Annotated in this window: 156 protein-coding genes; 85 read left to right on the top strand and 71 right to left on the bottom strand. The window is 39.0% G+C overall.

Translation table 11 applies throughout. The features are described 5' to 3' along the window. Positions 1 to 167: 167 nt before the first annotated feature. From WD048_12035 to WD048_12020, 4 genes are all read left to right on the top strand, one after another. Positions 168 to 419: a hypothetical protein gene (locus WD048_12035; protein MEX0812938.1), complete on the top strand. Its 252-nt coding sequence runs from the start codon at positions 168 to 170 to the stop codon at positions 417 to 419. A 328-nt stretch (positions 420 to 747) separates the two neighbouring features. Further along, positions 748 to 2232, top strand: a complete 1485-nt coding sequence (gene accC / locus WD048_12030) for an acetyl-CoA carboxylase biotin carboxylase subunit (GenBank protein ID MEX0812937.1) — start codon at positions 748 to 750, stop codon at positions 2230 to 2232. Between the two features lie 21 nt (positions 2233 to 2253). Beyond that, positions 2254 to 2808, top strand: a complete 555-nt coding sequence (locus WD048_12025) for a hypothetical protein (protein ID MEX0812936.1) — start codon at positions 2254 to 2256, stop codon at positions 2806 to 2808. A gap of 128 nt (positions 2809 to 2936) precedes the next feature. Then, complete coding sequence (locus WD048_12020; protein ID MEX0812935.1) at positions 2937 to 4340, top strand: T9SS type A sorting domain-containing protein; 1404 nt, start codon at positions 2937 to 2939, stop codon at positions 4338 to 4340. Between the two features lie 200 nt (positions 4341 to 4540). Here WD048_12020 and WD048_12015 read toward each other — a convergent pair whose 3' ends face one another. The 6 genes from WD048_12015 to WD048_11990 all read right to left on the bottom strand — a co-directional run bounded on the left by WD048_12015 (position 4541) and on the right by WD048_11990 (position 17369). Beyond that, complete coding sequence (locus WD048_12015) at positions 4541 to 5131, bottom strand: hypothetical protein (GenBank protein MEX0812934.1); 591 nt, start codon at positions 5129 to 5131, stop codon at positions 4541 to 4543. 369 nt (positions 5132 to 5500) lie between these two features. Further along, positions 5501 to 5872: a hypothetical protein gene (locus tag WD048_12010; protein MEX0812933.1), complete on the bottom strand. Its 372-nt coding sequence runs from the start codon at positions 5870 to 5872 to the stop codon at positions 5501 to 5503. A gap of 227 nt (positions 5873 to 6099) precedes the next feature. Continuing rightward, entirely contained in the window at positions 6100 to 6741 is a 642-nt protein-coding gene (locus tag WD048_12005) for a hypothetical protein (GenBank protein MEX0812932.1), read from the bottom strand. 272 nt (positions 6742 to 7013) lie between these two features. Next, positions 7014 to 7451: a hypothetical protein gene (locus WD048_12000; protein ID MEX0812931.1), complete on the bottom strand. Its 438-nt coding sequence runs from the start codon at positions 7449 to 7451 to the stop codon at positions 7014 to 7016. An 81-nt stretch (positions 7452 to 7532) separates the two neighbouring features. Continuing rightward, positions 7533 to 8120 carry a toxin-antitoxin system YwqK family antitoxin gene (locus WD048_11995; protein MEX0812930.1) on the bottom strand — a complete coding sequence of 196 codons (588 nt, stop codon included), beginning with the start codon at positions 8118 to 8120 and terminating at the stop codon, positions 7533 to 7535. Positions 8121 to 8231: 111 nt separating this feature from the next. Then, complete coding sequence (locus WD048_11990) at positions 8232 to 17369, bottom strand: PKD domain-containing protein (protein MEX0812929.1); 9138 nt, start codon at positions 17367 to 17369, stop codon at positions 8232 to 8234. A 124-nt stretch (positions 17370 to 17493) separates the two neighbouring features. On the opposite strand from WD048_11990, the gene WD048_11985 reads away from it, so the two are divergent. From WD048_11985 to WD048_11970, 4 genes are read left to right on the top strand one after another with little or no spacing between them, the layout of a single operon-like run. Beyond that, entirely contained in the window at positions 17494 to 17973 is a 480-nt protein-coding gene (locus WD048_11985; protein MEX0812928.1) for a hypothetical protein, read from the top strand. A gap of 12 nt (positions 17974 to 17985) precedes the next feature. Further along, positions 17986 to 23307: a gliding motility-associated C-terminal domain-containing protein gene (locus WD048_11980; GenBank protein ID MEX0812927.1), complete on the top strand. Its 5322-nt coding sequence runs from the start codon at positions 17986 to 17988 to the stop codon at positions 23305 to 23307. A 10-nt stretch (positions 23308 to 23317) separates the two neighbouring features. Beyond that, positions 23318 to 27142, top strand: coding sequence for a gliding motility-associated C-terminal domain-containing protein (locus tag WD048_11975; protein MEX0812926.1), 3825 nt, complete (start codon positions 23318 to 23320; stop codon positions 27140 to 27142). 10 nt (positions 27143 to 27152) lie between these two features. Continuing rightward, on the top strand, positions 27153 to 28145 hold the full coding sequence (locus tag WD048_11970) for a type IX secretion system membrane protein PorP/SprF (GenBank protein MEX0812925.1): 993 nt from the start codon (positions 27153 to 27155) through the stop codon (positions 28143 to 28145). A gap of 75 nt (positions 28146 to 28220) precedes the next feature. Here the strand turns inward: WD048_11970 and bshB1 are convergent, their stop codons facing one another. From bshB1 to WD048_11950, 4 genes are all read right to left on the bottom strand, one after another. After that, entirely contained in the window at positions 28221 to 28943 is a 723-nt protein-coding gene (gene bshB1 / locus WD048_11965; protein MEX0812924.1) for a bacillithiol biosynthesis deacetylase BshB1, read from the bottom strand. A 9-nt stretch (positions 28944 to 28952) separates the two neighbouring features. Further along, positions 28953 to 29441: a glutathione peroxidase gene (locus WD048_11960; protein MEX0812923.1), complete on the bottom strand. Its 489-nt coding sequence runs from the start codon at positions 29439 to 29441 to the stop codon at positions 28953 to 28955. A gap of 39 nt (positions 29442 to 29480) precedes the next feature. Further along, complete coding sequence (gene trxB / locus WD048_11955) at positions 29481 to 30443, bottom strand: thioredoxin-disulfide reductase (GenBank protein ID MEX0812922.1); 963 nt, start codon at positions 30441 to 30443, stop codon at positions 29481 to 29483. 773 nt (positions 30444 to 31216) lie between these two features. Next, positions 31217 to 32218: a hypothetical protein gene (locus WD048_11950; GenBank protein ID MEX0812921.1), complete on the bottom strand. Its 1002-nt coding sequence runs from the start codon at positions 32216 to 32218 to the stop codon at positions 31217 to 31219. A gap of 116 nt (positions 32219 to 32334) precedes the next feature. Here WD048_11950 and WD048_11945 point away from each other — a divergent pair, with 116 nt between their 5' ends. From WD048_11945 to WD048_11925, 5 genes are all read left to right on the top strand, one after another. After that, positions 32335 to 32742, top strand: coding sequence for a DUF4372 domain-containing protein (locus tag WD048_11945; protein ID MEX0812920.1), 408 nt, complete (start codon positions 32335 to 32337; stop codon positions 32740 to 32742). Positions 32743 to 32788: 46 nt separating this feature from the next. Then, positions 32789 to 32911: a hypothetical protein gene (locus WD048_11940; protein ID MEX0812919.1), complete on the top strand. Its 123-nt coding sequence runs from the start codon at positions 32789 to 32791 to the stop codon at positions 32909 to 32911. Positions 32912 to 33015: 104 nt separating this feature from the next. After that, positions 33016 to 34431, top strand: a complete 1416-nt coding sequence (locus WD048_11935; protein ID MEX0812918.1) for a radical SAM protein — start codon at positions 33016 to 33018, stop codon at positions 34429 to 34431. 561 nt (positions 34432 to 34992) lie between these two features. After that, on the top strand, positions 34993 to 36462 hold the full coding sequence (locus WD048_11930) for a hypothetical protein (protein ID MEX0812917.1): 1470 nt from the start codon (positions 34993 to 34995) through the stop codon (positions 36460 to 36462). After that, complete coding sequence (locus WD048_11925) at positions 36452 to 37042, top strand: hypothetical protein (protein ID MEX0812916.1); 591 nt, start codon at positions 36452 to 36454, stop codon at positions 37040 to 37042. Before WD048_11930 ends, WD048_11925 begins: the two co-directional genes overlap by 11 nt. Here the strand turns inward: WD048_11925 and WD048_11920 are convergent. After that, positions 37039 to 38211: a hypothetical protein gene (locus tag WD048_11920; protein ID MEX0812915.1), complete on the bottom strand. Its 1173-nt coding sequence runs from the start codon at positions 38209 to 38211 to the stop codon at positions 37039 to 37041. The two genes, WD048_11925 and WD048_11920, sit on opposite strands and share 4 nt — an antisense overlap. An 84-nt stretch (positions 38212 to 38295) precedes the next feature. Here WD048_11920 and WD048_11915 point away from each other — a divergent pair, with 84 nt between their 5' ends. Next, entirely contained in the window at positions 38296 to 39537 is a 1242-nt protein-coding gene (locus WD048_11915) for a twitch domain-containing radical SAM protein (protein MEX0812914.1), read from the top strand. On the opposite strand, the gene WD048_11910 is transcribed toward WD048_11915, so the two are convergent. Further along, positions 39534 to 39782, bottom strand: coding sequence for a hypothetical protein (locus WD048_11910; GenBank protein ID MEX0812913.1), 249 nt, complete (start codon positions 39780 to 39782; stop codon positions 39534 to 39536). The genes WD048_11915 and WD048_11910 overlap by 4 nt on opposite strands. Before the next feature lie 85 nt (positions 39783 to 39867). Here WD048_11910 and WD048_11905 point away from each other — a divergent pair, with 85 nt between their 5' ends. After that, positions 39868 to 42411 (top strand): CotH kinase family protein, encoded by a 2544-nt coding sequence (locus tag WD048_11905; GenBank protein MEX0812912.1) that lies wholly within the window; start codon positions 39868 to 39870, stop codon positions 42409 to 42411. A gap of 42 nt (positions 42412 to 42453) precedes the next feature. Here WD048_11905 and WD048_11900 read toward each other — a convergent pair whose 3' ends face one another. After that, entirely contained in the window at positions 42454 to 44001 is a 1548-nt protein-coding gene (locus WD048_11900; GenBank protein ID MEX0812911.1) for a cobalamin-dependent protein, read from the bottom strand. Between the two features lie 14 nt (positions 44002 to 44015). Then, positions 44016 to 45041, bottom strand: coding sequence for a hypothetical protein (locus WD048_11895; GenBank protein MEX0812910.1), 1026 nt, complete (start codon positions 45039 to 45041; stop codon positions 44016 to 44018). 1167 nt (positions 45042 to 46208) lie between these two features. Between WD048_11895 and WD048_11890 the strand changes: the two genes are divergently transcribed. The 3 genes from WD048_11890 (at position 46209) to WD048_11880 (ending at position 49826) form a co-directional block, all read left to right on the top strand. After that, positions 46209 to 46793, top strand: a complete 585-nt coding sequence (locus tag WD048_11890; protein MEX0812909.1) for a hypothetical protein — start codon at positions 46209 to 46211, stop codon at positions 46791 to 46793. Positions 46794 to 47104: 311 nt separating this feature from the next. Beyond that, the gene (locus WD048_11885; GenBank protein ID MEX0812908.1) at positions 47105 to 48634 is read left to right on the top strand and encodes a hypothetical protein; all 1530 of its coding nucleotides are present in this window, start codon (positions 47105 to 47107) and stop codon (positions 48632 to 48634) included. Between the two features lie 31 nt (positions 48635 to 48665). Next, on the top strand, positions 48666 to 49826 hold the full coding sequence (locus WD048_11880) for a hypothetical protein (GenBank protein ID MEX0812907.1): 1161 nt from the start codon (positions 48666 to 48668) through the stop codon (positions 49824 to 49826). Here the strand turns inward: WD048_11880 and WD048_11875 are convergent. The 3 genes from WD048_11875 to WD048_11865 form a co-directional block, all read right to left on the bottom strand. Then, positions 49816 to 51078 carry an SGNH/GDSL hydrolase family protein gene (locus WD048_11875; protein ID MEX0812906.1) on the bottom strand — a complete coding sequence of 421 codons (1263 nt, stop codon included), beginning with the start codon at positions 51076 to 51078 and terminating at the stop codon, positions 49816 to 49818. The two genes, WD048_11880 and WD048_11875, sit on opposite strands and share 11 nt — an antisense overlap. Positions 51079 to 51096: 18 nt before the next feature. After that, positions 51097 to 52341 (bottom strand): hypothetical protein, encoded by a 1245-nt coding sequence (locus WD048_11870; protein MEX0812905.1) that lies wholly within the window; start codon positions 52339 to 52341, stop codon positions 51097 to 51099. A gap of 126 nt (positions 52342 to 52467) precedes the next feature. Further along, positions 52468 to 53757, bottom strand: a complete 1290-nt coding sequence (locus tag WD048_11865) for a twitch domain-containing radical SAM protein (GenBank protein MEX0812904.1) — start codon at positions 53755 to 53757, stop codon at positions 52468 to 52470. 484 nt (positions 53758 to 54241) lie between these two features. Here WD048_11865 and WD048_11860 point away from each other — a divergent pair, with 484 nt between their 5' ends. Then, positions 54242 to 55753, top strand: coding sequence for a radical SAM protein (locus WD048_11860; GenBank protein MEX0812903.1), 1512 nt, complete (start codon positions 54242 to 54244; stop codon positions 55751 to 55753). 45 nt (positions 55754 to 55798) lie between these two features. Next, positions 55799 to 57262: a radical SAM protein gene (locus tag WD048_11855; protein MEX0812902.1), complete on the top strand. Its 1464-nt coding sequence runs from the start codon at positions 55799 to 55801 to the stop codon at positions 57260 to 57262. On the opposite strand, the gene WD048_11850 is transcribed toward WD048_11855, so the two are convergent. Genes WD048_11850 through WD048_11835 form a run of 4 tightly spaced genes read right to left on the bottom strand, consistent with a single transcriptional unit; the run spans position 57256 to position 62924 of the window. Next, positions 57256 to 58830 carry a twitch domain-containing radical SAM protein gene (locus WD048_11850; protein MEX0812901.1) on the bottom strand — a complete coding sequence of 525 codons (1575 nt, stop codon included), beginning with the start codon at positions 58828 to 58830 and terminating at the stop codon, positions 57256 to 57258. The genes WD048_11855 and WD048_11850 overlap by 7 nt on opposite strands. Positions 58831 to 58856: 26 nt before the next feature. Then, positions 58857 to 60842: a glycosyltransferase gene (locus tag WD048_11845; GenBank protein MEX0812900.1), complete on the bottom strand. Its 1986-nt coding sequence runs from the start codon at positions 60840 to 60842 to the stop codon at positions 58857 to 58859. 4 nt (positions 60843 to 60846) lie between these two features. Beyond that, entirely contained in the window at positions 60847 to 62007 is a 1161-nt protein-coding gene (locus WD048_11840; protein MEX0812899.1) for a UbiA family prenyltransferase, read from the bottom strand. Continuing rightward, positions 62004 to 62924 carry a methyltransferase domain-containing protein gene (locus WD048_11835; protein ID MEX0812898.1) on the bottom strand — a complete coding sequence of 307 codons (921 nt, stop codon included), beginning with the start codon at positions 62922 to 62924 and terminating at the stop codon, positions 62004 to 62006. The genes WD048_11840 and WD048_11835 overlap by 4 nt, the downstream gene beginning before the upstream one ends. 280 nt (positions 62925 to 63204) lie before the next feature. Between WD048_11835 and WD048_11830 the strand changes: the two genes are divergently transcribed. After that, positions 63205 to 64224 (top strand): Gfo/Idh/MocA family oxidoreductase, encoded by a 1020-nt coding sequence (locus WD048_11830; protein ID MEX0812897.1) that lies wholly within the window; start codon positions 63205 to 63207, stop codon positions 64222 to 64224. Further along, positions 64221 to 64904, top strand: coding sequence for a glycosyltransferase family 2 protein (locus WD048_11825; protein MEX0812896.1), 684 nt, complete (start codon positions 64221 to 64223; stop codon positions 64902 to 64904). The genes WD048_11830 and WD048_11825 overlap by 4 nt, the downstream gene beginning before the upstream one ends. Before the next feature lie 29 nt (positions 64905 to 64933). Here the strand turns inward: WD048_11825 and WD048_11820 are convergent, their stop codons facing one another. From WD048_11820 to WD048_11805, 4 genes are read right to left on the bottom strand one after another with little or no spacing between them, the layout of a single operon-like run. Continuing rightward, positions 64934 to 65779, bottom strand: a complete 846-nt coding sequence (locus WD048_11820) for a phytanoyl-CoA dioxygenase family protein (GenBank protein MEX0812895.1) — start codon at positions 65777 to 65779, stop codon at positions 64934 to 64936. A gap of 4 nt (positions 65780 to 65783) precedes the next feature. Beyond that, positions 65784 to 67424 carry a carbamoyltransferase C-terminal domain-containing protein gene (locus WD048_11815; protein MEX0812894.1) on the bottom strand — a complete coding sequence of 547 codons (1641 nt, stop codon included), beginning with the start codon at positions 67422 to 67424 and terminating at the stop codon, positions 65784 to 65786. Next, positions 67414 to 68610, bottom strand: coding sequence for an N-acetyl sugar amidotransferase (locus WD048_11810; protein MEX0812893.1), 1197 nt, complete (start codon positions 68608 to 68610; stop codon positions 67414 to 67416). The genes WD048_11815 and WD048_11810 overlap by 11 nt, the downstream gene beginning before the upstream one ends. Further along, on the bottom strand, positions 68607 to 69449 hold the full coding sequence (locus WD048_11805; GenBank protein ID MEX0812892.1) for a carbon-nitrogen hydrolase family protein: 843 nt from the start codon (positions 69447 to 69449) through the stop codon (positions 68607 to 68609). Before WD048_11805 ends, WD048_11810 begins: the two co-directional genes overlap by 4 nt. Before the next feature lie 331 nt (positions 69450 to 69780). On the opposite strand from WD048_11805, the gene WD048_11800 reads away from it, so the two are divergent. The 9 genes from WD048_11800 to WD048_11760 all read left to right on the top strand — a co-directional run bounded on the left by WD048_11800 (position 69781) and on the right by WD048_11760 (position 82200). Further along, positions 69781 to 70527 carry an aspartyl/asparaginyl beta-hydroxylase domain-containing protein gene (locus WD048_11800; protein ID MEX0812891.1) on the top strand — a complete coding sequence of 249 codons (747 nt, stop codon included), beginning with the start codon at positions 69781 to 69783 and terminating at the stop codon, positions 70525 to 70527. 70 nt (positions 70528 to 70597) lie between these two features. Beyond that, positions 70598 to 71905: a hypothetical protein gene (locus WD048_11795; GenBank protein ID MEX0812890.1), complete on the top strand. Its 1308-nt coding sequence runs from the start codon at positions 70598 to 70600 to the stop codon at positions 71903 to 71905. Between the two features lie 262 nt (positions 71906 to 72167). Next, positions 72168 to 73523 carry a hypothetical protein gene (locus WD048_11790; protein ID MEX0812889.1) on the top strand — a complete coding sequence of 452 codons (1356 nt, stop codon included), beginning with the start codon at positions 72168 to 72170 and terminating at the stop codon, positions 73521 to 73523. Continuing rightward, positions 73520 to 74851: an SGNH/GDSL hydrolase family protein gene (locus tag WD048_11785; GenBank protein ID MEX0812888.1), complete on the top strand. Its 1332-nt coding sequence runs from the start codon at positions 73520 to 73522 to the stop codon at positions 74849 to 74851. Before WD048_11790 ends, WD048_11785 begins: the two co-directional genes overlap by 4 nt. 38 nt (positions 74852 to 74889) lie before the next feature. Further along, positions 74890 to 76521, top strand: a complete 1632-nt coding sequence (locus WD048_11780; protein ID MEX0812887.1) for a radical SAM protein — start codon at positions 74890 to 74892, stop codon at positions 76519 to 76521. Further along, positions 76481 to 77914 (top strand): radical SAM protein, encoded by a 1434-nt coding sequence (locus tag WD048_11775; protein MEX0812886.1) that lies wholly within the window; start codon positions 76481 to 76483, stop codon positions 77912 to 77914. Before WD048_11780 ends, WD048_11775 begins: the two co-directional genes overlap by 41 nt. A 25-nt stretch (positions 77915 to 77939) precedes the next feature. After that, on the top strand, positions 77940 to 78800 hold the full coding sequence (locus WD048_11770) for a phytanoyl-CoA dioxygenase family protein (GenBank protein ID MEX0812885.1): 861 nt from the start codon (positions 77940 to 77942) through the stop codon (positions 78798 to 78800). Between the two features lie 445 nt (positions 78801 to 79245). Beyond that, positions 79246 to 80925: a hypothetical protein gene (locus WD048_11765; protein MEX0812884.1), complete on the top strand. Its 1680-nt coding sequence runs from the start codon at positions 79246 to 79248 to the stop codon at positions 80923 to 80925. Between the two features lie 96 nt (positions 80926 to 81021). Continuing rightward, positions 81022 to 82200, top strand: coding sequence for an SGNH/GDSL hydrolase family protein (locus WD048_11760; GenBank protein ID MEX0812883.1), 1179 nt, complete (start codon positions 81022 to 81024; stop codon positions 82198 to 82200). Positions 82201 to 82244: 44 nt separating this feature from the next. Here the strand turns inward: WD048_11760 and WD048_11755 are convergent, their stop codons facing one another. The 3 genes from WD048_11755 to WD048_11745 all read right to left on the bottom strand — a co-directional run bounded on the left by WD048_11755 (position 82245) and on the right by WD048_11745 (position 85413). Next, the gene (locus WD048_11755) at positions 82245 to 83750 is read right to left on the bottom strand and encodes a radical SAM protein (protein ID MEX0812882.1); all 1506 of its coding nucleotides are present in this window, start codon (positions 83748 to 83750) and stop codon (positions 82245 to 82247) included. A 110-nt stretch (positions 83751 to 83860) separates the two neighbouring features. Next, entirely contained in the window at positions 83861 to 84655 is a 795-nt protein-coding gene (locus tag WD048_11750) for a phytanoyl-CoA dioxygenase family protein (protein MEX0812881.1), read from the bottom strand. A gap of 356 nt (positions 84656 to 85011) precedes the next feature. Beyond that, entirely contained in the window at positions 85012 to 85413 is a 402-nt protein-coding gene (locus WD048_11745; GenBank protein ID MEX0812880.1) for a hypothetical protein, read from the bottom strand. 167 nt (positions 85414 to 85580) lie between these two features. Here WD048_11745 and WD048_11740 point away from each other — a divergent pair, with 167 nt between their 5' ends. Further along, complete coding sequence (locus tag WD048_11740; GenBank protein MEX0812879.1) at positions 85581 to 85955, top strand: GxxExxY protein; 375 nt, start codon at positions 85581 to 85583, stop codon at positions 85953 to 85955. Between the two features lie 91 nt (positions 85956 to 86046). Here WD048_11740 and lipB read toward each other — a convergent pair whose 3' ends face one another. The 3 genes from lipB to WD048_11725 all read right to left on the bottom strand — a co-directional run bounded on the left by lipB (position 86047) and on the right by WD048_11725 (position 91087). Continuing rightward, entirely contained in the window at positions 86047 to 86769 is a 723-nt protein-coding gene (gene lipB / locus WD048_11735) for a lipoyl(octanoyl) transferase LipB (protein MEX0812878.1), read from the bottom strand. A 122-nt stretch (positions 86770 to 86891) separates the two neighbouring features. Then, a complete protein-coding gene (locus WD048_11730) occupies positions 86892 to 87884 on the bottom strand; it encodes a bifunctional phosphoglucose/phosphomannose isomerase (GenBank protein ID MEX0812877.1) in 993 nt (330 codons plus the stop codon). Positions 87885 to 88384: 500 nt separating this feature from the next. Continuing rightward, positions 88385 to 91087 (bottom strand): putative LPS assembly protein LptD, encoded by a 2703-nt coding sequence (locus WD048_11725; protein ID MEX0812876.1) that lies wholly within the window; start codon positions 91085 to 91087, stop codon positions 88385 to 88387. Positions 91088 to 91144: 57 nt separating this feature from the next. Between WD048_11725 and WD048_11720 the strand changes: the two genes are divergently transcribed. From WD048_11720 to WD048_11710, 3 genes are read left to right on the top strand one after another with little or no spacing between them, the layout of a single operon-like run. Next, positions 91145 to 92302 (top strand): N-acetylmuramoyl-L-alanine amidase, encoded by a 1158-nt coding sequence (locus tag WD048_11720; GenBank protein MEX0812875.1) that lies wholly within the window; start codon positions 91145 to 91147, stop codon positions 92300 to 92302. A gap of 54 nt (positions 92303 to 92356) precedes the next feature. Next, positions 92357 to 93328: an MlaD family protein gene (locus WD048_11715; protein MEX0812874.1), complete on the top strand. Its 972-nt coding sequence runs from the start codon at positions 92357 to 92359 to the stop codon at positions 93326 to 93328. 31 nt (positions 93329 to 93359) lie between these two features. Continuing rightward, entirely contained in the window at positions 93360 to 94901 is a 1542-nt protein-coding gene (locus WD048_11710; protein ID MEX0812873.1) for an OstA-like protein, read from the top strand. Here the strand turns inward: WD048_11710 and WD048_11705 are convergent. From WD048_11705 to WD048_11685, 5 genes are all read right to left on the bottom strand, one after another. Next, positions 94882 to 95802: a hypothetical protein gene (locus WD048_11705; protein ID MEX0812872.1), complete on the bottom strand. Its 921-nt coding sequence runs from the start codon at positions 95800 to 95802 to the stop codon at positions 94882 to 94884. The two genes, WD048_11710 and WD048_11705, sit on opposite strands and share 20 nt — an antisense overlap. Positions 95803 to 95917: 115 nt before the next feature. After that, the gene (locus WD048_11700) at positions 95918 to 97096 is read right to left on the bottom strand and encodes an acetyl-CoA C-acyltransferase (GenBank protein ID MEX0812871.1); all 1179 of its coding nucleotides are present in this window, start codon (positions 97094 to 97096) and stop codon (positions 95918 to 95920) included. Between the two features lie 87 nt (positions 97097 to 97183). After that, a complete protein-coding gene (locus WD048_11695) occupies positions 97184 to 98554 on the bottom strand; it encodes an MBL fold metallo-hydrolase (protein MEX0812870.1) in 1371 nt (456 codons plus the stop codon). A gap of 42 nt (positions 98555 to 98596) precedes the next feature. After that, a complete protein-coding gene (locus WD048_11690) occupies positions 98597 to 99955 on the bottom strand; it encodes a cytochrome P450 (GenBank protein MEX0812869.1) in 1359 nt (452 codons plus the stop codon). Positions 99956 to 100015: 60 nt separating this feature from the next. After that, positions 100016 to 100309: a hypothetical protein gene (locus tag WD048_11685; protein MEX0812868.1), complete on the bottom strand. Its 294-nt coding sequence runs from the start codon at positions 100307 to 100309 to the stop codon at positions 100016 to 100018. Positions 100310 to 100509: 200 nt separating this feature from the next. Between WD048_11685 and rpmI the strand changes: the two genes are divergently transcribed. The 4 genes from rpmI (at position 100510) to WD048_11665 (ending at position 102340) form a co-directional block, all read left to right on the top strand. After that, entirely contained in the window at positions 100510 to 100707 is a 198-nt protein-coding gene (gene rpmI / locus WD048_11680) for a 50S ribosomal protein L35 (protein MEX0812867.1), read from the top strand. A 37-nt stretch (positions 100708 to 100744) separates the two neighbouring features. Then, entirely contained in the window at positions 100745 to 101089 is a 345-nt protein-coding gene (rplT, locus tag WD048_11675; protein MEX0812866.1) for a 50S ribosomal protein L20, read from the top strand. A 148-nt stretch (positions 101090 to 101237) separates the two neighbouring features. Beyond that, the gene (locus tag WD048_11670; GenBank protein ID MEX0812865.1) at positions 101238 to 101816 is read left to right on the top strand and encodes a DUF1214 domain-containing protein; all 579 of its coding nucleotides are present in this window, start codon (positions 101238 to 101240) and stop codon (positions 101814 to 101816) included. Beyond that, positions 101813 to 102340, top strand: coding sequence for a DUF1254 domain-containing protein (locus WD048_11665; GenBank protein MEX0812864.1), 528 nt, complete (start codon positions 101813 to 101815; stop codon positions 102338 to 102340). The genes WD048_11670 and WD048_11665 overlap by 4 nt, the downstream gene beginning before the upstream one ends. A 7-nt stretch (positions 102341 to 102347) precedes the next feature. Here WD048_11665 and WD048_11660 read toward each other — a convergent pair whose 3' ends face one another. Further along, positions 102348 to 102758, bottom strand: coding sequence for a secondary thiamine-phosphate synthase enzyme YjbQ (locus tag WD048_11660; protein MEX0812863.1), 411 nt, complete (start codon positions 102756 to 102758; stop codon positions 102348 to 102350). A 61-nt stretch (positions 102759 to 102819) separates the two neighbouring features. On the opposite strand from WD048_11660, the gene WD048_11655 reads away from it, so the two are divergent. After that, on the top strand, positions 102820 to 104595 hold the full coding sequence (locus tag WD048_11655) for an ABC transporter transmembrane domain-containing protein (protein ID MEX0812862.1): 1776 nt from the start codon (positions 102820 to 102822) through the stop codon (positions 104593 to 104595). 183 nt (positions 104596 to 104778) lie between these two features. Further along, the gene (locus WD048_11650) at positions 104779 to 106800 is read left to right on the top strand and encodes a T9SS type A sorting domain-containing protein (protein ID MEX0812861.1); all 2022 of its coding nucleotides are present in this window, start codon (positions 104779 to 104781) and stop codon (positions 106798 to 106800) included. Between the two features lie 114 nt (positions 106801 to 106914). Here the strand turns inward: WD048_11650 and WD048_11645 are convergent, their stop codons facing one another. The 5 genes from WD048_11645 to WD048_11625 all read right to left on the bottom strand — a co-directional run bounded on the left by WD048_11645 (position 106915) and on the right by WD048_11625 (position 114382). Continuing rightward, the gene (locus WD048_11645; protein MEX0812860.1) at positions 106915 to 107679 is read right to left on the bottom strand and encodes an alpha/beta fold hydrolase; all 765 of its coding nucleotides are present in this window, start codon (positions 107677 to 107679) and stop codon (positions 106915 to 106917) included. Between the two features lie 180 nt (positions 107680 to 107859). Then, a complete protein-coding gene (locus WD048_11640; GenBank protein ID MEX0812859.1) occupies positions 107860 to 108777 on the bottom strand; it encodes a DUF58 domain-containing protein in 918 nt (305 codons plus the stop codon). 83 nt (positions 108778 to 108860) lie between these two features. Further along, on the bottom strand, positions 108861 to 109178 hold the full coding sequence (trxA, locus tag WD048_11635) for a thioredoxin (protein MEX0812858.1): 318 nt from the start codon (positions 109176 to 109178) through the stop codon (positions 108861 to 108863). A gap of 190 nt (positions 109179 to 109368) precedes the next feature. Then, positions 109369 to 113664 (bottom strand): DNA polymerase III subunit alpha, encoded by a 4296-nt coding sequence (gene dnaE / locus WD048_11630; protein ID MEX0812857.1) that lies wholly within the window; start codon positions 113662 to 113664, stop codon positions 109369 to 109371. Positions 113665 to 114049: 385 nt separating this feature from the next. Next, on the bottom strand, positions 114050 to 114382 hold the full coding sequence (locus WD048_11625) for a translation initiation factor (protein ID MEX0812856.1): 333 nt from the start codon (positions 114380 to 114382) through the stop codon (positions 114050 to 114052). A 184-nt stretch (positions 114383 to 114566) separates the two neighbouring features. Here WD048_11625 and WD048_11620 point away from each other — a divergent pair, with 184 nt between their 5' ends. The 3 genes from WD048_11620 (at position 114567) to WD048_11610 (ending at position 115852) form a co-directional block, all read left to right on the top strand. Then, positions 114567 to 115139 carry a hypothetical protein gene (locus WD048_11620; GenBank protein ID MEX0812855.1) on the top strand — a complete coding sequence of 191 codons (573 nt, stop codon included), beginning with the start codon at positions 114567 to 114569 and terminating at the stop codon, positions 115137 to 115139. Positions 115140 to 115335: 196 nt separating this feature from the next. Further along, entirely contained in the window at positions 115336 to 115578 is a 243-nt protein-coding gene (locus tag WD048_11615) for a hypothetical protein (GenBank protein ID MEX0812854.1), read from the top strand. Then, positions 115568 to 115852, top strand: a complete 285-nt coding sequence (locus WD048_11610) for a type II toxin-antitoxin system RelE/ParE family toxin (protein MEX0812853.1) — start codon at positions 115568 to 115570, stop codon at positions 115850 to 115852. Before WD048_11615 ends, WD048_11610 begins: the two co-directional genes overlap by 11 nt. 55 nt (positions 115853 to 115907) lie before the next feature. Here the strand turns inward: WD048_11610 and nadC are convergent, their stop codons facing one another. Both nadC and WD048_11600 read right to left on the bottom strand, forming a co-directional pair. Then, positions 115908 to 116744, bottom strand: coding sequence for a carboxylating nicotinate-nucleotide diphosphorylase (gene nadC, locus WD048_11605; protein ID MEX0812852.1), 837 nt, complete (start codon positions 116742 to 116744; stop codon positions 115908 to 115910). A gap of 9 nt (positions 116745 to 116753) precedes the next feature. Next, on the bottom strand, positions 116754 to 117149 hold the full coding sequence (locus WD048_11600) for a DUF4783 domain-containing protein (protein MEX0812851.1): 396 nt from the start codon (positions 117147 to 117149) through the stop codon (positions 116754 to 116756). A gap of 386 nt (positions 117150 to 117535) precedes the next feature. On the opposite strand from WD048_11600, the gene WD048_11595 reads away from it, so the two are divergent. Next, a complete protein-coding gene (locus WD048_11595) occupies positions 117536 to 118108 on the top strand; it encodes a hypothetical protein (GenBank protein MEX0812850.1) in 573 nt (190 codons plus the stop codon). Positions 118109 to 118111: 3 nt separating this feature from the next. Here the strand turns inward: WD048_11595 and WD048_11590 are convergent, their stop codons facing one another. Next, on the bottom strand, positions 118112 to 119479 hold the full coding sequence (locus WD048_11590; protein ID MEX0812849.1) for a dipeptidase: 1368 nt from the start codon (positions 119477 to 119479) through the stop codon (positions 118112 to 118114). A gap of 153 nt (positions 119480 to 119632) precedes the next feature. On the opposite strand from WD048_11590, the gene WD048_11585 reads away from it, so the two are divergent. Continuing rightward, positions 119633 to 122353: a LamG-like jellyroll fold domain-containing protein gene (locus WD048_11585; GenBank protein MEX0812848.1), complete on the top strand. Its 2721-nt coding sequence runs from the start codon at positions 119633 to 119635 to the stop codon at positions 122351 to 122353. Positions 122354 to 122360: 7 nt separating this feature from the next. Here the strand turns inward: WD048_11585 and WD048_11580 are convergent, their stop codons facing one another. Then, entirely contained in the window at positions 122361 to 123419 is a 1059-nt protein-coding gene (locus WD048_11580; GenBank protein MEX0812847.1) for a glycosyltransferase family 4 protein, read from the bottom strand. Between the two features lie 165 nt (positions 123420 to 123584). Here WD048_11580 and WD048_11575 point away from each other — a divergent pair, with 165 nt between their 5' ends. The 4 genes from WD048_11575 (at position 123585) to WD048_11560 (ending at position 127529) form a co-directional block, all read left to right on the top strand. Then, a complete protein-coding gene (locus WD048_11575; GenBank protein MEX0812846.1) occupies positions 123585 to 124220 on the top strand; it encodes a sulfotransferase family 2 domain-containing protein in 636 nt (211 codons plus the stop codon). A gap of 113 nt (positions 124221 to 124333) precedes the next feature. Then, positions 124334 to 125218, top strand: a complete 885-nt coding sequence (locus tag WD048_11570; protein MEX0812845.1) for an FkbM family methyltransferase — start codon at positions 124334 to 124336, stop codon at positions 125216 to 125218. Between the two features lie 47 nt (positions 125219 to 125265). Beyond that, a complete protein-coding gene (locus WD048_11565) occupies positions 125266 to 126003 on the top strand; it encodes a hypothetical protein (protein ID MEX0812844.1) in 738 nt (245 codons plus the stop codon). Beyond that, positions 126000 to 127529, top strand: coding sequence for a BCCT family transporter (locus WD048_11560; GenBank protein ID MEX0812843.1), 1530 nt, complete (start codon positions 126000 to 126002; stop codon positions 127527 to 127529). The genes WD048_11565 and WD048_11560 overlap by 4 nt, the downstream gene beginning before the upstream one ends. 616 nt (positions 127530 to 128145) lie before the next feature. Here the strand turns inward: WD048_11560 and WD048_11555 are convergent. Continuing rightward, positions 128146 to 128529, bottom strand: a complete 384-nt coding sequence (locus WD048_11555) for an START-like domain-containing protein (protein MEX0812842.1) — start codon at positions 128527 to 128529, stop codon at positions 128146 to 128148. 229 nt (positions 128530 to 128758) lie between these two features. Here WD048_11555 and WD048_11550 point away from each other — a divergent pair, with 229 nt between their 5' ends. The 17 genes from WD048_11550 (at position 128759) to nth (ending at position 143625) form a co-directional block, all read left to right on the top strand. Continuing rightward, positions 128759 to 130207 (top strand): glyceraldehyde-3-phosphate dehydrogenase, encoded by a 1449-nt coding sequence (locus WD048_11550; GenBank protein MEX0812841.1) that lies wholly within the window; start codon positions 128759 to 128761, stop codon positions 130205 to 130207. 52 nt (positions 130208 to 130259) lie between these two features. After that, positions 130260 to 130487, top strand: a complete 228-nt coding sequence (locus WD048_11545) for a hypothetical protein (GenBank protein ID MEX0812840.1) — start codon at positions 130260 to 130262, stop codon at positions 130485 to 130487. Next, on the top strand, positions 130471 to 130770 hold the full coding sequence (locus tag WD048_11540; GenBank protein MEX0812839.1) for a hypothetical protein: 300 nt from the start codon (positions 130471 to 130473) through the stop codon (positions 130768 to 130770). Before WD048_11545 ends, WD048_11540 begins: the two co-directional genes overlap by 17 nt. A 137-nt stretch (positions 130771 to 130907) precedes the next feature. Then, the gene (gene ffh, locus WD048_11535; protein MEX0812838.1) at positions 130908 to 132245 is read left to right on the top strand and encodes a signal recognition particle protein; all 1338 of its coding nucleotides are present in this window, start codon (positions 130908 to 130910) and stop codon (positions 132243 to 132245) included. An 88-nt stretch (positions 132246 to 132333) separates the two neighbouring features. After that, a complete protein-coding gene (gene rpsP / locus WD048_11530; protein MEX0812837.1) occupies positions 132334 to 133356 on the top strand; it encodes a 30S ribosomal protein S16 in 1023 nt (340 codons plus the stop codon). Between the two features lie 11 nt (positions 133357 to 133367). After that, complete coding sequence (gene rimM / locus WD048_11525; GenBank protein MEX0812836.1) at positions 133368 to 133910, top strand: ribosome maturation factor RimM; 543 nt, start codon at positions 133368 to 133370, stop codon at positions 133908 to 133910. 23 nt (positions 133911 to 133933) lie between these two features. Beyond that, positions 133934 to 134614 (top strand): tRNA (guanosine(37)-N1)-methyltransferase TrmD, encoded by a 681-nt coding sequence (trmD, locus tag WD048_11520; protein ID MEX0812835.1) that lies wholly within the window; start codon positions 133934 to 133936, stop codon positions 134612 to 134614. A 143-nt stretch (positions 134615 to 134757) separates the two neighbouring features. Beyond that, positions 134758 to 135324, top strand: a complete 567-nt coding sequence (locus tag WD048_11515; GenBank protein MEX0812834.1) for a hypothetical protein — start codon at positions 134758 to 134760, stop codon at positions 135322 to 135324. Between the two features lie 101 nt (positions 135325 to 135425). After that, complete coding sequence (locus tag WD048_11510; GenBank protein ID MEX0812833.1) at positions 135426 to 136232, top strand: hypothetical protein; 807 nt, start codon at positions 135426 to 135428, stop codon at positions 136230 to 136232. Positions 136233 to 136253: 21 nt separating this feature from the next. Beyond that, positions 136254 to 137054, top strand: a complete 801-nt coding sequence (locus WD048_11505; GenBank protein MEX0812832.1) for a hypothetical protein — start codon at positions 136254 to 136256, stop codon at positions 137052 to 137054. 161 nt (positions 137055 to 137215) lie between these two features. Continuing rightward, on the top strand, positions 137216 to 139000 hold the full coding sequence (locus tag WD048_11500; GenBank protein ID MEX0812831.1) for a T9SS type A sorting domain-containing protein: 1785 nt from the start codon (positions 137216 to 137218) through the stop codon (positions 138998 to 139000). A gap of 177 nt (positions 139001 to 139177) precedes the next feature. Next, on the top strand, positions 139178 to 139543 hold the full coding sequence (gene rplS, locus WD048_11495) for a 50S ribosomal protein L19 (GenBank protein ID MEX0812830.1): 366 nt from the start codon (positions 139178 to 139180) through the stop codon (positions 139541 to 139543). A gap of 98 nt (positions 139544 to 139641) precedes the next feature. Next, on the top strand, positions 139642 to 140010 hold the full coding sequence (crcB, locus tag WD048_11490; protein MEX0812829.1) for a fluoride efflux transporter CrcB: 369 nt from the start codon (positions 139642 to 139644) through the stop codon (positions 140008 to 140010). A 63-nt stretch (positions 140011 to 140073) separates the two neighbouring features. Then, a complete protein-coding gene (locus WD048_11485) occupies positions 140074 to 140844 on the top strand; it encodes a class I SAM-dependent methyltransferase (GenBank protein ID MEX0812828.1) in 771 nt (256 codons plus the stop codon). A gap of 111 nt (positions 140845 to 140955) precedes the next feature. After that, positions 140956 to 141981, top strand: coding sequence for an SGNH/GDSL hydrolase family protein (locus tag WD048_11480; GenBank protein ID MEX0812827.1), 1026 nt, complete (start codon positions 140956 to 140958; stop codon positions 141979 to 141981). A 67-nt stretch (positions 141982 to 142048) separates the two neighbouring features. Next, entirely contained in the window at positions 142049 to 142978 is a 930-nt protein-coding gene (locus WD048_11475) for an alpha/beta hydrolase (GenBank protein ID MEX0812826.1), read from the top strand. Continuing rightward, positions 142975 to 143625 (top strand): endonuclease III, encoded by a 651-nt coding sequence (nth, locus tag WD048_11470; GenBank protein ID MEX0812825.1) that lies wholly within the window; start codon positions 142975 to 142977, stop codon positions 143623 to 143625. The genes WD048_11475 and nth overlap by 4 nt, the downstream gene beginning before the upstream one ends. 56 nt (positions 143626 to 143681) lie before the next feature. Here the strand turns inward: nth and WD048_11465 are convergent, their stop codons facing one another. Together WD048_11465 and WD048_11460 are read right to left on the bottom strand one after the other, a co-directional pair. Beyond that, on the bottom strand, positions 143682 to 144158 hold the full coding sequence (locus tag WD048_11465) for a hypothetical protein (GenBank protein ID MEX0812824.1): 477 nt from the start codon (positions 144156 to 144158) through the stop codon (positions 143682 to 143684). Positions 144159 to 144242: 84 nt separating this feature from the next. Continuing rightward, positions 144243 to 144641, bottom strand: coding sequence for a hypothetical protein (locus WD048_11460; protein ID MEX0812823.1), 399 nt, complete (start codon positions 144639 to 144641; stop codon positions 144243 to 144245). A gap of 141 nt (positions 144642 to 144782) precedes the next feature. Between WD048_11460 and WD048_11455 the strand changes: the two genes are divergently transcribed. The 6 genes from WD048_11455 (at position 144783) to WD048_11430 (ending at position 152041) form a co-directional block, all read left to right on the top strand. Beyond that, positions 144783 to 145286 (top strand): hypothetical protein, encoded by a 504-nt coding sequence (locus tag WD048_11455; GenBank protein MEX0812822.1) that lies wholly within the window; start codon positions 144783 to 144785, stop codon positions 145284 to 145286. A 66-nt stretch (positions 145287 to 145352) separates the two neighbouring features. Further along, entirely contained in the window at positions 145353 to 146537 is a 1185-nt protein-coding gene (locus tag WD048_11450; protein ID MEX0812821.1) for a TolC family protein, read from the top strand. A 20-nt stretch (positions 146538 to 146557) separates the two neighbouring features. Next, positions 146558 to 146815 (top strand): hypothetical protein, encoded by a 258-nt coding sequence (locus tag WD048_11445; protein ID MEX0812820.1) that lies wholly within the window; start codon positions 146558 to 146560, stop codon positions 146813 to 146815. A 24-nt stretch (positions 146816 to 146839) separates the two neighbouring features. After that, positions 146840 to 148351: an efflux RND transporter periplasmic adaptor subunit gene (locus tag WD048_11440; GenBank protein MEX0812819.1), complete on the top strand. Its 1512-nt coding sequence runs from the start codon at positions 146840 to 146842 to the stop codon at positions 148349 to 148351. Positions 148352 to 148363: 12 nt separating this feature from the next. Next, positions 148364 to 151438: an efflux RND transporter permease subunit gene (locus tag WD048_11435; protein MEX0812818.1), complete on the top strand. Its 3075-nt coding sequence runs from the start codon at positions 148364 to 148366 to the stop codon at positions 151436 to 151438. Between the two features lie 474 nt (positions 151439 to 151912). After that, on the top strand, positions 151913 to 152041 hold the full coding sequence (locus tag WD048_11430) for a hypothetical protein (GenBank protein MEX0812817.1): 129 nt from the start codon (positions 151913 to 151915) through the stop codon (positions 152039 to 152041). A 4-nt stretch (positions 152042 to 152045) separates the two neighbouring features. On the opposite strand, the gene WD048_11425 is transcribed toward WD048_11430, so the two are convergent. The 12 genes from WD048_11425 to WD048_11370 all read right to left on the bottom strand — a co-directional run bounded on the left by WD048_11425 (position 152046) and on the right by WD048_11370 (position 166866). Continuing rightward, the gene (locus WD048_11425; protein MEX0812816.1) at positions 152046 to 152411 is read right to left on the bottom strand and encodes a DUF3703 domain-containing protein; all 366 of its coding nucleotides are present in this window, start codon (positions 152409 to 152411) and stop codon (positions 152046 to 152048) included. A gap of 47 nt (positions 152412 to 152458) precedes the next feature. Next, positions 152459 to 152800, bottom strand: coding sequence for a YnfA family protein (locus WD048_11420; protein ID MEX0812815.1), 342 nt, complete (start codon positions 152798 to 152800; stop codon positions 152459 to 152461). A gap of 12 nt (positions 152801 to 152812) precedes the next feature. Next, positions 152813 to 153454 carry a cation transporter gene (locus WD048_11415; protein ID MEX0812814.1) on the bottom strand — a complete coding sequence of 214 codons (642 nt, stop codon included), beginning with the start codon at positions 153452 to 153454 and terminating at the stop codon, positions 152813 to 152815. A 15-nt stretch (positions 153455 to 153469) separates the two neighbouring features. Then, positions 153470 to 154678 carry an efflux RND transporter periplasmic adaptor subunit gene (locus WD048_11410; GenBank protein MEX0812813.1) on the bottom strand — a complete coding sequence of 403 codons (1209 nt, stop codon included), beginning with the start codon at positions 154676 to 154678 and terminating at the stop codon, positions 153470 to 153472. Between the two features lie 11 nt (positions 154679 to 154689). Next, positions 154690 to 159039, bottom strand: coding sequence for a CusA/CzcA family heavy metal efflux RND transporter (locus WD048_11405; protein ID MEX0812812.1), 4350 nt, complete (start codon positions 159037 to 159039; stop codon positions 154690 to 154692). A gap of 67 nt (positions 159040 to 159106) precedes the next feature. Next, the gene (locus tag WD048_11400; GenBank protein MEX0812811.1) at positions 159107 to 159430 is read right to left on the bottom strand and encodes a DUF6660 family protein; all 324 of its coding nucleotides are present in this window, start codon (positions 159428 to 159430) and stop codon (positions 159107 to 159109) included. A 223-nt stretch (positions 159431 to 159653) separates the two neighbouring features. Further along, positions 159654 to 160577, bottom strand: coding sequence for a cation diffusion facilitator family transporter (locus tag WD048_11395; GenBank protein MEX0812810.1), 924 nt, complete (start codon positions 160575 to 160577; stop codon positions 159654 to 159656). A 9-nt stretch (positions 160578 to 160586) separates the two neighbouring features. After that, complete coding sequence (locus tag WD048_11390; protein MEX0812809.1) at positions 160587 to 161078, bottom strand: DUF2231 domain-containing protein; 492 nt, start codon at positions 161076 to 161078, stop codon at positions 160587 to 160589. Positions 161079 to 161087: 9 nt separating this feature from the next. Continuing rightward, positions 161088 to 161408, bottom strand: a complete 321-nt coding sequence (locus WD048_11385; GenBank protein MEX0812808.1) for a hypothetical protein — start codon at positions 161406 to 161408, stop codon at positions 161088 to 161090. A gap of 121 nt (positions 161409 to 161529) precedes the next feature. Further along, positions 161530 to 161949, bottom strand: coding sequence for a hypothetical protein (locus tag WD048_11380; GenBank protein MEX0812807.1), 420 nt, complete (start codon positions 161947 to 161949; stop codon positions 161530 to 161532). 283 nt (positions 161950 to 162232) lie between these two features. Next, entirely contained in the window at positions 162233 to 164881 is a 2649-nt protein-coding gene (locus WD048_11375; GenBank protein ID MEX0812806.1) for a PKD domain-containing protein, read from the bottom strand. A gap of 368 nt (positions 164882 to 165249) precedes the next feature. Then, on the bottom strand, positions 165250 to 166866 hold the full coding sequence (locus tag WD048_11370) for a glycosyltransferase family 39 protein (GenBank protein ID MEX0812805.1): 1617 nt from the start codon (positions 166864 to 166866) through the stop codon (positions 165250 to 165252). A 195-nt stretch (positions 166867 to 167061) separates the two neighbouring features. On the opposite strand from WD048_11370, the gene WD048_11365 reads away from it, so the two are divergent. The 3 genes from WD048_11365 to WD048_11355 all read left to right on the top strand — a co-directional run bounded on the left by WD048_11365 (position 167062) and on the right by WD048_11355 (position 170958). Further along, positions 167062 to 168636: an aldehyde dehydrogenase family protein gene (locus WD048_11365; protein MEX0812804.1), complete on the top strand. Its 1575-nt coding sequence runs from the start codon at positions 167062 to 167064 to the stop codon at positions 168634 to 168636. Positions 168637 to 169166: 530 nt separating this feature from the next. Then, positions 169167 to 170603: a GMC family oxidoreductase gene (locus WD048_11360; protein ID MEX0812803.1), complete on the top strand. Its 1437-nt coding sequence runs from the start codon at positions 169167 to 169169 to the stop codon at positions 170601 to 170603. Then, complete coding sequence (locus tag WD048_11355) at positions 170560 to 170958, top strand: hypothetical protein (GenBank protein MEX0812802.1); 399 nt, start codon at positions 170560 to 170562, stop codon at positions 170956 to 170958. Before WD048_11360 ends, WD048_11355 begins: the two co-directional genes overlap by 44 nt. Before the next feature lie 22 nt (positions 170959 to 170980). Here WD048_11355 and WD048_11350 read toward each other — a convergent pair whose 3' ends face one another. From WD048_11350 to WD048_11325, 6 genes are all read right to left on the bottom strand, one after another. Next, entirely contained in the window at positions 170981 to 171985 is a 1005-nt protein-coding gene (locus WD048_11350) for an alpha/beta fold hydrolase (protein ID MEX0812801.1), read from the bottom strand. Further along, complete coding sequence (locus WD048_11345; GenBank protein MEX0812800.1) at positions 171972 to 172319, bottom strand: ArsC/Spx/MgsR family protein; 348 nt, start codon at positions 172317 to 172319, stop codon at positions 171972 to 171974. Before WD048_11345 ends, WD048_11350 begins: the two co-directional genes overlap by 14 nt. 79 nt (positions 172320 to 172398) lie before the next feature. Next, positions 172399 to 174093 carry an acyl-CoA dehydrogenase family protein gene (locus tag WD048_11340; protein MEX0812799.1) on the bottom strand — a complete coding sequence of 565 codons (1695 nt, stop codon included), beginning with the start codon at positions 174091 to 174093 and terminating at the stop codon, positions 172399 to 172401. 122 nt (positions 174094 to 174215) lie between these two features. Continuing rightward, positions 174216 to 175856, bottom strand: coding sequence for a T9SS type A sorting domain-containing protein (locus WD048_11335; GenBank protein ID MEX0812798.1), 1641 nt, complete (start codon positions 175854 to 175856; stop codon positions 174216 to 174218). Between the two features lie 51 nt (positions 175857 to 175907). Further along, positions 175908 to 178838 carry a TonB-dependent receptor gene (locus WD048_11330; GenBank protein ID MEX0812797.1) on the bottom strand — a complete coding sequence of 977 codons (2931 nt, stop codon included), beginning with the start codon at positions 178836 to 178838 and terminating at the stop codon, positions 175908 to 175910. Positions 178839 to 178967: 129 nt separating this feature from the next. Continuing rightward, the gene (locus WD048_11325; GenBank protein MEX0812796.1) at positions 178968 to 184106 is read right to left on the bottom strand and encodes a Calx-beta domain-containing protein; all 5139 of its coding nucleotides are present in this window, start codon (positions 184104 to 184106) and stop codon (positions 178968 to 178970) included. A gap of 472 nt (positions 184107 to 184578) precedes the next feature. Here WD048_11325 and WD048_11320 point away from each other — a divergent pair, with 472 nt between their 5' ends. The 5 genes from WD048_11320 to WD048_11300 all read left to right on the top strand — a co-directional run bounded on the left by WD048_11320 (position 184579) and on the right by WD048_11300 (position 190051). Continuing rightward, positions 184579 to 187341, top strand: a complete 2763-nt coding sequence (locus tag WD048_11320; protein MEX0812795.1) for a response regulator — start codon at positions 184579 to 184581, stop codon at positions 187339 to 187341. 84 nt (positions 187342 to 187425) lie between these two features. Continuing rightward, positions 187426 to 187953 (top strand): response regulator, encoded by a 528-nt coding sequence (locus WD048_11315; GenBank protein ID MEX0812794.1) that lies wholly within the window; start codon positions 187426 to 187428, stop codon positions 187951 to 187953. Positions 187954 to 187959: 6 nt separating this feature from the next. Continuing rightward, the gene (locus WD048_11310) at positions 187960 to 188682 is read left to right on the top strand and encodes an ATP-binding cassette domain-containing protein (protein MEX0812793.1); all 723 of its coding nucleotides are present in this window, start codon (positions 187960 to 187962) and stop codon (positions 188680 to 188682) included. An 11-nt stretch (positions 188683 to 188693) separates the two neighbouring features. Then, complete coding sequence (locus tag WD048_11305; protein MEX0812792.1) at positions 188694 to 189149, top strand: SRPBCC domain-containing protein; 456 nt, start codon at positions 188694 to 188696, stop codon at positions 189147 to 189149. A gap of 53 nt (positions 189150 to 189202) precedes the next feature. Next, positions 189203 to 190051: a hypothetical protein gene (locus WD048_11300; GenBank protein MEX0812791.1), complete on the top strand. Its 849-nt coding sequence runs from the start codon at positions 189203 to 189205 to the stop codon at positions 190049 to 190051. A 107-nt stretch (positions 190052 to 190158) separates the two neighbouring features. Here WD048_11300 and WD048_11295 read toward each other — a convergent pair whose 3' ends face one another. The 4 genes from WD048_11295 to WD048_11280 all read right to left on the bottom strand — a co-directional run bounded on the left by WD048_11295 (position 190159) and on the right by WD048_11280 (position 199857). Continuing rightward, positions 190159 to 192693, bottom strand: coding sequence for a T9SS type A sorting domain-containing protein (locus tag WD048_11295; protein ID MEX0812790.1), 2535 nt, complete (start codon positions 192691 to 192693; stop codon positions 190159 to 190161). A gap of 231 nt (positions 192694 to 192924) precedes the next feature. Then, the gene (locus WD048_11290) at positions 192925 to 193104 is read right to left on the bottom strand and encodes a CsbD family protein (protein ID MEX0812789.1); all 180 of its coding nucleotides are present in this window, start codon (positions 193102 to 193104) and stop codon (positions 192925 to 192927) included. A gap of 710 nt (positions 193105 to 193814) precedes the next feature. Beyond that, complete coding sequence (locus tag WD048_11285; protein MEX0812788.1) at positions 193815 to 197819, bottom strand: T9SS type A sorting domain-containing protein; 4005 nt, start codon at positions 197817 to 197819, stop codon at positions 193815 to 193817. A 655-nt stretch (positions 197820 to 198474) separates the two neighbouring features. Next, on the bottom strand, positions 198475 to 199857 hold the full coding sequence (locus WD048_11280) for a T9SS type A sorting domain-containing protein (GenBank protein ID MEX0812787.1): 1383 nt from the start codon (positions 199855 to 199857) through the stop codon (positions 198475 to 198477). 258 nt (positions 199858 to 200115) lie between these two features. Here WD048_11280 and WD048_11275 point away from each other — a divergent pair, with 258 nt between their 5' ends. The 4 genes from WD048_11275 (at position 200116) to WD048_11260 (ending at position 208681) form a co-directional block, all read left to right on the top strand. Then, the gene (locus WD048_11275) at positions 200116 to 201540 is read left to right on the top strand and encodes a hypothetical protein (protein ID MEX0812786.1); all 1425 of its coding nucleotides are present in this window, start codon (positions 200116 to 200118) and stop codon (positions 201538 to 201540) included. 399 nt (positions 201541 to 201939) lie between these two features. After that, complete coding sequence (locus WD048_11270; GenBank protein MEX0812785.1) at positions 201940 to 203982, top strand: site-specific DNA-methyltransferase; 2043 nt, start codon at positions 201940 to 201942, stop codon at positions 203980 to 203982. A gap of 29 nt (positions 203983 to 204011) precedes the next feature. After that, on the top strand, positions 204012 to 205616 hold the full coding sequence (locus WD048_11265; GenBank protein ID MEX0812784.1) for an RNA-binding domain-containing protein: 1605 nt from the start codon (positions 204012 to 204014) through the stop codon (positions 205614 to 205616). Next, positions 205613 to 208681 (top strand): DEAD/DEAH box helicase family protein, encoded by a 3069-nt coding sequence (locus tag WD048_11260; GenBank protein ID MEX0812783.1) that lies wholly within the window; start codon positions 205613 to 205615, stop codon positions 208679 to 208681. Before WD048_11265 ends, WD048_11260 begins: the two co-directional genes overlap by 4 nt. The last annotated feature ends 433 nt before the right edge of the window (positions 208682 to 209114 follow it).

Here is a 209114-nt window from a genome sequence, read left to right as displayed (position 1 = left end):
CAGAAATTCAATGATAGTATAGTGATTGGAGGTCTCGACCAAACACTAAATATTGCTGATTTCTTCCCTTCTGAAAAAACAACATCATCGCGCAAGGATGATTTGTTTATAAAGACATCCTGTCAAAAAACATTTGATTTCGCTGGCATCAGTGCGATTTGCTTTGAATGAATCCTAAAAATATTCAATCAATACAAGAGCCTTTTAACCCAGAGTATGCATTAGAAAATTTATTGCAACTTGAAATCACTTCAAAATCAGCACTTCGTTGCTATTTTCAATTTCACCATAGCGATGCTATGCTACCCCGTACTGTTGTCGGGACCAAACAGCCTGATTTTACCTGCCTCAGCCGGCAGGCAGGTTGTGCTTTCAACTCTCATCACAAAGTTCCAATGCATAACCCGGGTTTAATTTAAACAAGAACTTTTATCCATCCTGGAAGGATGGCATGTTTATAAAGATGCGACTTCAACGATAAACCCGACCCCAGCGGGGTCGCACCTTTCAGAATTTTGGGATATAAGACAAAAAACAAAGTGCTGCGCAACAAGCTTTCACTCCTATCAGTAGTGTCCACACTAGGGATTACCAGCAATCAAATTGAGGATGAGCAAAGGTAGTGTCCAGAATAGCATATATCGAGCGACAAAAAATTTTCCATTCGCAGGAATAGCAAGAGATTGATTGAAGGAACTACATTTAAATCCACAAATCCCTAACTTAGCAATTCATTAAAAATCAGTGATGGAAAAAGTATTGGTAGCCAACCGGGGAGAGATAGCACTGCGCATCATGCGCTCGCTTAAGGAAATGAACATTAAAACTGTAGCGGTATTTTCAGAAGTCGATCGCTTGTCGCCACATGTGAAATTTGCCGATGAAGCTGTATGCCTTGGCCCTCCGCCATCCAATCAATCCTATTTGTTGATGGATAAAATCATTGCCACTGCTAAAAAGCTAAATGTAGATGGCATACATCCGGGCTATGGCTTCTTATCTGAGAATGCTGAATTCTCCCAAAAAGTTAAAGATGCAGGAATCATATTCATAGGCCCTTCACCCGAAAGTATCAGCGCTATGGGCAATAAGTTGACTGCCAAAGATGCCGTTAAAAAATTTGATATCCCTTTGGTGCCCGGTACAGACCACGCTATAAAAGATATTCCTAAAGCGAAAAAGATTGCAAAGGATATTGGCTTTCCCATTTTGATAAAAGCCGCTGCCGGTGGAGGTGGCAAAGGAATGCGCATTGTAGAAAATGCCGGGGAATTTGAATCGCAAATGAAATTGGCCGTAAGCGAAGCCACCAGCTCTTTTGGTGATGGTTCGGTTTTTATTGAAAAATTCGTAACCAAACCGCGACACATCGAAATACAGGTTTTGTGCGATCGACACAACAACTTCCTGCACCTTTTTGAACGCGATTGCTCCATTCAGCGCAGGCATCAAAAAGTGATTGAAGAAGCTCCATCGGCAGTTCTGACCCCAGAAATTCGCCAGAAAATGGGGCAATGTGCCATAGATGTAGCGCGTGCTTGTAATTATGAAGGTGCGGGTACCGTTGAGTTTCTGCTAGATGACCAATTGAATTTTTACTTCCTGGAAATGAATACCCGATTGCAGGTAGAACATCCTGTAACCGAGCTAATCACCGGAATTGATTTGGTAAAAGAACAGGTTCGAATTGCAAAGGGAGAAAAACTACTTTATAAACAAGAGGATTTAAAAATACAGGGACATGCCATTGAGTTGCGTGTATATGCTGAGGATCCACAAAATAATTTTTTGCCAGATATCGGAAAATTAAAGAAATACCAACGTCCACTCGGACCGGGCGTACGGGTAGATGATGGTTTTGAACAGGGCATGGATATTCCCATTTATTACGACCCTATGATCTCTAAACTGGTTACTTATGGAAAAGACCGGGAAGAGGCCATTCAGCGGATGATAAGAGCCATAGAGGATTATAAAATTGTAGGGGTGAAAAACACACTCGCTTTCGGGACATACGTAATGAAGCATCCTGCTTTCGTAAGCGGGGATTTTTCTACCAATTTCGTGAAAGAGCATTTTGACCCCAAAGCCATGCAGGTAGAAGATAAAGCAGAAGCTAAAATTGCCGCTCTCCTCTCCCACAGGCTATTGAAAGAACAAAAATCAAAACACGAGTTGAGCGAAAACGGACGCAGCTTGAAAAAGAGCAGATGGTCATCACGAAAATTCTGAATTGCTAAAAATCAGCGTGTTATGCACCCACTGAAAGATTTTCTTATTTGCCTTTTAGTCTTGTCATTTTATTGCAGTGCTGAACTGTTTTCACAGGAAATTAATATTCCTTCCCACTGGAAAAAATTAGAGCGAATGGATTATGAGTTGCACTATCCCGAGGCCTGGCAATTTAGTGAAAGTGGTGAGGTAGACACCCGATTTATTTTATTGGCACCGAATGTATTGGAAAATGATTCATTTAGAGAAAACATCAATTTAGTGGTACAGGATTTATCGGAAATAAATCACACAATAGATTTAACCATGTATGCTGAAATCTCAAAAAGTCAAATACTAAGCATGGTAAAGAATGTGCAATTGATCAAGGCACAATACAATGAACGCAATGGCCAGAGGTATTACGAAATCTGCTATGCTGGTGACAAAGAAGAATTCGAATTGAAATGGCTGCAATATTACTGGGTAATAGAACAAGAAGCTTTTGTATTGACATACACTGCCGATCAATCTGATTTTGATAAATTCTCCACCGCAGCCTTCAAGATAATGGATGCTTTTAAGATCATCAAGTGATGGTGATAAGTCTAATAACCTGGAATATGCATTAGAAGATTTATTGCAGATTGAAATTCATATCTTTAGACACAAAAAAATCTATGCGTAAAATTATCCTATCCTTAGCCTTATCAATATCGATAGTCTTGAGCATTAAAGCACAATTGGTTTCTTACTCTATTCAAGACAGTTTCACTAAACAAGAACTCCGTACATTTCTAGATAATTCAGGGTTTGGACTGCCCATCACTCCAAAGTACGATGTGGATGTTTATCAAATATTTTACAAAACTCCTTATAAGCATATCGATTCCCTAATTACAACATCGGGAATTGTTGCGATACCTAAAAATAAAGATTGTCCTAGTTTGTTAGCAGCTTATGGTCATGGTACATTCTCTGAGCGTAATAGCTCTGCCAGTTACAATGCGGCCGAGAGACCCATCACTTTTTTGTTTGCAGGCTTTGGCGGTGTAGTTACCGTTATGCCCGATATTTTAGGCTTGGGAGCCGGTAGCGGTGATAGCGCTATTTTAATCCATCCTTATGTCAATACTTTTCACAACGGACACACCATCATCAATAGCATGAGGGCTGCCAGGGAATTGGCCGATATTTTATCCAGTCCATTGAATGGAGAGGTTGTTTTAACCGGATATTCACAAGGTGGACATACCGCTATGGCCGCCAATAAATTGATCCAGGAAAATTACGCACAGGAATTTGATATTATGGCCAGCATCCCTATGTCCGGACCTTATGACCTGAATAAGACTATGGTGGATGTGATGCTTTCGTCAGATAGTTTTTCAGTACCAGGATACTTGCCCTATTTACTATTGGGCTATCATTCCATTTACGATACTTTACAGTCTGAATTCCCTAACGCTTCAGATATTTTCAAGAGTCCATACGATACGGTTCTTCCACCCCTGTTTTACAGCAAAACAAATGGCATTGGTCATATAAATGGATTCTGCGACCCAATTCCAAGGCAAATGATTAAGGATTCTATCATCCAGAAATTTGAAAATGACCTAAACCATCCATTAAGGTTTGTTTTAAACGACAATGACTTGATGGGCTGGGCACCTCAAAATACTGTAAAAATACATTATTGCACAGAGGACGAGGAGGTGAATTACCTGAATGGTGTTAGAGCCGATTCCACATGGAGAGCCAATGGTGCTCCAGATGTTGAGGCTTTTAATAATGGTGCTTTAAATCACTTCGGTTGTGTAGAACCATCCGTAACAGCTACAGCCTTGTATTTGCTTACCAATCTTCCTACTTGCACGGATATTTTTGAAGTGGGCGAATTGGATTTCAGCCTTTATCCTAATCCTGCCAATGAGGTATTTAATATCGAGTCGGCTGAAAGCGATCTGCTGATGAACATTTATTCCCTTGGCGGAAAAGTAATAATGTCCCAACAGCTATTGAGCAATCTGGAATCCATTGACATCAGCCACTTGGTTTCGGGCATTTATTTTGTGGAATTGAGAAACAATTCAGGTGAATATGCCCTTAAGAAATTGATTAAGAATTAGGGTTGGAGTTGCATTAGCTTGGCTATAGGGTTGTAGATATAAAGTAATTGTTTTGCCACCAGTACCTGGCGGCAGTTGGAGCCAGTGGCTTATCGAACTTAGGTTCTTAATGCAGCTTTTGGAACTCTTTTAACCCACTCTCACTCGTTTGCCGCTTAGCTTTTGCAGCATAGCGAACGAGTGCAGACTCTAAGCAATTATCATATTGTATCTGGTAACCCTTCAGTGGTTTCTATAAACCTGCAATTAAAAGTCCCCTGTACCTTAAGTGTGTACTCAGGGTTGACTATTAACGAATCAACACATGTCATTTCAGCATTGAACCTGCCTTTTAGGGAACCTTTGGTAAATGGGGCTCCTGAATTTAATGTTACATCTGCCTCCAAATAATAGCTTGACTTAAATGGTAGGTCTGAGTTTCTGTTTAACTTTAATTTAGCACTATCGTTTTCTATCAGTATTAATAATGTATGGCTTTGATAACGGTAGTTGGTTATCTCTCTATAGCTACCTCCAATATATAGATATGCTTTGCTTTTTGCATATTCTTTGTCTACTAAACATTGACAGCCATAAACTGTATCAAATACAAAATCATCCATTTGAACCAGCAGAAAAGATGAATCTGCACTTTCAAAATCTTCTACCAAATAAGTATTTGACCTGCTTTGAAAGCAATCGTAATTTTCGGCAGTATTATTACATCCTGCAAAAAAAACAATGATCAAAACAAATAATCTACTTAGGTATGTTTCTGTGAACCCTTTCCCTTTGTGAATTCTTGACTCCATGCCTTTCCTTTAATTCATCTGCCATATATTCATCGTACGTTTCATTTGTACTTGATGGTTCTGCCATAATTGTACCCGGAACATGGCCGGGTGTATTTTCACCCGTATAATTATCCCCGCTGGCGCAAGCATTAGCGACAGCGGTGCTTGTGCCATATTTCAAATCTACAAGACAATTTTGATTAAAATTCAATTTAGCAATTTTATGTCCAACAAGTCCTTTTGCCCAGAACCATAAAATTTATACATTCTGCTCATGAAAATAAAAATAAGAAAAAATGTTGCTTTGCAGTTTGGACTTAATTGGATATGGTACAAGAAGGCTCTGCTTTTTGCCTACGCGCCATTGCACCAGCGGGGAGGAATACCCTATCTAAAGTATGGACGCTTTATTTTAATATTTAGTTTTTTTTCTAAAATAATCACTTCTTCTTCTGTACAATAAAAATTAATTTTTTCATCTTCTGTATGCATATGAATCTGCCTGCCACCTCCCCTATAAGGATTAAGAGTCGATATGTTAGTAAGTGCTGTCCAATTAATGTGGCGAACACTTTTGTCCCAAAATCGAAATGGATAATTATATTCGAAATGTGTTGAGAAGAAACGTCCCTTTTTAACAAAAAAGAGTATGAGTATTTCTAGAATAATTAAAGCTAAATACAATGGAGCTATATCTAATAGCACTTTTAAAATATCCCTAGTTTTATCTACCAAGCCTAACATAATAATTGTAAGCATACTTAAAAATAAGAATGTAGCTACTAAAAGGAAAAGTTGTTTGAGATTAACCTAACATAGTCTTTTTTTAATTATTTCATTTTCTATACAGTTCATATTATAAATTAATAAAAACATCTACTCACACTCATCTTCAGAATCACAAGAAACTGATTCAGAATCATTAACTAAAACTTGTTGAGCATTTTCCCCCACACTCTCGTTTGCCGCCTGGCTTTTGCAGCATATTATTTTGACTTTAACTCGCTTTTATAAGTATCAATTTTTTCACTATGAATTTCCAAATAATTGTGTAGCATAAGTTCTACACTATCTAACTCACTTTGAGTAACTAGAAAAGAGAGAAAATAGAATTTATTATGAGTTCCTTGTAATGAGTCAAATTTATAGTTAAAAATCCTCTTTTTTTCTTGTCTTAAAATATTCTCTAAATACGATGATGGCTTTTCACCATACTTTATTAATACTCTTGTATTAATAAACTTTTCAAACGATGTTGAAGTAATACCAACAAAATCACTTTTTGAATCAACATTTATATGCAACATATTTCTTAATAATGGTAGTTCTTTCCCTTCCTCACGATCAAATAATATAAAAACTGTCCCTTTGAAATCTCTTTCAAATTTAAAGACTGTAGTATAATTTGTATTGTAATAATAATTCGCAGCTATAATCGTAGAAACTGAAGTAAAAAGTAGTAAGACTAAACTACTTTTTAAGCCGACTTTTGAAAAAAGAAAATTTAGTAACAGAAAAATAAAAGGTACTATTAAGTATCCATCATTCAAATCAGATATGTAAATATAATATGCGTTAGCTATAATAACACAAAGTATGGCAAAAAAAATCAATACTATTTTTGTCATTAACTACTTTTTAGTTCCTTTATTTAAACTCTCTAAATTACCCCCTATTCCACTCGCGCTCTTTTGCCGCCTGGCTTTTGCAGCATAGCGAAGCCCGCCTGAATGAAATTCATTTCGGGCAGGTGTGCGTACTCTAAATCTGTTATTTTATATTTTTCAGACATTTATCTAAAATACAAAATTCTATGGATGTTGATGTGGCTAGCTCAGGCACGCATTCGCCTTGCTAATTGCTAAGGCTGCAAATGCGCGCCAGTTAGGGGGTAGCATGGCTACCATTGTGATAGTATGTTATTTACAGAATTAATACTTGTTATCTTTTTATCACGTGAAATATCATTTTTTTTAAAAAATTCTATGACCATGGTAAAAACATTTTCAATGCTATAATCTATAATTACTTTCATTTTATCGTTATCAACCAACATAATATAAGTAGGTTTATGCGACCCTAATTGCCCAAAAGCATATATGCCATCATTACATTGTTCTCCACAATCAACATTTAATAACGAATAAAAATAACAAGTCCCAATACTCTTGCCCTGATATTTTCTAGGTAAAGAATCTGTTCTTAATATCTCTTTAACATCATCTTCGCTAATAAAATCTACTTCAATAAAACTTCTTTTATTATTAGTATCATTTTGACAAACAACTGCACTACAAAATAAAATAAAACAAATCATACATGTTATATTTTTATTCATTTTATTTTTGTTTAGAAAATTGATTCACCCTCATCCCGCAAGTTTGCAACTTGTAGGCAATAACCAAGATTGTATCATACCTCAATCAAACCTTTTCTCAGAAACCTGTTCTCCGTTCTTGAAAACAGTTTCAATAATCAGTTTGCCATTTTCATCCCAGGTGTGCCAGGTGCCGGTGTTTTGGTCGTCTTCAAAATAGCCCACTTCCCATTTCTGCCCATTGGGGTGGTAATAGGTATAGCTCCCGATCTTCATGCCCTGGTGGAATTCAAACTTGTATTTCAACTGCCCGTTTTCATACCAGGCCTGGTAAGTGCCCTGGCGAAATCCGTCTTTGTAGTGGTCTTCTGATTCCAATTGCCCGTTTTCATACCACATTTTTTTCACGCCCTGCTGCCGGTCGTCCTCAAATTTTTCCTCGCTTTTCAACTGTCCGCTGGCATACCAGCTTTTCCACTCTCCTACCCGCTTGCCGTTTTCAAACTGCCCTTTTTGTATCAACTGCCCATTGTAGGCATAGGAGCGGCAGGAGCCGCTGTATGGTTCTTCCGTTTCGCGATCTACCCATTCAAATTTTATGCGCACGATGTCATCGCAGGATACCTCGTCCTGGGCAAAAAGGCCACTTGCAAAGGCCGTGATAAGCAATAAAAAAATTAATTTATTCATGTGTTTAAAATTTATTTTCAACTGTCACATGGAACTCACGATGCCAAAAAATTTTGATCATATCCATGTGTGTCAAAATTTTTTGCCATGTTCGTTTCATAATCGGGAGAATTAATGGTTAACGATAACTTTTTTCATATACACCTGCTCTTCAAGAATGATTTTCACAAAATACAAACCCGAAGCCAGATTATCATGCCCGACATGCAAAACTGCATTACTGCTCCAGGCATTTCTTCCATAAGTAAAAATAAGCTTACCGGAAGTATTCAGCAATTCAACACGCTCGGGCAGGTCAAAATTCCGCTTTTCAAATGAAATACTGAATTTTCCGGCATTGGGATTGGGCCATACTTTAATATCACTGTCTGCGTCAATCCCTTCAATACCTGTCACATAATCAAAGGCTGCTGATACTTCCGAGCAGCCATTGGCATAGGTCACCTCTACGGTATATTCGCCATCCACCAGCTTGCTCAATATCCTGTCGGTAGCACCGGGCACCGGAATGCCATCGATATACCACTGATAGGAAGCCCCGGAAGTGGCACTGAGTGTTGGCCAGGTATCTATGATTTGCGGCACAGGGTTCGAATCCACTTGCAGGGTAAACACATCCGATACACAAGCCCTGCTGAATCCGTATATCAGGCTGCTGTGGTTTTCCCCGGCTGCAATCTGTGTGGCTCCGCTGAATTTTTCGATAAATACGGGTTCCAATTTATTGTTTACGGTACTGTCGCCCAACTGGCCAAAGGTATTCAGTCCCCAGCCCCAAACCGAACGGTCTTGCTTTATGGCAAAACTGCTGTAAGCACCAGCTTCAATTTCTATCACTCCCTTTAAATAATCTATACGTTGTGGGGTGTAAATATTGCCCAGCGCGCTTCCAATACCGAGTTGGCCTGAATTGTTTCCTCCCCAAGCATAGACCCTGCCATCAAAGCGCAATGCCAGCGCATGAACGGCTCCCGCATCGATCTGTACAATATTTTGCAGCCCGGCATTCAAGGGGATATTGGAAAAGGCGATGCCATTGCTGCCCAACTGTCCGGCTGCATTGTTGCCCCAAACCCAGACAGAACTATCGGCTGCCAGGGCCATACTGTAATTGGCACCTGCCGAAATCGCCAGGATATTGGCAGGCAATCCGGTCACCTGTACAGGTACATTACTCGAAGTGAAATTGCCCGTACCCAATTGCCCAAAACTATTGTCTCCCCATGCCCATACAGAGCCATCTGCACGCAAATACATGCTGTGCTTTTCCCCGGCAGCAATGGCAATGATGTTTTTAAAAGTATCTACAGGTGTGGGGAAATTACTGGTGGTATTGTTGCCATTGCCCAATTGCCCGTGATCATTCCTTCCCCAGGACAATGCCTGTCCATTGGAATAAATCGCCAGCGCATGTTGATGTCCGGCTGCTAATGCAGTACTTGGGTATAATGCCGCCACGTCATCAGCTTCCTCCTGATCGGCAAAATTGCTGTTGCCCAACTGCCCGTAATCATTGACACCCCATGAATATACACTTCCGTCACTGCGCAAAGCCAGGTTATAATCCAGCCCGGCATCAATTTGCACCAGGCTATCGGGATCCGATGCCGTAAAAATCGCGCGGCTGTTGATCTTGTTGCCATTGCCCAATTGTCCTCCATAATTGGCACCTACGGCAGCAAAATTGCCACTGCCTCCGCGGTAGGTCTCCAGGGTATAATCACCTGCTTCGTAAACAGCTAATTGTTGTCCTGTTTCACCTTCAATTAAATTACCATCATAGTACCAAAGGTTGTTTTCTGGCGAATTGCTGCTTAAAACAATGGTATCGCGCTCGCAAATCTCAGAACCTTCTGAAGAGCTGATTACCGGCTGCTCAATTACCACCATCTGATAAGGGAATTCAGATTCCATAGTACATCCGGTACTGAAATCGGTTCCGCGCACATTTACCACCTGACCTTGTTGCAAATTGTTGAGGCTAATGCTATTATTGGCAGATGCAGCTCCCTGTGAAACACCATCTACAAAAAATTCATACTCATCCGCTCCACTTGCCGTAAAAGTCACCGGCTCATTCTCGCAGGTGATATTGGCATTCAGGTTGGCAGACAATTGCAGGTTCATTTTATCTACGGAAATCTGAAAACTGTCTGCTGAAAAAGCAGCACAGGTATAATTGGCAGCTTCCAGTTTCACCCAGTCGCCATCTTCCAATTCCCCGGCAGAAAAAATATTGGAATTGCTAAAAGAGCCCTGTGGCAAATCATTGATATAAAAGCGGAAATACTGTGCATTGGAAGCCGTGAAATCCACCGTATCGCCAAAGCAAATGGACGCCCCTCCATTGGAAGCCGTCATATTCGCCAGCGGATAATCAATCACGGTATATTCAAAAGAATCGGCAGCCGCACTCGGGCAAATATTGTTGATCCCCTCGGCTGACACCACATCACCTGTTTGCAGGTTATTGCTCACAAAAGAATCCACTGCGGACGCTACGCCCTGCGATACTCCATTTACAAAAAACTCATACTGCGGTGCACCGCTGGCCCTGAAAGTGATCTCATCACCCACACAAATACTGTCGCGCGATTCAGAACTTTGCAGGGTTACAACAGGATAAATATAGACATTGTAGCTGTACACCGAATCGGAAGAAATCGCACAGCCATTGCTGTCACCGATTACCGATACGCTTTGGCCATTGCGAAGGGAATCAGTCGAATAAAAATTATTAGCAGCGGGACCTGCAACGGGAATGCCATTGACCAGGAAGGTATAAATATCCGCTCCATCGGCAGTGAAATCAACAGTAGTGCCTTCGCAAATTTCACCGCTTACAGAAGGCTGAAGGCTCACTACAGGATATGGATTAACTGTAAATTCATAAGTTCCGGAAGCCTGGGCGGAACAGCCGGAAGAAGAAGTACCAATGGCAGTAACCACCTCACCATCCTGAATGGTATTGACCTGTATGCTTGAATTGCTCCCGGGATTTCCCTGGGACACGCCATCAATGAAAAATTCATACAGATCGGCACCCAAGGCGCTGAGTGTTACATTGTCGCCCTCGCAAATGGTAGTGTCAGTAGCCGAAACACTTAAGCTGACCTGTGGCAAAGTATTTACCGTCACCGGATTGCTGCTTTCTTCATAAGCACTGCAACCATTGCTTCTGCCTATCACGCCAATTACAGCTCCGGTACTGAATGTATCGGCTGCAAATACATTTTGCGGAGAAGGCCCCATTACCGAGTCACCATTGACCAAAAATTCGTATTCATTGGCTCCGCCTGCCGTAAAAGTAAGGGTATCGCCCTCACAGATAAAATTGCCGGTAGCGGAACTCTGCAAGACCACATTGGGAATGGAATAGACCGTAAAGGTGTAGGAAGAATCACTTTCGGCAGTACATCCATTGATGATGCCTTCCGCTTTTACTGTCTGCCCGTTCTGAAGCTGGGTAGTGCTGAAAACACTGTCTGTTGAAAAAGGCCCCTGGGAAATGCCATCGACCAAAAAGCGGTAGCTGTTTGCGCCACTTGCAGTAAAAACAATTGAATCCCCAAAGCAAATGGTCTTGTCCGGTTCTGAATTCGCCAGTTCCACTTCCGGTATTGGTTTTACCACTACATCAAAACTATCGCTGCTGCTACTGCTGCAATTGTTGTTGGTAGCTGTAACCGTCACCAGGAAAGTATCTGCTGCCGTAAAAGTCGGGTTAAAGGTATTCACCGCTGAGGAAGGCCCCTGGGAAATGCCATCGATAAAAAATTCATATTCGGGACTGCCCTGGGCTGTAAACTCAATGCTTTGGCCCTGGCAAATGACATTCGTAAGACTGGAAGAATAGAAATTCACATTGGGAATGGCAGTAACCGAATAAGTAAACGTAGTATCCGCATCAGCGCCACAGCCAAATGAATAGCCGCGGGCGGTAATCGTTTGGTTATTGCTCAGCGAGGAAGTGACAAAAGAATCAACCGGACTGGGTGCACCTGTAGAAATGCCACTGAGGAAAAATTCGTATTCATCTGCCCCACTTGCCCTAACCACTACCGTATCACCTCCGCAAATATTATTGTTTGGCATAGCAGAACTTGTCAAATTAATCTGCGGCAATGGAATAACCGTTACCTCTATGGTATCGGTATAAACAGGGCAACCATAAGTATATCCTGCCGCATAGATTTGATCACCATCCTGCAATTGGGCCACATTCAAATCCCTGCTGCTGCCCAGCCCCTGCGAAACACCATTGATAAAATATTCAAAATCATCGGCAGTGCCCGTAATGGTAAAAGCTGCGCCTTCAGCTTCACAAAGTGTATCATTTGAAATACTGCTGACTATATTCAATGCCGGCAGCGGATTGACCGTCATCGGATATTCCTGGTTGCCGGGCGCGGGGCATTCGCTGTTTTTTCCCACTACACTCACTACCTGCCCATCTTGCAGGCTTGAGGTACTGAAAGTATTGTCAGTGGAAAAAGGCCCCTGTGGTACGCCATCAATATAAAACTGGAAAGTATCTGCGCCCAAAGCCGTAAAATCGACCGTTTCGCATTCCTGGATAATGCTGTCGAGGCTGCTGCTGTATAAATTCACATTGGGGATGGGCAGTACCGTAAAGGTAAATGTTGTATCACTGAAGGCAGCACAGGAATCAGCTGACCATCCGCGTATGCGCACCTTATCCCCATTTTGCAGGCCATCATAAGCAAAAGTATCCACCGGATCGGGGCCGTAAATGGTACTGGAATTCACCTGCCACTCATATTCGGCAGCGCCCGATGCATAAAACACAATTTCCTCTGTAAGACAGATCACTGTATCTGGCGAATTCATACTGAATGTAAGCTGCGGCTTAGGGTTTACAGTCATGGTATCTCCCTCGCTGGTCGTTTGACAGGAATTGGTCTCTCCCACAACGGTCACAATTTCTCCATCTGTGAGATTTGAAGTAGAATAAATATTGTTTACCGACAAAGGCGTAACAGCATTTCCATCTACAAAAAACTGGTAAGCAGATGCCCCGCTTGCAGAAAATGTGACCTGTGTCCCTTCACATACTTCATTGTTTGTGCTGTTATTCGCCAGAGTCACATTTGGGTTAGGATTGACAGTAAAAGTAAAACTACTGCTTTGGCCAGGGCAATCATTGGTATAACCGATTACATAGACCTCATCACCATTGCTCAGCGAATCAGTCACATAAGTATCGTCAGGAGTGAGACCATAAGCCACTTGCCCATCTACATAATATTCATAAAAATCCGCTCCGGATGCCGTGAAAGTCACCGATTCATTTTCACAAATAATCTGTGGATTGGCACTTGATACAAGATCAACCACAGGATTGGGATTTACAGTAAATGTGTAGGAAGTATCGCTTGTTGCAAAACAACTTGTACTGTCGGTTCTTCCCTCTACACTTACTGTTTCCCCATCATTCAAATTGCTGATGCTTATCAGGCTGTCCGATCCAAATAATCCTACGGGGTTATTGTCCACATAAAACTGATAATTATCTGCTCCATCAGCATTAAAAACCACTGTTTCTCCATCACAGATCACAAGATCAAGATCGGAAGTACCGAGGGTGACATTTGGTGCCGGGTTGACCTTAAAAACCAATATTGGATTGGCTGTAAATTCGCAGCCATTAGCTGTATATTCAGCCCTTATGGAATCTCCATCGGCCAGCGAAGTTGTGGTATAAAAAGAATCGGCTGAATAGGGTTTTACAATATTTCCATTGTTTAAAAACCGGTATTGCGTGGCCTGGTCACTGAGAAAAAATGTTACTTCATCATCTTCGCAAATGGTTAGGTTTGTAGTGGTGCTGAGTGTTAGGCTCAACTCATTGACCCTGATGGAATCCAGATAAGTTTCCTTGCAACCGTTTTTATAGGTGGAGCTCAATTCTATATTATACACTCCCCCGCTATTGTAGATATGCGTGGGGTCAAACTGCTGTGATGTAGTGCCATCGTCAAAATCCCATTCCAAATCCAGGTCATTCACATTGCCGTCAAAGGCAGTTGTGGTATTATTAAATACAATGGTATCTCCGGGGCAGACATCAAAAGAAGGAAAGTCAAATTCCGGATTGGAAGTTTTGTCATTTAAGAAATCCCAGCCTGAATTTCCTCCCAAATCCGTACTGAAAAGTGCCGGGAAGTTTACTGATCCAGAAGCACTGAAATCCTGCAAATTCAGGCACTCCCCATGTACTTTGCTATCGGTCTGTAAAAACACAAAAGCATTTCCAGGGTCCATTGATACAATGCTGATACTGTCGAAACAAGTACCCACCGCCACCAGAGAATCTGCCAATTGCTGGGTCGATCCGCCTTCTACGGCAAGCATAACGCCAGCATCTATGTCTATCCGGTTAAAGAAATTGTCACCAGTCATAAATATGGTATCCTCCACCTGCTGCTTGATGATCAAATCATAATAATCGGCACCGGCACAATAAAAGAAACCGGGAGCCTGCGAGCCAAAAATCTGTATGGTGGAATTCTGGGCATTTACCGTCAGGCTATTGCCTGCATTTTGCGCATCCCAACCTGCTGAAAGGTCTATGTTTGAATTTTCAATATGCAGCAATTTGTCTTCTGTACTTTCAAGAATCATCCGCACTGCGCGAATGTCATTGTCATTGCTCTGAAAAGTACCGCCCAACATCACAAAACCCGCAAAGCTGGTGTCCATAATCAAATTGTTGAGCAGGAAAAGTGTATCGCTTAATTGTGCAGCATCATAATACACATAAGAATTGATATCCACCCCCGCAGGATCGAAATACACATTGGTGGAGTCTGAAAGAAATGTCAATTTGGAAGAAAAAGCATTGGCAGGATTCCCCACATTCAGGGTCATATCGGGACTCAGAAAAGCACCCTGGCGAATGTAGATGTTCCTGAAAAGCTCCAGATCGGGGTTTCCTCCCACATCTGTCCAATCCATAAATGCACAAAAAGCGTCCTGCCTGACCCTCACAAAATCCGGATCCCCAGAGTTTTGATCAAAAATAACCGTGTCGCGAATGCCGGGCATACAGGTAGCTGGAGTTCCACCCGAAGTCAGCGACCAGTGATTGGCATCGTCCCAGTTACCGCTGCCATTGATCCAGTAGAAAGTGTTCGAGCCCGTAATGGTATCGGGCGTCCAACCGGCAGTGCTGTAAAACAATTCTGAACTGATGGCCCTGTTCAACTGACCACCGCTAATATCCGCTTCCACATTGCTGATCACACAATATTCCACCTCAAGGGTATCGTAACCTATTTTGCTTATTGTGGCCGGAGGTGCCAAAGCACTTTGAGTTTCGATGGTAATTTGCCGGTTGCAATTCCCTGTTGCTGACAGAGAATCCACATCTGTATTGGAACCCGCTTCCAGGGTCAATGTATTTCCAGGAACTATTGAAATCAAATTGAACTGGTTGCTGCCGTTTAATTCCGTAAAAGCGGTAATCAGCATCAATTGATGGTATTGCAAATTCCCACCGGAAAACCTTACCGGGCTTAATTGAGTGTGCAACAAGCTGATTCTTGAATCGCTGAAATCATCCGTTAAGTTTGTCGCATCTATGTTCCAGGCAAGTGAATCGCCAGTTATATCAATAATGGAATTGGAAAAGTCGATGCTTCGCTGTTCCTGCGTAGCAGAATAAAAAGCATTTAAGGTCAAAGTGTTGCCATTGGAATTCAGCCCTCCTTCTTCCAGCGATACAAAGTAATTGCAAACAAAATCACTTTGGATATTCCAGGTGGCATCATCCGAAAAATGGACTTCAGCATTCAATGGCAATGCATTGGTATTTACAGTTTTGGTACCGATGTTCTTAAATCTTAAATCGCCCGAAAAAGGAGCTTGCATGGCCGCAATCATATCCAGGCTGCCGTTGATCTCAATTTTATATTGATCTGAGCCAGCCAGTAAAGGGTTTAATGTTGCTGCCGCCCAATCCATATTGTTGCAATAGGCATTGTAATCGATAATCACGGAATCGCCATTCGCCTGGAAAGAATTGGCATCAAAATAAACATCCGTTTCCGGGCCGGGAATACAAGATGCAGGAGTTCCGCCCGAACTGACCGACCAATTGGCTGCATTGTTCCAGTTCCCGCTTCCGCCAATCCAGTACAATTCAGCAGGGCCTGTCGGAGCTGTAATGTTCCATCCTGTAACATTGCCCTCGTCAAGGGAATTGACCGCATCAAAAGTTGCACCACCGCCTGCATTGATGTCTTTCAATTTTAAATAATTGACCGTGACACTACCAGTGGTTTTGTTTATAAAGGCCTGGGCACCGTCCTGGTCAGACTGTAATATTATCTGCTCATCACAGGCTCCCGCGGCAAAAAAAGCATCAATATTATATGTGGCCCCGCCCGTCAAACGAAGAAAAACCCCGGGATTAACTGTCAACTGGCCAAAATTCCCACTTTCCACGATGTAGGTATTGGGAGAGTTAATGGTCAGTGAGCCGTAATCAACCAGGTTGCCTCCGGTGTTGAATATTACCTCCGCATTGCTATTGTGATCCAAAGTGATAAAACAACTGTCTGTTTCCAACGAGAAATTCACATTATTGATGTTCCAAACTTCCCCGCTGCCATTAATGTGTATAATGGATTTCCCGGCTGCAAATTTGCGCGTTTGACTGCCATTGGACCACAGGTATTCAATATCAAGGTCTTCATCATTGCAGCGGAATTCACCGCTCAACAAATAAAGCCCTCCCAAAACTTCCAGTGCATCTCCCTGGTTGAGTTTTCCATTTCCGGAGTAAAATACATCTCCTGAAAAAGGCACCGTATTGCTGTGGATGCTATCACTGCCGCTGCCCCTGAAATCAAATATTCCGGGGAAATTATTATTTAGCGCTGCGTCAAATTTCAGCGAACCATAAACAGCAATGGTATCTGAAGCATTTCCCTGCAATTCAGGATTATTGGTAATCCCAGTAAAATCTATGCTTTTAGCTTCTGCTACAGGCACATCTATTACTACTGCCTGTCCATTCAGGTTAAAAGAAGCCGCATCGAAAAAAACATTGTCGGTATCACTTGGCATCCTGTTTTGAAAATTGCCCTGATCGTCCTGCCAATGATTGTTAAAATCAGACCAGTTTCCTGCATTATTCACCCAGTAAAAATCCTCTGCATGGAGGGAATATAAATTAATAAATATCACTATTAATATTAAGCTTAAGGATGTTAAGTTCTGCACAAATATTGACTTTTAGGAAAATGAATCTTAAATTCTAAAGAGGCGAATCATTGTAAAATTACAAAAACTATTGATTAACTTGCAGTCAGAAAATCCTTCAAATCACAACAGAATTCAAGATAAAATGAGACAGCTCTCCCTTATTGTTTTTTTAGCGATTTATACCTGTTTCAGCTTACAGCTCTTTGCGCAAGAATCCGATAGAATCTCCGTGCCCGGCAGCAAAGTAAGCATGGTACCTCCTGAAGGTTTTGAATTATCTAACGAATTCCAGGGTTTTATTCACCTGGCTTCCAGTTCTGCTATTCAGGTAACTGAACATCCGGGGGTTAATCCTGCTGCAATGAAGTTCAGTTTTACTGAAGAGGTGCTCGAACCTCAAGGGATTACACTTGAAGGCAAAGAAGAAGTAAAAACAAATGCAGGAGTTCCTGCGAGCCTGATATTGGTTAGTTTCACGGTTGAGGGAATGGATTTCGAGCGATATATTTTCATCACAGGGGATCACAACAATATGTATATCATCAATGCCAATTACCCGGTAATGACCAAAGAGCTGATCCAGGACAAAATGAAGGAAAGCCTTTTAACTGTTGAGTTTTAAACAAAACAGAGTTTGAAAACTGCTGATAAAATAATCCTATTGCTTGCCTTTTTGCTGTTGGGTTTCCTCCCCAGTGATAAAGCCCATGCCCAAACTTTCCAGGTGAATGATCAATTGACCTTTGAGGCAGTGAACCGCAATATGTGGGGGCCGGGCTCTGCCTTCAGCCTCAATTTCAGACAAACTTTGTTCAATGTTGGTTTTCCTTACACCACCACCACTTTGGGGGGTATTGGAAATATTGCCGGTTTCCAGGTAGGTGCAAGAATTACCATCGGTGCTGGTTTTGGCCTTGCCGCTTATTTTGAAATTGCCGGATTCTCCGGTGGCCGGGTAGATGTGCTCTACCCTATCGACATTACCCTGGATGTGCCTTCGCCCAATACCTTTGAGAAGGGCGAAACCATTGTAATCGGCAGTGACTATACCGTTCAGGAACCTCCTGCCTCGCTCGATACTGAATTTCCCCAGGGTGGAAATATCGGTTTTTATATTGACTTGAATGTGCGCTTTTCGCTAAGTGGCCAACTCTGTTTGGGAGGCTGTATCAATTTGCCCAATATCAATGTAAATGCCAGCCCAACGATTACCCTGTTTGAAATTACACCTACTTCGGTAACCTATCCCTGTGTATTGGTGACTCCCTGTGGCGGAACTGGACGACCACCTTGTATCCCGAGTATTTGTACCACTACCTTTTTGCCAGCAAACATCTCTCAACCAAGCCTGGGCATTGACTTGTATCTCGATATTCCCAATACACAAACCACAAGCAGTGTAAGGCCTGATAAATGTTTATTGGCTGACGGGGAATACACTTATGTGATACTTACGCTCGACCTGCTTCGCTATCTTGAAATATTTGCCGGATTTATTCCTCCACCTGCAGGGCCTATTATACAGAATGTTATTGGCAACCTGAGCAATACTTTTTCCTTACCCTTTGGTGCAACGCTGAGCTACACCATTTTTTCCGCACATCTTCAATTCAGTGTAACAAACCGGCAAAGGTTTACTTATTGCCCCACCATAACGGGGATGCTTGAATTTCCTACGGTGGTCCAGTTCTTCGAAACCGACCCCGGTGGGAATATTACGCGCTCGGGGATCGCCCAAAATGTTCCCCTGGAGATTGGCAACGACCTGAATGTGGTCTATCCATGCCATTTCGACTGGATGGATGTGGAAACTTCCTATTCTGAATCCAATGATTTCACCAACAGAACATACGACAGCCTTTCTATTAATATAATTTTCAAGGTGCTGGAATTCAACTTCCATGTGCCGAGTTTTACGCTTATTCCACGTATTTGCTTCCCACGTGTGTGTGTGCCCTACCCCAGCATGTGTGGCTGGAGCCCCTGTATCAAATACGCCTGTACACCGGCTTTTTGTACACCAGCAGTTACCACTCCCCCTATAAATCTCAGCCTGGGGCCACTGTACAATCCCAATATTCCCCTGGCAGATTTTCAATGGGATTATTTCAACGATACCTGGGAAATTGTTGGGACTGAAACCTCTACCTCATCCCAATTCAGGCTGGTGCCCAGGGATTATTTTGCCCTAATGACAGGGGTGGATATACTATGCTATGGCGATACCTCAGGGCAAGCTACAGTTACTGTAACCAATGGAGAACCTCCATTTACTTATGAATGGTCAAACGGGCAAGTTGTTACCAGCAGTAACAACAGCAACACCATGACAGGCTTGCCTGCAGGAACCCATTATGTAATTGTAAGCAATGACTACGGCTGTGTTGCTTTTGAAGAAATTTATATCAACCAACCACTTGAACCGCTTAGCATACTCACCAGCGATGTTCAGGATGCGCTTTGCAAAAACACTCCTACAGGCTCAATTGATGTTACAGCGCAGGGTGGCACTCCACCATACAGCTACACTTGGTCACCATCTGCGGGCAACAGCCGGACAATCAATAACCTGGCTGCGGGAAATTATGACCTGACCATCACAGATGCCAATAATTGTGAAATAACAAGCAGCTATACGATTGGCGAGCCTGATTCACTCATCGTAAGCCTCAGCAAAACGGATGTCTCCTGTAATGGTGGAGATGACGGAGCAATCCAATTAAGTGTAAGCGGTGGCACAGAACCTTATCGCTTCAACTGGTCAAATGGCGCAACAACAAGGCACATCAGTAATTTAATTGCAGGCAATTACACTGTAACAGTGACCGATACCAACAATTGCCAAAACATTCAAAGCATAACTATTGACGAACCAGCACAGCCACTTTCTGCCACTGTGGTTTCAACTACGGATGTACTATGCTATGGCGGCAACAATGGCGAAATAGAACTCAATATTACTGGTGGAACAGCTCCATACAGGGTACTCTGGTCCAATTCAAATGGCATTCAACTGAGCACCAAAGCTACAATTGCCAGCAATCTTTTTGCCGACACTTATGAGGCAAGGGTAATTGACACAATGGGCTGTGAATTTACAATACAGGCCACAATTGACGGCCCCGCTGCTCCTTTAAATACTTCACTGGACATTACCCATGTAATGTGTTCTGGTGAAAATACCGGCAGTATCGACCTGGAAGTAAGTGGTGGTACTCCTCCATATACTTACAACTGGGACAATGGTTCCAACAATCAAGACTTGCAGAACTTAACAGCCGGAACCTATATTGTGGAAGTTACTGACGCCAATAACTGCTCAATACTTGATACCGCAATCATCAATGAACCTGCTGCGGCATTGGCGGGTCAATTGACAGTTGAAAATGTTAGCTGTAATGGCGGTAGTGATGGCAGCATCAATACTTCTATTAGCGGTGGCACAGGACCATACTCCTATCTGTGGTCTGATGCTAATACCAATGCAAACAACGAAAACCTTTCTGCCGGAACTTATGATGTTACGGTTACTGACGACAATGCCTGTGAAATTATATTGTCAGCCACAATTACAGAACCTGACGCACTGGTTTTAAGCAGTACCCAAACAGATGTTTCCTGTTATGATGGCGAAGACGGCAGTCTGGAAATACAAATTAGCGGTGGTATTGCACCATACACCATTCAGTGGGTCAATTCCAACCAGTTTATCATGACCCAAAAGTCAAGAATACTGAACAATCTTTCTGCCGACACTTATACCGCTACAGTCACAGATTCAAATAATTGCACAGAACAAATCAGCATAACAATTACTGAACCTCAAGCTCCTTTGAATGCTACGTTTACTGTGGATTCCGTGAATTGCTTTGCAGGAAATGACGGAGCAATAACTACAAGTGTCTCCGGTGGAACAGCTCCATATACATACAACTGGTCTAACGGTGCTGCTACTGCAAACATCAGCAATCTCGGCAGTGGAAATTATGCACTTACCATTACCGACAACAACAATTGCGAATGGATTGACAGTGTATTTGTGCCACAGCCTGAAGATTCACTTTCACTGGAATACAGCTCTAAAAATGTATCCTGCTTTGGTGGGAATGATGGATTTATCGATATCAGTGTAAATGGTGGCACTCCTCCATATACCTACAACTGGACATGGACAGGCGGCAGCAGCAGTCAGGAAGACCTGAACAATCTGGTAGCTAGAACCTATACCTTGCTGCTTACTGATGACAATGGCTGTACACTAAATGAGGTGATCGATATTACCGAACCTGCTACACCTCTGGATATCACCTATGGAACAGTTGATGTGAATTGCCATGGAGGTGATGATGGCATTATATCGGTAAATGTATCAGGCGGAACAAGTCCTTATACCTATTACTGGTCTAATTCCTCTTCAATTGTACTTTCTGCAACAGGGCCAAACCTACAAGGAATGAAAGCAGACACTTTCAGGGTAATTGTTACCGATACGCTTGGATGCATAGATTCTGCCGATATTGCCATTACAGAACCTGCCCAGGCATTAAGCGCAACTGCCTCAACTAAAAATGTACTTTGCAAAGGCAGCAATGAAGGTGAAATCTCATTGAGTGTAAGTGGTGGAACTACGCCTTATTCCTACAATTGGTCAAACGGAGAAAACACCGCGACTATTGACAGTTTAACAAGTGGACAGTATTCCGTAACTATTACCGATGCAAACAATTGCACCCTGACAGATTCTTACAATATCACAGAGCCCAATATGCTCCGTGCCGAAACCACAGTTAAAGATGTGGCCTGCAAAGGAGATGCTTCAGGTGAGTTGAAAGTGTATGTCACAGGTGGAACAGAACCATACAGCTACAACTGGTCAAACGGGGAAACTACCTTTGATCTATTCGACCTCTCAACTGGTTCATATACCGTGACCGTGACCGATTCCAATGGCTGTGAAGTTATTTCCGGTGGCTTTGTCGATGAACCACTGAACACGTTGACAATGTCAACAAGCAGTGTGGATGCCACGTGCTTTGGCAAAAAGGACGGCAGGATCGGGGCGAAAATATTTGGAGGCACACCACCCTATAAATACTACTGGAGCGATACGCTCAGGTTGACAAGCAATCAAAGTGAAAGCTTTGACAGTGTAGGTGCAGGACAATATTTATTCCGTGTAGTTGACGACAATGGCTGTGAAGTGACTTCAGTGGAAACCATTGATCAGCCGGATCCGGTTGAACTAGAGCTTTTCAGTACAGACCTGAATTGCTACAGTGGCTCAGACGGTTCGGCAACAGCTATTGCCAGTGGAGGCACCGCTCCATACCAATATGTCTGGTCAACAGGAGATTCCACTTCCGTGATCACCGGCCTTTCATTCGGAGAATATACTGTTACCGCAATTGATACAATGGAATGTACGGCAACTGCAAGCACAAGCACTTATGCACCTGAAAAATTAGAAGTAAGCATCAAAAAAGTAGATAATTTAAGCTGTTTCAACCAAAATGACGGATCTATTGAAGTTGAAGTTAATGGTGGTTCAGGTGAAATAAGTTACAGGTGGTCAACCGGTGCTACAACAAGGTATATCAATAATTTACCTCCCGGGGATTACTCCGTGACTGTTACAGATCAAAACAATTGCAGTGATACCGCAAGTGCCAGTATTTCTGAAACGGATGTTGAATGTCTGAGGATACCCAATTCATTTACTCCAAACGGGGATGGCAAAAACGACACCTGGGTTTTGGGCAATATCGACATGTTCCCAAATGTAAAAATTAAAATTTTCAACAAATGGGGAAATCTCCTTTATGAATCAAATGGTTATGCAACACCATGGGATGGAACCGTAAATGGCGAAGAACTGCCTGCTGACACCTATTACTATATTATAGATTTGAATAACGGAACCCCGGAGTTTTCCGGGCCTTTAACCATTGTGAGATAAGATTGGATCTGTGTCAATATTTAAATTAACAAGCGTATTATTTTTCCTGTGTTTGTCTTCCGGACTTTTTGCCCAGGGAGCATGTCCAGCAGTAGATATCACCAACACACCAAGTGTTTCCTGTTATGGTTCCTCTGATGGCTCGGCTACGGCAAATGTATCCGGAGGAAGTGGCAATTTCAGCTATTCCTGGTCAACAGGAGCCAATACACCCAGTATCAATTTTTTACCGGCAGGAATCTATTATGTAGATGTACTTGACCTCAACACAGGATGTAAGGTTTTTGACCTGGCCGTAATTGATGAACCCGATCAATTGACTTCCAATTTATCTATAACAGATGTTTTGTGCTATGGAGAAAATACAGGAGCTATTGATTTAACTGTCAATGGTGGAACCCAACCTTATAATTATTCCTGGGACAATGGCTCAAACAGTGAAGATTTGAATGGCATAAGTGCCGGATCCTATTCTGTTACTGTTACGGATGCCAATGGTTGTTCTGCCTCATTCGATGCAGTAGTAACGCAACCCAACACCCCATTGGGGGCAACAATCACTGGCACCGATCCTGCTTGCCGGGGCGATTTCAATGGCAGTGTGATTTTAGAGGTTTTTGGCGGAACCCCGGCTTATGATTTCAACTGGAATGGAGGCACCTATTTAACACAAAACCTGAACAATGTACCTGCCGGAACTTATACCGTAACTGTTCGGGACGACAACAATTGTGTTGTGAACAAAAGCGTAACACTTACAGACCCACCTGTCCTCTCCTCTAATTTCACAAAACAAGACATCACCTGCTACGGTGAAACCGATGGTAGTATCGACCTCACAGTTAACGGAGGCACGCCCCCCTACTCTTTCGATTGGGTCAATTCCACCTACGACCTGAGCTATTCCACTGAAGACATCAATAATTTGCCAGCCGATGATTATACTGTTGAAATCACGGACTCAAGAGGCTGCAAGGCTTTTAATACTATAACGATTACCGAACCTGCTGCGCCACTCTCTGCTACAATTAATAAACAAAATGTAAGCTGTTTTGGCGATAGCGATGGTTCTGCCACCATTACAGCTTCCGGGGGCACACCACCTTATTCCTATTTGTGGGCAAATCCTCCCTCAATAAATCCCGGAATTAGCAGTTTACAGGCCGGTATTTACCATTATACCGTTACCGATATAGAAAACTGCACGTATATTGACTCTGTTGAAATCACTGAACCCAGCGCACCATTGTCACTTGCTTTTGATACCGACAGTGTTTCCTGTGCACAGGGAAATGACGGAGCCATAGATTTAACTGTCAATGGAGGCACTGCGCCATACAGCTACAACTGGAACAGCGGAACATTTACTACTGAAGATATCTCCGGGCTATTTGCCGGAAATTACGATGTTTTGGTAACTGACGACAAAGGCTGCACTGAAACAGGAAGTGTTACAATCCACGAACCGGGCGTTTTTATTGTACAGGATTCCATAACGGATGTGGATTGTTTTGGCAATAATACCGGGGCAATTGATCTGAACGTAAGTGGCGGAACCTTGCCTTATTCTTACCAATGGAACAGTTCCTCTTTTTCACTGGGCCATACAAGCCGTGATATTGACGATTTATTTGCCGATACATACTACCTGGAGATTACCGATGCCAACAATTGTGTCTATGTTGATTCATTTGTTGTGGATGAACCTGACCTACTCAGTACTTCAGTGCAAATAACGAATGTAAATTGCCACGGTGGAAGTGATGGTGAAATTGATCTCACTGTAAATGGAGGTGTAATGCCCTACAGCTACCAATGGTCAAACAGCCTGGGAACCTTGCCCAATACAAGCCAGGACTTGCTCAATATACCAGCGGAGGAATATGAAGTTACCGTAACGGATTTCAACGGATGTACCATACAGCAAAGTGCAATAGTTACAGAGCCCCAATCACCATTGGTTTCTACAATCACAAAAACCAATGTTTCCTGCTATGGGGGAAATGATGGAACCGCAAGTTTGCAGGTAAGCGGTGGTACTGCTCCATATAGTATCAGTTGGTCAAATGGTTCATCTTCGCAAAACCTGAGCGGACTTGTCGCCAATATTTACACCGTGTTGATCGTGGATGCAAATGGCTGCCAGGCCAACAACCAGGTGATTATCAACCAACCATCGGCTCCGCTGGAAAGCAATTTCCAGGTAACAAATGTACCCTGCTATGGACAGGAAAACGGCTCGGTAATCACTACCATTACCGGTGGAACACCTCCCTATAGCTTTGCCTGGGTAAACTCTGATTATGTATTGAGCGAAAGCAGCAGAAACCTGATTGATTTCCCTGCCGATGTTTATATTCTCACCACTACTGACGACAAATCCTGCGAATTGATAGATACCGTAGAAATTACAGAACCGCCCGAACTGATAGTTGAAGCTACAATTACCAATATTCTATGCTATGGCGACAACAGCGGAGCAATCGACCTGGATGTAAGCGGTGGTGTTTCCCCGTATATATACAATTGGTCAAATGGAGCCTCAAGCGAGGATTTACAGAATATTCCTGCCGGATGGTACACTATAACTGTAACCGATGCCAATAATTGTGAGCGCATAGACAGTTTCAATGTAAGCCAACCCACAGAAGCACTGGGTTTTGACAAGGAAGTGACTGCTACAAAATGTTTTGGAGGAAGTGATGGCCGCATTATTTTCCTGCCACTTGGCGGCACAGCCCCTTATGATTTTACCTGGTCAAATACCGATACCACGGCAATAGTGAGCAATCTTACTTCGGGCTTTTATCAGGTTACTTTGACGGATGCCAACAATTGCACTCTAATAGATTCAGTATTTGTGCCGCAGCCCGACCGCATTCAAATCCATGACTCCATCAATCCGGTGCGCTGCTATGGTGAAAGCAGCGGGGATATTTTCCTGGATATTACCGGGGGGAAAGATCCTTATACTTTCCGATGGTCAAACAGCGAGTTTCAGTTGAATTATTTCAGAAAAGATTTACTCGATGCGCCCACTGATGAATATTTTGTTGAGTTGAGAGACAGCAATAATTGCCTTGCCAACGCAAGCTTTTTCCTTTACGAACCCGACACTTTGCTTCCAAATACCGACATCAAAAAAATCACCTGTACCGGAACAGCCGATGGCAGAATTGGACTGTATCCCGATGGGGGTAATCCGCCCTATACCTATTCCTGGAATACAGGCAGCAACGATTCAGTACTCAGCAATTTAGATGAAGCACTTTATGTCTATACCATTCGCGACAGAAGAGGCTGTGAAAATATCGACAGTATTTATCTGAGCAATCCCGATACCATCCGTTTCAATGCCGAAGTAGAACCTGTGAGTTGTATTGACCAAACAGATGGCAACATTACATTAAATCCTGAAAATGGGCATGGCGCTTATGAATTTGAATGGTCAAACGATGACTTTGGAAATCCATTGCAAAACCTGGCAGGAGGGGAATATACTGTTACCATCACCGATTATGTGGGTTGTTCGAGGGATTCTGTTATTGTGCTTCCGGTGATTGAAGAAGAATGCCTGGATATTCCCAATTCCTTCACACCGAACGGAGATGGAAGAAATGATGTTTGGATGATGGAAAATCTGCACCTTTATCCTAAAATAATTGTTCGAATATTTAATCGCTGGGGCAATTTGGTGTTTGAATCCAAGGGATATAGTCAAGCCTGGAATGGTGAGCGAAACGGACAGCCGTTGCCTTCAGACACCTACTATTATGTAATAGATTTAAATAATGATACCAAACCCAAATCGGGTTCGATAACCATTGTAAGATAAACCAGATGTGATGAAAAATTGTATTGTTCACTCCCTTATAATCCTACTGCTACTTGCAGCATTCGATACAAATGCGCAGCAGAGAACACTCTGGTCGCAGCATGTTTTTAATGATTTTGCCATAAACCCTGCCGTTGCCGGTGCCAAAGAGTACGTCCCGGTACATATCAGTGCAAGACGCCAATGGATGGGCATAAAAGACGCACCTGTTGCCCAGGTGCTATACAGTCATGGATATGTCGGATACAATATGGGGCTTGGTGGACTGATCATCAACGAATCAGCAGGCCCCACGCGCAGAATAGGCATTAATGTGGCCGGCACCTATCATTTACAACTTACAAAAAACAGAGGGCCGCGCGACAGGGGAAAAGTACTATCTTTTGGCCTTGCAGGCTCCCTGAGCCAAAGCAGGGTGGACAACTCAGTACTCACCACTTTCGAACCCGATGACCAGGCCATTTTAAGAGGTTATGATCATAGCCTGATCCCAGATGCTCATGCCGGACTTTATTTTCACGATGGCAATAAATACTATGCCGGATTATCGGTTTACAATCTGATTCAGTCAAAAACAGATTTGTCAAATGCATCGCTTGGGATAATCAATAACCTTGTGAGAACTTATTATTTAATGGGTGGTTATAACTTGGAAATCAACTCGGATTTCAACTACCAGCCTTCGGTAATTTTCAGAATGATTGAAGCTACTCCCTTTCAATTTGACATACAAAACCGCTTTCTCTACAAGAAAAAATACTGGGCTACAGTAGGCTACAGACACCTGGATGCGGTTGTTGTCGGTGCAGGTTTCCAGGTAAATGTATTTCGCTTTGGCTATACCTATGATGCCATTTTATCGGATATTCGCCAGTACAGCTCCGGATCCCATGAATTTTCCCTAACACTGATGTTCCTGAGCGATCATATCCAAAGTATAGGAAGACCCGGAGATCGTATTTACCGCAAAAAGGAATTCCGCCCTGCTATTATTGATTTTTGAGCAATCATACCCATTAACCAGAGCTCGGAAATTATTTATTGCTCAGAGCTCTTAAATAATTATCGAATTCAATCATTATATCAATCCCGTCAAATCCTTTACCCCCAAATAACGCTTGCTCAAAAAACCTTCTGCATATTGCACTTCTATCAATTGTCCGTATTCAGAAGCACGTGCTTTGATAAAATCCATGAACTGGGGAGTGGAAATAAAAGTTTGTTCTTTTTCGTCTGAGGATTTTCCGGTGTTGAATTGCGAACTGAATGCAGCTATAGCAGACAATTTAGTTTGCATCTGACTGGAAATATCCATTACAAGATCAGGTTTGTGATAAACGGATTGTATGTAGTTCAACACTAGCCGCGGGCGCCAGGCTTCTTGCTTTTGGCCGTTAATTTCTGTTGCGATCATTTTCAGGCCGGAATAAAAACAGGATTCTTCCACAAGCTTTGCCGCACGTCCATGGTCTGGATGTCTGTCGTAGGGTGCATTTGCCAGCACAATATCCGGACGGTATTTGCGCAGCATTTTAATCACTTCCAATTGATGTTGCTCGTCATTCTTAAAAAAACCATCTCTGAATCCCAGGTTTTCCCGGGCAGAAAGTCCCAATATCTTAGCTGAAGCTGCGGCCTCTTTTAATCGCAATTCCGCTGTACCCCTACTGCCCAACTCGCCCTGGGTAAAATCCACTACGGCTGCTTTCTTACCCATTGCAATATGTTTTGCAATCGTTCCTGAGCAACTCAATTCTACATCATCGGGATGGGCGGCAAAAGCCAGTATATCGACTTTCATTCAAATAATTTAAAGTAATTTCTCAATGGCCTTTTTTACCTTACCTGATTCTGGCTTGGTAATGCTGTAATAGTAATCTTGCACATTGCCTTCCTTATCCACCAAGTATTTGTGAAAATTCCATTTGGGTGTAGAATTCACTTTCCCATTCTGTTTTTTATTGGAAAGAAACTGGAAAAGCGGATGGGCCTCTTTGCCTTTCACATGTACTTTTTCCAAAACAGGAAAAGTAGTTTCATAATTGCGCTCGCAGAAATTCTGGATTTCCATACCTTCCAGCGGCTCCTGCCCCATAAAGTCATTTGATGGAAAAGCCAACACTTCAAAGCCCTGGTCTTTGAATTCGCGGTAAACTTCTTCCATGCCTTTGTACTGCGGTGTAAAACCACATTCCGATGCTGTATTTACGATCAATAAAACTTTGCCCTTGTAATCTGCAAGGTCAACATCATTGCCCGCAACATCTTTTACTTTAAAATCGTGAATGCTCTTTTCCATAATATTTTTATTCAGATAACATATGCCATGCTAAACTGTTCATGCCTTCACCTTAGATGCAGCATGTACTTTCTCTGCCACATAGCGTTCGGCATCCAGAGCGGCCATGCAACCAGTGCCCGCAGCAGTTACCGCCTGACGATAGATCTTGTCCATTAAATCCCCTGATGCAAAAACACCTTTTACATTGGTTCGGGTAGTGCCCTGCTCAACACGAACATAGCCCTGCTCATCCACATCAATATAATCCTTAAAAATATCGGAATTGGGCTTGTGGCCAATGGCTACAAAAAAGCCCTGAATCTTGAATTCTTTTTTCTCGTCTGTTTGATTGTTAAAAACCCGCACGCCTTCTACCACTTGATCTCCGAGGATTTCATCGGTTTCGGTATTCCAGAAAACCTCAATGTTTTTAGCATCAAAAACCCTTTCCTGCATAATTTTGGAAGCACGCATCTCGTCTTTTCTGACAAACATATATACCTTATTGCACAAATTGGAAAGGTAAAGTGCTTCTTCACAAGCTGTGTCTCCACCACCTACAATAGCCACATCCTGCCCTTTGTAGAAAAATCCATCACATACAGCACAGGCAGAAACGCCACTGCCGTTCAATCGCTTTTCAGAAGGAATGCCCAGCCACTTGGCCGATGCTCCTGTAGAAAGAATTACCGCATCCGCCTCTATTTCTTTTTTATCGTCAACTACAGCAATATGGCTATCTCCTGAAAAATCCACTTTGGTAACCATTCCAAAACGAATATCGGTACCCATACGCTCAGCTTGCTTTCTGAAATCTTCCATCATTGCCGGCCCCTGTACACCATCTGGATAACCGGGGTAATTTTCCACGTCTGTAGTGATCATCAATTGACCACCGGGCTCAATACCCTGGTACAGAACCGGTTCAAGATTCGCTCTCGAAGCATAAATAGCTGCTGTATAGCCCGCTGGGCCCGATCCGATAATCAATAGTTTTACTTTTTCTCTTTCTTCACTCATGATATTTGATTTCTTTTAAGACAATATTAATAAGAAGCTAAGGCACTTTGTTTAGTTTCAGCAATAATAAAGGTATAAAATTAAGCAATGCCTTATCAAATACTTCTATCAACATGGGTGGATTAGTTGGTTTGTTGACTGGTTGACTGGAAGATTAGAGAATTAATGGAATAGACACTCAATGGAATACAGCCACAATATACACCTTGATTGAAATTAAAAATAAAAAAGATGCTTTTTTATATGTTTAAGCTTAATTGAAAGATGGTACAATAAAACTCTATTCATTGGCAGCGCGACAATTACAGCAGCGGGGAACATCCAAAGTCATTGAGACCTATATGTCTATTGTCATTAGAATGGAATTTGGCAAAAATCCGCAACCCTCGCAGTGCTTCCGGCTTGCAAGGTCAGCAAAATGCAAGGCTGATTTTTTATGACAAGATAACATTCGGTAAAATAAACATGTTTACTACAGACACTAAATAGCACTCCAAATTAAAACTTTGGATAAATAAAAGGATTAGCACTTTCTTCTTTAGCAAAAAGTATCAATAAAAATATTATTAAAAAGGCGGCCAAAACAGGAGGTAACCACCATTTTTTGTACTCAAAAAGAAATCTTATAAATGCACTCATCATCAGCAATTTTATTTTTCATTCGAATTTAATAGCAATTCAGCAATTTTATTTGCTAAATAAGGCTGGTATTGAGGTTCTATATGTGAATCATTCATAAAATAAATAAATGTATTGTACTTAATATACATTAGTTATTTATCGTGAATTATTTTTATAGAAGCAAAAAAGGCAAGTGAATCTATTCCTTTTTCCGAATAATGGCATATATCAGCAAAAAAAGCTGAGCTGCTAAGCCTATTTTTTACAGAATAAAATTGCGTGTTAGCAGTCTCTTCTGCAATCTTTAAAGCTCTGTGATTACAAGAATCGATAAAATTACTCACATTATCCGGATAACCCCATACTTCTATTTCTCTTGATTTGTCATGATATCTATAGTCAAGCCTTTTATTAATAAAATCTTCATAGCTATAGTTATCTGGAACATAGTAATTGTAGTCTATAATTATATTTTTAGCCGGATATGGGTTTAGCTTAATGATTTTACTCAAGTTTTTATCAAAACTCTTTAATGACTTAAAATCACTCCCATATTTTTGCCAGTCTGGGCGGTCTTTGTAATTATCAGGAATAAAATCCTGGTCAAAAATTTTCTGTCGCAGTTTCTGAGCTAAGAAATCAAGCACAAATGGAATGACAGTGATATTGATCTCTTTATGCCGCATAATACTTGCCACTTCATTGTTCCATCGAATGTGTGTGTAATCAGATTCAAATACATCCGGTGGACAATTATTTAAACGCGCATCATTTATAGAATTATAATAGATCAGGTAATCAAATTTAAGATCATTGAGAAGTTGGAGAGTATTGAGATTATCAAGTGAGGTAAAACCAACTCCTGAACCATTAAAAACCTGCCAGTCTTTGGCATTCTCATTGAGCTTTTCTTCAAGAACTTTTTCAAAGCCTCCCCATTCATCAGTTAGAGCCGAAGATGATAAGATCAGGATTTTATTTTGTTGCCTATCAGATGTGGCGTATTCTTCACTGATTTTTAATGCCTGAGGATAGTATTGATATATTATTTTCCATGGTTGGAAAAACTCAGCCGGATATAATATAGAAAGCGAGAACCTTATGATAAACTCAATAAACAGGTAAGAGGTAAATATTACAAACAACTGCTTCATTCATACAATTTTGCTTCAGCACCAATAGCTAAAATTCAGTTCAATCCCTGACACAGGGGCAGCATTGTTTACCGCCCCTCTTTTTCTCATATTTCGGTTTTCCACAACCACAAAATATGAGCAACAAAAATACTGAAAAACATTTAGTAGGTCAGCCGGTCTTCAAACAGGTCATCGACCTGTTAACCCGCAACAAGTTTGACCTACTGGTCAGGCAGCACAAGTCCGACAGGTACTACAAGACCTTTGATTCCTGGACACAGCTTTTGACCAAGCTCTTCGGCATATTAGGGCATTGCGATTCAATGGGGGAAACATGCGATGGCATGTGGGCCCTGGCCGGGAAGCTCAACCACCTGGGGCTGGGATCGGCACCGGCAAAAAGCACGGCAGGAGACGGGTCCAGGGGGCGGGACAACGAGTTCTTCAAGGATGTCTATTTTCTGCTGCTCAAACATTTCGGGCCGTTTTTGCCGGTCAGCCGGATCGACAACGTATCCTTTTCCAAACAGGCAAGTACTTGAGTTTTGCTAAAGAAATGGGTTATACACTATAGACTTTTCGAAAATTATGAAAAACAAAGAATACAGTTGCCAACCTAAAGACAGCCACCCTAATGCTTATGCACATAAGCTATTTGCAGGTTCAATAGTGACATTTATAAAAAGCGAGAGATTGGCTAAACCAAACTAAGGCATTTGAAGTTTCAGGTTCATTTCATTGAATGTGGCTGCAAATAAGCATATATTTGGTGAATACAAAGCCGTTATAGCTGTTTAATCTGAGAAATTATAACAATGAAGAGAGCTTTATTTCTTAATCTTCCCAACAGGCAAAGAATTATGAGGCGCTATATGTGCTCATATAAATCACCTACTTTTTTATTTCAACCTATTGAATTGTTGAGTTTAGCCGCCATTTACAGAGGGTGGAATTGTGGTGACCCTGTTCTGATTGATGCTATTGCTGAGAATATAGAACAGCCGGAATTACACCAGAAAATTAAAACAATTGCGCCTGAGTTCATTATCAGTATTTGCGGGTTTGAATGTTTTGAAGAGGATATGGCGGCTATTGATGAAATAAAATCCGAATTTCCAGATACCCCCTTTATATTATTTGGTCATTACGCTACTGTATTTGCAGAAGAAACATTGGAAAATATAAATGTAGATTATGTAATACATGGAGAACCTGATATCGTTTTTTCAGAATTACTTAATGCCATGGAAGGGAAAATCGAATATGAAACTATAAAAGGCATATCATACAGAAAGCATGGCGTGCCTATTCATCAAAAGGGAGTGAGCCGGATACCCGACCCTAATGAATTGCCCATACCAGCCTTTGATTTGCTTAAAAACCAATTATATGGAGAACCTTTTTTTCCAAAGCCCTATGGTTTGATTCAGAGTGCAAGGGGTTGTCCATATCAATGTAATTATTGTATTAAATCATTTGGGAAAAAATTAACTGCCTTAAGTCCAGAAAACATGGTTGCTCAGGTCCAGGAATACATTGATCTATTTGATATTAAGTCATTTAGGTTTATTGACGATACCTTTACGGCTGTCCCAAAGCGAGTTATTGAATTTTGTAAGTTGTTGATTGAAAGAGGTATAAACCTTAAATGGTCTTGTCTTACCAGGCCAGATACTTTAGATAAGGAAATGCTGGAGTGGATGAAAAAATCTGGTTGCTCAAGATTATATATAGGAATGGAATCAGGTAGTCAAAGAATACTGGATTTTTATTCAAGGAATATTAAAGTAAATGAGGCTCTTGAAAACATCAAGTATTGCAAATCAATAGGCTTTGAGGTTATGGGCTTTTTTATTGTTGGTGCTCCCATTGAAACAAAAGAAGATGTAGATAAAAGTATTGATTTCGCTCTTAAAGCTGATTTTAACTTTATTACGATAGGAGAATTAATTGCTTATCCAGGTACTTTGCTTTATGAACGAATGAAAGATGATGTTGAATTTTCAATATTTCCATATGTCAATAAGTTTAAGGATGAAAGATTGAATGAAAATGCCTATAAATTCCAGAGATATTTTTTCAGAAAATTTTATTTTAATTATAAAACCATTATTAAAACGATCAACGATAATGTATTTGTAAACCACAAAGATTTGCTCAATAATACATATGCATTCTTAAATTATATTGGAAGTAGTACTCGTCAGCAAGTCAGAAAAGACTTTTTCTGACAATTAACAACATGTGTTTATTTAAAATATTTAATTTTTCAATTAGTGTCTAAAATTTATAAAATCTGTGTAAAGACGCTTGATAGGTATCACTCTCTTCTGCAATCATTAAAGCCCTGTGATTACAAGAATCGATAAAATTACTCACATTATTTGGATAACCCCATACTTCTATTTCTCTTGATTTGTCATGTTATCTATAGTCAAGCCTTCTACTTAATGAAATTTTCATAGCTATAGTTATCTGAAATATAATAATTGTAGTTTATAATTATATTTTTAGCAGGGTATGAATTCAGTTTGATGATTTTACTCAAATTATTGTCAAAGCACTTTAACCCGGAATATGCATTAGAAAATCCCTGCTTGCAGAAGGCAAGTATTTCAGCCTGAAATCAAATCAATAACTCAAAAATATTAAATCCCAATTGATTTATGTTTGCTGTTTTGTTTTTATAGATTAATTCCTCACTTTTAATTCATTTTATAGGGAGCTGCAAATTGCAGTACAAACTACCTATATGTATAAATTAGTATTCTAAACTTAATACAACTAATACATTGAACCGTTTAATTAAAGATAAACCCCGTTTAACTGCTCTTTGTGTTTCATTATTAAGTTTAGGCTTTCTTCTCTTTATTGCGCCATTTATCATTATCAGTTTTTTCAACTACCCCGGAGCTGAAGACTATGCAGAAGTGGTTTTGGCACAGGAATTTGGTTTCTTTGGTTATATCAGGGAATTATACCTCACCTGGGATGGACGTTTTTTTACAGCAATATTATTTGGTCTTCATCCATTGGTCTTCCATTCATTTTTCTTGTACAAATTATTTCCAATCATTCTTTTTGTACTCCTTTTTATAAGCATTGTTTTTTTTATCCATTCAACAGGTGTTTTCAATAAACAGAAACATACTGTTTTCAGTATTAGTATTATACTATTTATTTTATGTATTTATAATACCCCTTCCACAGTTTCAGCCTTTTATTATTATATAATGAGCGGTATCTACACCCCTCCTGTAATTGGCAGTTTACTTTTATTTGCGACAATAATACACATCAATAAAACAAGACACTCATTAAAGAAATTATCCCTTATTATATTCAGCATTTTTCTTGTTTACTCTATTATTGGAAGTCTTGAAATATTTATTGGCATAATTCTTTTTTCACTTCTATTATTATTTGTTTATCAAATAAAACTAAACAAACCGGAAAAAAAAGAAACTGCCATTTTACTGGCATCAGCATTTTCAGCTGCCTATTTACACATATCAGCTCCGGGAATAAGGGTTTATTTCAACCAAAACCCAATGCCCATAAACACCGAACGCTTTTTTAGTGCGGTAAAAAACTGCATTGTGGTATCCAATGGAGCGTTTCTGGATTTTATTTCCGGAAACTATCTGCTGGTGCTTGCTTCTATTTATTTCATTCTTTTATTGCCTAAATCAGAAAATGATAATACGCCATTTAAAAAGTTGAAACTTTCACATGTTGTTATTGCTATTATATTTATAATAATTACATTACATGTTTTGGCATTTCCTTATTTTTGGTCGCTTGGAGATGACGCAGGTCAATTCTATCCCAAAAGACTTTTTAGCAGCATTTATGTTGTCTTTCTGTTTTCATGGTTTACAATGCTTTATATTGCTTTCAGCTATATTCGCCCAAAAATCAAAGGGAAATTTAACCATTACCATTTTGCGAAGCTAAAACCATTGATCTCAGTATTTATAATAATATGCATACCCTATAGTCCCGCATGGAAAACTGCTGTAGATGATCTGCTGAGTGGTAGGGCATACGGCTACCACCTCGAAATGCAGGACAGGATCAGTAAATTCAAATCTGCTGATTCGAACACCCGCGTTTGGATTGATCCACTTGAGCACAAACCAAAAACCATATACAGTTTTGTGGATTTAGCACCTTACAGGGGTTCAGGCTGGAACGATGCTTATGAGGAATATTTTGAAGTGCAGGAGATCATCTTTAATAAAAATTTAGATGAGCAATAAACAATACAATATTGGGCTGGTCGCCATTTTACTCTTTGTGCTGGCATTGACAATTTTCCGGGCAAGCCACACATTTGACATGTCTGAATACAGCAAAAGCGACTATATCGCCCCCGGTTTCAGGATGATGCCAATAACTGAAATAAGTGGTAGTTCCGCATTTCTCAAAAAGGAAGAATTCAATCAATTTTTCTCAAACGGGGATGAAATTTATGATATACTGTTGTATCAGTTGCATACAGCCAATCGCACAACAGACAACTACTGGAAGAAGCTTCAAAATAATTTTGAAACATATGAAAGAGACAGCGCAATGCTTTTCCTTGTGCAGGAATTATTTGATTTATCAGACTCTACTTTTTTGACCCATAATTCAGGCAAGAAACATTCAAAAATCTATTTTCTGCCTAAAACAAATAATCAAAACATTGATCTTAAAACTGATACACTGCACAGCTATAAGTTTGATCTAACACAGAGGAATGAATTTCCATTGCCGGAAATCACTGCCATAAAAAACATTGATGGATTTTTGATTGAGTATTACAATTCAAAAACCATATCGGATAGTATGAATTAATTTTCCAGGCTATCCCTATACATGTTTTTAAAAATAAGCCTGGACAGCATAGCATAGCCCCGCGGCTTAAAATGCGCATCATTCATCCAGTATATTTCTTCAGGTTTGTTGATGCGATCAATGATATCGGATCTGCTATCGTAAAAATTTAACCCCTCTATTCTGGACATTTTTGAACTAAGGGAATCGTATATATGATATGGATTTTCGAATTCGGCAAAAAAGGGATGTAAGACTACTTTCACATTCAAATCATTCTCTTTTGTAAAGGGAACAATTTCATCTTTAAACAATACTGATATAAGTTCAACTGCCTCTAAATTCAACCGATCATTTTTTTCATAAGTCATCAAATTATAGTTTAAATCAAATAAATTATGCGCAAATAACCTGAACACATAGCTCACGGCATAAAAGGGCTCCCAAAAAGGGGCTTTGCGGTATTGCAATCCATTATCGACAAACCTTTCCATACCTCCCCTGATTACCACATCATTCACATCTGAAGTATTGATCAGAAAAAGAACCTCGTGAAATGATATTTTTTGATGTAGCTTTTTAAGCATCGTAAAATCAAAAAAAGGGTCATTACCGGCTGTTCCGGCATTAAAAACCGCATAATTGCTGTCATGTCCATTAATTAACTGATTTAGCAAATAGGGATAAGTACTGTCAGCAGGCGCGCCAATTCCCTCGGTAAAGGAATCACCCAGGGCAAGAATGATTTTTTTATCTGCTGATGGCACCTTTCCCCGGAAGCCATATTCATTCATTTTTTCAGGAGGATAATCAAACTCGGGGGAATCGTAATTTCTCATTTCAAAAGGTTCAAATTGAAATGTGGTATTGTTATCTTTTCCAAAAAGATTATTCGGCACCTTGAATTGGCTGATATACCCTGCACCATTTTGCTCTGTATAAGTTTGTGGATACTGTAAAACAAATCGCAAAAAACACTCAGCAATAAAAAGCGAAACAATAAAGATCAATGCTGAAAATGAAAATCTACGTGATAAATTAAATTTTTGGTACAGTACATATACCAAAACAGCGGGTAGAAAGTAAAAAACAACTGCTGTTGAAAAGTTGGATTCCCGAAAATAAAAAAGCTGAAAGAGTTTAAATACAACAAATAACAATACCAAAAACTTAATTATCTTATACCTCAAAATGCAGTGTTTTTATTTCTATAATCAGAGTGTTCATTCCATCAAAAATACCATAGTTTTGTATAGTACCGAAATATTAATGATATGCTGACGAAATTCTTCAGGAAAAAGAAAGAAACGGTAAAGAGAGATCCTGACAAAACAGACTTTTGTTATTATCCCTTTTTCCAGGTATTGCTTTCAGCCGATGGTAAATACATGCCCTGTAGTCACCACACAGGATTTATCACGCACAATGGAAAAGAGATCAATGCGAAGGATTTCAATATCAAAGAGGCCTGGAATTCGGATTACATGCAGGAACTGCGTCACAATTTCAAGAACAACATCCGTCACAAAGGTTGCGTGCAGTGCTGGAAAGAACAGGCTATGGGTTTAAAACCCATGCGCTACGATTCCTATGGTTATGATATTCCCGAATCGCAGGTTGAAAAACCAGTTTCACCCATGCGGGTAGAGATCAATGCCAGCAATGTATGTAATTTAAAATGCAGAATTTGCTGGTCGCACGCATCATCACGATGGGTAAAAGAAGCCAAAGATGTGTATGGAGTGGATGGAGAAATTCATTTTAATATGACTCCTGAAAATCAAAAAATTATACGTGATTGGGTGCCCAATTTCACACAAATAGGTTTCTTTGGCGGAGAGCCCCTGATGAGTGAAGAGAATATTGAACTGATGCGCTACTGTGTGGAAACAGGACATGCTGGGCATATATCGCTATTGATCAACACCAATACCACTTATTACAATGAAGAATTGATCAGGCTTTTCAAGCAATTCAAAAATGTGTATCTCAATTTCAGCATTGACGATATAGGCAAGCGCTTTGAATACCAGCGCAGCGGTGGCAGATGGGAGCAGGTGGTTGAAAATCTGCACAAGTTTATCAAGCACGGGGGATACAGTGGCGATGATCAAATCCAGTGTAAAATCTGCTGCTCGGTAAATACCATGAACATCTACTATTTCCCTGAATATTTTGAGTTTTTCAACAAGCATTTCCCGGGATTGCCGGTTTTCTGGAATTTAGTCTATATGCCCTGGGAACTTTCCATATCACTTATACCGCATGATATCAAAGAACTTATAACAGACAGGTTGAAAAAGTATGTCAGCACTTCGTATGAAATGGATGAGCTGCGCACCAAGACCATCGACAGCCTGATCGCTTTTCTAAATGCTCATGACGAAAGGGATTTTACTGAGTTTTTCAGGCACATAGCCCGGCATGATAAATACAGGAATGAAAATTTCAAAGAAGTATTCCCTGAATTTTATGAAGTGATCAAAAAATACAAGCCAAAAGAATTGCAGTTTTAACCCTGTCTTATTTTTTTCAAAATTCGCCTGCCAATCTGTGTAACACGAATATCGTGATATATCAGCCAGGCAAACAATCCCATTGCTCCAAGACCTATGATATCAGAATAATTTTTGCTTCTGAGTATCACAAATATCAAACCTAATTTTATGCCATGGGAAATGATCCAATAAATAACAATCCAAAACAATTGAACTTTGGGAGAGGTGTGGATATACAATAAAAAATTAAGCACATATCTCATGTAATGTTGTTATAATTGTACCAAAAATTAATCATCAATTAGCTTCGGGTTTCAATAATTTGGCTCAAGTTAACAAATTTATAATATGCCCTACCGGAAAAAAATAATGTTTGTATGCTTCACTGTATTTACATTTATTGCTGTTTGTATATTGAGCTCTTGCACAAAAACGCAACCTGCACCGCTCATCAATGAGTTCGTATCATCCAACACCACTGATTCAAAACTTTTATACCAGGACTGGATAGAAATTTACAATCCAGGAAATGAGGCTGTCAACTTATCGGGGTATGGCTTGTCTGATGATCTGGAAAAACCATTTAAATGGACTTTCCCTGACACCACAATTGAACCGAGTGCTTATTTACTGATCATTGCATCAGGAAAAAACAAAAGCACCCCAGGTAAAAAACTGCATTGCAACTGGAAAATAAATGCATCAGGAGAAATTTTGTTATTGACCGATAAGCAAGGAAAAAGCATTGACCGAATTGAGCCGGTAAGATTATTGCCCGACATTTCTTATGGTAGAGTTGAAAGTGCTGATTCCAGCTATAAATACTTCAAACAACCTACACCGGGAAGTGAAAATACTTCCTCAGCATATAATGAAATCCTGGAGCAAGTTAAATTCTCTCATAAAGGCGGGTTTTACAGTGATTCCTTTTATTTATCCCTGAAGCATTCAGATACTGATGCTACAATATATTATACCCTTGATGGCTCAGAACCCTCGCCTTCTAATACCGAGGGCAGAACATTTCATTATAAAACCTCATACCTGAATAAAAAGAGTGAAAATAACACCCTGACAGGAACCTACAAAACCTATAAGTACGATCAACCCATTTTAATTAAGAACAACTCAAATTCTGATCCCACAACATTTGACAAAGTGAGTAGTAGTCCTCCTGAATTATTGATCGAACTTTTAAATCTTCTCGGCCTTTTCAAAAATGCAAAATTCAACAAACCCAACCTTGAGCTTTTCAAAGGCACTATTGTAAGAGCTATTGCCGTTAAGGATAGTTCTATTCCGTGCCCAATATCTAGCAACAGCTATTTTGTTAGTCCTGATGCAAGACAAAGATTGCTACCAATAGTTGCTCTGGGTATCCAGGAAGATCAACTGATCGGATATGAAGATGGGATATACACACCGGGAATTGATTTTGACCAGTGGCTGACCGAAAATCCGGATAACGAATTTCTTTCCTTTAATGATGCAAATTATCACAGAAGAGGCAAAAAAGCAGAATACAGGGCAAACATTGAATATTTTGACTCCAATAGCGATACAGGCAATATCAATCAAATTATAGGTTTGAGAATTCAGGGCGGAAATTCCAGAATGTATCCTTTAAAATCATTTCGCATCTATGCCAAAAATGCCTATGGCAAAAGCAGGCTCAAGCACGGTTTTTTTGATGGTAATGAAATCAAGAGCTACAAAAGATTAATACTCAGAAATGGAGGGGATGACCAATTCAGCACCTACCTGAGAGACCCCATTGTACACCTTATTTCAAAACCATTAAATTTTGATATACAGGGTTTTCAACCAGCCATATTGTTTATCAATGCTGAGTATTTTGGCGTATATAATATCAGGGAGCGACAAGACAAACATTATATAGCACAACATCACAATGCAAACACTGAGGATATCATTTTAGTGAAAGAACCTATTGACTTAGATAATATCACTGACAGCAGTACAATTGAATTTATAAACCTAAAAGATTATGTAATTGATAAGGACTTGAGCATAGCATCACATTATGAATATGCCAGTGAAAGGATTGACATTCAAAACCTGATTGACTATAGCATTGCCAATATATTTGTAGGAAATGGCGACTGGCCGGAAAGAAACAGCAGGGCCTGGAGAGTAAAACCCGAAGCTGTTTTAAAAAAAGCTGCTGGTACTCTTGATGGAAAATGGAGGTGGATAATGTTTGATGTAGATGAAGGGCTGGGGATGCATATGCAATATTATACTGATAGCTTTGACTATGCAGTGAATTACAATATTCTATCAACGGGAGCAGAATGGAATACTATAAGTTTCTATCCATTTTTAAACAATGATGATTTCAAACTGAAATTCATCAACAGATTTTGTGACCTGCTCAATACTGCTTTTGATCCTGAAAGAACACTGGGCATTATTGATTCTGTAGAACAAATGATGGAAGCTCCTATGCAGGAACATTATAGGAAATGGTCATTCCCGGACTTATCCATATCTAAATGGAAATCTGAAATCAAAAAAGTCAAAAATTATGTAGTACAAAGACCCGCAATACAAAGAAATCATTTAAAGGAATATTTTCAACTACAGGATGATGTTTTGATCCATTTAAATGTATCGGATACATCACATGGGTACATAAAAATAAATTCGATCAAAATAGATGCAACTACTGCCGGAATCAAAAAACCGGTATATCCATGGTCAGGAAAATATTTCAGGGATGTTCCCGTAACTATATCAGCTGTGGCCAAAGCAGGATTCAAGTTTTCGCATTGGGAAGGCATATCTGAAAACGAGGCTTCAGCTACACTCACATTTAAAAGCAATACAGCAGATATCAAGGCGATATTTGTTCCTGCAGGAAAAGAATAGTCTTTTAAATCGAATTCGATAATTATTTAAGAGCTCAGTTGTTTATGTTTTCGCATCTTCCGTACGGGAAATTCTTGAAATGGTAAATATATTCAACACATTCTTTATAAAATTCTTGTAAAGAATTTGTTCTAACCTGGATTCGTGTTTATTGAACAGCAAATTCTTAAGCGTACGGAACAATCTTATGGGTCTAAAGAGATAATTAGAAGAATAAAACGATATCAGCAAAAGGAATACATAAAACTTTATCCAGGCTGCACTTATATTGTTTGAATACACTTTACTTGGCCATAAATCATAAGAGTCTATGATCTCTTCAATACATTTGTCATCATAGATATTAAGTTTGCCTTCTTCTGTAAGCCTATCAAATAGTTCACTACCGGGATAGGGTGTGAATACAGCAATAGCTACATCATTGGCACCATACCAACTACATTTCAACAAAAACCATAGTGTTTCAAATATATTTTTGTGCTGGTCATCTGGAAAACCTATGATCATATTCAGGTGTATGTTCATGCCCGCTTTGCAGGAATACCTGATGGAGTCCAGCATATTTTGGATCTTGACTTTCTTTTTGACTGCTTTCAATACTGTTTCTGAACCAGATTCCGGTGCATAGGTAATATTCTTACAACCCGATTTGTAGAGATGAGTAGCTACTTCATAGTCGATTGCTTCAGAGCGCGTTCCTGAAGGCAACTGATAGGTGATATTCAAGCCGCGCTTCATAATCTCCTGACACATTTCAATAATCCAGTCCTTGTATATAATGGCTGTTAAGTCAAAGAGATCGAAATTTACCGCACCATAAGTATTATACAAGTATTCCAGTTCATCCACAAAATCTGCTGGTGGGCGAACCTGGTATTTTCTGCCCCACATCTGCGGACTGGAACAAAATGTACAGGCATAGGGACAGCCTCTTGATGCCATCACCGGAAGGGTATCCCCCCGAAAAACACCGTGCGACATCCTGTTTTCAAAGTATTTTTTTACAGGAAAAAGCTCCCATGCAGGCCAAACTATTTCAGCAATATCATTTTTCCTTTTTCTTTTGATATTACAGATAATTTCTTCTTCATTGCGATATGCAATGCCGTCAACTTTAGTGATATTCCGCTTTTTCCTGTCAACTTCCAGCAATTCCAAAATCGTCTCCTCCCCTTCTCCAAATACAATATAATCAAGTCCTTTGGCTTGCTTCATACAATATTCAGGAGCAGCATTCACATGTTCACCTCCGGCTATGAGTGTTTGCCCTGGAAAAGACTTCTTCACCTCTGCAATAAGTTCACGCCCATACATCCAGTTGTTGGTAAACATAAATGAAAAACAAATGACATCAACATCCTTGTCAATTCTACTGACTATCTCATACTTATTGAGGCCAAAAACAAAAATTCCTTCCCTGAACTTTTCAATATTATTTACCCCTTCTGCAGTTGCATCAATCACCTGGACATCTATTCCTGCTTTTTTTAAAGCACCTGCAATATAAGCCAAACCCAAAGGTGGTGTGGGCATCAGCGCAAAGGATGCACCTTTGTGAAGTATTGGTGGCTTTATAAGGCAAATTTTCATGCTTGGTATTCTATTTATTCTTTTGCTTCCGTTTTATATTTTTCCAACTTCGGTAAAATTAACTGATACACCTCTTTTGCAATAATTTTTTGATAACTGCTGTTCATTAAATGACAATCATCTTTAAAAATAACTTCTTCACTTAAGTGGGAAAAAGCCGCTGTTAGATCATAAAGGTAACCATATTTATCAGCAATGTCCATTGCTGCTGGATAAAATGACTGATAATCTTTTAAATGTTTGTTCATTATATTTTCAGGTATTTCACCACTGCTATTTTCACTGCCAAAACCATACACGGGTTGCAGAAGTCCAATATAAAAATACTTATGCTGAATTGATAATGCCTGCATATTTTTCATATTGTCTTCCCAAAAAACAATAGGATCAACTTGCTCAAATGCTTTAACATTAAACTCAGAAGGAAACAACAAATTTCTTAGTAAATAAATGGTATTGGGCAAGAATATAGGAGCCTGGGATTCTACATTTGAAGTATAAAACAAATGTTCGTACTCTGTTGTATAGCCTGCATTTGTCGGCTCATTCGCACCTGAGTAGGAAAGATGTATATCAGGCTCAATCTTGTGCCTGTCCCTGATGATCTTAAGGAGTTCCTGTCCGCTATTGTATCCTGCTACTGCTCCAACATAAATTTTGCTGCAATATTGGTTTTCATCCAATAACTCATGTAAATATTTAGGCCAGTTATCCCTGTCAAATGTCATATCTGTAGCAGAGCCACCACTTATATATATAACCAAGGGCCTATCACAACTATTTTCTTTTCCATTTAGCAAAACGGCATTATGATAAAGCTCAAACCCCAAGGCTTTGACATTATCGTATGACATTGACCATCCAAGCAATGGATCAAACTGGTCAAATGCAAAATAGTCTATAAATACCTGGGGGGAACTCTCAATATTAACTAAGAATTTTTTTTGATCATCGACCGACCACAAGTAAATAAAGCTGCCGGTTTCCAGTAATAACAATAATATACCGGATACAGCAAGCGCGAAAAATGTATTTTTCATTATTACTGAAATTAAAAACTAAATTTGAAAATAAAACAAATGTTTTTCGCAGGACTTGAATTTTGTTGATGTTTCAATAGAATGCTAAACCCCAAAAAGTTGGATACATACAATAATAGTAAAAATACACTTTCACATATTTTTTTGTTTGGAGCAGTTTACTTCATATTCACTACTTCATATTCCATATATTTCTATCAGGAAAAATTCATGATAGATGCCACTTCATTTATTTTCAAAATAAGCAATGATCAATGGTTTCCCTCTCCCCAGCAAAGAGAGGTTGTTTATTTACAACAAATTTTACCTGTTCTATTCAGTAATCTTGGCCTAAGCCTTAAACTGGTCATGATCTCCTATATAGTTAATATTTACCTGTTGTACTTTCTAATTTTTTCAGTTATTGTATTTTTCTTAAAAGATGTCTATTCTGCTTTGTTATTTATGATTATTCAAATCTGCGCCAACCCGGTAAGTTATTTTATTATCGCAGCAGAACTAATACCTGGGTGTGCTGTAATGATTCTCTTGCTCAGTACATTAATGCGGATAGATAAATTCAAGCATAAAAATATTTTATACATATCGACATTTGTCTTGCTGTTTTTTACTATCAGATCCCATCCCCTTGTAACCATTTGTTTGTTTTCTATTTTAGCTATTCTTTTTTCAGCACAAAAGCTTCAATTTTCAAAATATAAAAAATTATATACAGCACTGGCAGTATTTTTAGCAATACTTTTATTTAATAAATTTTACTACATAAATAATTACGATAAAAGTTACATGTCAGTATCAATTTATTCTATTTTAGACAAAATAATATACCCCATAAACAACATACATTTTTTGGCATGGACTGCAATAAGTGGCTTAATTATATTCTATATTTCTAAAACGAGAATATTCACAGATTATAAACTTACGGGCATTTTATTTGCGATAATCATTAGCCTGTGCTTTAGCCCTTTATTGAAAGTGTTATTCGAGTATGCACAACTCGATATCAACGTACTTTCTGAAAATAGCAAATTCATTGTCTATCTTTTTTACGGGAAAATGCTATTTACCTTTTGCTCCTTTTATTCTCTTTTCTTTTTTTTGGCAAAAAGACAATATAAAATACTCGCACTCTATACAGGTATTTTTTTCATTTATGCCATTTTAATGAGTACAGTTATAAATTTCAGCTCAATAAGTTTAGATGATTTTTTCCCGAAATTAAATGATAATTATTTAACCTTGACACAGGATACATGGGGTATTCCACTTCGCATCATTGTTTTTTCAACCTTTTTCCTGTTGATTTTCCCTCATTTTAACTACTTAAAATACAGAGCTTACTTTTATGCTTTTACTGTGGCCTATACAACTTATACTTTTATAATCATTCATGAAGTTAAAGCTGTAAGCACATCATATATCAAGCAAACTACAGAGATCATAGATTATTGTATTCAAAATGACATCAGCAAAGCTATTATTGATGTTGACAATCTTGACTCTAATATCCCCTTGATGGATCATGTATATCACGATGTATTGATTTTTTCCAATTTAAATCATGATAGTAGTATCCATGTGATCTACAATAATGAAGAAACTACAGACAGGTATGAATATATTAAAGCTGATCAATTATTACTGGAAGAGTACAACGAACCTGTTAAGCACAGTGAGCTCAATAAAACCTACTACAATTTACAAAAAGATCGTTATCACAAAATTGACTTCGAAACCATTTCAGAATAAAAATCCAATGTTTTTATGGCATAGCCTGCAAATGTCCTGTAAAAAACCATGCATTATCCAAATTAGAAATTAAATTTGAAAAGCGTAGTGTAATATCAGATATTGAAGTAATTTCAAGTCGTAGCACCTGCCTGATGACAACAAGAATTTCACAAAGGTATATTGCAGGATAAGTATATTCATTATTGTAAATTCAACACAAATTGCAAAACTGGCATAATCAAAAAGGGCTTTATCAAATTTTTCTACTGGGAACAGTTTATTTCATCATAACTACAGCATATTCTATCTGCTATTTCCAGGAAAAATTCATGATTGATGCTAGTTCCTTTATTTTTAATATAACAAACAATGAATGGTTTCCGGCTTCACAGCAAAGAGAGGTAATGTATTTGCAACAAATTTTTCCGGTTTTAATGGCTAAGGCCGGTGCAGGATTAAAGCAAGTGATGATCTCATATGTAATCAATGTGTACCTGCTATATTATTTGATTTTTATTGTGATTATTGCTTTGTTGAAAGACCCATTTTCTGCACTATTATACCTCTTTGTTCAAATAAGTGGAAGTCCATACAGTTATTTCTTAATTGCCGCAGAAATACTGCCGGGCTCAGCAATTATTATATTGCTTATAAGTACGTTGTATAACCTTGAATATACCAATAAAAGGTATGTAAACTACCTGTTTTCATTGATTATTCTCTTTTTTACCATCCGCTCTCACCCGCTTATTACGATATGCCTGATAGCTATACTGGCATTGATGTATGTGTCAAAAAAAGAACTGTTTGTAGCACACAAAAATTTCTTTATCACATTCTCAATAATTGGCACTGCATTTATATTGTACAAATTGTTTTTTATAAACCACTACGAATTAAATTATATAAAAACATCATTCTTAACTATTAAATTCTTATTGCATAATAATTGGATTTTACTGGTCATTTTTATGGCTATAGCTGCATTATTAGGCTATCTGTATTATAAATTTAAACCCATCGTATATATTACACCCTATTTTTTAATTGCTCTTGCAATAATTTTAGTCGCATATATTGGTGGAGCCTGGATTTTATCAGATAGTTCTTTCAACAAATTGATTGCTGAAGGCAAACATGAATTTATCAATCTTGTGGTTTATCTTTTTCATGGCAGATTGTTTTTTACGTTGTCAATATTTGTCACAGTAATCTATTTAACTGTAAACAAGCAGTTAAAAATTTTATTGGTTTATAGCACATCACTGTTCATCTATTCGATTTTGCTGTATTCGGTTATGGATTTCAAGGGCATGGAAATCAAGCCAGTCTACACATTACTAAGCAACAACTACAGTACCATTGCACACGATACCTGGGGTATGCCCTTGAGAATTATTGCTTTTTCTGGACTACTACTTATAATATTACCTGCTTATAAACTGAGCAAAGCAATTAAGTTCTTAACTCCTGTTGCACTCATTTCCATGATTCTTAATTTTATTATAATTGACAATATCAGAGCCATAAGTGATGCATATATTGAGCAAGCCAATACCATCATTGATTCCTGCAGGGCAAATGAAATTTCCAAAGCAATTATTTCCCGATCTCAATTAGATGAGGATATTCCGGTTCTAGACCATGTGTACCAGGATATATTGGTACTATCGAGTTTGAGATACGATTCCTCTATTCATGTGATTTATGCCCCGGATGACAGTATCAGGAAGTATATGAAAATACCTGAAGACTATCTGATATTGGAACAAAGTGCCGATACCACAGGTATTGACGAACTCAATACTAAATATTACAAAATTAAAGAAAGTGAATACATTTACCTGGATATTGAATAAAACACTGATGAAACACAACAATGATTGAACAATGACCCAACTCAAAACAAATTTATTACTGCTGCTAATGTCTGTGGTATTTTCTTATATCATTGCAGAACTGGCCTATTCATACCTTTATATCAATCACTTTGTTGGTAAAAAAACACTATGGTTTCACGAAGCCAGTGATCCGGGAAATAATATTGTTTTTAATCCGTATATCGGCTATAAAATTTCAAAAACACCTTCGCGTTTTGGTGCAGTTACTTCTGAAGGAAAGCTCGAATCAATGGGGATGATGCAGGGCAATAATTTTGGGTTTCCTGATGAAAGGGATTTTCCAATTAATCCAAAAGATACAGCCATTACAAGAATTGCCATACTTGGAGATTCTTTCACAGCTTCACAATTTACCAATAAAAGCTGGGTAGAAATCATAGAAGATAGCCTGAACATCGAGTCTGAAGACTCCATTTTACTTATGAATTTCTCACTGGATGGGGGTGGGTTGGGCAATTGGCACAGTATTGTAAAGAACATTATACTGAAAAACAATTTCAAACTTGACGGAATTGTTTTTGCAATAATGGGCGATAATCTTGATAGAAAATTTATGTGGGGAAATGATCACATACTTTCTGATGACAAATATGCTTTTGCAGTAGGGAGAAACCTAACATGGGATCCTGCTCTAAATCCCGTTTACGAAGATACGCTTAACCCTATTTTCCTTGAAAATTACCTGGTATTGCCCAATCATGAAGTAAACAAAATAGTGCAAGGCAACTGGATGCCTCAAAGAAAAATAAAAGCTTATTTATATGATGCTTTTAAACAAACGATCCGAAAGTTGATTTTCCAATTTAAATACCCTGAAATATTTCAAACAGCTCATGCAGAACAACCCGGTTTTTTCACTCCTGAACAAAGACAATTGATACATGACCTTTCCCGAGATTGCCAAAAGCTTGATATCCCTGTTTTAACCTTGTCATTCCTCACCAACCACCAAAATTCAAAAGGCTTTGCCAAAATATTAAACAGCCATTTCCTGGATGACAAAGCTTTTCAATCCTGCATGTTGAATACCAAGCAAAAGATAAATATTGAAGGTGATGCCCACTGGAATAATGATGGTGTTTCTTTATTTGCCAAAAGTATGTATGCTGATTTCAGAAAAGCGCTTACAGAGGCAAACATTATTGAATAGTACTCTGAGAATCAAGAATTGGAGCCAGTTTTTTGTATATACACCTGGCCATCATCTCATAACCTTTTGAATTGTGATGCCTATCTTCCGGCCAATAGTAGTTTTTGTAGTCATCTTCTCCTGCTTGAATATAAGTGGTGTACATTGGTAATAAATCAAAGAATTCAGCAGATTCATTTTTGTCCAAAAACTCAATAAAAGGTGAAAAATCAAAAGTATAATGCTGGATTTTCATCTCAACAGGGTCGGGCCTTAATACGATTACAAGTTTAAAATCTTTTTTGATACCCAGCTCAATGTATTTTTTAAAAAGTGAAATAAGCTGCTCGTTCAAATGATTCATATCTGCTTGGCTTAGATCACTATTTGTCAGGTTTTCATTGTACCCTGCAAATTCAAAGAAAATCCGGCTTACATAGTTAATTGCGTACAAAGGCTCCCACCACGGAGTATCTTCATATTGAAGGCCTTTATTAGTAAAACGCTCCATTCCACCTCTCATAATTACATCTGTATCTAAATCATTAGAGCCTATAATCTGCACAACAATATCTGGCTTATACGGAATCAGTTTATCTTTCAAATTCATAAAATCAAAAAAGGGATCGCTGCCACTAACCCCAGCATTCATGATGCTGATCGAATCTGGCTTTGCGCTCAACAGTTTCCGTAAAATTGCTGGGTAGCTGGCATCATAAGGAGCTCCAGCCCCTTCTACAAATGAATCACCTAATGTAATCAGTCTTATTTCATTAATTTGCTTTTCAATCTGCCACTCAATATCTGCAAAGCCCATTGAATTTACGGGTTTACAATAATGAAACTCCGATGTAATTGCACAATATTCATCTATTTCAGTAGAATGTGTATGATACTCTGATTCGCTATGAATGGTATTTGGGCTGATATATGCACCCTTGTATTTCTCAGAACTCATTTTATTTACTTCGGTCAAGTGCAGGAGTAATTCAATAAAAAATAAACTTATCAGCACTGCACTTAGCGCCAATATAAATTTCTCCACACGGAAGTAACTTAATTTTTTCCGGAACAAATACAGTAGGCCAATACAAAACACCCAAACATAAACATACAGCATCAAATGCGTATGCCATTTTATAAAACCCAGCCCCATCTTAAAATACCAATATATTTCCCAGGTTAAATAGGATATTAAAACAAGAATAACAGGGAGCCAATATGGAATTCTGAATACTAACTTTTTGTTCAGCAATGTCCTGAGAATACTCATTTACTTTTTTTGACTGTATTAATTGAACATTGGATTTAGCTCTTCAAAAATACATCTGGCCATCATCTCATAACCCCTTGAGTTGTGATGTCCATCATATTTCCAAAAATAACGATCAACATGGGTATCTGTAGTTTCCATATACTTCAGGTAAGCATCAAGAAGGTCAATGACTTTTACATTTTTATTTTGATTTAAATAAGCCAATATCTTCTCAAAATCAAAATTGTACTGTTTATTTATGATCTCATCCTTATCGGGCCGAAGGATGATTACGAGATCTATATCATGTTGATCACAAAAACCAAGATAATCCTCAAACAAAGTCAGAAGCTTTTTATTCAGTAGTGAAATTTCAGACTCAGTCAAATATTTTTGCCTCAACAATTCTGTATATCCCAGATTTTGGAAATAAAAACGACTCAAAAAGCTTACAGCATATATTGGCTCCCACCACGGAGGCTTATTAAATTTCAGTCCATCCTCAACAAAACGCTCTTCGCCACCTCTTATGATTATATCAGTAAGTAAATCCTGGGCACTCAAAGTTTGCAAAATCACATCAGGATGATAAACAATCAATTTGTCTTTCAAAGCTTCAAAATCAAAAAAAGGATCACTTCCACATACACCGGCATTCATAATGCTTATGGAGTCGTCAGATGTAAAATAAGCATTTCTTAATATTGCCACATAACTCGAATCAAATGGGGCACCATCACCTTCGGTAAATGAATCGCCAAGCGCCAAAATTCGCATTTCTCCCTTTTCTTTTGCCAATTTCCATTCTTCATCAGGATATCCCAATGTGTTGGTGGGGCGCCAATGCCTGTATTCCGGCTTCTCAATCCAGTGCTCATTGCTATTGGTTGGCCAGGTGTGATAATGCGACTCATTTTCCGGTTCATAAGGACTGAAATAATAACCCCCTGCCAATTCCAAATAAGTTTTGTTGTAACCACTTATCAATAGAAATACCTCGAACAAAAACAGTACAAATAAAACAGAAGTGAATCCAAGCATTATTTTTTTGAAAATTTCAGGAAAGCTCCTGGCAAAAATCAGATAAAGCAACACTGATACCAAAACCCATACATAAGCAAACAACATCAAATGGGTATGCCACTTTATAACTCTTAATCCTACCTGTGAATACCAATAATATTCCCATACCAAATAGGCAATTAGCGGAATTAGAATCAAAACCCAAACCGGAACCTTGACTTTTAACTGCTTTGTGAGTATATCTGAAAACTTATTCACTTTATTTATTTACTCGATAATCGAGATTTAAACCTGCCCGACTAAGCAGACGGGTGCTTCGAGGCTTGCCTCATAATCAAAAGTATTTTTCCAAATAAATGCCTCGAAGGCTTGCCCCGAAGTTATTTACTTAGAATAAGTTAACATTTCATTAAGCTCGGGAAAAACCTCTTCAAAGTTTTCATTTCTCAACTTATCCACTTCTATTATCCAGTGCCTGAACTCCTCTTGTTTCTCCCCCTCACCCGAATCCATAAAATTCAATATGGCATTCATATGATTGCGGATATTGGCATTGTTCTCAATGGTGCTGAGGTATTCCTCATCAAAAGCTTTGTACTTGGTTCTAACTTTATCCTTTAGGGCAGGCGTTAGATTGGTAATATTGTAATAATCCGGATCGAACAACAAATACAAATTCATTCTTTCAGGTGCTACAAAATTATTTTCAACCATGTATTTGTAAAAATCAGGCACACTTAATACATTCAACATGCTCACAGTTACATTCACCCCAAAAAGCACATTAGGGCATTTCTCCTGTATGGTCCTGATGTTATCCTCAATTTTTTTCCAGCGCTGTCCCTTTCGTTGGTAATCCCCTTTTGTTCCCATATCATCCAGGCTGGCCCATACATCCACTTTATCAAAAGCATTCCACATTTCCACTACATCGTATTGCTTGTATTTAAGGGTAGAGAAATTGGTATTGTAACTAAGCGTGACATCCGTTTTGTCAATAGAGATCAGGTAATCCAGTGCCTTGTAATGTTCCTCCATAATCAGTGGCTCACCTCCTGCAAAGTGCAAGCGTTTTACACCAGGCAGCAACTTTTGATACGACTTCCAAAAAGTTTCTTCATCAAAAGCCACTTTCATTTCCTTTGCTGTAGGAATAGCAGTAGGTTTTCCGATTTTCTTTTCCTCTTCATACCAGAGATTACTGTATGCACTGTCGCAAATCCTGCATTTATAATTGCATTTGTTGCTGAACCTGATATCGATCAAAGGCACTGTTTTATCATCCACGCTCCCATCCTCATTGGTATGCATTACCCTTGAGTAATAACTTTTGTAATCTTTATTATACTGCTTACGCTCACTGAATTTTTCAAGTTTTTCGTAGTCATAACAGTGCTTGCAGATTGTGCTTTTTTTGCCTTTGAGCATGTTGAGCCGCAACTGCTTCATGTTTTTAGAATTCCAGGCATCAGCCAGATCGGGGTTTTCCCTCAAATCACTGATTTCATTCCCATTGTGTACGGCAGACATACAACAGGGGGCGGCCTTACCATTGGTCTGCGCATGCAATTGTATCCAGGGAGCCATACAGAATACATCTGATTCCCTGAGCAATTTGCTCTTTGAGGCAAAAGCCCTGGAATAAATTTTCCTTACTAATTCTGATACATTCATTTGTAATTATTAAACTTGGCAACACTGTGCTTGCCTTTGCATATATAGTTCAATTCTGCCTGAATAACAATTGAAAGCAGGAATTTCCGGCTTATGAATTATTTAATTGGCTTTTTGTTGTTAATTCTTTACAATTAAACCACCTAGGGGCAAACCCACGAGGCATTCATTTGGAAAAAACACATTGATTACGAGGTAAACCTCGGAGCATTTAAATCTCGATTATCGAGTAAAAATAATAAAAAGCCTGTTGCAATTTTATTGTCAGATTTTAAAACCGGGCCATCAAAAAATATAAAATTTGACATAAGGGCTTGTAACAAACCCTAAAAGAAGCTGTTTCTTATCGAAAATAAGCTGGAAATATTCATTCCTTTGGTTTAAGATTGTATTTTCGGGGAACAGGAAATTGGTTTTTGCAATTTAATATTCTGCAAAGCTGACAGCATAAATTTTATTAAATTAGTTAGTCAAAGCAAAATTCATGTACAACCTCATCGAGGATATAAAAACAAAGATCAACGAAGGCAAAAACCACCAAAAAGCCATTGATGCTGGGTTTCAACCATTAGATAGAAAGCAATATTCTAAATTCAACAAATTCAGACCCGATGGTGCCAAGCAGATATTTTGCTACCTGCCCTTCAACAGCCTTACATTCTCCTTCAGTGGCGATGTTTATGTCTGTTCCTACAACAGGGATGTGGTTTTGGGAAAATATCCCGAAAATAGCATAAAAGAAATTTGGGAAGGCCAAAAAGCCCAAAAGCTGCGCAGACACATGCGCAACAACGACCTGGAGTATGGCTGCCGCCACTGCAAATTTTTCTTTGACAAAGGAAAATTCACAAATCTAAGACCCCTGGTTTTTGATAAATACTACAAACACACCAATGGCGACCATCCACGCGTATTTGAATTTGAAATAGACAATAAATGCAACCTGGAATGCCAGATGTGCAATGGGGAAGTTTCTTCCAGTATCAGAAAAAACCGGGACAAACTGCCTCCTATCCCCTGCCCTTATGACGATGCCTTTGTTGAACAGCTCGAGGAATATATTCCCACCCTAAAAGAAGCCAAGTTCTATGGTGGTGAACCCTTTATGATTCCGCTGTACTATAAAATCTGGGATAAAATCCAGAAACTGAATCCAGAACTTGAGCTTTTTGTAATTACCAATGGTACGCTATGGAATAAAAATATAGAGCGCCTTATGAACGAGCTCAATTTTGATGTAGCCATTTCCATTGATGCACTTGACAAAGGTAAGCTGGAAAAAATCCGCAAGAATGTTGAGAAGGAGACACTGCTGGAAAACATCAACAAGTTCAATGAAATTTGCCGAAGGAAAAACAAACACCTTTCGCTAAGTTTCACCATTCAAAAAGACAACTGGGACCAATTGCCCGCTCACATCGAATTGTGCAATAGTATCGATGCTTTTGCCTATATCAGCTATCTTGAAAATCCCATTCAGTTTTCAATACTCGAACTACCACATGATGAAATTGCGAAAATCAGGGAATGGATGGATAAATTCACTTTCCCTACCGGTACACCCAAAGAAAAACACAACAACCGCTGTTTTCAGGATTACAAAACCTATTTGGATGCTTACCTTAAAAACAGTGGGGAAAAACGATATGGTGATTATGAATTTGCCCCGGACTGGCAAGCTGAAGATGATAAAAAACTAAAAGAGGAAATTGAAAACATCTCTGTTGATCCAGATGTAAACAGAAAAATGCTGATCGATAAATGCAAGGCTGAATTGGTTACTATGTCAGATGCTGCAGACTATAACCTGGACGAATTAATTGGAAAATTAGATCAAACCATAGCAACATTCGATGAAGAAAGCCAAAGAAAAATCATTGGCATGACCCTGAAAGCCGATGTCAGGGAAACACTTGATACTCTCAAAAGCAAAAGCATTGAAGAACTCAGGGAATTTGCCAAAGTTAGTATACCAAAAGTGGTTTTTGAAGAATAAATTCTATTGAATAATTAGCACATTGATTGATAAGGATATCAATATATGAAAGAACAAATTGTAAACCTTTTAAGCAAAATAAACAGTACTGCACGAAAACAGTCAGGACCGGGATTGCCGGCAAAAACTGTGGCTGAATACAATGCTGCACGTAAGAAGCCTAATTCCACACATATCTGTCATGCTCCTTTTTCAAACATGTACTTCAATGTGCATGGCGATTGCGCGCCCTGTTGGTTGACTTTTTTAGATCCTGACTCCTATCCTGAAAAATCAGTTCGTGAAATATGGTTTGGCGAGAAATTTCAGACCCTTCGAAATAAACTCAAAAACTACGACCTTACTCACAAATGCAATGTATGCCTGAAAAACCTTCAAACAGGCAACCACACTTCTGTTTTAGCGCGTGCATACGACATCAATAAAATTAAGGAATACCCAACTATGATGGAGCTGGAAGTGGCCAATACCTGCAACCTGGAATGTGTGATGTGTATTGGCGAACTCTCTTCTTCCATTCGCAAGAATCGGGAAAACCTTCCGCCATTAGAAAGTCCCTATGATGATAAATTTGCCGATCAACTGGAAGAGTTCATTCCGCATCTTGAAGAAATCAGATTCAATGGAGGGGAGCCTTTTTTGATTCCCCTGGTTTATACGCTTTTTGAGAAAATCGAAAAGTTAAATCCGGGTTTGAAAATTGTGATTGCCACCAATGGTACCATCTACAACAACAAAGTAAAATCCTGGCTCAATCGCTTGAATATCCATATCAACCTTTCGCTGGATTCACTTACTGCCGATATATACGAGGAAGTTCGTGTAAATGCACAATTTAAGCGGGTGATGGAAAATTTTGAGCATTTTAGGGAATATACCAAAACCAACAACCGCACCATGTGCATCATGGTGAATCCTATGCGCAACAATTGGCATGAAATGCCCGAATTTGTAAGATTTGTAAACAAACACAATCTCAATCTTTGGTTCAATACCATTCACCGCCCCGCTGACTGGTCCATATGGGCATTGCCGGCAAATGAGCTCAAGGAAGTATATGAGACGCTGAGCAAAGTAGAATTCGAATCGGAATACAATTATTCTTCTATAACAACTTACAATATTGGCCTATATGACAACCTGGTAAATGTGCAAATTAAAAACTGGTGGAAAGAGGCGGAAGAAAGGGAGAAAATTGAAAAAATAAAAGAAAGCAATCCCGCTCCTGTTGATGCAAAATCAGCGGTAATGAAGAAACTTAATAATTTTATTTATACCCATTTCAACGAAGGCGAAGAACAAAAGAAACAGAAATTAACGCTGATTGATGAAAAATTAAACCACATCAATGAAGTATTGAAAGATCGCAATGGTGAGGTTGATTTTTATACCCTAATCCTTGAATCCCCAACGGGTGATTTATACACAAAACTCGAAAGTAAAAGTGTCAACAGCCTGGTAGAGGATTTCGAAAATTGGTTTTTGCAAAAAAATGCAGCCGGTCAATGATCGAATTTCTGCAGATCCATTTGCAATTCTGACAGGCTCTTGTTCATAAATACTTCAGCAATGGTAAATGGCGGTGCGTAAGCCATTTGCTGCAATACCTTTTCTTTGTGCTCAGCTGCTTTATTCAAAGCTTCTGCAATGTTTTCGATCTTGGCTTCAATAGCAGGGTCACGCTCAATATTTTCATAATCGCGATAAGCTTTTACAAATTGCAAAAGCGTATTTGACAATTGGTTTTCAGGACTGCTTTTCAGGAGATTGGCCAATTGTACCTGCCGCTCGTGTTCCTTTTCAAAGTAACCGGTTTTTTCCATTTCCACCAGTGCTAAAATGGTTTTGTAAACAGCCTCAACCGACCACTCAGGAATTTCAATATTTTCAGTATTTGCTGGTTTTGCTTTAATATTCGACAATTTTTCTTCTTTGTCTTTCAACAATGTCTTTCTTTCTGCAATCCATCCTTCAAGCTGCTTGATAAAATCATTGTAGGCCCTTATGCTCAAGTTTCTCGGCAATCGAGAACTCCCTTTCAAAGGTGGGGCAGGATGTTTTTTCAAGAAAGCGATGATCTCTTCCTGTTTTTCAAGCGGTTGTTCGCGCAGGGACAATTCAACCGGGGTGAAAACAGCATTGAAATACAAGGAAATATTTTTATCCAGGCAAAAATCCAGCATTTCGGGCAGCTCATGCCAATTGTGTGTAATCGGACAAATCGCCATTGAAATAAAGGTATTTTTCCGCTTTGCATATTCCCTGAAGTATTCAATATTCTGCATCACTTTGTCAAATTGACCATTGATGCGGATTTTATTATAGGTTTCCCTGCTGACTGAATCTGTTGAAATAATAATTCCGGCACGTAAGCCATCAAGCAATTTCTTCACCCTTTCCGTTAAAAAAGTGCCGTTGGTGGTAATATGTATGCGCATATTGGGATTCAATTCTCGAATTCTTTCCCATATTTTTAGGTAAATATCAATCATAAAGGGTTCTCCGCCCAAGAATTTGGCATCAGTCAGGTGGGGAATAAATTCATTGAGCTCATCCACAAAGGCGTCATTATAAGGTGATTCGAGTGGAGGAAGCTTCTCGCGATTTTTCCTTATCGATGAGGAAAAGTAACCGTTGCACATCACACATTCCAGGTTACACTTATTACTCAACTCAAACTCCATCACTTTTGGATAGCCAATGCCACCTGTCAAATTGTGCCGCAAATATTTCACCGCAGAAGAAATACCCGCTGGTGCATATTCATCATAAAATTTTGCGCGAACACCCGCATGATTTCCAGATTGGATCATGTTCCCGCACTCACTACATCCACCTCCCAGTTCATTGTTTTTGATGTAATCCCGCAGTTCTTCAGCCTTCTCTCCTCTCCATATGTCCTTAATACTATCTTGCGGCCAAGTACCCAGTATGTGTTTGAAATTGTAGCAACAGGCACGAACATTGCCATTTTGCTCAAAATTAAGGCTCACAAAAGGAGCATGACACACAATAGACTTATGTGTTCCACTTCGGGAAGCTGCATAATCTTTCAGTACTTTTTGGGACAATTGCATAGTTTTCATGGTATTCCAACACTAAGCTAAACTTTTCCATTCAGCTTTCTGATCCATCGGTGATATTTGAAATCATTTTTGAACAAACGCCACTTGTCATTAGGAATTTCAAGCAAAGCATAACTTTCCAATAATTTAGCCAAAGCTGAGCGATAATAAAAATCCGTTTTGCTCACATTCTTAAAGCGCCATTCTTCATTTTGCCAATGGATAAACAAGCAATCTTCTGGCAATTTGGCATCTGTCCAGATGTATTTGCTGGTTTCTTCCCATTTATCGTGGTTGCTTACTTTCTTTGAAATGTATTTTTGCAGATGAAGCTTTTCGATATTGTCATTCAATATCTGAATGGGTTTGTGCCAATCGGTATTGTTTTCATCTACCTGCTCAATGGCTTCATCATAACATTGCTTCATCAACTCACTGCCTTTGGGACATTTCATAATATTGCCCACCATCAGCAATTCGTGATGGGGTCTGAAAAAATAAGCTTTTTCGGTATAAATTTCTTTCAGGCAGGTCAAGTCCATATCCACCCACCAGCCACCTCTTTCATAGAGCAATTTGTAGCGGAAAATATCGGAGAATCCTGCATAACTGCCTTTTCCATGACCGTACTTATTGGCATTTTTATAGGAAAAAACTTGTGATTCGGGGATAATCTGCCGGGCGTCTTCCAAAATCACTCCATCGGGAAGAGGGGTTTTTAATTGGTCATAAACCCAAAGCCTGAAAGTATGTCCTTTCTCCAGAAAAGAGTAAATGGTAAGTAGCTCTAATTTACTTAGTGACTCTCCAATCCACAGGGCATTGAAATAATTGCGCTCAGGATTTAAATAAATCCCGGTATGTTTTTCAATATCCTGCCAAACCTCCCATTTGTCATCGCCCCAATGGTGATACACATGAATAAAATTGGGCTTTACCGTTTTTTCCTGATCAAGCAATCTGAAGGTCAAATTTCCAAGGTATTCAATTTGATCGTGTTCATAATCTGCAATAAGATTGAATTCCGGGCTTAAGTTGGGGTGCTTGTCTAAAGCAAATTCATGCACAGTAGCAATCAAAGTCCCCTGATCCCTGGTTTTCCATTCATCCAGTTCAAAGATCTGCATGGTTTTCTTGTGCCAGGCCTCTAAAAAATCATGGCTCTTTTCATCAAACAGAAAAACGCCCCCATTCCAGTGATGCCAGGTATTTTCTTTGATTTCAATCCCAAATGTTTGATTGATTTGCTGCCTGAGGTGATCGCATTTACAATCAAATACCTCCTTGCCGTGAATGGTCCACAAATGGCCTTTTTCGATATTGCAGCGGTATTCTGTTTCTGCTTCAATGCGTGTTATTGCGCTGTCTTCATTTTCATAAAGCACTGCATTGTCGTTTTTATCTACCCAGACTTCTCCTTTTTTATCGAGAAAAAACTCATTGTCTAAATTGAATTTATTCGGGGAAAGCCAAAAGCGAAAAGTAATCCATTTGTACATCAATTTATCTTTCTTGATGTCTTCCAACTTTTGCTCCAGCCTTTGTTTTTTCTCAGGATCTTCCACTTGCCTTTCCAGGTGTTTGTATTTTTTGAACAGTCCCTTGAGTTCTTTTTCCCAGGCAGCAAACTGCTCAATGCAACCGCAGTGCACAGCCGCAGGACTAAACTTATCAATACTGCAATGGTCTTTGGCGAAAATAATGGGGGGAATATATTGCTCAAAAATTTGCTCAATATCACTGCTTAAAGCCACCACATCTGTATCGAGATAGCAATATTTATGGCCTTTGGATAAATGCCGGTGAATGGATGTTTTCAAATAAATACTTGCCTGGTGATGGTCTAAATAATCGGGTGTAGGAACATCCACAATATTTTCATGCTCAATGGCAATATCGTTTCGCCTGGAATCAGTCAGTACAATAATTTCTGATTGCGCATACTTCCGCAATGCCTCCAAAGAATAATTGAGCGTATCAATATGCTCTCTTGCCCCACATACTACAAATACAAACTTATTCATTCACCTAACTCCATTTTTCTTTTAAATACTCCATCGCAGATTTTTTTTCACGGATCAAATTTACACCAAAGAGCAGGAACATATAGTATATGGGATAATTGACACACATACTGATTAAATGCCGAAAATGTACCGATACCAACACTACCACTGTATAATAGGCCTTTTTGCAGAACTGTAATATTGGTTTAAAAATATAGTGTGGCGTAAGTATCAGGAAGTGGACAGGAATAATAAAAAACCAGCGCCAATCACTATTGAGCAAAAAAGCAAGCATAAACAAAGGAAACCAAATTTGATACAATACATCACCCAGGTGCCGGGCTTTGTCAATGGGAAAATACACTGTAAAAAAAGCAGGAAGCAACCTTAAAAACCTGTAAATAAAGAAAACCCCATAAAATGCCAGCCAAAACCAAAACAGTGGATTTATCAGGGAAAGAAGCACGCTAAAAACCACAACTCCTGAAAACTCCAATAGCAAAAGAATTTTCAAAAAATAATTGCTTTGGGCAACTCCCAGCACGATGGGCAATGTCCGTATTTCTGATCTGCGGTCTTTAAAAACATCATTGACCTGGTGGATAAAAATATTCCTGAAGCCTATAAAAAAAACCGGCACTGCAAAAACCAAAATAAAGGGATCAAATGATTTACCTGCATAAAGTCCATAGGTGTGGAAGGCAAGAACCAATGGGATGACATAAGCATAGGCAGCATCAATAATATTGGAAACCAGGGGTATTTCCTTTAGCCGGGGAAAAGGCAATGAATAAATTAAAAACAGCAAAAGCTCCAATGCGATCAAATTCCATGAAAAGTGGTTTGCCGGTAATTTGATCCAGGGTAAAAGCGTCATTGATAGTGCCGCCAGAAAAATCAGGTACTGGTATTGAGGTTTTAGAAAGGCCAGTTTGTTGATTTTTCCCGCCTTTCGGTCAGATTCCTTATCGAAAAACTCATTGATAAAATAGCCCAAAGCTGCAAAGCCAAAACTCGTTATCAATGAAAGTATAAAAAGCAGCAAGGCGTCCCCCGAGAACGCAATATCAAAATAATACAACCAAAGGTAAACACAGCCTATAATGAAGGGAATAAAGCTCAGTCGCCAGTCCCCTGCCCTGCTGATACTGTTCAATTGCCTTATTTTGCTTGCAAAACTCATTTTTTGCGATTCAGGAAATACAAGTGCATTTCTTCTTCAGGTGTGTATTTTGGTTTTTCCGCCAATATTTCAAAAAAGTCTATTGGAAAAACATAATCCTCCCAGGATTCTATCTTACCAATGTCAAACAAATTCTGGAAATCATTGGAGATCGTCAGGTTTTCAAATGCGCCCCTTTCCACTTCGGGTATTTTCACAAAGTGTAGGATATACCCTTTTCTGCGAATAGCATCCAAAACAGGATTTAAATCTGCTATTTGATAGTGATATGCTTCATTGATCTGCTCACATATCCGGTTGATGTACAATTGTTCCCACTCATCTTCGGTTTCCCTTCTGAAAAGATCTTTGATATAGATCATTCCACCAGGTTTTAATACTTCCCATACAGCGTTTACCAGTTTGGTTTTGTCGTTGGAATGGCCAAAAGACTCAAGAAAATATACCCGGTCGTATTTCCCGGTTTCAAACAATTGGTCCACTTTGTGATAATCGCCCAAAGCCACACGCACTCGTCCTCCCACTCCCTTTTCCTCAACCTTTGATTTTGCTTTTTCGACCTGCACATTCGAAATAGTACAGGCATCAATTTGCAAGCGATCCATTTTTTGGGCAAAATAAACTGCCGGCCCTCCCACACCACAGCCGGCATCCAATACTTTCATGCCATTTCCAATTTGAGCACTCTTTATGGTGTAATCCAGGTATTCTTCCACATTTTTGGTGCGAAATGCCTGGATAATCTCTCCATAAACCTCTAAAAATTTATCGGTCGTACTGTCGTAATATTTCCCGACAGAATCAGGTGTGTTTTTTGATTTTGGCTTGTGCACAAAAGCTTTCCGCTTCACCATTAAAAGCCAGATAATAATCAGAAACTCAATAAAAACAATGCCTAAAAGTAGGTACAACTCCATATCAGTGAATATAATCGCTAAACTACATTAAAAAGGAATGTGCATCAAAAAAGACTTTGTTTAATTGTGGTTTTAGCAGACTAAAAATATCAGTCTAAATTTATGCTTTTGAAAACTTGATTGTGAACTTAGTTAAAATTATCTTTCCCTAAATTTATACCGACAGGGCAAATCTTATTCTATAATATTAAGCTATCCCAGTGCCCGGGCAATTCTTTTATTTTACAGAAATTTAATTTTATCATTGTCATCCAAACAATAAAATTTTAGCATCAAAATTATGCCGCATAAAAAATTAAATGTTGCACTTATTGGATATGGTTATTGGGGAAAAAACCTCCTCAGGAATCTGGTTCAACATCCTGATATTCATCAAACATATCTTTGTGATCAAAATGAGTCTGCTATAAAACTTGCACTCAAAACCTACCCTACGCTTATTACTAGTGCAGATTACAAAGACTTTCTGCTCAATGAAAAAATTGATGCCTTTGTAATTGCGACACCTACATCAAGCCATTATCAAATAGCTAAGGCAGTGCTCGAACACGGAAAGCATGTATTGGTAGAAAAACCATTTGTGACTTCTGTAAAAGAAGCTCAAGAACTGTGTAAGCTTGCAAAGGCCAAAGAAAAAATCATAATGGTTGACCATGTTTTTATGTACAATCCGGTAGTAATTAAGCTAAAGGAATTTGTCACAGAGCAACAATTGGGTCAAATGAATTATATTGATTCCACAAGGATCAACCTGGGTATTTACCAAAATGATACCAATGTACTGTGGGACCTTGCCTGCCATGATCTATCAATAATTAATTACTTAATTGATGAAAAACCCCTTGCAGTCAGAGCAATTGGCAGGGTTCATCCTGCACAGGGATTTGAAGATCTGGCTTATTTATTCTTAAAATACAAATCGGGGATGCTTGTACAAATTAATACTTCCTGGGCCTCACCGGTTAAAATCCGAAAAATGTTGATTGGTGGGGAAAGGAAGTTAATCGTTTACGATGATATAGAACCTACACACAAATTGGTGATCTATGATTACAAAAATCAAATTAAGCACAGTGACAGTAAAGAAAGTAAACTTATAGATTACAGATTGGGAAATGCAACTATTCCTAAATACGAGCTTACAGAACCTCTTAAAAATGTAATGGATGCTTTTGTGAAATCTATTCATACTGGAAACCCGCCATTATCCAGTGGGGAAAATGCACTTGAGATCATTAATGTACTTGAAAAAGCAGAAATCTCATTAAATTCGAATAGTGATTTAATTCCGTTGCATTGAATATTTCATTGATCATATTCTGCTACAATGAATCTGGAAACATTCGGAATGTAATAAATAATGCTTTAAAAATAATCCCTTCAATATCATCATCTTACGAAATATTAGTAGTAAATGATGGCAGTGTAGATGGAACAGCAGATATAATTGATGGATTAAGTGAAAGCCACGAGTCAATAAAGACCATTCACCACTCCAAAAACCTGGGCATAGGCATGGCCCTATTAAGTGGCTATAAAGCAGCACAAAAGGAATATATCTGTGCCATTCCGGGTGACGGGCAATTTGATCTAGAAGAACTAAGAGAAGTCAAGCCATTTACAAACAATACTTATTATTCATTTTACAGACCAAAAACCAATTATAATTTATACAGGAGAATTTTGACCTGGCTCAATCGATTGTACAACCAACATATATTGGGCATCTACTTAAGGGATGTAAATTGGATTAAAATATATCGTAAAGATCAAATCGATACAGTAGATCCTAAATTAAAAAGCTCATTGGTAGAAAGTGAAATCTGTGCCCGTTTATTCAAAAAAGGTATATTACCAATAGAAATTCCATCAAAGTACCTCGATAGAGAATACGGTGATGCAAAAGGAGGAAGTTTTAACATTCTTATTAAAGTCATTCCTGAAACCATTGAGTTATTTTGGGCGATTCATTTTAGGTAAGTTGAAAAGCCTCTATTCCTGCTCTTCTTTCATTTAAAATAACCTTTCAATCTTTGCAGAAAAGATATTTTAGGTTCATAAACATTATGCAATTCCAGTAAAGAAACTGTGGGGTTTCTATCGGGAAAACTTTGAATCAATTTCAAGCCCTTAGGGCCTTCATTTATATTTTCATTAAAATAAAACTCCGGAGTACAGGCATATTCCTCAATATTATTTTCCCTGCCATAATAATAGCGCATTTCTGCAGCCTCAGGAATCAAACCACTTACAATCACCAACCTCGGTTGATCATTCCTATTGATGCCCGATGCATGTAGAAGGCGATGATCATAAATCAAAGCTTCACCGGCTTTCATTTTTATTGGTCGTAAATATTTCCACACTTCATCTGTTACATTCTCATAAGAAGATGGAATATTTTGCCCTCGAATATTTTTGAACCATTGATGGCTATCTGGCAATATCAAAAGTGTACCATTGTCCTCATCTACATCTACCAGCGGCAACCATATATTGTAGGAATTAAATTGCTTTTCATCCACAATATTCCAATCCTGATGTGGCTGTAAGGCTCCGTTTTCTCCTTTGCTTTTCACCATAAAAGTGGCACCAAGTACTTTCGCTTCCTGAAAATTTTCTGCTGCTGCTCGTTTACAAACAGATTGAATTTTATCATTCATTTTTTGACGAAAAGCAAAATCTTTGGCATGTGAGGAAGCATACATGCCTTCTGGTAAATTCGGATGATTCTGATAGAAAAAATCACTTAGTTCTTTGATTTCAACTTCCTTTAAATAAGGAACAACAGCATAGCCCTTTTCTTTCAATGCATTGTTACTTATTTCTGATTTAAAGATTGGTGTAAATGGCATAAGCCTATTTTTTAACGATACAACTGCCAATATACAATTCATCCAGACCACTGGCATAAAAACTAGCTAAAGCATCCCTGGGGCTAAAAACTATCGGTTCATGACTCAGATTAAAACTTGTATTGAGCAACACCCCATGTCCGCTTTTTGCCTTAAACAAATTTAACAAATTATAATAAACCGGGTTTTGATCTTGCCTGACTGTTTGAACTCTACATGTGCCATCCACATGTGTAACCCCTTTCAACAGCTTTTGGTATTCTTTTTTTACGCCAAAAACCTTGGTCATATAGGGCGCATCAGTACATGGTGCTTCAAAATACTTTTGAAAATCTTCTTCCAGCACACTGGCACCAAAAGGCCTGAACCCTTCCCTGAATTTTACTTTTTGATTTACGGTTTTCTGAATGTCCTCTACTGCGGGATCTGCCAATATGCTTCTGTTGCCCAAAGCCCGGGGGCCAAATTCCATTTTACCCTGGAACCAACCTAAAACCTTTTGATTGGCAAGTGCTTCCGCTGCCATTTCTATAAAATCATCACTTTTTTCAAAATTCAGATTGCAGCGGTTCAGCACTTCATCAATTTCTTCCTGATCAATTGCTGTACCGTAAAAAGTATGGCTTTGCTTTTCAAAATCATCATCGCCAATGTTTTTTGAAGCCAACATGGCAGCACCCAAAGAAATACCGGCATCATTGGAAGCCGGTTGAATAAAAAGCTCCTCGACCTCATCCAAAGCTTCGATTTTTTGGTTGGCCAGGCAATTGAGCGCTACACCGCCAGCCATACATACTTTTTTTATCCCTGTTTCCTGCACAGCATTTTTCACAAGGGAAACAAGTGCTTTTTCCAATTGCAATTGTGCCGCAGCTGCCAGGTCTTTGTATTCCTGTGCAATGTATTTTTTATGCCTTCTTTCCAGCCCCGTAAATTGAATCAATTTTTTGCCAAAAAGCATTTCATATCGGCTTGGAGAAGCCTGCCCAGCTTCAATTTGCACCATAAATTCTTCATTGAAATGATATCCATTATCGGTAATTTGAAGAATTTCATTCAATTGATATTTTGAAGGATCCCCATAAGCTGCCAGACCCATGAGTTTGTATTCATCAGCATCGCGGGTAAAACCACAAAGCTGTGTGATCATTGAATAATACATACCCAGGCTTTGTGGCCTTTCATAGCGTTTGAGCAGTTTTAGCTCTCTGCCCTCTCCTATGGAAATTTGGGTACTCACGCCATCACCAGAACCATCTACGGAAATCACCAGGGCCTTATCATATCCTGAGGGGTAAAAAGTGCTTGCTACATGACAATCGTGGTGGTGGTATCGCCTGATTTCAGGTACATGTCCAAAATAGGTTTGAAAATGCTTTTCCAGTACCTGATCAATTTGTTTCCCCCAGGTGCTGCCGTGAAAAGCTACTACCGATATGTCTTCTATGCTTATACCCGCAATTCGGAACACTTCTTTTACAGACTGAATAGGCAGCTGCCCTGCTAAATGCTTAATTCTTGTAAGCCGTTCTTCCTCTACAGCAGCTATCACCTTTCCATTTTGCATCAACACGGCTGAAATATCCTGATAGCCCGGACGCACTCCGCCATTGATTCCTAAAATATATTTATTACTATTCGCCACACAAAAAATATTTGTCGTAAACGATCTCAGGCATAAAGCCCATTTTCGTCACCATTTTAAGCGCAGGACGCATCAGTTGCATCCATTTGTAGCCGGTGTTATAATCCTTAAAAGTTTTTGGAGGAAGAGCCAGCCACTCTTCAAATTCTTCACGTGAGATCGCCAACCTTTTCAAGCAGAGGTCAATAATACGTGGATCCTCCATTACATAAGGTTTTTTCACTGCTTCCAAAGCCTTTTCCCTATCCATCTGTCCATCGCGTATCAATGCACTGTAGGCATTCAGTCGAAAATCAATGTTGAATTTTACGCGATGCACATAAGTGATTAGCGACCAATACAGATCATCATAATAATGTGCACCGGGATACACCCAATCATATTCACTTATAATAATTTTCTCAGCTTCTTTGCGTACATAATTTTCATAGTAAAGCGGAGAATACGCTTTTATGCCTTTTATAATACTGTAATAAAAAAGCTCTTTCCAGCCCAGGTGATAATTTGGGTCTTCGGGTTTCCATTCGCGCAGTTTAACAGTGCCAAATTTATTTTGAACATCTCTAACATAATCACCAACCATATATGCCCAACTCATAGGTTTGATCCCTTCGGTACGAAAAGATTGCCCATAAATCATGTGTTTTATGCCTTCCTTATAAGCCACGCCATAACATGATCCGGCAATGCCCACATCAGTTCCTTCATTCATTTCAGGAACCGAGGCTTTAAGAAAAGATTTTTTTAAATCTTTAGCCTCTCTCCAGTCACTGGTTATGGTACGCAATTCCACACCCAGCTTGCGGGTAATGTTGATCATGTTCTCCCCTCCCACCGGATTGTCAAAGCCATCATTAAAATGAACGGCCAATGGACGTAGGCCATATTTTTTTACTACCAGGTGCAACACATAGGTACTGTCTCTGCCTCCACTGATTCCTACTACACAATCATATTTTTTCCCCTTGCCGTCCGCTTTGATTTTTTTCAGTGTCTTTTCCCAAATGGCCTGTCCGCTTTCATCATTGGGATACATTTTCTCCCATTTATAGTGCAGATGGCAATAACTACATACGCCCTCACTATCAAAACTTATTCCCGGACAAGTGCTATCACTGATACACTTTGTACAACGCTGATATGGAATGTCTTTTTCAATTCCATTGACAATTACTTTATTACTCATAAATTACTATCAAATTTCAAGCCTTCATTTTTAAGCATCTTTCCTATTTCGACACCCTTTCTTGTTCTTTTAGGCATTTCAAATTCTGCCAAAACCAAATCTCCAGCAAACTCATTAAACATACCTTGTGCAATAATACCTTCTTTAGCAATGCAAAGCGAGCATCCCACCATTTTTTTACCTTCATAAGGCCCTCCAACAATATACCCCACACTTGTAGCGCTTACCATTACGAGATTATGTGTTTGAGCCAGAATACTTAATGGGCGTATCCATTTGTCTTTGTATGGATCTTTCTCTTCAGTGATAGAATGTTCAACTGTCCAGGAAGAAGGAGCTAAAATTAATTGCGCCCCCATTCTGGCAAGTGTATGTCCAATATCAATTGCATCAAAATAATTATCAGCACAAATATTGAGGCCGATTTTTCCAAAAGGGGTGTCAAAAACTTCCAGTTTCTGCCCTACTTCATAATAAGGAAATTCAACTGTCAGTAGATTAATCTTCCTGTGCTTCCCTATGATTTTTCCAGAATCGTCTATTAATAAAGCGGAGTTGTAATTACCCTTATCTGTTTTTTCTGTCAAACCTACACATATCCAGATTTTATAGTTGGCGGCAAATTCACAAAAAATAGTGCTATAAGTTCCAGGGATTGTTTGAGCTTCATTTAAGCCAGCAGGATGTGTCCATGCAAAATCTATGGTTTCGGGCAATAGTACTAAGTTGCAGTTGGATTCTTTGGCTCTTTTAATTAATTTTTCTGCTCTTTCAAAATTGCGTTCCGGCTCACAACCTTCTATCAGTAGCTGCGCCATACCTATTTTAATGTGCTTCATTTTATTTTACAAATAATACCTGAAATTTATTCTGCAAGATAACAAGGAACTTGTTGTTTATAAAACATTATTTCATCAATTCGAATAGATTTTTTATCAAATTCACATAAATAAGTATAGGTTGTTCTTAGATGATTTTTTTTGATCAAAGCTTAAAAGCACCAATATAAAATTAAATATTAACCACATAACAATATATGCAGTTTCAAATCCTTTTTCAGTTCTATTTTTAAGGTGAAATTAATTCTGTTTTTTTGTACCTTAGCTGTGCACCTTTTAAATTTATACAATGCTTATCCATTTGAGCATATAACTTAAGTAATCTCCACAAATGACAAAAGCAGTATATTTTTTAACCGAAGAGGATCAATACAAGGGCTCAGAACCTTATTTTTTTGATAAAGAAAAATTTCCCTGGGCAAAAACATTAGAGGATAACTGGCAAATTATTCGCAAAGAAATGTTGGGGATTATTGATGGTAAAGAATCTATTTCACTAAGTAGCACTAATCCGCCTTATCTTTCCAGCCCCGATGCCTGGAAAAATATTTATTTCTACAACTTCATGTGGAAATATCACAAAAACTGCGAAAGGTTTCCCGAAACCTACAAACTGTTAAAATCAATACCCAACCTTACATTTGCTGAGTTTACTGTTTTGGAACCCGGGTCAAAAATCTTGCCTCATATTGGAGAAACAAATACAACTATAAGAGGACATCTTGGTATAGAAATTCCGGGAAAACTTCCCGAAATGGGAATTCATGTAGGGGAACAGGAAAGAGCTTGGGAAAACGGTAAAGTAGTTCTTTTCAGTGATGCGCACAGGCATTATGTTTGGAACAATTCAGATAAAAGGCGTTTTGTTTTGGTCTTTGATGTAGTGCGAGACGAATTTGCAGATAACAAACTATGGGTTTGTGCTCAATGCCTTTCGGCACTTAGTATTAAGTGGGTTGATGAACAAGTCTCTTTTTTCAAAAAGCTACCTTCTTTTCTAATGCACGCATTTCATAAAATCATAGCGGTGCTTTGGTTTATATATTTGCCCTTACAGCGAAAATTGAAGCTTCCCTGAATCAATGAATAGAAAGTTTTTATTTCCTTTTATTATATTGTTTATTATAATAATTTTATCGGAAATTATATTGCGTTCAAATAATTACGAACCAGGCATATTTAAAGTTTACAAAGGATTTGAAAAAGTCGATACACTTATCACCTACAACACATACGTCACAGATGAGAGTGGCATATATAAATTCAACCGACTTATAAGCGATTCCCTAAGCAAATATTTCAACATCTCGGCAAATGAAATGGAACACTCTGAATTAGGTGAAACCCTGAAATGGGGCCATGAAGACATTAAAGAAATTTATCAGCAATTTGGTCAGTTGAGAATGCAAGTATTTCAAAGCAAAAACAAGGATCGACTTAATAACACCAAAACAAAGGATACTCATAATTGGGATACGGAATTTCCAATCACAGTTAAACATTTGTATCATTCTCCTGCTGAATCAAGAAGCAATTGGTCAGAACTAATACTTACATACCTTGAAAAACCTTTCAATAGGGATGGTTTCAGAAGTATTCCATTTGACACTGTCAAAAGTAACAGGCCAAAGGTATTGTTATTAGGGGATTCCTTCGTATATGGCATGTCTGCCGAACCTTATTTCAATAGTTTTTCTGACATCCTTTTGGCAAGGGGTTATATTGTATATAATACCGGGATTTCAGGAACTGATCCTGCACAATATGCTGCTGTGGCTAAAAAATACATTCCGTTGCTAAATCCGGATATTGTAATTTTAAACTTTTACCAGGGGAATGACCTGATGCCATTTAGCAGAAAAGTTGCTTCAGGAAGAACCCATGAACATCACACAAATGCAGGGTTTATTTTTAGCTATCCGAAAGGGGAATACTTAAACCCTGAGGAAGCCTATAACTATTACCGCTCCATTGTATCAATTCCTGATACTGAAAAGAATACCTTTAATAAAATATGCTCCAAATCGGTTATACTCAGTCTTTTATGGGGGCTTTTATATGAGCTTGATATTGTTGACCATAATGAACACACAAGGTACACGGAGCTTAATTTAAATAGTACTAAATATGAAAAATCAATAATTACAGCACCATATGTTTCTGGGATTCAAAAAGTTTGCAATGAAACGAACACACCTTTAATCAATATTGTAATACCTGAAAAGAACTACATCAATATTTTCGGGTATTATTTGGGATATACTTCTTTAAGTGAAAAAGTTTTAGACAAACTATTCAGTAAAAAAAAATACTATTATCCTGAGGCTTTGTTTACAAACAGCGATTATTCAGGCAGCCATTTCAACAATAAAGGTTCCTTAAGATATGCGAATTATTTAGACTCATTGATTAAACAACATCTATCATTAAATACAGCAACTGAAAACTTAAATTAGCTATATAAAAGTTTTCTTTTTGAATTTCCAACGGATTTAAACTAATTTATTTTTTACCATTTGTCTCCATGGAAAAATAATCAAGCTATATTAATTAATGAAACGAACATGAATTTTTTTAATCAAAACTTCACACTTGAGAATGACTAAAAAAATTCATGTGAGAGTGTAGCGATTCCCCGCCTGCATGGCCATTTGGTCGGGCAGGCATGTGTGCAGAAATTTTTCTGCATTTTTAGAGCTTGCGGAAAAATTTAAACAGATGAAAAAAAATCTACTTGTCTTTCTGTATTTGTTTGTCATAGTAGTAGTTCTGAGTGAATTGCTTTTGCGATATTCAGGGTATAAACCTGGATTTGTAAAATCATACAAAGACTTTGAGCTAGTCGATTCACTCATACTTTATGATCTTTATATAACTGATGATCAAGGAATATACAAGTTCAACCCACAAATAATAAGTAGTTATAACAACTCAACAAATACAGAGTATGATAGTCAATATATGACTGAAGGTTTTAGTAATACATATAAAGTTTTCAGGCATATTAAAAAACAAGTACTCCTGGGAAATAGTGTCTTTTACGGTATTTCCAATGAAGATGACACATCGAATTGGAACACGGAATTTCCAAAATCTGCAAAAAGTGAATTTGATAATATTTATCCGCATAAAATATGGTCAAAATTATTTTCAGAATATTTAAATTATCCATATAATCTAGAAGGCTTTCGAAGTATACCTTTTGACACATCACAAACAGAGAGGCCAAAAATCCTTCTACTCGGAGATTCTTATGTATACGGAATGTCTGCCAACCCTATATTCAACTGTTTTTCAGATATTTTACTTTCAAGAAGATATATTGTATATAATACCGGTATTCCCGGAACCGATCCAGCACAATATGCAGCAGTATCCAAAAAATACGTGCCTTTGCTCAAACCCGATATTGTAATTTTAAATTTTTTTAGGGACAACGATTTTATGGCCTTTGAAAGAGAAACTGCAAAAAACAAACCTCATGAACATTATACCAATGTAGGTTTTTTGGAAAGCATGCCTACAGGTAAATATCTGTCAGCGGAGGAAGCTTATCAATTTTATGTGAATATGATTAAAATCCCAAATACCGAAGGAAACCTATTCAACCATATCTGCTCAAAATCCGCATTATTAAGTACTGTTTGGGGAGTTTTGCATTTTTTTAATTTAGTTGAGCACAAAGAGCTTACGGCATACAATGAAGTCAATTTTGGTAAATCAGACATCGAAAAGGCAAAAATCACCAACAAATATATTTCAGAAATTCACAAAGTTTGTGAGTCAAATTCAAGCACATTGCTCAATGTTATTATACCCAAAAAGTTCTACCCCAGAATTTTTGGTCACCATATCAACTACAAACCTTTGAAAAAAGATGTTTTATCAGCTTTATTTGGGGATCTGCCTTTTTATTATCCCAATGACCTGATCAATACAACTGATTATGAAGGCGGTCATTTCAACAACAAGGGCTCTTTAAAATATGCCAATTACCTTGATTCTCTGATAAAAGAACACATTTCAGCGAAACAGCGAACTTACATTAAACCAAATAATACAGTTAAACAATGAAAAACATATTGTTTTTTATTTTTATTATACTAATTGTATTAATCTTTTCAGAGGTTATTTTGCGTGTAATTGGACATAAGCCCGGGATTTTTACAAATTACGATAATTTCAACACTGTAGATTCGCTTTATACTTTTAAAAATTATCAAACTGACGAATACGGTATTTATAAATTTTCATCTTATGTAACGGATTCTCTCAGAATTGAATTTGACAATAACCCTCAATTTACAAAGCGGGAAATGATCGACATGGGTATTGACCCTATGGATGGTATAAATAATATTTACAGTGAGTTCAAATTATTGCAATTAAAGATAGAAGGAAAAGAGATTTCCAGTAAATATCACAAAGAGCAATTAAATAGTGATGAATGGAAAACCCCTTTCCCGCAATTGGCCGAAAAATTACTAAAAAAGAAGCAGGGCGATAACAATTGGGAAAGACTGATCGGCCAATATGTGTACAAGCCCTTTAACAGAGAAGGTTTTAGAAGTATAGCCTTTGATACCACGGCTGAAAAAGCCATTAGAATTTTACTCCTGGGCGATTCATTTGCCTATGGCATGTCGGCTTATCCATTTTTCAACAGCTATGCAGACATTCTGCTATCGCGTGGGTATATTATCTACAATACAGGGATTTCCGGTGTCGACCCTGCGCAATATGCTGCGGTAGCTAAAAAATATGTCCCCCTCCTAAAACCTGACCTTGTAATTTTAAACTTCTACCCCGGAAATGATCTGATGCCATTCCCAAGAGAGGCAAACAAAGATGAGCCGCATGAACACATGACCAATGCCGGTTTTTTTCAAAGCAGCCCTGAAGGAAAGTACCTGAATCCTCAAGAAGCTTATTCCTATTACCTTTCGCTTGTAAGTATACCTGAAACGAATACCTTCAACTATATCTCTTCTAAATCCAGTATCCTCACAATTATATGGGGCATTTTACACAAAAATAATTGGGTCGAGCATCCTGTACTAAACAACTACAATCAATTGCACTACAATGTATCCAAATCACAAAAAGCCCAGCTTACATCAAAGTACATCAGCGACATAATGAATGTTTGCAAAACCAATAAAACAGATTTATTGAATACTGTAGTCCCTTCAAAAGAGGTGCTAATTAACAAAAATACAATTGTTGAAGATTCTATTCTTCAAATAGTTTTCTCTAACAACAAATATTATTACCCGGAAAATTTAAATCCATCCGACTATATAGCCGGGGATGATTTCCATTTTTCTAACCCAGGTGCCCTGAAATATGCTGATTTTTTGGACAGTCTGATCCAAATGCAGTATATTCAATCTGAAAAGTAATTTCTTGTTGTTTAGACTTTCCAAGAACAAAATCATTTATGATCTCTACTCGAAATTTTAAAGTTTGTCTGGTAAACCCACCTGTCATTGCAGTACTGGAACCCTGGTACGACATCCCTGACTTTGGAAGAACGGCTTTGGCTTATCTTGCTGGGTATCTAAGACAATTTGAAGGTTTTGAAATTAAGATTATAGATGCAAAATTTGAACGACTCAATTTTGAGCAAACTTTAGAGGAAATAAAAACTTTTCAGCCAGATATAGTAGGTCTTACAGCCTTTACAAATGAAATAAAACCTGCTGCCTACATGGCGCATATTGTAAAAGAAAACATAAAGAATTGTTGCACAGTTGTTGGCGGAGCACACATTACTGCTATTCCTAAAGAAACGATGCAGGAATTTCCTATGATTGATTATGGGGTAGAAGGTGAAGGAGAAGAAACCTTTATGGAGTTATGCACTGCTTTAAAATCCAGAAAGGATTATAATGATGAAATAGACTTTCATTCAATAAACGGGCTACTTTTTAGGGAAAATGGAGACATTATTCAAAACAAGCCCAGGGAAAGGATTTTAGACCAGGACAGCATTCCCTTTCCTGCATGGGATCTATTGCCCAAAGCTGACGCATACTTTGTGCAATCAATGAGAGGTTGTCCATTTAATTGTCTTTTCTGCATGAATCCCAATGGACGAATAGCAAGAAAAAGGTCTGTAGAAAATGTTATGGAAGAGCTGCGCTGGATTGTAGATGAATTCAAACCTAAAAGAATCAGTTTTGGAGACGAACTCTTTAGTGTAGATATCCCCCGTACCCATCAACTTTTACAGGCAATGGCCAAAGAAGGTATTGGCAAAAAAGTGAGCTGGGATGTTCAAACACATGTTCATTATGTCAACAAAGAATTATTTGAAGATTTTAAAAAAGCCAATGTTGAAATAGTAGAAGTTGGAATAGAAACCGGTGACGAAGAAATGTTGCGAAAAATGGGCAAAGGCACCAATTTGAAGCTCATAGAATCAGCATGTAAAGCAGGAAAAGAAGCAGGAGTTAAAATAGGCTCCTTTTTCCTATTTGGCCAACCAAATGAAAATAAGGAGAGTCTGGAAAAAACAGTGAATCTTGCAGTTAAGATCAATCCTGATTTGCCTATGTTTGGATTGATGACACCATATCCTGGCACTGAAGTTGCGCGAATGGCTGCCAAACAAGAAAATGGCTACAAATTACTTTCTACCGATTGGGATGAATACAACAAACAGATTGGTGGCGCTATGGAATTTGCCAATTTATCAAGGGCACAAATCGAATGGTTCCAGATTAAAGCTTATACAAAAGTCTATCTTTACAATAAGCGCTTTACTGATTTTGTGAAATTTGTATGGGATTACAAAGAAGCCGCATGGGAAGTTTTGAAAAAAATGTTGCTGAGGAGAAAATCAATTGTAAAACACCACAAAAAACCAAGTGACTATGACTCTGTTTTGAATGTTGAAAATTCCAGAAAAGCTAACATTAATGATTTTGTTACTTCACGTGAAAACTGGAACAAAACCCAGCAAAGAGAAATGAAAAGAGCCAAAAAAGCTTCTCCCGAATTGCATAAAAGCATTAGAAAGAAAAAAGATGATAAACAAAAAGAAAGTTCTGGTCTTAAATCTGCCTAATAAAGAGCAGATTACCCGAAGATACATGTGTTCTTACGTCTCTCCAGAGAGTCTGCTACCTCCGCATGAATTGATTTCAGTGGCAGCTATTGCCCGTGAATGGAAAAATGCGGATGTCAAATTAATTGATGCCATTGCTGAAGGATGGGAAACAGATAGGGTTGCTGTAGAAATCTACAAGTACCAACCCGATATAATAGTTTCCATTACCGGTTTTGAGTGTTTTGAAGAAGACATGGACGAACTCAGAAGTATAAAAAGCAATTTCCCGGAATCGAAAATGATATTATTTGGCCATTATGCAACAAATTTTTCTCAAGAAACACTAAAACATTCAAATGCAGATTATATAATATTAGGTGAACCGGATTTAATTTTCTCAGACCTTTATGATGCAATAATTGGAAATCTTAATATTGAAACAGTTGAAGGTATAGCTTATACTAAAAACAACAAATTCATAAAGCAGGGTAATGGAAACAGAATTCCTAATCCAAATGATTTACCCATGCCCTGTTATGATATACTGCCAAAGGACAAGTATTATGAGCCATTGCTCAGTTCGCCCTTTGGTATGATTCAAAGTGCAAGAGGTTGTCCTTATCAATGTAATTTCTGCGTGAAATCTTTTGGAACCCAATTGACAACACTCAATCCAGAAAGAATTGTAGAAGAAATAAAAGTGTGGCAACAACTTTTTAATGTAAAATCAATACGCTTTATAGACGATACATTTACAATTAACAGAAAAAGGGTTATAGAATTATGCAAATTAATGGTAAATAAAAAACTTGACATTGAATGGGCCTGCCTAAGTCGAACAGATAATGTAGATGCTGAAATTTTGAGTTGGATGAAAAAAGCAGGATGTAAAAGAATTTATTTTGGCATGGAAAGCGGTAGTAAAAGAATGCTGGAGCTTTACAAAAAGAACTTTACTCTTGAACAATCAAAAGAAGCGTTTTCACTATGCAGAAAATATAAAATTGAATCCGCAGCATTTTTCATGTCTGGTCACCCTGAAGAAACAGAGGCAGATTTTAAAGCAACCGTTGATTTTGCAGTCAATTCAGATCTAAACTTTGCATCGTTCAATCCATTGACTCCTTATCCTGGCACATCAATGTTTAATGAAATGAGCAATCAGCTTGATTTCTCAATTTATCCCTATAAAAATAACTGGAAAGATGAATCTGTGTATAAAGAATTTGCCCGTAGAAAAAAAATATTTTATAAAGCCTTCTACTTCAGACCGAGCTATTTCTATCTAAATGCATCCGCTCTTTTAAAAAACATGAAGGAAATAGCTGGAATGGGGTTTGGTTTAATTCGCTATATTCTTTGGGATAAGAAATTTGTTATTTCCGGACTCAAAGGGGCTCACGACAAATAAGAAAATGCTCATTTAAGATCATTAAATGCACAATATTTTCAAAAATGAAAAATTAAATAATGCATTTCTGAAATATGGTTATGTATGTATTGACCTATTAACTGATACTGAAATCAAGGCGCTCAATACCTTTTATAATAATCACAAAATAAATGCAGCTTCAGGATTTCACACCACCCATTTCAGTACCGATAGAAAGTTAAAAAAATCTATCCATCATTATATAATTGAGCAGGTTTGGCCACTACTCGATAGGCAATTGCAGGATTTTACACCCGTATTTGCCAATTTCATGATAAAGGAAGCACATCATGAAAGTATAATGCCATTGCATGCTGATTGGACTTATGTGGACGAGTCAAAGCACCTAAGCATTGCAGCCTGGATTCCTCTTTGTGATACGAATGAAAACAATGGAACATTAGGAGTAATTCCTTTTTCACAACATCTTTCCAAAAACATAAGAGGACCAAGAATATTACAATGGGAACACCCTTTTAATGATAAAATCATAGAGGCTGCCGGAAAATTAATCAATATGAAAGCTGGTCAGGCAATAATATACAATCATAGACTTTTGCACTTCTCTCCACCTAATAAAAGTAATAAAGTAAGACCTGCGTTGAACTTATCTATAGTGCCAAATAATATTGAATTAATACATTACACTATTCCAGAAGGCTTTGACCAAATCCTGAAGTACAAAGTTGAAAATCAAGATTTTTATTTAGACTATGACAATTTCAAAGTTCCTGAAAAAGGGGAGCTTTTAGAAAACCTTGATAAGAATATTGTTAATCTTTTAAACAATGATCTAAACAATTTTTTAAGCAAATATCACCGCAAAAATATAGCTGAAAAAATTAAAAGATTTTTTCAAACTTAATTAAATACAACTGACTTGACCTATTTTTTGATCTTGTTTAATACATTATTTTTTTTCGAATGTAATGATTTTAACTCTATTTGAATAAGGTGTCGAAACAAATTAGCTAAGCATCCTCTATAGATGGGGGAATTTAAAAGTCAAAGAAAAAACGAGAGGGTGACATCTTTTACCTAAACAATTTGTCCTTATATGAATTTGCCGGAAAAAATGAATGACTATCAATAACTATTCACATTCCTTTGGAGAACTTACTTGCTTTTTGATGGTAGAAAAATTTTTAGTAATTGCAATTGCCACTTTACAATTATTTGTTTACTTTAAAAGTCGTGTAGCTACACTAATTGTTTATCGAGCGAATATATTGTCAGTTCCTTTCATTTTTATACAATAATATCTATTTAATAGGGTAAATGAATTTAAATTATCAATTTATAATTATTTTATGAGTAGCAAGACTAGTTTTTTTTTAGAATCATTTTTATATACAATTGCTGCCGTTTTAATTTGCTTTAGTTTTTTCGAAATTGTTTTTGATGATTCTTATGATGCTTTTATATCACAAATGAGTTCCCAGCAGTACTCTGATTTTTCATTAATGGATCAACATTACCTTTTGGTAATTTTATTTAGAGATTTTTACAAAATAATTCAAGACTTACTTCCTCAAATAAATGTTTTTTCAACAGCCTACATACTGTCCAATATATGTAGCTTGTACTATACCCTTTATACTTTAAGAGTTTTAATACTAAGAAAAACAAGTTTTCTTGTGCGATTTGTTCTTCTCAGTATATTGACTGCATTATTTCTTGAGAATATTATTTCCATTACCCATACTCGCTTTGCTTTAATATTTTCAGGAGTAGCTTTAATTAATCTATTGTTTAGAAATCTAAAGTGGAAAGGAATAGTTATACATCATATTTTATTTCTGTTCGGTTTTTTAACCAGACCTGAAAGTGGAATTGGTATGATAATTATAGTTTCTGCAGCATACTTAATACTTCATTTCAGACCACTTGCATTAGTTAAAAAAACAATTATTCCATTATCAGCTGTATTAATATTTTTTTTAGCACTACAGATACACAAAGAATTTACAAATAGATTTGAAATAAAAATCGAACCTGATATAGAGTATGCACTTTCAACAAACAGATTGGTACCAATCTCTCAAATGACCAATGCAAAAGATTCTTTAAGATATGAAATGGCCATGTACGGTATGTTTATCGATACTGCTTTCGTGAACGTTAATTTTCTAAACAGAATAGTCTCAAATCAATTTGAGCTAAACCAAAATCAAATTCAGGAATCTGTAATAAACATTTTATCATTGCAGTATTATTACCTAATAATTCCAGTATTGTTTATAATTATTATTTTAATTTCCATCATCTTATTTAACAACAAAATCATTGCCTTTAAGATAATTTTATTTAAAGCATTTATATTTTCACTCCTAGTGTATTTAGCTTACAATGCACCTTTAGCTGAACGACATTTTATAAGTATTGAAATTATTACACTGCTGCTTATAGCCTATTTTGTCTTTTCAAACAATTCGTTGAGTTCAATAAAACTAAATAAAGTTTTTGTTGCAACTTCTTTGTTAATAATTATAGGTTCTACTGCAATAACACTAAACAATGCGCTTGGCAACCAAATTCAAGTAGCTGAAGAAGTAGAATGCCTCAAATCTAACATGGTTCAAACTGAAAATGTATATCAAAATGAAATATTAATAATTAATTTATCAACATTTCACCTATTGGATTTGAAATATTCCTTTTTAAATAAAAATTACAAGGAAAACGATTATTTAATTTGGGATTTATCAAATTACTCTATTGTGCCCCGTTATTTGGCTTATCTGAGTAAAATTTGTAATTGCAATGCGAGCAAACCAGAAGAGTTTCTCAAGTGGGCTGAAGAAAAGAAAGCGATTTTTCTTTCAGATATTAAGAGAAGTGAACTAATTGAAAGATATATGTACTTGGTACACAACACAAAAATTGAATTTACCGATGCTGCTAAATCTAAGCAAATAAAACATCCAGACTGCATAAGCAATTCCATATTTGGTAATTACATTATGCAAAATGTTAAATTTCACGATTAATCTTTAACAATAATAAATTACACTCCAGTTTATTTGTGAATTTTATGGTTTTTAACAAAAATAATTATCAGACATTTTTAGCGAATAATATTAGCTATGAATAAGAAATACTTACTTACTACAGGAAGAATATTATTCGTGATTCTTATAATTATATTACTGGAATTGATCGGATATTTTGGAATTTATTTTAATTCCAACAACTCATTATTTCCTTCAAACTTAAATTATTACAATATAAAAAAAATGCTGAAAGCAGATGCTAATAACCAAAATATATCCAGGTATCTCACTCAGCCTTACCTAAATTATATTCCAAACCCGGGCTATAAAGGGAATTACTATATGGAAGTACTTAGAAATGGCTATGTCTCTGAGGAAAAAAAAATACAACAACATAATATTGATGGATACAGGGGAAATCGCATTCCAGTAGAAAAAAGCGAAAAATTCAGAATACTTTGTATTGGAGGTTCTACGACATATGGAACAGGTGTTTTAAATCCGGAAAATACATTTTCTGCACAACTGGAAAAACTACTGAATAAATGGCATAATTCAGGTGAATTAATTTTATCCACTAGTGGTGTGGAAGTAATAAATGCTGGACTGGAAGCAGGAAATTCAGCAGAAGAGCTGATGCAATACCTGTTCAAATATCGCTACTTCAAGCCGGATATGGTGGTACTGCATTCTGCCGGTAACGATGCTATGATTGATTATACAGATAAAGAATTTCAAGCCGATTACACACACTCCAAAAGATTAGACTTTAACATAGACCCACTGCCTTCGCAAAGCAAATGGATGATGAAATCCAATTTCCTGAGCTTTGTGATCATTTACTTTTTTTATTCTGATTTCAATTCATCCGATTTGCATTTTTCAAGACCTGAAAAACAACAATTTGCACATTGGTTTGATCACGAACTAATATACAGCGATACTTCTTTTTATTATCATCCATTTTATCAGAACCATCACAAATTAATCCAGGCAATACTCTCAGACAGTGCATCAGTAATTAACCTTTCATTTGCACTAAATCCGGAAGATGAATTTGTTAAAACCCATTCAGACTATGTTGAAAGAGTGAATGAGTTTAATAACATTATAGAAAACAGCACTGCCAAATTTAATAATGCACACTTTCTCAATTATCAATACGATTCAATTCCAGGCGAATATTGGTTTGATGATTGCCATTTAAACACTCAAGGTCACTCAATTAAATCAAAAATGATAGCCAGGAAAATCAAAGCGATTCTAAAATAACTAGATTAGTTAGGCATCCTATCTTCATCCCTTCTCCAATTGAGTTAATCTTTCTTCAAACTTGGGTATAATTGTCCCTCTCCTTGTTTTATACTCTCATGCGAAGGATGATACTTACTAGAAGAAAAACGGCTTCTAATCCATATCATTGCAATCTGGCTTACTTGAGAAGGTGTTAATCTATAGTAGTACATTAAATACCACATGTAATAGATACCGAAAATAAGATCTACACTTATACGCCAATTATTACGAGCTAAGTGTACCAATGGTTTTTTTAACACAGGAAATTTTACAACTAAGCCAAATACCCTCTGTAGGTTAATTATTTTATTTAATTCTTTATTATTTTTCCAATAGCGATCGTAGAAAGAAAGCCCTAAATTATCCACTACCGTTTCATCAAGCAAATTGTGTTCAACAGAATATTTTTGCAATTCCGTTCCCGGATAAGGATGGTAAACATAACAATTGGCATATAGGGGAGCAATTTCAATATTAAAATCTAAGGTTTTAACTGCTTGCTCAAATGTTTCACCCGGTAAACCAAGCATATTTAAAGTGGTAAACTTTATACCGTATTTTTTAGCTAATCTTGCAGCCTCTAGTATTTCTTTATTAGTGACTTCTCTTTTCAAGACTTCATTTCTAAGTTTTTCGTCACCACATTCAACTGCAATACCTAATACACCGTGATTGGTTTGGGCTAATTCAGCTACGTATTCTTCTTTATTAAAACGCTCTACACGGATTGCCCCAAGCCATTTTAATTGGCCATTTTTAATATTGGACAAACCTTTCAATACTTTTAGAGCCAAGCTTCGGTTATTGCCAAAATGATCTTCAACAAAATGAATACTCTCCTTATGCGGAGATAATTCAATGCATTGTTCAATTTCATCAAGAATATTCTCAGCACTTCTTTGTCTTACAAATTTACCGAGTCCATCAAATACTTTTTTAGCGGAAGGGATAAAACAATAGGCACAAGTATAAGGACAACCGCGACTTCCCAACATGGGAATAGTATCCCTATTGGCAATTTTGGAGTATTTCCAATAAATTGATCTGTCAGCAAATGGGATTGTATCCAGTTCATTAATAAGTTGAGCACCTTTGTTTTTAATAAGCTCTCCATTTTGCTTTTTAAACCAAAAGCCCGGCAATGTAGTATCTATTTCACCTTTATCTATTGAATCACACAATTCTTTAACCGGAACCTCTCCTTCACCGGTACAAATTATATCTACAGGCCCCTCTTTAATTGTCTTTTCCGGATTTAAAAAAACATGGACACCTCCAAAAACAATAGGCTTATTTAACTGGCTTTTAATAATTCCAGCTTTTTCAATAGCCCATTTATAGCTGCCTGAAAGTACTGAAAAAGCAACTATATCAGGGTTTAATTCAACTAATTTAGACAACCAATCTTTATCTTCATATTCAATTATAACTTCACATTCATGTCCGTATTGTTTAATGTACGAACTGATATACATTACCCCAAAGTATTCGTATACAATATCTTGAATAAATACTATTTTAGCCATAAATCATGTAATTAAAATAACCCAACGCCTATTTGTGTGAATCGAATGATTAAGATAATAAATTAATTGAGGAATGTCGAATGAAAATATGTTTAGCAAACAATGCAAAATTAATTTTCCCAAAATCTTATTTCTATTGAAACCCTGGTTAAATCTTCATTTAAATTAACAGCCCCACCATGAATTATATTTGAGGAGAATATAAGGATTTCATTTTGTTTTAACTCAGGTCTAACAATCTCATAGTCTCTCGAAATATTAGATACAGAGGGAAGTCCATACTGAATATTGTTATAATATGCGTTGGTTTTGGTTCTTTCTACCTCCCTCCCTTTCCATAGATGACTTCCTGGAATTAAACTCAAAGAACTCAATTCATTACTTCCGGCCAGTGGTATATAAACATTTAAACAATTATTCAAGGGCTTTAGCCAGGTATCTCTATGCAATGGATTATTATCCATCATATCACCTCGGTAAGGCCTAAATATCCTTATATCACATACATTTTTACAACTAATATCAGCATCAATTTTACATACCCGCTTCACTTCCTGGGTTAAATAAGCCGTGTTTATTCCTAAAAGCTCAGTATCCAAAAGCTTACCGATTTTTTTGATAATTTCAAGATGCGTTTCGTTAGTGCTAATAAGCTTGTGATAGTCTTCCAAGTTAGTTAGTGGCTTTGAAGTGATATCTTTTACTCTACTAGATATAAAGTCGGTTGCAGCGTTTCTAATATTTTCAATAAACTCAACGGAAATCTCTAAGGGAGTATATCCTTTTTCAAACCATGGAACCTCTTTGCTGTATAAATCAGTATGGGAAAAATCAATGCTTGAATCATTAATAGTCTCCTGATTAATATTTAAATCGAATACTTTTGAATTAATTTTATATTTCATACATTTACATTATAACTTCCAATCACAAACTTTCAATATCCACCTATTTCCACTTTTTTCCTACTATTTATTTCAATTTATTTCAACTATACTTCCATCTATCTCAACTATATTTCAATTTCATATCACCAAATTCTAACCTCTATCCTCTAACTTCCAGCTTCTATTTATCTATTTCAATTTATCTCAACTATATTTCCATTTTATCCCAACCGTACATCCATTTATTTCAATTTCACATCACCAAAACTCAACTTCTACATTCTAACTTCCAACTTCTATCCTCTAACTTTCAGCTTCTTTCATCAACCTATTTCAACCTTATTTCCATTATATTTCTATCTTCTTCTACATTCCTACTTCAAAACCACCCCTTTTTTATCAATCAGCGGCACATTGATCATATTTTCCTCAACAATGCTCTCACTGAGGAACACATATTTTTTATCGTGTAATTTTCCATTGTACCAGTAACTCACCCAAAACTGATTGCTAATGCCCTTGAGTTCATCGGTAATCAATTCAATAGCAACAGCTGCCTTCCCTTTTACAAGATCGAAATGTTGACGCAGTTCTGAAGTTTTCACCTGTTCATCGTCTTTTTCACCAAAGCCGACAGAACTTACCATTACATCATTGATCGGTTCATCTGCCAGGTTGACTAAAAAAACTTTCCAATCATCGGTATCCTCATCCAGGATGGGCGTGGCCGCCAGAACAATATGCTCTGTCTTTCTAAAATCAATGTCTTTGATCATGACCTTAGTCTTCTTATAAAATTTTCAAAAATCCTAACAAATATAAGCCTAAATAGTGCCTGATTAGCCCCTTGTTTTTAAAAATTGTCAGTTGTATCAATTGCCACAAATGCACTAATAAAAGAAAATAATTTATATTTATGTACTACTGAAGAAAACCGTCTTATATGAATAATATCATCTACAAAGAGGAGAGCTATCAAATAATAGGAGTCTGTATGGAAGTCCATAACAATCTTGGAGCAGGTTTTTTGGAAATTGTCTATAAAGATGCGTTGGAGTATGAATTCAGAAAAAACAAAATCCCATATGAACGGGAAAAAGAGTACAAGGTGAATTACAAGGAAATTACCCTACCCCATTATTTCTATGCAGATTTTGTAGTTATGGATAAGATTATCCTTGAGGTAAAAGCAGTACAGGGAATTTCTGATGAATTTATTGCACAAGCCATAAATTACCTAAAGGTATCAGATAACAGATTGGCTTTGATTGTAAACTTTGGAGAACTAAGACTAAATCATAAAAGAATAGTATTCTAAAACATCTACTAAAATCATTGTTTTAAAAACAAGAGATATTCGTGCATTTGTGGCTATTAAAAAACCATTCGTGCATTAGTGGCATTCTAACCTATGCATTTATGGAAATTCTTACAAACTCCGCATTGAAAATAGTGCCGAAATGTTTCAGAATCTTTGCTTTCACTTCTGCTTTATCAATTGTTCTGCCCAGTTCCTGCTTAAGTGAGCTCACTTTTTTATCGGAAATTCCGCAGGGAATAATAAAGTCGAAAAATGAAAGATCATTATTTACATTCAATGCCAAACCATGCATGGCCACCCACCGGCTGGTGCGCACGCCCATAGCACATATTTTACGACACTTTGCAGGATTGTCCTTGTCCAGCCACACGCCCGTTGCGCCCTCAATGCGCTCTCCTTCGATTCCATATTCATCCAATACTCGAATAATTACTTCCTCCAAATTGCGCATATACTTGTGGATATCGCTAAAGAAATTATCCAAATTAATCACCGGATAAGCTACGATTTGCTCCGGTCCGTGATAGGTGATATCCCCGCCCCTATTGATAGAAAAAAAATCCACTTTGTGTTTTTCCAAAAGTGCATCATTCAGTAAAAGGTGTTCTTTCTTTCCTGATTTGCCAAGTGTAATCACGTGCGGATGCTCGCAAAATATTAAATAATTATTGGTAAAATCCTTTTGCGCTTTGCCGGGCATATGCCCTTTGTTTTTCTTTTCGCTTACAATCTGATTGAAATATTCCTCTTGCAATTCCCAGGCATCTTTGTAGGGCGTAATTCCGATATCAATCAATTGTATTGGCACCATATTTTACTCGATAATCGAGATTTTAATACACCGAGGTTTGCCCGCCTGCTTAGTTGGGCAGGCCTCGAATTCAAAAATAATTTCCTAATAAATGCATAGTGGGCTTACCCCAAGGTAGTTTACTATGATTTAGCAAGCGAACCTTTTAGGTAATCGATCACATTTACCTCTACAGCATCTGTATTGGTCAGTTCGGCAATGTAATAAGAAACCCAATCGGTTAAATGGATGAGGTACATAAAATGTTCCGTGAGGTTTTTTCCTTCCGACCAAATTTCAATAATATCGGAAGCATATTTTGAAATAATTTCCTTGTTCAATTCAATGCGCTGTTTGTTGCGCTCATAATCGTCTTTGGTGCGTAGGAACACCGGTGCCCAATCGGCACTTTTTTTGCGCCAGCCCACCAGTTCATTGTGGTTCATTTCAGGCACTGCATGTTCCCAGCAAAGCATCTTGGCATTCTCATTGATTTGCTGCTTAAAGCGCACCCCAACAGAAGCGATGGGCGTAGTACTGTAAATCATGGGGATTTTGCCCACCAATCGAGCGGCCAATGCCTTGGCGTCTTCCTTTATGCTTTCTTCTTTATTGTCCAGCAATTCAACCGCTGCATTCAGCTCTTTTATAACTTTATTGCTGGTTAATCCAAATGCATGTAAAACAGCCAATTGCTGAACCAATGAATAACCCAAGCTCGCTCTTGGCGGTTGCCCACCTGGCACAACTACGTGATCTAAATTGTGCTTTTTCGCCAGTTCTACCAATTTCCCTCCAGAACTGATACAAACTATTTTAGCTCCTTTTTCAAGTGCCAATTTAAAAGCATTGAGGGTTTCTTCCGTATTTCCGGAATAGGATGATGCGATAAAAAGCGTGTGTTGATCTACAAAACTTGGAAGAAAGTAATCTTTATTAACTACAAAAGGGACTTTCAACTGATCGGCATTCAGGTCTGCGGCCATATTGCCTCCAATTCCGCTGCCCCCCAATCCGCTTACAACCACATTCCTGATTTCATTTTCGGCAGGAGTGGTCTTTATTTTTGAAGCAATTTCCAGGGCTTCTTTTACTTGTAGTGTAAAATCACTAATCAGTTGGTCCATCGATTTCATAGTATTCCGCTTTTATACTTTGTTTTAAATTCTACGCAAAGAAAAGGATATTCCCATTAATATTTATGGAAAGCGGAAAACTGCTACGGTAAACAACCTCGGGGCAAGCCCACGAGGCATTTATTTGGAAAAAATACTTTTGATTACGAGGCAAGCCTCTGAGCATTCAAATCTCGATTATCGAGTAAAATAAACCAGTTCAGTGCTGAATACCCGCTCCATAACTGAAAGGTCGGGACAGGTGGCGAACAGAAGTATTTGGCAAATGTAAATACGATGAATTGGATTTTAGCATCTTCAACAACAGTTCATTTTCATAGATAGAGATTTCCCGCCTTTGCAGAAATGGCTTCGTGCCGGTCCGAATGCCCGTCTGAACGAAGTCATTCGGGCAGGATTTGTCCGGGCGGACAGGCAAGCTCGAACTCGAACATTCTGAAGCAGACCCTCGACTTTATAGGCAGACTCTAAATAGTTAAAATAGTATTAAAATTTAATCCTTAAAATACACTATCAAACCGTTCCCTTTTCCTGCTGAGTTTCAAGTCCTGAAGTACCGAAGATTTCACATTGAGCTGTATGCTGTAGAATTGTCTTTCGACAGGGAAGGGGGTATAGGAAATATTCAGCACCCAGCAGTGCAGGTCGCGCACAATATTGATATTGGTCGTGGTTACTTCCATCCTATTAAAATCAAAGCCTGAGTTGACTGCTATTTTCCACTTGGGCGTAAGGCTCAAGTCCATATTCATATCTACAGAATTACGGGGAAAATCCAATTGATCAGGGTCTTCGGGCACTCCTTTGGTGACTGAAACATTATAGCCCAAAGTAAAAGACCAGGGCACCGTAAAATCATAATAATCCGTGGGATGTGTCCACATCAGCAAGCGGTCTAAATCTTCATCTCTATTTCCCTGCTTAGAGCGAAAAGAAGTATTAAGTGCCAGACTGGTGGTCGTCATCCGCACAAATCTTTTGTCTTGTGCCCAGCGACTGGTATTGATCCTGCGGTTTTCCGCATCGCGTCCGTAAGGATCTAAAGTGGTGCTGAAATTAATCCGAACTTTATTGGCAATGGTTGTGAATGCTCTTATCTGTATGGGATCCAGGTTGAGCGAGTCTTTGGCAAAATCATAAAAAGTGCTTACGCTAAAGTTTTCCAACAATTTAATGTTCTGCTCACCTTTGACAGTATCCTTTTTAGAGGCCACTTTCATTTCCAGATTGTTGTCCAGGTTTAGCCCAATACCCGCCCGCATACCATCGGGAGGCTGTCCATAAAGGGCATGCCCTTGGTAAATGGAGTATCTCTGAATATCACCGGCTTCATTCTGTTGCACTTCTTTATAATTGCCCCAAAATGGAGTGCCGAAATCAGGCCGGTAATTCAATGAAATTCTCGGAGTAAAAACATGACGAATGGCTTTTATCTTTTTGCTTTTAAAATTCACAATACCATAAAGCCTAGTGCTCATATTTAATGAAAAATTGAAATCACGGGCCGCCTTAAAGCCTTGCAAAGTATCGGTAACAATTTGCCCCTGAAGGGTATCCACTATGCTGTCGCCTTCATACACATAGCGAACGGTGGGATCCCATTCTTTGTCGATGGATTTGAAATACCAGCGCTCGGTATAGTCAAAGCGCGGTTCTATATTCAGGAATTTGGCTACCGTAAAAGAAGTATTGATGGGAATATTGTGCTGTACCCCGTACTGCATATTGTCGAAGGTGCGCATGTCAAAAAATGTAGAATCCACACCAGTGGCCTGGTTTTTAGCCCTTAAGTTATAAGCAAAGCCAATGTTTTCATACCATTTTTTCTTTCCGGTAGCAGATTTTGATTTAAAAGGATTAATCCTTGCCACGGAAAAATTCATAGAGGGCAGTGTCACTTCAATATTTCCTGTATTGAGGTTTTGATAATGGCTTGCATCCAAACTAAAACTAAAGGGGGTGCCCCGCCAGGAACGGTTGTAAGAAACATTAGAGCGCAAGTTGTTATTTTGGATGCGCTGTGCAGTATTGGAGAAATTGCGATCATAGCTACTTGTACCGAAATTCACATCAGCCGTGAAACGATGTCCTGGCCTTGCCTTGGCATCCTGCTGATGTTGCCAGACAACCCTGAAATCGTTGCTAACAGTAAAATCAGGAGAAAGCGGTTCCCCCAGGCGGTTTCTACCATAATCCAATCTTACAGCACCATTGTATTTGTAGCGCTTGTTGTAGCGGTTATTTGCCCGAATGGCATAACTTCCCGATGAATAAATATCCCCTCTCAATTCTAAATTGTAATAATCTGAAAAGGCAAAGAAAAAGCCGCCATTCCGCAGGAAAAAGCCACGACTACCTTCCTCACCATATTCGGGCAGTAGCACTCCCGATTTTTTTTGCGCATCAATCGGAAAAATGCCAAATGGCAGATAAAGTGGCGTAGGTATTTGTTCTATCACCAAATTAGCAGGACCGGTAACCATCACTTTTCCGGGCACCATTTTTATTTTATTGGCCTGGATATGAAAGTGGGGTTCATCCAGATTACAGGTAGTATACTTTCCTTTCCGGCCATACCATACACCATCTTCCATTTTTTTCACTGTCTCTCCATGAATATACCCCTCCCCTTCTTGAGTGCGTGCCTTATAAACTTTTCCTTTTTGGGTTTGGTAATTGTAGATGATTTTTTTTGCGCGATATTCCTGGCCTTTATCACTGAAATAAGTATAGTCAATTTGATTTCCCAGCGAATCTGTGTCGGTATCTGCAGTTATTTGATTATTGCTCCAATCAAGCTCAATAAAATAAGCTCGGAGTTCAATATCTTCATAATTTACTTTTGCATCACCGTATAAAAACACTTTCTGATTGACCATATCGTAAATAATAGAGTCCCGTGCTTCATAATCTACCTGGGCTTCAATTGAATCTCTTGAAACTATTACACTGGATTTTTGATATTTGCTTTCAGGAATAGCACTATCAGCCTCTGCTTCTTGTAAACTTATTGCTGATAAATGAGTGAATTTATTATCAATTGGAAGCGTTAAAGTATCTGCTTTATTGAAAACTTTTATACTATCCACATTTTCAAAATCGTTTTGTACTCTTATGGATACGGAATCTGCTTCATTTTGACCGAATAAGGGGCAAATGAAACCTAAAAGAAGGGCAATAATGCTTTGTGATTTAGGCTTCAAGAAAAATTGACTTAGTTTTAATGAATAATATTACGGACAAAAATAAAATTTAAAAACGTGAACAAGGCAATAGTATTCTTTCTTACTCTAAGCCTTTTGCTTTTACCTCGCTTTAATTTTGTTGCAAGCTTTATTGCAGCGGAATATAAAATTGATAAAATTGTAATTGATGCAGGGCATGGAGGAAAAGATCCAGGTGCGCTGGGCGGACATTCCAGGGAAAAAGACATTACCCTGGCTGTTAGCCTGAAACTGGGAGAGTATATCAAGGAATACCTTCCGGATGTTGAAGTATTATACACACGCGACAAAGATGTTTTTGTTCCGCTTGTAGAACGTGGAAATTTTGCCAACAAGCACAAGGCTGATTTTTTTATTTCTGTGCATATCAATTCTTTTCCAAAGCCTACTGTAAAAGGATCTGAAGTTTATGTTTTAGGACTGCATAAAACTGAAGAAAACCTCAATGTGGCCAAACGGGAAAATGCTGTAATCTTAATGGAGGAAGATTACGAAGAAAATTACGGTGGTTTTGACCCCAATAAACCCGAATCGCATATTTTGCTATCCATGTTCCAGAATGCCTATATGGAGCAAAGTATTAAATATGCTCAAATGCTGGAGGCTGAATTCAAAACCCGTGCAAAACGCCCCACTCGCGGTGTGAAACAAGCAGGCTTTGTTGTGCTCAATCAAACCACAATGCCCAGCGTACTTGTTGAACTGGGATTTTTGACCAACCAGGAAGAAGAGCGCTATTTGCTTTCTGAAAACGGCCAATCATACATGGCTTCAGCAATGTATCGCTCCTTTAGAGATTACAAAGAAAGAATAGAAAAAAGTACTTTAGAAGGAATTACAATAGACCCTGAGGGGCAACCTGAAAGCAAAGAACCAGTATTGGCAGAATTAGAAACTTCTGAAGAAAAAGTGAAGTCCGCCACACCTGAAGTACTTTTTAAAATACAGTTTTGTGCCACAAAAAAAGTCCTTGAAAAAAATGACAAGCGTTTAGAAATAGTAGACTCTTTTGAAATAGAAAAAATAGAAAGTGGATATAACCGTTATTTGACCGGTGCTTTTACGAATTATAAAGATGCAATTGCACACCGTGATAAATTAAGGGCCAATGGGCTGAGAGATGCATATGTTACGGCATATAAAGAAGGTAAGCGTGTATCTGTTAATCAAGTTTTAAATGCTCAAAAAAAATAACTTTTTTAGCTTTACTTAAATGATTATTTTTGGCGCTGTTCAAAATCGTTCAATTTGAAATTATCCGATGAATTTAAAGTAGGAGTGTTAGCTACCTTTGGTCTGGTAGTAGCAATTTTTGGCTACAGCTATGTTAAAGGCTACAGTTTTTTCTCAGAACCCCGCTATTTTTATGGCGTTTATCAAAAAGTAGATGGCTTAAATCCCTCCGATCCAATTTTAATCAATGGATATAAAGTGGGAAAAGTCCAAAGCATTCAACTAAAAGACTTAAAAAGTGCTCAGATACTTGTTTCTATAAGAATTAATGAAGATGTAGATATTCCTGAAAATTCTACTGCTGATATTATTTCTTCCGATTTACTTGGAGAAAAGGCCATTCAAATCAACATGGGGAATTCTGAAGTGCTTGCCAAAAGCGGTGACACACTCATGACTTCTACAGCAAAATCACTCACTCAGGAAGTCAGTGATCAAATGCTCCCCGTAAAATTAAAGGCAGAGGAATTGTTCAGCTCCATAGATTCACTGGTAACCATTGTCGGGTTTGTACTCCAGGAATCGAATATTCAGAAGAGTTTTCAATCTATTGAAAAAGCTACCAGCCAATTTGAACAAGTGGCCATAAATATTGACACATTGGTGGTTTCTCAAACCAAAACCATTAGTAATATTTTATCTAATATCGAAAATATAACTGCGAACCTTGACAGTAGTGATGAAGAAATTACTGCACTGATCTATAATTTATCGGCAGTTACAGATTCACTTAGCAAAGCCAATCTGGGACAAATGGTCAACAATTTATCTAAAAGCCTGGGTCATATGGCTCAAGTTCTTGATTCAGTAAACCAGGGACAAGGTAGTGTATCCGCATTGATCAACGAGCGTGAATTTTACGACAATCTCAATCGTACTGTAACTGATCTGGATAGTTTACTGGTGGATGTAAAGGAAAATCCCGGCAACTATGTACATTTATCACTTTTTGGTGGTGGCGGGAAAAAGAAAAGGTCAAAAAAATAGTTAGAGTTATTAGATAACTCAAGACTTGCCAATGTTCCAGACTAAACGCTTAAAATTTTATTACCCTCCTGCTTTTTATTGCTGTTTTCTATTACTGTTTTTTATAGCTGAAAAGAGCTATGGACAAAAGCAAAAAATTGAGATTCTCAATGCTAAAAGATTAAACAGTGCAGAACGTAACGGGCAAACTGCCAGGAAGCTCACCGGGGATGTTAAGTTACGACAGGGTGACCTTACACTGAATTGCGACAGCGCTTATTTCTATACCAATATAAATGCAGTAGATGCTTTTGGCAATGTGCATATTCAACGTGGTGACAGCCTTGACATTTATTCTGATTCGCTGAAATACGATGGAGAAAGCAGGGAAGTGCGCTTTTTTGAAAATGTACATTTGCGCGAAAGCCGCCTGAACCTTGATACCCGCCTGCTCTACTACGATATAAAAAATGAAATTGCCAGGTATTATGAAGGTGGGCATGTCTATAATGATGACATTGATCTCAACAGTAAAAGAGGCTATTACTATACAAGCAGTAAAAAAGCATTTTTCAAAGACAGTGTTGTGCTTATTTCAGACGATTATACCATTTATTCCGACACGCTTGAATATCAATATGCCATTGAGCGCCTGGTTTTTCACGGGCCTTCAAATATTATAAGCGAGCAAAACCACATCTATTGCGAATCTGGCTGGTACGATACCCCCACCGGTAAATCCACCTTTGGTAAAAACACAGTACTCCGTTCCGAAGGACAATACCTGGAATCCGACAGCCTATACTATGAACAAGAAACAGATTATGGCATTTCATATGATCGATTTCTGTGGAAAGATGATTCTTTGGGAATTATCCTGAACGCCTATTATGCGGAATTTTATCGCAAAAAGGATGAAATACATGCTACAGACAGTATTCTACTGATCTATATTATGGATATGGACTCGCTTTTTCTCACTTCCGATTCATTAGAAACAGGCAGGGATTCAATCAGCGGAAAACAGGAAATGAATGCTTTTCACGATGTCGTGTTTTTCAAAAGCGATTTGCAGGGACGATGCGATTCTTTGTTTTTTTCCTTTGGCGACTCTACCATTCGCATGTTCTATGATCCGGTTTTATGGAGTAGTGTCAATCAACTCACTGGCGACACTATTGCAATTAGGCTAAAGAACAACAAAGTGGATGAGGTGGATCTTTTAAAAAATGGTTTTATCATTAGTGAAGCTGATGAAGAGCACGGTTTTTACAACCAGATAAAGGGCCGCAATATTTATGGCTATTTTAGAAATAATGAATTGCATAAGATGCTGGTAAAGGGCAATGGAGAAAGTGTCTATTATGGCAAAGACGAGCAGGAAGCCTATATCGGCATCAACAAAGCGCTGTGCAGCAATATGTGGATTTACTTAGAAAACCAAGAAGTATCGCGCATTAGTTTTTTGCAAAAACCGGATGCCGCTTTTACGCCCATACAGAAAATCCATCCCGATGATTTTTTGCTTAAAGATTTTATCTGGCGACCTGATGAAAGACCGGCTTCAAAAGAAGCTATTTATCAGGAGCGCTGAGTCCCTTTTCTTTTGAAGGATGGGGAACCGGAGGATCATCGGGTTTATCAATATTTTTATTGAAAACCCTTTCAACATAATTCCATTGTCCCTTTTTCCATTTATAACCCACATATGTTCCGTCAGGCACATAGGTAAACTGTAAGCCCTTGGATTTATCATCGGGCGCTATTACGTGATCGTGAATAATCATATCCTCGGGTGGATAGTAATTGAAGGAAACATTTGAGTTGACTTTGTATTCTACAATTATCCGGTTTTTGATTGTTGTTTCTTCAGCATCTTCTTCCATTATTTCAAAAACAGGTGCCCCAAAAACAGGTTTTTCATCTTCAAAATAAAGCACATCAGCTACTTTCTTTGTACTCATAGCATCATTCCCATCCCAACCCAGCAAAGTGTAGTAAGTATTTTTTCTGTGTCTAACTTCAAGTATTTTATAATACAGTGCTCCATACCAGGATTCATTGTTCAAAACAGTATCCATTGGATTTTGAATAGAATCGGAATAATCATAGAGCGGATAGAGTTGCAGCGCATTGTCTTCAGTATTCATTTGAATGGCGCCATAAAACCGAAAAGTTTTATTGTTTTTTTGCAATACCCAAGAGAAAATGCGAAAACTATTGTCCTCGGGTTTTAGAATAGAAATAGTTTGTAATTTTTCAAAAGGATAGTGAAATGACCCCGGTATTTTGAGGGCTTTTACCAATTTTGGAATAAATTCAAAACAGGCTTTAGCCCGGTCGTATTCTGTTTCTCCTTCAATGATTTGTTTTGCAATTACAGCAAGGCTGTCCTCCCGCACTTTCAATTGAGGATCATGCTGTATATCTCCTTCCTGTGCAAACAGACCTGTGAAAACGAGCATAAACAAAATGACAAATGCGAGTTGTTTCATTGTGAAAAATTAAGCCTGCCGGTAAAAATCAAACCAGGCAGGCTGTATAACTGTTTCAAGTTAATTGTATTGCGAAAACGTTCCAAAAATTAACAATGATTAATAGCTACTAACATCAAAGCTTCTCAATCACCATAGCAGAAGCTCCGCCCCCGCCATTGCATATGCCGGCACAACCAATTGTACCCCCTTCATTTTGCAATACAGATAACAATGCAATCAATATCCTTGCACCAGAAACACCTACCGGGTGGCCAAGCGAAACAGCACCACCATAAACATTGGTTTTGGCGTGTTCTATTCCCAGTTCCTTAATATTCGCCAGTGCAACTACTGAAAATGCTTCATTGATCTCAAAGAAATCAATTTTATCAATACTCAAACCGGCCTTGGCAATAGCCTTGGGCATTGCTTTGGAAGGAGTAGTGGTAAACCATTCAGGATCTTGTGATGCATCTGCATAGCTCAAAATTCTGGCCAATGGTTTCACGCCTAATTCTTCAGCTTTCTCCTTGCTCATCAATACCACTGCGGCAGCACCATCATTAATCTTGGAAGCATTGGCAGCCGTGATGGTTCCTTCTTTATCAAAGGCCGGTCGCAGGCTTTTTATTTTGTCAAATCGCACACGGTCCAGTTCTTCATCTTTTTCTACCATTACCGGATCACCTTTTCTTTGGGGTACAGGCACTGGGACAATCTCATTTTTAAACTTTCCACTTTCGTATGCTTTCGTAGCGCGATTGTAGGATTCAATGGCATAATCGTCCTGTTCTTCACGACTGAAATTGTATTTTTTGGCACAAACTTCTCCGGCATTGCCCATCATATAGCCTTTGTATGGGTCTTGCAATGCATCGCGGGAAATGGCATCGTAAATCTTATTATCGCCATAGCCATATCCAAAACGAGCCCTATCAAGCATAAATGGCGCTTTCGACATACACTCCATTCCACCCGCAACAATGATATCATTGTCGCCCAGCAAAATACTTTGTGTTGCCAGCATAATGGCTTTCATTCCTGATGCACAAACTTTGTTGACTGTGGTGGTTGGAGTTTCTTTTGCCAACCCTGCCTTTAATGCGGCTTGCTTGGCCGGAGCCTGTCCGAGATTTGCGCTGATCACATTACCGATAAATGCTTCCTGCACCGCTTCCGGTTTAATGCCTGCCCGGTTCACAGCTTCTTTTATAGCCAATGCACCAAGGTCAATGGCTGTCATAGTTGATAATTTTCCTCCAAAAGCACCTAAAGGTGTTCTGGCTACCGATACGATATAAACTTCTTTCATTACTATTCCTTTTTTGTTACAAAACGATCTAGTGCAAAGATAGTTTATCTTAAGGAATCAATGGAGCTGTTAATGAATAGTATGTAGCTAAAACTTATAATGAACAACAGGCAAAGCTGTTTCAACATCAAGATTTAAGGTGTCCCAAATTTTAAGTTCAAGTTGATGTGCAGCATTGAGTTCGCCATGATAGAGCAATACTTTTTCAGGCCCTTCTTTAAAATTCGACAGCCAGTTGAGCAGGTCATTTTGATCCCCATGAGCAGAAAGGCTGTGCATTTGTACAACTTCTGCTTTAATGGTATGCCATTCACCAAAAAATTTAACCTCCTGTGCCCCCGTTGCCAGTGAATGCCCCCTAGTTCCAACAGCCTGAAAACCGGCAAGTAAAATCGTGTTTTTTGAATCTCTGATATGCCTTTCCAAATAATGCAAAATACGACCACCTGTAATCATTCCACTTCCTGCCAGTACTATTTTTGGTGTATCATCAGCCACAAGTCTTTGCGATTCTTTATAATCACTCACCAGAATTACTTCTTTTCGCATTTGATCTACCTCATTTTTGCTGAGTATATGCCAATCAGGGAAATCAAAAAACACATGTGTGGCTTTCACAGCCATAGGACTGTCGAGGTATATTGGCATATTAGGCATATTTTTTTCGCGCATTAACTGAGCAAGCAAATACAAAATTTCCTGGGCACGCTCAACTGCGAAGGTTGGAATAAACAGATTTCCGCCCTTTTCATAGGTTTTATAAATAGCATCCCGAATCAGTTCCTTTGGATTTTCATCAAAATGAAGCCGGTCTCCATAGGTAGATTCCATCAAAACGATATTTCCCTTTTGCAGCACTTTTGGGGGTTCGAGCAACAATGGTTTTTCCTGCCCAACATCTCCTGTAATCACAATTGTTTTAGACCCTGCAAAGATTTCAACTATTGCTCCTCCTAATATATGGCCTGAATGATGAAATTGAAATTTAAAATCCTCATTTATAATTACCATTTCTGAATATTCATGCGCAACAAAAAGCGGGGCTACTTCCTCTGCATCTTCAATATCGTATAATGGCAAAGCTTTTGTGTGTTTCGAATAGCCTCTTTCATTGGCATCAGCAGCTTCTTCTTCCTGTATTTTAGCACTGTCGAGCAAAATAATTTGAGCCAGCTCTATAGTTGGTGGCGTGGCGTGAATAGGGCCTTTAAAACCTTGCTTTACCAATCGGGGCAAATAACCGGAATGATCAAGATGGGCATGAGTTAGAATTACTTCATCAATCTCAAAAGCATTAATTGGAAGATCTTGCCAATTTTTATCGCGCAAATGCTTTAAGCCCTGGAAAAGGCCACAATCGATTAATATTTTCTTTCCCCTGAAGCTGAGCAGGATTTTTGATCCGGTAACCGTACCTGCAGCCCCGTAAAATACAATGTCAATTTCTTTGTTGTCCATGCCCGAAAGATAGGAATAGAAGTTTAAACCCGCTGATTAAATTCAACGTTTCTCAATATGCATCCACATTCCGGTCCTGGGGCGAAGTGTTATTAAAGGATCCATTACAGGTTTAAAACCCTCTTTTAGCTTAAACCTAAAACGCTGTAACAATACTGCCGTGAGAATCTGCATTTCCATCAAAGCAAAATTATTTCCAATGCAAAGCCTGGGGCCACCTCCAAAAGGAAAATAAGCATATTTATGCCGGGCTGCTATTGCTTCTTTGTTAAACCTTTCGGGAATAAATTTATCCGGTTCATCCCACCAACGCGGGTCGCGATGCACTGCAAAAACTGGAAGCAAAACATTGGCATCATCCGGCAAATCGTAACCCATGATATTGTCTGTACCCAAAGATCTTCTACCAATTACCCAGGCTGGTGGATATAGGCGAAGCGCTTCGTCAACGACCATTTTTGTATAACTCAATTGAGGCAGGTCTGCAATACCTGGCTTTCTTCCTTCCAGCACACGATCAATCTCCAAATAGAGTTTGTCGCATTTATCCGGGTTTTGTGCCAGGCAATACAAAAGCCAGCTCATAGCTACTGCACTTGTTTCATGACCGGCAAGAAATATAGTCATACATTCATCTACCAATTGCTGATCGTTCATTTGCTCACCGGTTTCTTCATCTTTGGCTTCCATGAGCATTCCAAGCAAGTCGTCTTTTTGCTCTCCTGATTTTCTTCTGCTACTGATTATACCTCTTACCACTTCATTCAAGGCATCCACTGCTTTGTTTTCTTTAATATTTGCAGGAATAGGAATCCATCTTGGTGGGTGCAGTGGATTTCTTATGCGATTCATAGCAGATTCTAAAACTACATCCAGGCTGCCACTAACTTTAGATACATGAACATCTACATCTGAACTAAAAAGGGATTTTGACACCACTTTTAAAGTAACTTCCATCATTTGGGGAGCAATATTAACCGCTTTGCTGTCGATTTGCCTCTCTAAATCATCCGCTAGTTCGGTGGAAAAATCAAGCATTAGGTCAAAGAGATTTGCCAGCCGCTGCCGGTGAAAAGCCGGTTGAGCAAGCCGCCTTTGTTTGCGCCAAAAATCGCCTTCGCTGGTAAGCAGTCCATTGCCCAATAAAATTTTCAAAATTCGATAAGCAAAGCTTTTGTGGTAGTTTTTGTTGTTGTCCTGAAGTACATGCTTGATTGCATCCGGGTGATGCGCTACATATACTTTCCTAAGTGGATTGCTGACTTTATAGACACTCTCATACTTTCTGCTATTAGACAAAAGAAATTCATATGGATTTTTAAAAAAGTAATAAAGACTTCCGATTAAAGGTTGCTTGTCTGCTTCCGGTGCAGACAAAGATTGTTTTGTTAGTGCTTCCATATGACACTAAATATAGAAAATCCTGTGATGTTTAAGAATTATAAAAAATTGAATTATAATTCAATCTTCCTTCTCAACCACCTCATCATGTATAGCCCGATCAATTGCTGAACGCAATTGCAACAACTCTTCTAAATTGAAGTACTGGGTAGATTCCCACTTACCTTCTTTTTTGTAGAGCTTTTCGATTTTAAAATTCTTGTCAATATACTTTCCGTATTGACCCTCCTTTTCATTTTCCCAAACTGTTACCTTAGCTTTGCCTGCCTTATAGCTTGTTTTAGGTTTGTCCTGGGCAAAAGCAATAAGAGAAAATACAACAAAAGTCAGGACTAATGTGCTTGCTTTTTTCATGAGCTGATAATTTTGGTTTAATCAATAATATTATTGACAATGCGCTTATTATCAATAATATTATAAATATGAAAAAAATATTACAAACACCAAATGTTTTCACATGAAAAGGGCTGGGAATCTGTTGTTGTATTTTTATCTAAGCTAAAGTTGAATCTCACTATTTTTTTAGTAACTTTGCAAAAAATTTTTCGTTCGTTATGCCAAAGATGAAGACCAATGCCAGTGCCAAAAAAAGGTTTAAACTAACCGGTTCAGGTAAAGTAAAAAGAAAGCACGCATTCATGCGTCACATATTGACTAAAAAGTCTAAAGTTCAGAAAAAGCGTTTGTCACAAGCGGGTTTGGTCCACAGTGTGGATGAAAAACGCGTTAAAAGAATGTTGGTAAAAGCTTAATTCAAATCCATAAGAACAACTTAAAAAAAACAATAAAATGCCAAGATCAGTAAATGCAGTAGCATCGAGAAATAGGAGGAAAAAAATCCTGAAGCGCGCCAAAGGTTTTTGGGGACGCAGAAAAAATGTTTATACCGTTGCTAAAAATGCAGTGGAAAAAGCATGGCTCTACTCCTACACCGGGCGTAAACTCAAGAAAAGAAATTTCCGCAGATTGTGGATAGCGCGTATTAATGCTGCGGTTAGAGAAGAAGGACTTTCATACAGCAAATTCATTCACATGCTGAAAGATAAAAACGTAAATCTAAACAGAAAGGTACTAGCCGATCTCGCAGTTAACGATCCTGCTACTTTTAAAGAAGTGGTGAACAATGTGAAATAGCTATAAAACTTAGCTGCAAGAAATATAAAAACGCTGCTCTTTTAAGAGTGGCGTTTTTTTGTGTATGTAAACTGGTCAAAAATCCTTACTAATAAATTGTTATACAAATTGTTGTGTAAAGCAATAAAAATTGTATAAAATTGTAATGATGAAAATTAAACTCCTTCCAATTTTTTTAATCATCCTTTTGGCTTTTGTTAGTGGTGCAGCAATTGCAGCCTATCAAATCGCATTTTGGGATAAAAAAGCTGCCACTTTTATCAATGGCAACTGGATGGGAAATAAAAAAATCAATGCAGGTGATGATAAGCTACTTGCTGCAAGAATTGCCGTAGCTGCTTTATTTGCATTGGATCCTTCAGAAGCGGTTTATCTTGTTGCTGATACTGATGAAAATGGCGATCCGCTCAGCAGTGCCCACAATTATCAAATCACGGGAGATGCAACTAATCTTGATGCCCGTTACTGGAGCATTGTACTTTATGGTTCTGATTATTTTCTTGTCCCCAATGAAGCGGATGTTTTTTCTTACAATAAATACACTACTAAACTTGAAGCAGACAGTAGTTTTACGATAAATATTTCAAGCGATAAAGCAGAAGGAAACTGGTTGCCTTCCGGAAAAGAAGAACAGTTTTATCTTGCTTTGCGACTTTATCACGCTTCTCCAAAACTGATCAAAAATATTGAGCAGGTAGAATTACCGGTGATAAAAAAGATTAAATGAAGAACTATATTCTTTACATACTACTTTTTCTTTTGGTATCAATAGGAGCATATAAACTCACTATCCATGCCACTCCCTATGCAGTTTTGTTTGTCGTGAAATTAATAGGAAATGGAGTCCTGAATGAACCTGTATATACTGAGGCAATTACAGACAAGGAAAGAAGAGTTGTGATGCCCAATCCTGATTTTATATATGTGGCAATGGGTTACAATCTCTACAATGGTCCGGTACGAATCAGCGGAAAAATGCCCGAGGACAGCTATGCATCCGTTGCCCTTTACAATTCAAATACACAAAATTATTTTGTTCTCAATGACAGAGAAACACCGAATAAATCTTTCACCCTGCTATTGTCCCGAGAAGAAAACACCAATCCTAATAAGGATGAAAGTTCACAGCTCATTTCCTCACCTTCAGGCTTAGGAGTGGTTTTAATGCGTATTCTTGTAAAAGACAAAGACAATCTTTCTTATTTTAGGGAAATACAACAAAGCTTTAAGGCTGAGGTAGTAGAAGAGTAGCAACCAGTTATTCATAAACACTGATTATCAACTTTCTGCTTCCGCCAGAATTTCTGAACTCGCACAAATAGATTCCCTGCCAGGTTCCCAATGCCAATTTTCCTTTTTCAATAGGAACTGAAACTGAGAAACCCAACAAGGCACTTTTAATATGTGCCGGCATATCATCCGGTCCCTCGGCAGTGTGGGTATAATAGGGTTGGTTCTCGGGAACCAATTTGTCAAATACCGTATCAAAATCATCACGCACAGAAGGGTCTGCATTTTCATTAATGCTCAATGAAGCAGAAGTATGCTGAATAAAAACATTGAGTATTCCGTTTTCAGGAAGTTTGGGCAGAGCACTCAAAATTTCATCAGTAATCAAATGAAATCCCCTGCTTTTGGGAGATAATAAGACCTTATAATGACAAACCATAGTGTTTTAGACTCTTTATATAGTGTATTTATGACTAAATTCGCAGCGCAAAATAATCGCTTTGGAAGAGAGTAACAAAAAAAGAGTTCGATTTGAAGATATAAAGAAAGCTTCAGGTATTTTCAAATATGTATTGCCCTATAAATTTTCTTTTATAATTGGGAGTATATTTTTGGTTTTTTCGAGCCTCACGGGCCTGATTTTCCCTTATATTACAGGGAAGCTTGTAGATGCTGCAACAGGTGAATTTCAATATTTTGAAAATATCAACCTTATTGCTTTGGGGCTTGTGGGTGTTTTGCTTTTGCAGGCTATCTTTTCATATATGCGCGTTATTCTCTTTGCTAATGTTAGCGAGAAAGCAATGGGCGATATCAGAAATGATCTTTTCAAAAAAATCATCGGCCTGCCTTTTCCTTTTTTCGAGGAAAGAAGAATTGGAGAACTTGTGAGCAGGATAACTGCCGATGTCACACAAATACAAGACACCTTATCGGTAACTCTTGCAGAGTTTTTTCGGCAAATCGCAACCCTTGTTATTGGAATAGCCATAATTTTTATTACCTCTACCAAGCTTACACTCTTGATGTTGGCTACTTACCCACCCATTGTTATTGTAGCCTTTATATTTGGCAAATACATTCGCAAGCTTTCCAAACAAACCCAGGATGCACTGGCTGATGCCAATACAGTAGCTGAAGAATCCTTTCAGTCTATACAAACTGTAAAATCATTTGCAAATGAAGTTTATGAAAGCTTGAGGTTTTCAGGAGAAATAAAACAAGTTGTAGGATTTGCATTAAAAGCAGCAAAATACCGGGCAGCCTTTATTTCCTTTATAATTTTTGGGCTTTTTGGAGGTATTGTACTCGTACTTTGGTATGGAGCCGGGCTGGTTGAAAAAGGGGAAATGACAATTGGCGATCTGACCGCATTTATTATCTACACTACATTTATTGGTGCCTCTGTTGGTGGCATGGGGGATGTATATGCCAAAATTCAAAAGACCATTGGTTCTTCAGAACGGATTAAAGAAATCCTTGAAGAAGAATCTGAAATTGAAGTAAACAGCGATAGAAAAATAGCTAAAGTAGGTTTGAAAGGAAAAATTGAATTAAAATCGCTTTCCTTCTTTTACCCGAGCAGAAAAGACATTACAGTAATAAAGGACATTGATCTAAGAATAGACCCCGGTAAAAAACTTGCCTTGGTCGGTCCAAGTGGAGCAGGTAAATCAACCATTATTCAATTGATTTTAGGTTACTATAAAGATTACATAGGGGAAATACTGTTTGACGGCAGAGACTTAAAAAGCTTTCAAGTTGACGCTTTAAGAAAAGAAATTGCACTTGTTCCGCAGGAAATCATTCTGTTTGGGGGAAGTATAAAAGAAAATATTGCCTACGGAAACCCAGATGCTACAGAAGCAGAGATAATGGAGGCTGCTGAAAAAGCCAATGCACTGGAGTTTATCGAATCCTTTCCCGAAGGCCTTGAAACCCTTGTAGGCGAAAGAGGTGTAAAACTCAGTGGGGGCCAAAAACAACGCATTGCTATTGCAAGAGCCATACTCAAAGATCCCGTAATATTAATTCTTGATGAAGCTACAAGCTCATTGGATGCAGAATCGGAATCCCTGGTTCAAAGTGCACTCAATCGGTTGATGGAAAATCGAACCAGTATTATAATTGCACATCGCCTTTCAACCATCCGCAATGCTGATCAAATAGCAGTGATTGAAAACGGAAACATAGTGCAACAAGGCAATCACGATATGCTCTTAAAAGACAAGAATGGATTGTATGCCAATCTTACCCAGCTTCAGATCAGCCAATAATACCACTGATAAACTCAGCATTTCTACTTGCTAAAGAAAACCCAAGTCTCCAATTGTTCTGCTATCTGGCAGAGTATATTCATCGCTTTCAACACCTGGATAAAAGTGTAACCTATTACATTGTTTTTCGTACAAGTTGGATGAGACAAACTAAAAACTCATTTAGACATTAAACCAATTATTATGAAAACGCTCATTAAAAAGCAAAATTTATGGTTAGGCCTGCTCTTTGCAGGATTTACCTTTCTCGTACCGAATTCCATGGTTTATGGAGCAACAGTAAGTTCTATTACTAGCGGAAACTGGAATGATGATGCAACTTGGGATGGCAATGCTCCTGGAGCAGGAGATACAGCAAATATTATGGCCGGACATACTGTTAATGTAACTGCAAATGCTACTATTTCACAAGTAACCGTCAATGCCAATGATACTGATCCTTCAACCTTGGAAGTAAAATCAGGCGTAAAACTTACAGTAACTGATAGAATTTTTATAGAGGCCACAGATTTTAATGCTTCCAGAATATTGGTTTTTGGAGAATTAGAAGCACAAGGAGTTATTGCATTTAATGGCGTATTTGCTTCCGGTCTTGCTAGAATAGAGATTAGAGATGCTTCAAGTTATATAAAAATCGCAGGTGAAATTGATGGTAATGGAAGTAAGGGTGAAATTTTTTCTGATGGAACAATTGGAACAATTGAATTTAGCAGTTCCTCTGCACAAGATATCCCAAGTTTATATCACGATTATTATGATCTTATACTCAGTGGTATTTCAACAAAATCATTAAGCGATAACATTGTCATAAACAACAATTTATCAATCAATAGCTCTACTGCGTTTGACGCGAGCGCCAGCAATTACAACATTTCCATTGGCGGCAACTGGGTCAATAACGGTGGTACTTTTAATGCGAGAAATGGAATGGTGACATTTAATGGAACAACTGCTCAAGCAGTCACTTCCAATAATGAAGATTTCTACAACGTTACTTTCAACAATACTGCTTCAGGAATTACCTTGAATGACAATATGAATGTTATTAACAACTGCACCATGACTGATGGAGTGGTTCATACCGGTTCAAATACACTTACTCTGGAATCAACTTCTGCTGCAAGTATGAGTGGCTTCTCAGATACCTCTTTTGTAAATGGAAATTTAAGAAGATACATAGCTTCGAATACAGATGCTTACGCATTTCCGGTTGGAAATGGTGGTAGTACTACCAATTATTTTAGGGCAGATATTGTCAACAACAACATGGAGAGTGTATCCTATATAGACGCAAGCTTTGGTTCATTAGTCAATCATAATGATGCTGATATGAATGTAGAAGATTCCTGGATATATTACGATGCAGTACATACTTCAGGCATGTGGACCATAGAGCCAAGCAGCCAGCCCTCAGCAGGCGAATATGATGTGCGTTTGTACATTGCCAATATTTCCGGCCTATCTGATAATTCTTTTGCGCCAATTAAAAGACCAAATGGCAGTACAGGAACAGCATGGACTGCCGATGGAAGATTAAGTGGAGATGGTGGTGAAGGCCGTATGGCTTCTGAAGATTATACTGTTCGTTTTGAACTAAGCAGCTTTTCAGAAATTGGTGTTGGAACAGGTGAGCCAACGGGACTTGGTTTGCCCATAGAGCTTTTAGAGTTTGCGGGTAAAAAATCAGGGAGTTCTGTGGCGCTGCAATGGGTTACAGCCACTGAGATCAACAATGATTACTACAGCCTGGAACGGAGCCTCGATGGCATTAATTTCACTAGCATAGCAACAATCAATGGTGCAGGGAACAGTTTGGAACAATTAAACTATCAGCATTTCGATAGCGATCCTGCTGATGGCATTAATTATTACAGGCTGAAGCAAACAGATTTTGACGGTACTTATACTTATTCAAGTGTGATTTCTGTTGAATTTTCAAACCCTGAAAACAATATCCTTACAGCAAATATTTACCCGAACCCCGTAAACTCTGGAACTGCTGTTAAAATTAACTTCAGCAACCCCATTACTGGAAATCCAAATGTTCAAATTTACAGTGCAGGTAGTGGAAAAATGGTTTTCAACCAGCAAATCAACAATGAGAACGCAAAAGTTGATGTGCCTGCAAATCTGAGCAGCGGTTTGTATTTCGTAAGAATCAGTACAGATAATTGGGAGCACAACCAGAAATTAGTAGTGCAGTAAACAACCTCGGGGCAAGCCCACGAGGCATTGAAAAAATACTTTTGATTACGAGGCAAGCCTCGGTGCACCCGCCTGCATAGTCGGGCAGGTTTAAATCTCGATTATCGAGTAAAATCAACTCTCAAGAAAAGCTTTCAGGATTTTTAAAAACTCCTTAGGAGATTCAGCATGTACCCAATGTCCGGCATTGGGTACTGTTTTTATTACAGCTTTTGGAAATTGCTTTTTAATCAAAGCTTCATCTGCTTTTTGAATATAGGGTGAATGCTCTCCTTTTAAAAACAATACATTTCCTTCAAAAACACCATTTGGAAGTACTTCACTGATTCTATCATAATTTTCCCAAAGTGCATCAAGATTCATTTTCCAGGTGAAATTATCCGAACTCCCAAGCCTGTCGAGGTTTTTTATTAAAAACAGCCTGATGGCTTTTTGTGGTATGTATTTGGCCAGTACTTCCTCCGCCTCATTTCTTGATTCAATTTCATCAATAGGCACGGCCATTAAAGCTTTGAAAATATCATCGTGACCACGGCCATAGGCTTTGTTTGCAATATCTACTACAATAAGTTTATTCACTCTGTCGGGATTTTTAATGGCAAACAACATCGCTGTTTTACCGCCCATAGAATGTCCCAGGATATTTGCCTTTTCAATTTCTTCACTGTCCATCAATTCAAGTAAATCCTGTTGCATCGACTCAAAAGTATGTTCCTCTGAATGCGGTGATTTTCCGTGGTTTCGCTGATCCACAATATACACCTTGTAGTCATCACTCAGTTTTCGCGCTATACTTTGCCAATTGTCTAATGAGCCAAGAAGACCATGCAGAATAATAAGTGGTTCGCCTTTTCCAAAAGATTTATAGTTGAGCCGCATAATGGTTTTATGAATTTTTTATCTACAAAAAATACTATTTACCGTTTTCTAAATCATCATAAATATCTCTAAAACCACCACGCTTTACATTTCCTAAATAGTAGTTAATCAACACTTTATAGTATCTCAGCAATAATTGATGCCTCTTAAAAAAGATTCTATATTTCTTTAAAAAACTCACTAATACATCTTTTTTCGTTTCATTAAATAAGGCAAAAGCACTTGCCTAAACCCTTTATTGATATCTGCTTCTACAAATTCAATACGGTATTGTGCACATTTTAATTTCAGTGCCTCCTCAAATGCTTTGATCTGTTCTTTGTAATGGCTACGTACTTCATTGGCCTGCAACTTCAGTTTTTCACCACTTTCAATATCCACAAACTCGTAAGGCCGGTTTTCAAATTCAAAATCCAACTCATGGCGCTTATCAACTACATGAAAAAGGATGACCTCGTGTTTATTGTATTTCAAATGCTGCAGAGCCGAGAAAAGCGCATCATTGTCAGCATTGCTGTCAAACATATCGCTAAAGATTACCACCAAAGAACGCTGATGGATACTGTCTGCTATTTGATGCAAAGCATCTGCTGCTGAGGTACTTCCTTTTTCCTCTTCGAGATTGAGGTATTGCTCGAGATAAGATGTAAGCAAGCTTTGATGTACCTGTGTTGACTTAGCTTTTGTATGCACTTCTACTTTATCCCTGAACACGGAAAGCCCAACTGCATCGCGCTGCTTTTTCATAAGGCGAAACATTGCAGCAGCACATACTATAGAAAAATTAATCTTGTTTTTCTGCTGATCCCTGGGAAAATACATGGAAGGAGACGCATCGAGTACAATCTGACAGCGCAGGTTGGTTTCTTCTTCATAGCGCTTAACATATAACCTGTTGGTACGGGCATATACTTTCCAGTCGATATTGCGGACAGACTCACCCTTGTTGTAGAGCCTGTGTTCAGCAAATTCTACAGAAAACCCGTGATAAGGACTTTTATGTAAGCCGATAATAAAGCCTTCGACTACCTGCTTTGCAAGGAATTCAAGCTTATCTATCTCGTGAATGTCATCTAAAGATTCTAAATGCTTTGCCAATTCTAAACACTTTTTATTTTTCCTAAAAATAAGAAAGGGAAGCTAAACACCTCCCTTTCTAAAACATTTAATACCCACAATTCTTATAAATGGGCATCGATTTTTTCTGCAAGTACATTTTTAGGAACTGCTCCAACTTGTTTGTCTACTACTTCTCCATTTTTAATAAACAAAATAGTAGGGATATTTCTTATGCCAAATTTGCTGGCCACACCAGGATTTTCATCGACATTCACTTTGCCAATTTGCGCTCTTCCTTCATATTCACCAGCCAGTTCTTCCACAACAGGAGCAATTGCACGACATGGGCCGCACCATTCTGCCCAAAAATCTACCATTGTTACTTTATCAGATTTTAGTACTTCATTTTCAAAGTTTGCATCTGTGATTTCTAATGCCATTTCAGTTGATTTTTATGATTCAATAATTTACTGCAAATGTAACAATTAATACCCGAATTAGTTTTTGATAATTTGCTTTTACAAAACCTATTCATAGCCTGTAATTTTCAATATAAGAAATCCATCAAAGCTTACTTGCCAAGTTTATTCATATAAAAATCAACTCTAACTAAATTTTATTAAAGCCTCATCAATGCACCTTCACATTTAAAAACTCATGTTCTTGAAATGATTCAATCAACTCGGAACAAACTTCTACCCTGTATTTTTTCGACCCTAAATTCACGCCTATTTGTTCTTCTATATCTACCAACTGAATGGTCAGTTCGTCTTTTCCTGTATATTCATTTACCAGGGTTTCTAATTCATCAATAAATATAGGTTTTATTTTATCTAACGGGATTGATACTGTCAAATTAAAATTTTTCTTCTCTCTTACATTGGAGAGCAAATCTATTTGTTGAATATTAAAAACCAACTCCTCTTTATTATCACCCCATCCCCTTTCCTGAACTGTGCCTTCTATAAATAAATACCAGTCTTTCACCATGAATTCTTTGAAATTCATATAATCCTTTGAAAAAAGTCTGAATTCCATTGTACCTGAATAATCTTCGATGCTAAAAGTACCATAGGGTTTCCCTTTTTTGCTAACGAGATGCGCTGCATTGGTTACAATTCCACCAATTTTAATTTTGCGCTTATAAAACTCCTGCAAACCTGCACTCTTCAAATCAGCAATACGTGTATTGACCAGATAATCCATTTCTGTTTTAAAATTGTCCAGTGGATGTCCGCTCAAATAAATACCAATATATTCTTGTTCAAATCGCAATTTTTCCATTAAATCCCAGGGATTGGATTCCGGTACTTTTGGCTCTTGAATATCTTCCATCACAGTATCACCAAATAGCGAATTTTGCATAGTGACTTTGTTGTTCTTATACATTTGCCCATATTTCACTGCTTTTTCAATAACAGTGATATCCTCATCCTGAATTTTAGAAAAATATCTGGCCCTGTGAAATCCTTCAAAAGAATCCAGTGCACCGGCATAGGCCAGGCTCTCCAGACATCGTTTATTGATCTGTCTTAAATCCACGCGGGTAGTGAGGTCAAAAACACTTTTAAAAGGACCATTCATTTTACGCTCACTCACAATTGCTTCAACAGGGCCCGAACCAACTCCTTTAATACCTGAAAGGGCAAAGCGTATTTGTCCTTCTTTATTCGGCATGAATTTAAAAGCACTTTCATTCACATCGGGTCCCAAAACAGGGAGTTGCATCCGTTTGCATTCTTCCATGAAAAAGGTCACCTTTTTGATATCACTCATATTGTTGGTGAGTACTGCCGACATGTATTCTGCCGGATAATTGGCTTTCAAATAAGCTGTTTGATATGCAACCCATGCATAGCATGTTGAATGTGACTTATTAAAGGCATAACTCGCAAAGGCTTCCCAATCTTTCCATATCTTTTCAAGCACATCTCTCGAATGCCCTCTTTCTTCTCCCTGGTCAAGGAATTTAGGTTTGAGTTCTTCCAGCAAACTGAATATTTTTTTACCCATAGCTTTACGCAAAACATCTGCTTCGCCTTTTGTGAATCCGGCCAGTTTTTGGGAAAGCAACATCACCTGCTCCTGATATACTGTAATACCATAAGTTTCTTTCAGGTATTCTTCCATATCATCCAAATCGTACTTTATCTCCTCTACTCCGTGCTTTCGTTTGATAAAACTGGGGATATATTCCATCGGTCCGGGACGATACAATGCATTCATGGCAATTAAATCTGCAAATTCAGTAGGTTTTAATTCCCTTAAATGCTTCCTCATCCCAATCGACTCGTACTGGAATATTCCTACTGTATCCCCTCTCTGAAAAAGTTTATAGGTTTCTTCATCTTCAAGGGATATATTGTCCATATCCAATTCTATACCCTGTCGCTCTTTTACAAGTTGAACAGTGTGCTTGATCAAAGTCAATGTCTTTAATCCAAGAAAGTCCATTTTCAACATTCCTGCTGATTCTACTACAGCATTGTCAAACTGTGTACAAAACATCCCGGTATCTTTTGCGCGGGCAATGGGCACATAATTGGTAATATCATCCGGGGTGATAATTACTCCACAAGCATGAATTCCGGTATTCCTCACTGAACCCTCAATAACTCTTGCCTGATTGATCGTTCTTGCAAATTCATCATTGCCTTCAGCGATGCTGATGAGTTGCTTAGCGTTATTTATATCTTCAGGAGTTTTTAGTTTGTCCAACATTTCCTTTGGTGACCATGAAAATATTTTACTGAGTTTTGACATATCCGGTACCAACTTTGCAAGTCGGTCGGCCTCGCTGAGCGGAATATCAAGCACTCTTGCAGTATCGCGAATTGCAGATTTGGCAGCCATAGTACCATAAGTCATAATCTGCGCAACCTGGTTTTCCCCGTATTTATCAATCACATAATCAATAACTTTCTGCCGCCCTTCATCATCAAAATCAATATCAATATCCGGCAATGAAACTCTGTCCGGATTTAAAAAACGCTCAAAAAGCAGGTCGTACTCAATCGGGTCGATATTGGTAATGCCAATGCAGTACGCCACTGCCGAACCGGCTGCTGAGCCCCTGCCCGGCCCTACCGAAACACCTAATTCCCTGGCTTTGCTGATAAAATCTGCTACAATTAAAAAATAACCAGGATAGCCTGTTTTCTTAATGGTTTCCAATTCAAAATCGAGGCGCTCCCTGATTTCATCTGTAATTTCAGAATAGCGTTTTGCTGCACCTTCGTAGGTCAGGTGGCGCAAATAACTGTTTTCTCCAATTTTAGCATCGGGATCTTTTGTGTCTTTTGGATCTTTAAATTGATCTGGAATTTCAAAATTCGGAAGCAGCACTTTTCTTTTCAGTTCATAGGCTTCTATTTTCCCATCAATCTCAGCAGTAGTTGTTATGGCTTCGGGCAAATCGGCAAAGCGTTCGATCATCTCCACTTTCGATTTGATATAAAATTCATCATTTGGAAAGCCAAAGCGGAATTCGCGCCCCCGCTTGCCAATGTATTTTTTCGGAGTACTTACATTTTCTGCATCTTTCACACAAAGCAGGATATCATGCGCAGAGGCATCTTCTCTATTCGTATAGTAGGTATTGTTGGCTGCAAAATATTTGACATTGTGTTTCTTGCAAAATTTCAAGAGCGTTTGATTCACTACATCTTCCTCTTCCAGGCCATGCCGGTTGAGTTCTGCATAAAAATCAGCCCCAAAATTTTCTTTCCACCAAAGAAAAGCCTCCTCGGCCTGGGGCTCTCCCACATTTAAAATCAAATGCGGAATCTCGCCCCACATTCCTCCTGTAGTGGCAATTAGATCATCTTTGTATTCCAGTAATAACTCCCTGTCAATTCTGGGCAAATAATAAAAGCCCTCGGTATAGGCGTAAGAGGATAATTTTGCCAAATTGTGGTAGCCATTTTTGTTTTTAGCAATAAGAACAGTTTGATAGCCATCGTCTTTATTGCTTTTATCATTCCGGTCTTTACAAAGATTGAGCTCACATCCGATAATGGCTTTTATGTCGTGATTTGCCGCTTCAGTGACAAACTGAAAAGCCCCCATCATATTTCCGTGATCGCACATAGTTATAGCTGGCATTTCCAATTCTTTGGCCCGCGCTACAAGGGATTTTATATTGGTGGTTGCCTGTAAAACTGAAAACTGTGAATGGCAATGCAGATGCACAAATGGAACATCTTCAAGGGAAGATTTTGCGGCTTCTGTTTCAGATTTTGAAGGGCCACTTTTCTTTTCATGTTCATATTGACTTGCCTTTTCAAAATTATCCGCATCGAGATCAGGAGCTTCATAGGCAATTAAAGCCACATCTTCGACTTCATCGGTTTTAATAATTCTGCGCTTGAGCAGCTCAAAAAAGCAGCGTGTAGTAGCATCTACATCATAGGCGGCATCGTGGGCAGCTTCAAATTTATGCCCAAAGAGCTTTTCGTGCAATTCTTCTAATTTGGGAAATTTGAATTGCTTGCCCCTTCCTCCCGGCAAGGCACAATAGGCTGTACTTAACCGCTGTGTGTCTAAGGAAGGGATATCCAATAAGTTGCTTTCCTTTTGCTGGCGAAAATATTCACAGCCGACCACATTTACATCAAATTGCACATTGTGCCCAACAAGGTACTGCGAGAGGCCTACATCTTTTCCAAATTCTTCAAGCACAAAACTTAAGTCATGGCCTTCCGCTTCAGCACGTTCAGTAGTGATGCCATGGATATTTGCTGCATTAAAAGGAATATTAAAACCATCGGGTTTGACAATGTAGCTTTTCTGATTGAGCAACTTACCGTTTACATCATGCAATTGCCATGCGAGCTGCACCATTCGCGGCCAGGAATCGGTATCGCTTACAGGTGCTTTAAAATCGAGCGCAAGGCCGGTGGTTTCAGTGTCAAAAATGAGAAACATAGAATACTGCTTTAAATGAATGATCAAAATTGACAGGTATGCTTATAGAAAGCGGTAATAAATCCGGTCAATTAATGGAAGAACAGTAAATATAAGTCAGCAAAAACTTGATCTGAAAAAAGCGAAAAGAAACTTACTGACAATTAATGCACTTTTCTTTGGTTTTGCATTTAAAGTAAAAAACCAAAGCAAAAATTACAAGGTTCATTCAGAGCGAAGTGCCCGCCTGCCCCCCGCCCGTATCGAGGTACGTTCGGGCAGGCGGCAGGGCAGGAAGAATCTGGTCAACCCAAAGCATAGGCTTACGTAATGCATCCAACCAGATTGCCACATTTTTCTCCATTGCATTACGAAAAATTTGCAATGACGTACTTGATTGTTAGGTTTACTGCACCTTCACCTTGTAGCCCATTTTGCGAAGCTCCTGGGCTACTTTTTCCTTGAATTTACCCTGGATGAGTATTTCGCCATCTTTAACAGAACCACCTGTTCCACATTTGTTTTTAAGGGTTTTCCCCAGGTCTTTGAGGTCATCTTCCGAGCCCACAAAATCTGCCACTACGGTCATGATCTTGCCTTTGCGGTGGCGGGCATCGAGCAATACCCTGAGTTGTTGATCGCCCGGTTCTGGTGTTTCAATATATTCTTCCTCTGCGCTGGTGTCCACATCGGGATTGGTGGAATAGACCAGGCCGCCTTGTTTGTTTTTGTTTGACATATTGCAAAGTTAGTACGCTTTTTAGAAGATGAAAAAAGTGAATTATAACAATGTTTTCTTGGCACTTGTGTTGGTAAAGTATATTTTTGAATACATAATCACAAAAAAGTTTTTATATGTCAATAATCTGCATGAGCTATGTGGTCAAAATGATATTGTATAAATTTAAATACCATCAATAAAAATGAAAGTATCAATACTACTGATCATATCATTTTTGTCAATCAACATTGCTTTCACGCAATCCGATACTTTAAGAATTTCTCCAACATTAAAAGCAATTGGAAAATACGACAATAACGATAAAGAGCATGGCCAGTGGATTTATTTTTATCTAACCGATTCAATTCAATCTAAAGGAAATTATGTTCATGGTTTGCCAACTGGACAATGGATAAACTTCTACCCTGATGGGAAGAAACACAATGAAGTATACTACAGCAATGGTTTAAAAGAAGGTAAGTTTATAGAATGGGACTATGAAAAGAATGAAATAAGAGAAGTCCATTTTCACAATGATACCTTGAACGGGCTTGCTACTTGGACTCATTTTGAAGGATATAAAATTATCACTGGGGAATACCTAAATGGACTTCAACACGGAACTTGGACATGGTATTATCCAAACGGTCAAATGGAAAGCACAGGAGATTTTATAAATGGGAAAAAAGAAGGGCGTCATTATTGGTTCAATATTGATGGAAGTATAAGAGCGTATGAAGATTACAAAGATGGAGAAGTAATTAAAAATGAATAAATGTTGATAACATGCGTCTAAAAAAATACTAATTCCCGTCAGGTTGCTAGTGTTTTATTTTTTTATAGCACACAAAAAAAGCACGCATTCCCAAAACTCTTAGCTCAACTGCAAATGTGCACCAGTTTAGTGCAAATCTCTAAAACTTTGATTTTGATGCGTATTTGGTGTACTTTTACATCATAAATCTAAAGTTATGGCCAGACAAAGTATTTCATTCACAGAACCTAATGACAAGTGGTTAAAAAGCTTAATCGCTAAAAAGGAATATTCGAGCAAAAGTGAAATCATCAACGATCTGATCCGGCAAGCCAGAAGCCAGCAAAAACAAGTTGATTGGTTAAAACTAAAATTAGAAAGGGCCGAAAAGAGTGGGTTTACTTCCGATTCTAAAGCAGATATTTTGAAGCAGTCCAAAGATTTACTTAATGACCTATAAATTAAGCAATGAAGCCAAAAATGACCTTATTAGAATTCATCAATTTGGCATCACAAAATTCGGAGTAGATCAAGCTGATAAATATTTCAACACCTTTTTCGAATACTTTGATATTATAGCTGAAAGACCATACTCATTTGAATCTGTTGACTACATCAAACCAGGTTATAGGCGTTGTGTATGTGGTTCTGACAGCATTTTTTATAAAATCGAAAACAATGTAGTTGAGATTATGGCCATTATTGGACAGCAAGACATTAACCTTATACTATAAACCTATGTATAGTACCTTTCAGGTTCTGCATGACACTTTAGATTTGGAGTTAAATTCAATCCTCCGCCAACAAACTCAAATCCAAAATAGGCGCGGAATGGGTCAATGCACCCACGGAAATAAAATCAACCCCGGTTTCGGCATAACTCCTAACCGTAGAAAGGTTGATGCCGCCTGAGATTTCCGTTTCCATGCGCTTGTCAATCAATTGCACAGCTTTTTTTGCTTCTTCTACTGTGAAATTATCCAGCATAATGCGATTGGCAACTTCATTCTTCAAGACTTCCCTGACCTCGTCAATATTCCTGGTTTCGATTTCCACCTGCAAATTGGTATTGTTTTCCTGCTGGTATTTTTTCACTGCGTCCAGCGCTTTTGAAATACCACCTGCAAAAGCAATGTGGTTTTCCTTGAGCATGATCATATCGTACAAGCCAAAGCGGTGGTTCTCCCCTCCTCCGTGTAAGACCGCTTGCTTTTGCAATGCACGGAGCAATGGCGTGGTTTTCCGCGTATCCAGGATTTTAACCCCGGTACCTTCCACAGCCTCAACAAATTGGCGGGTCAAACCTGCCACACCGCTCATACGCTGCAAAAAATTCAAGGCCAACCTTTCACCGGCAAGTATTGAACGGGCCGAACCTTTGATCAACATTACCTTGTCTCCATTGGCAACAGGCTCTGCATCTGTTTTTACAGGTTCTATTTCCAAAACAGGATCTACCTGCTTAAATACCTCACATGCCACAGCAATGCCAGACAATACCCCATCTGACTTGGCATAGATAAAAGCTTTTTGATTGGAATTTTCGGGAATACATGCTTTTGCACTGTGGTCGCCCTCTCCAAGGTCTTCGGCAAGTGCAAGGCGAATTAACTCATTTAATTGCATGAAATGGCTTTAATCGTTCTCAAAGCGAATTTCCTGAATCAGGTATTTGTCACCTTTCTGCTTCACATACACGTAGGTGCGGTAATTGGCTCCTCCTGATGAGGCATAATTACCAATTCCATAGTGCGAACCTTCAGCTGAATTGCCCTGATGCACAAACTGAAAGGATTTGGGCGGGTTGCTGTTGAAAAATTTCTTCAAAATCATTTCCGCCTGCGATTTAGAATAGACATCATCGCTGTTTACAATGGTGATTTCAACAGAATTGTCAAAATCGCGCGCCAATTGTGATGCATTGCCTGTTTGCAGCGCAAGCGTAATTTCATCCAATACATCCTGTGCAAAAAGCATTGGTGTATTTATTACAAGCATTAATAGAATCAATATTGCATTTCTGAGTTTCATGTGTTGCATTTTTCAATATAAAGCTAAGATTGTGCCAAATTAAGGAAATCAATGAAAAATTAATTCCTATGCGGGATATTATTTAAATTGGGTTATACAGTTAGGAATCATAATGACATTCAATTTTCAGTGACTAATCCCTGCTGCTAAAATAACCACAAAGTCACAACAACACTATACATGACGGTTTTACAGGAAATAAATTGATGTTTATGTATTGATTAAATTAGCTGATATTCTTCCTTAAAAAGTCTTTGTGCCTCTGAGACTTAATGGCAAAATATCTGCATTTCATCTGTAAACAAAACATTTGGGCTAAAAAAAATGAACAATTCCCCTATTTCAATGTCTGCTGTTTGTACTTTTGAAACACTCAATCTATAATTTTGGCAAATAACAAGATCAATTTGAAAGGGTTTATAATCTGCATATTTAGCATGTGCCTTTTGCTCAGCGCATGTTCTGATATAAAAGTACGTCCACAGGAAGATATTTATTTTTCGATCTCGCCTTTTATAGATAATCTGGCCAATGAGTTGGAGAATAAAAATGCAGCATTATCAAAACAGGCTTTATTAAATGGGAAACAAGACAGTTCACTAATACAGAATGTCAATTGGGAAAATGAACTGAGTATTTTCAAAGAAGCAGAAATCAATAAAACAGCTTACAAAGGGAAAATTGCGGTTGACAGCAATGTAAATAAGCTGGGACAACAAGTTTTAAACTATAAAACTGATGACAAGAAAATCCGTGTCAAAAGCCTGAGTGTCACTAAAGATCAAAATGGCAATATCCAACACATTGAAATAAAAATGGCGACAAAGAATACGCTGTATCATTCAGTACAGCATCTGGAATTGTTCCCTGACAGAGGATTTAATGTATCGGGTGCACAAAACATTATTCAGCTCAGTGCTGATACATTCAGTTTAGAAGGCCGCTTTATCTTCGAATAAACACTACTTCTGTTTCAATTCAGCAAAATATTTATAGAAATAAGGAATGGTTTCTATGCCTTTGTAGAAATTAAAAAGGCCAAAATGCTCATTTGGTGAATGAATGGCATCACTGTCCAGGCCAAAGCCCATTAAAATGGTTTTCAGTCCCAATATCTGCTCAAACAAAGCCACAATAGGGATACTGCCGCCTGAGCGGATTGGAATTGGCGTTTTACCAAAAGTCTTTTCCATTGCTTTTTCTGCGGCTTTGTATGCTTCTGAATCAATAGGAGTGACAGCGGGCAAAGCCCCATGGTGTTTTTCTACTTTTACTTTAACTGAAGCTGGTGCAAGTGATTGAAAATAATTGGTAAATAATTCCGTGATTTCATCATCATTCTGATTTGGTACCAGGCGCATAGAGATTTTAGCATGTGCTTTGGAAGGTAAAACTGTTTTTGCACCTTCTTTGAGATAACCACCCCATATTCCGTTTACATCTAAACTTGGCCTGATAGATGCCCGCTCTAAAGTAGTATATCCTTTTTCTCCGGCAACTGCATCAATATCAAGATGTGCTTTATAATCTTCCAAACTAAAAGGAGCTTCGGACATGGCTTTACGCTCCTGTTCAGCAACTATTTCTACTTTATCGTAAAAGCCGGGAATGGTGATTTTTCCGTCTTTATCTTTTAAACGGGCAATCATATCACAAAGGACATTAATAGGGTTGTCCACCGCACCACCGTAAATACCGGAATGCAGGTCTCGATTAGGGCCTGTTACTTCCACTTCCACATAGCTTAAGCCCCGCAATCCTGTTGTGATGCTTGGATTTTCATTGCTCAATGTGGCCGTATCCGAAATCATAATGACATCGCCATCCAACCGGTCTTTGTTTTCCTTGAGCCATACACCCAAATTAGCAGACCCAACTTCTTCTTCTCCTTCTATCATGAATTTGATGTTGCAAGGCAAATTGCCCTCTTTCTGCATCATTTCAAAAGCCTTGATGTGCATATACATTTGACCTTTGTCATCCGATGCGCCACGGGCATATATTTTATCGTCCTTTATCACAGGCTCAAAGGGTGGTGAGTTCCACAGTTCGTATGGATCGGCAGGTTGTACATCGTAATGTCCGTAAACCAAAACAGTGGGCAGCTCTGGATCTACTATTTTTTCAGCATAAACAATGGGGTATCCCTTGGTGGGTGATACTTCAACCAAATCAGCCCCAGCTTCTTCAAGCTTAGATTTTACAAACTCCGCTGCTTCAAAAACATCGTCCCTGAATTCGGGATCTGCACTCACCGATGGTATTTTAAGGAGTTCTAAAAGTTCTTCTAAAAATCTATCCTTGTTGGATTCTAAATATTCTTTGTACACAGTTTATTTTTTTGCAAAAATAGGAATAGTATGGGAAAAGCTATATGCTGTGATTTAAAAGTATCGTCAGCTTAAAAAATTATTTGCGATATTTGTGTAATAACATTATAATCTAACCATAAATTGAAGAATATTCATATTAACTCCCGATCTATGAATAAAAATATACTTTTCCTAATACTACTCTTTTGCACAAACATCGCATTCTCACAATCATTACCCGGAAGTGGAAATGCTTATGAATATTTAAATGACAATGCATATATAGAAGTTAACCCTTTCCAACAAATTAATTTTCCATTTACAGTTTCGTTCTGGGTTAAAGCATCTGCTCAATCAGGTTATCAAACTATTTTCGCATCTGAATCAATTACATCTGGATATGCTGGCTTTTGGTTAAACATATCTCCTAGCTTTGAAATTGGCATAAGCACTGGTAGCGGTAGTTGCTTTGAACCATATTGCCGAAGAACTATTCAAGCAGATATTCCTCTTTATTATGAGGACAAATGGATTCATTTGGTAGGTATATTTTACTCAATAAATAATGGTGCTCTGTTCTTAAATGGTCAATCTTTAAATTTGAAATACAATGGTAGTGGTCCTTTAAACATGTTATTAACCAATAATCCTGTCGGAACTATTGGTAAAAAGATTAGATATAATTCTTTTTTCGCTCCATTAGTAGGCCAAATGGATGAATTAATTATTTGGAACAGGGCACTATCCCAAAATGAAATCAGGGAGTACATGTGTAAAAAAGTACCAACAAATGCACCCAATTTAGTGGCTTATTACAAATTTGACGAGCCGGATGCCAATGGTCCTGTGATAGATTCAAGCCCTAATGCATACAATGGGACACATGTTAACGGAGGCAGCAGGGGTTTGTCCGGTGCCTATATTGGCGATGAATCCACTTTTGATTATACCTTAAACCAAAACACCCAGCACATCAACAGCCTGGGAGATACGGTCACCATATCCAATACCAGCAACAACGTCAACGGTGTTCAGATTTATACGGTCCTTGATTCACCCAATACTTACAATGGCATTGGCAATGATACTTTCTGCCTGCAAGACCGCTATCACGGGGTATATTTCTCACAGGCCACAGCCAATAATCCTACTGCCGATATATCCATCAGCGGTGGAAACCCACCCTATGGGGGAGTTTACTGGAGGACCGCCAATGACGACCCACTCTGGAAACTGGTTACTGTCGGCCAAACAAGCGGAAACATTATAGATTTTCCAATTGACCAAAACCAGGAGTTAATAATACTGGAAGGATCGCAAATTCCTTATCAATCAGGCCTACCTGCCACTATTAAAACCTGCGATTTTCCTTTTGTCCTGTCTGTTAATGATTTCCCGGGCGGTACGCTTTCCTGGAGCAATGGATCAATAGGTAAAGATGTACAAATCGATTCCCTGGGCACTTATATCCTCAATGCCTATTCAAATTGCGATACATCGAATTTTTCAGATACGGTAGAAGTTATTCAACCTAATGAATACACGGTAATTGATACTTCTGCTCAAGTTTGCCAGGGTGATACTTTTAAATTTTCCGGCAATATTTATACTCAAACAGGATTTTATTCTGATACTGTAGTTTCTTCAAGCTCCTGTGATTCAATATATAATGTTGATTTGCTGGTTATTCCCAATACTCAGCTTAATATATATGACAGTGTTTGTCCTGGGCAGTACTATGTTTTACCTGGAGGTGACTCTGTCAACACAGCAGGATCGTACCCTGATACACTTCTATCAAGTGAAGGATGCGACAGTATTGTAGTTGTAGACCTCAGTATCTTACCCATTTTTTCCGATACTTTAAACATCTCCATATGTGCATTTGAATCTTATACATTGCCAGATGGAAGAGTCGTTGACGAAAGTGGTACTTATATTTCTATGCTTACAAGTATTTTTGGTTGCGACAGCAATGTGGTAAGCATTCTCTCTGTTCCGCAGTACAGCAATTTCGATACCATTTGCCTTGGTGACAATTATATACTTCCCGGTGGAGATACGGTATCCAGTTCAGGTACCTACATTGATACTTTCAGCAGTTCAGGCCTATGCGATAGTACGGTCATTACGCATTTAACTACTCTTGGCCTTCAGATCAGCATCTATGCTGACTCTGTCTTGTGCCATGGCGATAGTTCAGGTGCTGCAATGGTCATAATTGATTCATCTGCCATTCCCCCCTTTGATTATCAATGGAGCAACAATGCCAATGACAGCAGTATTACAAATCTAACAAGTGGAATGTACAGCCTGACCGTTACTGATGCCCATGATTGTTCTGCTGTGGACAGCGTTGAGGTATTCCAACCTGAAACTGTTAGTGTCAATGCTGGTGAAGACGTACTTATTTCGCTGGGTGATAATACATACCTTGAAGTGATCCTATCTGAAGGTGGAAGCCCTCCATATACATATAGCTGGACTCCTGATCGGGGACTTGATAACCAAAGCGGTATAAGGGTTACAGCCAGTCCTGATTCCACAACGGCCTATATTGTCACCCTTATTGACGACAACGGCTGTATTACTACAGATACGGTATTGGTAGAGGTCAATCCCAATTTGTTCATCTTTCCCGAAGGCTTTACACCTAATGGAGACGGGCACAATGATACCTATGAAATACTGATAAGCGAAAATGTGGAGGTAGTGGAGTTCAAAATATACAACCGCTGGGGTGAATTGATCCATTCTGACAATAAAGGAAGATGGAATGGCTACTATAAAGGTGCTTTACAATCTATGGACAATTATCTTTACAGGGCCAAACTAAAATTACCCGATGGCGCTGAAGTGGATGAAGCGGGGGATTTTGTATTAGTAAGGTAGTGGTTTACTATTGAATATATTTGAGTAACAATTTTTCCCTTTTGTCTGCTGGATAATTATTGATTATCCGCTGCCTTGCCTTATGACCAAGTTCCTCAGGCGCGTCCAATGCTTTTTGGATTAATTCAGCTGCTAATTTTGCATCTTTCTTTTTCAGTATAAAACCACAATCAGCTATACTCACCGGAATTCCATTCACATCTGAACCAACTGGAATACAGCCATTTGCCATTGCTTCACAAAGTGTATTGGGTTGTCCTTCACTCAAAGACAATTGAGCAAAAACTTTATGCGCACTTAAATAATCAGGTAATTGATCAAAGGGTACCTTCCCAACCAAATCCACATTTTCGCTTGCTATTCTTTTGGCATACTCCAACATTTCACCACTTAAACCGACAATAGTAAATTTTACATTGGGCAAAAATTTTGCTGTTTCAATTAAAAAATCAAAACCTTTCCTCTTAAAAATTTGCATAGAAGATGCAACTCCTATACTGATGACAGCAGCTTTTCTCTCAATTTCAGGATTTGGTTTCCATTTTTCAGTGTCAAATCCAAATGGGATGTTTTCAAATCTTGCTTTAAGATTGGGAACAAAACTTCTGACTCCAATAGGATACCCTTTTCCACTTGGGTCTGCAAAATAATTTATGCCTTTTTCAAGGCTTGTATCTACAGTTAGAATATAATCTGCCAACTTATAAGACTTTACTGCAAACCAGGTCATGGCATTTTGTTTCCAAAACACCCCGAATTTTATCGAGGGAATAGAAACAGCGTCATACCCTGCTACCACTATGATGTTTTTCTTTCCCATTAACTTCCCAAAAAGTGAAGGGAACAAGGTATGATAACCCACAAACCAGTTGTAGATGATATCACTTTGTGGCACATAGATCAACGATACAAATAATAACTTTATCAGCTCCCAGGAAAGTAAAACAGGGTTTTTGCTGCTTTTAAAATGATGTTTTCTGACTTTGCAATACTTATTCAGAATAGTTTCATCTTTATTAATAAAAGAGGTATCTACTGGAATTACTAAAAAAATTCTTTTCTTCATTTCAAATTTAATACTGTTCAAACATTATAACTCACAACATTAAGACCATGCAAAAGTACATAAAAGCATAATTCTCTTTTTATTCTTCATTAAATTAAGACTTCATCTACAGTGCTTATTTCAAAATGAATAAAATACATGCACAAACAAAACTAAATGGATATTATGAACCCATACAAACTAAAACATTTTTTTATAAATAAATATTTAGTAGATCCAATCACCAAGAATAAATACTATATAACCTACAATTACAAATATAAAACCATGTGGTTTCAAAACTACAAAGTAGCAAGCAGAACAATAAAAAAACATTTCAACAAATACACACCAAATAATAAAGACATATTTAGTTCAGGAATTGATTACATTCCTGCAATGTGTAAAGATTATTTTAAATTTGCCTTTATAAGAGAGCCTTCAGAGAGGTTTATAAGCGCATGGAAAGATAAAGTTCTTCAAAAAAACTATTTTAATTTCAACGTAAAAGAACGCGAAAAATACCAAAATCTTACAGATTTTATCTCATGGGTAGAAAAGCAAGATATTGATCGATGCGATAAACATATACGATCGCAAAATAGTCTAATTGACCTTAATGAAATAGATTTTTTAGGTCGTTTTGAAAACTTCAATAATGACTTCTGTTACTTATGTGAAACAATTGGTCTTCCGATCTCACAACCTGAAAAACTAAATCAAAGTAAAAAAGCAAATATCAATTTCACACCTTCTGAACTCAAAAGAATAAAGAATATTTACTCAAAAGATTATCGCTTTTTCTACCCACACCTAAGTTAACAAATCAATATGGCTTTTTTAAGTAGTTACATGAAGCATAATTGAGTATAGATTTCATGAAACTTTCCTAATCTTTGTACTTTTCATGCCTCTAATAACAAAAATGTGTTACAATGAATTTAATCCTAAAAATTATCTACATCCCTTTTATTAATTTCTTTTTAAGAAATATGATACGGTTATTTTCCAACAAGAAATTAATTTCTGTATCAGGAAAACTCAACCTAAAATATAGAGATGTAACTTTTCACCTATACACTAATCAAACATGCTATGTAACAAAAGTATTGTTTTATGATGGAGTAGAAAATTATGAATTCACACCTATAATTGCTTCACTAATTAAAAAATCAAAGGTGTTTATGGACATAGGTGCTAACATTGGACTATTTTCTGTATTAAGCGCTAAATTAAATCACAATATACAAGCTTACGCATTCGAACCCTCAAGAGGCGCATTACATTATTTGAATAAAAATGTTATTTCAAACAAACTAAATAATGTAAATGTAATTGGAAAAGCTGTGGCAGATATAGATGGTGAGTTAGAATTTCATGATGTTATTAACCCTAAATACCCCTGGCTAAAACACTATCTAAATGGCTCCAACAGTCTCCAAAATAAATATGGTAAAGAAAGAACTGAATCTTATAAAGTACCAACAACAACTTTGGCTAAAGTTGTGGAAGACTATAATATTCAACAAATAGATTTAATTAAATTAGACACTGAATTTACCGAACATATAATTTTAAAAAACAGCTTAGGGGTGCTTAAAAAATTTAGACCTATTCTAATTTCTGAGATTTATACTGAAATTGAAAAAGAGGTACAGCTAATTATTGATGAATTGGAAGATTACAATTGTTATCACATTGATAATAACCATTTATATGAAATAAATAATTTGTATAAAATTGATTCAAATGATGAACGTAACTTCATTTTTTGCCCAAATGAAAAAGTCAATTTGTTAAATGAGTTTCTAAACCAATAGTCAAAGTCAGGCTAACACCTCTCCTCTTTCTTCCCTAACTTTACCCCATGAACATTTTCCTTTGGACACATCCAAGATCTGTTTCTACCGCATTTGAAAGAACCATTGCAGAACGGGGCGACCTCGAAATATTGCACGAACCATTTTCCGACCTCTACTACGGACACGACAAAAAAGCAAAAGCCGTGGGGTTTCAAAGCCAATATGATTTTCCTGCCTCCTACCCCAATATCAAATCGCATCTGCAAAAGCTGTTCAATAATGATATTGACTATTTCATTAAAGACATGGCCTATCATTGTTGGGATTATTTAAAAAATGATACAGCATGGTTGCTTGACACAGCAGCTGTGTTTCTTATCAGGAATCCCAAAACAGCCATAGCCTCACACTATGCAATAAACAAAGATGTACAATGTGATGAAATTGGCTACCAAAAACTCTGGATGCTCTACGAGTTGCTGAGCAATAGTGGCAAAAAACCGTTGCTTTTACTTTCTGAATCGCTGCAGGAAAACCCGGCCATTACCCTCCAGAAATTTGAACAATACTGCAAACTGCCTCCAAAACCAGAAGCACTGCAATGGAAAAAACAAGCCCCCGATTCCTGGAAAAGCTGGGAAGCCTGGCACAAAGATGCCGCTCAATCGAAAAGCATAGAACAAAAAAAGCGCAAGTACAGCGATACCGTTGAAAACAACTCATTATTGCAGCAATACTATGACTACCATCTGCCCTACTATGAAAAATTAAAGTCTGCTGCAGCAAAAGCCGTACATTCATGAGCAAATTCAAAGAACCCGGAAGGCTGGAAAAAAAACTTGGCCTAAGAACCAACCCCACGGTATTCTGGACCTCAGCCCTTTTGATACTCTTTTTTGTTTTACTCACCTTGATCTATCAGGATTCTGTTGAGCAATTTTTCACCGAACTACAGCTCAATATTTCCCAAAAAATGGGCTGGTTCTATATCTTAGCCATTAATTTCATTCTTGTATTTGCAATATACCTCGGGTTCAGCAAATACAAACACATCCGAATTGGCGGACAGGACAGCAAACCTGAATTTTCTTTTTTAAGTTGGTTTGCCATGCTTTTCAATGCAGGAATAGGGCTGGCACTGATGTTTTACAGCATAGCAGAACCCATTTTGCACTATTCCAATCCACCTTATGGCACAGCAGAAACAACAGCTTCAGCTCAGTTGGCAATGGGGCTCACCTTTCTGCACTGGGGGTTTCACGGCTGGGCGGTGTATGCAATTGTAGGTCTTTCAGTTGCTTTTTTTGCATACAACAAGGGAATGCCCCTGAGCATCCGGTCTGTTTTCTATCCCATTATCGGGGAAAGGATATATACCTGGATAGGCGACCTGATTGACATAATAGCAGTTGTCGCCACTTTATTCGGGCTGGCCACGACACTTGGGCTGGGCATCAAACACATCAGTGCCGGTTTGTTTTATCTTTTCGACTGGCCACAAACCCCCGAATTTCAGGTTTTCCTGATTATGCTGATCACCCTCTTTGCAACAATCTCTGTAGTGTTGGGACTTCAGCATGGTATTCGCAGATTGAGTATTCTTAGCAGTGGGCTAATTTTAGTGCTGATGTTATTTATGCTTATTGCAGGCCCCACACTGTTTATCGTAAATTCTTTTGTTCAGAACCTGGGTTTTTACCTGCAAAACCTCCCCGAGCTCGGAACTTGGTCAGCAGTTTATACACCCGGTGACTGGCAGGCAGGATGGACTATTTTTTACTGGGGTTGGTGGTTTGCCTGGGCGCCATTTGTCGGGATTTTTATTGCCCGGATTTCGAGAGGGCGAAACATCAGGGAATTTATTTTTGGAGTATTGCTGGCTCCCACACTGGCTGTTTTCGTCTGGATCACTGTTTTTGGAAGCACTGCTTTGCACGAAGAACTCTATGGAGCAGGTGGCATTGTAAAAGCTGTCAATGCCAATCTCTCAACTTCCATGTATGTTCTACTTGAAAGATTCCCATTACAGGGCATTAGTTCCGTATTTGTGATCCTGGCCGGGGTCATATTTTTTGTTACCTCTTCGGACAGTGGTTCACTGGTAGTGGATTTTATAACCACCGGAGGGCAGCACAACCCACCAAAAAGACAGCGTATATTCTGGGCACTGATAGAGGGTATAGTAGCTTCTGTACTGGTGCTTGGCGGAGGGCTTATCGCCCTACAAACAGGCTCACTCGCCACAGGCGTACCCGTTGCTATTGTTTTGCTTTTTGTGTGTTTTGGACTGAAAAAGGGATTTGATGAGTATCTTAAAAATGGTAGCTGATAGGGTGTTCAAACTTATTTTTGGATAGAAATTTTCGAACACATTTCGAGCATACGACAAAACTCCGTTTCAGTAATATTTCCCGTTTTTATATGGGATATGCAAACAGCGTAGCAAAGTTTATCCGGTGGTATTTTGCCGTGGGGTATAGATGCTTGGAGATGTTGTAAACAGTAATGGCATTGAGCAATTGAGCCATAAAACAAGCATAAACGGAGTGGCCATTGCGACTTTGTCCGAAGCACAGCAATCGGAAAATTTTTTCAAAATTTTCCGCAAATTGCGTAGTGAGTTTAGTCGCAATAACGCAGTGTTGCGTAGCTTTTATGAGTTCAATTGGTCGCAGCCTTGAATTTTTTGGTACTTTTTTTTCAAGAAAAAAGTACGGATAAAATACCAAGAGGCTTATTTTAGTTGGAAACTGGATAAAGCAAACAAGAATATAAATTCAAGCATACAGGTCAAAATGCTTTTATAGAGATAAAATGGTTGGTAAATGATAAAACCTGGAAAATTGTCGTATATCCCACACTCCAGCTTAAATCAATAATTGTAGAAAGTTTTTTAAAGTTCTGAAACCAAGCAAATGCTTAAATAACCAAATGCCCAAATATTATCAGCCTCCAATTTGCTGCTTCAGCATCTTCACCTGGTTTTCCCAAAGCAGTTTTTGATCTTCCACATCATAATCCGGAGCAAAATCCGTGATGTATAATATGGTGTCGCGAGTAATCTCTGATTTGCCAATTCTGAACTCGAAATACTCTTCTTCATCCTGGTATTCCCATCTGTAGCGTACAAAAACATTTTCTTCGGAATCAATTATGTAAGCTACATCTTCAGCACCTTCCCAGGAAAAAGTACATTCATCCTCATTGATATCTACATCATCTGCAAACCACTGTGCCAAACCCGAAGGAGTAGTTAAAAAATCATACAATATTCCTGGTGATGATTTAACATCAAACTCCATTTCAAATTTTACACTTTTATTTCCCATCTGGATTTTTTCTGTTTATTTTTTGTTAGCGGTGCCCAATTTAATTTTAATCCCCTAATTCGCAAAATTAAATTAGCTCACTTGTTAGAAAACTCTGCAATTTGTGGAAAAAACAAGCGCTTTTAGCATAAACACACCCAATTTTTCCAGGACGATTAATATTCATAATAATTGAAAATCACCTACCTTTGCAGCCTGAAACTCAAAAATCCAGAAATAAACGCGCGTTATGACCGATACTTACCAAACCGAACTGAACAAATGGATTGCTAAGGAAAAATTAGCCATGGAACTCATGCACGTAGTCAGCGGACTATGGCTTGATCATTCCATAGAGCTGATTATTTTCCGCAGAAAAATTATCGACAACAGTGTTTCTACTATTCTAAATGACCACCTCTATGCCAGGCGCTATATTAATTTACCACTGAGTATAGATATTTCACTGAAATTAGCCAAAGCAATCCGAGAAATCGGAGAGCAGCTTGCCCCCTCAAAAATTGACCTCGGAAAACTTAGCGCAGAATGGTTGGAGGAAAAAGACCAGTACAATTCTGAAAAAGAATTTATTGCCGATAAATTAAAAAACCTGGGGAATGGAAATTTTAAATTGCAGCCCAAGGATGTTGTGTTATACGGTTTTGGAAGAATCGGACGACTTGCTGCACGTATTTTAATTGCCGAAGCAGGAAAAGGGGAACAATTAAGACTTAAAGCAATAGTCACCCGCAGCAATTCTGATGAAGACATTCTGAAAAGGGCCAATTTGCTGAGAAAAGATTCCATTCACGGCAAAATGGCTGGAACCATTATAGAAGATTTAGAACAAAAAACACTGGTCATTAATGGCCAGCGCGTACATATGATAGCGGCCAATGATCCTTCTGAAATAGATTATACCAAATATGAGATCAACAATGCCCTGTTGATTGACAATACCGGGGTATGGCGCGACAGAGCAGGACTTGGCCAGCACTTAAAATCCAAAGGAATAGAAAAGGTGCTCTTTACAGCTCCCGGAAAAGATTTGCCCGATATTGTATATGGTGTAAACAATGAAGTAGCAGAAAACAGGGATGAGAATATTTATACAGCAGCATCCTGCACCACCAATTGCATAGCGCCTGTTTTAAAAGTAATTGAAGATGAAATAGGCATTGAAAAAGGACATGTGGAAACGGTACATTCCTACACCAATGATCAAAATTTACTCGATAATTATCACAAGAAATACCGCAGGGGAAAATCAGCACCGCTGAATATGGTCATTACCTCTACAGGTGCCGCAAAAGCAGTAGCCAAAGTTTTGCCCGTATTAAAAGGAAAACTTACCGGGAATGCAGTCCGGGTTCCAACACCCAATGTTTCCCTGGCCATTCTAAATCTTGAATTAAAACAAAATACCAGCAAGGAAGCCATCAATCAGTTGTTGAGAAAAGCTTCTATGGAAGGTGATTTGGTAGAACAAATTGATTTTTCGACATCCAATGAACTTGTTTCGACCGATGTAGTGGGCAATCCCCACGCTGCTGTTGTCGATTCCCCTTCAACAATCGTTTCAGAAGACGGAAAAAATATTGTACTCTACGCCTGGTACGACAATGAATACGGCTACACGCGCCAGGTTATTCGCCTGGCCAAACTTATTGCAGGTGTCATTCGTTTGAGATACTATTGAAATGGTATTAAATTGATAACAAAGCTAAATGCACTAACTTTGAACGATGGGCATGAATATTCAAAATACAAAAATCGAACTAATCCAGTGGTTGACTACAGTGGAAGATAGCTCATTACTCCAAAAAATACTTGACATTAAAAGTACAGAATCCAAAGATTGGTGGAATGAAATCTCTGAAACTGAAAAAAAATCAATCCAAAAGGGAGTATCAGATGCAGATAAAGAAAATTTAAAACCACATTCAGAAGCCAGGAAAATTTATGGAAAGTGGTTATAAAATTCTATGGACGGATCACGCGCTAAAAGAACTTGATGCCGCATATGGATATTTACAAGAAAATTTTACCGAAAAAGAACTGCACAAATTATCAATCGAAATTGACCGGATTTTGAATTTAATATCAAAGAATCCAACTTTATTCCCAATATCAGAATCTCAAAAAATCAGAAAAGTGCCAGTTAGAAAATTCAATACCATATACTATCGCGAAAGGAAAAACACAATTCAGATTTTATCATTCTTTTTAAACAGACAAAATCCTGATAACAAAAAAATATAAAAATGCAACTTTACTAATTTGAATCTTGTAGCTTAGTTATCCATCAAAATTGGTGCATTCAAACAAATTCCAGGATAATTTTTACAAAAAAACTTCGAAACAAAACAAATTAAATAATTTTAAAAATCTAAAAACAAATGTTTGAAAATCTCAGCGATCGCTTAGAAGGAGCATTCAAAACATTAAAGGGACAGGGGCAAATTACCGAAATCAATATCGCTACTTCATTGAAAGAAGTGAGAAGAGCACTGGTAGATGCCGATGTCAACTATAAAATAGCAAAGGAATTTACCAGCACGGTAAAGGAAAAGGCCATGGGCCAGAAAGTGCTTACCGCAGTTTCCCCCAGCCAATTGATGGTAAAAATCGTGCAGGACCAGCTCACCGAACTGATGGGCGGTACCCATGAGGAAATCGACCTGAGTGGCGATCCCAGCATTATCCTTATTGCCGGATTACAGGGTTCCGGTAAAACAACATTTTCCGGCAAACTGGCAAAATTCCTAAAAAGCAAAAAAAGCAAAAACCCATTGCTCGTGGCCGGTGACGTTTATCGTCCGGCAGCCATTGACCAGTTGAAAGTCCTGGGCGAACAGGTAGGCGTGGAAGTCTATACCGAAGAAGGCAATAAAAACCCGGTGGAAATTGCACAAAATGCCATTGCGCATGCCAAACAAAACGGCAACAATGTGGTAATCATTGATACTGCCGGTCGTCTGGCCATTGATGAAAAAATGATGACTGAAATTTCAGAGGTAAAAAAACACACCAACCCCAATGAGATTTTATTCGTGGTAGATGCCATGACCGGTCAGGATGCGGTGAATACTGCCAAAGCATTTAATGAAAGATTGGATTACGATGGAGTGGTACTCACCAAATTAGATGGTGATACGCGTGGTGGTGCAGCGCTCACGATTAAATATGTGGTGGATAAACCCATCAAATTTGTGGGTACGGGCGAAAAACCCGAAGCGCTGGATGTCTTTCACCCCGATCGGATGGCACAGCGTATATTGGGAATGGGTGATATCGTGTCCTTTGTGGAACGCGCCCAGGAACAGTACGATGAAAAACAAGCTGCCAAACTTCAAAAGAAGATCAGCAAAAACCAGTTTGATTTCAATGACTTTATTAGTCAATTGAACCAAATAAAAAAGATGGGAAATATCAAAGACCTGATGGCCATGATTCCCGGAGTGGGAAAAGCCATCAAGGACATTGATATTGATGATGATGCATTCAACAAAATAGAAGCCATTATTTATTCCATGACACCGGAAGAGCGATCCAACCCCGACCTGATGGACGGCAAGCGCAGAAAGCGAATTGCTAACGGCAGTGGCAATAGCATTCAGGAAGTCAATCAGTTTCTCAAACAATTCGAGCAAATGAAAAAAATGATGCGCAACATGTCCAAAATGCAGGGCATGGGCAAATCATTGGGCGGAGGAATGCCTTTTATGAAGAACTAATCCACTTTAAAATTTCGCTTTTATAAATTATAAGCGTATTTTCGCACTTCAATTTTTTATTTTTCACACAAATTCTAAACGCGCATTCATGCCAACAAGGATCAGATTACAAAGACACGGAAGAAAACAAAGGCCATATTATTTCATAGTAATAGCCGATTCACGTGCAAAAAGAGACGGTAGATACATTGAAAGAATAGGAGCATACAACCCCAACACAGTCCCTGCAACTATCGAACTCGACAATGAAAAAGCTTTTGAATGGATAATGAAAGGCGCACAACCAAGTGATACTGTTCGTGCAATCCTTTCTTACAGAGGAATACTTTACAGAAAACACCTGCAAAGAGGCGTTCGCAAAAAAGCCTTTGACCAGGAAGAAGCCGACCGCTTATTCAAAGCATGGGTGGACGAACAAGACAAGAAAATATTCGACCGCGCAGAAGATCTGAAGAAAAAAGCAGAAGCAGAGAGAGAAGCACGTTATGCTGAAGAAGCCAAAAAACGTGAAGCAAGGGAAGCAGAACTGAAAAAAGAAGCAGAAGCTGCTGAAGAAAAAGCGGAAGAAGCAAAAAAAGCAGAGGAATCCGAAGTAAAAGAAGAAGGCGAAGAAGCTGCTGCTGAGGCAACAAAAGCTGAAGATAAAGAGGTGAAAGAGGAAACTGCTGCTGAAGAGGTGAAAACTGAAGAAGCTGCAAAGCCGGAAGAGAAGAAAGAAGAGGCAACTCCTAAAGAAGAAGCAAAAACTGAGGAGAAAGCAGCTGATAAAGACCAAAAAGCCGAAACGACTAAAGAAGCAGCTCCAAAAGAAGAGGCTAAGAAAGAAGAAAAAGCCGAAGAGAAAAAAGAAGCTACTCCTGAAACTGATAAAGAAGAGAAAGCTGAGGAGAAAGTAGAGGAGCCAAAAAAAGCTGAAGAAAAGAAAGAAGCTGCCCCTGATAAAGAAAAAAAGGCTGAAGAAAAAGCGGAGGAGAAAAAAGAAACTCCTAAAGCTGAAGAAAAGAAAGAGACCGCTCCTGCAAAAGAGGAAAAAGCAGAAGCTCCAAAGGAAGAGGCTAAAAAAGAAGAAGCGTCAAAGCCTGAAGAAGACAAGAAAAAAGGCGATGCTTAAAATCTCCTGAGATGAATCCTTCTGAATTCATCAATATAGGTGTACTGATCAGGCCACATGGCCTCCAAGGAAACATAGAGCTAAAGCTGGATTATCCTGCAAAGGATATTTCCGCTTTAGCTTCTTTTTTTGTAGAAGATCAGCCCATTCCCCTGCCCTATTTTATTGAAAATTTAAAACAACTTTCCCAAGCCGGGCATTACAGTGTTCAATTGGAAGACATTTCCAACCTGGAAGCTGCAAGAAAATTAAAAGGTAAAAAAATCTATTGCTTAAAATCGGAACTACAGCAATTATTTGAGCTGAAAAACCAGGGCGAATTCAGCGATGATCAACTTATGGGACTTGAACTCATTGACCGGAAAAACAAAAAACTGGGAAAGATTTCAGATATATTTGAAAATGCTATGGAGCAAAGGCTTTTACAAGTCCTGATCGGAGATAAAGAAGTCTTGATTCCTTTTGTAGAAAACCGGGTATTGGAATTCAACGAAAAAAAGGCTTTCTTGAAATACGACATTCCCGATGGATTACTGGAAATTTACCTCGATTGAGGCATCAATAAAATTTTCCCGACATGCACATTGATATTATTTCAGTCCAACCCAAATTGTTAGAAAGCTTTTTCCGGCATTCTATTATTCAAAGAGCGCAGGATAAAAAACTGCTTGAAATAAAATTGCACGACCTTCGCGATTATGCCATCAACAAACACGGACAGGTTGACGATTACCAGTATGGCGGAGGTGCCGGAATGGTAATGATGGCAGAACCCATTGCCAAATGCATCAGGAAATTGCAGGAAACAAGAAATTACGATGAGATCATCTACATGACTCCTGATGGTGAAAGGCTTGAACAATCCACCTGCAACCAACTTTCACTGAAGAAAAACCTTATTATCCTCTGCGGGCATTACAAGGGCATAGATGAAAGAGTACGGGCGCTTTTTATCACCAAAGAAATTTCAATTGGCGATTTTGTGGTTTCTGGCGGTGAATTGCCCGCTGCCATTCTCACCGATGCTATCGGAAGATTGATTCCCAATGTACTGAACGATGAAACTTCCGCCCTCACCGATTCCTTCCAGGACAATTTGCTGGCACCGCCTGTTTATACCCGCCCGGCTGATTTTGAAGGATTGAAAGTACCCGAGGTTTTGCTCAGTGGTGATTTCAATAAAATCGACAAATGGCGTTTTGAAAAAGCCCTTGAAAAAACCAAAACAAGAAGGCCGGATTTGTTGGATAAGCATTGAGCTTTTTCCCAATCATTCTATAACTGCTATTCATAAGTAACGGGGAATTTTGACAATACAAAGGTTCTATCAAACAAAATCATAGGATTAAACATTGTAAAAATTTTCGCACATTTTCACTAAATTCATAAAAAAAATTGATTGTGAGCAGCTTAAAACATGTAAGCAACTGGTCAGTTGCGGGATATAGCACTGTGAATCTCATTGTTCTTTTTGCAGTTATAATTTCTTTTAGCTTTCAATCCTGTACTAATAAAGAACCCCGTTTTGATGAACGTCTTTTTGAATTATATGGGTTTCCTATACACAACAACACAGAAGCTGATTCCCTTATAAAATATTACGACAACATTTTAGAAAAGAGGGGAAATATGCCATATGCACATTTAGAAAGAGGATATATACATCTGGTTAATAAAGACGTAAATAAAGCAGAGACTGATTTCAAACAATCCTTGGAATTACGAAAAGAGAATAATGATTCGTACTTGTATCTGGCCACAACTTATGCGCTAAAAGGAGAAGATGAAAAAGCATTTGAAGTATTCAATGACTATAAAGACAATATAGCAAATAATCAAGAGGGAATGAGGCTATATATTATCTCACTTTTTTATTTCAAAAAAACCGAGGCATGTCAATCGTATAAAAAATTCATTGAAAAATACGAGGATTTGATACCAAACAAGCTATCAAAATCATGTAAGTAAAATTATTAAGTTAAGGCTAAAAAATGTTTTTCTCTTGTATTAAAGCCATGTAAACTCCTTTAATTTTAGTAAGAAATAAATGAAAATTAATTAAAACATCTATGTACCGTTTACTTTTACTCATATTGCTGTTCTATTTTGCCAAGGAAGGTTTTGGCCAAAAAGACATTTACCTATCTATTGAAGCTGGAACAGGTTCTACTTTTGTACATATTTTGGATGGTAATTCACCAGATTTAATCAATCGTACGTATTATCCTTCTCTTACATTAGGTTTAGCAGCTAGGTATGATTTTAATGAAAGGTTATCGGGACTGTTAGGGCTGCATATTTTTAACTACGGGTATGGAATAGAATTTACCTTAATCGATTCTTCGCAAAGCAATAATCGTTCAAGTTCATCACTGAGTAGTATTCAAGCACAAAGGTATTTATCATTTCCACTGGCATTGCAAAGTAACTTTAATATTAGAAAGTCTAAACCACTCTACCTGTATTTGTTAACGGGAGTTACTTTTGGAGTAAAAGTAGATGATATGGTTTCTGGAGGAGGAGTTTTAGATCTAAATGCAACAAAAGATTCAGTTAATGGGGTTTATGGAACATCAAATAAAGGACATCGGTTTTCCTTGGGTTTTGTTCTGGGAACTGGATTGGAATGGCAGACAAAAAATTTATCCCGATTTGGTTTTAAGCTTTTTATCCAAGCTGGGGTATTAAAATCATTTGAGGGTTCTTTAAACGATACTGAATATCAAGAACCATTACCCTATCCAATGAGGCCATTAATAGAAGAGCCCGCTTATAAGGAGCGTGAAACTTTTGGAAGTTATTTTTCCACCAACACCTCCCTCTTCCTCACTTTTTACTATGCCTTTAATTTGAGGAAAAAGAAAAAAAATAAATGAGTTTATTAAATTCAACTTTATATGTACCGTTTACTTTTACTCATATTGCTGTTCTCTTTTGCTAAGGAAGGTTTTGGCCAAAAAAACATTTACCTATCCCTTGAAGGAGGTTTTGGCCATACTTTCACCCAAGCCCTGAGTGAAGGAGTTGGAACTTTTGAGAACTCTAAAGAAAACTATATGCCTTCCATGTCTTTAGGAGTTAATACACGCTATGATTTTTCTGAAAAGTTTTCAGGAAATATAGGGTTACGTTTTAAAAACCACAATTACGGTATAGGATATACCGCTCCCAATATTGAGCAATCTATTGATCTGTGGTTGTTAAAATGGTTTGTATATATGCCAATAACACTCCAAAGTAATTTTGCCATAAGCAAAAACAAACCATTATTTTTCACACTTTATACAGGAATCAGTCCTGGAATAAATATATCTCAAGGTCTTAACGACTCAAGTGGTTCCGGCTTTCAAAGCAATACGCCCGGTGATACATTAAGTCAAGTCATTATTCCATCATATCAGGACAACTTATTTGCATTAAATGTCCTGCTAGGAATTGGCTTTGAAAAGAAAACAAAAAACAATTCAAGGTGGGGTCTAAAATTCATGCTGAATGCCGGACTCTTAAAAACTTTTGAAGGAAAACACACTAATGTAGGTATTGATTTTCATATTACAAGAAATGATTACGCAGAAATATCACGAATTATTTCAGAGTCTGGAATTGATAATGTGGGAAATTTCAGCAATGAAGGCGAAAAACATTTTGCTTCATATAACACCTCCTCTTCCTTACTTTTTACTATGCCTTTAATTTGAGGAAGAAAAAGTAGGGTAGGGATTGAAATAGTCATACGATGACTGGTTTCATATACATATTGGCACTGTAAATCTGGGGGAGTAAGCTTATTAAGCAAAGTCATCGTATGACTTTGAAGGAATAATACAACTTATTTTTTTTATTTTAACATAAAAAACACATGAACGCTCTAAAAACCACTATCGCTCCACCATCCTTGCTGTTTTTACTTTTCAGCATTTTATTAGCTGCATTTTCTGTTTCGGCACAAAGTATCGAATGGCAAAAAAATTACGGAGGCAGCAATGATGATTTTGTCAGTTCAATTCAGCAAACAACAGATGGCGGCTATATTATGGTTGGTGGTTCTGAATCCAGCGATCAGGATATTTCAGGCAACAACGGTGGTGTTGACTACTGGATACTGAAAACAGATGTTAATGGCAATATAGAATGGGAACAAAATTACGGGGGAAGCGGAGATGATTTTGCAAGCTCTGTTCATCAAACTTTTGATGGTGGCTATGTAGTAGCCGGTTCATCAGAGTCCAGTGATTTTGATGTTTCAGGCAATTATGGCTGGTTTGATTACTGGATATTAAAATTGGATGCCAATGGCAATATTGAATGGGAGCAAAACTACGGTGGAAGCGATGATGATTATGCAGCTTCTGTTTTGCAATCGACTGACAGTAGCTATATCGTAGCCGGATATACCAGCTCCTTTGATAATGATGTTTCGAATATTTACGACTGGGATGATTTCTGGGTACTGAAATTAGATGCAAACGGTGGTATAGAATGGGAGCAAAATTATGGCGGCACAGGAGACGAAACGGCTGCTTCCATGAAGCCAACAATGGATGGTGGCTACGTATTGGCAGGTCATTCAGATTCCCAGGATTTTGATGCTCCGGATAACAACGGTGATTTTGACTTCCTGGTTTTAAAATTAGACAGCAGTGGAAATGTAGAGTGGGGGCAAAACTATGGCGGCAGTTGGGAAGATGAGGTTTTTTCCATAACACAAACATCAGATGGCGGTTATATTGTTGGTGGCTCCTCAGAATCCAGTGACCAAGATGTTTCTAATAATTATGGTGATTACGATTATTGGGTAATTAAATTAGATGCAAATGGCAACCTGGAATGGGAACAAAACTTTGGGGGCAGTGGATATGATGAAGTTTATTCTGTTTTGCAAACCCAAGATGGCGGCTACCTGGTAGCCGGAGACACGGAATCAAATGACAATGACTTTTCGGGGAATTATGGAGCGTATGACAGTTGGTTATTGAAGTTGGATGCCAACGGCAATATTGAATGGAAGCAAAATTATGGAGGAACCCTTTATGACGGTTCCTCTGAAATTATTCAAACAACTGATGGAAAGTATCTTTTGGCCGGTGTTTCAGAATCCGGTGATATTGATCTCACGGGAAACAAAGGCGGTTTTGATTTTTGGCTGGTAAAAATAGACACAGCGGCTTGTACGGTTGATGTTTCTGTACAGCAAAGCAACAATACACTTAGTGCAGATCTGGCTGGAGCAAGCTATCAATGGGTAGATTGCGACAATGAAAATGCTCCTGTAAGCGGGGCGGTACAGCAAAGTTTTACTCCTGCCGAAAACGGAAATTATGCAGTAATCATTACTGAAAACTCATGCAGTAGTGTATCTGACTGCTATAATGTAAATATTGTGAGCATTGCAGAAACATCTTCTTTCAATGACCTTAAATTATTTCCCAATCCAACTGAGGGGCATATTAAAATTGATCTTGGAAGCAGAAAGGATTTTGTGAAAATAGAAGTGCAAAACAGCATAGGTCAGGTAATTGCAGAAGAATCACATACCAACACTGATCTAATTGAACATGAAATAGATGAAGAGTCCGGCATTTATTTTATCCAGCTTAAAATAGACGGGCAAAATACTGAAATCATTAAGGTTATTAAGAAGTGATTTTTTAATCACTTTTATCGGGTATGCCTTCCCTTGAAAAAACCAAAACAAGAAGACCGGATTTGTTGGAAGATGAGTAATTAAACCCTCCAATTTCTCCCTCAAAAAATTAATGGCATTTACACAAAAAAATTTTACCTTTGCAATTCGATTTTACAAACGAATAAATTCTAAGCAATGGACGCTGTTAAAGCATTGGAATATGAAATCCGCCCCAAACAAGAATTTCCTGAATTTAAAGCAGGAGATAATATTACTGTTAACTACAGAATTAAAGAAGGTGAAAAAGTAAGAATCCAGGCATTCCAGGGAGATGTATTGCAAAGAAAAGGCACTGGTGTAACGCAAACTTTTACTGTTAGAAAAATCTCAAACGGTACCGGTGTTGAGCGTATTTTCCCATTGTACTCACCTAATATTGAAAGCATTGTTGTAAACAAAAAAGGACGTGTGCGCAGAGCAAGAATATTTTACCTTCGCGATCTGAAAGGTAAAGCTGCCCGCATCAAGGAAAGAAGACCAAAGAAAAAAGAAAGCAAATAAACCACTTTCTATCGATTATAAAAGCGTTTGTTCAAATATTGGGCAAACGCTTTTTTGTTTCGCTCAAATTCATAATTTCACATCATAATTTATATCAAATGAATTGGTTGGCAGTTTTTATTGGAGGCGGCATAGGCTCACTTTCCCGTTTTGGGATATCGGTAATACTGCTGAAATATTTCAAAACAAACCTCCCTTATGCCACCCTGCTATCAAATTTCCTGGCTTGTCTGATACTGGTATTTGCGCTCAATTATTTCAACAGCAATGAAAACACCACCAAATGGTTGAAGCCACTTATTATCATTGGGTTCTGCGGTGGATTTTCCACTTTTTCAACCTTTAGCCTGGAAACATTTGAACTGCTGAAAAACAATGCCGCGCACTGGGCATTTATCAATATTGGCATAAGCTTAATTGCGTGTATTGGCATTATATACCTGCTCTACAAATCTCCGGCTATCTAAAGCTTTGTATAAGCTGGCTGAAAGAAGTAATTTAGCAAACTACTTTTCAGAATAGACAAACACATGAAGATTCTACAAACCGCAGAGCGTGTATCTGCCGAAGACCCATCGAGCAATTATGTATTTCAACGCAGCCTACTGGCCTATTTGAAAGCAGCAGAAATCGTGCACGGAAAAGTGCTTGAAATCGGCTGTGGGATGGGCTATGGTGTACAACACATTTCACCCAAAGCCGACACTTATATTACCATCGATAAATTTCCCACAAATCTTGATTTTTCAAAATTTCCCAATGTGGAATTTCGCCAGATGACTGTGCCCCCACTTGCCGGAATTGATGACAACAGCTTTGATTTTGTGGTTTCCTTCCAGGTCATTGAGCATATTGAAGACGATGACACCTTTGTAAAAGAAATTGCAAGGGTTTTGAAGCCGGGAGGGAAGTTCATTGTCACCACTCCAAACATAAAAATGTCCATTACCCGCAATCCCTGGCATGTGCGGGAATATACCATTGATGAATTGAAAAAATTATTGTCAAAATATTTCTCTAAAGTTGATGCGCAGGGTGTTTCCGGGAATGAAAAAATTATGGAATATTATGAAGAAAACAAAAAGTCGGTGGCAAAAATCACCCGCTTTGATATTTTCAATTTACAATACCGCCTGCCGAGACAATTGCTGCAGATACCATACGATATCCTAAACAGCATGAACCGCAAGAAACTTCTTGACAAGAACAATGATCTGGTCAATACCATTTCACATAAAGACTACAAAATAGGTCCGGTAAGCGAAGATTGTTTTGATCTTTTTTACATAGCTGAAAAATAACCTTTGCCTAAATGAAACGAACATGACAAAAAAATTTGACACACATGATGATGATCAAATTTTTTTGTTTTGTGAGTTACGTCTGACCATTGAAAAAATAAATTTGAACAGATGAAAAGAGCCCTCCAATACAGCCTCTTTCTATTGCTTGTTGCTCTTTTTGCTGTGCTTTGTTTAGAAGGGCTTTTGCGATTGGTGGGCATTTACAACACCTATTTTGAAAAGAATTACAACGCTTACCAAAGTTATTATGCAAAGGACAGTATCAGCGGACAAATAATTACCCGCCTGCCAAATAGCGAAATTGCTATTGAACAGACTGAATTTACTTATTTCAGAAATACAAACAAGCTGGGCTTAAGCGAAGACCGTGAAATCGACACCAGCAAGATTCTGGGAATAGTACTTGGCGATTCATTCACAGAAGGAATTGGCGCGCCTGCCGATTCTACCTGGGCTAGATTACTGGAAAAACAAACAGATGCAGATTGCCCGATTCAAACCTACAATGCAGGTGTAGCTGGAAGCGATGTTTTCTTTATGAGAAAGCTCTATGAGCAAAAGCTTGAAAAACTAAATCCTGATTTACTTTTCCTTTGCCTGAATTACTCGGATATTTCTGAATACATTTACCGGGGTGGTGCTGAAAGATTCCGTGATGACGGCAACACCTATTACCCTTCCGGTCCGGATTGGGAAGTTTACTACAAGCATTCACATGTAGTCCGGTTTTTTGTCCATTTCATATTGAACTATGACTTTACACTTCGAAAAAAAGATGAATTAAAAGAGCGGCTTCCAGAAATTTTATCCGAAATAGCCAATCAGATAATATGGCTGCAAAACAATACAAAAAACCTCGTACTTATCATTCACCCCTACCCTTACTTCAAAGACAAAAATGTACCATTCCACGAAGATTTTCCTGAGCTAAAAAAATTGCTGCCCGAAAACATAAAAACCATTGATTTATACCCCGACTTTGAAAAGCACTTTGCCAAAAACAATTCCAAACAATACTATTGGCCTAAAGACGGGCATTTTAATTCCAGGGGATATCTGCTTATGAGCCGCTTCATTTATGAACATTTAAAAGGAATGGAATTCTGTCCGCAATCCCACACACAAACAAATTAAGTATGTTTATCTTACCAAAAATTATAGCTATTCCATAGTCTTAGACCATATCTTTATTGTTGCATCCATGAAAAAATTTATTTTACTGCCTTTATTCCTTTTTGTATTGCTCACGGCCACCCAATGGCGTTTTGATATTCCTGCTGCAAAAATTGAGGAAAGATTTGCCTATCCGCATTCTCAGTTTTTAGATTATGAAGGAATGCGCCTCCACTATTGTGTAGAAGGGGAAGGTGAGCCAATTGTATTAATTCATGGCACAGCATCCTCACTGCATACTTGGGAAGGCTGGGTAGAACGGTTAAAAAATGATTTTAAGATTATTCGCCTCGACTTGCCCGGATTTGGACTGACAGGACCCAATCCTTCAAAAGATTATTCCGAAGAATTGTATGCCGAAGTTGTTGAAGCACTATTAAAGCACCTGAACATTCACAAAGCGCATATTGCAGGAAATTCCCTGGGCGGAGCTGTGGCTTTTCATTTTGCTGCACTTTATCCCGAAATGACAAAAAGCCTGGTATTGATTGATGCATCGGGTTATCATTTTGGAAGAAAAATACCCTTTATTTTTAGAATCACCCAATACCCGGGCGTTGCAAAATTGATGACCCGCTTCTCTCCTCGCTTTATCTACAAATGGAATATCATGCAGGTATATGGCAATACCGATTTAATTACTGACACTTTGATTGATCGCTATTATTTGCTTTCATTAAGGAAAGGAAATCGTCAGGCAATGATTGATAGAATGCAACAAGTTGAAAACAAAGACAGTAAATTAATTGATAAAATAAAAGCACCAACCCTTATTCTTTGGGGAGAAGAAGACGAGTGGATCCCGCTGGACTTTGCATATAAGTTTAAGGAAGATATTCCCCACAGCAAGCTGATCTTGTTTCCTGGTGCAGGACATGTGCCGATGGAAGAAATACCTGTCCCCACAGCCGACAGCACAAAAAAATTCATTAAAAATCTAAATACTGAATTGTTGTGACCAAAAAAGAAAAAGTAGAATTTATTATCAGTACTCTTGAAGATTTATTTCCAAAAATAGATATACCTCTTGATCACAAAGATCCTTACACACTTTTGATTGCTGTACTGCTTTCGTCACAATGTACTGATGAGCGGGTCAATAAGATTACTCCTTTGCTTTTTGAAAAAGCTGACAATCCTTTTGATATGATCAAACTGGGTATTGAAGAAATTAAAGCAATAATCAGACCCTGCGGACTTTCCCCTGCCAAATCCAAAGCCATATGGAATCTCTCAAAAATTATTGTAGAAAAACACAATGGCAAAGTACCGGATACTTTTGAGGATTTGGAAGCATTGCCGGGTGTGGGGCACAAAACAGCTTCAGTGGTCATGAGCCAGGCGTTTGGCTATCCTGCTTTTCCGGTGGATACACACATACACCGCCTGATCTATCGCTGGGGATTGTCTTCAGGGAAAAATGTTAAGCAAACCGAAAAAGACTGCAAGCGCCTTTTTCCAAAAGAAAAATGGAACAAACTACACATTCAGATCATATTATACGGCAGGGTTTATTCCCCTGCACGAGGGTTGAAAATCGAACAAGATATTATTACGCGAAAAATAGGGAGAAGGAGTTTTTTGAAACAATTGGACATGCATTAAAAATGCCGGGGTTAAGAAAACACCCGGCATTTATTATAGAATTGAGACCGTTAAAACTACATGTCCTCAACTTTCTCTTTGGCTTTGTCTTTCCAGGATTTCACCTCATCCTCTGCGGCTTGTAGTTGCTCTTCAGCCTCTGATTTCAATTCACCCCACTTGTCTTTGCTTGCCTTAGAATACTCATCAATATCTGAAAGCAATTCGTCATACTTTTCTTTCAACTCTTCAAACTGCTCATCTGCTTTATCGGTAGCCTGATCTGTTGTATTCTCAGATTTTTCCTTAAGCTTACCCAATTTCTCTCTCATTTTGTTGCTCTGCTCCTCCAATGCCTGAACCAGTTCATCTCTTTCCTGCTTCCAGGCTTCGCCAGCTTCCTCCTTTAATTCTTTGGCTTCTTCTTTTACTTCCTCTAGATTCTCATCATCCTTTGTTTCAGAGTTTTCTCCACCTCCCTGGCATGCAGTGAATAATGGTAAGGTGAAAAATAAGATTACTAATAATTTCAAAATACTCTTTTGAATTTTCATGGCTTTAATAAATGTTTTTGTTAACGAATGCTCTAAAACTAAGGAATAGAAATGGAATGAGCAAACTGAAAAACTTTCATTTCTCTAATGATGGTGCCCCCCTCCTTCTCCTTTGTGCAATTCTGCCAATAGATAATATGCATTATTCATAGCAAACAGGGTTTTCTCATTAATGTCATCCATAAAATCAACAGCAATCCATTCATTTTCTATTGTACCGCTTACTACCCTTATGGGGATAAAGCTCCAAAGCTCCTCTGTTTGTTTCATTTCTTTCTCTGCAATAAAAGCAACATAGTGGTCACCATCCCGTGTAACTGCACTTTGAGGCAAAACATAGGATTCTGCACTTCCTGTCAGAATCTGTCCCCTTACATACATCCCAGGCAATAGCTTTCCCGACTCATTTTCAATTTCTACGTGCACATGAACCGCCTTGGGTACTCTGTCAAATTTTTTACCAATAGAATAAATTTCACCCATAAGTTCTTTACCCTGAACCCTGAATTATTGACCAGCCTCCGGCTGTATATTGGAATATTTTGCGGGACACAACTCAAATCCTCGCTCGCTGGGGCGGGGCGAGAGTGGGAAAAACGAAAATTGGTCGTGAACCAGTAAGTTTTGAGTTTTGAAAGCTGCCCTTTTTTCACTTCCTTTGTACCCGTGAAATCCTATCGCAACATATTGTCTTTGTTTTTGCTGAGTGCTTACGCGCTCCTGTTGCTGCATGATTTCATTCCCCATACGCATCACAATCATCAGGGAGCAGATCAAACTGTTTCTGAAGCCCATCAGCATCATGGGAATCATTCGCATGATAAAGATCACCAGCAGGACAAACCACCTGAGTCTTCAGAAAGTAGTCCATGGGACAATCAGCTAATCCACGCACACAGCCATTCCGATTTTGATGGGCATCAACATGAGCTAGCTTATCGTGCTGCCTCAAAAGATAAATTAATCCCTCAGAGTGATTTTGTTGTTCAATATCCGGCAGCACATCATTGGAGACTCCCGGATCAGCTGAACGAAAGTAGCTACCACCAATATGCATTTATCCGGCCTCTTGCCGATCAGCAGCTTTTTGCCTCGCATGGCCTCCGCGCCCCTCCTGCTTTAGGTTAAACCGAAGAATTAATGGCTCCCTGCTATGAGGGAGCATTTCTCATTTTAACCTAAAGAAATTCATTTATGCATAAATCATTTTTTCTCGTGCTGGCACTTACCCTATGCGTAAGTGCCGTAAAGGCGCAATACTCGACTTTAGAGGAAGTATTGCAAACTGTAGAAGCCAACAACAAATCACTTGCAGCCTACCGAAGCTATATGGAAGGTGAAAATTGGCAGTATAAATCGCAAAACAGGCTTCCCGATCCGCAGGCTGATGCTTTTTATCTTCCTTTTGGTGAGCACACTACAGGCAATTACAGTGAATTTCAAATCTCACAACGCATAGAATTTCCCACCGTATACACCAGCAGAGGCAACTGGATAGACGAGCAGCAAGAGCGACTGGAACAGGAATATCAAAAGCTAAAACAGGACATTCTCCTGAAGGCGAAAAAGCTTGGGGTGGAATGGGTTTACCTGCAAAAGCAGCGCGAGTTGGTTCAGGAGCGGGTAACCCAATCCAAAAAGGTGTATGAGCAGGTAGAAACCTTGTTTGAAAAAGGCCAGAGCGGTATTCTTGACAGGAATAAAGCCAGAATCATTTGGCTGGATCAACAGTTTGCACTGGAAGAACTGAATACCCGCGAGACGAATGTAAAACAAGAATTAAAAGCTCTGAATGGTGGAAACGAAGTCAGGCTTCAGTTAAATTCTTACCCCAACAACATGGAAATTCCTGTTCCTGACAGCCTTTGGAATGAACGGTTAATAAGAGATGCGCAAATCTCCCTTTTAGAACGGGAAAAACAAGTGGCTGAGCAACGCTTGAAAGTAGAGCGAAATCAGCTTTTGCCGGACATTACAGCCGGTTACAACCAGCAGGGGGTGGCCGGAAACAATTACTCGGGTTTTTATGGTGGTATCAGTATTCCGCTTTGGAGCGGCCGCAGTAAAGTAAAGATGGCAGAAGCGCAAATCAACTACCGCGATCAGCGCCAATCTGATGTGATTACCTCTTTGAAAAGTGAGTTTTCATCGCAGGTACAACGCTATCAACTGTTGCTTAAAAAATTTAGAGAATACGAAGTAGCACTGTCCGGGTTGAACAGCGAAGTTCTTCTTAAAAGTTCCTATGAACTGGGTGAGATTTCCTTTATGGACTATTACCGCGAAGTTACCTTTTACCGCGAAGCGGAAAACCGGATGCTGGAAATTGAGAAGGAACTCCGGCAACTCAGGGCGGAATTATTAAAACATCAATTGTAAACCTCAAAAAAACAACAATTATGAAATTCAAAGTAAGTCTTTTTATAGCGGCCTTAGCATTCACTTTCGGATGTAATTCAGGTGGAAAACAGGATGACCACGGACACGAGCACGGCAGTGAAACACACATTCACCAAGTTGAAGAACATGGCCATGATCATGAGAATGGAGATCATCACCATGAACAGGAAGAGTTTAGGGTTTCAGGAGATTCAACCGAAATGAAATCCGACTCAACACACGTGCATGAAGATGGAAGTGAACACCATGAGCATTAATTTTTTAAAAAAAACTATATAGTAATGCGATATATAATAGTATTAATGGCTGTACTGATGGCATCTTGTCAGTCAGCACAAGAGAACGGTCACGCCCACGATGCGGAGGGTGGCCATATCAACGAAGGCAGCGATATACCGGCTGTGGACTATACCCGATGGACAGATAAAACAGAATTATTTGTAGAATTCCCGGCTTTGGTAGTGAATGAAACCAGCCGCTTTGCCGCTCACTTTACTGTGCTGGATAAGCATCAACCCATAAGGGAAGGCAATGTAACCGTGAGTTTGGTCAAAGATGGAAAAGGGATTAGGCACACAGTAGAAGCTCCTTCTTCACCGGGTATTTTTTCTCCTTCCCTGCAACCTAAGGCTGCCGGTACTTACCAGTTGATCTTTGATTTAACAACTCCTGGTTATCAGGATAGAATTGTCATAAATGATATTCGGGTATTTGCAAATACGGAGGAGGCTACAAAATCTCTTGGAAGTAAGGAGGAAAATGGAGGGGCTATTAGCTTTCTAAAAGAACAAGCCTGGAAGATTGATTTCCAGACAGCTCCTGTCATTTCCGGTGAGATCTATGATGTCATCAAAACCTCGGGGATTTGGAAGGCTTCACCCGTTAATGTGCGGTCACTTTCCGCCACTGCCAATGGTATAGCAAGTTTTACCATGAAAAACCTCACCGCAGGTACAAGAATAAAGCAAGGGCAACCTCTGATGACCATAAGTAGTAAAGGGCTTACTTCCAATAATTTACAAAGTGAGATTGAGCAAGCCAAGGCCAATTTTGAACAGGCTAAAGCGGAATACGAGCGTAAAAAGCAGCTCCACGAATCCAAGATTGTACCTAAAGCAGAAATGGAACAGGTGGAAAGCAAATACAAAGTGGCCAAATCAAATTATGAAACTTTGAAATCAGGCTTTTCCTTAAGTGGTAAACAAATTACAGCTCCTTATGACGGTTACATTAAATCAATCGATGTAATAAATGGTGATTTTGTAAATCAAGGCACTCCATTGTTGACCTTGGTAACCCATCCTCCAAGCTTATTGGAAGCACAAGTCAGTGCCGCTTATGCTGCCGATTTGCAGACGATTCAAAATATTCATTACAAAAAGCTAAACGATCAATGGTCGAGCATAGGTTCTGCCGGTGGGTCTGTCCTTTCGTTTGGGAAGGCAGTGGAGCCTGCAAAGCCGATGCTTCCGATTTATGTTGAGGTTTCGGAGGAAATTTCTATGCCCGAAGGCAGTTATACGGAAGTGCAAATTGCCTATGGTGAGCCAAGACAAGGCTTACTGGTTCCCGAGGCATCCCTTTTGGAAGATTATGGAAGCTTCTCGGTAATCATCCAACTATCTGGAGAAAGTTTTGAAAGACGCCCTGTAAAAATCGGGAGAAGAAATGGTGAGTATGTAGAAGTGAAGGATGGACTTGAAGCGGGAGAAGTGGTCGTGACAAAGGGTGCTTACCAAGTAAAAATGGCCTCCATGTCAGGAACAACACCGGCTCATGGTCATGAACATTAAAATGGAAATGATATGCTAAATAAGATATTATCAATATCACTTCAAAACAGGCTTTTGGTCTTATTGGGTGCAGTAGTGCTGAGTGTGGCAGGTTTGTTTTTGGCACGTACAATGAATGTGGATGTTTTTCCTGACCTTACGGCACCTACTGTAACTATCCTAACAGAGGCACATGGTTTGGAGTCAGAAGAAGTGGAGAAACTGGTAACCTATCAGTTGGAGACAGCACTCAACGGCTCTCCGAATGTAAGGAGAATCCGTTCATCCTCAGCGGCAGGTATTTCCATTGTATGGGTAGAGTTTGATTGGGGAACGGATATTTACAGGGCGCGGCAAATTGTGAGTGAACGCATCCCAATGGTACGTGAAAACCTTCCGAGTGGTATCGGTGCGCCCACAATGGCGCCCATTTCCTCAATTATGGGAGAGATTATGCTTTTGGGGGTTACATCCGACAGCTTGTCGCCCATGAAATTGCGAACGATTTCTGACTGGACAATTAGGCCTAGGTTAAAAGCCATTGGAGGAATTGCCAACGTAATTGTTATTGGTGGTGATTATAAACAATATCAGGTGTTTGCCCATCCGGAAAAGCTCAAACACTATAATGTAAGTCTTAGTGAGTTGGTGGAAAAAGTAAAAGAAGCCAACGTAAATGCCCCCGGAGGTTTTTTCAATGAACACGGAAACCAATACATCATCAAGGGCAGCGGCAGGGCTTATGCAGTGGGAGAATTGCAGGAAGCTGTGGTAAAACAGCTTAACGGCCAAAGCATTAAAATTAAAGATGTGGCCACTGTGCAGATTGGTGCGTCCGATAAGATTGGTGACGGTTCACTGAATGCCTCACCTGCGGTCATACTGACAATCTCCAAACAACCAGACGTAAACACACTGGATTTGACCGGCCGATTGGATGAAGCCATTGCTGAATTAGGACAAACACTACCGGAAGGGGTTGAGATTAAAAGCCATATTTTCAGGCAATCCGATTTTATAGAAGCCTCCATCAGCAACCTCAACCAAACCCTGCTGGAGGGTACGTTTTTTGTGGTCATTGTCTTATTTATTTTCCTGATGAATTGGCGCACCACACTGATCTCTTTGCTGGCCATACCAATTTCCCTGCTGGTATCTATTATCGTGCTAAAATTATTAGGCTACACCATCAATACCATGAGCCTGGGGGGGATGGCCATTGCTATTGGCACTTTGGTGGATGATGCAATTATAGATGTAGAGAATGTTTATAAACGCTTACGGGAAAATATCAGAAAGCCCAAAAGCGAACGACTCCCTGTATTAACAGTGGTAAAAGATGCTTCTGTAGAAATCAGGAGTTCCATCATCATCGCTACATTGATCATCATAGTATCGTTTGTGCCTTTGTTCTTCCTAAGTGGTATGGAAGGACGGTTATTGAAACCATTGGGAATTGCTTTTGTAACCTCGGTACTTACTTCTTTGGTGGTGGCTGTTACTGTGACACCAGTTCTCTGCTCTTATTTATTGAAAAGAGAAAAAGTATTGAGCAAAAATGCCGAAGGAACCAGAGTTGAAAGATGGCTTCGAAAACATTATTCAAGGCTATTGGGTGGCACTTTAAAATTTCCGAAAACCATAATTACGGTTACAGTAATTACCTTTTTATCAAGTATGGGGCTGCTTACTCAATTGGGAAGAAGCTTTTTACCGGAATTCAATGAAGGCTCGCTTGTCATCAGTGCGGTCGGCCCTCCCGGAATGTCGTTGGAAGAAAGCAATAAAGTGGGGAAGCTGATAGAGCAACAATTATTAGAAATGCCTGAAGTAGAGGTGGTCACCCGCAGGACGGGACGTGCCGAACTGGACGAACATGCCCAGGGCGTAAATGCGGCCGAGATTGATGTGCCTTTTACCCTCGAAGACAAAAGCAAAGAGGCGTTTTTTGAAGAAGTGAGAAAAAAACTCAGCATTGTGCCGGGAGTAAACATTACATTGGGACAACCAATAGCTCACCGGATTGACCACATGCTTTCCGGGACACGAGCCAATATTGCTATAAAAATTTTCGGGCCTGATCTGCAACGCCTTTATGAAGTGGGCAAAAAAATAGAAACGGATATTAAACCAATTCAAGGACTGGCCGATGTAGCGGTTGCCCAGCAAATTGAAGTGCCGCAAATTAGGATCAAACCAAAACGTGAAATGTTATCGGCTTTTGGGATGACGGTTGGCGACCTCATGGAACAGGTGGACATTGCATTTGCAGGAGAGGAAGCCGGTGAGATTTATGAAGGGCAAAAGTACTTTGACCTAATAGTGCGTTATCAGGAAGAGTTCAGGAGCAATATTGAGCGCATCAAAACGACCCTGGTGAGCTTGCCTAATGGAGGCTATACTACTATTGACCAGCTGGCCACGGTATCTTCAGTGAGCAGCCCGAATAAGATAAGCAGGGAAGATGTACAGCGTAAGATTGTAGTAGCGGCCAATGTACAGGGAAGGGATTTGAGAAGTGCGGTCAATGAGATTCAGGAGACCATTACTAGCAGTATTGAAATACCTGAAGGCTACCGTGTGGAATATGGTGGGCAATTTGAGAGTGAAGCAAAGGCTTCACAATTACTCTTGATTACTGCCGTTATCGCAATTCTGATCATATTCCTGCTACTCTACTTTGAGTTTAAAGACGTGAAACTGGCTTTTGTGGTCTTGATCAATCTGCCTCTGGCGTTAATTGGTGGAATTCTGATTGTGTACTTCACCTCCGGGATTATCAGTATTGCTGCTACCATTGGTTTTATTAGTTTGTTCGGTATTGCCACACGGAATGGAATTTTGCTTGTTTCCCGATATGAAGATTTGCGAAAAGAAGGCAAACAAGGATTGGCTTTAATTCAGGAAGGTGTTTTAGACCGACTGAACCCAATCCTGATGACGGCCTTCACTACCGGATTAGCCCTAATTCCATTGGCTATGAAAGGTGGTGAGCCGGGCAGTGAGATTCAAAGTCCCATGGCCGTAGTAATTCTAGGTGGTTTGTTATCAGCCACCATTTTGAATTTAGTGGTGATACCTTGTGTTTATCGGTTGGTGACCAAATGAATGAATTGCGAAACTAAAAAATATAGTAACTGATTGGAAAATTTCTTCCACTACATTGTAGGCTATAGTCACCATACTGAGTATCAGTGCGTTTTTTAGCAATTAACTTCACTTTTCTTAGTCATTTCTTTCCTATTAGTGATGGTGCCCCCCTCCTTCTCCTTTGTTCAATTCTGCCAATAGATAATATGCATTATTCATAGCAAACAGGGTTTTCTCATTAATGTCATCCATAAAATCAACAGCAATCCATTCATTTTCTATTGTACCGCTTACTACCCTTATGGGGATAAAGCTCCAAAGCTCCTCTGTTTGTTTTGTTTCCTTTTTTGCAATAAAAGCTAAGTAATCTATAACAAGCCCGAGCAGGCGAAAGCGGGCATAACCAAAGCTAAAGCGATTGGTGCTGCCCTTTCGGGAAGCCTTTTTTTCCAGATATCAGGCAAGGCCCAGCGAAAGACTATCGCCCAGGTCATGCAGGGCGTCAGACATGATGGCGATGCTGTTGGTAAAAAAACCACCCACAATCTCGAGACAGGTAAAACCGATGTTTATGAAGAAGGCAATCTTCAGATTTTTGGTACCGCCCCCATGCTGATGTGAATGATCATGAGCCATAATTGTGCAATCCTGCTTTGGTGAATATTTCGAGAATATCTTTGTCGATTGGCAAGGGTTTTAAAGACGGCACATTGGCTCCGCCTGTATTGCCAACGGGAATTTTCCCCACAAAAGATTTCACTCCCCCCACCAGCAGTCGCGGTATCTGCCCGATCACTTCGCGGGTGCTTTTGATTTTGATACCGAAAAGCAACATCTTCCAGTGCACATAAGTGTGTTCCAATGGAAAAGCCTGGCCCAAAATATGGGCACGTTCCAAATGCTCCCATGCTCTTTGAAGATGACCGTGCTGAAGATTTTCTCGGTAGTCACTAATTTCCTTCCGGAAAAAGGGTTTTAGTTTTTGGGGCATCGATGTGTTGATTTTCATTTCTCTTTCGGATTTGTTCCATACCTTATTTAATTTCCCCGTGGTGCATACATAATGATAAGCACGCCTATCAGTGCCACAAAACCACCAATAAGATCATACCTGTCGGGAGCAATGCCATCTACCTTCCATCCCCACAGGATAGCCATAACGATGAAAACACCTCCGTAGGCCGCATATACCCTCCCGAAGTTGGCCGGTTGCCAGGTGGCTACAATGCCATAAAGCACAAGTGCAATACCGCCCAAAAGACCCCACCACCAGGGCTTTTCACTACGCAGGCTGAGCCAAACCAGGTAGCCACCACCAATTTCGAAAAGGCCCCCCAGTGCAAACAAGCCCAATGATCGTGTTATTTCAATGATGTTCATGTTTTTTGAATTTTAGCAACAGTCATCCGCACAGCTTAGGTTTTTCGACTTTGCCTTTTCAAAAGCCTCGCGTCCTTCTTTAAATGCGTACCAGGCAATTCCCAAGCTACCAATAGCATCAACATATGGAATTTGAAACCACTGATAGAGCAGACTTGATCCAAGCAGGATAAAAGATAAGTAAAAACAAGTTTTGGTGCATTTAGCATCTGAAATGATAGGTGCCGAATTCAGCTTTTGTCCTACATTAAGTTTCATTCGGTACAAAAAATACATCGTGGCAATGGAAATAAGGGATATGATGATGCCTGCAAGGGTGGTGCGGGGTTCGGCCCCGGTGTAAACTGCCAGAGCCGAACCTACCACCAATCCAACTACTAAAATGTAGAATGCCGTACCAGTGATGCGCAGGGCGTTCTTTTCAAAGGTGTCGCGCTGCACATTTATGTTTTTCCTCATGCGAATGACCATATGGGCAATGCCAAGGCCGGAAAGCACTTCCACAAAACTATCTACTCCAAAACCGAATAGTGCCAGGGTTTCATCCGTAGCACCGAAAAAAGTAGCCACAATCCCTTCCGCTGCATTGTAAGCTATAGTCACTATACTGAGTATAAGTGCGGTTTTAAGCAGTTTTGATCTGTTGTCTTTCATGGTCATTCATTTTTATTAATGATGGTGGCCGCCTTCACCTTTTTTCATTTCCGCTATCAAATAGTAGGCATTGTTGAGGGCAAATTGTGTGTCTTCGGGCACGGCATCCAAAAAATTGACAGCCACCCAGCCATTGCTTTTGGTTCCGATGGTTACTCTCACGGGTGCAAACATCCACTCTTCACCTTCTTTTGCGGCTGTAAAAGCCAGGTAATCGTCACCCTCACGGGTAATGGCGCTTTCGGGTAAGGCAAGTGAAGTAATGCTGTCGGTGAGTATCTCCCCGCGCACATACATGCCGGGAATTAACTTACCCAACTCATTCTCGATTTCAGCATGGACGTGAATAGCTTTAGGATCTTGCTCAAACTTTTTCCCCACGGAGTAAATTTCAGCATAAAGCTCCTTACCGGGCATAGTCTCAACCGTAAATCGGACACGCTGCCCTTCATTTACTTTGTGCACATCTTTTTCAAAAACCATAAGGTCTGCATGGATATGATCAATGTTTACAATCTCGAAAAGATCATTCTGCGGCTGCACATACTGACCGGTTTTCACTTCCACTTTAGTAATGGAGCCTTTGATAGGACTTACCACGGGAATGCGGTTGTAAAAGTCGCCTTCCTGTATCTTTTCAGGATTGATTCCCAACTGCCGAAGTTGTGCTTCATAACTTTTTACTGTGGCCTGTGCTGAGCGATAATCGGCCGTAGTTTGCTGAAAAGCTTTTCCGGAACCCACCTCTTCCTCATACAGCTTTTGCTGACGATTGTACTCCTGCTCAAGAAATGCTTCGCGGTTAAATGATTCCAGATAACTGCGCTGAAGTTCAATGATATTCGGGTGGGAGAGATAAGCCAGCACCTGTCCTTTTTGTACATCATCTCCTTCAATAATTTCGATGCTTGATATATTGGCACCTAAAATAGCGGTCACCGTTGCCTCATTTTTTGGAGGAACCTCAAGTTCTCCGTTGGCTTCAACTATATTGGAGAGGTTTTTTCGGGGAACCGGACCTACCTGCATTTCCAAGGCTTTGAATTGCGCCTGAGAAAGATGAACGCTTTCGCCTTCCCCTTCATGTTCGGTGTGACCGTGTTCATCTTCATGCCCCTGCTTTTCTTCTCCGTGATCGTGAGTATCAGGTGACTTACTATTACAAGCCGCTAAAAGAAAGGTAGCACACAATACAATGATGATATTATTTATTTTGAATTTCATGTTTTTCTTTTTTACTGGTTTGATGAATTGAGGTAATATTCCAATTGGAAACGGGCTTGCAGATACTCTTGCAATGCTTCCCGTGCTTTTACTTCCACCTGCAGGCTTTCCTTTAGGTTTTGAATAAAGGATACGTAATCGATACCTCCTTCTTCATAAGCTAAAATTGCCCCTTTGCGCTGTTCGCGGGCCAGGGGTAAAGCTTCCTGTTCGTAGAACAGCCATGAAGCCTGCCATTTTTCATACTCTTGCAATAGTGAAAGGTATTCAGCCCTCAGCTCAAATTGGGTTTGCCTCAGGTTTTGCTCAGCTATTTCCTGCTCAATACGGGCAGCCTGAGCCCGCCCTTGTTCCTTCATAAAAAATAATAAAGGAATGGTGAGCCCTACCTGGTATTGATAAAAACCACTTTGCCCACTAATTTCCTGAATGCCGTATTGTGCATTCAATTTGGGAAGGAAGTCGGTATTAGCGGCTTTGCGTTCGGCATTAGCCACCTCCACCTGTTGGGCTGCCATACTTAGCCTGGGGTGAGAGCTGAGCGAATCAGGCGGCAGAATGGAGTTTGCCCAATTTTCGGATTGTGAATCCACTACTGTAAACACGGAGTCGTTCACTAACCAAAGGTTGAGCTTGTAGAGAGATGTTTGATAATCAAAAGCGGCCTGCTCCTTTTGCAAGGTCATTTGTTTCACCTGGTTCGAAGCCGCCAAAAAGGCGAGCTTAGAAGTTTCCTCAACCTCGTATCTGAGCCTGGCACCTCGCTGAAAATTCTGATAAATGGAATCCAGCCTTTGATATAGCTGGTAATTCTGCCGGGCGATCCATGCGTTGGCATAAGCCTCTTTCACCTTTTGCTGCAATTCCAATTTGCTCAGATTTAGTGCAGCTTCTGCAAGAGCCACCTGACTTTTCCGGGCTTTCAGTTTTGGGGCAATACCAAAGATGTCCATTTGTTGCTGCTGTATGCCAATGGTGGTGTAAACCCCTGTACCATCACCTATTTCTTCCCCACCAGTAAATAGTTGAGTATTTCCAAAATCCCAGGCGGTTTTCTTCAATGCCTCTTGTTGTTCTATTTCAAGGCGGGCTGCTTGTAATGTGGGGTAAGAAGACACCGCACGGTTTACAGCTTCTTCCATGGATATTTCGGGAAGTTCTCCCGCATTCTGAGCACTGACAGTAGTTGGCGCAAATACAGTGAAGCCCAGAATTACAACAACTGTGGCTATACCCGCACCGGAAGGATTGAGTGATCTTTTTTCTGTCCAGCGATAAAGTATGGGCAATACGAACAATGTTAAAAGGGTAGCAGTAATCATTCCCCCGATCACTACAGTGGCCAATGGACGTTGTACTTCTGCTCCTGCTGATACTGAAAGTGCCATGGGAAGGAAGCCAAGAATATCTGTGAGTGCAGTTAGTAAAATTGGTCGCACCCTTCGTCTTGCTCCGTCTTTGATCCTTTTACTTAAATCCATTTCCCCTTCTTCTTTAAGTTCATTCCAGCCACTGATAAGTACCAATCCGTTGAGTACGGCCACCCCAAAAAGCACAATAAACCCAACACCTGCAGAAATGCTAAAAGGCATGTCCCTCAACCATAGGGCGAATACCCCACCAATGGCAGCGAGGGGGATAGCCATATAGATCATGATACTTTGTTTGAAGCTCCTAAGAGCGAAGAAAATCAGGATGAATATCAGTGCCAGCGCCAGGGGAACCACTATCTGTAACCGATTTGTAGCGCGTTCCAGGTTTTCAAAAGCTCCCCCGTAGCGGATGTAGTATCCGGCCGGAAGATCAAGTTGAGCGTTCAGCTTCTGCTGGATTTCTTCCACCAATGATTTAACGTCACGGCCACGCACATTTACCCCCACATAAGTCCTGCGATTGGTATTGTCGCGGCTGATCTGCATCGGGCCGGGTTCGTAGCTGATGTCGGCTACCTCATTCAAGGGTATTTGCGCACCAGTTGGAGTATTCACGTAAAGATTCTTCAGGTCATCAATATTGCTGCGATGTGCTGAATCAAGGCGAACCACCAGGTCAAATCTTTTCTCACCCTCAAAGATCACCCCGGCTTTTCCACCCGCAAAGGCAGATTGAATCACTTGATTTACGCTTGAGATATTCAGGCCATATTGGGCCAGGTCGGCACGATCATATTTTACCGTCATTTGAGGCAGGCCGCTGGTAGCTTCCACGCGCATATCGCCTACACCCTCTACAGTGGAAATAATTTGACCCATTTCTTCGGCTTTATCGGCCAATACCTGCAGGTCTTCACCATAAAGTTTTATCGCGATATCCTCACGTACACCGGTGAGTAGTTCATTAAAGCGCATTTCAATGGGTTGGGTAAATTCATAGTTTACCCCAGGAACGATACTTAGTGCTTCTTTAATTTTAATTATCAGCTCTTCTTTAGTGTCTGCCGAAACCCACTCATCCTGCGGTTTGAGAATCAGGAAGCAGTCTCCAATATCCATAGGCATGGGATCGGTGGGGACATCGGCCACTCCAAAACGCGTCATGGCGTGTTGCACTTCGGGGAAGTCTTCCAGAATGATCTTTTCAATCCGGGTGGAAGTTTCGATGCTTTCGGAAAGGGAACTTCCCGGCTTCAGGATAATGTGAAAAGCAATGTCACCCTCGTCCAATTGTGGAATAAATTCGCCACCCATTCGGGTAAACGTAAATACGGCAAGTATCAATAATACTACAGCCGAACCTATGACCAGGCCCGCTTTTCGAAGGGTGCCTCCCAAAGCCCGCTCATATTTTTCTTCCAGCCAAATAACAATACGATCTCCCCACGACTTCTTCTCTTCCGGTTTTACCCTGATAAACAGGGCGGAAATCATCGGTACATAAGTGAGGCATAGTATCATGGCACCGATCATGGCAAACATGAAGGTGAGCGCCATCGGTTGGAACATTTTGCCTTCTACACCTTCAAGAAAGAGAATGGGCAGAAACACGATCAAAATGATAAGCTGGCCAAAAAATGCAGAGTTCATCATTTTGGAAGAAGCCTTAATGGTCGTTTCATCACGCTCTTGCTGAGTGAAGCGCTTTTTACCTATTCCCATCTTCTGAACCAGGAAGAACACAGTACCTTCCACAATTATCACGGCACCATCTACAATTATCCCGAAGTCGATGGCTCCGAGGCTCATCAGGTTGGCCCATACGCCAAACACATGCATCAGGATAAAGGCGAAAAGCAGCGACAGCGGAATGGTAGAAGCCACAATAAGTCCACCGCGCCAGTTGCCCAACAGGAACACCAGCACAAAAATTACGATCAGAGCGCCTTCCAACAGATTGCCGGTAACGGTGCCGGTGGTTTCGGCAATAAGTTCGCTGCGGTCAAGAAAGGGTTCGATTGTAACACCATCGGGAAGAGATCCCTGGATCTGTGCCACCCGCTCCTTCACCTCCTCTATCACTTCGTTGGAATTGGCGCCTTTGAGCATCAGGATCATGCCTCCCACCGCCTCACCCTTACCATCTTTGGTAAAAGCTCCGTAGCGCACAGCATTTCCAAACTGCACTTCAGCAATATCCTTGATGCGGATAGGCACTCCGTCCAACGTTTTCACTACGATATCCCGCAAGTCGTCAAGACTACGGACGAGGCCTTCCCCGCGGATAAAGTTGGCGTAGTGGTTCTTTTCTATATAGGCACCACCCGTATTCTGGTTGTTTCGCTGCAGGGCCACAAAAACATCGGTTATAGTAAGGTCGATGGCCCTGAGTTCATCGGGATCAACGGCAACTTCGTACTGTTTTATTTTTCCTCCAAAAGCATTGACCTCCACAACTCCCGGCACCATAGCCATTTGTCTGCGTACAATCCAATCCTGCATGGTGCGCAAATCTGTGGCGGAATATTGGTCTTCATAGGCCTCATCTACCTGAAGGGTGTACTGGTAGATTTCACCGAGGCCGGTGGAAATAGGACCCATGGAAGGATCGCCAAAGCCTTCCGGTATTTCCTCTTCTACCGCCTGTAGTTTTTCGCTCACAAGCTGGCGCGGCAGGTAGGTGCCCATATCGTCTTTAAAAACAATGGTTACCACTGAAAGCCCGAAGCGGGATACAGAACGAATCTCTATGACTCCCGGTAAGTTGGCCATAGCAACCTCCACCGGATAGGTTACAAACTGCTCAATATCCTCTGTTCCGAGATTTGGCGCCTGGGTGATAACCTGTACCTGATTGTTGGTGATATCCGGTACGGCATCAATGGGTACTTTGGTCATGCTCCAGATGCCGGCACCAATAAGAACCAGGGTGAGCAGACCGATAATGAACTTGTTCCTTACGGAAAAAGCAATGATTTTATCAATCATGAAATTAAAGTTTAATTCAACAATAAAATGGTTGGTGAGGACGAGAGTCCTCTAAGTATTTGTTGAATTAAACCTGGGGCGGATCCAGCAGAGGAGCCGGATAAGTAGAATAAGGATGTTCTGAATAGAAGGATGTGAGTTGTGCGTGCATCCTTGGCGACTCACTCAAAGCAAAAAAGGCACTTACAGTAATACTGGTATGGCAACACTGGCAAGCACAAAAAGGAGTGCAAAGATCCTCACCGGCCGGGTGATCATGACCAGAATGATCATGTTCCGCCAGCATTTCCTGATATACCTGTACTTCCGCACAGTCAACGCCATCGGCACAAGGCACCACAGATAGCGCCAGGAAGTAAATGGATAATATGGCTGATAGAACTTTTAGCACGGTTGCGAAATTAGTGAAAATAGAGCATTTGAAAAACCAAATGGAGTTCAGTTGTGGGATTTTTATTAGAATAGAAGGTGTTTCGCAAAATTGCACTCTTCCCGCAAACTTTGGCTTGCAGCGGTGGATATGTGGGGTTTGCGGGATGTGTGCAATGTGCGCTGGCAGAAATTTTCAAAAATGCGAAGCGGGGGTCTTTTCTTTTTTCATTCTTGTCAGTCGCCTATGTCTTTGTTCGGTTGAACTGTCGATCAAGTTCTGTGTTAATTGACTGATAGCTTGGTTCTACGTGAATAGTAATGTGTGCTATTTCAGGAAGTTCTTCCTGAATTGTATCTTGTAGTTTATGGGCTAAAAAATGCCCTTCTTCTACTGTAATTTTTCCGTTCACCATGGCGTGAAGCTCCACTAGATATTTCATCCCTGCTTTTCGCACAAAACATTTTTCCGTTCCTTTTATACCATTTACAGTAATTGAAATTTTACGGATATCCTCAATCAAATCATCATAAAGATGTTCGTCCATTATTTCTCCAAGTGCGGGTCTGAAAATTAGATAAGCATTGTATAAAATGAATGCAGAAGCAAATAGAGCAGCCCAATCATCAGCCGTTTCATACCCTTCTCCAAAATACAATGCAATTGATATACCTATAAAAGCAGTTACAGAGGTTATAGCATCACTTCTATGATGCCAAGCATCTGCTCTTAGAGAAGAACTTTTAATAGCCTTTGCTTTTTTGGAAACATATCTATATGCACCTTCTTTCCATAGTATTATTACAGCAAGAACTATGAGTGTCCATGCCTCAGGGATTTTATGGGGTGTTTGAATATTGATGATGCTTTCGTAAGCAATCACGGTTGCCGAAGTGACTAAAAAAGCTACTACTAAAAATGTTATTAATGGCTCTATTCGAGAATGACCATAGGGATGGTTTTCGTCTGGTGGTCGTTGAGCATATTTAAATCCTAAAAGCACAAAAAATGAAGAAAAAATATCGGTTGTTGATTCAATGCCATCTGCAATCAAGGCATATGAATTACCTAAAAATCCCGAAATGAGTTTTATGGCTGCTAATAGTATATTACCAACAATGCTAAAATAGGTTGCCTTTGTTGCTGATTTTTCATTTGTTAATTCCATTAAACATTTCTATTTAACAAATTCAGAACAATCAGCAGAAGGTTTATAAGTCCCTGCTCCTTGTTGATAGACTAAGGAAGCTCCCAAATGCCCTGTGTAAAACAAGCCAAAGAGTGCCATAATTATTAGAAAAAGACTAACTGATTTAATTGCACTTAAATAATTGTGTGAAATGATTTTGGATGAAGTCATAAGGCCGAATGCTACTGAATAAACAATTAATGTAGCATAAGCCCACCATTGATGCTCTTTTAAAACATTGGGCTCACAGATTTTTCTTACCTCAATAGAGTATGCCAATTCTCCTGTATAAATGGCAATCCAACCACTTAACACGCCAATAGCCAACATTGCATAAATCATCTGTTTTAGAAAAAGATGTTTAACAACTAAACTTAAGGTAGCTGCCAAAGATGCTAAAAGCAAAGTGGCTATTGGTAAGTGTACAAGAAGTGGATGCCATAATTCTTCTCTCCACATTGGAGGTATTTCTGCATTCATTAGCTTGTGTTATTCTAATATTTTCACAGAAAGAGGAACATTTTTATTTCCTTTTTTCTCAACTGTTATTTCAACTTTGCTTTTTTCTTTTATTGCATCGAAAGTTGCAGTTTCACCATCACTAGTCAATACTTTAGTTTCGTCTGTAAAATACAGTTCAACTAATTTGTCATCAGAAGTTTTTACATAAATTTCTTTTTCGCCTGGCTTAACTTTTTCGGCAACACCTTGATAGGTTCCTGAATTTACAACATCTGTGTTTTCGTTTTCGGCACAAGAGATTAATAAAAATAGTCCTCCTAATAATACTCCTAAGATTAAATTTTTCATTGGTTTTGGTTTTTAGTTTGATTAAATATATTACTGTTTGATTAAATTTTATTTGAAAAAATAAATATTTGTCTAACAGATTAATGTTAGACTGCACAGGAGATAAGCCTGTGAAAAGGTATTAGCAAGATAAAATGGGGGAACCACGCGATGGAGCATTTTCCTGAAAGGATGCGTGGTAAACGAGTAATTGTTCGCTGTGGGTAGTTGGTGTTTCTTGTTCTACTTCTACCAAATGGAAAAAAGCAGCGACAATGGCCAGTGTTTTAACTTTGGCTAAATCACTAAGAAAACTTTTATCGGTATTCTTATTGCGCTCAAACTTTATAATATCTGAACTGTGCTCCAATTCGCTGAAAAATAAAAAAATTAAGTCCAGAAATCTTTTTTCTGACTCCTCATCTACATGATTTACACTGTTGTGGTCTTTAGAATGTGTCTCTTTATGCAATTCATGACAGTGTGGAATAAGATTGTGCGCAAACCCAATAGAATAGGTCAGAACTAAAAGGGCTGATATGAAAGGTTTGAGCATTCTCATGCTGTTAAGCGGTTTGAATTGTTGCAAATCTATAAGTAAATGTTTCAGAAAACAAGTAATGGACGATCAAGAAGTAGGGTTTAACTTTATTTATTAGTGACATGCCTTGCTCCGCTTACAGCGAGCGAGGATTTGAATTGCGTACTGCAAAATATTTCAAAAAAAGGCCGGAGGCTGGCCAAAAAAATATTGGCGAGACACGTGGTGGTGCTCCAACTATCAGTAGCACCCTTGCTACTGATTAATCCCGGATTATTCTAACAAACTTATGTTTAATATTTTCCTATTTCAACAAATGAAGACTGCCTTTGTAAGTCTTCTGGGTCAGGTCTTCAAAAGACACCTTTATATAATAAACATAAACATCAGGTGGCAAAATATTTCCTTTATTAGTACCATCCCAGGTTTCTGTTATATCATCTGAAGCGAATACCAACTCGCCCCATCTATCGTGAATTCTGATATAGTACTCCCTGATTCCTTCTCCGAAAACTTCAAAAACATCGTTCACTCCATCTCCATTGGGAGAAAAAGCATTGGGCACAAAAAAGTTTGAGGGCTCTATGACTTCAATGTATTCTTCTATTGTAAGGGTGTCTGTGCAACCATCAGCAGAGCTTGCAATCAACGTAGGAGAATAAAGTCCAGGTTCGGTGTAAATGTGCGAAGGTTCAAATGAATCATTCAAATTGGAACCATCCCCAAAATCCCAAGTCCAGGTACTGCCGTTAGAAGAAGTATTGTTAAATAATACCTGATCTTCATTGGCAATTGCCCGCAATGGGGATGCAGTAAATTCGGCTGTTGGTTGTTCAAGCACAGTTAATGTTTGAACTGCTGTGTCCCTACAACCTTCATTATCAACGATCAACTGCACATCGAAATCGCCTCCGCTACTATATGTTTCTGAAGGGTTTTCTGCATTGGAAGTATTTCCATTGCCAAAATCCCAGTTGTAATCCAGGCCAGCAGGCGAAGAATTATTGGTAAAAGTTATTGGTGTTCCTGCACAAGCAGATGCTGCTTCAAATTCAGCAGTAGGGTTGGTTCCGACACCTACGGTAACCGTATCGGTATTCACACAACCATTGGCATCTGTACCTGTGACAACATAAGTTTCCTCCGAAGCAATATTTACTGTTGGATCAGCTACATTAGGATCACTCAATCCTGTAGTTGGACTCCAAACATAAGTATCCGCACCTGTAGCATTCAACTGTGCGTCTTCACCATCACAAATAAATGCATCATTTCCGGCAGAAACATTGGGCAAGTCAACAACCTCTACCGTATTATCCTCCGTATTGCTACATCCATTCCCATCTGTAAACTCATAGCTAATGGTGTGATTTCCTGTTCCTGCATCTTCAGGAATAAAATCTGTTCCTGAAATGCCAGGGCCACTGAAAGTACCTCCGGCAGGTTGACCTGTGAGTGCAACTGCTGAAGCATCATCTGCACAATAGGGGCCATTCAGGCCCGAAAAGCTAACTGTAGGCAAATCAACAACCTCAATATCAACTGATTCGTCATCCACACAGCCGCTACCATCGTCATAGGTATAAGTGATTGTATTGGTTCCAATATTGGCATTTGATGGAATGAAATCTGTTCCACTTACACCAGGGCCACTATAAGTACCGCCTGTTGGTGTGGCATTCAATGCTACAGGGTTTGAATCATCAATGCAATATGGCCCGGGATCAGGATTAAAAACAATAGATGTGCCTGAAGTTGCAGGGTCAACGCTAAAAGAATTACTTGCCGGAGAATCACAACCATTGTCTGTTGCTATTACTGTATAGCTTGTTCCGGGTGTCAACCCGGATATTTCACCACCAACACCTACACTTGGCCCGGCAGGTGTAAATGTATAGGTAAAGTTGGCATCATAATTTGTAATCGTTGCAGTTCCATCACTAAAGCAAGTTGCCGGGTCTGTTGTAACTGTTGGCGCATTAGGCCCGGATGTTTGAGGATCAATGCTAAAATCAGTACTTGGCTGTGAATCACAACCGGCATCCGTTGCTATTACCGTGTAAGTTGTACCTGGTGTCATCCCGGAAATAACACCTCCGGCACCCACCGTAGGCCCGGCAGGCGTAAAGGTATAGGTAAAGGAAGCATCGTAATTGTCAATGGTAGCTTCGCCATCATCCGTACAAGTGGCAGGAGTTGTAGATACCGTAGGAGTAGGTGTAGTCGCTCCTGAAGTAACAAAGGTGATAAAAATCACGCCCTCTGCTCCATTACCACCATCGCTATTAGCACCACCCCCGGCACCACCCCCGCCATATACGCTTCCATCATCAGTAGTATTGGGTCCACCTGCACCTCCGTCTGGGCCTGCTCCAGCGCCTCCAGCACCTCCATCTCCTCCACTACCATTATTTCCAGAACCACCTGTAGTATTTGTTGTGCCACCACTGGCAGTGCCACCAGAACCACCTGATCCCGTACTACCACCAGTACCGGATCCACCAGTTCCTCTCACACCACCATTTGCCTGAAGGCTTATTGCATTACCTCCTGCATCAGTACCTGAAAAAGTACTGTTTCCTCCGGTATTTCCATTATCTCCAGAAAACCCATCATCATTTCCATCTCCTCCGCAACCACCAGCTCCAACACTATAGTTAAAAGTAGAACCCGGTGTTACATTTATTGTGATAGTGGTGTAACCACCACCTCCTCCACCACCGCCACCACGGGTATTAAAAAAACCTCCATTACTTCCTCCGCCACCACCGCCACCGCCACCACCGGCTCCATATACTTCTACGGTGATTTCGGTAACACCACAAGGCACATCCCAGGTGCTGGAATTGGCTCCACTTCCACAAGGGTTACCAGCAAAGGTTTCATCTTGTGCGTATATTGAAGTAGAAAAAAGTGCAAAAAGGGCGGTTAATAGTATTTTAAATATTTTCATTTCTTTTGAAATTGAGTTTGGGTTTATCTGACTGCAAAATTAATAAATTTGCCTTAACAGCATTTGCTAATGTTAAAGTTTTAATTATTTACAATACAGGACTGTAAATAAATCGTATTTTTAATTATACTTAGAGTTGGTATGTCATTTATTTTATTCTAAATCAGCATTTTAATACTTTTTTAATCTCATTGCAATATTATTAATTATAATATATAGTAATGTGTAATCATTGAATTATAACAATGTATTGTTTTTATTTACCTAAAAATAATCATTTTAGTTCTGTTGTATAAAGGATGTTTATCCACTGGTGCAAGACAGAATAATTCTCCCTATTCTTCAAGCTTACAACTTATTAAAAAACTTTAATGATTCAGCAATATAAAATAACTGGGCTGCTTGATTTTATCAGTAGGCAGGGGTTTTATTTCCTTAAAATTTAGATTGGGATACTTGTCCTCAAACTGATCTTTTAAGCTGTGGTTCAATACCAAAGCGCAGGGTGCTGCTTTATTGTACATTTCTTCCAAAGCAGCAAAATCGTATTCTTCCGAAACCTTTTCAAATCGCTGCATAAGATAAAAAGGAAGGCTTGGCGGTTTGGCTGTTTTGTTGGCAATAATTACTTCCGCTCTTTGATCGGCCGATTGCTCTATGTATTGCGCAACCCTAAGCGTAGCATTTTTTACTTCATCGGCAAAGGGTAAAAAAAGACACCATAAAACCAATTGAAAAGCCACATTTATTGAAAGCAGATATTTGACAAATACTGCTTTTTTTATGGCATTAACAAGGAACACATTTGCAATAATAAATGCCAAACTGCCCAGTAGAAATATGATTTTCAAAGCATTGGACAGTTCGAGGATAAAAGGAGCAATGGCCAGGGCTAAGAGCAAAATGAAATTTAAGCCAAAATGAAGTGCCTGAACTACTTTACCGGGGCGATTTTCCTTTAGGTCAATGGCCAATCGGGCAATAATCAAGGCCAGGGGAACATGCGCTGCCACAACATAAGCGGGCAACTTGCTCGGTGAAAATTCAAAAATCAACCAGGCAGAAATAAACCATGCCGACAGCAAAAAATGCTGGTCTTTTTCTTTGCCGAATAAATTAATGACTCCCTTATAAATTGCTTTTGGGAAAAACAGCAAATAAGGCAAAAAGAATAGCGCCATTCCCAATAGATGGGTTCCCGGAGGTCCTGTTTGCCCAAAAACACTGCCGCCTACACGCTTTAAAATATACCAGTCTATCATCCAGGAGATAAACTCCTGCCCCCCTTCTTCTTGGGTACACATCCATCCCCAGAGAAAAAGCGGCATTGCAGAAAGTGGCAAGAAAAACCAAGGGTGCAGCCGAAGTAATTGCTTGCGATTGGGATGAAACACAAAAAGCAGGAATGACAGGACAGCAGTGAAGATAATGACGGGAGGTCCTTTTGTGAGCAGTGCAAGAGCAAAGGAAATCCAAAATACCAATACCCATTTGAACTCCCTGAACAGCAAAACATACAACATTGCAAAGCCACAAATGCTCGTGAAAAAGAGCAGAGTAGCATCGGTTACCGAAATTTTAGCCAGTGCCATCACCAAAAATGAACTGCTGAGCACGACCATTCCGTAAAAGCTTTGTTTTTCGCCAAACAATCTTTTGCCAAGAAAAAATACAGCCGCAATAGTTAGCAATATGAATACGGCAGATGGAAATCGGACAGCAAACTCATTTATACCAAAAATCTTATAGGAAATAGCAATATTCCAAAAGTGCAGCGGTGGCTTTCTGTGTACTTCCGACCAAATAAATTCGGGCATCAGCCAATTGCCACTTTCCAGCATATGCTTTGCAAAACCAGCATAAGCACTCTCGTCTTGATCCCATAAGCTGACCCAATTGTTGCCAAAAAGCAATACAAAAGCAATTAGCAACAAGTACCAAATCGACTTCTGAGTATAGGGTTTATCCGAAAAAAATGAAAACATATCTTTTAAAAAATGGCAAGGGCAAAGATATGTGAATTTAAATGTAATTATCCATTGCTCTGCTGAAGGGTAAATAACAAAAGCACTATTCTTCATTCCACATCTTCTACTTGTTGATTTCCAAATGCTCGTTTCTCAATTTCTACACTTAATTCTGTAAATTCATGGCATTAATAAACCAAAGCATAGCTCAAAATGGAAAGCCAAACCCTAACCGAAGTAAAAGTTACCAACCCGATTGACAATTCAGTTCTCTACACCATTGGAGAACAATCGCAGGAAAATATTGACAAAGTATTTGAAACCGCCCGCAGCATTCATCCCAAAATTGCTGCCATGAGCGTAAAAGAGCGGGTGGCCGAAATGCTCAAGATCAATGATTATATCCTGGCGAATAAAGACAAAATCCTGGACCACATTATTCAGGAAACCGGAAAATCAAGGGTAGATGCCCTGGTAGCCGAAGTCTTTGAAGTCTGTGATGTAATTGATCACTTCAAAAAAGTGGCGCCCAAAGTGCTGAAAGACCAAAAAGTCTCCACCCCTATTTTCCTGATGGGCAAAAAATCAAAAGTGATTTTTGAACCATTGGGTACCGTCCTTATTATTTCTCCCTGGAATTTCCCATTTTACCAGGGTATTGTTCCCGGTCTGCTGGCTTTCCTGGCGGGAAATGCAGTAGTTTTCAAACCCTCTGAAGTCACTCCGCTCAAAGGACTTTGGGAAGATATGATTGAAAAAAGCGGATTTATGAAAGATGCTTTCCAAGTGATATACGGAGCAAAAGAAACCGGAGCCAAGGCCATTGCTGCCCGTCCAGACAAAATCCATTTTACGGGAAGCGTGCGCACCGGCAAAAAAATCATGGAATTGGCTTCCAAAAACCTCACTCCCGTTGACCTGGAACTGGGTGGAAAAGACCCATCTATTGTATTTGACGATGTGGATTTGGAACGCACCGTAAACGGCATTATGTGGGGCGCCTTTACCAATGCCGGGCAATCCTGTACTTCCATTGAGCGATTGTATGTGCAGGAAAGCATTTATGATCAATTGCTGGAAATGCTGGTGGATAAAACCAAAAAACTGCGTCTTTCCTCTCCCGATGTAGATTACCGGGATCCAAATAGTTGTGATGTAGGTGCCGTAACAGCTGAATTTCAAATCAAGATTATAGAAGAGCACATCAAAGATGCCGTGGAAAAAGGCGGGAAAATATTGACCGGAGGAAAACGGGAAGGCGATTCGCATCACTTCCCTCCTACCATTGTTGTGGATGTAGATCACAGCTTTAAAATAGCATCTGAAGAAACTTTTGGGCCGGTAGTGGCCGTCATGAAATTCAAGGATGAAGCCGAGGCCATCCGTCTGGCCAATGACTCGCCCTATGGATTGAGTGCAAGTGTTTGGTCAAAAGATTTGAAAAGAGCCGATCGTGTAGCGCGAAAAATCGTAACGGGCAATGTTTCCATCAATAGCCATATGCTCACGGAAGGCAATCCTGCCTTGCCATTTGGCGGCACCAAAGACAGTGGATTTGGCCGCTACAAAGGCGATTGGGGACTGACCACTTTCTCTAATGTGAAATCCGTCTTGACTGACAAACAAGGCTCCACCATTGAGGCGCATTGGTATCCTTTCACAAAAAACAAATTCGACTTACTAACAGATTTAATGGATGCCTATTTCCCCAGGACTAAAAATTGGATCAAATTTGCCATCAAGGGCTTGAAAATGGATACGATTGGGAATAAGGAAAAAATAAAGTGACTAAAGTTTGAAGTACTTAAAGTGAGCTAAAGTTTAGAGTGCGTTAAATTTGAAATATGGTAAACAAAGAATTTGCAACTCAACTTGAAGAAAGAACTAAAAGATTTGCTATTGAGATAATCAAATTATCTGTTCTATTACCGAACTCCCCTGAAGCCAGAGTTATCAGATATCAACTCACAAAATCAGGCACGAGTATTGGAGCAAATTACAGAGAGGCAAACAGGGCATGAAGCAAGGCAGATTTTAAAAGCAAAATCAAAATTTGTGAAAGTAAGACAAGTGAAACTCTTTATTGGCTTGAAATAATTACGGAAATGAAATGGATAGAATATAAAGTGTTAAGCCTAATAATAAATGAAGCCAAAGAATTGCTGGCAATATTCACTTCAATTGGTAAAAAATTAAACGCAAAAATATGAAACTGCTCTCCATATCACTTTCAACTTCAGTTCATTTTTGGCACTTAAAAATTTTAGGCATTTTAGCTCACTTTAGGCACTTTAGCTCACTTTAGACACTTTAAAAAAATGGCAAAACACTACGATTACATTATAGTTGGTTCGGGACCATCGGGCGGTAACCTGGCCTACAACCTGAACAAGGCCGGGGCAAGTTGTCTGCTGTTGGAAGCGGGCAAGTTTTTCAGAAAGGACACTTTTCCGCGCAATGAAGCCGATACCTCAGCTCAATTGTATTGGGGCGGTGGAATTGAGTTTGATGATAAAGCTGAGATGATATTTCTTCGTGCACGTGTGATGGGCGGCACATCCATTGTGAATCAATGTCTGCTCGACCGATTTGACGACAATGCCTGGAAAGACTGGAAAGATCGCTCAGGAGTTGATTTTTTCAATTCCGAACATATGAAACCCTATTACGACAAAGTAGAAGATTTCCTCAATCTGCACACTTTTACACCGGAAGAGCGCAATAAAAATGCAGAGCTCTTTTGCGAAAGTTGTGAAAGATTGGGCTATAAATGGAATTACCTGCGAAAAGGACAGGGCGATTGTGCCCACGAACGAGGCAACGATTGTATCGCCTGTTTAAGTGGCTGCCATCGCGATTCCAAGCAAAGTTCCATGGCCACTTATATCCAGAAAGCTGAAAAAGAAGGACTGCAAATTTCCAGTGAAACTGAGGTTCAAAAAATCATTAAAAAAGACCGGACAATACAGGTGCATGCCCTTTACAAAAAAGAAAAAGAAATAACGATAGAAGGCAAAAACCTGATCCTTGCAGGTGGAGCTTTTGGCACAACAAAAATGCTATTGCAATCAGGGTTTGGAGATGAATTGCCTGCCCTGGGCAAAAAATTCTCTTCACATCCACAGTTTATGAGTTTTGGTATTTTCGATGAGCCCATTGATGCACACAAAGGCTATTTCCAAACAGTGGCATCAAAAGAACCAGTTTTCAGGGAACAGGGTTTTAAACTGGAGAATGTATTTGCCCCGCCCATTTCTGTAGCTATGCTTTTCAATTCGCTTGGAAAGGAGCATCAGGAAATTATGCGCAATTACCGCAATATGCAATGTATTGAAGTGGCCATCAGGGATGAAAATATTGGAGAAATAAAACTGGATAACAAAGGAAAACTATCGGTTAGTAAGCCATTGAGCGATCAGGATAAAAGGCGGAGGGACAGAGGGCTGGAAGTGGTGAATAATATTCTCTCAGCAAGCAATGCCAAAAGAGTTATCCAATCGCCATATTATTTCGGGCTACACCTGATGGGTGGTTGCAGCATGGGAACGGATCCCAAAACATCGGTAGTGGATCCCGAATTCAGATTGCACGGACATCGCAATATCTATATTGCAGATTCCAGCATCTACCCTTCTGCTCCGGGAATCAATCCATCCTTGAGCATATTTGCACTGTCACAAAAATTAAGCGAACAATTAATTCCTGAAGAAGATGTCAAAGATACTGAGCAAAAACGCGCTGAAAGCGCTAAATAGAATAGGCGATATAATTATTCCCGAAAACGGGGAATTCCCCAAATTTTCGGATACTGCATCCATTCAGCATATTGATGATTTGCTGGCTTATGCACCGGAAAATGATATCAAAGACCTGAATATGCTCCTCATTATTTTGTCATTTATGCCGGGTTTTGTATTGGCCTGGTTGGTTAAGAAAATGGAAACTTCCAGGGAAAACAAAGGGGCACTCGGCACCCTTTTCCGCCAACTGGATTTTGGGGTAAAAGGACTGATTTTTTCCTGCTACTACAGCGGCAAAACGGGCGATGGTTATAATGGCAAAAACCCGCTGGATATTATTGGCTATGAGATTGAAAGGGTGGAGGATTGAGAAGTATTGACTTTGATAATAGTTATTGTGCTGCACCAATCCACTTGCTATTCCACTGCTCAATACCACTAAAAATAGCAGCTTTATCCGTGCGTACATATTCACTGGCAAGGACATGACTGCCTTCTTCAATCGGGAATTTCATTTTCAAATCTGAAGCAAATTGATCAAATGCATTGAGCATGGCTTTTACACTGGCCGCATGATCCTGATTGGCTTCATCTTTATAATAATAAAAGCAAACAAGAGGTGCTTGTATTTTTTCATAAGTACTACTTTTAGCTACAAAATTCCTCAAATCTTCGATTGACTGAACAGCTGTTATTTTTTGTTCTATTGTCCAATGATCGTAGTATTCCGGGTCTATTCTTTTCTGGAGTTCTTCAGAAGCTTCAAAATTACGTTCATTGCCATTTAGCAGGGCATAGAGCTGAATAAGTCCCGGTATTTTCGCCAAAACACCAAGCGGGCTTACATAATCATAAAATGGGGAAAAAAGGATAAGTGCCTGAACTCTATCGGGATACTGTGCAGCAAGATATGTGGCAAGCAAAGCTCCCATACTTGTACCAAGCACAATTACAGTATCCCCCAATTCTTGTACACGATAAAGGGTTTCTTCCACTTCCCTTAAATAATCATCAAAAGCAGCACGATTATGCGCTTCCTTGTCCAGTCCATGCCCGGGAAGACGCAGGTAATAAGCATTGGCCTGCCATTTCTTTGCCAGTGAATCTGTAATGTATTCACCTTCAGCCCTCGATGCACCATATCCGTGAATATACAGCAAAACCCGGTCTGTTTTTTCACCAAAATAAATTAATTTCTCTTCATCACCAGGCCTTACTCCTAATGTCTTACTCTTGTCTAATTTATTTTCGTAAAAATCATGAAAAGCTATTTCCTTAGATGGCTTTACTGGTTTATAATATTTATTCTTTGCAAAAAACAAAGCCAGGCTCAGGAGCATGGTTGCAAACAAAAAATAATAAAATGCCTTGCCCTTTTTAGATTCAGTTGGCTCCATCAGCATATTTTTGAACAGCCCTGGAACCTATGAATATTTTATTACCCTCAACTAAAACAGGGCGTTTTAAAAAAGTGTAATGTTCCAGTAAATAATGTTTGTAATCTTTCTCATCAAGCTTTTTGTCTTTCAGCCCCAGTTCTTTGTATTTTCTCGCGGTACGGCTAAACAGTGCTTGATAGGATCCTGCTATAGCAGCCAATTCTTCCACTTGCTTTTCATCCAGCGGATCGCTTTTGATATCAATCAATTCAAATGATTGGGTTTTGTCTCCCAAATCCTTAAGAATTCTTTTGCAGGTAGAGCAGGTGGAAAGGTAGTAGATGCGTTTCATCAACAGAATTTATTTTTTATCCTGCTAATTTCACAAATAACATTCACAAACAAGGCAATACACCGCTGAAAAATGAAGATCAAATTTCCCAGCCTATCAATCCTTTAATACTTTCCACAGAATATACCTCAGAGTTGGGAACGTGCTCCAATTGATTTTTAAGGTACTGTGCCGTAGGAAGCATCCATTTTTCATTTTCTGCATTCGTGTTGTTGAGAATAATACTGAGCTGATATAAAGTAGTCAGTTCTTCAAAAAGGTATTTGGCATTGAGTTCCATATTTTCGCGATCCATTTCAAACAATGCTTTGGCAGCCTTTTCGCTTTTGCCCAAACCACTCAATAACAAATCATCATATTCTGAATTTTTGCCCAGTGCAGTTTTTATTTCCGCCATCATCACTTTCAATCCATCTGATTTAAAGCAGGCACGTAACATGTCCAGCACCATGATATTTCCGGCACCTTCCCAAATTGGCAGCACCATCACATCACGCATAATCTTGGGCAACACGCCATCTTCAATATAACCGATACCACCCATCAGCTCCATGCTTTCGCGAGTGATGTACACCGCTTTTTCAGCCGACCATTTTTTGACCATAGGGGTGAGCAAACGGGAAAGGTGTTTTTCATTTTCATTGCCATTGTCTGCATTGTCCAGTGCTTCAATGGCACGCCATGTGAGGTAAAAATTGGCAACATTCAAACTTCCGAGTTCAAAAAATTTATCCCTGATAAGGGTGTGTTCTACAGCTGTTTTTCCAAAACTCTGGCGAAATAATGTAAAATTATAAGCTTCTACCAATGCCCTTCTGGCCCCAGATAAAGCCGCAACAGAATTGTATAGTCGCGACAAATTGATCATATCAGTCATGATCTTAAAGCCTTTGAACTCCTCACCTACCAGGGTCCCCACAGTTTTGTCGAGCACACATTCTGCACTTGCCATAGAACGTACACCCAATTTATCTTTCAATCGCACGATCGGTAAATTGTTTCTTTCACCATTGGGCAAATGTTTTTCTACCAAAAAGATGGAAAGCCCACGTGTCCCCTCTACATTTTCATCAGTTCGGGCCAGTGCAAAAATCAGCTCTGCATTCACATTACTGCAAAACCATTTTTCACCACTCAGGTGATAGGTTTTTCCCTGAACTTTTTCGGCCTTTACAATATTTCGCCCTACATCCGAACCTCCGGATTTTTCCGTAAGGAACATTGCTCCGGTATATAATTCCTCAAGATTTTTGGTAGCAATATGCGGTAGCAATCGCTGTTTATCTTCTTCATCACAATACAAATCAATCAGACGGGCAACACCATCGGTCATGCACAAGGGACAATACTGACCCAGTTCACTCAATGAATACAAATAGCCCGAAGCAAAACCCAGGCTGTGCAATTCTTTTTGAAATTTCTTTTTGAGTTCGGGCTTCCATTTTACGGTAAACATTTCTGAGTCAATGGCCATTTGCAGCAAGCGATTATAAGCAGGATGAAATTTTACCTCTTCAATATTTTCTCCAAAAAAATCCCTTTTTACCAGCTCGGGGCTTTTCTTGTCGGCCTCAAGCGAAAGGGCATCCATTTCAGTTGCCGCTTGTTTTCCAATGGCTTGAAGCTTGTCCTGCATATATTCAAGACCAGCCTTACTTACTTTTCTATTCAGATATTCCCTCAAAACCAGATCACTGTTAAAGAAATTTTCACTGGCTTTGTATTTGCTTACTACTTTGTTTTTTATTGATGTTTTCTCTTTTATATCTTTCACTGCTATTGATTTTTAATGTTTCTTTAATTTAAGGAGAATTCCTCAAAGTTGCGACAATTCCAACAAAAAAAGACACCCGCAAGCGAGTGTCTTTCAATTGCATTTTAAATTCTTAATCCGGTTTATTCAAAAATCACCTTGTGTACCGATGAACGCTTATCATCATAGCGCACATTAATGAAGTATATGCCTTTACTCAAACCATTGCGATTGATTTTCACGTTATTGGGATCAATAATTCTGTCCTGTGCTACGATTTGGCCATTCAAATTATAGATTTCAAAAGATTCCATTTTCAATTCATTGTCATTCAACTGAAGTACTACAGTTTCTGAAGCTGGATTAGGGTACAGACGCATATTCACTTCTTTTAAAGGAATATCTTTTAATCCTACAACAGTAGTTGGGTCTGGAATTCCGGCCAGCGAATCTTTATAAGTAGTTGTAGTATCCAAATCTAAAGCCAATACAGCGCGGGGCTGTAAATACCACTGAATAGTATCAATATAGCGCAAAGCTTTTTCACGTGACATATCGGGGTTGCTTTGTAAAGCAGATTCATGGGTTGTCAAACCTGGTTCAGTAGAGGGTTTATTGGCCAAATCAGAGTTTGGATCCCAAAACTGCCAAGGGCTGCTTTGGTTATCAAATTGTGCGCCCGATGGAGCTAAAGGCAATAAAAAAGGCATCAGGCCTTCATCGCCTGCTACAGATATTTCAAAATCAGGTGCATTTCCCCAGTGATCTACCGTTTGATCATACCTTGATCTTGCAATTTGAGTAATCGGATCATTCAGGTTGGCAGTGTCAAAAACCGCATTGTTTCCAACAGCCACAGCTTTTTTCATAAACACACCTGCTCCCTGTACATCTACTACATTCTCATTGGTAGTAGGCACCACTACTGTACCGTCAAGATAAGGAGCAAAAGGGTCACGCACACATTGAAATGCTACCATTGGTGGATCGCCAGGTTCCATCCATGATGTATCAGCAAGCGAACCTCCAATATTGACTATCAGTTGTACATCTGCGGAATACCCAACATGATTGTCATAGTTCTCACTGCCGCCAAATCCATCAAAACCACCTATGACTGATGTTTCAAGTACTGGATCTCCCCCTGCATCCAAAAATTTAGTCAATTCAATTTCGCTTTGCTTGTCAAGTGTAGCGTGAGCCAATGCTACATAACCACCTGAACCTTCTCCAAAAAGCATGATTTTATTGGGGTCAATATTGTATGGATTGTTGTTTTCTGCATGGGATTTTCTAAAATAACGAACTGCTGTTTTGGCATCAATTATGGCTCTGAACACAGCTTGCAAGAGTGTGGTTTTCCTTGTATCTGCATTAGTAGTAGCAGGATTCCAGTTAAGTCTGTAATAAATAGATGCCGCTACATACCCCCTTCGCGCAAACTGTCTGCATATCTCCACTGCTGTAAGGTCAGTCTTTAGCCCCGTTGGAGCACCATTTTGAGGTGGATTCAAAAAATTACCTGTGTGCAGGTAAATCATTAAAGGCCGTTCAGAAACAGTATCAACAGACTGTTTGGGTTGATAAATATCCATTCTTAATTCCTTCATTTCAACATTGGGAGATATGAGACTTACACGTTCATAATTTTGTCCGTAAAGCACATCGCTTTCAACTTCAATATTCAAATAGCTGAATATTTCTGAAGTGTAACGCTGTGAAAAACCCTTCAGGCTAAAGCAAAGAAATAAAACTAACAATAATAGGTTGTGATATTTTTTCATGATATTTTGGTTTGATTAAGCTAAAAATAAGGAATATTTTGAAGAATAAGGTTAAAATTTATCAATCTCGAAAAGCAGTGAAATATAAGCAAGGCGCCCAACTCTTGGCCCACCATATACCTGGAAATTATTGTTGTTCCAGGCTTCACTGAACCGGTTTCCTATGTCGCCATTGTCGCGTTCTACCAGTGGAGTAATGCCCATAAGGTTGGAAACACCAATTTTTACAGTAGTGTAGATTTTAGGAATTGTCTTGTTGATCTGAATGTCCAGCATATCATATGTGGGAATTTGCCCGGTAAACTGTGGAGAGCCTTCAAACAAAAAGCCCTGTATCCATTTGTAATTTACGGCAAATCCAAAATTTCTGAAACTACGATTTTTAAAATTCCAAATAATATTACGCCCTGAAAAACCCAAGTTGAATTTGTGTTCTGGGGTATTGAATGCCGGTATAATCTCATCATCTGATCCTTGTAAATCAAGTCGATTCCAAGAATAGTTTCCCGTAAGGTTGAAGTATTTACCAACATAATAATTGGCCGCTATAGAAAAGCCCTGTGTGGTGACAATGTCATCTGAATTGGCCGATACACGGTAAGCCTGGATTACATTTGGAACCCCTAAATTGTCAAACTCAGTATCAATACCTAATTTAAAGCCAATGAAATCTTTATACCAACTGTGGTAATACGAAGCGTCTATGTACAAAAGTCCGAATAATTGCCCTCGATAGCCCAGTTCTATAGTTCTAACCTGCTCGGGACGAATAGGATCAACATTGAAAAATTCCAAGCTTTCAAAACCTATTGTATCTACATTTATATAGTTTTGAAAAGATTCAACCGTAATCAGTGAGTCGAATCCATTTAAATTGCCCAACAAAACGGCCCTGCCCACATTAAAATTCAGGTATTGATCAGATAATGTGGGATTCCTTATTGCTGAAGAAAATGACAACCTGAAAGTATTATTTTCATCTAAATTATAAACAAGCGATAAAGCGGGCGATACAAGAAAATTAAAGTTTTGGTTTTTATCTACACGAATAGTGAAACTTGCTTTTAACTGATCATGAAGAAAAGACTTATCAATCCCTGCATAAACCCCAAATTCAAAATTGGTGATTCTGTTGTATTCCGAACTGGTATCAATGACCATATTATTTGAAGCATCGAAAGTCGTATCATAGGCATATTGAATGGTATCCTGAAATATAGTTCCGCGAGAGTTTGGCGCAAACAATCTTCCGTTGGCACCTACTTTTATATTGTCTGTCCATTTTGGCTCAAAGGTATATTCCCCATGCAAATGATAAAGGGCAGAACGGTCATAAAAACGTGAACCTCCCTCTGATAAATAATTACTGGTAACTACATTAAAAAGTGAGTCAAATTGTTCAGTTCCGGGCTGTGCATAGGACATTTGCTCCCCACGTACCGAATTATTAGTCACATCGCGGGTTTCAGTATGGTAATCTTCAAATAATGCACGGTTATTTTCAACATACATATTTACCGAATCATTATAGGCATTCATATCTCCACCCACTCCGGGCAATTGAGGAAAGCCTTCACTATTATTAAACCTGGGCACTATTGAACGGTTCCAATAAGAGCTGTAAGCCCTGTTCCAGTTAGTGTTACTCCTTGCCGCATCCTGCATAATAAAAGCTGTCACTACACCATCGTAAGTGTCACCGGCCCGTTCATTGGTAGAATAAGCACGTACAAACCATTTGTCTTTTTTGCTCAATTCAAGCTTGTTCTGATAAAAGTGTATGTTTTTCAGGGAAAATCGGTTTTCTCCCTGGTAAACAGTAGTTCCCCCGCCATAACTGAGATTGTAATTCAAAACCAGGTCTGATTTTATTTTGTAAAACAAACCCATTGAAGCTTTTGTGTTTTTTGTTTCATAATCAAGTATATCTTCTTCTCTATATCCATCGCGATAATAGATGCCCAGCCCGGGATAAGACCTTGTGTTTTGTCTGAAATCGTTGCCTCCGGCCAGGTCTTCATCGCCATATATGTTCACAGCATCGTAACCTCCCAAATTGTCACGCCCTACTTCAGAATCTGTTGCAGGGTCATAATTGGTAGCCTCCCAGTCATCTGCACGCAGGTAGGAAAAATTCAACTTAAAGGCAAATTTGTCTTCGCCTTCTTTATTTTGAAAAACTTTGGCATAGCGCATAGCCCCTTGAAAAAGATTTCGCTCTCCATATTTCACCTGGGCAGAAAGTCCTTGGTGAATAAATGGATCGCGTGTGCGCATATCAATCACCCCATTGAAAGCATTGGGGCCGTAAAATGCTGAAGAAGCACCCTGAATCAGGTCGACTTTTTGTATATCCAGTTCTGAAGTCCCAAGAAAATTTCCCAGCGAAAAGTTCAATCCGGGAGATTGATTGTCAACACCATCGATCAACTGTAATGAACGTACCGGGGATGTGCTGTTGAAACCACGCGTATTGATCACTTTAAACCCAATACTGGCTGAAGTGAGGTCAACACCTTTCAATTGTCCAAGGCCTTCATAGAAATCGGCTGCTGTATTTTCCTTAATTGCAGTAATCCCCATTGTTTCTACTGTTAGGGGCGATTCTTTTTCCTTTTGTGTAAGTCGCGTAGATTTTACTTCAACCACATCCATACTTACACTGGATTCTTTGAGTTTGACCTTAATCTCCTGATCTTTATTTTCTTCAGTTAACTGGTGGGTGTAGTCATCGTATCCAAGGAATGAGATTTTTATAGTAAGGGGTAGGTCTTTTTTAATTTCAAGCTCAAACTTGCCGTCAAAATCTGTTTGTGTACCTGTAGTTGTGCCCTCAACTATTACAGAAGCACCAAACATAGCCTCGTTTGTAGTTTGATCTTTTACTTGTCCCTTAATAATTGTTTGTGCAAATGAAGCCTGTATTACAAATAAATACAGCAAGAGCCCCACCCCAATTATTTTCCATTTTTCCCCCAACATACCTTAAGTGCTTTTCATTTCTGACAAAAGTCGAAAATAAAGATTTAATCTAAGGCATCTAATATTTTGGCAAAAAAAAACGGAGTTTGTCGTTAAAACAAACTCCGCTTGAAGACATGAGCAACGCTTTTAGTTTATAATCCATTTTACTTTTTGACTGAATTTTTCAATTTGTATGTCAAGTATATAAATACCGGAAGTTAAACTTTCATTTAAGATTATCTTGTTGTTTTCTGACACAAAGTTTCCATATTCAAAGACCTGCCTGCCCCTTGTGTCATAGATTTTCAGTTCGAGTCTTTGATCTTCCCGTGCAATGTTTTTTAGATCAATATTCAGGTGTTTCCCATTAGAAGGATTGGGGTAAATATTTACTTCAATCTCCTTATTAAAGGTATCGAAATAGACTTGTTTTACCGGAAATATTTCATATTGCCCATCCTTATCAATTTGCTTCAAACGATAATAATTGTCTCCTTTTAATGGTTTTTTATCTATGAAAACATATTCAACTTCTTCTACACTATTGCCCTGGGCTTCAACTCTTCCAATACTTTTAAAATCTATCGCATTGTCTGAACGCTGAATTTCAAATGCATCTGAATTGATCTCAGTAGCAGTAAGCCACTCAAGTTGAGCTTTATCTCCATTCTTGAAAGCATTAAAATACATGAGTTCTACGGGCAGACCATCTCCACTTTCAGAACCTTCACCTATTCCAAATTCAGAAAAACTGCTCAAATCCATTCGAAGTGCATAGCCATCGCTAATTTTTCGCCCCTGACCATTTTTAGCATTTATACTACCTTGGGCTGACCAAGCTTTGGCATCAGGAGCACCTTCAGGTCTTTTAATTACTGCAAATTTATTGTCCTCAAGACCTGCCATATTAATTATGTACAATTTCACATTATAGGTTCCACCACTTGGTTGTTGATCAGGTGTGATTATCCAAAGCCCATCATGGCATAAAGCCTGATAATCAAGCCAGGAATCTACCGCTTCCATATCCTCATCACTGTGTCGCTCAACATTGGAAAAATAAACAGTAATGTTGTTTACGCCAACAAGTGAATTGCTCGCTACTTCTGCCGGATGATAATTTGTAGTGTTTTCTCCATTTCCTACCGGAAAAAAATATTCATTATCACCACTTGTTACTGCTCTTTCTAAATTACCATTGATAAAAGCATCTGTACTGTAATTTGTAATTGCAGCTTCTGCGGAATTGCTGATAATGAGTTTGTTGCTTTGTGTAGAGATAATCCCGTTTTGCAGATTTAGTACATTATTGACACTAACATCGTCAAGCAATTGATAAGGGCCTGAGCCCGATATCGTTAAATCATAAAAGGCTGTTCCATTAGAAGTAATGGATTGTTCTACAGCTCCATTTAATTCTACTTCTGCATTGCGCGGTTCAAAAGCTCCACCGTTATTCACCCAGTTCCCAGCTACTTGCAGGCTGTAATTACTGCTATTATTGGCATCTAAAGTTCCTGCATCCAATATCAAATTGCCATTTACAATTGTATTACCGTTAAGAGTTTTAAACCCACTACCTTCCAGTTTTAAATTGTTGTATGTCACATGAGCAATTGACTGGTTGCCATTTGCAGCATAACTGATTGTACCTGTTCCCATATCCAGCGTGCCATAAATTTCCATACTGCCTTCGTTTATACTTAATGTATTGCTGCCTAGCTCGAGGCTTGCATATCCGCTTATATACAAGTGTGCTGAACTTACATCACCATTCAATTCAACTGTGTGATTTGCTGCTATAATAACCGTGTCTGTACTTTCAGGTGCTGCTCCTGCCCAAGTGGAAGCATCTGCAAAATTTCCATTTCCCGCAGAAATATTTTTCACTGCAGCTATGGCTATATAGTCACCAGAATTTACTTTTACATTTGTTGAGGTATAATTAGATTGATTGTTATAATCTAAATAATGGAACATACTCGCTTGAGTAAAGTCACCATCTTCATCTACCAACAAAGCCCAGGCTGTGAAACCTGATGGAAGTGCAGGCAGATCAGATGTGTCTACTGAAAAGTTGAGTTCTGCATTTGCATTTGTTGCATCAATTCTCCACTGACGTTCCAGCATTCTTGTTGAAGCATTGGGTGCACCAGCAGATTGCCAGGCAGAAATATTCTGATTGTCATGTCCTGCAAAAACATAGTCTCCATCAGAGAGGGCGACAGGGTTATCTAATTTCAATATTCCTGCTGATTTTGAATTGATATGCAAATCATCAGCACCGGCTCTGCCTATACCCACAAGATTATGAGGATGTGTAGCATCAAAACTGTAATTGTCATTGCTAATAGCGATGCCATACTTAACGGCAAGGTAATTTTCAATAATTGTTTTTTGTGCTTCATTCAGATGGTTCTGAAACAAAATAATTTCTGCAATATCTCCTCCAAACTGCTGTTGCCCCACAGTAAATGATGGATACATAGATCCAATTACCATTCTGGTAAAACTGATGGTATTTTCAAAATCAGCACTTACTATAAAAAAATCATCAAATGCCCACTGCTGGGTATTGCTTTTTTCAGCATAGGTAGTATAAGCACCTCCATTTAAACGAAACCTTCCTTTTTCAGTAGTGCTACCATTAAAGGTCATACCTCTTACATTATTTCCGTTGCTGGGATCAAAAGCAAAATGTGCTTCAGCATAATTGCCAATAACTTGTGCTTGCTGATTGTTTTGCTGTGTAGCAGAATTAACTTTCATTACAATTATTCCGCTTGCAATATCATAATTATAGCTGTTGTCAAGAAAGTCATTTGCCCCATCAAAACGCACTACAGGCAGTCCATTGATTTCATTTTCGATGTATGTAGGCTGATAGGCAGCATTAACCTGGGAAACATGGTGGTCATTCCCACTGTTGTCAGGCCAGTTTGTATTGATTGCATTGCCCGAGGCAATACCACTAATACTTGATGCATCTAACCAAAAGGTGTTTAACGCTGAATCACCAACACCTCCGGGACCAGAGTAACCAAACACATCATTGTCATTTATTGTAAGCGTGAAAATTGAATCAGATCCAGTTTCAGCTCCAGATAGTACATTCATGCGAATGATTACCGTTTCATCTGCTTCTGTAATATTGTCTTCAAGAATTTGAAGCGATAGAACTTTACCGGTATCCCCTGAAATAATTATTGAAGAGGATGCATTGAATATATAATCACTTCCTGAACTTGCCGTAGCAGATTTAATGCTGTATTCAAAATTAACATCTATGCCGGATGCTGCAGAAAGCTCTAATGGAATATCAACACTATAATTACCTTCGGTTTTTGACATAGTGGGAATAGTGAAATTCAATTTCGGAGCTGGATCATTGTCGGTGATGGTGTAGGTGAACTCTTTAGGATCGGTGTCGGATATATTACAGTTAGAAGGATCAAATAATTCTAAAATAATTGTTTCATTGGTTTCGTAAATTGCATCGTCTATAACAGTAATGTCAAATGACTGAATAACTGATGATGGGGGAAAAGTAAGCGTGCCTTCTGTTAATGTATAATCAACTGCATTTGTAGCTGTACCTCCTTTAAGGCGATATTTTACAGTAGTTGCATTTGTTGAATCAACTTCGTTTAGTACTACATTTACCGGAATATTACTTACAGATTCAGCCCCGCTCATTGAAGCCATTTGAAAGCTCACTTTTCTGGTATTGTCATCATCGTGAATTGTAGCTATAGCTGTTTTTTCTTCAAACAAATCAGTATTATCAGGAATCATTTTAAGCTTGATAAATTCATCGGTTTCAGCATTTAAATCATTTACCAATTGAATCCCAATTTGAATAAGCGTATCACCGGCAGGAATGCTGTAGGAAGCATTCAATGCCTGATAATCATCTGGGCTAAGAGCAGTAGAATCGGTAGTTTGAAGTGTAAAATTTATAGCATCATTAAAGGGGAGATCCAGTGCAATGCTTATAGTAATTGAATCTTCGGACTCTAAAGCGCTAAAGTTATTTTGAGTAAAATCAAAATTTGTTTCTAAAGCAGCAATAGTATAGTGATCTCCATCATTTAATTGTAAAGCATTGCTTTGGTATTTCCCTGCGTTTTCATCTAAAAAATGAATCTCAGGATTGGTTGTGAAATTACCATCAGAACTAATGAGCAATACCCAGCTTGAGTTGGGATTGCTTTTAGCAGGCAAATCGCTTGTGTCTAAAACAACTACAGTAGCTCCTGGAGCACCCGTTAAGCCTATTTTCCACTCCCTGCTGATGCGTTCCATACTAAGGTTTATTGGAGTTTCAGCTGTAGTCCAGGCATCTGCTGCTCCATTATTGTGCGCAATAAGCGCATATGCCCCATTATTTAAAGCTGTTGATTCTTTTAAACCAAGCATTCCGGCTGAGTATCCCTCGGTATGATTGTCACCTCCCGTGATGCGGCCAATTCCAGCCAAATCGTGCTTATGTGTAAGATTATATGCAAACAGATCATTGCTGATTGTAAGGTTGTATTTGGCAGCAAGGTAATTTTCTACAAGTATTTTTTGGGTCTCCCCCAATTGATCCGCAAAGACAATAATTTCTGCAATATCACCACCAAACTGATGATCGCCAATATTCTGATTGGGGTATAAAGAACCGAACACTTGTCGGTTGATGCTTTCAACATTTTTAAATTCAACAGCTACAAGCTCAAATTGATTATAATTCCATGCCTGAGTATTGGAATAGCTAACCCAACGTGAATAAGCATTAGAATTAAGTGCATACTGTGCCCTTGTATTACTTGAGCCAAGACCTTCAAAACTAAAGCCTTTTTGAGCAGAACCAGCTCGCGGTTCTGCTGCAATATGAACACCATCTGCATCATTGCCCCATAGCTGCGCCAAATCTGTAGTTTTCTGTAGTGTATTGCTCATTTTAAAAACAATAAATACCGTGCGGGCACTATAACTGTGCACACCATCCAGAAAATCATCATCTCCATCAAATCGCAGAACCGGAAAACCATTAATAGCAGACTCGTGGTACGTAGGTTGATTTACCGAGTCACTTTGTGATGCATTAAATTCGTTACCGGAACGATCTATCCAACTGACAGACAATGGATCACCATCATCCAAACCGGAAATATCTTCAGCAGAAAGCCATAAATTAAGATCATAAGCTCCACCTATTCCGGCCGGAGTATTTTGTGCATTCAAGTAAAAAACAGGAGAACAAGTTAATAGTAATAACAGGTAGTTAATTAAGTATTTCATGGTAAGCATGGTTTATCTACCACTTAATACGACTTACCACTTACAAGGTTACGTCTTTTTACGTATTATTAGAGAATTTTTACTATTACACTCAACTGATAAACACACTTAAAAAACACAACCTACTGATTATCAAATACTTGAATAAGCAAACTTTAATCCTAAAAAATACCTTCATCTCAATTTTATAGATGGAAATTTGCCGTTTTTATTTACATACAGGGCTATTAAGGCTGAATGGGTAAGTGTATAAATTAGGCAAAGTAACCTGGCAATGATGAATTTTGTTAGAGGTTTATACTTATTATGTAAAGAAGAATTGGGAAATATAATAAAAGGAAAGGTTTTCAATCACATTTAGCCTTTCGGTTATTTTTTAGCCCCCATTTTGTCCATTACTCCGCCTTTCACATTAAACCTGCCGATTTAATCCCGCTTTTTTGCAAATTTGTAGCCAAGCCTGTTAAATAATATGAAAGAAACCGAATTGCATATTCTTCTTATTGAGGACAATCCATCTGATGTGGAATTGGTAAAGCGCTATGTAAAAAATCACAACCGCAAAAAAATCGTAGTGCACAGCCTTGAACGCCTTGAAGAAGCTATAATTCAGCTGGATTTTAAAGCCTTTGATATACTGCTGATGGATGTCAATTTACCTGACAGCAATAAGAAAGAAGCATTGCAGTTTATCAAAAAATACAATAAAAAGCTGCCGATTATAGTAATGTCAGGTTTAGAAAGTGAAACCCTCACCCTTGAATCTATCAAATCGGGAGCAGAAGATTTTATTGAAAAAAAAGAACTGAACGAAGGCCTGCTGCAAAGGTCGATAGACTATTCAATTGAAAGACATCAGCTAAAACACCAGCTTACCCGCATTGCCCAGGAACTAAAAGACAAAAAAGAAAGACTGATTGAAGCACAAGCCATTGCCAATATCGGCAACTGGACATTAGACCCCATTACTCTTAAAATCAATTGGTCGATAGAAGCCCTAAATGTATTACAAAGTGCATTCCAAACAGAAAAAACATCATTACAGAGTTTCCTGGAAATAGTTGATCAAAAAGACCGGAAGAACATTAAGGATCTGTTTAGAAATGCAATGGAAGGGACTGTGGTTTACAATGAAGATATTGTCATTAATGTAAACACAATGTCTGAAGCCAGGCACATCAATCTCAGACTTAAATCCAATGATGCAAAGCAAATAGACAATAAAAGAATAGTAGGGACTATACAGGATATTAGCGATAGGAAGAAAATAGAAGAAGCACTCAAAAAGAGCGAAGAGAAATATTACAACTTATTCGATCAATCGCGAGATGCCATTTATATCACTTCCGAAGCCGGTGATTTTCTCGATTTCAACAAGGCTACAACTGAAATATTTGGTTACAGTAAGGAAGAAATGAAGCACCTCAATGTGCGCGACCTGTATATCAATCCTGAACAACGCAGTGCTTTTATAAAAGAAATAAAAGAAAAAGGCTTTGTAAAAGATTATGAAGTTGAGTTAAAAGACAAATTCAACAACAGAATACAGGGAACAGTAACTTCTTCTATATGGAAAACACTGGATGGCAAAATTCTTGGCTTTCAGGGAACCATTCGCGATTTCACCCAAAAAAGAAGGGCAGAAGAACTGATTAAAGAAAAAGAATTTGCACAGCGTTCATCAAAAATGAAAGAGCGATTTCTGGCCAATATGAGTCATGAGATCAGAACACCCATGAATGCCATTTCAGGTCTTACCCGTTTGTTGAGCAATACCTCCCTTAGTGAAATTCAAAAAGAATACCTCGGAGCTATAGAGTCATCTACCGAACACTTGCTGGCCTTGATCAATGACATACTCGACTTTTCAAAAATAGAGGCCGGTGAAATGAAATTTGATTACTCCCCTTTTCAGCCCAGACAATTGTTTGACCGATTGAATTACACTTTCAAATTCAAAGCAAAAGAACGGGACATTGAGCTGATCTTTGAAATAGCCGAGGATATTCCACAAGTATTGATTGGCGATCCGGTTAAGCTCAATCAAATATTGATCAACCTGGTGGGCAATGCTGTAAAGTTTACCGACAAAGGTTTTGTGAAACTAATAGTGCGTGTTGTAGAAAAAGAGAAGGATAAAATTTTTCTGCAAATGCTGGTAAAAGATACGGGCATCGGCATTCCTGATGATAAACTTGAAAATATTTTTCAAACATTTGAACAGATTAATGAAAACACAGCCCGCCTGGTAGAGGGCACCGGATTGGGACTGGCCATTTCTCGTCAATTAATTGAGCTACAGGGCGGAAAGATAGAAGTGAAAAGCAAAGTCGGACAGGGTTCTGAATTTATTGCCACAATGCCATTTCGCCAGTCGGATGCAAGTCCTGGTAAAGAATCCGCTATTGCACCTGTGAACAAAGTTAAAGCATTTAAGCCCATTGGCATTCAGTATTTACTGCTGGTTGAAGATAAAAAGCTCAACCAAATGGTGGCCAGCGAAACAATAAAATCGTGGTGGGGCGAAAGCATCAGCATTGATATAGCAGAAAACGGAGTAATTGCCTGTGAAAAAGTAAAAAACAAACAGTACGATGCAATTCTGATGGACATTCAAATGCCGGAAATGAATGGTTATGATGCCACTCGCGCCATCAGGGAAATGGATGCACCAATCTGTGATGTACCTATAATTGCCCTCACTGCCTATGCCACCAAAGGTGAAGCAGAAAAATGTATAGAGGCCGGCATGAACAGCTATGTTTCTAAACCCATTGACCCCAATGAACTGTATCAAAGATTGGCTGAAGTTTTAAACCCTGAAATGCTGGATGCACAAGATACAGAAGAAGAAAGCGACACTCCTGAAGAACAAGAAAACAGCATCCCAGAAATAGTAGAGGATCAACTCAATATGAATTTTATCAATACGCTCACCGGTGAAAACAGCGCATTGAAAAAGAAATTGCTTGACCTGGTGCTGGAAGAAACACCTGAAGAACTCGTTATTTTAAAATCCTCTATTGAGAACCAAAACTGGGAACGCGTAAGGAGTGTGGCCCATAAAATGAAATCCTCCTTTTCTTATCTTGGAATGAAAAACATACTTGAAGTGATTAAAGCAATAGAGCTGGAAGCCAAAGAAGAAAAGGATTTGGAGCTAATCCCCCTGCAATTTTCCAGTATTGAAAAAAGCATACTTGATAATTTAGATTTACTTAGAAACAATATTTAGTTAAATTTAAGGGAGCGAATAGTTGAAAACTAAAAATGAAATGACCAAATAAATCTTATATTTAAACCCTGAAAATGAAAAATTATGGAAGCGGCAGAAAAAACAATTAAAATATTCGCAGTTGACGATGATAAAAAGCATTTACTGGTATTGGAAGACAGCCTTACCAAAAATTTGCCTTATCAAATCGAAGTGGAAAATTACGAAAGCGGAGAAGCTGTACTCAATGCACTAAGTAAAGATCCCGATATTGTTATTCTGGATTATTACTTCGATTCTGAAGATAAAAATTCAGCAACCGGTATTGAGGTTTTAAAACGCATTAAGTCCAAAAGACCGGAATTGCCCGTTGTAATGATGTCGCACCAGGACAATATTGAAGTGGCAGTTCAATGCTATGATTATGGCGCAAAGGACTATGTAGTAAAAAACGAAACAGCTTATGCCCGGGCACAAATTATTGTGCGCAATGTCATTCATGAAATTTTAAAAGAGCAGCAAATTCAAAAGTACAAGGCAAGTGTAAAAACCGCTTACTATGTACTGGGAATTTTTATCGTTTTTCTTTTGGCTGTAATCGTTTATCTTGCTTTTGAATTGAGCAATATTTAATCAAATATGTCAGAAGAAGAAACAGCAAAACAAGAAGAAAAGCCCTTAAAGCCCATTGTAGAACTTAAAAATGCGGTGATCTACCAGGGAAAATCCTTGATATTAAATCAATTAGATTTAGAGATCAATGATGGTGAATTTATCTTTCTGATAGGCAAAACCGGCAGTGGGAAAAGTAGTCTGCTCAAAGCACTTTATGGGGACTTACCGCTGAATCAGGGCAGTGGACAAGTCCTGGGATACGATCTGGAAAAACTTTCCACCTCTCAAATTCCATTTTTAAGACGCAAGCTCGGCATTGTTTTTCAGGATTTTCAATTGCTGATGGACAGGAGCGTGAGTGAAAACCTGCGTTTTGTGATGCGGGCCACCGGCTGGAAAGACGAGAAGAAAATCAAAATGCGTATAGATGAGGTATTGGCGCAAGTAGGACTCGGCACCAAGGATTTTAAAATGCCGCATGAACTGTCGGGTGGGGAACAACAGCGCGTAGTTATAGCCCGCGCCCTGCTCAACAACCCTGAACTGATTCTTGCAGATGAGCCCACCGGAAATCTTGACCCCGACACCTCTGATGATATTATGCAGCTTTTGATGAAGATCAACCGCGAATTCAACACAGCAGTGCTGATGGCTACGCACAATTACCATATTATAGAGAAATATCCAGCAAGATTGTGGCGCTGCTCGGGCAGCACTATTAAGGAAGATGAAAATATGATGGTTTAATATAAGCCCATATGTATTCCATTAATCAAAAATCAATAGTAAAAACCAAAGTACTCAACACTTCTGCAAAACAACTTTGGAAAAAATGGACAACCCACGAAGGCCTATTGACCTTTTTTGGCCGCGACAACAAAATTGAACTGATACCCGGAGGAGCATTTGAAATCTATTTTTTGATGGAAAACGAATACGGACTCAGGGGGTCGGAAACCTGTAAAGTCTTGTCCTATCTTCCCAACGAAATGCTCTCTTTTTCATGGAATGCACCTCCCTCTTTTCTCAAAATCAGAAATCACCCGCACAAAACCTGGGTAGTGATCACCTTTAAACCAATCAATGAAAATCAATGCGAAGTCAAGCTTACCCACCTCGGTTGGCTAGATGGTGATGAATGGAATAAAGTTTTTGAATATTTTGAGAATGCCTGGGAGATTGTGTTGAATCGTTTTGAAGAAAGTATCAAGTAAAACAGTCTCTGTTTTTTTATTATATTTAGGTATTGTCAACAAAAACTGCAATCATGGATAACAAACATTTGCCCGGTGACCCGGGAGATAAAGACAAAAATTTAAAAGAGGAAAACGAATTGCTCAAGCTGAAACTGAGGGCAGAGCATGGTGCAAATTTTTCCGAAACATCTGATGACCTACCGCCTGAAGTGGAAAATGAATGGTTGAAGCACATATCATTCTTCGAAAAAAACTACGCTGACAGGGAATTTACAACAGTGTATAAAAGTATCGGCAAGCCTGATTTTAAAAAAGCGGAAATGCTCAGCGATAAAGAGATAGAAGCCGAATTGGACCGTCTTCTTGAGTTACTTAACCAACATAACATTTGCCTGGATGTGATTGGAGAATATAAAGACAGTGTTATTTACAAATTTATCACAGAAGAATTGTTTGAAGAGGAAATAGAACTGCACGATGTACCGGGCATGTTCACCCACTACACATACGAGGAGTTTCACCCCAATCCATTGTTGGATGCCAGGGATGCTGTGGAAGAGATCATAAAAGGATTAGAAGATGAAAAGTTTGAACCGAAATTTTACACCTGGCGATTTCACGAAAACGGGATTATTGATACCAGTGGCCAAAAGATTGATGCTGATGAAATTGATAAAAGATACCTACTCCTGAGAGAATCAATTGAAGCAATAAAGCTCAATAAACTTGAGCAGGACAAGGTTGAAATACTATCGGATGAAAAAGCTGTTTATACCGGGAAAATTGAATACGAATACAAAATGATTGGCGAAAAGAACTGGCGAAAATTCAACGAAACGCTTCAACTACACCTGAGGCCAAGTCAATACGCTGCCATGTGGGGCGTCACTAAAATGGACTTTCCCGGTATTAGTTTGTAGAATTAAACTGATCCCATTTCACTCATAATCAGATTGTAAAAATAAAACGAGCCCTCCATCAAACTGACAGAGGGCCCGTACAACTGAAAACCTACACTAGTCCATACTTACAGTTTCTGGATTTGCTCTACATAATTCATATCATCATTGTAGATGCGAATAAAATAGCTTCCGCTTGAAAGGTGCTCCAGCGAAATAGTTTGCTGTTGCCCATTGATCTCATAGTTATCTATCACCTGACCAGTAACACTAATAATTTGAGCATTTAACCTTTGATCAAGCATCTGCTTATTTTCTATCACAACTATATCCGAAGTTGGATTTGGGAATATATTGATCTCAACAGCTGCATCATTTTCAGGAATCCCTACTGCTGTGTTTTCATCAAATACTGCAAAAGGACTCAATGAAGTAATGCCTTCTCTCTGAAGACTGAACATTCCACTTCCTTCAGCAGTAGCAGATGCACTTGCTGTAGCATCCCATTCGCCATTGATATAATGTGAAATATAGGCTTCTCCATTATTAAAACCATTCACTTCCATATCAGTTGACCAGAGCACTTCCATATTCATATCAATATTGGCATTGATGTTGGATTCAACATTCCATGTAGCATCAACTACACTTTGAAAGCCTGACATATTTGCACCGCTGCTTCCATTGGCCAAAACTCCGGCATCAACATTCACCATTACAGTACCACTTTGAGAACCGCTGTTTAGCTCAATATTTGCAGGCGCAAAATTAACTGAAGTACCTACCGGAAATTCTACTGAAGCTCCACTGCCAGCACTTAAATCCATAGCCACTTGCCCTGAACCGGAAGTGATAACATATGAGCTACTTCCGGCACCACTGATTGAGCCACTTGCTCCAAATTGAAGGTTATTGTTCTGAATATCAATGCTTCCCATTCCTGAAAAAGACAATTCACCATCAATGTTCAAATCAGAACCAAGCGCAATGGCGTCACCGGAGTCGATATTTAAATCAAAATTCCCAACAGTATTGCCATTGGCAGTAAAGCCGATAGAAGCACCAGAAGCTGTAGCCAAATCTATGCTGATATCAGAATCTGCATTGGAATGAATGGCACCGTCTGCATTTACATTTATTGCGCCAGAAACGCTCAAATCATTGCTGTTCAAATCAAGATTACCACTTAGGATACTCAGTGTGCTTGTTACATTTAGGTTTCCGTCAATTGTTACATTATTGCCAGATCCTACATTTACACTAAAACCTCCTACTGTAGCACTTCCTCCACTAAATGACAAGTCGGAAGAAAGTCCTCCAGTGGCATTGATATTGATAGCACTGCTAGCATTTGCTGAAATACTACCAGAGCCGTTTAAGTCACCGTTTAGATTCAAATCAGAACCAGCAATATTCAAACTGCTTCCTCCTGATAAATCCAAAGTTCCTTCTACGGAAAGATCAGTTGCAGCAGCCAAGTCAACACTGTTGCCTGAACCCACATTGATGGTCAAATTATTCACTACTTGTCCATTGCTGGAAAATGACAGAGAATCAGAAATTCCACCAGTAACATTAATTGTCAAATCTGAACTGGCATTGGCACTCAACATGCCCGAGCCACTCAAATCGCCATTGATGGTCAGTGCAGCTCCGCTAAAATCAAATGTAGTTCCGCCATCCAATTGCAGCGTTCCATTTACATTTAAATCGCTGTCAACCTGCACACTGCTTCCGCTTCCTATACTTACCGTAAAATTATTCACAGTATTTCCAGAAGCATCAAAGCTCAAAGAACCAGACAAACCAGCATTGGAGTTGACTACAATATTTGCAGCACCAGCCGAGGAAATCGATCCTGAACCACTTGCAGATAAATCACCGCTTGAGTTAAAGGTAAGTGTGTTGTTGCCAATATCAAGTGTACCGCTGGCCAACATCAATTCGCCATCTACCATTAAATCTGAGCTTAAGCTAACACTGTTTCCAGAACCAACATCAATGCCGATATCCGTTAATCCAGCACCGCTCAATTCCAGTCCAGCATTGGCTGAGCCTCCAGAATACACTACATTGTAGTTTCCAGAAAAGCCAAGTGCTCCTCCCGATACGGAAAGTCCACCACCAGAATCAATAATAACAGTAGCATTATTGCCAATCATCAGATCTCCACCTGAATTCAAGCTAATGGCACTACCTGCCATCAAGGTAAGCGTTTCTTCCACATCCAGTTCTGAAGCCACTTGCAAACTAGCCGAAGCATTTGTCATGGCATTGGTAGTAATAGAACCTGTGAAAAGCAATACCGCACTTAATCCGGTAGAGACTGAATCCAAAACGATATCTCCAGTACCAGAAAGTGATCCGGAATTGATCGTAAGCGCTGCACTTGTTGATGTATTCAATGTACCATTTACATCCAATGAGGCAATGGCCGCATTCAACATTAAGTCATTGTCTAGATCAACCGTGATTCCCGATGGGATAGTAACCTGATCGGCAGTAATAGTGGAGGGGGGTGCAGATCCGCCCCAAGTTGCTGAATTACTAAAGCTGCCTGAACTTACGGCTGTAAATGATGCCCCCATTGCGCTTGTGCTTGCAAATAATATTGCAGCAAAAAGCATTGGGATTTTTCCTAAATAAATTTTGAGCGTTTTCATATTTGTTAGTTTTTTGGTTTAAAAAATGATTTTAAAAATTAAACTATTTTTCTTCTAAATTTCAGAAGAATAAATAGTTTATCTGTTTTTATCAGAACCAAAATAAGTTCATTATTAATTGTTTATCAAACTTAAAATGGAATATTTACTGAACAAAAAACATGGTTTTCCGAGATTTTTTCAAAAATAATTTGATTAAAAAAATCAAAATTATAATTGATCCTGAAAGTTTTAGGAGATAATTTTGCGCAATTCCTCTTTAGTCTTGCCTAATTTTTTTTGAAGTTTTAAGAACATTTCATCTCTTTTTCCTTCAGCAAACATTAGGTCGTCATCGGTAAGCATTGCAAATTTCTTTTTGAGTTTTGCTTTCTGCTCATTCCAATTGCCTTTTAACTCGGTAGTGTTCATACTATATTGATTTAGCTGTGAAAGAATTTTCTTGCAACAAATATGAGCCATTCATAGAGCTTAACCGTTACACAATTTAAGCTAAGACTTACATCATTCACACATTTGACAGAATAGGATGCCCTACCCGCAATGGCGGAGATTATTAAATAAAACAGATTAACTATTAAATTTTATTAGCAGATTTTTTCCCTGATACTTTGAATCAGAACCTGATTAACTAGCGTTGCCCTTGGCTTGAGATTGATTTTTCATTGCCCTTTAAATAAGATTGATCAAATTTGCTACTGCTTAATGCTGACTTTCTAACGGTGAATCAAACGATCAGGCTACATTTTGCAGCTATTTAATTTTGGTAAGACCTTTGTTTGATAGTTGACTTAAACCAGCAATAAAAATTATTCCTTCACGAATTTCCTAAATCCTATACCGGACTTGCTTTCAATTTCAATGAAATACGAGCCGCTGGGAAGGGAATCGATTGAAAGCCCGCCTGTGTAAGAACTACCCGAAGTGGATTGTTTTCTACTCGTTTACCCCAAAACGTGTCAGGATCACTCCCGTTGTTTATGAAATTACTTTGCTCTATTCTTTCGGCAATTAAATTTCAAATACTGCGCAATTTTAGAAACAAGTCTCACAAAATAAAACGAGCCCTCTATCAAACTGACAGAGGGCCCGCACAACTGAAAACCTACACTAATCCATACCTATAGTTTCTGGATTTGCTCTACATAGTTTGTATTATCATTGTATATGCGGATAAAGTAATTGCCCGGCACAAGGTGTTCCAGCGATATAGTTTCCTGTTGCTCATTGATCTCATAGTTATCTATCACCTGACCAGTAACACTAATAATTTGAGCGTTCAGAGTCTGATCGGTTGTCTCCATACTTTTCACCACCACGTAATCCGTAACAGGATTCGGGAATATTTTTATCTCCATAGTTTCAAGATTTTCAGGAATTCCTACCGAAGTGCTTTTATCAAATACAGCAAATGGACTCAGTGAAGTAATTCCTTCTCTTTGAAGGCTGAACATTCCATTTCCTTCGGCTGTGGCAGATGCTTCTGCTGAAACATCCCAGCTGCTATTGATATAGTGTGAAATATAGGCTTCTGCATTGTTAAAGCCATTCACCTCCATATCAGCAGACCACATTACTTCCATATTCATGTCGAGATTGGCACTGATGTCAGAAGTAACATTCCAGGTAGCATCCACTACACTCTGGAAATTAGCCATATTGGCTCCGCTGCTTCCATTGGCCAAAACTCCGGCATCAACATTTACCATCACATTTCCACTTTGTGATCCACTGTTCAATTCAATGCTTGCTGGTGCAAAATTAATTGCAGTACCTACTGGAAACTCTACTGAAGTACCACTTCCGGCATCCAATTGCATCGCTACCTGTCCGGAACCTGAAGTAACAATATATGCACTGCTTCCGGCTCCACTTATAGAACCATTCGCTCCTATTTGAAGGTCATTGTTCTCAATATCCAGGTTTCCGCTTCCAGAGAATGACAGTTCACCATCAATATTCAAATCAGAACCCAGCATAACTGCTCCGCCAGAAGAAATATTCAAGCTGAAATCATTAACAGTATTGCCATTGGCTGAAAAACTGATGGCTGTGAATGGCGCAGCATCCAAGTCTATGCTGATATTCGAGTTGGCATCAGCATCTATAGCTCCGCTTACAGTAATATTGATATCGCCTGTAAGCGCAAGGTCATTGGCATTTAAATCCAGATCACCACTGACAATATTCAAAGTGCCTGTTACTTCAACATCACTGTCAACTGTTACTGAATTTCCTGAACCTACATCAATAGTAAAGTCACCAATAATACCACTTCCCCCGGCAAATGAAATACCTGAAGAAAGGCCACCGTTTGCATCTACTGTGATGCTTGAGGTAGAATCGGCCACAAATGAACCGGAACCGCTCAGGTCTCCGCTGATCTGTATGCTCGATCCGCTGATATTGAGATTGCTTCCACCTGAAAGATCAAGTGTACCGTTTACACTTACATCGCTTGCAAGGTCAACAGCATTTCCCGTTCCTACATTAATAGTAAGGTCATTCACGGTACTTCCTCCGGCTGAAAAATTCAATGAATCGTAGATTCCCCCGGCTGCATTGATACTCAGATCTGCTGATGCATCTCCGCTCAACATTCCAGAGCCGCTGAGGTCGCCATTGATGGACACTGAAGCACCACTGAAATCGAAGGTAGCTCCACCATCAATTTGCAGGGTTCCGTCTATATTCAGGTCGCTGTCAATCTGAACACTGCTTCCGCTTCCTACGCTTACGGTAAAATCATTGACAGTATTTCCAGAAGCATCAAAACTCAGTGCACCGGATAATCCGGCAGTGGAATTCACTATAATATTTGCAGCTCCTGCTGATGAGATTGAGCCTGAACCACTGGCAGACAGGTCACCGTTTGCATCAAATGTAAGTGTGTTGTTGCCAACAGCTAAGGTTCCGCTGTTCAATGTCAATGTTCCACTGATGGTGATATCTGAATCAACAGATACACTGTTGCCTGAACCTACATCAACTGTAAGATCACCAATAATACCACTTCCCCCGGCAAATGAAATACCCGTAGAAAGTCCACCGCTTGCATCTACTGTGATGCTTGAGGTAGAATCGGCTACAAAAGAACCGGAACCGCTCAGGTCTCCGCTGATCTGTATGCTCGATCCGCTGATATTGAGATTGCTTCCACCTGAAAGATCAAGTGTACCGTTTACACTTACATCGCTTGCAAGGTCAACAGCATTTCCCGTTCCTACATTAATAGTAAGGTCATTCACGGTACTTCCTCCGGCTGAAAAATTCAATGAATCGTAGATTCCCCCGGCTGCATTGATACTCAGATCTGCTGATGCATCTCCGCTCAACATTCCAGAGCCGCTAAGGTCGCCATTGATGGCCACTGAAGCACCACTGAAATCGAAGGTAGCTCCGCCATCTATTTGCAGGGTTCCGTCTATATTCAGGTCGCTGTCAAGCTGAACACTGCTTCCGCTTCCTACGCTTACGCTTACATTATTTACTGTATTGCCTGAAGCATCAAAGCTCAGTGCTCCGGATAATCCGGCAGTGGAGTTTACTGCAATATTCGCAGCTCCTGCTGATGAGATTGAGCCCGAACCACTGGCAGACAGGTCACCGTTTGCATCAAATGTAAGTGTGTTGTTGCCGATGTCCAATGTGCCACTGTTAAGATCCAATGTACCACTGATCATTAAGTCAGAATCAACAGACACACTGTTGCCTGAACCTACATCAATGGTAAGATCACCAACAATACCACTTCCCCCGGCAAATGAAATACCCGTAGAAAGGCCACCGCTTGCATCTACTGTGATGCTTGAGGTAGAATCGGCAACAAACGAACCGGAACCGCTCAGGTCTCCGCTGATCTGTATGCTCGATCCGCTGATATTGAGATTGCTTCCACCTGAAAGATCAAGTGTACCGTTTACACTTACATCGCTTGCAAGGTCAACAGCATTTCCCGTTCCTACATTAATAGTAAGGTCATTCACGGTACTTCCTCCGGCTGAAAAATTCAATGAATCGTAGATTCCCCCGGCTGCATTGATACTCAGATCTGCTGATGCATCTCCGCTCAACATTCCAGAGCCGCTAAGGTCGCCATTGATGGCCACTGAAGCACCACTGAAATCGAAGGTAGCTCCGCCATCTATTTGCAGGGTTCCGTCTATATTCAGGTCGCTGTCAAGCTGAACACTGCTTCCGCTTCCTACGCTTACGCTTACATTATTTACTGTATTGCCTGAAGCATCAAAGCTCAATGCTCCGGATAATCCGGCAGTGGAGTTGATATCAATATTACCGAGTCCACTTGAGGAAATCGAACCTGAGCCACCCGCAGCAAGATCACCGCTGGCACTGAAAGTAAGTGTATTGACAGAAAGTGCCAGGTTACCACTGTTCAACATCAAGTCACCATTTACAGTAAGGTCTGAAGTCAGAGTAACATTATTTCCAGCACCAACATCAACATTAACATCAGTAATACTTGATCCACTGAGCTCTACTCCACTAATGGCAGCACCTCCAGTATAAACCACATTATAATTTCCGGAAAATCCAATACCACCACCGGATATTGAAAGCCCTCCACCTGAATCAACTACAATAGTTGCATTGTTTCCGATTGTAAGACTTCCACCGGTGATAAGACTTAAGGTACTTGCCGGTGCAAGAGTTAATGTTTGACCAACATCAAGATCAGCACCCATTTGTAAACTGGCAGCTGCATTGGCCATAGCATTTGCCGAAAGCGAGCCAGTAAACAAAAATACGGCACCGGCTCCCGTAGCAACAGAATCCACCATAATATTCCCAGTTCCTGAGATGGTTCCTGTTGACGCATAAAAGGAAGCATTAGAGCTGGTATTTAAAGTACCATTTACATCTAATGAGGCAGTAGCGCCATTTAAAGTCAGGTCATTATCCAAATCCACAGTTATGCCAACAGGGATAATAATCTGATCTGTACTGACATTCGCAGGAGGTGCGGAACCTCCCCATGTAGCTGAACTGCTAAAATTTCCAGAAGCTACAGCAGTAAATGTTGCTCCAATTGCACTTGTACTTGTCAGCAAAATTGTTGCGACAAGCAAAGCGACTTTTTTGAGGTTTAATTCTAAGGTTTTCATAATTTCTCCTTTTTTTATTAAAAAATGAATTTTAAACATTAATCATCGCAAAAAATATTTTTATCTATTTTTTACACAAGTGAATTACACTAATTATTAGGTGATTATAAAAGAATAAAAGAAGAAATTACCGAACACATTTTGTGGTTTTCCGAGAAATTTTCACCACAAAAACACAAGTATATCAATATGAAGCTTGATTTTTCAAGCAAAGTGAGCCTTAGTGCACCGACACATTTTGAGCCCTTCCGAAAAATTTAAGTTTTTTAACACTGGAAAAAGCAGCTAAAATCGCTGTGAATACTGAAGCACGACTACCTAAACTGTGATTTAGCCGGAATAACTCATTTGCATTTTTCAATAAAAAACAAAAGGGATGCACAGATGTACATCCCTTATTTAGGGCTTCCTCAAAACGCTATAAAGTATTCATTATCTATTTCTTATACGCCTTAACCCTTCTTTGAAATGCAAATTTTTTTAGAACATCTGCTATTTTTCCCTGTGTTTTATCTCAGCTAAGCCCCAGACACACCATCTACTTCACGGGCTTCAGCTCGAAGTATTCCTATACATCTTCACTTTGCCCGTTTGTATCTGATGTATCTGGGACTTTTTGAGGAAGCCCTATTTAGAAAATCAAACAAAAATCGCTTTACTGTTTAATAAATTTCTTAAACCCATAAGTATCTCCGACCCTGATTTCTATAAAATAGAGTCCATTGGGGAGTGACTCAAGCGAAAGCCTGGTTTTGCCGGAATTGAGTTGAGGAACAGTCAATACATTTTGACCGGATAAATTGAATACATTCAATGATGAAATTTCATCTTCTTCAACTTCAATATTAAGGACATCATTTGCAGGATTGGGGTATATTTTCCAGTCGTTTGAATTAATATGCGCTCCTGTTCCCGCGACTTTTTGATATACCAAAACGGAATCGCTAAAAGCACAAACCGGAATTTGATTTTCAGCACTGTCAATTAAATATACATCAGAAAAGGAAAGGTGCAGGTATTCGGAAATCGTACTGTTTTTCTGAACCAAATTGTCTTCCATTACAAAAAATACGTGCCCAATTGCTTGTCCGCTCAGGGTTTTTCCTTCTTGATTGGTACGGCTTACTGCCGTTTCAATTTCAGCCTGCTGATCAAAATATTTATTGAGGTGAATAATGGTATCATTCGGATTTTTCTTAAAGCCCGTATCATCATAATCTATTTCCACACTACTGGAATCAACCAAATGTCTGTCGTAATGCAAAGTATAAGCAATACCATAGGCTTCATTTGCTGTAATATTATTAGTGCCAAGGCGGATTGCAATCTCAACTGCAGTTCCTACTTCAATACTGTCGTATAAAATCTCAAAATACAGGGGCACATCATTGATATTTGTGCAGGCCGGTGGTCTTGACTTGTTGTGGGTTTGGTTGTAGTTTCTGTCCAAAGGACGAAGGTCAGCTTCATTAACAATACCATCGCCATCACAATCTGCATGTTTGTAATTGACTCCCGTTGTAAAATCCAGGGGATCGGAATTAATATCTAGCCATAAAGTAGAACTTATTTTTGGCGCCCAGTTGGTAGCTGTATCAATTGTACGCGCAGGCCCTGAAAATCCGTAAGCCAGACCGATATAAAGCACATCTTTATTGTCGGCAATAAAATCGCTGTTGGCATCCCCCGGCCACACGCAATCGATACAAAAAACCACATCTTTACATACTGTTTCCACACAAGGTGGAATTGCCAGTAAATTGGTGCGGGTAAGGCATACATTATAAATGCCTTCTGTAGCATAGCTGTATGTAAGACTGTCTATAACTGACAGCAGCGTTCCATCGTCTAAATCCCATTCAAAGCTGTCATTGGGGCCGATATTGCTCGAAAGGTTTTCAAAATGTACACTGTCACCTATAATGACATAATCAAAATCAACATCACACTGCGCCTTTGCATCCAGTGCAAATACAAGGAAAAGAGCATACAAGAGTAATTTTTGAAAAAACACAATATTGTTATTTACCTGATTCATATAATTCCTCTTTTGAATAGCAGCAACACAAAAATGCTGTAATTTGTGCAAATGTAAAGCGACAAAATAGTTTAATTTCCGACATTTTTTATTAGTTTATGTGCTGAAATATTTTTAAAAAATATCCTGAAAACATTATCATACAGCTATTTTAAAGCTTTGCAAAATATTTACTAAAACAAATTTTCCGCCAAAAAACTAAAAACCCGGCATTTATTTGATTGAAGCTTTTGTAATTTCAGTGAATCAAATTAAAACATGGAAAACAGCAAACTGATCCTTTTTTTAAAAAAAATGAGACCAGGTCAACTGAAGAAAATTCAGGCTATGGCCGACTCTCCATATTTCAATACAGATGAAGCTCTTTGCCAATTGGTAAAGGTACTTATGCAGTTTGCCCCTGATTTTGACAGCCCTGAACTCACAAAAGAAAACATTTTTAAACTGGCTTTCCCCAAGCAGAAATATGATGAAAAAAAACTGAGTTATCTACTAAGCGATATCCTGTCTATTGCCGAGCAATATGTTGTACAGGAAAGGTTTAAAGAACAAAGCATCCAACAGCAGTTTTACCTGTTAATGGAATACACTGCACTAGACCTTGAAAAGCATTACCGCAGCACCATGTCCACTGCACGCAAAGATCAAAAGCGAAAATCATTCAGAGATGCAGATTTCTTCTACGATGAATTTTTGCTTGAAGCTGCTGACAATGCCTACTTTGACAAGCAACGTTCCCATAGGTTTGACAAAAGCCTGCAGCTTGCCATCGACAACCTTGACATTTACTTTCTCACGCTCAAACTCAAATACTCCTGCGAAATTCTCAATCGCAGAAATGTAGTTGCTTCTGATTATGAGATTAAATTACTGGACGAAATACTGCGCTATATTGATAAACATGATTTTAATCAGGCTCCTGCCATTCAGGTCTATTACTCTATCCTAATGACGCTGAAAGAACCTGAAAAAACGCTGCATTTTGAGCAATTGAAAAAATTACTGAAAGCACATACCGATAAATTTTCATCCAAGGAAGCACGTGATATGTATGCTTATGCACAAAATTATTGCATCAAACAGGTGAACAACGGCAATATGGATTATCTCAAAGATTTGTTTCAGCTCTATAAAATGACCATTGACAGCAGGATAATTTTCTTTGGAAAACACATATCACCCTGGACCTATAAAAACATTACAAGTGTGGCATTGCGCCTTGAAGAATTTCAATGGGCAGAACAATTTGTAGAAAACTATAAAGAGCATATAGAATCTGATTTCAGAAAAGATGCCTACGCATATAACATGGCGAGTATTTATTTTGATAAAAAAGATTTTGAAAAGGCGCAGGAGCTGCTGCAGGATGTAGAGTTCAGTGACCTGTTCTACAGCCTTGACTCCAAGGCTATGATGCTGCGCATATATTATGAGCTGGAAGTAATGAAACCACTGGCTTCACTGCTGGATTCCTTTCGCGTGTATTTAAAACGCAACAAACAAGTTTCAGATTATCAGCGCACCTTATACCTCAACCTGATCAAGTATGTGCGTGAAGCTTCTAAACTCAGACCTCATGAAAAAGAACTGGCGAAAAAACTGAAAAATAAAATCGAAAAAAACAAGAATGTAGCTTACCTCAAGTGGGTGAAAGATATAGTAGAAAGGAAGGTGAATAGCTAAAGGAATGCATTAATGCCCCTTAAAGCAATTAAGTATAATGCCTGAATGATGTGCAGATTGTGTGCAAGTCTAGTAGAAAAATACACAAGAACCTTTGGCTATTATTGTAACCGTGCAGCTGTAAAATAAAAATGGAATTGAAGCATACAAACAGCGCTATTTAGCAGTAGAGCCTTTTTACAATGGATTTGCTGTGGTTACCACTTTTGATGGGGAAAAATTGATTATTGACGAATTATGAGTTAAAAATACTAATATTTAATTTTTATATTAAGACATTGTTTCCCTTTAAAATAAGGTGTTTTAATTTTAATCTTAATTTCACCTAAGAATTAAAATAAGCGCTTTATTTTAATGGATTTTCAAATCTTTTTCACGAAATAGCAGACTGATTCAATATTGAATAAAGCTGAATATGTAGCATGTAATATGAGTAATGAAAAATTAGACCTCAGATCACCTGACTTGGTGAATGAAAACTTTGAAAAGTTAGCCGCCCTATTCCCTAACTGCGTTACGGAAAGTACCATTGAAAGAAATGGGGTTGCTGAGCGGAGCCGAAGCATAGATTTTGACCTGCTCAAGCAGGAACTCAACCATGCCGTGGTAGAAGGCAATAAAGAACGCTACCGTTTGGAGTGGCCAGGGAAACGAGAAGCCATAGTAACTGCCAACCTACCTACTACCAAAACCCTACGCCCTGTACGGGAAGACTCCGTAGACTTTGACAATACCGAAAATCTTTACATAGAAGGCGACAACTTGGAAGTGCTCAAGCTACTGCAAGAAAGCTACCTGGGCAAGGTGAAGATGATTTACATAGACCCGCCTTACAATACAGGGAATGATTTTGTGTACAAAGACAACTTTAGCAAGGCTGCCCGGGAAGAACTGATTGAAAGCGGACAAAAAGACGAGTACATGCAACGCCTGGTAGCCAACCCCGAAACCGCAGGACGTTACCATTCCAATTGGTTGAGCATGATGTATCCTCGCTTGAAGTTAGCAAGGAATACCTTGACTTCTGATGGCGTGATTTTGATAAGTATTGGGGAAGATGAAATAGGGAATTTGAAATCAATGATGAATGAAGTTTTTGGAGATTTCAACTATGTATCAACTTTACTTTGGGAAAAAGGCAGGAAGAATGATTCAAGGTTCTTTTCACATGGACATGAATACATATTGGTATTTGCTAAAGACAAAGAGTATTTAATTGACCAAAACATTCACTGGAGAGAGGAAAAGCCTGGAGCAAGAGAGATTTACAATTTTTTCTTAAAGTCAAAAAAACAACATGGTGATAATTTTGAAGAAATAGAAAAAGAATTAAAAACGTTCTATAAAAATCTTCCCAAAGACCACCCTTCAAAAAAGCATTCGAGATACTCTCACGTAGATAAACGCGGTGTTTGGCGCGATGATAATATGTCTTTGCCACGAGGAGGTGCTCGATATGATGTTATTCACCCAAAAACTGGAAAGCCATGTGCCATGCCATCTGGAGGTTGGCGGTACGCTTCTGCTGAGGTTATGCAAGAAAAGATTGAACAGGGATATGTAGTTTTTCGGGATGACCATACAGAACCACCTATTCGAAAAACATATCTTGTTAGAAGTCTAAATGAAAATTCCGAAGAGCCTGAGATAGGACTTCAAGTGTTAGGAACATATTTTTATCGAAGTGGACTTCAAGCCACCAATGAGCTAAATAGTATTTTCGGAAAACAACGTGTATTTAATAATCCAAAAGATCACGAGATTTTAGCAAACTTGATAAATTACTGTACAAGTAGAGATCAAGAAGCTATTGTCTTAGATTTTTTTTCAGGTTCTGCGAGTTCAGCACAATCTATTCTTGAGTTAAACTCTACTGATAATGGTCATAGAAAGTTCATACAAGTTCAATTACCTGAAAAAACAGATGAAAAAAGTGAAGCTTATAAAGCTGGATACAAAAACATTTGCGAAATAGGCAAAGAACGCATCCGCAGAGCAGCCAAGAAAATCAAGGAAGAAACCAATGTAGATATAGATTATGGCTTCCGTGTCTATCGCTTGGATGAAAGCAATATGCAAGATGTGTATTACAAGCCACAGGACTATGAGCAAAACAACTTAGACCTCTTTGCAGACAATGTAAAACCCGACCGCACGGCAGATGATCTGTTGGCACAAGTGATGTTGGATTGGGGCTTGCCACTTTCGCTCAAAATCGAGCAAATTGATGTATCGGGAAAGAAGGTGTTTAAAGTAGCAGAGAACTCCCTCTATGCCTGTTTCGATAGCGGTATTGATGAGGCATTTGCCAAAGCCATAGCCAAAGAAGTGCCCTTGCGTATTGTGTTTAAAGACAGTGGCTTTAAGAACGATACTGCCAAGACCAATGTAAAGCAATTGCTGAAGCAATTGAGTCCTGAAACCGAAATGAAAGTGATTTAGTAATGGCCTTACCGGTAAACATAGAGGAGTTGATACATGGCAATACCGTTGAGTGGGAGCGCTTAGAGTTTAAGCAGGGGTGGAACCCCGAGGATGTAATTCATTCCATGTGTGCTTTTGCCAATGATCTACAAAATTGGGGAGGTGGATATATAATCGTTGGTGTTGCTGAAGAAAATGGTCAACCCGTTCTTCCTCCAGTAGGATTACAACGAAATCAATTAGATGCTATTCAAGGAGAAGTCGTTCAACTAGGTCATAGAATTAATCCAACCTACTTTCCAATTACAGCACCCTATGAGCTAGAAGGGCAACTTGTTTTGGTACTTTGGTGTCCTGCCGGTGATAATCGGCCCTATACAGCTCCAACAACTCTTGGGAATGGAGCTCAAAGACGACATTATGTGCGTGTAGGCTCAACAAGCATTATAGCTCAAGGAGAAAACCTTAGAAAACTTCAAGAGTTAGCCGCTCGAATTCCTTTTGATGATAGAATAAATAATCAAGCCTCTCTTGATGACTTAGACTTAGGGCTTATCCGCGAATACCTTCAGGAAATCAAAAGTGGTTTACTTGAAGAAAGTGCTCACATGCCATTTGCTGACTTGTGTAAAACCATGCTCATTGCCAAAGGTCCGAATGAAGATGTGAGACCAGTGAATGTTGGCTTGTTATTTTTCTCTAAAAAACCTGAACGGTTTTTTGATAGGGCATGGATTGAATTGGTACGTCATAAAGATGATTCGGGAAAGAATTTTAAAGAAGTCTATTTCAAAGGCCCCTTACATAAGCAATTGAGGGAGACTCTTTCCTATATCAAGAGCAACATAATTTCCGAACAAGTCAATAAACACGCTAACAAAGCAGAGTCAGAACGTTTTTTCAATTATCCATTCGAAGCAATTGAGGAAGTTTTGTCTAATGCGGTATATCATAAAAGCTATGAGCATGTTGCCCCAATTGAGATCCAAGTGTTTCCCGATAAAATGACCATTTTGAGTCATCCGGGACCGGTTCCTCCTGTAAACGGTGAAGTTCTTTCGACCCAGAAAAGAATTATAGCTCGAGAATATAGGAATCGGAGAATCGGAGATTTTCTGAAAGAATTAAAACTCACTGAAGGAAGAGGGACAGGCTTCCCTTCTATTTATGGTGCTTTGGAAGCCAATGGTTCTTCTGAACCCTCTTTTGAAACAGATGATGCTAGTTATGTACTTGTTACCCTTTCTGCTCATCTGAATGACCAAGCTAGTGACCAAGCTAGTGACCAAGCTAATGTGTTCAAATTTAAAGATTTAGAAGACATAGTTAGTTTTAGTAACGGAGCTACTAACGGAGCTACTAACGGAGCTACTAACGGAGCTAGTGACCAAGCTCGAGCTATAATTAATGAAGAAGTTCATAGTAGAGTACTAGAAGTTCTTGATATTACTAAACGGTGGATTAAAAGAGAAGAGTTATTCGAAAAGATGAACCTAAGTAACCAAACGATTAATAGAAAGAAGTATTTAGATCCGCTGATTGAGATAGGTTGGATAACAATGGAATACCCCGATACTCCAACTCATCCCAAACAACGATATAAAATCACTGACTCAGGAATGAAATTAATAGATCTAATAGAAGAAAAATGAAACTACAGTTTAAAGAACAAGACTTTCAGATAAAGGCGGTTCAGGCTGTAGTAGATTGTTTTGAAGGGCAACCACTAAAAACCAATCACTTCACCTTAGAGCGTAGTAAGGAACTCATTCGCAAAGCTAAGCAAGCAGCTATGGGAATTCAAAGCTTAGACTTTGAAATAGAAAAAGAAATTGGTTATCGAAATTCTGAACTTCCTAAAAATTGGGATGAACAAATGCTCAAAAACATTCAGGAAGTCCAAAAACAGAATGACCTTCATGAAAGCAAGAAAATTGAACGCCCTAATGGTGTGAATTTGGGATACAACCTCACCATTGAAATGGAAACAGGTACTGGTAAAACCTATACCTATATCCGGACCATGTACGAGCTGCATAAAAAATACGGTTGGAGTAAGTTCATTGTCATTGTGCCCAGCATTGCTATTCGTGAAGGGGTGTACAAATCCTTTCAGATTACACAGGACCACTTTCAGGAACTCTATGGGCACAAGATCAATCCTTTCATATATAATTCAGGCCGCCCGCAGGATATTGAGAACTTCGCTTCTGACAGCCGTATCAGTGTCATGATTATCAATACACAGGCATTCAATGCGCGTGGTAAAGATGCAAGACGTATCTATCAGGAATTAGACCAGTTTGGCACACGTAAGCCTATTGAAATTATAGCAGAGACTAACCCAATCTTAATAGTGGATGAGCCACAATCAGTAGAAGGTGAAAAGACCTTAAAGAGTATGCAGGACTTTAATGCACTTTTCACGTTACGTTATTCAGCTACCCACAAAATTGAATACAATAAGATTTATCGCCTCGATGCATTAGATGCCTACAACAAACGCTTGGTGAAGAAAATACAAGTAAAGGGTATTAACCTAAAAGGTTCAACAGGTACAACGGGATATATGTATTTAGAAAATATCATTCTGAGTACCACAAAACCACCTTATGCATTAATAGAACATGAAAAACGAACGGCTTCCGGTTCCATTACCAAAAAGCGGATAAAGGTTGCTGAAGGCTACAACATTTATGAGCATTCAGGAAATATGCCTGCATACAAGAATCAAACAATAACCGAAATTAATGGCTATCTAAATAAGATAGTGGTTGGGGGTCAGGATGTTTTTCCAGGAGATATTCTTAATGATAAAGATGAACATGCTTTCCGCAGGGTGCAGATAAGGGAATGCATCCTTTCTCATTTGCAAAAAGAAAAGCAGCTTTTTGGCCAGGGCATAAAGGTGCTTTCTCTCTTCTTTATTGATACCGTAGAGAAATACCGTGTTTATGATGAATTAGGGGAACAGCAATTGGGCGAATACGCCAAAATATTTGAAGAAGAATATGCTAAAATCCGTGAAGAAGAACGCGACATGACAATGCCTCTATATGACAAATACCTTATGCGTGATACTCCTAAAAAAGTACATGATGGTTATTTTTCAATAGATAAAAAAGGAAAAACTGTAGATCCTACTGTGAAACGTGGCAAGGAAGATTCAGAAGATGTTTCAGCTTATAACCTGATAATGAAGAATAAGGAAAGGTTGCTCAGTTTTGAAGAACCAACCCGCTTTATATTCTCTCATTCAGCATTGAAAGAAGGTTGGGACAACCCGAATGTATTCCAAATCTGCGCCCTCAAACACTCTGAAAGTGGAAGCCTAACCAGGCGCAGACAAGAAGTAGGTCGCGGCATGCGCCTTTGTGTAAATAACCACGGTGTCCGTCAGGATTTTGGATTAGTAGGAGAACGAGTACATGAAATTAATAAACTCACCGTCATTGCTTCCGAGACTTATGAAGCCTTTGCCAAAGGACTACAAAAAGAAATTGCAGATACCCTCAAAGACCGTCCGCAAAAAATTGAGGCTCGAATATTTATCAATAAAGTAGTAACGAACGAAAAGGGGGATGAACACCGAATAGACGAGCTGGAAGCTACTTTGCTGAACAACACTCTTTTATTTGAGAGGGTAGCGGATGCCAATGGCAAGGTAACCGATGAAGGAAAAGAACTTATCGAACAAAACAAAGTGCCTCTACCCGAACAGCTTGAGCCTTATAGAACCTCAATTTGCAAATTGCTGACATCGGTCTATACAGGAAAGGAGTTTAAACCTGAAGATGAACGCCAAACTGTAATTCTCAATACCAACAAGAACTTTTCAAAAAAGGAGTTTCAGGCACTTTGGGAAAAAATAAACCTGAAAACCATTTACGAAGTACAGTTCGATACAGAGCAGCTCATTCAAGATTCAAAAATCAGAATAGATGCGCAGCTCAATATTGGAGATCGTGTATATGAAATAAAGACAGGAGAATTAGAAGACGGTACAGCAGAGCAAATGAAAGAAGGCAGCTTGGTACGTGAGTCCAAACGTCAGTACATGAAACTGAAAAACGACCTCTATTCCAATACAGTGTATGATGTGGTGGGTGAAATTGAAGTGCAAACCAACCTCACAAGAAAAACCATTGTAGAGATACTCAAGAAGATTAAGCAAGAGAAGTTCCTGCTCATTCGTAAGAATCCTGAAGAGTTTATTGGCAAATGCAGCAAGCTGATCAATGAAGTGAAGGCAAGCCTGATAATCAACAATATTGTTTATCACAAAACTGAAGAAAGGCATGATGTCAAAACGGTTTTTACCAATGATAAATTTGCTTTGCGCAAGTCTGAATTTCTCAAAAAGCACATTTACGACTTCCTTACTTCCGACTCTAAAATTGAATCGGACTTTGCTACAGCCTTAGAAAACAGCACCGAAGTAGTGGTCTATGCCAAGCTTCCTAAAAGCTTCTATATTTCCACACCAGTTGCCAATTACAGTCCGGATTGGGCGATAGTCTTTGACAAGGACAAAGTCCGACATATCTACTTCGTTGCAGAAACCAAAGGTTCTGATTCGGATATGGACTTGAGAGAGATCGAGAAGCTAAAAATTGAATGCGCCAAAGTCCATTTTAATGAGATAAGTGGTGCAGAAGTTAAATTTGAGAAAGTAAGCAGCTATGAAAAGCTGATGGATATTGTACAATTGAGTTAATGTATAACAAGGAGTTTATATCACCTATTCCTAAAGTTTGGCATGAAATACACCAGACATTAGATAATTATTGTAAGCAAGAACTTGAATCAAAAGGTGAAAACCGCCAACGCCTTTGATTCTCGCAGGTTGGAACTTTAGCTCTGACTTTGAAAAAGGTGATCGTTGGAAGTCTACCTGTAGATGGGCAGAAGAAAGAAATTGCACTCACTTGATTAAGGAACTGAGTGATGAAGAAAAATATTTTGGCTGATACACTATGAAACTAATCGACAATGTAAATACACGCTTGGGTGATGACCTAAAGGAAACTATCAGAAAAAAGTAATGCCTAATAGCCCAAAAACAAAAAAACCTCCAAATCCTGTAAAGCTTTCCCATTCTATGTGGGCACTGCTGGATTCCCCTTCCCCAAGGGGTCATGACCCCTTGG

This window comes from Chitinophagales bacterium, assembly GCA_040877935.1.
GTDB lineage: Bacteria > Bacteroidota > Bacteroidia > Chitinophagales > CAIOSU01 > JBBDNB01.
Note: the sequence above shows the minus strand (reverse complement) of the source record. Positions and strands in the feature narration are given on the sequence as shown.

Bases quoted from the DNA above. Each gene is read 5' to 3' on its own strand.
- WD048_11880 (MEX0812907.1), top strand. From the start codon at position 48,666: ATGACCCAACTCAAAACAAATTTATTACTGCTGCTAATGTCTGTGGTA.
- WD048_11370 (MEX0812805.1), bottom strand. From the start codon at position 166,866: ATGTTTTCATTTTTTTCGGATAAACCCTATACTCAGAAGTCGATTTGG.
- WD048_11855 (MEX0812902.1), top strand. From the start codon at position 55,799: ATGAAAGAACAAATTGTAAACCTTTTAAGCAAAATAAACAGTACTGCA.
- WD048_11805 (MEX0812892.1), bottom strand. From the start codon at position 69,449: ATGAAGCACATTAAAATAGGTATGGCGCAGCTACTGATAGAAGGTTGT.
- WD048_11445 (MEX0812820.1), top strand. From the start codon at position 146,558: ATGAAATTCAAAGTAAGTCTTTTTATAGCGGCCTTAGCATTCACTTTC.
- accC (MEX0812937.1), top strand. From the start codon at position 748: ATGGAAAAAGTATTGGTAGCCAACCGGGGAGAGATAGCACTGCGCATC.
- WD048_11450 (MEX0812821.1), top strand. From the start codon at position 145,353: ATGCATAAATCATTTTTTCTCGTGCTGGCACTTACCCTATGCGTAAGT.
- WD048_11430 (MEX0812817.1), top strand. From the start codon at position 151,913: ATGCAGGGCGTCAGACATGATGGCGATGCTGTTGGTAAAAAAACCACC.
- WD048_11275 (MEX0812786.1), top strand. From the start codon at position 200,116: ATGGAAAACAGCAAACTGATCCTTTTTTTAAAAAAAATGAGACCAGGT.
- WD048_11800 (MEX0812891.1), top strand. From the start codon at position 69,781: ATGACAAAAGCAGTATATTTTTTAACCGAAGAGGATCAATACAAGGGC.
- WD048_11315 (MEX0812794.1), top strand. From the start codon at position 187,426: ATGGAAGCGGCAGAAAAAACAATTAAAATATTCGCAGTTGACGATGAT.
- WD048_11670 (MEX0812865.1), top strand. From the start codon at position 101,238: ATGAAAATTAAACTCCTTCCAATTTTTTTAATCATCCTTTTGGCTTTT.
- WD048_11765 (MEX0812884.1), top strand. From the start codon at position 79,246: ATGAGTAGCAAGACTAGTTTTTTTTTAGAATCATTTTTATATACAATT.
- WD048_11835 (MEX0812898.1), bottom strand. From the start codon at position 62,924: ATGGAGTTGTACCTACTTTTAGGCATTGTTTTTATTGAGTTTCTGATT.
- WD048_11280 (MEX0812787.1), bottom strand. From the start codon at position 199,857: ATGAATCAGGTAAATAACAATATTGTGTTTTTTCAAAAATTACTCTTG.
- WD048_11890 (MEX0812909.1), top strand. From the start codon at position 46,209: ATGAGTACAGTTATAAATTTCAGCTCAATAAGTTTAGATGATTTTTTC.
- WD048_11410 (MEX0812813.1), bottom strand. From the start codon at position 154,678: ATGAAATTCAAAATAAATAATATCATCATTGTATTGTGTGCTACCTTT.
- WD048_11380 (MEX0812807.1), bottom strand. From the start codon at position 161,949: ATGAGAATGCTCAAACCTTTCATATCAGCCCTTTTAGTTCTGACCTAT.
- WD048_11915 (MEX0812914.1), top strand. From the start codon at position 38,296: ATGCTGACGAAATTCTTCAGGAAAAAGAAAGAAACGGTAAAGAGAGAT.
- trmD (MEX0812835.1), top strand. From the start codon at position 133,934: ATGCACATTGATATTATTTCAGTCCAACCCAAATTGTTAGAAAGCTTT.
- WD048_11785 (MEX0812888.1), top strand. From the start codon at position 73,520: ATGAAAAACATATTGTTTTTTATTTTTATTATACTAATTGTATTAATC.
- WD048_11710 (MEX0812873.1), top strand. From the start codon at position 93,360: ATGTTCCAGACTAAACGCTTAAAATTTTATTACCCTCCTGCTTTTTAT.
- trxB (MEX0812922.1), bottom strand. From the start codon at position 30,443: ATGAGTGAAGAAAGAGAAAAAGTAAAACTATTGATTATCGGATCGGGC.
- WD048_11390 (MEX0812809.1), bottom strand. From the start codon at position 161,078: ATGAATGCAGAAATACCTCCAATGTGGAGAGAAGAATTATGGCATCCA.
- WD048_11830 (MEX0812897.1), top strand. From the start codon at position 63,205: ATGCCGCATAAAAAATTAAATGTTGCACTTATTGGATATGGTTATTGG.
- WD048_11330 (MEX0812797.1), bottom strand. From the start codon at position 178,838: ATGTTGGGGGAAAAATGGAAAATAATTGGGGTGGGGCTCTTGCTGTAT.
- rpsP (MEX0812837.1), top strand. From the start codon at position 132,334: ATGCCAACAAGGATCAGATTACAAAGACACGGAAGAAAACAAAGGCCA.
- WD048_11860 (MEX0812903.1), top strand. From the start codon at position 54,242: ATGTACAACCTCATCGAGGATATAAAAACAAAGATCAACGAAGGCAAA.
- WD048_11405 (MEX0812812.1), bottom strand. From the start codon at position 159,039: ATGATTGATAAAATCATTGCTTTTTCCGTAAGGAACAAGTTCATTATC.
- rplS (MEX0812830.1), top strand. From the start codon at position 139,178: ATGGACGCTGTTAAAGCATTGGAATATGAAATCCGCCCCAAACAAGAA.
- WD048_11555 (MEX0812842.1), bottom strand. From the start codon at position 128,529: ATGGGAAATAAAAGTGTAAAATTTGAAATGGAGTTTGATGTTAAATCA.
- nadC (MEX0812852.1), bottom strand. From the start codon at position 116,744: ATGCAATTAAATGAGTTAATTCGCCTTGCACTTGCCGAAGACCTTGGA.
- WD048_11645 (MEX0812860.1), bottom strand. From the start codon at position 107,679: ATGCGGCTCAACTATAAATCTTTTGGAAAAGGCGAACCACTTATTATT.
- WD048_11545 (MEX0812840.1), top strand. From the start codon at position 130,260: ATGAATATTCAAAATACAAAAATCGAACTAATCCAGTGGTTGACTACA.
- WD048_11480 (MEX0812827.1), top strand. From the start codon at position 140,956: ATGAAAAGAGCCCTCCAATACAGCCTCTTTCTATTGCTTGTTGCTCTT.
- WD048_11335 (MEX0812798.1), bottom strand. From the start codon at position 175,856: ATGAAAAAATATCACAACCTATTATTGTTAGTTTTATTTCTTTGCTTT.
- WD048_11425 (MEX0812816.1), bottom strand. From the start codon at position 152,411: ATGCCCCAAAAACTAAAACCCTTTTTCCGGAAGGAAATTAGTGACTAC.
- WD048_11935 (MEX0812918.1), top strand. From the start codon at position 33,016: ATGAAGAGAGCTTTATTTCTTAATCTTCCCAACAGGCAAAGAATTATG.
- WD048_11665 (MEX0812864.1), top strand. From the start codon at position 101,813: ATGAAGAACTATATTCTTTACATACTACTTTTTCTTTTGGTATCAATA.
- WD048_11810 (MEX0812893.1), bottom strand. From the start codon at position 68,610: ATGAGTAATAAAGTAATTGTCAATGGAATTGAAAAAGACATTCCATAT.
- WD048_11305 (MEX0812792.1), top strand. From the start codon at position 188,694: ATGTATTCCATTAATCAAAAATCAATAGTAAAAACCAAAGTACTCAAC.
- WD048_11575 (MEX0812846.1), top strand. From the start codon at position 123,585: ATGAACCCATACAAACTAAAACATTTTTTTATAAATAAATATTTAGTA.
- WD048_11900 (MEX0812911.1), bottom strand. From the start codon at position 44,001: ATGAAAATTTGCCTTATAAAGCCACCAATACTTCACAAAGGTGCATCC.
- WD048_11970 (MEX0812925.1), top strand. From the start codon at position 27,153: ATGAAAAATTGTATTGTTCACTCCCTTATAATCCTACTGCTACTTGCA.
- WD048_11945 (MEX0812920.1), top strand. From the start codon at position 32,335: ATGAGCAACAAAAATACTGAAAAACATTTAGTAGGTCAGCCGGTCTTC.
- WD048_11760 (MEX0812883.1), top strand. From the start codon at position 81,022: ATGAATAAGAAATACTTACTTACTACAGGAAGAATATTATTCGTGATT.
- WD048_11730 (MEX0812877.1), bottom strand. From the start codon at position 87,884: ATGAAATCGATGGACCAACTGATTAGTGATTTTACACTACAAGTAAAA.
- WD048_11820 (MEX0812895.1), bottom strand. From the start codon at position 65,779: ATGCCATTTACACCAATCTTTAAATCAGAAATAAGTAACAATGCATTG.
- WD048_11550 (MEX0812841.1), top strand. From the start codon at position 128,759: ATGACCGATACTTACCAAACCGAACTGAACAAATGGATTGCTAAGGAA.
- WD048_11570 (MEX0812845.1), top strand. From the start codon at position 124,334: ATGAATTTAATCCTAAAAATTATCTACATCCCTTTTATTAATTTCTTT.
- WD048_11435 (MEX0812818.1), top strand. From the start codon at position 148,364: ATGCTAAATAAGATATTATCAATATCACTTCAAAACAGGCTTTTGGTC.
- WD048_11375 (MEX0812806.1), bottom strand. From the start codon at position 164,881: ATGAAAATATTTAAAATACTATTAACCGCCCTTTTTGCACTTTTTTCT.
- rpmI (MEX0812867.1), top strand. From the start codon at position 100,510: ATGCCAAAGATGAAGACCAATGCCAGTGCCAAAAAAAGGTTTAAACTA.
- rimM (MEX0812836.1), top strand. From the start codon at position 133,368: ATGAATCCTTCTGAATTCATCAATATAGGTGTACTGATCAGGCCACAT.
- WD048_11285 (MEX0812788.1), bottom strand. From the start codon at position 197,819: ATGAAAACCTTAGAATTAAACCTCAAAAAAGTCGCTTTGCTTGTCGCA.
- WD048_11995 (MEX0812930.1), bottom strand. From the start codon at position 8,120: ATGAATAAATTAATTTTTTTATTGCTTATCACGGCCTTTGCAAGTGGC.
- WD048_11905 (MEX0812912.1), top strand. From the start codon at position 39,868: ATGCCCTACCGGAAAAAAATAATGTTTGTATGCTTCACTGTATTTACA.
- WD048_11755 (MEX0812882.1), bottom strand. From the start codon at position 83,750: ATGGCTAAAATAGTATTTATTCAAGATATTGTATACGAATACTTTGGG.
- WD048_11260 (MEX0812783.1), top strand. From the start codon at position 205,613: ATGAAACTACAGTTTAAAGAACAAGACTTTCAGATAAAGGCGGTTCAG.
- WD048_11910 (MEX0812913.1), bottom strand. From the start codon at position 39,782: ATGAGATATGTGCTTAATTTTTTATTGTATATCCACACCTCTCCCAAA.
- WD048_11925 (MEX0812916.1), top strand. From the start codon at position 36,452: ATGAGCAATAAACAATACAATATTGGGCTGGTCGCCATTTTACTCTTT.
- WD048_11540 (MEX0812839.1), top strand. From the start codon at position 130,471: ATGGAAAGTGGTTATAAAATTCTATGGACGGATCACGCGCTAAAAGAA.
- rplT (MEX0812866.1), top strand. From the start codon at position 100,745: ATGCCAAGATCAGTAAATGCAGTAGCATCGAGAAATAGGAGGAAAAAA.
- WD048_11460 (MEX0812823.1), bottom strand. From the start codon at position 144,641: ATGGGTGAAATTTATTCTATTGGTAAAAAATTTGACAGAGTACCCAAG.
- bshB1 (MEX0812924.1), bottom strand. From the start codon at position 28,943: ATGAAAGTCGATATACTGGCTTTTGCCGCCCATCCCGATGATGTAGAA.
- WD048_12005 (MEX0812932.1), bottom strand. From the start codon at position 6,741: ATGACAAAAATAGTATTGATTTTTTTTGCCATACTTTGTGTTATTATA.
- trxA (MEX0812858.1), bottom strand. From the start codon at position 109,178: ATGGCATTAGAAATCACAGATGCAAACTTTGAAAATGAAGTACTAAAA.
- ffh (MEX0812838.1), top strand. From the start codon at position 130,908: ATGTTTGAAAATCTCAGCGATCGCTTAGAAGGAGCATTCAAAACATTA.
- WD048_11345 (MEX0812800.1), bottom strand. From the start codon at position 172,319: ATGAAACGCATCTACTACCTTTCCACCTGCTCTACCTGCAAAAGAATT.
- WD048_12035 (MEX0812938.1), top strand. From the start codon at position 168: ATGAATCCTAAAAATATTCAATCAATACAAGAGCCTTTTAACCCAGAG.
- WD048_11790 (MEX0812889.1), top strand. From the start codon at position 72,168: ATGAAAAAAAATCTACTTGTCTTTCTGTATTTGTTTGTCATAGTAGTA.
- WD048_11775 (MEX0812886.1), top strand. From the start codon at position 76,481: ATGATAAACAAAAAGAAAGTTCTGGTCTTAAATCTGCCTAATAAAGAG.
- WD048_11290 (MEX0812789.1), bottom strand. From the start codon at position 193,104: ATGAACACTACCGAGTTAAAAGGCAATTGGAATGAGCAGAAAGCAAAA.
- dnaE (MEX0812857.1), bottom strand. From the start codon at position 113,664: ATGTTTCTCATTTTTGACACTGAAACCACCGGCCTTGCGCTCGATTTT.
- WD048_11985 (MEX0812928.1), top strand. From the start codon at position 17,494: ATGAGACAGCTCTCCCTTATTGTTTTTTTAGCGATTTATACCTGTTTC.
- WD048_11695 (MEX0812870.1), bottom strand. From the start codon at position 98,554: ATGGACAACAAAGAAATTGACATTGTATTTTACGGGGCTGCAGGTACG.
- WD048_11660 (MEX0812863.1), bottom strand. From the start codon at position 102,758: ATGGTTTGTCATTATAAGGTCTTATTATCTCCCAAAAGCAGGGGATTT.
- WD048_11690 (MEX0812869.1), bottom strand. From the start codon at position 99,955: ATGGAAGCACTAACAAAACAATCTTTGTCTGCACCGGAAGCAGACAAG.
- WD048_12010 (MEX0812933.1), bottom strand. From the start codon at position 5,872: ATGCTTACAATTATTATGTTAGGCTTGGTAGATAAAACTAGGGATATT.
- WD048_11745 (MEX0812880.1), bottom strand. From the start codon at position 85,413: ATGATCAAAGACATTGATTTTAGAAAGACAGAGCATATTGTTCTGGCG.
- WD048_11850 (MEX0812901.1), bottom strand. From the start codon at position 58,830: ATGCAATTGTCCCAAAAAGTACTGAAAGATTATGCAGCTTCCCGAAGT.
- WD048_11685 (MEX0812868.1), bottom strand. From the start codon at position 100,309: ATGAAAAAAGCAAGCACATTAGTCCTGACTTTTGTTGTATTTTCTCTT.
- WD048_11505 (MEX0812832.1), top strand. From the start codon at position 136,254: ATGTACCGTTTACTTTTACTCATATTGCTGTTCTCTTTTGCTAAGGAA.
- WD048_11875 (MEX0812906.1), bottom strand. From the start codon at position 51,078: ATGAGTATTCTCAGGACATTGCTGAACAAAAAGTTAGTATTCAGAATT.
- WD048_11440 (MEX0812819.1), top strand. From the start codon at position 146,840: ATGCGATATATAATAGTATTAATGGCTGTACTGATGGCATCTTGTCAG.
- WD048_11295 (MEX0812790.1), bottom strand. From the start codon at position 192,693: ATGAAAACGCTCAAAATTTATTTAGGAAAAATCCCAATGCTTTTTGCT.
- WD048_11560 (MEX0812843.1), top strand. From the start codon at position 126,000: ATGAGCAAATTCAAAGAACCCGGAAGGCTGGAAAAAAAACTTGGCCTA.
- WD048_11420 (MEX0812815.1), bottom strand. From the start codon at position 152,800: ATGAACATCATTGAAATAACACGATCATTGGGCTTGTTTGCACTGGGG.
- WD048_11320 (MEX0812795.1), top strand. From the start codon at position 184,579: ATGAAAGAAACCGAATTGCATATTCTTCTTATTGAGGACAATCCATCT.
- WD048_11865 (MEX0812904.1), bottom strand. From the start codon at position 53,757: ATGAATGTATCAGAATTAGTAAGGAAAATTTATTCCAGGGCTTTTGCC.
- WD048_11355 (MEX0812802.1), top strand. From the start codon at position 170,560: ATGTCAAAGATACTGAGCAAAAACGCGCTGAAAGCGCTAAATAGAATA.
- WD048_11415 (MEX0812814.1), bottom strand. From the start codon at position 153,454: ATGAAAGACAACAGATCAAAACTGCTTAAAACCGCACTTATACTCAGT.
- WD048_11395 (MEX0812810.1), bottom strand. From the start codon at position 160,577: ATGGAATTAACAAATGAAAAATCAGCAACAAAGGCAACCTATTTTAGC.
- WD048_11500 (MEX0812831.1), top strand. From the start codon at position 137,216: ATGAACGCTCTAAAAACCACTATCGCTCCACCATCCTTGCTGTTTTTA.
- WD048_11620 (MEX0812855.1), top strand. From the start codon at position 114,567: ATGAAAGTATCAATACTACTGATCATATCATTTTTGTCAATCAACATT.
- WD048_11615 (MEX0812854.1), top strand. From the start codon at position 115,336: ATGGCCAGACAAAGTATTTCATTCACAGAACCTAATGACAAGTGGTTA.
- WD048_11565 (MEX0812844.1), top strand. From the start codon at position 125,266: ATGAACATTTTCCTTTGGACACATCCAAGATCTGTTTCTACCGCATTT.
- WD048_11750 (MEX0812881.1), bottom strand. From the start codon at position 84,655: ATGAAATATAAAATTAATTCAAAAGTATTCGATTTAAATATTAATCAG.
- WD048_11895 (MEX0812910.1), bottom strand. From the start codon at position 45,041: ATGAAAAATACATTTTTCGCGCTTGCTGTATCCGGTATATTATTGTTA.
- WD048_11650 (MEX0812861.1), top strand. From the start codon at position 104,779: ATGAAAACGCTCATTAAAAAGCAAAATTTATGGTTAGGCCTGCTCTTT.
- WD048_11365 (MEX0812804.1), top strand. From the start codon at position 167,062: ATGGAAAGCCAAACCCTAACCGAAGTAAAAGTTACCAACCCGATTGAC.
- WD048_11940 (MEX0812919.1), top strand. From the start codon at position 32,789: ATGAAAAACAAAGAATACAGTTGCCAACCTAAAGACAGCCACCCTAAT.
- crcB (MEX0812829.1), top strand. From the start codon at position 139,642: ATGAATTGGTTGGCAGTTTTTATTGGAGGCGGCATAGGCTCACTTTCC.
- WD048_11770 (MEX0812885.1), top strand. From the start codon at position 77,940: ATGCACAATATTTTCAAAAATGAAAAATTAAATAATGCATTTCTGAAA.
- WD048_11780 (MEX0812887.1), top strand. From the start codon at position 74,890: ATGATCTCTACTCGAAATTTTAAAGTTTGTCTGGTAAACCCACCTGTC.
- WD048_11385 (MEX0812808.1), bottom strand. From the start codon at position 161,408: ATGAAAAATTTAATCTTAGGAGTATTATTAGGAGGACTATTTTTATTA.
- WD048_11510 (MEX0812833.1), top strand. From the start codon at position 135,426: ATGTACCGTTTACTTTTACTCATATTGCTGTTCTATTTTGCCAAGGAA.
- WD048_11700 (MEX0812871.1), bottom strand. From the start codon at position 97,096: ATGAAAGAAGTTTATATCGTATCGGTAGCCAGAACACCTTTAGGTGCT.
- WD048_11840 (MEX0812899.1), bottom strand. From the start codon at position 62,007: ATGAGTTTTGCAAGCAAAATAAGGCAATTGAACAGTATCAGCAGGGCA.
- WD048_11580 (MEX0812847.1), bottom strand. From the start codon at position 123,419: ATGAAGAAAAGAATTTTTTTAGTAATTCCAGTAGATACCTCTTTTATT.
- WD048_11740 (MEX0812879.1), top strand. From the start codon at position 85,581: ATGAATAATATCATCTACAAAGAGGAGAGCTATCAAATAATAGGAGTC.
- WD048_11310 (MEX0812793.1), top strand. From the start codon at position 187,960: ATGTCAGAAGAAGAAACAGCAAAACAAGAAGAAAAGCCCTTAAAGCCC.
- WD048_11300 (MEX0812791.1), top strand. From the start codon at position 189,203: ATGGATAACAAACATTTGCCCGGTGACCCGGGAGATAAAGACAAAAAT.
- WD048_11845 (MEX0812900.1), bottom strand. From the start codon at position 60,842: ATGAATAAGTTTGTATTTGTAGTATGTGGGGCAAGAGAGCATATTGAT.
- lipB (MEX0812878.1), bottom strand. From the start codon at position 86,769: ATGGTGCCAATACAATTGATTGATATCGGAATTACGCCCTACAAAGAT.
- WD048_11485 (MEX0812828.1), top strand. From the start codon at position 140,074: ATGAAGATTCTACAAACCGCAGAGCGTGTATCTGCCGAAGACCCATCG.
- WD048_11950 (MEX0812921.1), bottom strand. From the start codon at position 32,218: ATGAAGCAGTTGTTTGTAATATTTACCTCTTACCTGTTTATTGAGTTT.
- WD048_12015 (MEX0812934.1), bottom strand. From the start codon at position 5,131: ATGGAGTCAAGAATTCACAAAGGGAAAGGGTTCACAGAAACATACCTA.
- WD048_11625 (MEX0812856.1), bottom strand. From the start codon at position 114,382: ATGTCAAACAAAAACAAACAAGGCGGCCTGGTCTATTCCACCAATCCC.
- WD048_11350 (MEX0812801.1), bottom strand. From the start codon at position 171,985: ATGGAGCCAACTGAATCTAAAAAGGGCAAGGCATTTTATTATTTTTTG.
- WD048_11325 (MEX0812796.1), bottom strand. From the start codon at position 184,106: ATGAAATACTTAATTAACTACCTGTTATTACTATTAACTTGTTCTCCT.
- WD048_12000 (MEX0812931.1), bottom strand. From the start codon at position 7,451: ATGAATAAAAATATAACATGTATGATTTGTTTTATTTTATTTTGTAGT.
- WD048_11705 (MEX0812872.1), bottom strand. From the start codon at position 95,802: ATGAAACAACTCGCATTTGTCATTTTGTTTATGCTCGTTTTCACAGGT.
- WD048_11610 (MEX0812853.1), top strand. From the start codon at position 115,568: ATGACCTATAAATTAAGCAATGAAGCCAAAAATGACCTTATTAGAATT.
- WD048_11585 (MEX0812848.1), top strand. From the start codon at position 119,633: ATGAATAAAAATATACTTTTCCTAATACTACTCTTTTGCACAAACATC.
- WD048_11360 (MEX0812803.1), top strand. From the start codon at position 169,167: ATGGCAAAACACTACGATTACATTATAGTTGGTTCGGGACCATCGGGC.
- WD048_12025 (MEX0812936.1), top strand. From the start codon at position 2,254: ATGCACCCACTGAAAGATTTTCTTATTTGCCTTTTAGTCTTGTCATTT.
- WD048_11960 (MEX0812923.1), bottom strand. From the start codon at position 29,441: ATGGAAAAGAGCATTCACGATTTTAAAGTAAAAGATGTTGCGGGCAAT.
- WD048_11600 (MEX0812851.1), bottom strand. From the start codon at position 117,149: ATGAAACTCAGAAATGCAATATTGATTCTATTAATGCTTGTAATAAAT.
- WD048_11885 (MEX0812908.1), top strand. From the start codon at position 47,105: ATGATTGATGCTAGTTCCTTTATTTTTAATATAACAAACAATGAATGG.
- WD048_11465 (MEX0812824.1), bottom strand. From the start codon at position 144,158: ATGAAAATTCAAAAGAGTATTTTGAAATTATTAGTAATCTTATTTTTC.
- WD048_11475 (MEX0812826.1), top strand. From the start codon at position 142,049: ATGAAAAAATTTATTTTACTGCCTTTATTCCTTTTTGTATTGCTCACG.